The following is a 186,246-nucleotide window of genomic DNA, read 5'->3' as shown; positions in this document are numbered from 1 at the left end:
CATGGTCCAACACCATGCGGACCGCCCGTTCACGAACCTCCGGTGCAAACTTGTTCGTCGTCTTGCTCATCGTAGACCCTTCCTCTCAGGAGTTAGGGCCTCCGGCAATCCCGGGGCGGTTCAAACCAGCTTGTGCCCATCGATGGCAATGTCATTGGATGAGATGCAGTGGTGATGCCGTTGGAGCCAGGCGGTCTGGAAGGTGGCTTATGGCAGGCTGCCGTTGGCTCTGGCGGCAGCTCTGGCCGTGCTTGACGTCATCGAAGAAGAGGGAGGCTGGAGCATAGGCAGGCTTTGGGTGTGATGTTGTGCAAGCGCCTCGCTGACATTCACCCTGCACCTCGGAAGCATCGATCGAGCGTGTCCGTAGGCTGGGCGTTATCATCACAATCTGTGACAAACAGCTAACCTGCGGTCAGCATGGACAAGCAATCCGCATTATGGTGCCGTTGACGGCCGGTGACGCTGTGATTAACCAAGGGTTATACATGATGGAACAAGCAATCGTCCGGGCTCTGGAACTCGGCCAGTGTTGATCAGCGAGCGGCTTGCCGGCCAAAAGATTCATCAACTTTCAGTGTTTCGGTTTTCCATTTCGTCCCAAAGATTTTCCATTAACGCGACCTGTGCATAGGGATTTCCTCGCACTGCGGGGGCCAACGGCGTCGCCTCCGCCATCAGGGCGCCGAGCGGATGGGACGCGATCCTGCGAGCCGTCGCCAATGCGGTTGCTTCGATTTCATCATCATCCACTACCGCGTTGATCAGTTGATGTCGCTCCGCGATGGAGGCGGGCATCATGTCGCCGGTCAGAGCGTAATAGCGCGCGATAGTGGCCGGAACTGCCGCGTCCAGGCCACTCACCACTCCAGCTCCGCCAATCCCGTGAGCGATCTCGGGGAATCCGAATTGCGCGTCGGGAGTGGCATAGCGGATGTCGGTCAGGCGCAGGAGATATACGAGACCCTGACCCAGGCAATAGCCACGGACGGCCCCGATTACAGGTTTGTCTCGTGGTAGCAGCATCAGCACTTGCGCCCAATCAGGTTCATCGCCGAGCGGTAGGTCAAACTCCCGCATGTCATCCCCGGCGCTGAACGACTGGCCCGGTTGCGATGTCAGAATTGCGACCTTCAGGTCAGGAGCGCGAAGAAAGAAAAGCATAAGTCGGCAGAGGCGCTGGTGAAAGGTCCGCGACATGATGTTCAACCGTCCGTTGGCGAACCGAATAATGGCGACCCCGTCATGCGTTTCAAATTCGATCATGTGAAGCTCCCGTCAATGCTGGAAACCCGATTTCGTGGCGGTCGAACGATCAGGCTTGATACACCAGTTTTTCCGCCCATTATGGTTGATTCGACTTACAGGTCGAAATGCCGTTCCAGCTTCATTCGTGCCGGAATATTACGAAGTCGCCCAGTTCGCCGACACTGATGGAATCGCGGTGGTGATCCTGATTGCTGCTCTGTGCTGTCCAAATGGTCCATATCTTCAAAGCCTGTTCGAATTTTACGGTCTAGTCGGGTATCATCGTGCCACGAGCTTCCAGCGGCAAGCAAGCGGTTGCAATGCTGACCAAAGGCCGCACTTTCAGCAGTTCTCCGCCACATTGGTTTGGCAACTGTACGAATGGCTGCCTTCAATTCAGCGACTGTCCACAAGTCTGTTGGGAGACGGAAAAACATGTCGAACGAACATGTGGGTCGTCTATCCGCATCGCGTGCGCGTGCGCGTTCGAACCGACCAGTCTGATCCTTCCCCGTACCACCAGGGCGGCTTGTGCGGAGGGCATCTGATCGTTCATCGTGTAGATTGTACCATTGACGATGGCGATGTCATCGATCCATATCTGCGGATCAAATGATTTATCTGCGACGAAATTACCTTGGTCAATGCAGGTGTGTTCCGGATGGTCAAGGTAAAGCTACTGAAAATGATCGCCTTATCGATGAATGTGCGTCGATCCATTATCCATCCTTTCCTGTAATTATACGATATGAACAGAAAATTTGCCCGGAGGTGAAATTTTCGGATCGATCAAGGTCTTTGCAACGGACTGAATAATTCGATAGTTTTCCTGCACAAACCGTCATCGCTCGTATGTCAGGCCGACGCTAGTTCACTGGCTTCGATCGTCGGCTCGCAATGGTGGAGTGCCAGTGTACGCCGCACATGATAAGCAATCCGACCATCAGGGGCGCAAACAGGATTGAGAGCATGACCGCTACAGTGGAGCCATGCATGAGGATTGATGCTCCTGCGATCGGGCCCAAGAATACGCCTACATTCTGGGCCGCCGGAACCATTGCGGCAAGCCTTCCTGTGGCATCGAGCTCGCTGGCGCCGCTAAGTTGAAACACGATCAGAAGGTTCCAGCAGCATGAGAACAGCAAGTAGCGGATGACGAATACGGTTTCACCCAGAAGCACGTTGCTGGCCATTGTGGCGCAAAGCAGAGCCAGAACGGCGATCATGGCCTTGTGCGTACCTATCCATGCGCAGACACGCTCGGCTCCGAGGCAGACGACCCCGCTGACGAGCAGCCCGGAGGTTAAAGTGACGGCGATTGTGCCCCTGTCAACTCCGCCCATTTGCGCCAACCGCTCGACATAGGTCCAGAACGCGCCCGGCGCGATCTGGCATACCGCCACAGCAGCGAGAAATACCCAAGCCTTACCTGCCAGTCGCGCTCCCTTCTTGGCGGGTTCCTGACCAGTTGGAGCAAGTGCTTCGATCCGCATTGCGGGAAGCAAGAGTAGTGCTGTTGCCACCATTGCCAGGGCAGGAACGAGCCCTCCCGCCAAACCGTGCCGCGCGATCAGTTCCGGCGTGACATAGTCCTGGGCAGCCGCGACAAATATCGCGATGGCATTCATGATACCGAAGTAACGGATCGGGCGCCGACTCAATGAGACATAGGATACGGCAATCGAATAAGCGAACCCGCCGCCGCAGCCGCTCAACAGCCGAATGGCGACACTTGCGAGAAACCCTGCGTCAACCAATGAACCGACAAGTCCTGCGGACAGAACTCCAAGGCTGACAAAGCCGCAAGTGCGGAAGAGCCGAGAACCAATCGCAATCGGAGCGGCGATCGAGCCGATAAGCATTCCCGCTAATTCCGCCGAACTGAGCCAGCCGATCTGCTGATCCGTGAAATTGCGCGCGTGCGCCACTGCGACGATGAGCATCGGAAGGGCGGTATAAAAGGCATAGCCCGCAACCGACAGCGCGATTGCTGCGGCTATCGCCGCGATGTTCGCGTCCTGAGGTGGGGAAACAGGCGATTCGGGAATAGACAATTATCCGACATCCTCTGGCTTGGTTGGGTTTCTAGCAGTGGCGATGATCTTGGGGCGGATTTTTTTCCGGATTTGACCCTGATCATGCCCAAAAAAGAAGCATGACCGGATGACCATGGCATCAACATTCCTGTTGATCAACTTACTAGTTGACAAAAATTTCGGTCTGCGCTTTTCTCGGAGGGAATGCTTTGCCATGCCATCAACAGAAAGAATGAATTCGGCTGCCGTCGGTGCATGGCGAAAGAGGCGCAAAACAGGGGATTTTATGCTTACTCACACAGTCTTTTTGTTAACATCGACGGCGCTCGCTCCGGTCACCCTGTTGAACGCTGGCGGTCAGGAAACGCTAGCGCAAGCTCCTGCCGGTGCGAGGGAGCAGTCGTCGCATGTTCCGGCGCCTGGCGCGGCAAGTGCCGGAGACACGTCGCAAGATATCGTTGTTACAGCCCAGAAGGTGGTGTCGACCGTGCAGTCGACGCCAATCAGCATCTCGGCCCGCGCCGGTGAAGATCTTCAGCTTCGAGGTATTACCAGCGTGGCGGCGCTCACCGGTGAGGTGCCCAGCCTTTCTTCGAAAAGTGGAGGGCCGGGGCAAACGCAATATGCCATTCGCGGCCTGGCTTCTCCTGGTGGTGTGTCCCCGACCGTCGGCTTCTACTTTGACGAATTTCCTATTACTCCCCCTGCCGGGGCTACTGCAGGCAAGACCTCGATCGATCCCAATCTCTACGATCTGGCGCGTGTCGAAGTGTTGCGCGGTCCTCAGGGTACGCTTTATGGCGCAAGTTCCATGGGCGGCACGATCCGCCTGATCCCTGCGCCAGCCGACCCCACGGCCTTCAGCGGGAGTATTCAGGCAATAGGGACGGATACTAAAGGCGGGGCCATGTCGGGCACAGTCAATGCGATGGTGAACGTGCCGATTGTCGACGACAAAGTGGCGCTCCGCATCGTCGGGACGCGCGACCGGCAGGGGGGCTTCATAGATCGGGTGGTATTGGAGAACTTCCCTCTGCCAGATACCAGCGCAACCGGCGGTAATCTGTTTTCCGCTCCGCGTGGGGATGTGCTGGGCGCGACCGAGACGAGGCGGTACAAGAATGTAAATCGGGCGGACACAACTGCGATACGTGCATCGCTCCTGATCAAGCCTGCTGAATCTCTTGAAATTACTCCAAGCTTTTATTATCAGAAGATCAAGCAGAACGGTCCAAACTCGACCGACCTTTATCCTTTTCGTCAGGCGCACTATCAGCCTCTAGATGTTGCTGAATCGTATGCAGATCGTTTCTATATTGCTAGCCTGAAGGTGGATTGGGATATCGGAGCGCTGAATGTGACTTCGGCATCGGCTTATACCAATCGTAAGACTGCCAATCGGGAGGATAGCTCTGAGCTTACATTCAAAGCCTTTGGTGACGTTTTCGGATTCACCGGATACTCGGTGGACAGTGGCGGTCTTGGGGCTGGCGCGCTGATTGAAAGCAATCCCACCAGTCAATTCACGCAGGAACTGCGAATATCGTCCAATGGCGTAAGTCCGTTTAGTTGGCTCATTGGCGGATTCTACAATCACTATAAGTCCGATTACCGGGCGGTCACAGATTTCCCTGCATCGGTAACTGTCATCGGCGACACGCTCTATGAGGCAACCATCACCGGGACGCTTGACCAGTACGCCATTTTCGCAAATGCCAGCTATGATCTGACGCCAAAGTTGCGCGCTACCGCCGGTGGGCGGTATTTCAAGACCAAAAACAACACCACCAGCCAGTCCGCCGGGCTGTTCGGGACCGGGCCAACTCCAACGGTAAACGCTGACGCATCTGGCTTCAACCCGATGTTCAATTTGTCATACACCCCCTGGGAACGACATTTGCTGTATTCGACTGTCTCGAAGGGGTTTCGAGATGGTGCGGCGATTACACCAGTTCCCAGTACATGCGCTTCAGATCTGGCTGCCATTGGTTACAACGAGACGCCAACCAAATATGATCCTGACACTGTGTGGAACTACGAAATCGGTTCCAAGAACCGTTTCTTTGGCAATCGCCTGACCTTGAATGCCGCTGTGTATCATCTGAAATGGAGCAAGGTTCAGCAACTTATCGTATTGCCGACGTGCGGGTTTGCATTCACCGGGAATCAGGCCGACGCAGCGGTCAACGGTGGCGAAATCGAAGTGGAAGCACGTTTGTTCGCTGGCCTCACCTGGCAGGGCTCCATTTCATACACGCATGCGCGCTATAGCAATGATTCTGCGGCAGGCGTAAAAAGGGGTGACAGGCTGCTCAATGTGCCGGACTGGACTGGCAGTGCTTCACTGATTTACGAAGCGCCTACCGGAGAAGGGAATTCGATATTCGCACGGGGGGACTTTGTCTATGTTGGCCCATTGGATGCACAATTTGATACGCGCAAACGTGTATCGGGTTATGGTATGTTGAACACACGCATAGGCTTCAAGCGAGATAAGTTGTCTGTCGCCTTGTTCGCCAATAACCTGACAGACCGGCGCGCAATTCTCGATTATCGGCTCTCGCAGACTATCTCTGTATTCAATCTCGATCGTGTCTCGATCACTCGTCCGCGTACGATTGGTGTTGACGTCAGCGTAGGATTCTGAATTGAGTTAGGAGAACTGTCTTGAAGAAGGTCTTGCCGTCGATATTGCTGGCCCTTCTGGGTACAGCCGCCCAAGCACAAACATCTGCCCCCACTATTGAAAGCTACAATCGCGTTGCCGCAGCGCAACAACCCTTCTGGGCACGGCGGGTGACTGGCTACCTGCAAGTTCGCGATGGAACCTATCTGCGCTACAGTGTGCTGCTGCCCAAGGGGCCTGGTCCGTTTCCCGTGATTGTCAATTACAGCGGGTATGATCCGGGATCGATTGGCGGTGCTGCCTATCTCCAGAACAATACGGCCATGTCTGTCAATATCGACAGAACGCTGGTCGAGCACGGCTATGCGGTGGTTGGCGTCAACGCTAGGGGTACAGGCTGCTCTGAAGGAACATTCGAATTCTTGGGACGCAATTACGGCCTTGACGGGCGCGATGCGATCGAATTCATCGCACAGCAGTCGTGGTCGAACGGCAAAATCGGGATGGCTAACTGGTCATGGGCCGGCATGTCGCAACTCGCCACGGCATCAGAAAAGCCGCCACATCTGAAGGCTATTGCCCCAGGCATGGTGCTGGGTGATGCCCGGCTCGACAGTTGGGCGCCTGGCGGGGTTGGCGCACCTGCATTCGTGGCGGGCTGGTGGTGGTTTCTCCACACACGCTGGGATTCAGCGAGGGAGAGCGCTGCGGCTGAGGGGGATCAGCGCTGTATAACGCAGATCGCTACCAACATTCGTACGGCTGAGCCGAACAATCTGTCCAATGTCATCATCCAGCATCCACTGCGCGACGAGTTCATCGAACAGAGACATCTTGCGGCAAGAACTGCCAACATCGATGTTCCAGTTCTGTCGATGGAGGCATTTCAGGACGAGGCGGTAACGTCGCGTGAGGGCTATTATCACGAGACGCTTGATCCCTCGCGCTTGTGGCTGGTGCAGAGCAACGGCCCGCACGATCTGTATATGTCAACGCGGTTTCGCCAAATTCTCGTCGCGTTTTTTGATCGCTTCGTAAAGGGCGAGGACAACGGTTTCGAACGGCAGCCCCACGTCCGGGTCTGGTCGGAAGGAAGCGCCAGCGGTGAAGGGCGGTATAAACTGGAAACGCTGAAACCAGGTTTCATCCTGGAATCGCCGACATTTCCATTGCAGGCGAGGCCGATTCGCTTCGTGTTCGGTGCCGACCGGATCATGCGTCAGGACGGGCCCCCCGGCGGCGAAGCAGACCATTTTGATTATCCGGTACCCGGTCCGGATGTCTCTATCTATGAGCATGACAATGAATGGGGTGGGCAGCCAGAAAATTGGGAAAAGGGTAGTTTGGCTTACACGACTCCCCCGCTCGAAGAAACACTCATGGCCTATGGCTCTGGAAGCGCGGATCTTTGGGTGTCGGCTACTGCGACGGACGTTGACCTACAAGTCACGCTCACGGAAGTGCGTCCTGATGGGCAGGAGATGTTCGTACAGCGAGGATGGCTGCGCGTTTCCAATCGCACGCAGGACGACGGCAAGTCGACCGAACTGCGTCCGTTTCCCATAGATCGGCCGCAAACGATGGTATCTATGACGCCGGGCGTCCCTGTCCTCGCACGGGTCGAGATCAATAAGTTTGCCCATGCGTTCAGAAAAGGTTCGCGTATTCGCATTTGGATCGACACGCCGAGCAAGTGGGGGGGCTATGGCTTTGCGCCTGTCTCGGCACCCTCCGTCAACACGATATGGCACGACTCTGCGCATCCCTCACGGTTGGTCTTGGGTTTAGTAGATGCCCGTGCCGTACCGGCGCAACGACCTGCCTGCGGCAGCGTGTTGATGCAGCCATGCCGTCCTGATCCACTTGCGCCGGTCCATCCGGGCGCTCATTGAAGATTTGGCCATGAAGAAAAGAACAAGGGCAGTGTCGGAAGGCTATCCAGTTTCGCGTCGAACAATGCTGTCTGGTGGCGGTGCGGTTCTTGCCGGCGGCGGCATGGCGACACGACTGGCGGCCGCTTCGGCGGATCCAGAGCCTCTGAATACGTTGGATATCATCCATACGCAACTTGTGATGAATCTGGTCGTAACCTGTAGTTCGCCTGAACGAATTGGGCCCAGTGCCGCCAGCAAGGACGGTAACCGCGACGAAATCTGGCCGATCATTGGCGGTCGCTTCTGGGGGCGCGGCATTCGCGGCTTGGTTGTGCCTGGAGGCGGAGATTTCCCAGTCGTCCGGCCGGATGGCGCGATAATCATTGATGCGCTCTATCGGCTCAAGACAGATGATGGCGTGACGATAATCATCCACAACCGGGGACTTGCCTATTCGGACACCAAATATCGACTAATTCCGGAATTCATCGCACCGGTCGGAAAATATGATTGGCTAAACAAATCAGTATTCATCGCTACTCTCGTCGAGGTTCCGGCTTCGCTGGCTCTCGCAAAGGGAAAAAATGAGAATGATCGACTGATTCAGGTTCATCAAATATCATGATAGCTCAGCGTCCTCACAGGGGGCGACAGGCAAGCGCACGGCGATCCAGGAATGGGACCGGTCCAAAGGCATCTCATTCGACGGTAGTGAGCCTCGAAGAGGGGGCGAAATCTTGGCGTTCCGCCGACACACGCTGCCGACCGGCAACGACATCCGGTTCACCAATCACGTCCACCACAAATATGTCTGCCATCACATCTTCGACCGGATCTGCGACGAGAACGGCATCGAACATCGTTTGACCAGGGTGAAGCACCCATGAACCAACGGTCAGGTGGAACGGATGAACCGAACCATCAAGGAAGCCACCGTCAAACGCTATCATTGATAGCCATGAACAGTTCCGGCAGCGACTCTGCGACTGCGTCGCTGCCTACAATTTCGCTCGCAGGCTCAAGACCCTCAAAGGACTCACCCCATACGGGGCCATCTGCAAGGCATGGCAAAATACGCCAGAGCGCTTCACCTCAAACCCGCACCATCAAGTGCCGGGATCAAACACTTGGAAAGCAATCGCAAGCATCTTCTTGAGTTGGCCTCACTCAAAGAAAGTTCCTGTATTCACAGGAGAAATTTGGTGCCGGCTACAGGATTCGAACCCGTGGCCCCCTGATTACAAATCAGGTGCTCTACCAACTGAGCTAAGCCGGCGTCCATTTCGGACGGCACGCCCTTACTATCAGATGACGCCCAACGTCCAGCCCTCAGTGCGTGCAATCTGCGCTGTCATGGCCTTGGGCCGCCAAAGGTCCGGGTTCAATGCCGCGCGGCGCATCCACGCGGCGGTCACGATCGCATCGGCGCCATGATCGTCGGGCATCGCACCACCATGCCCGGCTGATCCCAGCATGGCCAGCGCATCGTTCAGCGCCGCCGAATCCCGCATCTTCGTTCGTCCCTTGGGGCGTCCTGCCGCGCGCGCGGCGATGCTGGTGTAGATTTCCACCACCAATGATCCCCTGTCCGGTAGCGGGTCGAACGGCCAGACCGGCACATGGGGCCGGACATGGTGCAGCATGCGCATCCCGGCAAAGCTGGCCTTGGCCACCTGCGCCGCGCCGATCGCGTCATAGACGGTCGATGGCTTGCCCCCGCCGCCAGCCCGGTAATGCGCTTCGCAGGCGCGATTGTGCATGAAGTCCGCCTTCACCCCGTCCGCCTTGCCGAAATAGAAATGGCGACGATGCGCGATCTCCAGCAGGCTTGCCGCGCCCAGGTCCGCGTCGTCGCAGATCGAATCGACATAGGCCCAGAAGGCAGGCCCGCCCTCCGGCACCCGATCACCGGGAAGATAGCCCCCGCGCGCGACGAAGGGCGGAGCGAAGCTGAAATCGAAGCCGAACAGGGTAGGGGCCTCCCGCGACGCCGCAACCAGCCACTGCGCCACCGCGCGTCGCGACCAGAGGCGATCGGGCGCGGCGATCAATGTCGGCACAGCCTCCCCCGTTTCGCACAGCGCGACTGCAATCCCCTTGTGCCGCGCGCCTTTCGCGCCGGACCAGTCGATCGCGGCAAAGCGCGTGAAGGTCGGCGTCACGCGGGGCCGCGCTCCGCGCGCAGCCGGTTCCAATGGGCGATGCGCTCGGCAATGCGCGCTTCGAACCCGCGATCGCTGGGCGTGTAGAAATTCTGCGGGGTCATATCCTCCGGCCAGTAGTTGGCGCCGGAAAATCCGCCCTCGGCATCATGGTCATATTGATAGCCCTTGCCATAGCCGACCTGCTTCATCAGCTTCGTGGGCGCGTTGACGATGTTCATCGGCGGCATCAGCGATCCGGTATCGCGCGCCGATTTGAACGACGCCTTCATCGCCATATAGGTGGCATTGGATTTGGGTGCGGTCGCGCAATAGAGGCAGGCCTGCACAATGGCGAGTTCGCCTTCGGGCGACCCCAGAAATTCATAGGCGTCCCTGGCCGCCAGACACTGCACCACCGCCTGCGGATCGGCGAGGCCAATGTCCTCGGTCGCGAAACGCACAAGGCGGCGCAGCACATAGAGCGGCTCTTCCCCCGCCGTCAGCATCCGCGCCAGATAATAGAGCGCCGCCTGCGGATCGGACCCGCGCAGCGATTTATGGAGTGCGGAGATGAGGTTGTAATGCCCCTCCCGATCCTTGTCATACACGGCGACGCGACGATGCAGCAGCGCGGACAGGCCGGCCGGATCGAGCGGCTCTGGCAGGTCGATCGAATAAAGCGTTTCGACCTGGTTGAGCAGGAAGCGCCCGTCGCCATCGGCGCTCGCCAGCAAGGCTTCCCGCGCGGCGGCGTCAAGCGGCAACGGCCGGCCCGTCAGAATCTCTGCCCGATCGAGCAATTGTTCCAGCGCACCCGCGTCCAGCCGCCGCAGGATCAGCACCTGCGCGCGGGACAGCAGCGCCGCGTTCAGCTCGAAACTGGGATTTTCGGTCGTCGCCCCTACCAGCGTGACCGTGCCATCCTCGACAAAGGGCAGGAAACCGTCCTGTTGCGCCCGGTTGAAGCGATGGATTTCGTCCACGAACAAAAGGGTTTTTTCGCCCCGCCGGGCATGATCCTTTGCGGTGGCGAACAATTTCTTGAGGTCTGCGACGCCGGAAAACACGGCCGATATCGGCGCGAACCGCATTCCGACTGCATCGGCCAGCAAGCGCGATATCGTCGTCTTGCCAGTGCCGGGCGGCCCCCAGAAGATGATGGAGGACAACCGGCCCGCCGCCACCATCCGGCCGATCGCGCCATCGGGGCCGGTCAGATGCTCCTGCCCCACCACTTCCGCCAGCGTGCGCGGGCGCAGCCGGTCGGCGAGGGGGGCGGTATCGGTCGCACCATCTGCGGTGGAAAGATCATCGGAAGCGAAAAGGTCGGCCATCATCGCTGATATAGGCGATGCGGCGGATTATGGAACCGGGCTGGAGCGCACTGACAATCCCTGCGCCCGCTGGCGGATGACGCGCAGATAGGTATCGACCAGCGCCTGATTGACCTGATCCCAGCCATTGCGCTCTGCCCGCGCCTGGGCCGCTTGCCCGGCCTTGTGGCGGGCATCTGCGTCCAGGCAATAGGTTTGCAAGGCGTCGGCGAAATTACCGATCGCACCGGGGCGGATCAGCCGGCCGGTCACGCCCTCCGTCACCAGGCTTTCGCTGCCGGTGGCGCGCGCCGCGACCGTCGGCAGGCCGCACGCCATCGCCTCCAGCGTCACATTGCCGAAGGTTTCCGTGACCGACGGGTTGAACAGCATGTCCATGCTGGCCACCGCGCGGCCCAGATCGGGGCCTTTCTGAAAGCCGGTGAACACTGCCTGCGGCAGCCGGTTCTGGAACCATTCGCGCGCCGGGCCTTCGCCCACCACCAGCACCTTGTGCTGGATCTGGCGCGTGACGAGCTGGTCGACCGTGTCGGAAAAGACATCCAGCCCCTTTTCCATCACCAGTCGTCCGATGAAGCCGATCACCGGCACATCGTCAGCAATGTCCAGCGCGCGCCGCCACGCCAAGTCGCGCCGGCCGGGGTTGAAAATTTCCCGGTCGATGCCGCGGGTCCAGATGCCGACATCATAATTCATCCGCTGTTCGCGCAGGAGTTGCGCCATCGATTCGGACGGCGCGACGATCGCGTCGCAGCGGCGATAGAAACGGCGCAGGATCGATTCGATCAGTGGCTCCAAAAAGGCCAGGCCATAATAGCGCGGATAGGTTTCGAACCGGGTATGCACCGACGCCACCGTCGGCAGGCCATGCGCACGCGCCCAACTGACCGCGCGGTGGCCCAGCGGATCGGGGCTGGATACATGGATCAGGTTTGGCTGGAACGCCTTGAGATCGCGGCGCAGTTTTGCCGACAGCCGATGCGGCACCCGATATTCCTTGCGCCCCGGCACCGCGAAGGAGGGGGCGCTCACCAAATCACCAGCCGGCTCGAAAGCGGGTGTGTCGGTGGTCGGCGAATAGACCCGCACCGTCGCTCCTTGCCGCAGCAGATAGGTGACGAAGCGGTTGAGCGCCTGATTGGCGCCGTCACGCACATAATTATAGTTGCCGCTGAACAGGGCGACACGAAGGCCGGTTGCATCCATCGCCGCCCCTTAGCCTAACAGGAGCAAAAACCCAAGGGAACCATATAAGTGATTGGGAATTTGGCATTTATCGTCATGCAGGCGGCCGACGTGGCTGCCCGGATATGAAGAGGATGCGCAATGGCCGAGACATTCCGCAAGGGAAAGCGGGTCAAGTGGAACTGGGGGCAGGGCGTCGGTCGCGGACGGATCGCCGAACGTTTCGATCGCCATGTCGAACGCACGATCGAAGGATCGCTGATCCGTCGCAACGGTTCGCCCAAGAATCCCGCCTTCCTGATCCAGGCCGACAGTGGTGTCGAAGTGCTGAAATTGCGATCAGAGCTAAGCCCCGCATAAGGCCAGTCCTGATCGATCGGCTGTCGCGCAACATGCGCAGTCATGGCATGGCGGGGCATGGCCACCCCTTTCATGCATATCGACGCGCTGCTGGTCGGCACGCCCGTCCCCTTTCGCGGCAACGATCATAGCGCCATCGCGAAACAGCCAGTCGCCGGTGCTGTACGGATCACATGGCATGGCTTTGCCGGCGATCAGGTCGCCGACCCCATCCATCATGGCGGCTGGGACAAGGCGATCCACCTCTATCCGCAGGACCATTATGGCTGGTGGCGCGATCGCAAGCCGGGCCAGACGCTGCTCGACGCGCCAGGCGCTTTTGGCGAGAATATCGCATCACGCGGCCTGACCGAAACGGACATCTGCCTTGGCGACCGTTTCTCGCTGGGCAGCGCGATCGTGGAGGTCAGCCATGGCCGCCAGCCCTGCTGGAAGCTCGACCACCGTTTTGCCGCGCGTGATGTGATGGCGACGATCATAAAGACGGCGCGCAGCGGCCTGTATTTCCGCGTCATCCGCGAAGGGGAGGCGGAAAGTGGCATGCGCATGGACCTGCTCGACCGACCATTGCCCGACTGGAGCATCGGCCGCATCTTCGGCCTGCTGATCGGCGGCGGCCACAAGGCGGAGCCGGATGCGGTACGCGCGCTGGCCGACATGCCGCTGTTGGCGGAAGCGTGGCGCGACCGGGCGCGCAAGCTGGCGGCATAGGCGGTCACAGGCGAAGTCAAACGGGCAATCTGCAACATCGCCCATGCTGCTGGCGTCGCGCGCGACCCGTCCCTATAGCTGGTGCATGGCATCGACCCAGAAGCACAACAAATCCGTCCCCGCCCCCGCGCGCAGCAAGGTCCGTCCTGCCGGCTTTCCCACCCGCGATCAGATCATGGCCTTCATCGCCGAATCCGACACCCCCGCCGGCAAGCGGGAAATCGCCAAGGCGTTCGGCCTGAAAGGGCAGGAGAAGATCGCGCTCAAGGCGCTGCTGAAGGACATGGCGGATGAGGGGCTGATCGACATAGGCCCGGCCCGCGCCTTCCACAAAATGGGGGGCGTGCCCAAAGTGACGGTGCTGCGCATCATCGATGTCGACGATACCACCCTGATCGCCACCCCCGAACGATGGGAAGCCGAAGGCCAGCCGGCCCCGCGCCTGCGCGTGGTGGAACGCGGCAAACCGCAATCGCGGCAGGGCGCGCTGACGATCGGCGACCGCATCCTTGCCCGCACCGAAGAGGCCGGGCGCGGCTGGGTCGCTCACGTCATGAAGAAGCTCGCCAAGGCCAGCGAGGAGCTGCTGGGCGTGGTCGAGCAGATGGCCGACGGCAAATTATGGCTGCGCCCGGTCGACAAGCGCATCCGCAAGGATACGCCGATCAGTGACGTCGGCACTGCCAAGCCCGGCGATCTGGTGCTGGCCGAACCCCATGGCCGCCCGCCGCGCATCTTCGCGCGCGTCACCGATATTCTGGGCGACCCGTTCGCCCCGCGGAGCTTCAGCCTGATCGCCATCCACAAACATGGCATCCCCCATGTCTTTCCCGACCGGGTAGAGGAGGAGGCGGTCAAGGCGTCTGCCTTGCCACTGCACGCGGACAAGCGCGAGGATTTGCGCCATTTGCCGATCGTGGCGATCGATCCGTCAGACGCCCGCGACCATGACGACGCCGTCTGGGCCACCCCGGACGAGGATGAAGCCAATGCCGGCGGCTACAAGGCAATCGTCGCCATCGCCGATGTCAGCTATTATGTCCGTCCCGGCAGCGCGCTGGACAAGGAAGCGCGCAAGCGCGGCAACAGCGTCTATTTTCCCGATCAGGTCGTGCCGATGCTGCCGCACGAACTGTCGTCCGACATGTGCTCGCTGCGTGCGGGGCAGGACCGGGCGGCCATGGCCTGCCATCTGACGATCAATGCGCAGGGCAAGGTAATGGCCTGGCGCTTTACCCGCGCGGTGATCCGCGTCGCTGCCGTGCTCGCTTATGAGGATGCGCAGGCGGCGATCGACGGCGAGCAGGACAACGCGATGCTCGAACCGGCCCTCAAGCCGCTCTGGGCCTGCTGGGCGCTGTTGCGCAAGGCGCGGGACGCGCGCGATCCGCTGGCGCTGGACCTGCCCGAACGGCGGGTGGTGCTGGACGAATATGGCAAGATCGTCAGTGTCGCCGTGCGCGAACGGCTCGACGCGCATATGCTGATCGAAGATTATATGATCGCCGCCAATGTCGCGGCGGCCAAGGCGCTGGAAGCGAAGAAGGCGCCGGTCATGTATCGCGTCCATGAAGCGCCGGGCCGCGACAAGCTGGTCGCGCTCAAGGAATATCTTGCCACCTTCGACATCGACTTCGCGCTTGGCCAGGTGATCCGCCCCGCGACCTTCAACGCGCTGATCCGAAAGGTGGGCGAGTCCGAGGAGAAGGAGCAGATCATGACCCAGATCCTGCGCAGCCAGACCCAGGCCTATTATGCGCCGCAGAATATGGGGCATTTCGGGCTGGCACTGGGCAGCTACGCCCATTTCACCTCGCCCATTCGTCGCTATGCCGACCTGTTGGTGCATCGGGCGCTGGTCGGCGCCTTTGGCCTGGAACTGCCCGCGCCCAAGGGGGGGGCGATCCCCGACCGTTCCTCGCTCAGTCAGGATGATTATGAGAATATGGGCCGGGTCGGCGAAATGATCTCCGGCCATGAACGGCGCGCGATGGAGGCGGAACGCGAGACGATCGACCGCTATGTCGCGGCTTTCCTGTCCGCCCATGTCGGGGAAGTGGTGAAGGCGCGGATCACGGGCGTCCAGAATTTCGGTTTCTTCGCGACCGTGGACGGGCTGGGTGGCGACGGGCTGGTGCCGGTATCGACCATGGGCGCGGAACGCTTCTTCTATGACGAAGCGGGCAAGGCACTGGAGGGCGTGGAGAGCGGCGACCGCTACACTGTCGGCCAGCGGCTGGAACTACGCTTGGCGGAGGCGGATCCGATCAACGGATCGCTTCGCTTCGAACTGCCCGATGCGCCGCCATCGCGTGGTGGACCGATCAAGCGCGACCGCACCCGTCCGGGCATCAAGCGTGGCCGGCCGACGAATATCCGCCACATCGGTGCGAAACGGGGCAAGCATAAGCGGTAAGATCATCCCTGCGGGGCGACACTGGCACGGACGGCCATCAACTCAGCCGGTCGATCGCGTCCGCATCCAGTCCACCCGGAATGATCATCAACGGACAGAACAGCTTGCCCGCATCTGCCCCGGCAAAATGCGTCACCAGCTTGCCCGGATTGCCGCTGGCTGCCGCGCCCAGCACCAGCGCGGCGACATCATCCATCTCTTCCAGCGTCTTGCGAACCACTGCAACCGCTTCGCCCTGTCGCACGGTGATGCTGGGGCGGATGCCCGATTCATCGCTCAGCGTGCCGGCCGCGCTCGTCACCAGCGCTTCCGCGCGTTGCAGCGCTTCATCCTCCATCGTCGCCTGCACGCCGCCCCACTGGACGAATTCCGCCGGGGGGATCAGCGCCAGGATCCGCACCGCGCCGCCGGTCTTGGCGGCGCGCCGGGCAGCGAAGCGCAGCGCCGTTTCGGCTTCGGGCGATTCGTCCACGACAACCAGATATGTCCGCACTTTCTGTGCTCCCCCATGCAGAACTTGCTGCCCTGATGATCCGAAGGGGATCGCAACGAACCAGCGGGGTGAAATGTGGGCCATATCCCCCCCGTCTGCAAGCCGTTGCTTGACCGATCCGGCGAATGCGTGAAAACGGTGCGTCAAACAGCCTGATAGACGAGAAGAGGCCGCCCACATATGAGCAAGACGATCCAGATGCCCGCTTTGTCCCCTACCATGGAAGAAGGGACGCTGGCAAAGTGGCTGGTCAAGGAGGGCGATACCGTGTCGTCGGGCGACCTGTTGGCGGAAATCGAAACCGACAAGGCGACGATGGAATTTGAAGCCGTGGATGAAGGCGTGATCGCCAGGATATTGGTGGCCCAAGGCACCGAGGGCGTGAAGGTTGGCACGGTCATCGCCATGATCGCCGAAGAGGGGGAGGATGTCGCCACCGTCGCCGCTGGCGGAGGCAAGGCGGATGCCGCCCCTGCGCCCAAGGCGGACGCGGTTCCCGCCAAGGACGAAGCCGCCGCTGCGCCCAAGGCGGATGCGGCGCCCGCAGCCAGGGCCGAAGCTGCGGCCGCCAAGCCCGCAATCGCATCGGACGGCCGCGTGAAGGCCAGTCCGCTGGCACGCCGCCTGGCCGAAGCCAAGGGTGTCGATCTGTCGGCGGTTGCCGGTTCTGGCCCCAATGGCCGGATCGTCAAGTCCGACCTGGACGGTGCCAAGGAAGGCGTCGTCGCACCGGCCGCGAAGGCCGCCGCGCCTGCGGCTGCCCCCGCTGCGGCCCCCAAGCCTGCGGCGGCTGCCCCTTCCGGCTCTGCCCAGGATTTCGGCATTCCGCACGAAGTGGTCAAGCTGAGCGGTATGCGCAAGACGATTGCACGCCGCCTGACCGAATCCAAGCAGCAGGTGCCGCACATCTACCTGACGGTGGACATTCAGCTCGACAGGCTGCTCAAGCTGCGTGGCGAACTCAACGCCGGCCTTGCCAGCCGCAAGGTCAAGCTGTCGGTCAACGATCTGCTGATCAAGGCGCTGGGTGTCGCGCTGATCCAGGTGCCCGAATGCAACGTGCAGTTTGCCGGCGACCAGATGCTGCAATTCAAGCGCGCCGATATCTCGGTCGCGGTGTCGATCCCTGGCGGCCTCATCACGCCGATCGTCACCGGCGCGGATGCCAAGGGGGTCGCCGCCATTTCCAACGAAATGAAGGACCTGGCAGACCGAGCGAAAGCCGGAAAGCTCCAGCCGTCCGAATATCAGGGGGGCACCGCATCACTGTCCAACATGGGCATGTTCGGTATCAAGCAGTTCGAAGCCGTCATCAACCCGCCCCAGGCCATGATCATGGCAATCGGCGCGGGCGAGAAGCGGCCTTTCGTGGTGGATGACTCGCTTCAGATCGCGACCGTCATGTCGGCCACCGGCAGCTTCGACCATCGTGCCATCGATGGTGCCGATGGCGCGCGCCTGATGAAGATATTCCGTGAACTGGTCGAAAATCCGATCGGTATGCTGGCCTGATGCCCTTCGTCGACGAACAGCCGCCGGCTGAAAGTCCGGCGGTGCGCGTCATCGCCATGCCGGCCGACACCAATCCCTATGGGGATATTTTCGGCGGCTGGCTGATGAGCCTGATGGATTCGGCGGCGGGTTCGGTCGCTGCCCGCCACGGCCATGGCCGCGCCGTGACCATCGCGGTGGAAGGCATGACCTTCCTGCGCCCGGTCGTGGTCGGCGATGAAGTATCCGTGTTCGCAAAGCTCGTGTCGGTTGGCCGGACGTCGATGAAAATCGATGTGGAAGCCTGGCGGCGTGCGCGGCATGATGATCGCAGCTATCGCGTGACCAAGGCCACCTTCACTTTCGTGGCGATCGGAGAGGATCGCCAACCCCGTTCCGTGCCGCCGCTGGCGGAATAAGATAAGAGAGACGACCATGGCTGAAAATTATGATGTCATCGTTCTGGGTTCTGGTCCCGGTGGCTATGTCGCCGCGATCCGGGCGGCCCAACTGGGCCTCAAGACCGCGATCGTGGAACGCGAAAATCTGGGCGGCATCTGCCTGAACTGGGGCTGCATCCCGACCAAGGCGCTGCTGCGTTCCGCCGAAATCTACCATTATATGCAACATGCCGCTGATTATGGCCTGGCGGCGGAAAAGATCAGCGCCGATATCGAGGCGGTGGTGAAGCGCTCACGCGGCGTGGCGTCGCAGCTCAACAAGGGCGTCACCGGCCTCATGAAGAAGAACAAGATCGCCGTCCACATGGGCGATGGCAAACTGACCGGCAAGGGCAAGCTGTCCGTTACAAAAGATGGCAACACCCAGGAACTGTCGGCCAAGCATATCATCATCGCCACGGGTGCCCGCGCCCGCGACCTGCCAAAGCTGAAAGCAGACGGCAAGCGGGTGTGGACCTATCGCCACGCCATGACACCGCCGGAAATGCCGACCAAATTGTTGGTCATTGGATCGGGTGCGATCGGTATCGAATTCGCCAGCTTCTATAATGACATGGGCGCTGATGTGACCGTGGTCGAGATGATGGACCGGATCGTGCCGGTGGAGGATGCCGATGTGTCCGCCTTCCTCGAAAAGGCACTCAAAAAACAGGGCATGACGATCCATACCGGCGCAAAGATCGACAAGATCGAGGCCGACGACAAGGGGGTTCGCGCGACCATCACCGGCAAGGACGGCAAGGCGGTGGACGGCGAATTCAGCCATGTCGTCGTCGCCATCGGCATCGTGCCCAATGTCGAAAATATCGGGCTGGAAGATGTCGGTATCGAGCCGGACCAGCGCTATCATATCAAGACCGACGCTTATGGCCGCACCAATGTCGACGGCTTCTGGGCAATCGGTGACGTGACCGCGCCGCCATGGCTGGCGCACAAGGCGAGCCATGAGGGCGTGATCGTCGCCGAAGCCATTGAGCAGGCACTGGGCAATGGCGATGTCCATCCGCATGCCATGGACGCGCGCAACATTCCGGGCTGCACCTATTGTCACCCGCAGATCGCCAGCGTCGGCCTGACCGAGGCAAAGGCGAAGGAAGCCGGTTATGAGGTGAAGGTCGGCATGTTCCCCTTCATCGGCAATGGCAAGGCGATCGCGCTGGGGGAGGCCGAAGGCTTCACCAAGACCGTGTTCGACGCCAAGACCGGCGAACTGCTGGGCGCCCATATGATCGGCGCGGAAGTGACCGAGATGATCCAGGGCTATACCATCGGCAAGACGCTTGAGACGACCGAGGCGGAACTGATGCACACGGTATTCCCGCATCCGACCATTTCGGAATCGATGCATGAAAGCGTGCTGGCGGCTTATGGCCGTGCGCTTCATATCTGATCGGCGGATATCGCTGGCAAAAGGCGCGGGGGCTTTGGCTTTCGCGCTTTTTTGCGTCCTGGCGATTGCGATGATGCATCGGGCCGGATGGCTGGAGGGGCTGAATCGTGGGCTGATGGGGGCGGCGGGCTTGGCGCGGGATACAGGGCTTGGTGGTCCGGTCACGATGGTGATGCGGCTGGCGTCGGCAATTGGCGGAACGGCCGGACGGCTGGCGCTGGTGGGGGTAGTGGTACTGCCTTTGCTGTGGTTCGGGCGGCGGCGTGCGGCCGGATGGCTGGTGGCGACGATCGCCGGTGGCACTCTGCTCAACCTCGGCCTGAAACAGCTTTTCGCCGCGCCACGGCCTGACCTGCTGCCGCATCTCGACATGGTGAACAGCTACAGCTTTCCCAGCGGTCATGCGGCGGGAAACATGATGTTCTTCGGCGCGGTAGCGATGCTGGCGGGTGCCCGCAGTGGTTATTGGGCGGCGGCGGCGATCATCGCCCTCATCGGGATCAGCCGCGTGTGGCTCGGCGTTCATTGGCCCAGCGATGTCACTGCCGGCTGGATCGAGGGATTGGGCTGGCTCGCCTTCTGCGCCGTCTGGCTACCAGCGCGGGGAGGGGAGCAGCAACGCGCGGCCGATGCGCTCATGCGGCGGCATCCCGTCGCTGGTGACGAAACCATGGACCCAGAAACTGTCGACCACCGTGCCGGCGGCGACCAGCAATAGCGGAATCGCCGTCAGGGCAACCAGCCGCGCCGCGCCACGCCACGCCTGACCCGGTGACAGGGCCAGCAACGCCAGCGGCAACACAGGCAGGAAATAGCGCCCCTGCGTCCCCTGAATATAGTCCGCACCCAATGGCGTGCCGGTCAGATACATGGCGGTTTCGATCAGCAACGCCACGCCTGCCGCCACCGCCAGCCACCACAGCCGTTGGCCAAGGCCGAACCGCGCGCCCGATCCGCTCGTCACGCCCGCGCCCAGCATCAGCAGCGCCAGCGGATAGGCCAGCAACGGCAACAAGATCGCGTTCCAGCCGAACCGGCCGACGATCTGGAGGGCATAGACCGGTGTGCGCTCGATCACGCTGCCGGTCAGGATGCGGATATAGCCGACCGGATCGGCCAGGATGATGGCAAGTTGATCGCGCAGCGGTGCGGTCATCATCGTCTCGCCAGTCCGGCGCGACTGGATATGATAGAGCGCCTGGCTGCCGCCCGACACATGCATCCAGCCGATGAAGGCGAGTGCCCCCAGCGCCATGGCCCCCAGGATCAGCCATGGCCGACGATCACCCGTCCGGTGCAGCCCGGCCGCCATCAACGGCAGATAAACTCCCTTGCACAGCGCCAGCAGCGGCGCGGTGATGTATAAAGCGGCCGATCGCGCCGGAGCCGCGTCCATGAATCCGGTGCGCAGCGCCAGCGACAGTCCCAGAAAGCCCAGGCCATTGATGACCGCATCGGGCGACAGCGAACCCGTCTGATAGGCGAAGGTCGGCAGCAGCGCGGTGGCCAGCAACGCATTGCGACCGAAGGGCAGCAGGCGCAGCGCCATGATCAGCAACGCAAGGCCGGTCATCGCGTTGATGATCCGCCCGACATAGAAGGCATTGATCCAGGGCAGGCTCAGCGCCCGGCCGAGCATCAGCCCCGCTGCTCCCGGCGCATAGAGGCTGGGCGCATAGCTGGCGACATTGGGAAAGTCGGCGAAGGCGCCACCGGGCCGTCCGGCATCCGCCGTCGCACTGCTTGCGACCTGGTCGCGCGTGAACAGGCGGGACGTTGGCGGCACATCGGTCGGAAAATCGACCGCATGTATATCCAGCGCCGCGCGGGGCAACTCTACGCCGATCGCCGTGCCCCGCGTCTGCGTCAGCACATGCCCCTGCGCCAGCGACAGGGCTTTCATATAATGCTGATTTTCGTCGGGCGCCTGAAAGGGCGGGGTGACGATGGCGAAGAACAAGGTTGCGACGCATATAGCGGCGAGCAACAGCCGCTCCACCGCGCTCCATGGCGCAGCAAACAGCATGTCCGCGCCATCATGCATTCGCATGGATCGTCGTTCGTTCCGCATCGCCTGCTATGTCCATCACGCGCGGTTTGCGCCCTTCTTCCGTCGACGCAATGCTATGGACGAGCAGGCTTAATATTTCGCATCTGTATCAAAAAATTGCCGATGTGGAGGATCACTCCTCCACCACCTCCCGATTTGCAGGGGGATGCAGGCGCAACCGGGTGACGCGGCGGCCGTCGCTGGCGATGATTTCCAGTTTCCAGCCGCTTTCCTCATGGTCGAGTATCTCGCCCGGTTCGGGTACGCGGCCGGCAATGACGAAAGCCAGTCCGCCCAGCGTATCGACATCTTCCTCCACATCGCCGAGCCTGGAGTCGATCTCTTCGGCGACATCATCCAGTTCGGCCCGCGCATCGGCGTCCCAAAGCCCGCCTTCAAGCGGCACCAGCATCGCTTCTGGCGCGTCGTCATGCTCGTCCTCGACCTCGCCGACGATTTCCTCGACCAGATCCTCGAACGTCAGCAGCCCTTCCGTGCCCGAATATTCGTCCAGTACGATGGCCAGATGGGTGCGCTTTGCGCGCATTTCGGCGAGCAGATCGAGCGCGCCCATGCTTTCGGGCACATAAAGCGGCTGACGGATCAGCGGTTCCAGCGTATCGGGCACAGGTAATTTGCCGGCCAGGATGGCGAAGGCGTCGCGAATGTGGATCATGCCCACGATCGTGTCGAGATTGTCGCGATAGACCGGGATGCGGCTATGGCCGGCCTCGGCGAACAGCGCGGCGAGATCGGCGAAGCTCGCTTTTTCCTCGATCGCGATGATATCCGCGCGGGGCACGGCCACGTCATCGACGGTATGTTCGGAAAAATGGAGCAGGTTGCGCACCATCTGTCGCTCGATCGCGGACAGGTCGCCCTTGACCGGCGCACTCTCATCCTGCTCGTCCTCATCATAGTCGTCGAGCGCTTCTTCCAGTTCCTTGCGAAGGCTGGTTTCCTCACCCTCGCCGAACAGGAGCGACTTGATGCCGCTCCATAAGCCGCCCTCGTTGCTACTGTCCGCCTCTTTCGATGCGGTGCCGTCTTTCGGGCTGCCTTCAGCCATATCGTCCCTTATTCCCCTGTTGTTCGATCCCCGTAGGGATCGGAAAGGCCCATGCTCAGCAGCGCCGCTATCTCCATCGCTTCCATCGCTTCGGCCTCATTGTCGTCCATATGGTCATATCCAAGCAAATGAAAAGTCCCATGGACGATCAGGTGGGTGGCATGATCGGCGACTGATATGCCCTTTTCCCTGGCTTCGGCGGTGCACACGCCCTCCGCCAGGACGATATCGCCCAGCAGCACTTCGCCATCGTCGGTATTCCCGGTCGCCTGGAGCAGGTCGTCCTGCACCATTGGGAAGGACAGGACATTGGTGGGCCTGTCCTTGTCGCGATAGGCGCGGTTGAGGCTGTGGACCTCCGCGTCGCTGGTCAGCTTGACCGCGACTTCATACAGTGCCTGGTCGGTCGCGAATGCGGCATAGGGACTGTGCGCGATGGCGGTCGACACCGCGCGTTGGGCCAGAATGTCCCAGTCCGTGTCCGGCCAGCCTTCTTCATGGAGAACGGCGACTTCAATCATCATTATTCCTGCATAGAACGGGCAAAGGCCAAAAATGTCGTGTTTCCGCGAAGGCGGGAACAGGGTTTCAGGGTGTGAGCCGGGCTCCTGCGTTTGAACTACGCATCCGGCCCCTCATAGGCCTGCACGATCCGCCCGACCACCGGATGGCGCACGACATCGGCGATGCCGAAGGGCACCATCGCGATCCCCTCCACGCCATCCAGCCGCGCAACCGCATCGGCCAGGCCGGATATGCCCGGTTGCGGCAGGTCGACCTGTTTGGGATCGCCGCAAATGACCATGCGGCTGCCCTCGCCGAACCGGGTGAGGAACATCTTCATCTGGGCGATGGTGGTGTTCTGCGCCTCGTCCAGCACGATGAAGGCGTTGGCGAGCGTACGACCACGCATGAAGGCGAGCGGCGCGATCTCGATTTCGCCGGACGCGATCCGCCGTTCGACCTGTTCGGCCGGCAGCGTATCGTGCAATGCGTCATAGATGGGGCGGAGATAGGGATCGACCTTCTCCTTCATGTCGCCGGGCAGGAAGCCCAGCTTCTCGCCGGCTTCCACGGCGGGGCGCGACAGGATCAGCCGGTCGACGCTGCCGGTGATGAGCTGGCTGACCGCCTGCGCCACCGCCAGATAGGTCTTGCCGGTGCCGGCCGGGCCAAGCGCGAAGATGATGTCGTTGCGATTGAGCGCCTCCATATAGGCGACCTGCGTTGCCGATCGCGGCACGATGGTCTTTTTGCGCGTGCGGATCATCACCTTGGGCGGTTCGGCGACATCGCTGCGGATGATGCCGTCCAGCGTCGGTTCGGAGGACATGGCGATCACCGCCTCGACCGCACCGGCATCGATTTCCTGCCCTGCGACGATGCGGTTGTAGAGGCCGGTCATGACGTCGCGGGCGCGGGCGGCGGCTTCGGCTTCGCCCTCGATCTGCAACTTGTTGCCCCGCGCGGCGATATAGACACCCAGACGATTTTCGATCGCGACCAGATTGCGGTCATATTGGCCAAACAGCGTGGTCAAAAGATGCGGCCGGTCGAACGTGACCTCCAGCCGGGCGCGTTCGGCCACTTCGTTGCGGTGGTTGTGGTTCGGTTTCTTCGACATTCAGCAGCCTCCCTCGCTCGTCATTCCCCTGGGTCGTCCGGTTCGGGGCCGGGGCCGGGGGATTTGCGTTCCCATGATTGCGGAACTGACGAGGCTTTGGTTCAAGCGGCCTTCCTCCTGCTGATGTCGCCGGCCAGACTATTGGGGCCGGCGCTGATGATGTCGACTGCGACCATGTCGCCGATGGCCAGGTCCGGCGCGGTCACGACGACCGACTGGAGCCAGGGCGACTTGCCGATGAGCTGGCCGGGATAGCGGCCCTTGCGCTCTAGCAGAATGTCGGTGGTGCGGCCCACGGTGGCGCTGTTGAAGTCCACCTGATGACGGTTGATGGCCGCCTGGAGGCGGGCCAGCCGCGCGTCCATCACCGCTGCCGGGATCTGGTCGTCCATGTCGGCTGCCGGCGTGCCGGGACGCGGACTATATTTGAAACTGTAGCATTGGGCATAGCGCACCTGATCGACGATCCTGAGCGTATCTTCGAACTCGGCATCCGTTTCGCCGGGAAAACCGACAATGAAGTCGCCCGAAATCGCGATGTCGGGCCGCGCGTCCCGTACCCGATCGATGATGCGCAGATAGCTGTCCACGCTATGGCTGCGGTTCATGGCCTTGAGGATACGGTCATTGCCCGATTGCACCGGAAGATGCAGGAAAGGCATCAGCTTGGGTTCGTCGCCATGGGCGGCGATCAGGCCATCGCTCATGTCATTGGGGTGGCTGGTGGTATAGCGGATGCGCTTCAAGTCGCTGATCTTCGCCAGTTCGCGCGCCAGCCCGTCCATGCCCTGCTTGCGGCCCCTGTCGTCCTCGCCGGTCCAGGCGTTGACATTCTGCCCCAGCAGCGTGATTTCCCGTACTCCGCCATCGACCAGCGCCTTCGCCTCATCGATGATCGCGCTCCAGCTTCGGCTGATCTCCGCGCCGCGCGTATAGGGTACGACGCAATAGGTGCAGAATTTGTCGCACCCTTCCATGATCGTCAGGAAAGCGGTAGGCCGCGCCTGCTTCGTGCGGGCGGGCAGGGCGCCGAATTTCGATGCCAGCGGCATATCGGTATCAACTGCCGCCTCTCCGCGCCCGACCTTGTCGATCAGGTCGGGCAGGCGGTGATAGGCTTGCGGGCCGACGACGATGTCGACTGTGCGCGCGCGGCGCTGGATTTCCTCGCCTTCCGCCTGCGCAACGCAGCCGGCGACCGCGATCATCGGGCGCGTGCCGTCCTCGCGGGTCAGGCGGCCGATGTCGGAATAGACCTTGTCCACCGCCTTTTCGCGAATGTGGCAGGTGTTGAGGATGACCAGGTCCGCCTCAGCGCCATCCGCAGCGGCGGTCATGCCCTGCGTGCCCAGCATCTCGGCCATGCGTTCGCCATCATAGACGTTCATCTGGCAGCCGAAGGATTTGACGTGGAAGGTCGCTGGAGTCTTTTGGGCGTCGTTACGATTCATGCCGTCCAGCTATACAGGCGCGATCGCCGAAGCGGAAGGGCGCTGTTGCGCCGCAACGCTTTGTGCGATGCGATTATGCGCGATCGCGGCAATCGCCTTGCGATCGGCGCAGTCGGCGGGATCGAACGGTTCGAGAAAGCGGATCGTGACGGGCAGTGGCCCCGCGCGGCCAAGGATGCGCCAGGCGTTTGTTCCTGCCGGCTCATCGCCATGCCAGGCGATGTCTGCGGTCGCCGCACCATAGTCGATATGGACCGGCTGGATCATGACTGCGCGCGGTGGCGGCAGCAGCACGGCGAGCAGTGACGGCTTGAAGGGCAGCAGAGCGCTGCCGTCGCTGGTGGTGCCTTCGGGGAAGAGCGCCACCGGCTGATGCCCCAGCATCGCCGTGCGCAACGCCTGCAATTGGCCCGACAGCGCGCCGCGCCGCTCGCGCGAGACGAACAGCGTATTGTTCTGCGCCGCCAGCCAGCCGATGACCGGCCAGCGCGCGATGCCGTCATGGGCCACGAAAGCGGCGCCGGTCGCGCCGCCCAGCGCCAATATGTCGATCCAGCTTATATGGTTGGCGAGCAGGAACATGTCGCCATGCCATGGGCGTCCCTCAATCCGAACCCTTGCCCCGACAGACCGGGCCGCCAGCGCCAGAAAGCGGGGCGGCCAGGGCGAGCGGCGGCGGCAGGCGCGCCAGACGAGATGCGGGATCAGGCAGGCCAGCAGGCCGCCGACCAGCGCGCCGATCCGTAACAGGCGACGGATGCTGGCCAAAGCGGATCAATTCTTGCGGTCGAGCGCGACGCCGTACAGTTCCATGCGATGATCGACCAGGCGAAAGCCCAGTTTTTCGGCGATCTGTTTCTGAAGCTGTTCAAGTTCCGGGTCGACAAATTCGATGACATTGCCGGTTTCGACATCGATCAGATGGTCATGATGCGATTCGGGGGCGGCCTCGTAACGGGCGCGACCGTCACCGAAATCATGCCGTTCCAGGATGCCGGCTTCCTCGAACAGGCGTACCGTACGATATACCGTGGCGATGGATATGCCCGGATCGATGGCGGCAGCGCGCTTGTGCAGTTCCTCGACATCGGGATGGTCGATGGCGTCGCTCAGAACCTGGGCGATCACACGACGCTGTTCGGTGATGCGCAGCCCTTTTTCATGGCACAGGGCTTCGACGTCGATTTTGCGGTTCATGCAGGCTCGCTTGATGAAGTAGGGCGACGGGTCAGGCAAAGCCTAGCGGCTTTTATCCATGCAGGAAAGGGGCGCGTCGATGACGCACCCCTTGCATGAACGACTTTGGATCGTTGCCGGTTGTTACTTGGCGCGGACGCGACGGCGCTTGGTGCCCAGACCGATCTTCTTCGCCAGGTTGCGGCGCTGTTCGGCATAGTTGGGGGCGACCATCGGATAGTCTGCGGGCAGGCCCCACTTGGCGCGATAATCGTCCGGCGTCATCTGATAATGCGTCATCAGGTGGCGCTTGAGCATCTTCAGTTTCTTGCCGTCTTCCAGGCAGATGATGAAGTCGGGCTTGATCGAGGAACGAACCGATACGGCCGGTTCCGGCTTCACTTCCGGCGCAGGCACGGGCTGGCTGAGGCCCGATAGCGCGGCGTGCACATTCTGGATCAGTGCGGACACATCAGAAACGGAGACGCTGTTGTTGGAGACATGTGCGGCAACAATGTCGGACGTCAAAGTAATGAGCAGTTCGCTCTGGGCCGATTCGGTTTCCATTTTTTTGTTTCCTACGAAGGCTATATGTAGTGCGACCCGCCCTAGGAAATTCGTTTCAGGAGCGGTGCGTAACCGCTAGACCTTGCCGGTGACTTGCGCAAGCGCCTATTGTGTCAGGGCAGCATGTCGATGCGAAAACTCAGCGCATCATGAAGTTGTCCGTCATTGCCCCGATAGTAACCGGGGCGGCGATGTACATATTCAAAGCCGCTTTTCTCATAAAGACGGATTGCATTGTTGGTGGAACGCACTTCCAGATTCATCGACGTGATTCCCCTGCGTCGCGCCGTGCGCAGGCTGTCGTGCAAAAGCATTTCGCCGATCCCGCGCCCGCGCCAGAGCGGCGCGACCGCCAGGAGCAGCAATTCGCATTCGTCCAGCACCGACCGGACCAGCGCGAAGCCCAGCGGCGCGGCATCCAGCCGGGCGATGGTCAGCCAGGTGCCCGGCATAGTCATGACGCCGGACAGTTGCGGCAGGGTCCAGGCTTCGCCAAAGGCCGGATCGAAGGCGCGGACCATCACCTCCATAGCGTCGGCCAGCGCGTTGCGCTCCACCTGGTTATAGGTTTCAAGAGCGACGCCCGCCATCATGATGCGGCACGCTCCGCCATCGTCATGGCATCGGCATCCCGGCCGTAGATCGGGCTGGGCGGCAACGAAGGCAGGTCGGCTATCAGCGGATAGTCGGCGGCATCGGGGTAGAGATTGACCGCAGCGCCTTCGCCGCGCGCCGTGACCAGGGCCTCCCCGCCGGTGCCATAGAAAAGCGAGGCATCCAGTTTCTGCGCCAGCAGCGCGATCGGCGTCGAAGCGATCGCGCTGATCGCCGTGCGTCCATCCGCCTCGAAACATTGCCAGAACAATTCGCCATGGCCGCCGGTGATGGTGACGGCAATGGGACCGCCGGGGTGATCCTGCGCCGCCTTGGCCGCGATCAGTGACGGGGTGCTATAGCCATGGACCGGGATTCGCCAGGCGAGCGCCAAGGCACGGGCCGCAGCGATGCCGATCCGCACGCCAGTGAAGCTGCCGGGGCCGACATCGACCGCAATCGAATCGGCTTTGCCGCCATCGGGCAGGGCGGCGATGGCGGGCAAAAGCGCCTCTGCATGGCCGCGTCCGACGATTTCATGAAACTGTCCGACCGGCTTTCCATCGTCCAGCAATGCAACGGACAAAGCCTGTGTCGCGGTGTCGATCACCAGAAGGCGCAAGCGATACTCCCATCAAGCCTCCACAGGATGCGGAGTCTCTTTGCGGTTAATCGATCCGCCCGGATTTGCAAATGCCGACCTTTGTTCAGACCGCGCGAACCTCGGTCACTTCGGGAACATAATGTTTGAGCAGTTGCTCGATCCCGTTCTTGAGCGTGGCGGAAGAAGAAGGGCAGCCGGAACAGGCACCCTGCATTTTCAGATAGACCGTGCCCTTGTCAAAACCGCGATAGATGATGTCGCCGCCGTCATTGGCCACTGCCGGGCGCACGCGGGTGTCGATCAGTTCACGAATCTGTTCGACGATTTCGGCGTCTTGCGGATCGTCTGCAAAATCTTCAGCCTCGGCCGGGACGGTGATGCCGGCGGCGCTTCCCGGCGCGAACAGCGGCATGTTGGCGGAAAAATGGTCCAGCAGCGTGGCCAGCACATCGGGCTTCACATCGGACCATTGCGATCCCGGCGCGATCGTCACCGAAACGAAATTGCTGCCGAAAAACACGCCGGTAACATCGCCCAGACCGAATAAGGCGTCGGCCAGCGGGGATGCTTCGGCTTCCTCAGGCGAAGCGAAATCGCGCGTTCCTGCACCCATGACCGCGCGGCCGGGAAGGAATTTGATGGTCGCCGGGTTGGGCGTCAGTTCTGTCTCGATCAACATGGCGTCCATGTGGCGATGGTCACGCGGAAGATCAAGCGTTTCGGGAACTTCATCCACGCCCGGCGATTGAAAGGAAAAGCCAGAGGAGAATGGAATATGACTGACACTGCCGACATTCGTGACCGCTTCTGGGCTGACCTGTCGGCCAGCCCGTTCCTGATGGTCGGCTTGCAAGGCGGTGCCGAGCATAGCCTGCCCATGACGGCGCAACTCGACCCCCATGCCAATCATTGCTTCTGGTTCTATACGGCCAAGGATAATCGCCTGGCGCACGGTGGACCGGCGATGGCGCAGTTCGTGGCGAAGGATCATAATCTGTTCGCCTGTATCGAAGGAACGCTGGCGACCGAAAGCGATCCGGCCGTGATCGACCGCTACTGGTCCAAGCAGGTTGAGGCATGGTATCCCGGCGGGCGGAGTGATCCCAATCTGCTGATGTTGCGCTTTGACCTTGGCGTTGCGGAAATCTGGCGCGCGGACATGTCGATCACGGGCGTGTTCAAGATGTTGTTTGGCGGAGACGTGCGCAGCGAAATGCAGGGCAAGCACGCCGAAATCGCGCTCTGATTCCCCGTGCCTGACAAGGCGGCCCGGCTGAAAAGCGGGGCTGCTTGCTTTTTGCCTGCGCTTCCTCCATATGCGCCGCAGCGCAGCAGATGGTCCTTGTGACCCCCAGCGATTGGCAGCGTGATCGTCCGCAATCCCAATTGACCATTCTGGTCAGGCGAGGACCACGGACCGGCCAATGACAGTCTGCGCCAAGCTTGAGGCTTCCCTTTTCACGCGGGTCGTTTCGTAACCCGCCTCGCGCCCTTCCTGCGTCCGCAGAGCAAGTTGGCGCATGGCCGACTTGTGAGTTTTTCTAATGCAATTCAATGAACTTGGTCTGGCTGAGCCGATCATGAAGGCGCTCGCCTCCAAAAATTACGTTGTTCCCACACCGATCCAGCAAAAGGCGATTCCCGTCCTGCTGGAAGGCCGCGACCTGTGCGGCATCGCCCAGACCGGCACCGGCAAGACGGCCGCCTTCGCGCTGCCCAGCCTCGACTATTTCGCCCGCAATCCCAAGGTGACGCCGATCAAGGGTTGCCGGATGCTGGTGCTGGCCCCGACCCGCGAACTGGCGGCGCAGATCGCGCAGAGCTTCCGCGACTATGGCCGTTTCCTCAAGCTGTCGGTTGAAACCGTGTTTGGCGGCGTGCCGATCAACAAGCAGATCCGCGCGCTGTCGCAGGGTGTCGATATCGTCGTCGCGACGCCGGGCCGTCTGCTCGACCTGATCGACCAGCGCGCCCTCACCATCAGCCACACGGAAATCTTCGTCCTCGACGAAGCCGACCAGATGATGGACATGGGCTTCATCCATCCCCTGAAGCGCGTCGCCAAGATGTTGCCGCAGGGCCGCCAGAACCTCTTCTTCTCGGCCACCATGCCCAAGGAGATCGAGGCGCTTGCCGCGCAGTTCCTGAACGATCCGGTCAAGGTCAGCGTCGCGCCGCAATCGACCACGGCCGAGCGCGTGCGCCAGCAGGCGACTTTCGTGAATCAGGCGGAAAAGCAGGCGCTGCTGCACATCGTGCTCAAGACCGAGGATATCGACCGCGCGCTGATCTTTACCCGCACCAAGCATGGTGCGGACCGGGTCGTGCGCTTCCTGGAAGGCGCGGGCATCGACGCTTTCGCCATCCATGGCAACAAGAGCCAGGGCCAGCGCACCACCGCGCTTCAGGCGTTCCGCCAAGGCAAGGTCAAGCTGCTGGTCGCGACCGATATCGCTGCGCGCGGCATCGACGTTTCGGGCGTCAGCCATGTCATCAACTTCGAAATCCCCAACGTGCCCGAACAATATGTCCACCGCATCGGGCGGACGGCGCGTGCGGGAGCGGAGGGCGTGGCGATCAGCTTCGTGGCGGACGATGAACGGCCCTTCCTGAAAGCGATCGAGAAGGCGACGCGCGTGAAGCTCGACATCGCGCCGCTGCCGGAGAATTTCATGGAAGCGGTGCGCAACCTGCCCAAGCCGGCCGCGCCCAAGAAGGGACCGAGCCAGTCGCCCGCGCACCAGGCCAAGCGCGCCGAAGGGCAGCGCCGCTACCAGGACGGCCAGAAGCAGCAGCGCGGCGTGCCTGACCGGGCGCATCGCACGGACGCGGAAGGGGGCGAGAAGAAGCCCTTCCGTGGCCGGGGACGCGGTCGCAACGGTGTGGGTGCGCACAAGGGAGCGGTCCAGCGCACCGGCGCTCCGCGCTGACGGGCCATGACGGGGCGCAGTGGCTTTGTCCCGTCCCAAGGATCTGACGAAGGGCGCGTGGCGACACGCGCCCTTCTCTTTTGTCAGTGGTCATTCAGGAAAATGCCGTTAGGCTCCTTCGCCTATGCATTTTTCCTTTCGCCATCCGGCCGCTTCGCTTTCCATCATTGCCCTGATCCTGTCGGGTGCGCCGCTCGCAGCCAGAACCGATACGACTGTCGCACCGACGGCAGTGCAGGGGACGGCACAGGCGCAGGCGCGTCCCTGGCTCTATGAAAATAGCGACGTGCCGATCGATACCGCCTGGCGGTTCGGCACGCTTTCCAACGGCCTGCGTTATGCCGTGCGCCGCAATGGGGTGCCGCCGGGGCAGGTGTCGGTGCGGCTGCGGATCGATGCCGGATCGCTGATGGAGCGGCCAGACGAACTGGGCTATGCCCATTATATCGAACATCTTTCGATGCGCGGCTCGCGCCATGTGCCCGACGGCGAATCCAAGCGCATCTGGCAGCGGCTGGGCGTCACCTTCGGCAGCGACAGCAATGCGCAGACGACGCCGACCGGCACGACCTATGCGCTCGACCTGCCGCAGGCGACGCCGGCGGGCCTGGCCGAAAGCATGAAGATTCTGGCCGGCATGATGACCGATCCCAATATCGTCGACAGCGCAGTGGAGGCCGAACGCGCCGTCGTGCTAGCCGAACGGCGCGAAAGTGACGGCCCCCAGATGCGCCTGTCCGACGCCAGCCGGCTGCACTTCTTCGCTGGCCAGCCTTTGGCCGACCATAGCCCGATCGGCACGGTGGCCACGTTGAATGCGGCGACGGCGGCCAAGGTCGAAGCCTTTCACCAGCGGTGGTATCGCCCGGAAAATGCCGTGATCGCGATTGCAGGCGACATCGATCCGGGTGTTGCCGAACAGCTTGTCAAGGATCATTTCGGCGCCTGGACGGTGCCGGGCAAGGGCGCGGCACTGCCGGATTTCGGCGCGCCCGACCCCAAACAGCCGGCGACCCGCGTGGTCGTGGAACCGGGCACGCCGCTCGGCCTCACCATGGCCTGGCTGCGGCCCTGGACACCCCATGCCGACACGATCGTCTACAATCAGGACAAGCTGACCGACATGCTGGCGTTGCAGATCGTCAGCCGCCGGCTGGAGCAGGCGGCGCGCAGCGGCGGCAGCTTCCTGCAAGCGGGTGTCGAGCAGGAGGATGTCAGTCGATCGGTCGATGGCACCTTTGTCACGATCATGCCGACCGGCGACAATTGGGAAAAGGCGCTGAGCGATGTGCGGGCCATCATCGCGGATGCCAAGGCCGCTCCACCCAGCCAGGTGGAAATCGACCGCGAATATGCGCAGATGGACACCGCCCTCGCGATCCAGGTCGAAAATAGCGATACAGAGGCGGGATCGAAACAGGCCAGCGACCTGGTCAGCGCCGTCGATATTCGTGAAACCACGGTCAGCCCGCAGGCAGCGGTGGAGATATTCCGGGCGGGCAAGCCGGCGATGACGCCGCAGAAGATCCTGGCTTCCACGCGTCGGCTCTTTTCCGCCGGTGTGTTCCGCGCGCTGCTGGTGACGGGCAAGGTCCAGCCGGGGCTCGACGCCCGCCTGGCCGCTGCCGTTGCCGCGCCGGTCAAGGCTGCGACGAATGTCCGGCTGGCCGACAAGCCGGTGACGATGGACGACCTGCCCAAGTTCGGACCGGCCGGCAGCGTGGTGTCGCGCACGCCCATCGGCCTGCCCGGCATGGAAACGATCATCTTCGCCAACGGGGTGAAGCTGACCCTGTTCGCCAATGACATCGAAACCGAAAAGGTGCGGATCAACGTCCGCTTCGGCCATGGCCAGCAGGCATTTTCGCCGACGACGCCGGTGCCGAGCTGGGCCGCCGACTATGCGCTGGTGGCCAGCGGGATCGGCAAGCTGGGCCAGCGTGAACTGGACGAACTGACCAACGGCCGGCGGATGGGCATGAGCTTTGGCATGGACGATGATGCGTTCGAGATGCAGGTTGTGACGCGTCCTGCCGACTATAAGGATCAGCTTCGCCTGTTCGCCGCCAAGCTGGCCGCGCCCGGCTGGGATCCCGCGCCGATCGCGCGGGTCAAAACAGGCGCTGCGGTCGCCTATGATGCCATGTCGCGCGCGCCCGATGCCGTTCTGGGACGCGACCTCAACTGGCTGCTGCATGACAAGGACGTGCGGTTCCGCACGCCTTCGCGCGCGGAAATCGACGCGCTGACGCCGGAATCTTTCCGTGCGACATGGGAACCGATCCTGGCGTCCGGCCCGATCGAGGTGCAGGTTTTCGGTCAGGTGAAGGCGGAGGACGCGATCCAGGCGGTCGCCGCCACTTTCGGCGCGTTGCCGCCGCGTGCTGATGCCCCGGTGCCTGCGGCGAACAAGGCGATGCGTTTCCCTGCCCATGTCGAAACGCCGGTGGTGCTGCGCCACAAGGGCGACAAGGAACAGGCGGCGGCGGTCATGGCCTGGCCAACGGCGGGTGGCTTCGCCTTGCAGAAAGAAGGACGCCAGCTTGAAATCCTGACCCAGATTTTCAACGATCGCCTGTTCGACAAGCTGCGATCGACCGAGGGCGCTGCCTATTCGCCCAATGTCCAGAATAACTGGCCTTTCTCCTACGACAGTGGCGGCTATATCCTTGTCACCAGCCAGGTCCGCCCCGACAGGATCGCCTATTTCTATGGCGTGGTGAAGGACACCGCCGCCGATCTGGCGAAAACCCCGGTCAGCGCCGATGAGTTGCAGCGGGCCGTCGCACCGATGCAGCAATTGCTGGCGCGGGCCAGCACCGGCAACGCCTTCTGGATGAACCAGATGGAAGGCGCGACCCACGACCCGCGCTATGTCGACGCGATGAATAGCATGGCGCAGGATATGCTGTCGGTGACGCCGGATCAGTTGCAGGTGCTGGCTGCCAAATATCTGGTGCCGGGCAAAAGCTGGTCGGCGGTGGTTTTGCCGGAAGGGGTGGCGGCGCGCTGATCGCCTGTCAGACGGGCACTTCTTCCTCGATCAGATGCCGATACAGGCGTACATATTCGAGATGAATGTCGCGGATCACAGGATTGGCCGCTTCTTCCGCAAGCCTGCGGTTCCTTTCCAGGCGCTCGGCGAAATAGGCCCGGTCGAATATTCCGGTCATCGTCATGCATTGCCTCCCAAACAGTCTGACAGCGCCAATGTCGGACAGCCGGGATGGGTTGCGGCGATGCAGCAAGAATGAGCTGCCAATGCGCTGGATGGTGATGCTGTCGCGGCGAAATGCGTGTGTCTATTGCACACCGCGTAATGCAGCGACCAGCATCTGGGCGGATCGGCGCGCGGTGCTCCCGGCACCCAGTTTCGGTCGGGACAGGCTGCGATGGCCCAGCCCGAACAAACATGCCAATGTCACCTCTTCGGCCGCATCCAGGGCTTCGCCCGACAATCGGTCGTTGGCGGCGCAGGCAAAATAGCGGATGAAACTGCGAAATCGTACACACATGGCGGAAACCGTGGCGCCAACGGCCGGATTGCGGAACCCTTCTGCCAATATGTCGAACGACAGGGCCTCCTTTTCCTCATCGATGCTGTGCCGGAATAGCTGCTCGAACGTTTCCTCGATGGTCCGTTCACCGGCATCCAGCCTGGTACGGATTTCTTCCATATCCTGGCACCACTGGTCGGCATCATCATGGACTATCGCCTCGATAATGTCCTCCTTGCTCTTGAACAGGCGATAAATCTGGCCGACCGACACCTGCGCGGCCATTGCCAGTTCGGCCATTGATGTCTGGTGAAATCCGTAATTGTCGAACAGGCTGCGGGCTGCCGCCAATATCCGTGATCTCCCATCTTTTTTATGTTGCACTGCAACCATGTTCCACCTTTTGGCTTTTTCCTCTCTTGAATTCGCTCTGGCATGATCCTACTTGGCCGGCAAGCGGAATGAACGTTCATTCCACATTTGTGATCCACATCGAAATGGAATTCAGGCGATGCAAAAGGGGACAATCATCGGGCTACTGGCGTGCGCGTCGGCGTTTGGGCTGAGTGCGTGCGGCGAAAGCGCGCCGCCTGCTCCGCCGCCGCCTGCCGTCGGGGTCGTGACGCTGAAGGTCGAATCCGCGCCGCTCCTGAACGAATTGCCTGGCCGTATCTCCGCCTTCGAAACGGCGGAAGTGCGTCCGCAGATTAGCGGGATCATACGCCGGCGGCTGTTCCAGGAGGGCGGCTTCGTGCGCGCCGGACAACTTCTCTATGAAATTGACGATGCCCCCTATCGCGCGGCGCTGGCGCAGGCGAAGGGTTCGCTGGCAAAGGCGCAGGCAACGATCCGATCAACCGGCCTCCAGGCGCAGCGCTACAAGGAATTGGTCACGATCAACGCCGTCAGCCGGCAGGATTATGATGATGCCGCCGCTGCCGCGCAGCAGGCCCGCGCTGATGTCGCGGCCAGCCAGGGATCGGTGCAGGCGGCGCAGGTGAACCAGAATTTCACCCGTATCCGCGCGCCCATTTCGGGCCGGATCGGGCGGTCGCTCTTTACCCCCGGCGCACTGGTTCAGAGCGGCCAGCCGGACGCGCTGACGACGATCCAGCGCACCGACACCGTCTATGTTGACGTGACTCAGTCCGCCGCGCAGATCATCGACCTTAAACAGGCAATAAAGAATGGCGGCGTCAGTGATGCGGGCGGCGTGCGTATCCGGCTGATCCTGCCCAACGGCAGCGACTATCCGATTGAGGGGCGGCTGCAATTTTCCGAAGTGACGGTCGATCCCAGTTCGGGCGCGGTCACGTTGCGTGCGACCTTCCCCAACCCCGATGGCCTGTTGCTGCCTGGCATGTATGTCCGCGCAAAGATGGTCGAGGGCCAGCGCACCCAGGCGATCCTGGCGCCGCAGCAGGGCATCAGCCGTGATGCGCGCGGCCGTGCCACGGCGCTGGTTGTGGGCAAGGACAACAAGGTGGAATCGCGTCAGGTGGAAGTCGATCGCGCTGTCGGTGACAAATGGATCGTGACCAAGGGGCTGAAGGCGGGCGACCGGCTGATCGTGGAGGGATTGGTCAATCTGCGTCCTGGCGCCGTCGTCCGTCCGGGCGCGCCGCAACAGGTGACTGTGGCGCAAGGCGGGGCACGCTAAGTCATGGCACGCTATTTCATCGACCGGCCCATTTTCGCATGGGTCATCGCCATCGTTATCATGCTTGCCGGCCTCCTTGCCATCCGTTCGCTGCCGGTGGCGCAGTTCCCGGAGATCGCGCCACCTGCGGTAACGATCCAGACCAGTTATCCGGGCGCCAATGCACAGACGCTGGAAAGCACGACGACGCAGATCATCGAACAACAGCTCAAGGGCATCGATAATCTGCGCTATTTCTCGTCCACCAGCGACGGCGCGGGCAATCTCAACATCACCCTGACGTTCGAACAGGGCACGGATCCCGATATCGCCCAGGTGCAGGTGCAGAACAAGCTGTCGCAGGCGACCCCATTGTTGCCGCAGGAAGTGCAGCAGCAAGGCTTGCGGGTCGGGAAATCGACCTCCAGCTTCCTGTTGATTCTGGCGGTCTATGCCGATGACGGCATTCATGACCAGCAGGACGCTGCCGATTTCGTGGCTTCCTCGCTTCAGGACCCGATCAGCCGCATCACCGGCGTCGGCGATACCACGCTGCTGGGATCGCAATATGCGATGCGCATCTGGCTCGACCCTTACAAGATGGCGAACCTCGCCGTCACGACCGGCGATGTCAAAGCAGCGATCCAGGCGCAAAATGCCCAGGTTTCGGCCGGTCAGATTGGCGGTACGCCTTCGCCGGCGGGGCAGGTGCTCAACGCGACAGTCACCGCGCAGTCGCGGCTTCGAACGCCAGAGGAGTTTCGCAACATTCGCCTGCGCAGCAATGCCGACGGATCGGTGGTGCTCCTGTCGGATATCGCCAGGATCGAACTGGGCGCGGAAAATTACGGCTTCAGCGCGAAATTCAACGGCAATCCGGCCGCCGGCTTCGGCGTGAAGCTGGCGCCGGGCGCCAATGCGCTGGAAACGGTGCAGTCGGTGAAGGATCAGGTCGACCGGCTATCGAAAAATTTCCCCGGCTGGGTCAAATATGATTTCCCGGTCGATAACTCGACCTTCGTTCGTCTGTCCGTCGAACAGGTGATCCATACCCTGTTCGAAGCCGTGTTGCTCGTGTTCGTCGTCATGTTCGTTTTCCTGCAAAACTGGCGGGCGACGCTGATTCCGACGATCGCGGTGCCGGTCGTGCTGCTGGGATCGCTGGCGGTGCTCCATGCCGCAGGCTTCACCATCAATACGCTGACGCTGTTCGGCATGGTGCTGGCGATCGGCCTGCTCGTCGATGACGCGATCGTTGTCGTGGAAAATGTCGAACGCCTGATCCAGACCGAGGGGCTAAGCCCGCGCGAGGCAGCAAAGAAATCGATGGACGAAATCAGCGGCGCGTTGATCGGCATCGGCCTCGTGCTGTCCGCCGTGTTCTTGCCCATGGCCTTTTTCGGCGGGTCCACGGGCGTTATCTTCCGGCAATTCTCGATCACGATTGTGTCCTCGATGATATTGTCGGTGCTCGTTGCATTGATCCTGACGCCGGCGCTCTGCGCCACTATTCTGAAGCCGGCATCGCACGGCCATAGCTGGGAAGGGCGTTTCGGTTCGATCTTCGGGCGCTTCTTCGACTGGTTCAACCGAACCTTTGACAAGGGCGTCGTCCGTTATGGCAAGAGCGTCGAGAAGGTTGAGCGTCGCTGGGGCCGGACCATGCTGGTCTATGTTGCGCTGGCGATTGGCATGGCGCTGATTTTCCTGCGCCTGCCCGGCGGCTTTCTGCCGGATGAGGACCAGGGCATCGTCATCAACCAGGTGTCGTTGCCGGCAGGTTCCACGATCGAGGAAACCGAACGCACCCTTGCCAGGATGCGGGATCATTATCTGGTCGATGAAAAGAAAAATGTTGCGGCGGTATTCACCGTGGCGGGCTTCGGCTTCGTTGGTCAGGGCCAGAATGTCGGCATTGTGTTTGCCCGCATGAAGGATTGGAAGGAACGCAAGGGCAAAGATAATGGCGTGGCTTCCATCGCCCTGCGTGCCAACCAGGCTTTTCGCAAGCTGACGGCGGGGCAGGCATTCGCCTTCGTGCCGCCTGCGGTACAGGAATTGGGCAATGTCTCCGGCTTTGACTTCCAGTTGCTGGACCAGGGCAATCTGGGCCATGAAAAGCTGCTCGCCGCGCGCAATCAATTGCTGGGCATGGCGGCTGGCGACAAGCGGCTGGTGCAGGTGCGTCCCAACGGGCTGGAGGATACCCCGCAGCTCAAGCTGAACGTCGATCAGGCTGCGGCGGGGGCCCTGGGCGTCGCCCAGTCCGATGTCAACGACACGATCAGCACCAATCTGGGCGGCGCCTATGTCAATGATTTCATCGATCGTGACCGGGTGAAGCGCGTGTTCGTTCAGGCCGATGCGCCCTTCCGCACATCGCCAGAAGCGATCGGTGCCTTCCATGTCCGTGGCAGCAGCGGGACCATGGCGCCGCTGTCGGCCTTCGCCAGCACGGAATGGGTGCAGGGGCCAGCGCGGCTGGAACGGTTCAACGGCGTGCCATCGATGAATATCCAGGGTGCCCCCGCGCCCGGCGTGTCGAGCGGTACGGCCATGCAGGCGATGGAGGAACATGCCGCGAAGCTCCCCGCTGGCGTGGGCTATGCCTGGAACGGTATTTCCTATGAGGAACGCTCGTCGGGCAGCCAGTCGGTCTATGTCTATGCGCTTTCGATGCTGATCGTATTCCTCTGCCTGGCAGCGCTGTATGAAAGCTGGTCTGTGCCGATCGCGGTCATGCTGGTGGTGCCGCTGGGCGTATTGGGTGCCGTGATCGCGGCGACGCTGGCAGGGCTGAACAACGACATCTATCTTCAGGTCGGCCTCATCACCACCATCGGCGTGTCGGCGAAGAATGCGATCCTGATCGTCGAATTTGCCGAAGAAAAGATACGCGAAGGCATGGCCCCGGCACAGGCGGCGCTGGAGGCGGGCAAGCTGCGCCTGCGGCCGATCCTGATGACCAGCTTCGCCTTCATCTTTGGGGTGCTGCCCCTGGCCGTATCGACTGGCGCGGGCGCAGGTGGACAGAATGCGATCGGTTGGGCCGTGGTCGGCGGCATGTTGTCGGCGACGGTGCTGGCGATATTCTTCGTGCCGGTTTTCTTCACTGTCGTGAAGCGGCTGTTCCGCGAACATAAAGATCATGAAATAGCAGGCGGTACGGCAACGTCGCACGCGCCGCAGGAGGCTTGAAGATGAAGCGCATCATCAAGGCGCTGGGGGTTGTCACTCTTCCGCTGGCACTGGCCGCCTGCGATATGGCGCCCAAATATGTGCGGCCGGCAATGCCCGTGCCCGCGGTCAGCCCGCAGGGGCCGGCCTATGTGACAGCGAACGGCACAGGTGCAATCATGCCCGCCGATACGGCATGGCGGGATTTCTTTACCGAACCGCGTCTGGCGCGCGTTATCGAAACCGCTCTGGCCAACAACCGCGACCTTCGGCTGGCGGTCGCCAATGTCGAGCAGGCGCGGGCGCAATATCGCGTGCAACGCGCGGATCTTCTGCCCACCGTCGGGGCAACCGGGACGGCGACCTACTCCGAACAGCCGCTCGTTCAGTTCGGGCAGCCCCAGCGCCTCAACACGGACGTGTATCAGGCGCAGGTCGGTATCTCGGCTTGGGAAATCGACCTGTTCGGCCGGGTGCGCAACATGAGCAAAGCGGCGCAGGAACAATATTTCGCCAGTGTCGAAAATCGCAATGCAGCGCAGACCACATTGATCGCGGAGGTTGCCAATGCTTGGCTCACCATGGCGGCTGACCAGGAACGGCTGCGCATCGCCCGCGAACTTGAAAAAGCATTTGGAAAGTCGCTGGAACTGAACAGGGCGCGCTTCGCCAAGGGCATCGCGTCGGAACTGGAGGTGCGTCAGGCACAGACCAGCCATGATCAGGCCCGGTCGGATATAGCGCAGGCGACTACGCTGGTCGCCCAGGACCAGAATGCGCTCAATCTGCTGGCGGGCGTGACGGTTCCGGCTGCGGACCTGCCTGACATGCTGCCGTCTGCGGGGGTGACACTGGACACTCTTCCGGCCGGGATCAGTTCGGACATATTGTTGCGTCGTCCCGACATCGCTTCGGCCGAACATCAACTGCGCGCCGCCAATGCCAATATCGGCGCGGCGCGCGCGGCGTTTTTCCCCAACATCTCGCTCACGGCAGCGCTTGGAACCGTCAGCCTGGGGCTGTCTGGCCTGTTTTCGGGTGGCAGCGAGACATGGTCGGTCGCGCCCAGGGCCACGCTGCCGATCTTCGATTTCGGTCGGAACAAGGGCAATTTGCGGTACGCAAAGGCGACCTATGAAGCGATGCTCGCAACCTATGAAAAGAGCGTGCAGACCGGCTTCCGCGAAGTCGCCGACGCGCTTGCCCGGCGCGGCACGATGACGGAACAGTTGGAGGCGCAGACATCGCTGCGGGATGCGGCGCGGGTTGCCTACACCCTGTCCGACGCGCGTTTTCGGGCCGGGGTGGACAGTTTCCTGACCACGCTGGACTCGCAACGCGCGCTCTATGGCGCGGAACAAAGCCTGCTCGCCACGCGCCTGACCCGCGCCGGCAACATGGTCGAACTCTATCGCGCCATGGGCGGCGGCCTGAAATGATTTGACCGCAAGCTGCGGGAAGCCCCATCCCGAAATCTCCGCTATCGATGCCATGAATAGCGGAGATTTTGCATGACCCTTGTTCAGACGCTTTTTGCTTCGCCGGTCGGCGACCTCGGCCTGATCGCCAGCGATCATGGACTGGTCGCCATCCTGTGGGAAAATGACGATCTCGACCGGGTCCGCCTGCCGCAGCGGAACATATGCGACGATCATCCGATCCTTGACCAGGCGCAAACCCAACTGGCGGGCTATTTTGCCGGCACGCGCCAGCATTTTTCGCTCCCGCTCGACTGGCGCGGCACCATCTTTCAGCGGCGGGTCTGGGCGATGCTGCTGACCATCCCCTATGGAGAAACACGCAGCTATGGCGACATTGCCCGCGCCATCGGCCATCCTGCCGCCAGCCGCGCCGTGGGGGCGGCCAATGGTCGCAACCCCCTTTCCATCATTGCACCCTGTCATCGCGTCGTGGGCGCGAACGGGGCGCTGACCGGCTTTGCCGCTGGCGTCGAAACCAAGCGCTGGCTGCTGGATTTTGAACGGCGGATCAAGGCATATACGGCAAGGAGCGGGGCGGAGGAGGCTGGCGATGCGGGTAATGGTGTTGGTCAAGGCGACTGAGGACAGCGAGCGCGGCGATCCGCCCAGGGTTGCCGACATGGCGGCGATGGGCCGTTTCAATGACGCATTGCGCGCCGCCGGCATATTGCAGGCGGCCGACGGCCTCAAACCCTCCTCCTTCGGCAAGCGGGTGGCCTTCGACGGCGCCGACCGGACAGTCATCGACGGCCCGTTCGCTGCCACCAGCGAACTGGTGGCCGGTTACTGGCTGTGGGAGGTCAAGGACATGGACGAAGCCGTCGCCTGGGCGAAGCGCTGTCCCAACCCGATGCCCGGACCGAGCGAGATCGAAATTCGTCCCTTTTACGACATGACGGATTTTGAATGAGGCATCCCGCCATCCGGTAAGGATGAAAGTGGCCTTGGTCCGTGTTGCCGGTGGATCGGGCTGTGCCTGCTCAACAGGTTTCGGATCGGGGTTCATCAGGCACTGCCACCTCGATCGCGCCTGCCGCGACCTTCACCATCACCGGCGTCCTAGCCAGTACCTCGCCATCGATGGAGATGCGCTGGCGCGGCACCGTATCGATCCTGAACGATGTCCCGTGCCATTCCTGGGTATGGGCGTCGCGGTGGCGCAATTTGAAGAATTTTGCGTACCAGTCCCAGGCAAGGCGGGGCTTGCTGCGCCCGACCACCGCCTGGATCACGATCTCGCCGGTGTCGACGGCGGCATGATCGGACAATTCGACACCGCCATGATAGGGACCGTTGAGGATCCGCACTTCGGTCGACCACATCCGGCGTTCAACCTGTCCATCGTTAATGGTCAGGCGAAAGGCGCGGAAGCCGACCGAGCATTTGACCGCCCACATCAGATAGCCGATCCGCCCCAGATAGCGTTTCAGCTTGTGCGGCACCGTCTGCCCGATCTGGGGGGACAGGCCGAGCGCGGCGGCGTTCACGAAATAGTCGCGGTCGATCATGCCCAGGTCGACGCGGCGGCGCTTGCCGGTGGCGATCGCCCGCACCGCGCCATCCAGGTCGAGCGGCAGGCCCAATGTTCGGGCGAAACTGTTGGCGGTGCCCAATGGCAGCACCCCGAACACGCAATCCTTGCCGACCAGTTCGTCCACGGTGCCGGACATGGAGCCATCGCCGCCGCCCACGATCACCAGCGGGGCACCACTGGCCACCGCGTCGCGCACGGTCGCGGCCATCTGTTCGGGATCATCCACCGCATGGGCGGCGATCAGGCGGACGCCGGCCGCCTCCAGCTTTTCCCTTGCCTGCGCGAAATTATCCTGCCCGCGGCGGCTATGCGTGTTGATGACGAGGACGGCATCCTTGGGGAGGGGTTTCGTTTCCATGCCGCAATAACACCGTTCGATCGATTTCGGGTGCATGGGAAAGCATGGAAACCATCTGCGACGGATTCGTTACCCTGACATGGCCCGTATCGCGCATCTGTCCGACATTCATTTTGGCGCGAACGATTCGAAGATCGTCGACGCTGCCACCGCCTGGCTGGAGGCGCAGCGTCCCGACCTTATCGTCATCAGCGGCGACTTCACCCAGCGGGCGCGAGTGACGCAATTCAAGCAGGCAGCGGCCTGGCTGGGGCGGTTGCGGGCGGCGGGGTTGAAAATTCTGGTGATTCCGGGCAATCACGACATCCCTCTCTATGACGTGGTGCGCCGCTTCGCCCGGCCGCTGGAGCGGTACAAACGCTATATCAGCAACGATCTCTGTCCCTTTTACGAGGATCGCGAAGTTGCGATCCTGGGCATCAACACCGCCCGGTCGCTGACGATCAAGGACGGCCGGATCAACCATGACCAGATGGCCATGCTGCGTGATCGGTTCGCGCACGTTCCGCCGGACAAGACCCGCATCCTCGTCACCCACCATCCCCTCTTTGCCATGCCCATCGGCCGGGGCGGCGAGTTGAGCGAGGCGGTCGGGCAGCATGACGACGCGATCAAGGCCGCGTGCGAGGCGGGCGTACATCTGGCGCTGGCCGGTCATTTCCATCGCACCTACGCGCAGGCGGCGCGCAAGATGGTGGAACATAGCGGTGGCGCGCTGGTGATACAGGCGGGCACGGCCACCTCCACCCGCCTGCGCAATGCCGAACCGCAAAGTTTCAACTGGCTGCACGTCCGCCGCAACAACGAGATGGAGTTGCAGGTGATCGTCTGGGACGGCGCGGCATTCAGGCGGGCCAGCCATGTCGAATATCGCTATGATGGCGAAGGCTGGGCATCGCGAACGGTGACGGATGAAATGATGGTGGGGAAGGCGGGATAGCGGTGAGCTACCGCCGCCTGCACGGTCACGTCTGCACGGTCACGTCTGCACGGTCACGCCATCCCGGCCTCAGTCGGCATAATAGCCCACGCCGATCACATGATTGCCCACGCGCTCGATCAACGACAGCTTATGTTCGACATGATTGTCCGCCCGGTTGAGCCAGACATAATTGATCTGGCCGCGCCCGGACGTTCTGGCGATGTCGATCATGTCGCGCACGATCGGCTTGCCCTCGGCATCGGTCAGGTCGCGCACATCCTTGCCCACCAGCGCCGGTTGCGCGCCATAGGCTTCATAAATGCCGTTGAGATCAAAGGCGAAAACATAAAGTTCGCCGCTGTTGAATGTGCTGCCCTTGGGCTTGTTGAAATCGGCGAAGGCTTGTTCCGCGCCGACCTTGCCGATTTGCCTGACGGCTTTTTCCAGAAGGGCGCGGGCATCGGCGGCAGTTGCGCGCGTCTCGGCAAAAGCGCCGCCGACGGGGAGTGCGAACAGGCTGGCGGCAATCAGCAGCGGGCGAATATGGGACAGCATGAAATCTACCTCCTGATTGCGTCGGTCACAAGATGGCGCACCCCTTGTGCTGGATCTACGAACCCAGCCACCAGCTTGCGTCATGCCGACGATCATCAGGGCGATGCGTCGATCGGGCACGCCTGTCTTAGACGCAGATCAAATCGACCTTTGGTATGAGACGCGCCTGGATCGTCATTCCGTTGCCCCGGCTTTGCCCTTCAACGCCGCCGCCAGAGAAACCGTCGCGCTGCCGCGCCTTGCCGGTCCGGCCTGGCTGGGGTCGGGTTTCCAGCCCGACAGGTAGATGATGCCCATCTGTTCGCCCACGCGGCCGTCCGGGTCGGCGGCGTCGGCGAAATGGCGCGCCGCCCGCATCAGCACGGCGCGGGTCAAAGGGGGCGCGCGCGTTTCCAGCGCATTGCCCGCGCCCATCCCGCGCAGGTCGTGCATCAGGCGCAGGATATCGCCATAGCGGATGGTGCGTGTGTCCCCGTCCGCCACCGGCATGGCAAAGCCCGCGCGGCTCAACAGATCGCCTGCCGATCGCACATCGACCTGCGGGTGAACATGCTGGCCGGGCCGGTCGCCTTCGGCCGCCAGCAGCGCGGATTTGAGGCGCGGCAGGCTGCCCGCGCCGGTGAACGCCGCCAGCATCAGCCCGTCCGGGCGCAGCGCCCGCCGCATCAGGATCAGCGCGCCGGGCAGGTCGTTCACGCTGTCGAGCGTGCCGCAGGCGACGACCAGGTCGAAACTGTCGTCAGCGAAGGGCAGGGCATCCTCATCCGCCTGAATACCGCCGCGCGCCTTTGCCGCCAGAAACCCCGGATCGGCGCAGGCGACCCGCTTGCCCATCGCCTCCAGCGCCGCCTTCGCACGGCCGTCCGGGCAGCCGATCACCAGGGCTTCGGGCAGGTCGCGCTGCACATCCATCAGGCGATCGAGCAGTTCGTCGAGCATCGCGCGATAGAGGAAGTCATGATCGACAAAGGCGGGTAGCATCCGGTCGCGCTGGCGGGCGCGGCGCGCGCGGTCGAAAATGTCGGGGCGGGAATCCATGGCGGGCCTTGTGCATCGGGTGCGAAGCGCGGACAAGGCAGATGATGTCGCTCCTCCCGCTTCTCAAGGGCGTTTTGCAGCCTGCGGTCGATTATGCGCTGCCGCCGCGCTGCCCCGGTTGCGGGGCGATCGTGGGGGCGGATTTCGCCTTCTGCCTGTCCTGCTGGGGCGGCATGGAATTTCTGGGCGAACCCTGTTGCGCGCGCTGCGGCGTGCCTTTCCCGCATGATCTGGGGGACGGGGCGGAATGTGGCGCCTGCCTCGCCGATCCGCCGCCCTGGGACAGTGCGCGCGCGGTACTGGCCTATGGCGATGTCGCGCGCACCGTCGCCCTGCGGCTCAAATATGGCCGGCGTATCGGCCTTGCCCGGCTGATCGCGCGACAGATGCTGCGCCATGTGGGGGATGGGGAGGCGGTGATCATGCCGGTGCCGCTGCATCGCTGGCGTTTGTGGCATCGGGGTTTCAACCAGTCGGCGCTGATCGCCGATCACCTCGCCCGGCTGACCGGATGGCCGCTGGAAAAGCGGGCCTTGCGGCGGGTGAAGAGAACATCGCCCCTGCGTGGCATGACCCCCCGGCAACGGGCAAAGACCGTGCGGGGCGCCTTCGTGCTGGCGGACGGGCACGGGTTGAACGGGCGGCCTGTGCTGCTGATCGATGATGTGCATACCAGCGGGGCGACGGCGGCGGCCTGCGTGCGCGTGCTCAAGCGCGGCGGTGCGGGGCCGGTGCGGCTGCTCTGCTGGGCGCGGGTGTTGCCTGACGCTGCGGATTGACAAAGCTGGCCTTTCCCCCAATTTCGGAGGAAAGGAGCGTTTATGGCCAAAGTCGAAATCTATACCAAGGGCTGGTGCGGTTATTGCGCGCGCGCCAAGGCGCTGTTGACCGACAAGGGCGTCGCGTTCGAGGAATATGACATCAGCCTGGGCGGGCCGAAGCGCGAAGAGATGCTGGTGCGTGCGCCCGGCCGGACCACTGTGCCGCAAATCTTCATCGATGACCGGCATGTCGGCGGCAGCGATGACCTGTCCGCGCTGAACCGCGCGGGCAAGCTGGACGCATTGCTGGGCTTGTGAGCAGAATGCGCGCCGCCCTGTTCCAGATGACCAGCGGGATCGATCCCGCCGCCAACGCTGCCGCCATTGTGGAGATGGTGACGCGGGCGAAGGGAGAAGGCGCGGATATGCTGTTCACGCCTGAAATGGCGGGATATCTGGATCGTGACCGGACACGGGCGTCGGCCACCTTGCGCAACGAGGCGGAGGATGGGGTGCTGGCCGCCGTGCGTGAAGCAGCCGCGCGGGAAGGGCTGTGGGTACATGTCGGGTCATTGCCGCTTAAGGGCGAGCGGGCTGACGGGCGCTGGGCCAATCGCAGCTTCCTGATCGATGATACAGGCGCGATTCGCGCACGCTATGACAAGATCCACCTGTTCGATGTGGACCTTGCCACCGGGGAAAGCTGGCGCGAATCGTCCGTCTATGGGCCGGGTGAACAGGTGGTTGCGGCCGACACGCCCTGGGGCCGGATGGGCTTTTCGATCTGCTATGACATGCGCTTCCCCGATCTTTACCGCGCGCTGACCAATGCCGGGGCCACCATCCTGCTTGCGCCGGCTGCCTTCACCGTGCCGACGGGGCAGGCGCACTGGCATGTGCTGCTGCGTGCCCGCGCGATTGAGGCGGGCTGCTATGTCATCGCGACCGCGCAGGTGGGGCAGCATGAGGATGGCCGCACCACCTATGGTCACAGCCTCGTGATCGATCCCTGGGGTGATGTGCTGCTCGACATGGGGGATCAGGCCGGGCTGGGGCTTGCGGAAATCGACCTGACGCGCATAGGAGACGTGCGTGGACGGGTGCCGGCGCTCGCCAACCGCCGTATGATAGCGAAGGATGTGACGATTTCGTGATCGTGTTCGACCTCAAATGCGAAGGCCAGGGCCATGTGTTCGAAGCATGGTTCGGCTCCAGCGCTGATTATGAGGATCAGAAGGCGCGCGGCCTGCTCGCCTGCCCGCTGTGCGGCGATGCTGACGTGACCAAGGCGGTCATGGCGCCGGCGGTGGCGGCCAAGGGCAATCGTCGCCCGGCGCCTGAACAAGGGAATGTCGCGCCTGCCGCTTCACCGCGCGAAGAGCCGACCGCGCCGGTCATGACCGTTGCCGACCAGGCGAAGATGCAGGCACTGGTCGAGGCATTGGGCCAGGCGCAGCAGCAGGCGCTCAAGGATTCGACCTGGGTTGGCCGCGGCTTTGCCGAACAGGCGCGCGCGATGCATTATGGCGAACAGGACCGCGCCAGCATCCATGGCGAAGTCGCCCCGGCCGAGGCCAGGGCACTGATCGAGGAAGGTGTCGAGGTCGCACCGCTGCTTTTTCCTGTCATCCCCCCGCACGCCAAGAATTGACCAGAGCCGCGCCGCGCAATAGAGCCGTCGCCGGGCACCCATAGCTCAGCAGGATAGAGCACCAGATTCCTAATCTGGGGGCCACTGGTTCGAATCCAGTTGGGTGCACCACAGCTTCCATGCCCCTTTCAGGTCGATAAAATCCTGAAAGGTGAGATGGTTAAGTCGGGCCGCTGGCCTTCCTTTGAACTTTGCCGTTCTCGATTCGCCGCAGTCACGCAATTTACATGTTGCACCGCACAACGAAATCTGATCCGATGTGAATAGCGGTGGAACAGGCGCTTAAGCCTTCAGTAACCATGGAGGGCGCATGTTTCATCCATCGACTTCAAGTCGGAGGGCATGAACATGGGTACGAGTGCAAGACCGGCGGATGGGGCTGTCACCCTTTCGGAACTGCGTGAATTCGCCAGCTTCCCGTCTGCCACACAGCGATATATCCGCAGGTCGCTCGACATCGGGCTGCATCGCCGCGACGCGATGAAGCTTTGGTCCCGCGACATGGTGGAGGAAGCCTCGATCCGCGCGCAGGCGCGCATCTATGGCCGGCTGGACGAGATCAAGACTCGTGTGCCCGACGATAGCGGCCTGGACCAGGTCGAACCCTTCATGGCGCCGCTTGTCACCATGTCCGCCTTTGACCTGGGCCAGGATCGGCTCGGCAGCTTTTCCGCCTACCGCTTCCTTTATGAGCGCTTGCTGGGCGCGGGTGCGCGGCCCTGGTTGCCCGGCGCTTTCTGTGCGGCGGCCAGCCTGCCCCATCTCCACCCCGAAAAACGGCGCGCGCTGCTCCAGTCGATCAGCGAAGCGGCGGCCACGGCGGTTGGCTGGTCCAACCGGGAGCCGACCTTCTACCCCGAATGGGTCGAGAAAGTGGACCTCTCCAAGGCGAACTGACCTCCTGCTCATTCGCCCAGGAAGGCCGCGCGGAAGGGGGCTTGCGCGCGGCCTTTTTGTGTCAGCCGGACTCGGCGGATACAGCCCCTTGTCGCGGGCGCAATCCCGCGCGATCCCATAGCCTGCGTCGGCGTGACGCATGACCCCGGTGGCGGGGACGTCGCACGCGGGCCAGCCGGGCGACGGCCGGCCTGTATCCGATTACTGAGGCCAATCTGGGCGACGGGCTGTTCCCGGCCGGGGCCTATGACATGGTGGCACGCTTTGGTCCCGAACGAGGGGACATGAATGGCGGGCTTCGAGGCGTCGATCAAGGCAAGGCGCGCTTAAGGCGCCGTTAACCGATCCCAAATGGGACAAACGGGCGAGCCGAGGCCGTAATAGGCCCATGAACGGGCCTGACATGATTGCGAAATTATGGCAGCAAGATGCGATGCAAAGCGCAGTCCTTCTGGATCGCGGCCTTCACCGCCGCCTGGTTGACGGCCTCTATCTGGAGGCGATGGTCATGGCCGACGAAGCGCGCACCTATTTCGATGCCGGCGCGTCGCTGGACGATGGCGTGGCCGATCCGCTGCGCCGGGTCGCCTTCGCCTGCGAAGCGTTGAAGGTCACGACGCGGCTGATGCACATCATCGCCTGGCTGCTCAGTCAGCGCGCCTGGCAGCGTGGCGAGATTGGTGACGGGGATCTGGCGGACGAAAAATATCGGCTGGGTCGCGCGACTCATAGCGACCCGGCGCTGACGGCGTCCTTCCCCTTTGCCGCCAGGGCGCTGATCGACGCGAGCCAGGAACTTTATGCGCGGGTTGTCCGGTTGCAGGAACGGATGGACCTGATGATGGGGCAGGGCGGGGAGGGCGAGGCTGGCCCCGCGCGCGCCCTGCTCGACCGGCTGAATCGCGCTTTCTGATCCAGGCCGGGCGATTGCCCTGTTCTGGGGCTGGCGTTCGCGCCTGCATCTGGGCTAGACCGGCCGCATGACCGATGGTTTGCGGACAGGACGCCGCGTCTCAGGCCGACCCTATGCCGCCCGGCTCCTGCTCGCGCCGATGCTGATCGCTGCGCCATGCGCCGCGTGGGCGCAGGATATGCCGCCGCCGGCCGCCGTGCCGCAGCCCGACCAGCCGCTTGACGCCATGCCTGATATCGGTGTCGACTGGCCCGACATGGCCCAGCCTGACATGATCGCGCCGCTGCCCGGTGATTCGGCCGATGTCCAGCCCCCGTCATCGGACGGCGTCAGTGCAGAAGCGCAGCCTGTCGTCACGCCGGCCGAGGAGGCCGTCATTTTCACGGATGCGGGCGAGGAACGGCGCTATACGGTGCAACTCACCGGCATAGAGGCCATCGCCGATGCGCCCTTCACGCTGCGGTTCGATCAATTGTCCGTTCTGCGTCAGGGACAGGGCAAGCCCGCCAATCTCGCCCAGATCAACCGGCGGGCGAAGGAGGATGGCGAACTGTTGCAACGGTTGCTGCGCGCCAAGGGCTATTATGCCGCACGTGTCCGCAGCGCCGTCGCCGCGCCGCCGCCGGGCAGCGAGCGGCTGTCCGTCACCTTCGACATTGCGCCCGGCACGCAATATCTGCTCGATTCGGTCGATGTCACCGGCCTTGCCGAAACCGGGGATCGCGAAGCCGATCTGCGCGCCGCCTTCCCGCCCAAGCCCGGCGACCCGGTCGATGCCGACGCGATCCTGGCCGGGCGCGATGCGCTGAGCGTCAAGCTCGCCGAAAGCGGCTTCCCCTTCGCCAGGGTCGATGAACCGGAAGTGCGGATCGACCATGAGGAGCGCAAGGGCGACCTGGACATCATCGTCACGCCCGGCGGCTTCCGTCGCTTCGGCGCGATTCGTATGGATGACGAGGCTCTGTTCAGCGCCCATCATGTCCAGGAAATCGCCCGCTTCGATTCCGGCGATCCCTATATGGCGTCCGATGTGGAGGATTTGCGCCGCGCCATTGTCGCCACGGGCCTTGTATCCTCGGTGACGCTGACGCCAAGGGACGCCGGCGATGGCGAGCATGTCGATATCGCTGTCGACGCTCGCGCGGCCAAGTTGCGCACCATTGCGGGCGAACTGGGCTATGGCACGGGGGAGGGCTATCGCGCGGAAGTGAGCTGGCAGCATCGCAACCTGTTCCCACCGGAAGGCGCGGTGACGGTGCGCGGGGTGCTCGGTACGCAGGAGCAGACGGCGTCCTTCACCTATCGTCGCAACAATTTCAAACGGCGCGACAATGTGCTGACCGGCTTGGTGTCGATCAGCAATATCCGGCGGGACGCCTATGACGCGCGCACCATCACCTTGTCAGGCTATCTGGAACGGCAGACCAACATCCTGTTCCAGAAGAAATGGGTCTGGCGGTTCGGCGGGGAACTGATCGCGTCGGACGAGGCTGATGCCTTCAGTGGCGGCGCGCGCCGCACCTTCCTGATCGGCGCGGTGCCGGTCAGCCTGACCTATGACGGCAGCGACGACCTGCTCAACCCCAGCAAGGGCTTTCGCCTGGGTGCGCGGGTCAGTCCCGAACTGTCCTTCCAGGACAAGACCTTCGGCTATACCCGCGTGCAACTCGACGGCAGCATCTATCAGCCGGCGGGGGAGAAGCTGGTGGTCGCCGCGCGCGCCCGGTTCGGCACAATCCTGGGGTCGACGGTGGACCAGATCGCGCCGTCGCGCCGCTTCTATGCCGGCGGTGGCGCGTCGGTGCGTGGCTATGGCTATCAGGCGATCGGGCCGCGCTTTGGCGACGACAATGATCCTGTGGGTGGCAAGAGTCTCGCTGAATTTTCGCTGGAAACGCGGGTGCGCTTCGGCAATTTCGGGGTCGTGCCCTTTATCGATGCGGGCAATATCTCCGCCAGCTTCCTGCCCCGCTTCCGCGACCTGCGCCTGGGCGCGGGCATGGGGCTGCGTTATTATAGCAGCTTCGGCCCGATCCGCATCGATGTGGGAACGCCGCTCAATCCGCAGTCGGGCGATCCCAAGGTCGCGGTCTATGTCTCGCTGGGCCAGGCATTCTGATGACGGACGAAACGCTGGACCCCATCGTCGTGCCGCCGCCGCCCGCGCCCAAAGCCCGGCGCGCCTGGGACGGGCGCTGGCAGCGCTGGCTCGCCGGGCTGCTCGCGGCGGTGTTGCTGGTCGTGGTCGGCGCCCTGGTCTGGCTCGACAGCGCGCCGGGCCATCGCTTTCTTGCCGCGCGCATCACGACCATCCAGTCGCGGTCGGGCCTGCGCATCCATGTCGACCGGATCGATGGCAGCATCTATCGCAAGGCGGTTCTCCACAATCTGACCCTGGCCGATCCCAAGGGCGTATTTCTGGATGCGCCGCGGGTCGAACTGGACTGGTGGCCCTTCGCCTGGCTGTCCAACCGGCTGGACATCGACCGGCTGATGATCCCGCAGGCGACATTGCGCAAGCTGCCCAAACTCAACCCGACACGACGGGAAGGGCCGATCCTGCCCGGATTCGACATTCGCCTGATGCAATTTTCGGTCGGTCGCCTGACCATCGCTCCGGCCGTCACCGGGCGCACCCGGCTGGCGACGATGGCGGGCGATGCGGACATTCGCGGCGGCCGCGCGATCATCGACCTGTCGGCGCGTACGCTGGATGGCGGCGACGCGCTGACGGTCGCGCTCGACAGCCGACCGGACAAGGATCGTTTCGCCCTCGACGTGACGGTCAATGCGCCCAAAGGAGGCGTGCTGGCCGCGATGGCGGGGCTGAAACAGGCCGCCAATCTGCGTATCGGTGGCAAGGGAAGCTGGAGCCGCTGGGACGGCAAGCTGGCCGCCACGCTGGACGCCAGGCCGGTCGGCGATTTCGTCCTGTCGGCGCGCAGCGGCGCCTATGCCGCACGTGGTACGATCGCTGGACGGGCGATCGCGGGCAATGGCCTGTTGCGCCGCATGGCCGACCCGCGCCTGATGGTCCGGGCCAGCGGCACCATGGTCGACCGGGTGATCGACGGCCACTTGACCCTGCAATCAGCGGCCTTTGATCTTGACGCTGATGGCGGCATCGACCTGCGCAACAATGCGGTCGACAATATGCTGATCGCGGTGAAGCTGGCGCGGCCGCAGGCCCTGCTTAAAAATATGCGCGGCAGCGATGTTGCCGCCAAGGTGCGGATCGATGGCGCCTTCGCATCGCTTGGCTACGAATATCTTCTGACCGCCAGGCAGATCGCCTTCGACAAGACGGTCATCCATGATGTGCGCGCGAACGGGAAGGGGCGGCGGGCCCAGGCCGGCCTGGCGCTGATCCCGCTGACGCTGCGCGCCCGCCGGCTCGACGGGCAGGGCGACCTGATCGAGGGTATCGTCCGTAATTTCCAGATCAACGGCGTGCTGCAACTCGACGGGCAGCAGATCATCAGCAACCCCATGCCCTTCCGTTCCGACAAGCTGCGCGGCAAACTCGTGATGATCGCGGATGTAAAGACTGGCCGCTATGATTTCGGGCTGGACGGGCAGCTCAACGGGCTGTTCATCCAGGGGCTGGGCATTGTCGATCTTACTTCCAAGCTGCGCGCCGCGCCGCGCGCCGATGGCGGCTTTGGCCTCAGCGGTCATGCGCTGGCGCGGGTGCGGCGGCTGGACAATGATTTCCTGCGTTCGCTGGGCGGCGGCCTGCCGACGGTGCGCAGCGGGCTGGACCTGCTGCGCGGCGGCGAACTGGCGCTGACCAATCTCAGGCTCGATTCGCCATTGTTGACGCTGAGCGGCAGCGGCCTGCGCCACCCCGACCAGACGCTCCATCTGGAAGGAACGGGGCAGCATCAACGCTATGGCCCGTTGCAATTGACGCTGGACGGCCGGATCGAAAAGCCGACCATCGATCTGACCCTGCAACGGCCAATGGACGCGCTGGGCCTGCGCGACGTGAAGGCGCATCTGATCCCGGACAGCAATGGTTACACCTATGTCGCGAACGGCGGATCGACGCTTGGCCCCTTCACTGGCCGGGGCGTCATCCTGTTGCCACCGCGCGGGCAGGCGGTGGTAAGGGTCGCCAGCCTCGTCGTGTCGGGCGTCACCGCCAGCGGCGACATCCGCCCTATCGATGGCGGGCTGGACGGGCAACTGGCCGTCAGTGGTCCGGTGAGCGGCTATATCGCGTTCAGGCCGGTCGCCGACGTGCAGCAGGTGCAACTCAAGCTGACCGCCAGCGACGCCAGTTTCGACGGGCCGACCGTCATCACGGTGCGGCGCGGCACGCTGGAGGGGATGATCCTGCTCAAGCCGTCCGCCACGACGCTCAACGCCACGGTGCAGGCGCGCGGGTTGCGGGTGGGTGGCGTGCTGCTGGGCCGGATGGCGGCCAATGCGGAACTGGTCGACGGGGCAGGCAAGGTCCGGGCCAGCCTGTCGGGGCAGCGCGGCCGTATCTTCAATATTCAGGGGGAGGCGCAGGTGGAGCCGGATCGCATCCGCCTGACCGCCGGCGGGACGATCGACAAACGTGCCATCCGGCTGGACCGCGCCGCGCTGCTGACCCGGACGCAGGATGGCTGGCGCCTGTCGCCCGCAACCATCAGCTATGCCGGCGGATCGTTGCAACTGGCGGGCGAACTGGGCGCGGCCGTCACCCATATCGAGGCGCGGATGCAGAAGCTGCCGCTCTCGCTGCTCGACATCGGCTATGACAATCTGGGGCTGGGCGGCCTTGCCACCGGATCGCTCAGCTATGCCCAGCCGCGTGGCGGCGGCCTGCCCACCGGCAAGGCGGAATTGCGCATTCGTGGCCTGTCCCGCTCCGGCCTGTCCCTGAGTTCGCGGCCGGTCGATGTTGGGGTCAATGCCGTGCTGACGCAGGATAGGCTGGCAACGCGCATGGTGTTCGTCGCCGACGGCCGGACGATCGGCCAGGCGCAGGCGCTGCTCAATCCGCTGGGTCGGGAAGGCGGATTGGTGCAACGGCTCAACCGCGCGCCTTTCTTCGCGCAACTGCGCTACAATGGCACCGCTGATACGCTGTGGCGACTGACGGGTGTGGAGATTGTCGACATCAGCGGGCCGGTCAGCGTGTCGGCCGACATGCGCGGCACAGTGGAGGAGCCGGTCATTACCGGCACCTTCGCCACCGACAGTGCTGGCATCAACAGCCCGGTGACGGGAATGCGGCTGCGCGGGGCCAAGGCGCGGGGGCGTTTTTCCGGCGCGCAACTGGTCATTTCCAGCTTCGCCGCGACCGCGCAGAATGGCGGGACCGTCACCGGCACGGGCCGCTTCACCTTCAACGGCATCGCCGGCGTCGGCATGGACTTGGCGCTCCAGGCGGACAATGCCGCCCTGCTGGAGCGCGACGATATAGCTGCCGCCGTGACCGGGCCGATCACGATCCGCTCCGACGGGTCGGGGGGCACGATCGGTGGCGACCTTGTCCTCAACAAGAGCCGCTTCACCATGGGCCGCGCCGCCGCCGTCGCCGAAATCCCCGAACTGCGCGTGATCGAGGTCAACCGCGCCGGGGAAGAGGTCGAACGGCCGCGCGCGACCGTCCCCTGGGCGCTGGCGATCAGGGCGCGGGCGCGCAACCGGCTGACCGTCACCGGCCTTGGCATCGACAGCGAATGGCGTGCCGATCTCGACATTGGCGGCACCGTGTCCAGCCCGGCGCTGGCGGGCACGGCGGAACTGGTCAAGGGCAGCTATGACTTCGCCGGTCGCCGGTTCGACCTGCGCGAAGGCAAGATCCAGTTCGACGGCCGTACCCCGGTCAACCCGACGCTCGACATCGATGCGGAGGCGAATGTCAGCGACCTGACCGCCACCATCCATGTCGGCGGCACTGGCCTGAAGCCCGACATCAGCTTCAACAGCACGCCTGCCTTGCCGCAGGACGAACTGCTGTCCCGCATCCTGTTCGGCACGTCGATCACCAACCTGTCCGCGCCCGAAGCGCTCCAGCTCGCCTCGGCGATCGGATCGCTCCAGGGCAAGGGCGGACTGGACCCGATCAATGCGGTGCGCAAGGCGGCGGGGCTGGACCGGCTGCGCATCATCGCGGCCGACCCGACGCAGGGACAGGGCACGGCGATCGCGGCGGGCAAATATCTTACCCGCAAAACCTATGTCGAACTCATCACCGACGGGCAGGGTTATAGCGCGACCCGGATCGAATATCAGGTCACGCGCTGGCTCTCGCTGCTCGCCGCCATTTCCACGCTTGGCCGCGAAAGCGCCAATGTTCGCATTTCCAGGGATTATTGAGCATGGCCAGGAGCCGCATCGACGCTGCCACCGCGATCAGCGTGACGGATCTGTTCACCATCGGCATAGGCCCGTCCAGTTCGCATACGGTAGGGCCGATGCGCGCCGCGCTGATGTTCATGGACTCGCTGCCCGCCCGGCCGCAAAGGGTGCAGTGCGAATTGTTCGGGTCGCTGGCGTTGACCGGCCGGGGCCATGCGACCGACAGCGCCATCCTCCTCGGCCTGTCCGGCTATCGCCCGGAAAGCGTCGATCCAGACGCGATTGGCGCCATCCTCGCCGCGATCCGTACCGATGGCCGCATCCGTGCGGGCAGTACGGTCGATCAGTGGGTGGCGTTCGAGGAAGCGCGCGACCTCCTCTTTCGCATGGGCGATTTTCTGGAGGCGCACAGCAACGGGATGCGCTTCACCGCCTGGCTGGCGGGGCATACGGAACCGCTGGTGCGCGATTATTTTTCGATCGGCGGCGGCGCGGTGCTGCCCGGCGTGACGTTGACCGACGATGTCTCTCCGCTCGGCCATAATGTCGTCCAGCCCTATCCTTTCTCTTCCGGCGCGGAGATGCTGGCGCAGGGGGAAGCGAACGGTCTGTCGATCGCGACCCTGGTGCTGCGCAACGAAGGCGCGTGGCGCGCGCAGGGCGAGACGGGCGCCTTCCTCGACAGCGTGATCGACGCGATGAGCGCCTCGATCGACCGGGGGCTGGAACAGGAAGGGCTGCTGCCCGGCGGCCTCAAGGTGCGTCGTCGCGCCCGCGCCATCCACCAGCGCCTGCGCCTGCAACAGGACGCGCTGGGACCGGCGCAGATTTTCGAATGGGTCAGCCTGTTCGCGCTGGCGGTGAATGAGGAAAATGCGGCCGGTGGCCGTGTCGTCACCGCCCCCACCAATGGCGCGGCCGGCGTGATCCCGGCGGTGCTCCATTATTATCGCCGCTTCGTGCCGGGCGCGGACCGGGACGGGGAGCGTCGATTCCTGTTGACGGCGGCGGCGATCGGCTTCCTCTACAAGAAGCGCGCCTCCATTTCCGCCGCCGAAATGGGGTGCCAGGGGGAGGTCGGCGTCGCCTGCTCGATGGCGGCGGCGGGGCTGGCCGCCGTGCTGGGCGGCACCAACGGGCAGGTCGAAAATGCCGCTGAAATCGGCATGGAACATAATCTGGGCCTTACCTGCGATCCCATCGGGGGCCTGGTGCAAATTCCCTGCATCGAACGCAACACGATGGGCGCGGTCAAGGCGATCAACGCCGCCTATCTCGCGCTTCAGGGCGATGGCCGGCATATTGTCAGCCTGGACGCGGTGATCGAAACCATGCGCCAGACCGGCGAGGACATGGCCAGCCGGTACAAGGAAACGTCGCTTGGCGGCCTGGCCGTCAATGTCGTGGAATGTTGATCGGGTTCCCTCCGTTCATCCCCCGATCTGAACAGTAAAGCGACGAGCCGATCCGATAACGTGTCATTCTTGCAACATAATCAAGCGTTTATCTTCCGTTCATGAAACCAACCGGCGCGGCGGGGCTTGTGCGTCTCACCCCGTTCGAAAGGGGCAGAGAATGAAACGGAGTATCTTTTATGCGTAAGTTGATGGTCGCAACGCTTCTCGCTGGCGTCCCCTTCGCAACCCCCGCCTTCGCGCAGGATGTCAACCCTACCTTCACCGGCCCCCGTGTTGAAGCGATCCTTGGCTATGATCGCACCGGCGCCGGCAGCGACGTGGACAATGACAATGGCCGGGACGACCAGAAGATCGACGGCCTGCTCTATGGCGTGGGCGCTGGCTATGACATCAATGTCGGCAGCGCGGTCCTGGGCGTCGAAGGCGAATATACCGATTCCACCGCAAAGAGCAGCCGCCGCGACTTTTCCGACCAGTTCGGCTTCGGTCGTGTGAAGCAGGGCCGCGACCTTTATATCGGCGCGCGCGCCGGTATCCTCGCCAACCCCGCCACGCTGGTCTATGTGAAGGGCGGCTACACCAACACCAAGCTGGACGTGCTGGCCGGCGACACCAACCAGGAAACCGATACCGATTTCAAGCTGGATGGCTGGCGCATCGGCGCGGGTGTGGAACGCGCGATCAACACCAATACTTTCGCCAAGGTCGAATATCGCTACTCCAAATATGACAGCGCCCATATCGACTTCATGGACGGCGCGACCAGCAGGGAGTTCGACATCGACACCGACCGGCATCAGGTGGTGGCGAGCGTCGGCTGGCGCTTCTGATATCATCTGTTCGGACAGCCGGGCCAGGCTCCTGCCTCTGCGGAGCGCCGCTGTCCGGTGAACAGCACAAGTCCAGATGAAAAGGGGCTGGTCATCCGACCGGCCCCTTTTTTGCGTCAACGGGACGATCTCCCCTATCTGTGCCGCTGCCCATCTGCTACTGACATTATTGTGAGTAACGCGATTCCCCATTCCTATTCGGTCGGTATCGACCCGGACGACATCGACTTCATGGGGCATGTCAACAATGCCAGTTATCTGAAATGGGTGCAGAATGCCGTTCTGGACCATTGGCGCGCGCTCGCCCCGGCCGAAGCGGTCGCGGAGCATCTCTGGGTCGCGCTCAAGCATGAGATCACCTATCGCAAGCCCACCTTCCTGAACGATGAGGTGATCGCCACCGTGTTGCTGGAAAAGGTGCAGGGCGCCCGCGCTTTTTACGAAACGGTGATTCGCCGGGGCGAGGACGTGCTGGCCGAAGTGAAATCAAGCTGGTGCTGCATTGACGCCACAACCCTGCGTCCGGCGCGGCTGGCGCGTGAAGTGATCCAGCATTTCTTTGCGAGCGATGGCGATCCGGCCTGACATCTGCTGGAGAGGCGGTTGCTTTCAACCGAGTATGGCGCTGCTCTGGAAAACGGCGCGGACCAGTTCGGCCTGGCCCCGGACATTCATTTTCGCATAGATATGCTTGGAATAGCCGCGTGCCGTTTCCTCGGTCAGGTGCATGGCGGCGGCCGCCTCGCCGATCGTCTGTCCCTCACTGATCAACAGGCACAATTCCGCTTCGCGTGGCGACAGGCCGAACAGATTGGCCAGCAACGGCCGCCTGTCCCTTTCCGCCGGGTGTGGCATCCGGCAGAAAAGCAGCAGCGCGGGTGAAGCAATAGCAGTGCCGACAGGCGGATTCATGGGGACCAGCAGTGCTTCCAGTCGTGGTTCCTGGACCAGAACCGCCGTGCGCGGTTCGGCATCCTGGCTCAAGGCCTGCGCCACGATGTGGCGGGCCTTCTGCGATTCCGGTTGCAGCCGTTCTCCGACCAGATGACCGAACCCAGGCGTGGTCCGTAATATGTGGGCGAAAGCGGGATCGATGTCGATCACGCGCATGTCGCGGGCAATCGCCATCCAGCCCACGCCCGCCCGCACCAGTCCCCCGGCGGCGACTGCGGATCGCAACTGTTCCCGTTCGGCCTGCACGACATTGTGCAGGGCCACGGTGATGTGGGGCGCCAATGCTGTCAGCAAGGCGCCGTCCGTCGCCGAAAAGCTGGAATGGTTGCTTGCCAGCATCAGCCACGCGCTGGCGCCGCCCGTTTCCCGCACCCTAATGATGCGCTCGTCGACAATGCCCAGAGCGCGGTTGAACCGTTCCTCGGTCGCATGAAGCTGGGGATCGACCGCCACGAGTTCGGCCATATGATATGTTCGGCCCGGTCGCAGGGCTTCATAGGGCAGGGTATGACGGTCATAGGGGTTGTCCATTGCCAGCGTTGCGGCTGTCTCCCGCAAATCCTTGCCTGCGAACAGGATATGGGGCGGACTTGATGAGGGGCCGCCCGGCGCCAGCATCAGCGCGGCATGATAGGCGTCGGTGCGGCGCAGCAGCCGCGTAAGAAAATTACGCCAATGGCCGCGGTCATGCTGCCCGGCATATAGGGGAAGAAGCAAATCTGTTTCATCGGCGCTGGTTAATTGCATTTCACCCCCATATGGGGGGAGAAGCCTGAAGTCATGTAAATTATGGAGTGTGCACTATATGACAAGGGAGGATGGCCAGTGGCGATCGACAAACAGACACTCACGCATCTTCAGCGGTTGGAATCCGAGGCAATCCACATCCTGCGGGAGGTCGTTGCCGAGGCCGAAAAGCCGGTGATGCTCTATTCGGTGGGCAAGGACAGCGCCGTGATGCTGCATCTTGCGCGCAAGGCCTTCTATCCCTCGCCGCCGCCCTTCCCGCTGCTGCATGTCGACACGACCTGGAAATTTCAGGAAATGTACAAGCTGCGCGACCGGATGGCGCAGGAAAGCGGCATGGAATTGCTGGTCTATCAGAATCCCGAAGCGCAGGAGCGGGGGATCAACCCGTTCGACCATGGCGCGCTCCATACCGACATGTGGAAAACGGAAGGTCTGAAGCAGGCCCTCAACCTTTACGGTTTCGACGCGGCCTTTGGCGGCGCGCGGCGTGACGAGGAAAAGAGCCGTGCGAAGGAACGCATCTTTTCATTCCGTACCGCCAGCCATGGCTGGGATCCCAAGAATCAGCGCCCGGAATTGTGGAACCTGTACAATGCCCGCAAGAACAAGGGCGAAAGCATCCGCGTGTTCCCGATCAGCAACTGGACCGAACTGGACATCTGGCAGTATATCCATCTGAACGATGTGCCGATCGTGCCGCTCTATTTCGCCGATCATCGTCCGACGGTGGAACGCGATGGCATGTTGCTGATGGTCGATGACGACCGCTTCCCGCTGCGGGATGGCGAGACGCCGGTGATGCGCTCGATCCGCTTCCGCACGCTGGGCTGCTACCCGCTGACCGGCGCGGTCGAGAGCACGGCCAAAACGTTGCCGGAAGTGATCCAGGAAACGCTGCTCACGACCACGTCGGAGCGGCAGGGCCGCGCGATCGACAAGGATGCCGGTGGCGCCGGCATGGAGAAGAAGAAGCAGGAAGGATATTTCTGATGCGGCGCGCGCCTCTGCTTTTTGCGCGGCAACGCGCAGACGCAGAAGGATCGTGCCAGGCAAAGGATCGTCCTGTCGTCGCACCGGCTCTGATCGCTGCGACCATCGATTGCAAAGGGCGGCTGTACCGCGAGCGCGACATGTCCGCGTCTCCACCCGCCGCGTGAACCCATAAAGCCTGCCCGCAGGGAAGGATCATGATATGACCGACACCATCGCAGACCCCATTTACAAGACCGACGCGCTGATCGCGGAGGATATCGACCAGTATCTCAAGGTGCATGAGCACAAGACGATGTTGCGTTTCATCACCTGCGGGTCGGTGGACGATGGCAAGTCGACGCTGATCGGGCGGCTGCTCTATGACAGCAAGATGATTTTCGAGGACCAGCTCGAAGCGCTTCAGGCGGACAGCAAGAAGGTCGGCACCCAGGGACAGGAAATCGATTTCGCCCTGCTGGTCGACGGCCTGGCCGCCGAACGTGAACAGGGCATCACCATCGATGTCGCCTATCGCTTCTTCGCCACGGAAAAGCGCAAGTTCATCGTCGCCGACACGCCCGGCCATGAACAATATACCCGCAACATGGTGACGGGCGCCTCGACCGCCGACCTGGCCGTCATCCTGATCGATGCGCGCAAGGGCGTGCTGACGCAGACCCGCCGTCATTCCTATCTTGCCCATCTGATCGGCATCCGCAACATCGTGCTGGCCATCAACAAGATGGACCTGGTTGATTATGATCAGGCTGTTTATGACGGCATTCTCAAGGATTATAGCGAGTTCGCCCGTTCGATCGGCATCACCGCATTCACCCCGATCCCGATTTCCGGTTTCAAGGGCGACAATATCACCGGCCCGTCGGCCAACACCCCCTGGTACAAGGGCCCGGCGCTGATCGCGCATCTGGAGACGGTCGAGGTCAACAGCGCGACGGATGCGGACAAGCCGTTCCGTATGCCGGTCCAGTGGGTCAACCGTCCCAACCTGGACTTCCGCGGTTTTTCCGGTCTGATCGCCACCGGATCGGTGAAGCCGGGCGATGCCGTGCGCGTTCTGCCTTCGGGCAAGACCAGCAGTGTCACGCGCATCGTCACGCTGGACGGGGATCTGGAAGAAGCGGTCGCCGGCCAGTCGGTCACGCTCTGCTTTGCCGATGAAGTCGATTGTTCGCGCGGCGATGTCATCGCGCTGGCGGACAATCCGCCGCAGGCCGCCGACCAGTTTGAAGCGACGATCGTCTGGATGGCCGATGAAGCGATGCTGCCGGGTCGTCCCTATTGGCTGAAACTGGGCACCCAGACCGTGAGCGCCACGGTGCAGCAGCCCAAATATCAGGTCAATGTCAACACGATGGAGCATCTGGCGGCCAAGACGCTGGATCTGAACGCGATCGGCGTCGCCAATCTGTCGACGGACAGGCAGATCGTGTTTGAACCCTATGCCGACAATCGGACCCTGGGCGGGTTCATTCTGGTCGACAAGATCACCAACGCCACCGTGGCGGCGGGGATGCTGAACTTCAGCCTGCGCCGGGCGCAGAATGTCCATTGGCAGGCAACCGATGTCAGCCGCGATTCCCATGCCAATCTTAAGAATCAGAAGCCTGCGGTTCTCTGGCTCACCGGCCTGTCGGGGGCTGGCAAATCGACCATCGCCAATCTGGTCGAAAAGAAGCTGGTGCGGATGAACCGTCACACCTTCCTGCTCGATGGCGACAATGTGCGCCATGGCCTGAACAAGGATCTGGGCTTCACCGATGCCGACCGGGTGGAAAATATCCGTCGCGTGGGCGAAGTGGCGAAGCTGATGACCGATGCGGGGCTTATCGTCATCACCGCCTTCATCTCGCCCTTCCGTTCGGAACGCGACATGGTGCGTCAGATGATGCAACCCGGTGAGTTCATCGAGGTGCATATCGACACGCCGCTGGCGGATGCCGAGGCGCGCGATGTCAAGGGACTCTACAAGAAGGCGCGGGCTGGCGACCTCAAGAATTTCACTGGCATCGACAGCCCTTATGAAGCGCCCGAAGATCCCGAAATCCATATCGACACGACGGCGCTGACAGCCGAAGAAGCGGCCGACCTGATCATCGCGCGGTTGATCCCATGAGCGCGCCGATGACCGATACGGAACTCGCCGCCCATCTGGCTGAGGTTGCAGGCCGTCTCCTGCTGGACGTGCGTGGATCGGGCCTGTTCAGCCCCAAGGCGCTGGGCAAGGCGGGTGATCAGACCGCCAACCAGTTCCTTGTCCACGCGCTGCGCGAGGTGCGGCCGGAGGACGGGCTGCTTTCCGAAGAGGAAAAGGACAACCCGGATCGGCTGGCCAAAAGCCGGGTGTGGATCGTCGATCCGGTCGATGGCACGCGCGAATATGGGGAAGCGCGTTCCGACTGGGCGGTGCATGTCGGCCTGGCGATTGACGGCGTGGCCGTGATTGGCGCAGTCGCCCTGCCGGGACTGAACGGCGAAGATGGTGGCCAGGGCACGGTGCTGCGCTCTGACCGGCCGGTCGCCGTGCCGCCTGCGCCTGAAACGCTGCGCATGGTCGTGTCGCGTACCCGGCCCGCCAAGGAAGCGGTCGCGGTCGCGGAGCGACTGGGCGCGGAACTGGTGCCGATGGGCTCCGCCGGTGCCAAGGCGATGGCGGTCATCCTGGGCCAGGCCGATATCTATCTGCACAGCGGCGGCCAATATGAATGGGATTCCATGGCGCCGGTTGCGGTTGCGGCGGCGCATGATCTCCATTGTTCGCGCATAGACGGCAGCCCCCTGATCTACAATCAGAGCGACGTCTATCTGCCCGACCTCCTCATCTGTCGCAAGGAGCATGCCGCCCGCGTCCTGGAACTGGTCGCGCAGGTGCAACGCGAGATGGTCTAACGCACCTGGCGTTTGTCCAGCTTTCTTGCCAGCGTCCGCCGGTGCATCCCCAGCCGGCGGGCCGCTTCCGATATGTTGAAGTCGCTGTCTTTCAGCACTTCGTGGATATGTTCCCATTCCAGCGTCTTGATCGATGTCGGGCGGGGCGCCAGCGGCGTCGCGGGGTTGCCGCCCGACCGGGCAAAGGCGGCCTCGATGTCGTCGGTGTTCGACGGTTTGGCCAGATAGTTGGTCGCGCCCAGCTTGATCGCCTCCACCGCCGTGGCGATGCTGGCAAAGCCGGTCAGCACGACGATCAGCATCGCCGGATCATGGGCGTGGAGCGCCGCCACGCAGGCGAGGCCCGATTGCGGTCCAAGCTTCAAATCCACGACCGCAAAGCCGGGCCGGTTGGTGGTCAGCAGGGCAGTCACGCGCTCCAGACTGTCAGCCAGCAGAACGTCATAGCCGCGTCGTTCGAACGACCGTTTTAGCGTCCGCGCGAACGCCTCGTCATCCTCGACGATCAGAAGCTGTCTTTCAGTCATCATGCCTGTCCTCATCCAGCGCCAGGGTCGCAAAGGGCAGGCGCAGCAGCACCATCGCGCCGCCGTCCGCGCCATTGCTGGCGTCGACCCGTCCGCCCAGCTTGCGCACGACATTGACCACCAGGAACAGCCCCAGCCCGCCACCCTGCCGGCCCTTGCTCGACCGATAGGGCTTGCCGAAATCGGCCAGCATCTCCGGGCTGAAGCCCCGGCCATTGTCGCGTACCGCGATATGCAGCCACTGGCTGTCGCGACTGACCATCATGTTGACATAGGTTGCGCCGGCTTCGCGCGCATTGTCCAGCAGGTTGGTGACGGCCTGACGGATGACAGGATCAGCGACGATGCGCGGATAGTCGTGCGGCCCAAAGTCGCTGCGCAGCGGCATACCCGGAACGGCGGCCCGCCAGTCGCGGGCGATGCTTTCGATGAAGCTGCGCACGTCTGTTGCCTGGGGCGCTTCTCCGCGTGCCTCGCCCGCCGACATGAGGATGCCGGTCAGGATCGATTTGCAGCGCCTGACCGCCGCTTCCATCTCTTCGACCTCCTCGACCAGTGCCGGGTCTTGCCGGATCTGCGGCATATGCCGCCAGTCGCCCAGCACGACGGCCAACTGGGCCAGGGGGGTGCCCAACTCATGCGCCGCGCCTGATGCCAGCAGGCCCATGCGCACGATATGCTCTTCCTCCACCGCCTGTTGTCGCAGCCGGGCGAGGTAGGAATCGCGCTGTTGCAGGTTGCGCGTCATCTGCGTCATGAACAGCACCACCAGCACCGCGATCATGACCAGGCAGATCCAGGTGCCGATGATGTGCAGGTCGAACAGATGCCCTTCCAGCCGGTCGCTCAGATCCAGCGGCCGATAGGCGAAGCTCAACATGGCCGCGCACAGCGATGATGCGGCGACGATGCCCCAGACGCTCCAGCGATGCAGCAGCACCGCGCCCAGCGCTACCTGCACCAGATAGAGCGAGAGGAAGGGATTGGTCGCCCCGCCGCTCAGATATAATTGCGTCGTCAGCGCCAGCACGTCGAACAGCAGCGCCAGGAACAGTTCCGCATGGGTGATGTCGGCGCGACGGCGCAGCACCATCAGGCTGCCGATATTCATCAGAGCCGCGATGCAGGGGACCACCAGCATCGATGTCAGCGGCAAATGAATGTCCATGCCATGATGGACAATCAGGATCGTCACAAGCTGTCCCGCAATCGCGATCCAGCGCAATTGCACCAGCAGCGCCATATTGCGTCGCCCGGCGGCGTCGGCCGGCCACTGGCTGGGCAGCCAGCGGATGCGCCTGGCGACGGGAAGGGTCATTCCCCGCAATCTTTCCAAGTCTGGCGCATGACCAGACTATAGGCGCCTACAGTCATGGCCGCCAGTATGAACCAGGTGATGGCATATTGCAGGTGATTGTTGGGGAAGGCGATGATGGTCAGGCCGCCGACGGGGTAGGCGGCGGGGCCGGCCTGCGCATCGACGAAATAGTCCGCCCTCACGCCGGTCAGGCCGCGCGCCTGCGCGATCACGGCCACGTCCCGTGAATACCAGCGGTCGCCTGCCGGATCATTGTTGCGCAGGAAGCCGCCACCCGGTTCCGTGAGCCGCAACAGGCCGGTGACGCGCACCTCGTCCTGGGGCCGGTCGTAGCGGGTCTTGCGGCCGGGCGGCACGAAGCCGCGATTGATGAGGGTGATCGCCTTGTCGCTGACGAGCGGGGTCAGTACCCAGAAACCGGGGCCGCGCACGGTGACGGCCTGCACCAGCGCCGACTTGTCATGGAGGAAGCGGCCGGTCAGCGTGACGCGGCGATATTCGTCCTCCTGCGTGGCGCGAAGCGGGGCCGGGACGGGCGCGGCGTGGATGCGGGCATCGACACGGGCGATCAGGTCGCGCTTCCAGGCGAGGCGATGGATCTGCCAGGCGCCGAGCGCACAAAAAGCGGAGAAGAGAAGAAAGGCGATCAGCGCCAGGCCGGTCAAGAAGGCCGGGGAGCGTTTGGAGCGCCCCCCGGTTTCGTGGATTGTCACGGCATTTCGCTCATATTCGCCATGGCATTCATGTCGTGCATTGCGCCCATGTCGTCGCCACCGCTCATTTCGCCGTGCATCTCCATGGCTGCGTGGGGCATCATATTGTTGTTGAGATGATACATGACCCACATCGATCCCGACAGGGTGATGACGACCAGCACGATGGTCAGCCCCATCGCCATGAACGACCAGCCGCCTTCGACGCGGGTGTTCATGTGCAGGAAGTAGATCATGTGGACCACGACCTGCACGGCGGCGAAGGCCATGATGATGAAGGCGGTCAGTTGGGCATTGCCCAGCACGCCCGACATCACCAGCCAGAAAGGGATGGCCGTCAGGATCACCGACAGGCCAAAGCCGATCATATAGCTGCCGAAGCTGCCATGCGCGCCTTCGTCATGATGTTCCTCATGATGGCCGTGAGAATGGACAGCGTCGCTCACCGCAGGACTCCCATCAGATAGACAAAGGTAAAGACACCGATCCAGATGACGTCGAGGAAGTGCCAGAACAGGCTGAGGCACATCAGGCGGCGTTTGTTGGCGGGGATCAGGCCCTTTTTCGCGACCTGCACCATCAGCGTGACCAGCCAGATCGACCCGAAGGTGACGTGCAGCCCGTGGGTGCCGACCAGCGTGAAGAAAGCCGACAGGAAGGCGCTGCGCCATGGACCGGCGCCCTCATGGATCAGATGCGCGAATTCATACAGTTCGATGCACAGGAATGCGCCGCCGAACAGCAGGGTGACGAACAGCCAGCCCTGGGTGGCGCTGACCCGGTTCTTTTCCATCGCCAGCATGGCAAAGCCATAGGTGATCGACGAAAAGAGCAGCATCGCGGTGTTGAGCGCGATGAGGTTCAGGTCGAACAGATCCTTTGGCCCCGGCCCGCCGGCGAAATTACCGCCGAGCACGGCATAGGTGGCGAACAGGATGGCGAAGATGAGGCAGTCGCTCATCAGGTACATCCAGAAGCCCAGCATGGTGCTGTGCCCTTCATGGAGGTGCGGTTCCTCCGGCAGATGGTAGGTCCGCGTTTCCAGTGGTGCGGTTGTGCTGCTCATGCCATGGGGCCTCCCGCCGCGAGGATGCGGGTACGCGCTTCCTCGGTGCGCGTGACGACATCCGCGGGGATGTAGAAGTCGCGTTTGTAGTTGAAGCTGTGGAAGATGGCGAAGCCGACAATCCCCAGGAAGCTGAGGCCGGCGAGCCACCACATATACCAGATCAGCGCAAAGCCGCAGAGTGTGGCAAGGGCGGCCAGGATGACGCCCGATCCCGTGCGGCTGGGCATGTGGATCGGCTGGTAGCCGGTCAGCGGACGCTGATAGCCGTTTTTCTTCATGTCCGCCCAGCTATCGGCGTCATAGACGACCGGGGTGAAGGCGAAATTATAGTCCGGCGGGGGCGAACTGGTCGCCCATTCCAGCGTGCGGCCATCCCAGGGATCGCCTTCCACCTTCAACTCGTCGCGCTTCCAGATGGAGACGGCGAACTGCACCAGCATCGCGCCGATACCGGCCGCGACGATCGCGGCGCCGATCGCGGCAATGACGAACCATATCTGCAATGAAGGATCGTCGAACACGCGCATCCGGCGGGTCACGCCCATCAGGCCCATGATGTAGAGCGGGGTGAAGGCCAGCCAGAAGCCGATGTTCCAGCACCAGAAGGACACATGCCCCCAGAACTGGTTCAGTTTGAAGCCGAACGCCTTTGGCCACCAATAGTTGATCGCCGCGAACAGGCCGAACAGCACGCCGCCGATGATCACGTTATGGAAATGCGCGATCAGGAACAGCGAATTGTGCAGCACGAAGTCGGCGGGTGGCACCGCCAGCAGCACGCCGGTCATCCCGCCGACCGTGAAGGTCAGCATGAAGGCGACGGTCCACATCATCGGCAGTTCGAAACGGACCCGGCCGCGATACATGGTGAACAGCCAGTTGAACAGCTTGGCACCCGTCGGGATCGATATGATCATCGTCGTGATGCCGAAGAAGCTGTTGACGCTGGCGCCAGACCCCATGGTGAAGAAATGGTGCAGCCACACCAGGTAGGACAGCACCATGATGGTGCAAGTGGCATAGACCATCGATGTATAGCCGAACAGCCGCTTGCCCGAAAAGGTCGATGTGACTTCGGAAAAGACGCCGAACAGTGGCAGGATGAGGATATAGACTTCCGGGTGGCCCCAGATCCAGATCAGGTTCACGTACATCATCGGGTTGCCGCCGAAATCGTTCGTGAAGAAATTGGTGCCGGCATAGCGGTCGAGCGACAGCAGCACGAGCGTCGCGGTCAGGATCGGGAAAGACGCGACAATCAGGACGTTCGCGCACAGCGAGGTCCAGGTGAACACCGGCATCTTCATCAGGGACATGCCCGGCGCGCGCATCTTCACGATGGTCGCGATCAGGTTGATGCCCGACAATGTCGTGCCAACGCCCGCCACCTGTAGCGCCCATATATAATAATCGACCCCGGTGGCCGGGCTGTAATCGATCCCCGACAGCGGCGGATAGGCGAGCCAGCCGGTCTGGGCGAATTCGCCCAGGAACAGCGAGCACATCACCAGCACCGCGCCGCCGGTCGTCATCCAGAAGCTGAAATTGTTGAGGAAGGGGAAGCTGACATCGCGCGCGCCGATCTGGAGCGGGACGATATAGTTCATCAGCCCGGTAATGAACGGCATCGCCACGAAGAAGATCATGATCACGCCATGCGCGGTGAATATCTGGTCATAATGGTGGGCGTTCAGATAGCCTTCCGACCCGTTGAAGGCCATCGCCTGCTGCAACCGCATCATGACCGCATCGGCAAAGCCGCGCAGGAACATGATGAGGCCCAGCACCATGTACATGATGCCGATCTTCTTGTGATCGACGCTGGTGAACCACTCCTTCCAGAGATAGCCCCAGAGCTTGAAATAGGTCAGCGCCGCGACCAGCGCCGCGCCGCCCAGCACCACCGCGCAGAATGTCGCGACGACGATGGGCTCATGCCATGGGAAACTGTCCCATGTCAGACGACCGAAGATCATCTGTGCTGTTGTCATTGTGCCAGTCATGGGCCTTACCGATGCTGCGCGTGCGCGTCAGCGCCGCTGTGAGAGGAGTGATCGGCCGGCGCTTTGTCAGCGCCCGGCGCGTCGGGAGCGGTCTGCTTGCCCTCGTTGCGCTCGGTCTGGTCGATCACATGGCTGTTGGGGAAATCATATTGCAGCCCCCTGATGTCATGGGCCGCTTCCTTGCCCGCGCCACCCATCTGGTCGATATGCATCAGTTCGCTCATGCAGCGCTGGCCGGGCTTGGGGCACAGGTTGACAACTGCGTCGAACAGCTTGGGATCGGCGGTGGTGAAATAGGCGACAGGCGCCTTTTCGGTCGGCCTGGCGAGGCCCAGATAGACATTGCGGTCGAGCATAACCCTGCTGCCCTTCACCTTGGCTACCCAGGCGTCGAACCCGGCCTGATCCAGCGCCTTGTAGCCAAAGCGCATGTGGCTGAAGCCCGCGCCCGAATAGTTGGCCGAAAAGCCGGCGCCGGACGCCGTCTTGTTGGCGACGGCGTGCAACTGCGTTTTCATGCCGGGCATGGCATAGATCTGGCCAGCCAGTTCGGGAACATAGAAGCTGTTCATCACGGTCGATGCGGTAATGTCGAAACGGACCGGGACATTGGTGGGCAGCGCCAGTTCATTGACCGTCGCGATGCCCAGCTCAGGATAGATGAACAGCCATTTCCAGTCGAGCGCGACCACTTGCACCGTCAGCGGCTTGACCTGCGGGTCGATCGCGGTCGTGGCATCGATCCGGTCCAGTGGACGATAGGGGTCCAGCTTGTGCGTGCTCACCCAGGTCAGCGCCCCCAGTGCGATGATGATCAGCAGTGGCGCCGACCAGATCAGCAACTCCAGCTTGGTGCTGTGATCCCAGTCCGGGTCATAATCTTTTTGCGTCGCCTCGTTGGTCGCGCGGTAGCGGACCGCGAACCAGACGACCATCGCCATCACGGGGATGACGATCAGCAGCATCAGCGCGGTCGAGATCAAAATCAGATCGCGCTGTTGCACTGCAATATCGCCCGACGGGTTCATGACGACCCAGTTGCAGCCCGCCAGCGGTGCCGCCAGAATCGGAGCGGACCAGCGCAAAAGCCTGATCCGTTTGGGGGAGGGAGCGGTAATCATGCCGCCCGCCTAATCGGTCGGGGCAGAGGCGAACAGTGGGCATTTTGTCCAATTGTGTGCGCGCGCAAAAAATGTTTGATCCGTGGGATACTGCTTAGACTCTGCGGGTTTTCTGTTATGCTGCCAATCCACGGCCACTGGCAGACGAGGAAACCGCCCCGGTGGCCAGCCAAGGAGCGGATGTCTATGAGTTCTGGGGCCATTGCCTTTACCTCCACGCCACTTGAGGATGATGCGCGCAAGATCAACGCGCGTGATCACTCGATTGCGCCGGGGGATATTTCCATCGGGGTGATCATCGGTCGCACCTCCGAATTTTTCGATTTCTTCGTCTATGCGATCGCTTCGGTGATCGTGTTCCCCAACCTGGTCTTTCCCTATGTGGATGCGCTGACCGGCACGCTCTATTCCTTCGCAATCTTTGCCGTCGCCTTCATCACGCGGCCCATCGGATCGCTGATCTTCATGGCGATCGACCGCCGCTATGGTCGCGGCACGAAGCTGACGGTCGCGCTGTTCCTGCTTGGCGGATCGACCGCGTCGATCGCCTTCATGCCCGGCTATGCGACGATCGGCCATTATGCGGCGGTCGTGCTGGTCCTGCTGCGCGCCGCGCAGGGGATCGCGCTCGGTGGCACCTGGGACGGCCTTGCCTCGCTCCTGTCGCTCAATGCGCCCCGTCACCAGCGCGGCTGGTATGCGATGGTGCCACAGCTTGGCGCGCCCCTGGCGCTGATCGTGGCAAGCGGCCTGTTCGCCTTCTTCCTGCTCAACATGACCGAAGCCGATTTCCTCGACTGGGGCTGGCGCTATCCCTTCTTCGTCGCTTTTGCGATCAACGTCGTGGCGCTGTTCGCACGCCTGCGCATTGTCGTGACGCATGAGTTCGAGCGTCTGTTCGAGCAGCGCGACCTGCAACCCTCGCCAGTGTTGCCGACGCTCCGGGCGGAAGGGCGCAACATCGTTATCGGTGCTTTCGCTCCGCTGGCCAGCTTCGCGCTGTTCCACATGGTCACGGTGTTTCCGCTCTGCTGGGTCGCGCTCTATACCGACCAGCCGCTCGAACGCTTCCTGATCATCGAGATGATCGGCGCGTCGGTCGGCCTGCTTGCCATCGTCGTGTCGGGCTTCATCGCCGACCAGATCGGTCGCCGCTCGCTGCTCGGCTGGTCCGCGCTGGGCATCGCGATCTTCAGTGTCATGGCGCCGTTGCTGCTCAATGGCGGGGAACTGGGCGAGGTTGCCTTCATGATTCTGGGCTTCATGCTCCTAGGTCTGTCGTTCGGCCAGTCGTCGGGGATCGTCGCGTCGAATTTCGCGACCGAGGCGCGCTATACCAGTTCGGCGCTCACGTCGGACCTGGCCTGGCTGGTCGGGGCGGGCTTTGCGCCGCTGGTGGCGCTGCTGCTGTCGGTCAAGTTCGGCCTGGCCGCGTCTGGCATCTATCTCCTGTCCGGCGCCGTCGCCACCATGGTAGCGCTCTACGTCAACAAGGAACTGGCGGGCCGCGACCGTTAAGCGGCGGCCCGCATCCGTTCAAGCGCCTTGCGGTCGAACCATCCGGTAAGGCCGGGGCGCGGATGCCAGCGGGGGAGCCATTCGGCATAGAGGCTGTCGAGACGCGCGGGCAGACCGGACGGCCCCTCGCGCGTCATGATGTCCGACACGATCCGGTTCTGGAAGAAGCGGACCGAATAATTGATCAGGCGCTTATATTGCATCGCCCAGGTGGAGGGGCGGGCCAGGCTCACCTGTTCCGCCATGAACCCTGCTCCCTCACAGGCCAGTACCCGGTCGTGCCGCCAATGGCTGTCATCCTTAAGGTCGGTATGCGCCCAGGCCGCGACCAGCCCGTCGTCGCCGATCAGGTCGTCGGGCAGGCGCAGCCCGCGCGCCCGGATCGCCGCGACGAAGCGGCCCGACAGGGCGTAGAGGTCGCCGAACAGCCCGCCTTCGGCACGCAGCCCTTCGCGATAGGCCTCCACCATCCGACCATTCATCGGCATTCCGGCGGCGGCATTGGCGTGTGGATGCGCGGCCAGGTCCGCCAGCAGCGCGTCGAACGAACCCGACGCAATCTCCGCGTCGCCATCCATGAAGATCACCGCGTCCTCGCCGCCGGTCAGCAGGTCGTGGACGCAATGGTTCCAGGTGCGCGACTTGCCGCCCTGCGCGATGTCATGGACGATGACGTTCGCGCGTCCGCCCGCCGCCGCCCTGGCGCGCTCGACGGTCGCATCGGTGGTGCCGTTCACCAGCACATGAAACAGCGTGTCCGGCCGGTCGAGCGGCAGCGAGGCGAGGCAGAGGGCAATCCGCTGCTCTTCCTGATGCGCGAAAATGGCGACCGTTACCGCCATGGTCTTAGCGGAAGTCCCAGCCCTGCTGGCCATGCTGCGTGGCGTCCAGCCCTTCGGCTTCGGCCTGCGCGCTGACCCGCATCGGGATCACCACCGACACGATCAGCGCGGCGATCGCGCTGCCGACCATCGCCCAGAGCGCAATCACGACCACGCCGACCAACTGGCTGACCAGCGCTCCCGACAGGCTGATATTGCCTTCGAAGCCCACGCCGCCCAGCAGTGGCAGCACGAATATCGGCAACAGCAGCGTGCCGGTGACGCCGCCCAGCCCATGGATGATAAAGACGCCCGCGCCATCATCGATCCGGTGGCTGACAAGGGCTGTGGCCAGACGACAGACGAGCGCGGCGATGATGCCGATCAGCATCGCGCCCCCGGTCCCGACCAGCGCGGCCGAGGCGGATATGGCGACGATCCCCGCCAGCGCGCCCGATGCGATGCCGGTGGCGCTGCTGCGCGCACCCAGCAGCTTGTCGACCAAGGCCCATGTCAGCGCGGCGGCGCAGGCAGCGAATTGATGGTTGAGCATGGCGGTCGCGGCGTCATCCGTCGCGCCCAGCGCCCAGCCGCCGACCATGCCCGACAGGCCGATCCACAGCAGCGCGCCACCGGCAATGGCCAGCACAGGCGCATGGCCGGGGTTGGACGGCGCGGCCCGTTTCCCCGCGATCAGCGCCAGCGCCAGTGCGGAAAAGCCAGCAACCCCATGCACCACCAGCCCGCCGGCAAAGTCCATGACGCCCAGCCCGGCCAGCCAGCCACCGGCCCACACCGCATGGGCGACCGGCACATAGACCATCAGCAACCAGAGCGGGGTGAACGCGATCCACCAGCCGATTGCCGTTCTCTCCGTCACCGCGCCGACCAGCAGCCCTGCGGCGAGGAGGGCGAGCGCAAGCTGGAACAGGACAAAGGCCGATTCCGGCACGGTCAGCCCGTCACGCAACTGTCCCAGATTGGCGAGCAGCAAATTGGCGCTACCGCCCAGCCAGTCGCCGCCCGGCGCATAGGTCAGGCTGTAGCCGACAATTCCCCACGTCAGGCAGGCCGCTGCGGCGACCCCTGCGCCCTGCGCCATCACCGACAGCGCGCTGCGCACATTCACCAGGCCTGCATGGCGCAGCATCAGTCCCGGCAGCGCTGCCAGCAGAACCAGCAAGGCGCACAGGATCATCCACCCGGTATCGCCGCTATCGGCAACCGCGACCTGCGCCAGGGCGGGGCGGGGCAAGGCCAGCATGGCAAGGAAAGGCAGGGTAGAAAAAAAGCGCATCATCGAAACCCGGCTGTCAGAATTGGACATGGTCTAGCGGTCGGCTGGTAAAGTTTTCGATAAGCAAGCGCGGCGCGCAATAGGGGGTGCCCTGCCATGAATGGATGAGGAAAAATTCCGCACTGTTGATGAAAATTACCAACAAACGGGAATATTTTTCATGGAATTTCAAAAATGATCGGGCAAACCCTTCTTTTTCCGACCATTTTTAAAACTGGCACGCTCTCTGCAATGTGGCAGGCAAGGCCCGCAACCGGGCCTGGATACATAATTCAGGGAAGGACATTATCATGAAAACCATCGCTTTCATCGCTGCCGTCGCCATTGCCACCGTCGCCGTTTCGGCCGCCAGCGCGCCCGCCTTTGCCCAGGCGACGGGCCAGTTCGGCAACGCCAAGGTCCGCCATGACGCCAAGACCGACCGTTATTGCTTCAGCGAAGCGATCACTGGATCGCGGGTGCCGCTGGTCCAGTGCCGCACCAAGGCGCAATGGGCGCAGGCGGGCCTGACCATCACCCGCAAGGCTGCGGTGCAGATTGCCCAGCGCTGATTTTTCGTAGCGTAATAGAGGATGAAGGCGTCGACCGGAGAGGGTCGGCGCCTTGTCCTGTTGCAATGCGCCCTGACTGGGCGACATGGCCTTCCTGTCCTGCCGTCAGGACAGGAAGGCCATGGGAGCTTGCTGGATTTCGCAGACGTGCATTGGGGTGCTTGCGGCGATGGAGCATGAGCGCCCGATATCGCGCCCCGCTTGCGGCCCGATCGGGGCGGCGGTGGCCAAGGTGCTGGCGGGCTGAGCGCTTGCCTCTATACGACTGTAAAATCAGGCGATAAGCCGTTGTTCAGGTCTTGCGAGTCGGGGGATTCGTGGCCTGGACAGGGGGGGAGATGTTGCGCATCAAGTTTTGCGTTGCTGCGTTTCTGGTGCTTTGTGGTGCCGCGTCCGCGCAGACGGTGAGCGGACCGATCGTAGCGACGACGGCACCCGCCGCGACCGCCGTGCCGGCCGGCACTTATGTCGATTTCGAGATACTGGATCCGCTAAACTCGAAGCTGTCCAAGCCGGGCGACCGCTTTCGTATCCGGACGACTGTGCCGGTCGGTGCCAATGGCGCGACTGTCGTTCCCGCAGGCGCACTGGGCGAAGGCGAGGTCATTCACGCCGCACGGGCCCGCGCCGCCGGCAAGGCGGGCGAACTGATCCTCGCCGCGCGCTTTATCGAACATCAGGGCCAGCGGATCGCGCTGCGCAGCTTCCGCTTCGCGCAGGCAGGCGAGAGCCGGACCGATCAGGCGATCATCGTCGGCATGGTGGCTGTGCCAGTGGTGCTGTTCATGGCCGGCAGCGACGTGGACGTGCCCGCAGGCGCACGGGGACAGGCAAAGCTGGTCGCCGATATTCCGTTCGTTCTTCCATCGAACGGCAACTGAATTTCCAACAGGAGAGTATAGAATGAAAAGCCACGTTATTCTGGCGCTGGTGGCGCTTGGCTGTGCGACGGCTGCGGCGGCGCAGGATGCGCCTGTTGCGCCGGCGGTGCCCGTTGCGCCGGCGGCGTCCGTAGAGCCGGCAGCGGCCGTTCCTGCGGCGTCCGATATTCCCGCTGGCAAGGGCAAGATCATATTCTTTCGCAAGGGTGGCCTGATGGGCGCGGCGATCTCCTGCGCCGTACATGAAAAGGGCGAAAAACTGACCAGCCTGCCGCCGGGCAAATTCGCGGTGGTCTATGCCGAACCGGGTATCCACGAATATTCGGTCAAGAGCGAGGCAACCGACACGTTGCGGCTGGAGATCGAGCCAGGCGAAACCTATTATGCCAAGTGCAATATTCAGATGGGGATCATGGCGGGACGACCGAACCTGTCGCCATCCGACAAGGCCGGCTTTGATGCGATGAGCGCCAAGCTGAAGCCGGTCGAGGTCAAGGCCCAATAAGCTGCCAAGTTTTATCGCTCTCAAAAATAAGGGGCGCCGCCGGGGGGGACCAGCGACGCCCCTCTTTTATGTCCGGCGCCCTTGGGGAAGGGATGTTGCCGGATCGGAAGGGACGGACCGGGAGGAGTCTGGGGGTCTGGCCCGTCCTTTCCTGTTCAGGACGTCACAGGACGAAGTTAACCGTCGCCCGAAATGAGATGGCGACGTGATTTTGCTGTTCTTCCGCGCCAAACTCGCCGCCGACGCGGAACGTGTCGGTGCCGCCATACAGGCGCGCACGGCCGGTCCATCCGCTGGTGCGGTCCTCCGGCGTCAGGGTGAAGCGGTCGCCACCCTTGAATGAGGCGATGGTGTTGCCAAGCGACCCGCCGACGATCTCGCGGCGGCCGCCTTCCATTTCCAGCCGCAGCCAGCCATCTTCCGGCGTGAGGCTGCCGAAATCATAGCCGGCGGTCAGCGTGCCATTGGCCGTGGTTTCGTCGCTGGTGCGGCCAAGCACGGTCAGGTTGAAGGCATCGCCGCCGCCGGTTTCGGCATAGCCATCCTCCTTCAGGCGATAATAATCAATGCCGGCCGCCGGGCGCAGGCTGAAACGGCCGAACTGGAACTGGTAGGACGCACCGGCCGTGGCCGAATACAGCCTGCCATTCCATGTGCCGCTGGCGGTGCGGGTGACATCGCCATTTTCGTAATGGCGTGATCCGTCAAAGTTGATCGTCGCCGCCGAAATACGGGCATAGGCCAGCAACGGTCCCCATTGCCCGCGCCAGTGCGCCGCCAGTTCATATTGATCGGAATCGACCGCATTGTTGGAACTGCCGGTCGAATCGCTGCCATGGATATAGGCGATCGAACCGCCAAACGCGCCAAAGTCGCTCAGATATTCGACACCGCCGCCCGCGCCCCAGCCGTTGATGTCGTAGGATGCAGTGCTGCCCACGCTCTTGGCGCCGCCGAACGCGACCTGTTGCAGCCAGAAGCCCAGTCGTCCGTCCTTCGTGCGATAGATGCCATTGGGGTCGGACAGGATGCGCGCGGTCGCCCGCGATCCTGCCGTCACCGCCTCGAACGTGCCGCCGGCATGGTCGGGCAGCATCTGGCGCAGATTGGCGCCCAGCGTCTGGCCGTCGCGGATCGCCAGATAGGCGTTGGCGATGGCGGCGTCATTGTCCAGCGCCTTGAAGATGGCGGAATAGGCACTGGCGGTCGATCCGGCAAGGCCCAGTTCCGTCACGCTCTTGGCCGCGACCGACAGGGTTACGGTGCCTGCGCTGGCATCGCTGGCGATGCTGCCCTTGAAAATATAGGGCAGCAAGGCGGCATTGGCGAGCGTGGGCGTGCCGCTGAGCGATCCGGCGCGGACGATGACATAATTGCCTGCCGATCCGCCTACCTTGGTCAGGTTGACCTTCACCTGCGATCCGCTGGCAAAGCTGGCGGCGCCCGCGACATCATAGCGGGTATGGGTGCCGGCCGTGCTATCGATCGTCACGCCCAATGTGGACGTGCTGCCGGCGGCGATTGACGCCAGCGCCACGGTGCCGCTGTTGGTGGCGTTCAGCGTGCCACCGTTCAGCACCACGGCGACATTGCCGCTATTGTTGATCGCGCCCGACAGCGATGCCGTGCCACCCAGTGTCAGCGTGCCTGCGCCGCCACCGAAATCGAGCGCGCCGGTGACTTTGGCTGTGTCCGAAAGCGACAGGCTGTTCGTGCCCGTGCCAAAACCGATATTGCCGGTCAGGCTGGATGCGCCGGACAGGGTGATGCTGTCATTGCCCGCGCCCAGGCCGATATTGCCCGTGATAGTGCCGGCCGACACGGCCAGCACGTCATTACCGGATCCCAGGCGAATATCGCCGACAATGGCGGGGCTGTTCGCCGTGGCCGATGCAAGCGCCTGCGTCACCGTCACGCCGCTGTTACTGGCGCTGAGGTCGATCGCGATGGCCGACCCGGCCTTGCCCCCGGTCGCGCTGATCTTGCCGCTGTTGGACAGGCTGGAAACAGTCCCCGACGCATCGAGGATCGCGATGGCGGCGCCCTTGTCGGCGCTACCTGCCGATGCGGTGACGGCGCCGCCTACCTTGATCGACGCGACCGAAGCCCCCGCATCGATCACCAGCCCGCGCGCGGACGTGCCATCCTTGGTCGAGCCATTGGCGGCGACCGTGCCGCCAATGTCGATCATGCCGGCGCTGGCCCCGGTGCCCAGACGCATGGCCGTGGCGTTGCTGTCATAGGATGTGGCCGCGATGGTGCCGCCGACCTGCACCCCTTTGGCGATCGACACATCGCCGCCCAGGCCGCCGATGACCAGCCCGTTTGCGTCCACGCCGTCATAGACGCCATAGCCGGCTATGCCGCCCTTGACGATCAGGCCATGGCCGCTGCTGTCCGCCGCGACCGGGCCGATGACCGTGTCGGCGTTCGCCGCGCCGATCTGGACGGCGGCTGCCTTGCCATAGGTGACGATGGCGGCCGTGCCTTCGCTGCTGTCGGTCAGGCCGTCCTTGTCGACATCGGGGTCTTTGTCATTCAGCGTCGGGGGTATGTCGAAAATGATGCCGCCGGTCACATTGCCTGCGATCACCAGTGCCGGTCCGCCCTGTAACAGGTCGTCCGCATCCAGCTTCGTCACGTCGGCCGGGCGGGTGGTGCTGCGATATCCGGTGCTGGCGATCGTGCCCTGGATCTTGACCGCGCCGTTAATGTCCCCCAGCAGCGCCGCGCCGATGCTGTTTGCGCCCACGACCGATGTGGTCCCGCGCAGCGTGACATTGCCGGTGACGGCATTGGCCAGCACGCCATGGCTGTTGTCGCCGATCACCGTGGTGCCGCCACTGGTCGACAGGTTGCCGGTCAGCGCGCCGTCCAGGCGGATGCCGGCGGAACCATTGCCCTCGATGGAGATGGTGCCGCTATGGTCGATAGCGCCGCTATGGCCAGCGCCGGACTGGACCCAGATGGCCTTCTTGTTCGTCCCCTTGGCGAAGGTGCCGTCGATATCGCCGTCCTTGTCGGTGTCTGTCGGGCTGTAGTCTTCCGTCAGCGTGATGGTGCCGCTGTTGGTGATGGCGCCGGTGGTGCCGGGCGCGATCAGGATGCCGGTCACATTGTCGGCATCGTTGATCGTGATGGTGCCAGCATTGGCCACCTTGTTGTTGCTGTCGACCGTCACGGCCGTGCCGCTGGTCAGCTTGATCGATCCGGCCGCACTGATGCTGATATTGTCTGCTGCGCCATTGGCAATGGTGGATGTCTTGACGGCGGTGGTGGTGGCGGTGCCGATGGTGGTTTCGGCCGCAGCGTCGGCCATGGTCAGGGCCATGAGCACGGGGGCGATGGCCGTGCAGGCCAGTAGGTGTCGCATGTTGTCTCCTCTGCGTGCCGCGCTGATTTTTATGCGCGTGTGCTCAGGGACGACGCCGGATCGTGGCTTCCGTCAGATGATGCGATGAATGGTTGTTCAGAAAGCGAAATCGATCCCGACGCGCACCGTCCGCGGGCGCAGCGGCGTATAATAGTCGGTGCGCAGGTCGAACGGCGTGCCGAGCGAGAAGCGGTTGCCGTTGCTGTCGAACAGGTTCGTCAGCGCCAGCGAATATTGCACCGGCCCCCGTGTCAGGCTGGCCGACAGGCTGGTGTCGACATAATCGCCCTGGGTCTGGCCCAATATCGGGCCGACGCCGAGCCGCGATGTGCCGACATAGCGGGCTGCCCCCGACAGATGCAGATCCATGTCGCCGCCGACCGGCGTGCGATAGTCGATCGCGACCCGGCCGCCCAGACTGGCGACATTGGGCAGGCGGAGCGATCGCCCGTCATAGGACAGCGCACGCACGAAGGCGGCCGGCTGGGTCAGGCGGCTGTCATTATAGATGAAGCTGGCGTCCAGCGTGACGGACGGAACCGGGCGCAGCACGACGCGCCCTTCCACCGTGTAGATGCGTCCGTCACCGATATTGGCGGTGGTGGGCAGGCCGATCCGGTCGGTGACATCGGCCTGGATATTGCGCCAGTCGGTATAGGCGACATTGGCGCTGGCGGCGAAGACATCCTGCCCCGGCACGCCCTTGCGCGCGCCGATCTCGATGGTCGAGGCACGGTCATTGTGGAAACGGCGGACGCGCTGGTCATCGACCGCCAGGCCGCCGGGGCGAAAGCCCTGCTGGAAGCGGGCGTAGAGCGTCACATCGGGAATGGCGTCCGTCAGCAGCGAGGCGGAAGGCAGGAACACCGTCTCGTCGCGATTGGCCTGCGCCTCGGCCCGCGCCAGGTCCGAAGAGGAGAGGGCAGCGACCGGATCGAGCGCCTCGCCCGACAACTGGCTGTTGGTCAACCGGCCGCCGATGGTGGCGATCAGCCCCCGGACCGGCTCGAACGAGGCTTCGCCGAACAGAGTGGCTTCCTTGACACTGTTGCGCACGCCGGTCGCGGGCGCAGCGCGGCCATTGCCGTAGAGCGGGACGCCGGGAATGACTTCGGGCTGGGCCAGCGCCGCGCCGAAGCCGGTGAGCGAGCGGTGGAGGTCGGACGTGCTTTCCAGGTAGGAGGCGCCCAATATCCAGCCCAACCCGTTGTCCAGGTCACGCACCAGCCGGTTTTCGGTGGAAAAGATGCCGATCCGGTTGCGCTGGCGGAACAGGGCCGGCGATCCGCCCGGCTGAGTCGCGTCATAGCTTTCCGCCAGCTCATGCCGGACATAGCCGGTGGAGGACACGAAGCGCAGGCTGTCCCACCGCTTTTCGATGCGCACATTGCCCAGCAGATAGTCGGAAAAATAGGGCTGGGCGATCGCGGAAGCGCGCTGGAGCCGGCCGACCGAGCGGCTGGCATATTGGGCGTCGTCGCCATCGATATGCTGATAGACGGCATGCAGGTCGATGGTCCAGCCGTCATCGGGTGCGAAGCGCAATGCCGCGCGACCGCCATAGGTGCGGGTACGGTTTATGTCCTGCCTGTCGCGACTGACATCATCGATATAGCCGCCTTCCTGCACGCCATACCCGACGACGCGCAGCGCCAGCTTCTCCGCGACGATCGGGACATTGAGCGTCGCGGACAGGTCGCCGCCCGGATCGCCATGCCCGGTGGCCGACAGGCCAGCGGACATCTGCCCGCCCCATTGCGCCAGATTGGGCGCATTGGGCATGATGCGGATGATGCCGCCCAGCGATCCGGCCCCATAGAGCGTGCCCTGCGGCCCTTCCAGCACCTCGACCCGGCCCACGTCATACAGTTTGAGGTCGGGATCGGGCGCGGCATAGTTCAGCCGCATGTCGCCCAGATATTGGCCCGTCGTCGCCTGGGTCGGGCCGGCCAGCGCGGAATCGGCGATGGCGCGGATAAACAGCTTGTTGCGGCCCGCGCCGGCATGGGTCGAACTCAGGCTAGCCACCCGCGCCAGAAGGGTTGCGCTGCCGGCCGATGCCTCCGCCGTGGTGAAGGCGCCGTCGCCCAGCGCTTCGACCATGCCGGCATAGCGCGGCAACGGTATGTCGCGCTTGGACGCGGTGACGATGATCTCGGCGGGCGGCGCATCCGGTGGGGGTGCGACAGGGCGTGGCGGCAGAGTTGCCGCGGCAGGCGGGGCAACCGGGCGCGCACGGACGATCCGCCAGCCATCGTCGCCGATCCGCTGCGCCCTGGCGCCGGTGCCCCTGAGCAGGTGGCGTAGCGCCATTTCGGCGGACATGCGGCCCCGGACTGCGGGCGTGCGGACACCGGCGAGCGACTGGTCCGACATGCCCACGCTGATCCCTGCCTGGCGTCCAAGCGCGATCGCCGCCTGACCGAGCGTAGCCGGGGCGATGTCAATGTTCAGCCTGTCCGCCCCGGACGCGGGCGTCGATATCGCTATGACGAGGGCGGTGACGATCGGAAGATCAGCTCTGCGGCCCATGTCCTTCCTTATGCGGTCCTTCCTTATGCGGTCCTTCCTTCAAGACCCATCCATCGCCCTGGCGCACAGCGGTCAGGCCCATCAGTGGCGCGGCCTGCGCGAAGAAGCGTGCCGGGTCGCGATCCAGCCGGATCGTGCCGGTGAAGCGCATCGCCTGCGCGCCCGGCGTCGCCGTCAGCGTGACGCCCAGCGAACGGCCGATATCCTGGCTGATGTCGGCGACGGCGGCATTGGCATAGACCAGCCGGCCCTGTCGCCAACTGGCGACGGCGCCGGGCGCGATATCCATCACGCGCAGCCCCTGCGCATCGTCGGCCAGGGCGCGGCCGGCGGGCAGGGCGATGGCTTCGGCCTGCGGGTTGTAGATCACCTTGCCTTCCGACACGCCGATCCGCGTCGCGCCCCCGGCATGGACGATGTTGAACACCGTGCCGGCATCTTCGAACATATCGTCGCCCACGGTGACGCGGAACGGATTGGCGGCGTCATGCTGCACGGTGAAGGCCGCTTCGCCCGCATCAAGCGCGGCAAAGCGCGCATCCTTGCGGTCGAAGCGCATCGTCGTGCCGCCGTTCAGTTCCACTTTCGTGCCGTCATCCAGCGCGATGGTGCGGGTTTCGCCCGGCCTGGTGGTCACGCTGTAGATATCGCTGCGGTTGAGGACGGCGATCGAGACGGTCGCGACCAATGCGGCGGCGACCGCGCCGCCGCCGACCCAGCGCCATGGCCCACGGACGCCCGCATCATTGGCGGCGACCGGCATGACCACCGGATCGACCGGAATATAGCTGTCCATGTCGCTGTCCGCCATCATCAGCCCGTCATAGGCGGCGGCATGGCCGGGATCAGCCTCCAGCCAGAGGGTGAACGCTTCCCAATCGTTAAATGCGGGATCGCGGGTACGGATGACCCAACCCAGCGCCTCCTCGTTCATCATGGCTCCAGCCCTGTTCATTTTTTGCCCCCTACAGAGCCTGACGCCGCCGATCCGCTCATTCCGTATCGATTTTCTGCTTGAGCGCGAGCATCGCACGATAGGCCTTTTGCAGGTCCTTCTCCACCGTCGTCAGGCTGACGCCCAGTTCCTCGGCGATCACCCGCTGCCCGACCCCCTCGATACGGAAACGACGGAACACCAGTTCGACCCGCGGCCCCAGGTCACGCAGCACCGCGCGCGCCTGTTCCAGCCGTTCGTTCAGGATCATGCGCTCGTCGACCGCGACATCGTCGCTTGGATCGGCCATGACGCCGCCCGCGCCCTCCGCCCAGTCCTGTTCGCGCCGCTCGCGCCGGCTGGACGATCGATAGCGGTCGAGCATCAGATTATTCGCCATGCGATACAGATAGGGCAGCGGATCGGATATCGGGCCAAGATCCTTGGCCTCCAGCTTCAGCCACATGTCCTGGAGCACATCCTCCGCGTCCTCGCCCGCGCCGCGCGCCCGCACGAAGCGCAGCAGCGCGGCGCGGTTCGCCATGAAGATTGCGGAAAGGCCGGTGGCCATGCCTGTCGGGGTCCGTTCATGCTGCTCTGGCGCGTTGCCATAGAGGGGCTGGCGGGGTCTTGGCAACGCCCAAGCTGTTTACCTGCGCGCGCCGCTGCTTTAGCGCTGGCGAGGACGAACGAGGGAGTGACGGCGCGACATGGCGGGAGTGACGGACAGGGCGGCGGCACAGGCGGCGGGGATGGACCCGGACAAGCTGGACGGGCTGGTCGATTTTCTAGACCGGACCTATCTGTCGACCGACAAGCTGCCGCATATGCAGTTGCAGATTTCCCGCGACGAGCAGGTCTTGCTGTCGGTGGCGCGGGGGCATGCGCGCGCCAGTGGAGAGCCGCTGCGCCAGGACGCGCTCTATCGCATCGCATCGATGACGAAGCCGGTCACGTCTGTCGCCTTCATGATGCTGGTGGAGGCGGGGCAGGTCGCGCTCGATACGCCGGTCACGGACGTCATTCCCGAATTTGCCGACCTGCGCGTCGGCGCCGACGATGGCCTGCACCCCAGGCGGCCGATGCAGATGATCGACCTGCTGCGCCACACATCGGGCCTGACCTACGGGCTGCAACGCCAGACCGCGATCGATGCCCGCTATCGCGCGCTGGGGCTGGACGAATTTCAGCAGAAGCGCACATCGGACCAGTTCATCGCCGACCTTGCCACATTGCCGCTGGAATTTTCGCCCGGCGAACACTGGAATTATTCGGTGTCGACCGATGTGCTGGGCGTGGTGGTGGAGCGGTTGACGGGCCTTGATCTGGGCACTGTCTTTCATGACCGGATATTCACGCCGCTTGGCATGGTCGACACGCATTTCGTCCTGCCGGACGGGAAGGTCGACCGTATGACCGACGCCTGGCGGCTGGACGAGGGCGGCGGGATCAGCGTCGCGGATTTGGGCGCGCGCAGCGGCTGGCGGCGCGAAGGGCGTTTCCTGTCGGGCGGCGGCGGGCTGGTGTCGGGCGTGGCGGATTATCACCGCTTTGCGCGGATGTTGTTGCGCGGCGGCGAACTGGACGGCGTGCGGCTGCTTTCGCCCGGAACGGTGGCGCAGATGCGCAGCAACCAGTTGCCGGGCGGCGGCGACCTTGGCAGCATGTCCAGCGCGATGTTCAGCGAAGCCGATTATCAGGGCGTCGGCTTTGGCCTGGGTTTCGCCATGAACCTGGATAATCAGGAATATTATTGGGGCGGCGTGTTTTCGACCTATTTCTGGATCGATCCGGTCGAACGGCTGATCGGTATTTTCGCGACCCAGCATCTGCCGTCGAGCACCCATCCGGTCCGCGCCCAGTTGCGCGCCGGCGTGCGCGACGCGCTGCTGCGCGGAAACGCTGCCTGAGTTCCCGTGAAAAGCGGCTGAAAACAGCCGATATTTCTTGCTGCGCTGCAAAAATGACGATGGCGCGAGGCGGGGGGCTGTGTCATCATCATGATCGACTCAGCAGGGGGACCAGCGCCGATGAACCTCAAGGGCCAGACCGAACTTCCCAAACCCGCGCCGCGGCAATTCGACCCGGAAGTCCTGGCCCATGAGATTGTCGAGCGGCTGACCTACCGCATCGGCAAGAATGCGGCGGCAGCCAAACCGCATGACTGGCTGCACGCGGTCATCCTCTCGATCCGCGACCGGGTGATCGACGCCTGGATCACCTCTACCCAGAAAACCTATGAGGAAGAAGGGCGGCGGGTCTATTATCTGTCCCTGGAATTCCTGATCGGCCGGCTGATGCGCGATGCCGCGTCCAACATGGAAATGCTGGACGACATGCAGGTGGCGCTCTCATCGCTGGGCGTCGACATCGACATCATCGCCGCGCTGGAGCCGGATGCAGCGCTGGGCAATGGCGGCCTGGGCCGGCTGGCCGCCTGCTTCATGGAAAGCATGGCGACGGTCGACGTGCCTGCCTATGGCTATGGCATCCGCTATGTGAACGGCATGTTCCGGCAGGAAATCAGCGACGGCTGGCAGGTCGAACTGCCCGAAAACTGGCTGGCGCATGGCAATCCATGGGAATTCGAACGGCGCGAGGCCAGTTACGAGATCGGCTTTGGCGGCCGGGTCGACCCGGCCGAAGGCGCGGATGCCGGTCCGCACCAGATGCGCTGGCGTGCCGCCGAACGGGTGATCGCCACCCCCTATGACACGCCCATCGCCGGCTGGCGCGGCAAGCGGGTCAACACGCTGCGCCTGTGGGAAGCGCAGCCGATCGATCCGATCCTGCTCGACAAGTTCAACGCGGGCGACCATCTGGGCGCGCTGGCCGAAAGCAACCGGGCCGAATCGCTGACCCGCGTGCTCTATCCCGCCGACAGTTCGCCCGCCGGGCAGGAATTGCGGTTGCGGCAGGAATATTTCTTCTCCTCCGCATCGTTGCAGGACATCTGCCGCCGGCACATCCAGTATTTCGGCGACATCCGCACCCTGCCGGACAAGGCGGCGATCCAGCTCAACGACACCCATCCGGCCGTCGCTGTGGCCGAATTGCTGCGCATCCTGGTGGACGATCATGGCGTCGATTTCGGCGACGCCTGGGACATTACGCGCAGGACGTTCAGCTATACCAACCACACCTTGCTGCCCGAAGCGCTGGAAAGCTGGCCGGTGCCGCTGTTCGAGCGGCTGCTGCCCCGCCACATGCAGATCGTCTATGCCATCAACAGCCGGCTGCTGGGCGAGGCGCGCAAATCGGGGCATTTCAGCGACGAGGCGATCGGCACCATCTCCCTGATCGACGAGGGCGGTGAACGGCGGGTGCGGATGGGCAATCTGGCCTTTGCCGGGTCGCACAGCGTCAATGGCGTGTCGGCGCTGCACACCGACCTGATGAAGGTCACGGTGTTCGCCGACCTGCACACGCTGTACCCCACGCGGATCAACAACAAGACCAACGGCGTCACCTTCCGTCGCTGGCTGATGCAGTGCAATCACGGGCTGTTCGAACTGATCCGCGAGGCGATCGGCGACAGGTTCATGGACGATCCCGAAGCCTTGCGCGATCTTGATCCCTTCGCGGACGACAGCGCGTTCCAGGAGAAATTCCTGAGCGTCAAGCGCGAGAACAAGGGTGCGCTGTCCGACCTGCTGCGCCAGCGGGTGGGCGCGCGGATAGACCCGGATGCGCTGTTCGATATCCAGATCAAGCGCATCCACGAATATAAGCGGCAATTGCTCAACATCGTCGAAGCCGTGTCGCTCTACGACCAGATCCGGTCGCACCCCGAAAAGCCATGGGTGCCGCGGGTCAAGCTGTTCGGGGGCAAGGCCGCGCCCAGCTATCATAATGCCAAGCTGATCATCAAACTGGCCGGTGACGTGGCCCGCGCGGTCAATCACGACCCGGCGGTGCAGGGGCTGCTCAAGATCCAGTTCGTACCCAATTATAATGTGTCCATGGCGGAGGTGATGATCCCCGCCGCCGACCTGTCCGAACAGATTTCGACGGCCGGGATGGAGGCGTCAGGCACCGGCAACATGAAGTTCGCGGTCAATGGCGCGCTGACCATCGGCACGCTGGACGGCGCCAATGTCGAAATGCGCGACCATGTGGGCGAAGAAAATATCGTCATTTTCGGCCTGACCGCGCAGGAAGTGAATGATCAGCGCGCGAACGGTTATGATCCGCGCGCGGTGATCGGGCGCAGCCGCGAACTGGCGCAGGCGCTCGATGCGATTGCCAGCGGCGTATTCTCGCCCGACGACCCGGACCGCTACAAGGGGCTGGTGCAGGGCATTTACGACCATGACTGGTTCATGGTCGCCGCCGATTTCGACAGCTACTCCGCCGCCCAGCGCCGGGTGGATGCTTTGTGGATGGACCAGAGTGTCTGGGCGAAGAAGGCGATTCACAATGTCGCGCGGATGGGCTGGTTCTCGTCCGACCGCACCATCCGCGAATATGCGACCGACATCTGGAAAATCCTGCCATGACCGGAGGAACCGACTAAAGTGCTGACGCCGGAGCAGATCGATCGGTTGGTGCAGGGGCGTGATGACGATCCCTTCGCCACGCTCGGCGTGCATCCGGTGGGCGCTTCGGCGGGGAAGGGCGGTTTTACCGCCTGCGTCCTGCTGCCCGAAGCGGTCAGTGTCGAGGCGCAGACGCTGGCGGGCAAGCCGGTCGGCACGCTGGAACGGGTGCATCCCGACGGGTTGTTCTTCGGCAAGGTTACGATCCGCAAGCGCCAGCCGCTGCGCTATGTCGCGACCTATGGCGATGGCGGCGACTATGCGCTGGTCGATCCCTATGGCTTTGGCCCGGTGCTGGGGCCGATGGACGATCATTATTTTTCGGAAGGATCGCACGGACGCCTGTTCGACAAGCTGGGCGCGCACAGCATGGTGCATGAAGGCGCGGCCGGCACTCATTTCGCGGTCTGGGCGCCCAACGCCCGGCGGGTGTCGGTGGTGGGCGACTTCAACCGCTGGGACGGACGGCGGGGCTTGATGCGCCATCGCGCAGACGCGGGCGTGTGGGAAATTTTCCTGCCCGATGTGGGGCCGGGCAGCGCGTATAAATATGAAATTGTCGGCGCGGACGGCGTGCGCCTTCCGCTCAAGGCCGATCCCTTCGCCTTTCAGTCCGAACTGCGGCCGTCCACCGCCTCGATCGTCGCGCCGCCGCTCGATCATATCTGGGGCGATGATCGCCATCGCGACTATTGGCGCACCAGCGATGCGCGTCGCCAGCCGGTGTCGATCTACGAAGTTCATGCCGGATCGTGGCAACGCGACGATCAGGGCGATTTCCTCAGTTGGGACGAACTGGCCCGGCGCCTGATCCCCTATGTCGTGGGCATGGGCTTTACCCATATCGAATTTCTGCCGATCAGCGAATATCCCTATGATCCCAGTTGGGGTTATCAGACGCTGGGCCTCTATGCCCCGACCGCGCGCTTCGGCGATCCGGCGGGGTTCGCGCGTTTCGTGGACGGGGCGCACCGGGCCGGGGTGGGCGTCATCCTCGACTGGGTGCCGGCCCATTTCCCGACCGACGAACATGGCCTGGCGCATTTCGACGGCACGGCGCTCTATGAACATGCCGACCCGCGCAAGGGCTTTCACCCCGACTGGAACACCGCCATCTATAATTTCGGGCGGCGCGAAGTGGCGCAATATCTGGTCAATAATGCGCTGTTCTGGGCGGAGCGCTATCATGTCGATGGCCTGCGCGTCGATGCCGTCGCCTCGATGCTCTATCTCGATTATTCGCGTGCCCCCGGCGAATGGATACCCAATGACCATGGCGGGCGCGAAAATGTGGAGGCGGTCGCCTTCCTCCAGCAGATGAACAAGGCGCTCTATGCCGCCCATCCCGGCGTGATGACCATCGCGGAGGAATCGACGAGCTGGCCCGGCGTGTCGCAGCCGGTGCATGGCGGCGGGCTGGGCTTCGGGTTCAAATGGAACATGGGCTTCATGCACGATACGTTGCGCTATCTGGCGCGCGATCCGGTGCACCGCGCCCATCATCATGACGACATCACCTTCGGCCTGATGTACGCCTTCAGCGAGAATTTCGTGCTGGCGCTGAGCCATGACGAGGTGGTGCATGGCAAGGCGTCGCTGCTGCACAAGATGGCCGGTGACGACTGGCAGAAATTTGCGACGCTGCGCGCCTATTATGGCCTGATGTGGGGCTATCCGGGCAAGAAGCTGCTGTTCATGGGGCAGGAATTCGCCCAGCGCCGCGAATGGAGCGAGGAGCGCGCGCTCGACTGGGATCTGGTGGATCACGCCCCCCATCATGGGGTGCAGCAACTGGTGAGCGACCTCAACCATCTCTACCGCACCCGCGCCGCGCTCCACGCGCGCGATTGCGAGGCGGAAGGGTTCGAATGGGTGCTGGTGGATGGCGCGGCGGATTCGATCTTTGCCTGGCAACGGCGCGCGCCGGGCGTTCGGCCGATCGTCGTCATCAGCCATTTCACCCCCATGCTGCGGCATGGATACCGGATGCGCCTGCCATCGGGCGGGCGCTGGCGCGAGATATTGAACAGCGACGCCAGCATCTATGGTGGCAGCGGGGCAGGCAATATGGGACAGGTGCATGCGGATGAGGAAGGGTGGGCCAACATCACCATCCCGCCCTTTGCAACCTTGATGCTGGAACTGGATTATTGAACACCGACGGTGCGCGTGCAGGCGAAACGCGGGCGAAACGAGGAGAGGCCCAGGAGTGCAGACGAGACATCAGCCGATCGCGCGTGACGCCATGGCCTATGTTCTGGCCGGTGGACGCGGCAGCCGCCTGTCCGAACTGACCGACAGGCGCGCCAAGCCTGCGGTCCATTTCGGTGGCAAGGCACGGATCATCGATTTTGCCCTGTCCAATGCGCTGAACAGTGGCATCCGCCGCATCGGCGTCGCCACCCAGTATAAGGCGCATTCACTGATCCGCCATTTGCAGCGCGGCTGGAACTTCCTGCGCCCCGAACGCAATGAAAGTTTCGACATCCTCCCCGCCAGCCAGCGCGTGTCGGAAAGCCAGTGGTATGAAGGCACGGCCGACGCCGTGTTCCAGAATATCGACATCATCGAAAGCTATGCGCCCGAATATATGGTCATCCTGGCGGGCGATCATGTGTACAAGATGGACTATGAGCTGATGCTCCAGCAGCATGTGGACAGCGGCGCTGACGTGACCGTGGGCTGCCTGGAAGTGCCGCGCCAGGAAGCGGTGGGCTTTGGCGTCATGCATGTGGACGATGCGGACGTGATCACCGCTTTCGTCGAAAAGCCCAAAAATCCGCCCGCCATCCCCGGCCAGCCCGACATGGCGCTGGCGTCGATGGGCATCTATGTCTTTCGTACCCGTTCCCTGATCGAACAGTTGCTGCGCGACGCCGATGACAGGGACAGCAAGCGCGATTTCGGCGGCGACATCATCCCCTATATCGTCAAGCATGGCAAAGCGGTGGCGCATCGCTTCTCCAGCAGTTGCGTCCGCGCCGAAAGCGAACTGGTGCCCTATTGGCGCGATGTCGGCACGATCGACGCCTATTGGCAGGCCAATGTCGATCTGACCGATGTGGTGCCCAGCCTTGACCTGTATGACCGGAGCTGGCCGCTCTGGACCTATTCGGAGGTCACGCCGCCCGCCAAGTTCGTACATAATGAGGATGGCCGGCGCGGCTCCGCCACCTCATCCCTGGTGGCGGGCGGCTGCATCGTGTCCGGCTCCTCGCTGCATCGCAGCCTGCTCTTTTCAGGCGTGCGAACGCACAGCTTCTCGTCCGTCACCGAAAGCATCATCATGCCCAATTGCGAGATCGGGCGCGGCGCGCGGCTGCACAAATGCGTGCTCGATTCCGGGATCATCATTCCGCCGGGCCTGATCATCGGCGAACATCCCGAAGAAGACGCGCAGCGTTTCCGCCGGACGGAAAGCGGCATCTGCCTGGTGACGCAGCCGATGATCGACCGGCTGGCGGTCTGACCCCGGCCATGACCATCAAGCTGCTGTCGGTCGCGTCCGAAATCTATCCGCTGATCAAGACCGGGGGGCTGGCCGATGTCACCGGCGCGCTGCCCGGCGCACTGGCCGGACATGGCGTGGCGGCTCGAACGCTGGTGCCGGGCTATCCGTCCGTGATTGCCCATTTGGGCAAGGCAAAGCTCGTGCGCCGCTATGACGATCTGTTCGGGGTACCGGCCACGATCCTGGCGGCGCAGGTCGCGGGCCTTGACCTGCTGGTGCTCGACGCGCCCGACTTCTTCGCGCGCGAAGGCGGTCCCTATGGCGATCTGGGCGGGCATGACTGGGGCGACAACTGGCGGCGCTTTGCCGCCTTGTCGCGGGCCGGCGCGGATATTGCCGAAGGCGCGCTGAAGGGGTGGCGGCCCGACATCGTCCATGTCCATGACTGGCAGGCGGCGATGACCGTGGCCTATATGCGCTTTGGTCCGGCCGCAGCCATCCCCAAACTGGTGACAATCCACAATCTGGCCTTTCAGGGCCGCTTTGGCGCGGGCATTTTCGCCGGGCTTGGCCTGCCGGCACAGGCATGGGGCGTCGATGGCGTCGAATATTATGGCGGCATCGGCTATCTGAAGGCCGGGCTGGTGTCGGCCGACGCGATCACCACGGTCAGCCCCACCTATGCGCAGGAAATCCGATCGCCGGTGCATGGCATGGGGCTGGATGGCCTGATCAACGGCCGGGTCGACCGGCTGCACGGCATATTGAACGGGGTCGATACCAATATCTGGAATCCCGCAGCCGACGCGCTGATCCCCAAAGCCTATCATGCGCGGACGCTGGGCGCGCGGGCCGCCAATCGCCGCGCGCTGGAGCGGCGCTTCGGGCTGGAGAGCGATGACGCACCGATCTTCATCATCGTCAGCCGCCTGACCTGGCAGAAGGGCATGGACCTGATGGTCGATGCGCTGGATCATCTGGTCGGCATGGGGGGCAGGCTTGCCGTGCTGGGATCGGGCGACCATGCGCTGGAGGGCGCGCTGCTGGCTGCGGCGGACCGGCATCGCGGCCGGATCGGCGTGCAGATCGGCTATGACGAGCCATTGTCGCATCTGTTGCAGGCGGGCGGCGACGCGATCCTCATCCCCTCGCGCTTCGAACCGTGCGGCCTGACCCAGTTATATGCGCTACGCTATGGCTGCGTGCCGGTGGTGGCGCGGGTCGGCGGCCTGGCCGACACCGTGATCGACGCCAATGAAGCGGCGGTGGGCGCGGGCGCGGCGACGGGTGTGATGTTTGCGCCGGGCGATCCGCTGGCGCTGCATGGTGCGATCAACCGGGTGATGGACCTGCACCGCGACAAGCCCGTCTGGCAGGCGATGCAGCGTGCCGGGATGCGCGCCGATTTTTCCTGGACGCACAGCGCGGCGCGCTATGCCGCCCTCTATCGATCGCTGATCGCGGAGGCCGCGTGAATTTGGGGCCGGTCGTCCAGGATGCCGGCGTGCGTTTTTCGGCCTGGTCGCCCGACGCCACGCAACTGTGGCTCTGCCTGTTCGATGCGGCGGATCGCGAAACCCGGTGGCCGATGCTGCGCGACGCGCAGGGATGCTGGCATGTCGAGGTCGCGGGCATGGGGCCGGGCGCGCGCTACGGCCTGCGCGCGGACGGTCCCTATGATCCTGCCGCTGGCCTGTGGTTCGACCCCGGCAAGCTGCTGCTCGACCCCTATGCGCCGGCAATCGACCGGCCGTTCGTCCATGATCCGTTGCTGGCGGCGCGACGGGGCGAAGGGGGCGATACCGCCCCCCTGATGCCCAAGGGGGTGGTGACGGCCACGCTGCCGCCCATGCCCGTCGCCCCGCCGCGCTTCGATCCGGGCGGCCTGATCTACGAAGTGCAGGTGCGGGGGCTGACCATGCTGCACCCCGATGTGCCGGTGGCGCAGCGCGGCACGATCGCCGCGATCGCCCATCCGGCGGTGATCGCGCATCTCAGAAAGCTGCATGTGTCGGCGATCGAACTGATGCCGGTCAACGCCTGGATCGACGAACGGCATCTGGGGCCGATCGGCCTGACCAACTATTGGGGCTATAATCCGGTCAGCTATTTCGCGCTCGATCCGCGCCTTGCGCCGGGCGGGCTGGCGGAATTGCGTGGCACCGTCGCGGCGCTGCATGAAGCCGGGATCGGCGTGATCCTCGACATGGTCTATAATCATGACGGCGAAAGCGACGCGCAGGGGACGACCCTGTCGCTGCGCGGGCTGGATGCAAAGACCTATTTTCGCCACGCGCCGGACGGGCAACTGATCAACGATACCGGCACCGGCAACAGCATCGCCTGCAACGCGCCGGTCGTGCGCCGCCTGATCCTCGATTCGCTGCGCCATTTCGTGGTGCAGGCCGGCGTGGACGGATTCCGCTTCGACCTTGGCCCGGCACTGGGGCGGATGGCGGACGGTTTCGATCCGGCCGCGCCCTTGTTGCAGGCGATGCGCGCCGACCCGCTGCTGGCCGACCGTATCATGATCGCCGAACCCTGGGACATCGGGCCGGGCGGCTATCAGCTTGGCCGGTTCGGTGACGGCTGGCTCGAATGGAATGACCGCTATCGCGACGACATGCGCCGCTTCTGGCGCGGGGATGCGGGGATGACGGGCGCGTTCGCGACGCGGCTGGCCGGTTCGTCGGACATATTTGGTGGACAGGCGACCCGCAGCGTCAATTTCCTGGCGGCGCATGACGGTTTCACCCTCGCTGACCTGACCGCCTATGAACATCGCCACAACCACGCCAATGGCGAGGATGGACGCGATGGCCATGGTGAGAATTTCAGTTGGAACAACGGCGTCGAAGGCGCCAGCGATAACCCTGTGATCCAGGCAGCCCGGCGCCAGGATATCATGGCGCTGCTGTCGACCCTCTTCTGCTCGCGCGGGGCGATCATGCTGAGCGCGGGCGACGAGTTCGGGCGCAGCCAGCAAGGCAACAACAACGCCTATGCGCAGGATAATGCGATCGGCTGGGTCGACTGGGACGGACGCGACCGGGCAATCGAGGCGCACGCCTTCGCGCTCGCCGCGCTGCGTGCCCGGACGCCGGAATTGCGCGATGTCGCCATCCTGTCCGACGCCGATGTCGACTGGCTGGACGAGGACGGCCAGCCGCTCAGCGTGGCGCAATGGCAGGATCCCGCGCGGCGGCGGCTGGCCCTGCGCTATCGGGTGAGCGGGCTGATCCTGTGCGTCAATGGCGATGCGACAGCGTGCCGGTTCCACATCGATGGCCGGTGGCTGGATGCGGGCGGGCGCAGCATTGTCGTCATCGAAGGCGCAAATCCTTGCGGTCGCCCGATAGCGGGGAATGGCTGACGGGACTTCAGCGTTTCTGCGCGAACCAGATCACATGGCGCGGTCCCTTGCCATTGTCGCGCGCCTTGACCGCGACTTCATCGACCAGGAAGCCGGCATTGTGCAGGCGGCGAGTGAAGGGATCGTCCGATCCGGCCGACCAGACCGCCAATATGCCGCCGGGCTTCAGCGCGGCCTTGGCCATTTGCAGCCCCGCCGCGGAATAAAGCCGGTCGTTGGCCGCCGCCGTCAGGCCATCCGGCCCATTGTCGACATCGAGCAAAATCGCGTCATATATGCCCTGACCCGCCGCGATCACCGGCACGACATCCTCGATCAACAGGTGGACGCGCGGGTCGTCCAGACATCCGGCCATCAGATCGACCATCGGCCCGCGCGCCCATTCGATGATCTTGGGCACCAGTTCCGCCACGGTGACGCGCGCCGATCCATCCAGCACGCCCAGCGCCGCGCGCAGGGTGAAGCCCATGCCATAGCCGCCGATCAGCAGATGCGGGCTTTTGCGCCCCTGCAACCGTTCGATCGTCATCAGCGCCAGCTGCTTTTCCGACCCGCTCATCCGACTGCTCATCAATTCATTGCGGTCGAGCACGATCATGTGATCGGCGCCGCGCCGGTAGAGTTTGAGTTCCTGGCCGCCCGGCACCTGCGCCGAATCCAGATATTCGCGGGGGATCATGATGGCGTCCTTCCAAATCATCGCACGGCTTGTCGCGTGGGCCGCGCATGGCAGCTTGGCTTCCGTCGCGCAAATGCTACAGGCACCTGCGGTTCGCGCTTCATCCGATTACAGCCAGGCAGTGTCCCCTTTCATGCGCTATTTCCTCGATACCGAATTCAACGGCTTTGGCGGCACGCTGCTCAGCGTCGCGCTGGTTCCCGAACATGGGGATCAGGAATTCTACGTCTCACTGCCGCTGCCGGACGATATCGAACCCTGGGTGGCGAAACATGTCATCCCCTATCTGCGCCATGTACCGCCGGGCATCGACCTGGAACTGGGCCGGGTGGAGGCCGCCGATCATGTCGCCGCCTATCTGGAGGGGGATGACGATCCGGTCATCATCGCCGACTGGCCGGAGGATCTGGCCCATTTCTGCGCGCTGCTGGTGACGGGGCCGGGCAAGATGGCGGGGGTCGATTTCGGCCTGCGGCTGGAACTGATCAACGCGGCGGGTTTCAGCGCCGCCGCCAACAGCCGCGTGCCGCACAATGCCCTGCACGACGCGCGGGCGCTGCGCGACTTCTATCTGGCGGACTGATCGGCGGCCGCGCGACGGCCGGTACGCGATCGCTCCAGCCACCAGAGGAATGCGCTGACCGCAAGCCAGGCCAGCCACCAGGGCCAGGCGGCGCCGGTCCGGTCGGGCAGCATGGTCGCCGCCCGGCTGGCTGCGGTCGCGGGCAGCAGCGCCATCGCCTGCCGGTCACGCGCGGCGCGCATCACCGGCAGGGCGTTGGCGGGCTGGATGTAGAAGGCGCGGACGCCGTCCTTGCCGTTCAGTTCATGCCAGCCGGCGCGGTCGGGCCAATAGCCGCCGCAACCCGCGACCGGGAGAATGCGGACCCGCCCATCAACCCGCCCTTCGCTCGAAAGGCCGCACAGCGTCATGCGTTCGCCCGTCCATCCGCTGTTGGTGATGACCCGAATGCCGGCGGCGGGACGCGCGACGCTGTCGAGCATCGCACTCCACCAGTCGCCATGCAGGTCGCGCCGCCCGGTAAGGGTCAGGGCATAGCTGTCGATCCCGGTGAACAGCGCGATCCGGCCCCGGCCCAGTGCGCGCCATGCGGCCAGCGTCGCGCCGCCGGCATCGCGCAGCAGCGGCACGGCCCCGCTGCCGCCGGGCGTCATGGCGAGCCGGCTGATTTCGGGCAGATAATCTTCGGGCGTGGCGATGTCGATCGGCGCTTCCGTGCTGCCGATGCCGTACCGGGTGCGGGCGACGGGTTCGGCGTCGGCCTTGGGAAGGGCCAGGGGCGCGACACCGGCAGGGCCGGTCAGGCCAAAGCCCAGCGCCTGCCATTGCGATCGGGTCGCGCCGTCGATCGGCCCGCCCGCGCGCAGCACCAGCCCCATGCCACCGCGCACCGCCGCCAGCAGCGCGCCGCGCGCGCCAGTCCAGCTACGGTCATCGACGATGGCGGCGTCGAAACGGCGCAGGCTGGCCGGGGTGATCGCCACCGGCGCATCGCCCAGCGCCACGCCGCCGCCCGCGCTCATCTGCGTGGTCACGTCATAGCCGGCGTCGATCGCCCAGCGCCGCAGATATTTGACCTCCGCGCCGGGTGCGCCGGCCAGGATCAGCAGCCTGGGCCGGGCGCTGTCCTCCACCCGGACCGGCACATCGGCCTGTTCGACGATATGCCTGTCCTGTCGGACCCGCAGCGTGAAGGTGATGGCGCCGGCCGCCCGCGCGGTCCCGGCGAGCAGGACATGGCCGTCCCGGTCGGGCGCGGCGCTGTCGGTCACGCGCCCGGCCGGATCGATCAGCTCCACCGTGGCGGTCGGCAGCCCGGTCAGGATCGCCCCGACCGTGAATCGCGCGCCCGGCGCGACGGTCGGCGGCGGCGCGAGGTGGAGGATGCCTGTGGACAATGGCGGCGGATCATATTGCACCGTCAGGCCGCGCGCTGCGTCGATGTCGCGCGGCCCCAGCCCGTTGCCCAGCACGGTCAGACTGGTGACGCCGGGATGACGGCGCAGGGCGGTGGCGAGGTCGGGCACGGCTTCGCCACCGCCGATCGCGGGCGCTTGCGGCAACAGGATCAGCGGCGCACCTCCGGCCGCTGCCGCCAGACGCGACGTGCCGGCGGTCGCGACGCGCAGGCTGGAGGTTCCAGCCGTTGTTGTGGGCGGAAACAAGGCGGTGTGGAGCAGCGCCGCCGCCAGCGGCTGAAGCAGCAGGAGCAAAGCGAGCCTGAGCAGCGACGCCTGCGCCCCAGCAGCGCGATGCCAGAGCAGCAGGCGAAGGCTGGCAACCAGCACCGCCAGGCACAGGATCAGCGCGACGATCCGTTCCGGCGTCATGGCGCCCCTCCGATCGCGTCGAGATAGCGCATGCCGACCGCATCGGCCGGGCGGCGGCGGGCAAGGCGTCCGGCGGGGCGCTCCATCGCGGTCCAGAGCAGGGCGCGCAATTTCACGCGACAGGTGGCGCAGGCCGGGTCGCGTCGCACCGCGTCGATCGCGCCAGACAGCGCCAGCGGATCGGGCAGCCGCGCAGCATTGGCCCGCACCCAGCGATCCAGCGCGTCAAGGGCAATCGGACCCCGGATCGCCTGCGGGCCATCGCCCAGTGCGCGCCAGGCGTCTGCGGCGGGACCGTCCGCGCTTGCGACCGGCGCGACCGGCAGCAGCCGGCTCGCCAACCCGTCGCGCTTGCCGGTCATGCGGCGGCTGGCGTCGATCGGCGGCAGTTCCGGCCCCACCCGCGACAGGAATATCCGGGTCGCCTGCTGCACCGCCTTGATGAAACGCAGCGCCCGGTAGGCGTAGGGCAGGGCGGCGTCGGGGTGGCCGGTCCTGAGTTCGCGTTCGGACTGCCACATTTCGTCCACCGCCTGTTTCAGGATGGCGCGGGTTTCCGGGTCCAGGCTGGATGCAGGGCTTTCGTCGTGCGGATGGCCGAATTCCGCCAGCACATCCTCCTTCTCGCCAAAGACACTGGGCGCTGCGACGGGCGGGCCGCCATGGTCATGGCCGTCATCGTCACCATGTGCTTCGCCATCGGCGGTGGGCAGCGCGGGCGCGCCTTCATTTTCGCCGCCCAGGAACTGGCTGTAGCGGCCGCGCAATATCTGCTGGTCGCCGCCGATCGCGGCCGAACGGGCGAGATAGCGGTCGGGGGCGAGGCCGCGCTTTTGTTTGAGCAGCTTTTCGATGTCGATGATGATCTGGCGCTGGCTGCGGAAATAGGCGGGCAGGGTGGTGTTGACCATGCCGGTGAGGCCGCTGCTTTCGGGCTGTTTGGGGGACGGCCAGCGCAGGATCAGGCTGGGGCCGCGCACTGCCTGCGGCGACGGGCTGCGATTGTCCCGCACGATGAGCTGTACCACCATGTCGCCGCCCGCCGCAAAGCCGAAGCTGGCAAAATCGAGGCGCGGGGCGAAGCGGCGGTTGCGGGGCGGGCCGCTGCCGCCGACGGGGATTTCCCGTTCGGAAAAGGTCACATTCTCGCCCTCGCCGATTGCCAGCGTCACGCGCAGCCGGGCATTGGCGGCGACGCCATAATCGTCGATGGCGGCGAAGGCGGGGGACCAGTTGCGCTGGCCCGGCGTGACCAGGGTGAGGCTGTCGGTCAGCGCCTTCACCTGCGGCGGCGCGTCGGCAATCGCGTCCACCCGGTGCAGCGGCGGGGTGGGGCCGCGCCCGGCGGCGGGATCGACACGGTAGAGGAAGGCGGCGTCCAGGGTGCGGCTGGCGATCCAGTTTGCGCCATCCTGACGCAGCGCGAGGGGCTGGCCACCCAGCATCAGCAGCCGGGGTGCGGCCGCTTGCGGATCGAAGCGGAGCGTCCATTCCAGCCGCGCGCCCTGCGGCGCGCGGGCGTCGAGCGCGGCGGAATCGCGCACCGGCAGACCGGTATAGGCAGGCGGAATGATGCGGAGATTTTGCGCGACGAGGCGGGGGATGCCGGGGCGGGCGGGCAGGCCTTCGCGGCTGGGGGCGAGCGCGGGCGGGCCTTCGCCGGGGCGGGGCCACAGCAGGGCGGCGGCGATCAGCGCGACCGCGAGCAGGCCGAGGATCAGGATCGGGCGGGTCGACCAGGCGGGGATCAGCTCTTGCGGTGCACCCCGGTCGAGGCGGGCAGCGATCCGCCGGCGCTGGAGCGATTCGAGCGGGGAGAGGGGGGCGTCGTCGGCGAACAGCAGGGCGCTGCTGTCCTCAAGCTCCGGGTATCGCGTGTCGAGGCTGCGGATCAGCCAGCGCCGGTCGAACCGCGCGGCGCGACGGCGGGCGATGATGAAAGTGACAGCGAGTGGTACAGTTGTGAGCCATATCGCGATCATCGGCCCGCCGCATCGCCAGCCGATGATCGCCAGCGCTGAAAGCGGTGGCAATGCCAGCGCCAGCGTGTCGGCAAAGGCGCGGCGGCGTGCCGGCGCGATCCACTGTGCGAACAATGCGCTCATGGCGCGATGTTCCGGTTGCGACGGGTGGCGAGCCAGCGTTCGGCCAGCAGCAGCAGGGCGATCAGGATGGCGATCCAGGGGCGTAAGGGCCGGGGTGGCTGATCATAGGCGCGGCCGCCGGTGCCGGGCATATAGTCGGCGGCGGCGACGCGCGACGGCGCGACCGGCGTGGTGATGAGCGCGCGCAGATGATCGGGGAAATCCGGCTCCAGCAGGACGGGCATCCGTGCCGGGACGAGCGGGCGGGTGAAGCGGATCAGCCGGCCCTTTTCAAGCGGACGGGCTTGCGCGAGTGGTTGCCCTTCCCTGTCATGCCACAGTGTAACAAGGCTTTGTTTGGTCGGGGCCAGCGTGTCGCTGGCGATCAGCAGCGTGCCGCCCGACCCGACCCATTGCGCGACCCGATCCGGCAAGGTGCCGCCTGCCAGCCAGACGAGGACATGGCGCTTGTCCGGCAAGGGTGCATCGGTCGTAGAGATGTCAACTTCGCTGTCACTTTTGCGCCGCCAGGCCTGCGCGGCGGCCCGGATATAGCGCAGCGCGGCGCTATGGTCGGCATCGTGGCGGATGGACAGGACAGGCGGGGGCGGCGCCTTGTCGGACAGGGGCGTCGCGCTACCGCTGATGCGCCACGCCACCTTGCGTGACAGGTGCAGGCGGTCTGCGTCAGCCCCGTCGATGATGGCGGGGGCGACGATGGTGAGCGATGTTTCAGGCGGCAGTTCGGCGTCGATCTGACGGATAAGGCTCGCAATGGGCAGCGGGCCTGTCGGGTGCGGTTGATCGATCGTCGGGAAGCCCGGCGCGAGCCAGTGGAGGCGGGCGTCGCCATAAGCGGCGCGATCGACCTGCGCCCCCGGCACGATGGCGACATAGGGGCGATCGTCGCCCGCATCCAGCAGCACCGGCTGGGCCAGCCACAAGGCCGCGAGCGCCAGCAGCATGAGGCGCAGCGCCAGCAGCAGCCATTCGTCGAAGCGCAGACGCGACCGCGGCTTTGGTCGCGACCGTAGCCAGCGGAGCGCGGCGAAGTCGGTCGGCTGCTGCTCGCTTTTCCGCGCGATATGCAGGATGAGGGGCACCAGCAGGGCCGCCAGCGCAGCCAGCGCGGCGGGGAAGAGCAGCGCCATGCTCACCGATATGCCGCCGCGCCCTGGGCCGCAAACAGGCGGCGCAGGGGCAGGTCGACAGGCTCGTCCAGAACATGCGACGCATGGCGAATGCCGATCGCATCCAGCCGGGCGTGGAGCGCGTCGCGGGCCTGCGCGAAGCGGGCGAGGAACTCGGCACGCAGGGCCGCGCCATCGGCCAGCAGTTCCTCGCCGGTTTCGGGATCGCGAAATCGGTAGCCGCCCTCGAACGGGAAATCCCGTTCCGCGACGGTCAGCATCTCGATCACCAATGTCTCGCGCCCGGCGGCGGCGAGCTTTTCCGCCAGCATGATCGCGCCTTCGTCGAAACAGTCGCTGAGCAGGATGACGAGATCATGCGCGCCGATCCGTTCCCAGACCGGCCCTAGCTGGCTTTCCGGGGCGAAGCCGCGCGCCGTGCGGACGTTCAGCAGTTCCAGCAGCAGCCGGTCGCGCTGGCGCAGGCCAGTGGCCGGGGGGAGTAGAGCCAGGCCCGCGTCACCCAGCGTCATGAAACCGAAACGGTCGCCCTGCTGCATCGCCAGTTCGGCGATGGCGGCGGCGATCGCCTTTGCCGCGTCGAGGCGGCTATAGTCGGGGCGCGTCGCGTCGCACTGGCCCATGGAGGCGCTGGCGTCGATCACTATCCAGACCGCGACCGGACTTTCGCGCTCCGCTTCGCGTACGAAGAATTTGTCCGACCGGGCGTAGAGCTTCCAGTCGATCTGGCGCAGTTCGTCGCCCGGTTCATAAGCGCGATATTGCGCAAATTCCAGGCCCGCCCCCCGGCTGTGGCTCTGGTGCAGGCCCAGCCCGTGCGCCCCCACCGCCCGGCGCGTGACGAGGCGCAGGCCGCGCAGGCGGCTGCGCACGTCAGGAGGAAGGAGGTCGGCCATGGCGGGACGGATCAGGCGAGCGGGACGGCGCGGACCAGCGCGGCGACCACGTCATCGGCGCTGCGTCCTTCCGCCTCGGCGGCAAAGGAAAGGAGCAAGCGATGGCGCATGACCGGCCCGGCCAGCGCGACCACGTCGTCGCGCGTGGCGGCGAGCCGGCCGTGGAGCAGGGCGCGCGCCTTGGACGCCAGGATCAGCGACTGACCGGCGCGGGGACCGGCGCCCCATTTCACATATTTGCGGATATCGTCCGGCGCGCCCTCGCCGGGGCGGCTGGCGCGGACGATGCGCGTCACCCAGTCGAGCAGGTCGTCGCTGAAATACACGTCGCGCACCAGCGCCTGCAAGGCCAGCACTTCCTCACCGTGCATCACGGCGGGCACGGCGGCGGGTTTGGAGCCGGTGGTCTGGGCGAGGATCGCGCGTTCCTCCGCCTCGGTCGGGTAATCGACGCGGATATGGAGGAGGAAGCGGTCGAGCTGCGCTTCGGGCAGGGGATAAGTGCCGGCCTGCTCCAGCGGGTTTTGCGTCGCCAGCACGAAAAAGGGCTTGGGCAATATATGGGTGACGCCGGCGTAGCTGACGGTCTTTTCCTGCATCGCCTCCAGCAGCGCCGCCTGCGTCTTGGGCGGGGTGCGGTTGAGTTCGTCGGCCAGCAGCAGGTTGGTGAAAACCGGCCCCTGTTGGAAGCGGAAGCTGCGATGGCCGGTGCCATGATCCTCCTCCAGCAATTCGGTGCCCAGAATGTCGCTGGGCATCAGATCGGGGGTGAACTGGACGCGGCGGAAGTCGAGCCTGAGCGCTTCACCCAGCGAACGGACAAGGAGAGTCTTGCCAAGGCCCGGCACGCCTTCGAGCAGGCAATGCCCGCCCGCCAGCAGGCCGATCAGCAGTTGCTCCACGACATCGCCCTGACCGACGATCGCCCGGCTGATCGCGGCGCGTAACCGGGTCAGCGCGTCAAGGCGGGTCTGGATTTCGGCTTCGGTGCGGTCGGTCATGGTTGCTCTGCTATCCTTGAATACCAATGTCATGCTCGCGGAGGCGGGAATCCATCTCCCCACCTTTCATATGGAAAGAAGGCTGGAGAGGGTTCCCCGCCTTCACGGGGATGAGGGAAGAGCGGCGGGGTTCCATCCTCACACCGACAGCGCATACATAACGATATTGACCGCGAACTTCGTATTATCCTCGGCCAGGAAGCGCTTGTTGCGCCAGTCATAATCCCATTCGCAACCATAATCCTTGTTGCTGTAGAGCACGCCCAGCCGCCCGTTCACCTCTATCCCTTTAAGATAGTCGTGGACAAGATCGTCGCCCCAGCCATTGAGTTCGAGACCTGTGTTGGGCGGGCCGTCGAATTGAAAGAAGCTGCGGTAAAGAGCGTGGTTTTTTGGCAGTTCCTTCAGCGCCCTGGGCCCGAAAATCTTCGCCATCTGCGCCTCGAACGAGCGGGCGAAAAGGCCATCTATGTCATGGTTGCAGTCGTCCACCATGACGAAGCCGCCATTGCGGACATAGCGTTCGAAATTGCGCCGTTCCGCGGGGGAAAATTCCACCAGCTTGTGCCCCGCCATATAGCAGAAGGGCGCGGTCAGCATCCTGGGGTCCGACAGGGCAATGACATGCTCCTTCGGATCGACCCGTAGCGTGGTATAGTCGATCAGCGACGTGACGATGTTCGACGGCATGCGCTGGTCCACGTCCCAGTCGCCGCTGTCGTAGCGCAGGCGGGTGAACCAGAAGTCGTAGCCCCCGGCAGCGGCAAGCGGGCGGGCCAGCAAGGCGCTGGCCAGGCCGCCTGCCATCAGCCGGAGGAAGTCGCTGCGTGTCATCAAATCAGCCAATCAACTGCCACCATAATCCTGAGGGGGACCGCCCGCGCAGCGGGTGGTGGAGGGGGGCGCCCGATCGATAGCGGGACACCCCTCCGTCAGGGCTGCGCCCTGCCACCTCCCCTTACAGGGGAGGACTATGCATTGCTTGGTCCCTCACACCGCGTCCGACAGCGACGTGAAGGTGAAGTCGCGCAGCTTCATCGGCGGGACGACGATGTTCATGGATACTTCGTCGGGCGGCACGCGGACGGGCTTGCCCAGTTCCTCGACATTGTTGAGCATGATGACCGGGCTTTCGTTGAACCGGAAATTCTTGATCGGATATTTGATCTGCCCGTTTTCGATATAGAAAGTGCCGTCGCGGGTCAGGCCGGTCAGCAGCACGGTCTGCGGGTCGACCATGCGGATATACCAGGTGCGGGTGACGAGCACGCCGCGCTCGGTGGAGCGGACGAGGTCGGCGGTCGACTTGGTGCCGCCCGTCATCAGGATATTGCCCATCTGGCCGACGGCGGGCTTGCCCTGCTTTTGTGCCCAGTAGCGGCTATAGTTCAGGTTGGTGATCTTGCCGGCCTTCACCATGTCCATACGTTGCCGGGCAAGGCCGTCCTCGTCCCATGGTTCGCACGGCGCAACGGGGTCCCACGGGTCGGTGTAGAAATTGACCTGCGGGCCGAATACCTGTTCGCCCAGCTTGTTGCCGCCGCCCTTTTTCGACAGGAAGCTGCGGCCTTCATCCGCCTCGCGCGCGCCGAAATAGTAGAACATGAAACCGATCAGCCCTGCGGCGGCCATCGGTTCCAGGATGACGGTATATTTGCCCGGTTCCAGCGCCTTGGCTTCGGACGAGGCCGACGCCTTGCGCATCGCGATCTGGATGTCGCTGTCGACCTTGAACCGGGTGGCGTCCTGCGTATCGGTGCCGACCCAGCCCGAACCGCGCCCGTCCTGTGTGCGGACGGTGCAGGTGTAATCGAGCATGGTCGAGCGCTGATAACCGAAATTGCCCTTGCTGTTGGCGGTGGCCGAAAAGCTCTGCCCATCCTCCAGATAGCCCGCCGCGATCAGATTCTGCGCCTTGCAGGCGTCGATCGATGTCTTGGCGACCTGCGCGCGGTAGGCGGGCGTGATGTCGGCCGTCGCCTGGGCGAAGGTCGGGCTGGGCTTGTAGGTCTGCCTGTCGACCGCCGGCATGAATTCGGGATTGTCGGGCGCCAGCGTCGCCAGCGTTTCCGCCCGGCGCACGACCCGTTCCAGCGATACGTCGTCGAACTGGTTGATCGTGGCGGTGCCGACCTTCTTGCCATAGGCGACCTGCACGGCCAGTTCGATATCGTCGGTCAGGCCGGCGGTCGATACGTCGTTGCGGGCAAAGCGGACATTGCCCTGTATCTTGCCGGTCAGTTGCGCGGTGCACTCGTCCGCCTTGGACAGGGCGATCACCTTGGTCAGGATGGCCTTGGCCTGTGCTTCGGTAAGGATGCTCATGGTCTTGTCTCCCCTCAGCCGAGCGAACGGGCGGTGTTGATGACGTTGATGCCGTTGAAGCGCGCGGTCGATGACCCGTGCGACACGGCGGAGACCTGGGCCGGCTGGCCCTTGCCGTCGAAGAAGGAGCCGCCCAGGCGATAGTCGCTGGCGTCGCATACCCCCACGCACGCATTCCAGAATTCCGGGGTGCGGATCTGGTAGGCGACATCCTCGATCTGCTGGCCGATTTTGCCATTCTTGATCTCGTAGAAGAGCTGGCCGCCGAACTGGGCGTTGTAGCGCTGCTGGTCGATCGAGAAGCTGCCGTCGCCGATGATGTAGATGCCATCCTCCACATTGGAAATCATGTCGGCGACGCTCTGCCTGGTCTTGCCGGGTTCCAGCGACACGTTGGCCATGCGCTGGAACTGGACGTTGGACCAGCTATCGGCATAGGCGCAGCCATCCGACGCCGCCTTGCCCTCGATATGGGCCTGGTCGCGGATCGCCTGATAGCCGACCAGCTTGCCGTCACGGATCAGATCCCACTTCTTGGTCTTGATGCCTTCATCGTCATAGGCGACCGCGCCCAGGCTGCCCGGCTGCACCTTGTCGGCGACGATGTTCACCTTGTCGCTGCCATATTGGAAACGGCTTTGCAGCTTGTCCATGGTGGCAAAGCTGGTGCCGGCATAATTGGCTTCATAGCCAAGCACCCGGTCGAGTTCGAGCGGATGGCCGACCGATTCATGGATCGTCAGCCAGGTGTGCGACGGGTCGAGCACCAGATCATATTTGTCCGGCTTGACCGATGGCGCCTTGATCTTCGCGCGCGCCTGCTTGGCGGCGGCGACGGCATCTTCCTTCATGTCATAGCTGTTGCCATAGACGGTGACGCCGTTGGGCAGCACGGTCTTGCCCGACGCCGCGCCATCCAGATATTCAAAGCCCAGACCCATCGGCGCGGACAGGCCTTCGCGCGTGCGGAACTTGCCGCTGGCCTTGTCGACGGCGGTGACTTCGACCGGCGCCCAGATGCGGTGCACGTCCTGGTCGATATAGCTGCCGTCGGTGCTGGCGAAATATTTCTGTTCATTGACCAGGAACAGGATGGAGCGGATGAAGTCCGCGCCCGCATCCATGGCGGCGGCGTTGACATCCATCAGCAGCGCGACCTTGTCCTTGATCGGCACGTCCATGCTGTTCTTGACGATCGGCGTTTTCCACCGGACTTCGCCCACACCTTTCGTCGGGGCGAGCTGAACGGGGGCGCTCTGGGCCGGGGCATTGGCCTTGGCGATGGCGACGGCCTGTTGCGCGGCCTTCGCCACGGCGTCGGCGGTCATGTCGTTGGTGGCGGCAAAGCCCCACGCGCCATCGGCGATCACGCGGATGCCGACGCCGCTCGATTCGGTGTTGACGATATTTTCGACATTGCGTTCGCGGGTGATGACGAACTGGCGCAGGTAGCGGCCCACGCGCACGTCGCAATAGGATGCGCCCGCACCCCTGGCGGCGTTCATGGCGGTGTCGGCCAGGCTTTTCTTCACCGCCACGTCGATGGCGTTGCCCAGTTCTTCGGCGGCGATGACCCGGCCGAACATGGAGGGGAGGACGAGGCCGCCCACACCGGCGGCCCCGAAGGCCAGAAAATCGCGTCTATGCAAGGTAAGTCTCCTGCCTGACCATGCCCGCGCCCTGCGGGTCGGATTATGTCGGGACACAGCAAAATATCTGTATCCGTTTGATAAGGCTGATCATCGCTATCCAGGGGGGCGGGGTCAAACATCTTTTACAAGCGCGCAAGAACGGCAGCCATCGTTTCGACACATGTCATCTGTCGAAAATATCTGGTCGAACGGAGACGCGCGGACACGCAAAATCGGCGGTGATGGCCAGGCCATCCCGCTGATTTTGCGTCATATGTCAGTATGAATCATGTGGTCGGGGAAAGAGGATTCGAACCTCCGGCCCCTGCCTCCCGAAGACAGTGCTCTACCAGGCTGAGCTATTCCCCGACCGATGCCGAAACCGCCTTGCGAGCGGCCCCGTAAGGCAGGAGTGCGCCTATAGAGAGGGCTTTCCGGGCTGGCAAGCGGCAATGACGCTTTTTTTACCGCCGCCCGGACGGAGGCTAGAGCAGGCCCGCCGCGCGGAAGCTGAAGCGGGCGGCGCCGGCTTCGATCACATGATCGGCCAGGCGCAGGTCGAGCGGGCGCAGGCTGCGCGCGAGGGCGCGGGTCAGGGCGATGTCGGTCGGGCGGGGCAGCGGGGATTCCTGCGGCGCGCGGCTTTGCAGCAGGGCGATCCAACTGCCTTCGTCGGCCAGCAGGCGCTGGAGCAGCGGTCGCCATTCCTGTCGCAACGGCCATAGCTGGCGGGGACGCCAATGGTCATCGAGCAGCGCGATCAGATGTCCGCCATCCTGGGTCATGACGGGATTGTGACGGGCGACAGCGGCAGGCGGGAGGGGGAGGCCGGTCCATAGTGGAGGAATGGCCGGCCCGATCGCGCCATTATGACGGCAAGATTGGCGCGCGGTCCCCGCTCGGCTACAGCCGGAGCAACCAGACTCGCAAGCGCAGGACCACGCCTTGACCGACAGCATCCCCCATTATGAACAGCAATATATCGACCTGATGCGGCACATCTGGCGCCATGGCGACGAACGGATCGACCGCACCGGGGTCGGCACCCGATCCATATTGGGCGCGACGATGCGCTTTTCGCTGGCGGACGAGGCGGTGCCGTTGCTGACCACCAAGCGGGTCTATTGGAAGGTCGCCGCGCGCGAGATGCTGTGGTTCCTGACCGGGGACACCAATATCCGCGAACTGGTGCGACAGGGGGTGCATATCTGGACCGACTGGCCGCTCGACGCCTATCGCCGGGCGACGGGCGAGGATCTGGACCGGGACACGTTCGAGATGCGCATCGTGGGGGATGATGATTTCGCGGCGCGCTGGGGCAATCTGGGTCCGGTCTATGGCGCGCAATGGGTGAACTGGCCACTCTATGAGCCGGTGGGCGAGGGGCTTTACCGCAAGGCGGAAAAGGGCCGCAACCAGATCGCTGAACTGGTCGAGGCGATTCGCACGACGCCGGGATCGCGCCGGTTGCTGTTCACCGGCTGGAATGTCGCGGAAGTGCCGCAGATGGCGTTGCCACCCTGCCACATGACCTATCAGTTCCAGGTGTCGAACGGAAAGCTGAACGGCCTGTTGTTCCAGCGCAGTTGCGACCTGGGGCTGGGCTTTGCCTTCAACATTTTCGGGCTGTCGATGCTGACCCGGATGCTGGCGCAGCAATGCGACCTGGAGCCGGGCGAGGTGGTCTGGCAAGGGGGCGACGTTCACCTGTATCTGAACCATGCCGATCTGGTCGAGGAACAGATGAATCGCATCCCGTCCGGCGCGCCGAAATTGCGGATCAGGCGGCGGCCATCCTCCATTTTCGATTATGCGATCGAAGATTTCGACGTGCTCGATTATGCGCCGCAATCCCATATTTCCGCGCCTGTCGCCGTCTAGTGATACAGCGAGTGGTACAGCTAAAATCAAAAAATGGGTAAGGAAGGCTTGCCTTTTTCTGGTGCTGAAATATAGTATCTGCGTAAAGCAATATTATTGCAATGCATCATAGGAGGCAGGATGAGCGATCCGACCGGATCAGGCGGTGTTGACGGGCAGGCAGGGGACGGGCAGGCGGGGCGCAACCTGCCGCCCCTGCGCCTGCATGTGCCGGAGCCGCCCGCGCGCCCCGGCGAGAGCGCCGACTTCACCCATTTCGACATTCCCGCCGCTGATGCCGCACCCCGCCCGGACGAGACGGCCCAGCCCGCCGAGATGCGCGAGATGGCCTATGGCCTGATCCGGGTGCTGGACGAACATGGCGCGGCGGTCGGCGCGTGGAACCCCAAGCTGCCACCCGAAACGCTGTTGCGGATGCTGCGCTACATGGCGCTGACCCGTGCCTTTGACGCACGCATGTTCCGCGCCCAGCGGCAGGGCAAGACCAGTTTCTACATGAAATCGACCGGCGAGGAGGCGGTGTCGATCGGCGCGACGTTGGCGCTGGCATATGACGACATGTGTTTCCCCAGCTATCGCCAGCAGGGCATATTGCTGGCCCGCGACTGGTCGCTGGTCGACATGATGAACCAGATCTATTCCAACACCGGCGACCGGCTGAAAGGCCGCCAGTTGCCGATCATGTATTCGTCGCGGGAGGCGAGCTTCTTCTCGATCTCCGGCAACCTGACCACCCAATATCCCCAGGCCGTGGGCTGGGCGATGGCGAGCGCGGCACGGGGCGATACGCGGATCGCCGCGACCTGGTGCGGTGAGGGGTCGACGGCGGAGGGCGACTTCCATTCGGCCTGCACCTTTGCCAGCGTCTATCGCGCGCCGGTGATCCTGAATGTAGTGAACAATCAATGGGCTATCAGCAGCTTTTCAGGCTTTGCCGGGGCCGAGGCGACGACATTCGCCGCGCGCGCCGTGGGCTATGGCATTGCCGGCCTGCGAGTCGATGGCAACGATATTCTGGCGGTCTATGCCGCGACCCGCTGGGCCGCCGACCGGGCGCGCGCCAATGCCGGGCCGACGCTGATCGAACATTTCACCTATCGCGTGGAAGGGCATAGCACGTCGGACGATCCGACCGCTTACCGATCCGCCGAGGAAAGCAGCCTGTGGCCGCTGGGCGATCCCATCGCCCGGCTGAAGCAGCATTGCATCAGCCTGGGCATATGGGACGAGGAACGCCACGCCGCGATGGACAAGGAACTGGCCGAACTGGTCCGTGACGCCGCGCGCGAGGCGGAAAAGAACGGCATCCTTGGCCACGGCCTGCACCATCCGATGGAGAGCCTGTTCGAGGATGTGTTCGAGGACATGCCCTGGCACCTGAAGGAACAACAGCAACAGATGCTGGACGAATGGAAGGCGGCGGGACTGTGAGCGAAGCGATCGAACCGGACGCTGTGAGCGAGATCATGGAACAGGAAAACCCTTCCGACGTCACGCATATGAACATGATCCAGGCGATCAACAGCGCCATGGACGTGATGATGGAACGCGACCCCACGGTTATCGTGATGGGCGAGGATGTCGGCTTTTTCGGCGGCGTGTTCCGCGCCACCGCGGGCCTGCAAGCAAAGCACGGCAAGAACCGCGTGTTCGACACCCCGATCACCGAATGCGGGATTATCGGCGTGGCGGTGGGCATGGGCGCCTATGGTCTGCGCCCGGTGCCGGAAATCCAGTTTGCCGACTATATCTATCCCGCGCTGGACCAGCTTGTGTCCGAAGCGGCGCGGCTGCGCTATCGGTCGGCGGGCGAGTTCATCGCGCCGATGACGGTGCGGTCGCCCTTTGGCGGGGGCATTTTCGGCGGCCAGACGCACAGCCAGTCGCCCGAAGGCATCTTCACCCATTGTTCGGGGATCAAGACGGTGATCCCGTCCACCCCCTATGATGCCAAGGGGCTGCTGATCGCCGCGATCGAGGATAATGATCCCACCATCTTCTTCGAACCCAAGCGCATCTATAACGGCCCGTTCGACGGCCATTATGACACGCCTGCGACCAGTTGGGCGGGGCATAAGGACGCGCAGGTGCCGACCGGCTATTATCGCATCCCGCTGGGCACGGCGCGGATCGCGCGGGCCGGGGAGGCGCTGACCATCCTGTGTTACGGCACGATGGTCCATGTCGTGGAAGATACGGTCAGGACATTGGGCATCGACGCGGAGATCGTCGACCTGCGCAGTCTGGTGCCGCTCGACATCGACACGATCGAAGCGTCGGTCAAGAAAACCGGCCGCTGCCTGATCGTGCATGAAGCGACGCGGACCAGCGGGTTCGGCGCGGAACTGTCGGCACAGGTGCAGGAACGCTGCTTCTATCATCTCGAAGCGCCGATCGCGCGGGTCACGGGCTTTGACACGCCTTATCCGCACAGTCTGGAATGGGCCTATTTCCCCGGCCCGGTGCGTATCCGCGAAGCTATCAACAAGATCATGAAGGACTGACCAGTCATGGCGCTGTTCACATTCAAGCTGCCGGATATCGGCGAAGGCATCGCCCAGGCCGAGATCGTCGGCTGGCACGTTCAGGTCGGCGACCGGGTCGAGGAGGACCAGCCGATCGCCGACATGATGACCGACAAGGCGACGGTCGAGATGGAAAGTCCGGTCGCCGGGACCGTGGTGCGGCTGGCCGGCGAGCCGGGCGATCAGATTTCGATCGGCGCGATGCTGGTCGAGATCGAGGTGGAGGGCGAGGCCGTCGCCGCGCCCATGCCTTCGGTCGAGGTGATCGAGGCGGAGGTGCCGGGCGAGGCGGCGATAGAGGAAGCGGCGCCTGTCGAGGAAGCCCGTGCTGCTGCGAAAGCAGGAGTCCAGGGTTCAGAAGCCGGGCCTGTCGACCCCGTGCGCCTGCCTGCGCAGGAACACGGCGTTGAAGCGCAGCCCATCCTCGCATCTCCTGCCGTCCGCGCGCGCGCAAAGGAACTGGGCGTCGACCTGTCACAGGTCAAACCGGCGGGCGACCATATCCGGCACGCCGATCTCGACGCCTATCTGCTCTACGGTCAGGGGCAGGGCTATCGCGCCGCCGGGCGCTCCGCAAAACGCGCGGACGAGCAGATCAAGGTCATCGGCATGCGCCGCCGCATCGCGGAGAATATGGCCGCGTCCAAGCGCCATATCCCCCACTTCACCTATGTCGAGGAAATCGACGTCACTGCGCTGGAGGCGCTGCGCGAGCAATTGAACGCGGGGCGCGGGGACCGGCCCAAGCTCACCATGCTGCCGCTGCTGATCGTGGCGCTGTGCAGGGCGCTGCCCGACTTTCCGATGCTCAACGCCCGCTATGATGATGAGGCGGGCGTGGTGACGCGCCATGGATCGGTGCATCTGGGCATGGCGACACAGACCGATGCGGGGCTGATGGTGCCGGTGATCCGCGATGCGCAGGACCGCAATGTGTGGCAGTTGGCGAGCGAAATCCGCCGCTTGGCCGACGCCGCGCGCACCGGCAAGGCAAAGTCGGAGGAGCTGTCCGGCTCCACCCTGACGCTGACGTCGCTGGGGCCGCTCGGCGGGATCGCGACCACCCCGGTCATCAACCGGCCGGAAGTCGCGATCATCGGTCCCAACCGCGTGATTGAACGCCCGGTGTTCCGCGGCAAGGAGATCGTCGCGGCCAAGCTGATGAACCTGTCGATCAGTTGCGACCACCGTGTCGTCGATGGCTGGGACGCGGCCAGCTTTGTGCAGGCGGTCCGCAAGCTGCTGGAGGCGCCAGCCTTCCTGTTCGTGGATTGAGGGGCCAAGAGGCCGCCGCCTGCCCGGCGAGCACGGGATATCGTCAGCGCACCGTCGCGCGATAGCTGAGGCGGCCCGCCTGGCCCGGCGCGGCCGTGTCGGGCAGCAGCCAGCGGATATGGGTCACATCGTCGGCGACAGCGCGGCGGACGCCGCCGAGCGGGGTCGGGAGCCAGAGCTGGTCGAAGCGGCTCCAGTGACTGCCGCCGTCGATCGACACCTGCACCGCCGGATCGGTGAGATCGGGGCTGGCCCCGCCCAGCATCGCGCGGGTGAGGGCAAAGCCGCGCACCGGGCGGGTGCCCTGATTGCGCCAGTTGAGGATGACGACGACGGTTTCGCCGGGCGCGGCGCGATCCGCCATCGCCAGCAGGCGGCGTGACCGGCCGTTGATATCGGTCGTCACCTTTTCCACGAATATCTGCCTGTCCAGCCGCATCGCCGGCTGGGCCAAGGCCGGCTGCGTCGCGGCAAGGCCGGCCAGCGCCAAGAGCGCCTGATTCATCATTATCCCCGTTCTTGCGTCCCCATGTCCCTTCTACCCCGGTGAGCACGAATATTTGGTTAAGGCGCTGTTTTCTCTACGTGGCGGCAGGGTTGACCGCATTGTAAATTGACGCCCCTGCGCCGCCGTCGCACACCGATGCGAACGAAAAGGGAATCAGGCGCGCGTGATCAACAATGACCAGACCGAGATCAACCGGCGGCGTGACCGGCTGCTGGCGTCGATCGCGCTGACATCGGGCATCGGGCTGATGCTGGCGCTGCCCTTCGCCCTGCGCGCGGGGTCCGAATTCTTCCTACCGCTGACGGCCGCGCTGGTGATCGCGATCGCGCTGGTGCCGCTGCTCGAATGGATGGAGCGGCGCGGCATCCCATCGGGCCTTGCGGCGCTGATGGCGGTGGTCGGGTTCCTGATGGTCGCCAATACCGCGCTCGTGCTGATCATCGTGCCGGCGACCGACTGGTTCCGCATCCTGCCCCAGCGGTTGCCGCAGATTCAGGCGAACCTGGCGCCGCTGATCGATTTCTATGCCAGCCTCCAGCGGTTCGTGGATGAAACCGTGCAGATGCTGGCGACCGGGCCGGTGGCGGCGGCGCAGACGGCGGCGGTGGATGCGCCGCGATCGCTGCTCCAGTTCGCCGCGACATCCGCCCCGTCGGCGATCATCCAGATGGTGTTCGCGCTGCTGATCATCTATTTCTTCCTGGCCGGCTGGACCAAGCTGCGCCGCCGCACGATCAACAGCCGGGGCAGTTTCGACGGCGCGCTGGCAGTGGCGCGGGTGATCCAGAATGTGGTCGACGCCACATCGGCCTATGTCATCACCATCGCCACCATCAATATCTGCCTGGGGCTGGCGGTGGCGGTGGCGCTGTGGCTGATCGGGATGCCGTCGCCGCTGATGTGGGGCGGCATCGTCGCGCTGTTGAATTTCGTGCCCTATTTCGGGCCGATGCTGGCGGCGGTGCTGCTGGGGCTGGGCGGGTTGATGGTGTTCGACGATGTCTATGTCGCGCTGCTGCCCGCCGGGTTGCAGGTCGGTTTCCATCTGGTCGAGGCGAATGTCATCACGCCGATGCTGCTGGGCCGGCGGCTGACGATGAATCCGTTGCTGATTCTCGTCTCGCTGACCTTCTGGGGCTGGGTATGGGGGACGCCGGGCGCGTTGCTGGCGGTGCCGTTGCTGATCATCCTGCAAACCGTGATTTCGGCGGCGGGAACGCCCGATATTGCCGGTTTCCTGTTCGAGCAGGGGACGTTGACGGTCGCGCCGCGCAAAGAAAATGCGGAGAAAGATGAAACTGATGTTGCGGACGGTTGACAGCATCGGCGGACGCTCATAGACGGCGGCTCCACACCAAACGCGGGTGTAGCTCAGTTGGTTAGAGTGCCGGCCTGTCACGCCGGAGGTCGCGGGTTCGAGCCCCGTCACTCGCGCCACTTTCCCTGACCGGAAGGTGGATATGGTGTAGAAGATCCGCATCGTCTGGCGGCCACGAGGCTGCGAAAGATGCCACCCTGCGCGGGTGTAGCTCAGTTGGTTAGAGTGCCGGCCTGTCACGCCGGAGGTCGCGGGTTCGAGCCCCGTCACTCGCGCCACTTTCCCTGACCGGAAAGTGATTTCTCCAGGATGATGTGTCTTTGATGGCATGGCGCCAAAGCATGGGTCCGGCCTGCCCGGTCATGCAAAAGACAGGATGATCGTCAGCGCCAGCGCCCGGTTTCCATCCAGGCAAGCAGCCGCCGGAGCGGCAAGACCCAGATCCACACGATCCCCAGCACGACATAGACGGGGGTTTGCGCCCAGACCGGCAAGGTGCCGATCAGGCCCGACAGGCTGGCCACCATTACCGCCCAAGCGATGATGAGGCCGATAATCGTCAACATGCCCACCGGCTTGCGCCAGCTTGGTTGATGATAATGGCGCGGATCGATGCTCATGCCTCGTCCCCCTCGATCAGTTCTACTTCGGTCATGATGACATGCAGCGGCAAGTCCCACGGATCGGCCGGTAGCGCGTCCATCTCCTGCGCGGACCAGGCCAGCCCGACGCGCAGGGCGTCGGGATAGCGGGCGAAGCTGCGGTCATAATAGCCCCCGCCCTGACCCAGCCGGTTCATCATGCGGTCGAATCCGACCAGTGGGGCGATGATGACATCGGGCGTTACCGGCCCGTCGCCCGGTTCGGGATGGCTGGTGCGGAACGGGCCGGGGATCAGCGTGGATTCGGGATCCCAGGCGAGGAAATCCATGCTGCCCAGCCGATCGAGGACGCGGGGCAGGGCGATGGTCTTGCCCATTGTCAGGAGCTGTGCAGCCATGCGTTGCGCCGGCGCCTCATCATCCAGCGCCATATACAGCGCCACCACGCGCGCGTCCGCGATGCGGCGGGCGAGGGGGGACGGGATCGCCTTGAATGCCAGCCGGTGGGCCAGCGGATCGAGCGCGGCGACGAAAGCGCGCCGCCGCTGCCGCGCGATGGCGCGCAGGCTGGTCTTGTCGGGCTGTTCGTCGCTCATCTTCATTCCGCTTGATCAAGGATTGTCGCGCTCCTGCGGAAGCGGGAGCGCCGGGCCATATGAGGTGCGCAGCGGCGAAAGGAAAGGGTGACGGGACCGCCTCGGCCGTGTGCTGGAATATCCTCTGACGCCTCAACGTCAGGTGGGGACCATGTAGAACGGGCCAAGACCCGCCCAGGGACAGCCCCCTTGGATGTGATTATCGCCTCAGGGATGTTCGCTAAAGCTCGTACCGCGCAGTGCCCGTCGCATTCAATCTAGGCGTGCGCGGCGCCCACGGCAAGCCGCTCGCGCAGCTTTTCTATCCGGGCCGCCAGCGCCTCCACCGCGCGGGCGGCCGGTTCGTCCTCGTCGCTCAGGGGAAGCTGGCTCTGTCGTCCGGCGGCTTCACGCTTCAATTCGTTGACTTCATCGGCCAGGAACAGCGCCGCAAAGAGCAGGCTGCGTACTTCGGTCATGCCCGGTGAGTTTTGCTGTGCGTCGCGGGCCTTCTGTTCGATCAGGCCGGCAAGGTGCTGGAGATGCGCCTCTTCCCCGTCGCGGCAGCGGATCGGATAATGCCGTCCCATGATCTGCAACATGGTTTCAGCCATGACCATTGCCCTTCAGCGTGTCGATCAGATCGTCCAGAGATCGCAGCGCGGCGCGCGCGGCGCCATGGTCCAGGGCGGGGGAAGGATTGGCCGGCATCACCTCCGCACGCTGGGCCACATCCTGCTCAAGCCGGCTGACCGCACGCTCCAGCGTGCCGATTGCCTGCATCATTCGGTCGCTTGCCATCGGTCGGTCATAGCGGAACTCGCCCTTTGGCAAAAGCGGTCTTTGCAGCAGGGAACGGCGATATGCGGCGGTTTTGGGACGACGCGCGGTTGACGCATGGGACTTGACGCGACAAAGGGGGCGCGATCTCGACTCGCCCGCCTGCGCGCGGGCCGAACCGCTTTACCCGTGCAGGAAAGACGCCAGCCCTGATGACCGTTTCCGAAAAGTCGCTCGCCAACGCCATTCGGGCGCTGTCCATGGACGCCGTGCAAGCCGCCAACAGCGGGCATCCGGGGATGCCGATGGGCATGGCGGATGTCGCGACTGTGCTGTTCGGCGACTTCCTGAAATTCGATCCGACCCAGCCCAAATGGGCCGATCGCGACCGTTTCGTCCTGTCGGCGGGGCATGGATCGATGTTGATCTATTCGTTGCTCCACCTGACCGGCTATGCGCGCCCGACCATCGAGGACATCGCCAATTTCCGCCAGTTGCACAGCCCCTGCGCCGGCCATCCTGAAAATTTCGAGCTGGCAGGCGTGGAAGCGACCACCGGCCCGCTGGGATCGGGCCTGGCCACCGCCGTTGGCATGGCGATTGCCGAGCGGCATCTGAACGCCCAGTTCGGCGACGATCTGGTCGATCATCGTACCTGGGTGATCGCGGGCGACGGCTGCCTGATGGAAGGCATCAACCATGAGGCGATCGGTCTGGCCGGCCACCTGAACCTGGGCCGCCTGATCGTGTTGTGGGATGACAACAAGATCACCATCGACGGCGCGGTCGACCTGTCGAGCAGCGAGGACGTGCTCGCCCGCTATGCCGCCACCGGCTGGCATGTGGTGTCGTGCGACGGCCATGATGTTGCCGATGTACGCCGCGCGCTGGCGGAAGCGGTCGCCGATCCGCGCCCCTCGATCGTCGCCTGCGCCACCAAGATCGGCTATGGCGCGCCGAACAAGGCGGGCACGTCGGGCGTCCATGGGTCCGCGCTGGGCACCGATGAGGTCGCGGCCGCCCGCGAATTTCTGGGCTGGACCGCTGAGCCTTTCGTCATTCCCGCGGATATCGCCGCCGCGTGGAAGGCGATCGGCGCCAAGGGCGCGGATATGCGCGCAGCATGGGAAGATCGGCTTGCAAGCAACGAGAAAGGCGCGGAGTTTTCGCGCCGCATGGCCGGCGACCTGCCGATCGGTTTCTCGCTCGAAGCCTATATCGACAGCCTGATCGCCAATCCGCAGAAGGTCGCGACCCGCAAGGCGAGCGAACTGGCGCTGGGCGCGATCAACGACCTGCTGCCCGAAACGCTGGGCGGTTCGGCGGACCTGACCGGATCGAACAACACCAAGACCAAGTCGACCGGCCCGCTGACCAAGGACGATTATGCGGGGCGCTATGTCTATTATGGCATCCGCGAATTCGGCATGGCCTGCGCGATGAACGGCATGGCGCTGCATGGCGGGGTGATCCCCTATGGCGGCACCTTCCTGGTCTTTTCCGACTATATGCGCGCGGGCATCCGCCTCGCCGCGCTCCAGCAGCAGCGGGTGATCCATGTGCTGACCCATGACAGCATCGGCCTGGGCGAGGATGGCCCGACGCACCAGCCGATCGAGCATGTCATGTCGATGCGCATGATCCCGAACCTGGACGTGTACCGCCCCGCCGACATTGTCGAGACGGCGGAATGCTGGGAACTGGCGCTGAAGGATGCGACCGGCCCGTCCGTGCTGGCGCTGACCCGCCAGAACCTGCCGCAACTGCGCACCGAAAAGAGCGAAAATCTGTCGGCCAGGGGCGCCTATCGCCTGCGCGCCGCCAGCGCCGATCGCAAGGTCGTGCTGATCGCCACCGGCTCCGAAGTCGAGATCGCGGTCGATACCGCCAGGGCGCTGGAAGAACAGGGCATCGGCGCCGATGTCGTGTCGATGCCAAGCTGGGCGCATTTCGAGGCGCAGCCCAAGGCTTACAAGGACGACCTGCTGCCGCATCATGTGCTGCGCGTGTCGATCGAGGCGGGCACGACCTTCGGCTGGGAACGCCATACCGGCATCGCCGGCCTGCGCTTTGGCATCGACAGCTTCGGCGCGTCGGCCCCGGCGGAAGCGCTCTACGATCATTTCGGCCTGACCGCCGCGAAGATCGTGCCGCAAATCGTGGCCGCGCTTAACAAGAATTGATCGAATACCAACACCTTAAGGAGGCTAGTGCAGTGGCAACGAAGGTAGCAATTAACGGTTTCGGACGTATCGGCCGCCTGGTGGCGCGCGCCATCCTCTCGCGCACCGACCATGACCTGGAACTGGTCAGCATCAACGACCTGGGCGATGCCAAGTCCAACGCCCTGCTGTTCAAGCGGGATTCGGTGCATGGCAACTGGAAGGGCGATGTCAGCGTCGATGGCGATTTCCTGGTCGTCGACGGCAAGCGTATCGCCGTCACCGCCGAACGCGACCCCGCCAAGCTGCCTCATGCGGCCCAGGGTGTGGAAATCGCCCTGGAATGCACCGGCATTTTCGCGGACAAGGCCAAGGCCAGCGCACATCTGACCGCAGGCGCCAAGCGCGTCATCATCTCCGCACCCGCCACCGGCGTGGACCGGACGGTCGTGTTCGGCGTCAACCATGGCGACCTGACCGCCGATGATGTGGTGATTTCCAACGCAAGCTGCACCACCAACTGCCTCGCCCCGCTGGCGAAGGTGCTGAATGACGCGATCGGCATCGAGCGCGGTTTCATGACCACCATCCACAGCTATACCAATGATCAGAACACGCTGGACCAGATCCACAAGGACATGCGCCGCGCCCGCGCCGCCGCCCTGTCGATGATCCCGACCACCACCGGCGCCGCCCGCGCCGTGGGCGAGGTTCTGCCTGCGCTGAAGGGCAAGCTGGATGGATCGTCGGTGCGCGTGCCGACCCCGAACGTTTCGGTTGTCGACCTGAAGTTCATCCCGACCCGCGACACCACGGTCGAGGAAGTCAACAGCCTGCTGAAGGCCGCATCGGAATCCGGCCCCTTGCAGGGCGTGCTGGGCTATTCGGACGAGCCGCTGGTGTCGATCGACTATAACAGCGATCCGCGCAGCTCGACCGTCGACAGCCTGGAAACGGCCGTCATCGAAGGCAAGCTGGTGCGCGTGCTGAGCTGGTACGACAATGAATGGGGTTTCTCGAACCGCATGATCGACACCAGCGGCGTCGTCGCGAAGTTTTTGTAATATCCGGGGGACAGGGCAACCTGTCCCCTTTTTCGTCATCCCGGCAGAAGCCGGGATCTCGCTTTCTTCCCCACACGGGAAAAGAAGAGAGATCCCGGCCTTCGTCGGGATGATGTCCATTCAACCGACTTTGCATTGCGCGTCATGACAGGCGCAGCGGAGCCATCCACCGGCGGGACATGGATGGCTTTCCTGCGCTCGCCATGACGAAGGGAATGTGTCAGGCAGATGCCACATTCAGGATCAGGGGAAAAGACATGACCAAGCCCTTCAAGACGCTCGACGACATGGGCGACATCACCGGCAAGGTGGTGCTGGTGCGCGAAGATCTGAACGTGCCGATGCAGGATGGCTCCGTCAGTGACGATACGCGCCTGCGCGCGGCGATGCCCACCGTGCTGGAACTGGCCGATCGCGGCGCCAAGGTGCTGATCCTGGCCCATTTCGGCCGTCCCAAGGGGCAGAAGAACCCGGAATATTCGCTCAGCAAGATCACCCGCCCGCTGACCCAGGTTCTGGGGCGTGAGGTGCAGTTCATTCCCGACTGCCAGGGGCAGGCCGCGATCGACGGCATCGCGGTGATGCGTCCGGGCGATATCGCGATCCTGGAAAATACCCGTTTCCACGCCGGCGAGGAAAAGAACGACCCCGCGCTGGTCGCGGCGATGGCGGCAATCGCCGACCTGTATGTCAACGATGCCTTTTCCGCCGCGCATCGCGCCCATGCATCGACCGAAGGACTGGCGCGCGCCTTGCCCGCCTTTGCCGGCCGATCGATGGAAAAGGAACTGGATGCGTTGCAGGCGGCGCTGGGCGAGCCGGTCCATCCGGTCGCGGCGGTCGTGGGCGGTGCGAAGGTGTCGACCAAGCTCGATGTGCTCAACCACCTCGTCACCAAGGTGGATCACCTGATCATCGGCGGCGGCATGGCCAATACGTTCCTCTATGCCCGCGGCGTGGATGTCGGCAAATCCCTGTGCGAAAAGGATTTGAGCGACACGGCCGAAGCGATTTTCGAGGCGGCCGAAGCGGCTGGATGCATCATCCACCTGCCCTATGACGTGGTGGTGGCCAAGGAATTCGCGGCTAATCCGCCGTCAGTCCGCACCTGCAACGTGCATGAGGTCGCGGAGGACGAAATGATCCTGGATGTCGGCCCGGCCGCCGTCGAGGCATTGGGTGATGCGCTCAAAAACTGTCGGACGCTGGTGTGGAACGGCCCGCTGGGCGCATTCGAGATCGCGCCTTTCGATGCGGCGACCGTGGCGCTGGCCAGGACGGCTGCGGCGCTGACCAGGGAAGGGCAGCTTGTTTCCGTGGCGGGTGGCGGTGACACGGTGGCGGCGCTGAACCATGCCGGCGCGGCGGGCGACTTCACCTTCGTTTCGACAGCGGGCGGCGCTTTCCTGGAATGGATGGAAGGCAAGGATCTGCCCGGCGTCAAGGCGCTGCTGGGCTGAATGACACCAGGGGGACAGCCGATTGCCGGCTGTCCCGTTCAACGCCATGTTGCATTCCGTTTGCAGGCCAGGCCATCCAGCGCCCCCATGGCGGGCAATTTGCGGGTGGCGCTGCTGCCGTGCCGGCGGCAGTTGGGCGCCCGGCCGGGGCATGCAGGCGGATGGTTGCCCAGCCTGGCTACTGAACGATGCAGGATTTGACTGTGGAGGCAACGGCATCAAGTGCCGCATAGTTGGACTTGAACCGATACCAGCTTCCCAAAGGTTGAAAGCCGTCATTGGCAAGCGATCCGCTGCTGCTTGCCGCAAGTTTCAGGTTTCGCATCGTCAAAATCACACGGCCTTGCTCAAGCCCGGCTTCCAAATCGAACCGGATGATCCAGCCCGAAAGACCTGAAGTTTTGTCTGTCTGCCCGTGGGCGATCAAGAACTGGCTTTTATCATCAACCAGAGCGAATGTCTCACGCGCCTGGGCCGTGCCACGATTGTCGCGCTGATAATAATGCCCCGTTGCAGGGCCGACCCATGATCCGGCGCTGTCACGAAGCTGCACTTCATCATCATGTATATTCGTCGCGACGCAGCGTTTGATGCGCGAAAATTCCAAGGGGCGCTCAATCGGGAAGGACCAATCTATTGTCTCGATGGTCTTGTCCTTGGCGATTGTCACATTCGCAGGAAAATCGTCTTTTGCTAACGCAGAAGTGGCGCAAGCCATGAGGCATCCAACCGCAACGCTGCTTACAAGACGCCTCATATGCTCCCATTTCCCTAAATCGGCGGGTTCATCCTCTCGCCAAAAAGGTGGCGGAAGCGGTGGGATTCGAACCCACGGTGAGCGTAAACCCACGGCGGTTTTCAAGACCGCTGCCTTAAACCACTCGGCCACACTTCCGTTGCCCGCTTCCTAGCGCGCCACGCCGACTTGCCAAGCCCTAAATCATGCATGCTTCGGTTCGTCGCCTTCCGTGCTCCGGCGGCAAGAAGGGGATTCACCTGCCGCGTTGCCTGTGCAACATAGGGGCCATGGGAGATTCTTTGCGTTCGTCCGTCCTGTCATTGCTGCTTGGATTGGCTGTCGTTACCGGCGGCAGCCTGGCCGTTGGTCCCGCGCAGGCGCAGGATGGCGCGGATTTTCGTGCCTATCTGGAAAGCCTGCGGCCCAGGGCGCGGGCGATGGGCATTCGCGACGCCACGCTGAACAGCGTGTTTCCGTCGCTGACGCCTAATCCGCGCGTGATCCAGCTTGACCAGAGCCAGCCGGGCGGCGGGGCCTATTCGCCGATCCCCAATTTCGAACCCTATCGCCGGCAACATGTCGACGCCGCACGGATCAGCCGGGGGCGTGTCGCCTATCAGGCGAACCGGGCGCGGCTTGCCCGGATCGAGGCGGAGACGGGCGTGCCGGAGGAGATCATGGTCGCGATCTACGGCCATGAAACCAATTATGGCAGCTATACCGGCGATTTCGACCTGATCCGGTCGCTCGCCACGCTGGCGCATGAAGGACGGCGGCGGGCGCTGTTCGAACCGGAACTGCTCGCCACGCTCAAGATGCTGGACAATGGCGTGCCGCGCAGCCGGCTGGTCGGCAGTTGGGCGGGCGCGACGGGCTATCCGCAATTCCTGCCATCTGTCTATCTGCGCGTCGCCAAGGATGGCGATGGCGATGGACGGGCGGACATCTGGACCAGCGAGGCCGATGCGCTGGCGTCGATCGCCAATTATTTCGTCCAGTCGGGCTGGCGGCGCGGCCAGCCATGGGGCGTGGCGGTAAGCGTGCCGGCCGGGTTCAACCGGGCCGGCGTCGCCGCCAGGACCGAACCGGCGCGCTGCCCGCGCGTGTTCAACCGGCATAGTCGCTGGCTGACGATGGCGGAATGGCGCAAGCTGGGCATCTTTCCCAATAGCGGGGTCTGGCCGGCGGACGGGATGATGGCGACCCTGCTGGAACCGGACGGGCCGGGCAAGACCGCCTATCTGCTGACCAGCAATTATCGGGCGATCCTGGATTATAATTGTTCCAACTTCTATGCCTTGTCGGTGGGATTGCTGGCGGATGCTGTCAAACAATAAGGGGGCGGCGGTTGCCGTCATGATGCTGATGGCGGGAAGCGGGGGCGCTGTGCTGGCGCAGCCGCAACCGCCCGCCATGGTCGCGGACGGGCCGGTGATGCTGGGCGAACCCTTTGGCGTCGGCGGCACGACCTATACGCCCGCCGATCCGCTCTATTATGACGAAGTCGGCTATGCCGGCGAGGCGCGGGAAGGGAGCCAGGGTGGCGCAACCGTGACCGGCGAAGCCTTCATGCCTGCCGCGATCACCGCCGCGCACAAGACGCTGCCGCTCCCCAGCTATGCCGAGGTGACGGCGCTGGACAGCGGACGGACGATTCTGGTGCGGGTCAATGATCGCGGACCGATGCGCAACGATCAGTTGATCGCCCTGTCGCCCGGCGCGATGGCGCAACTGGGCGTGGCTGGGCAGGGCGCGGCGGCGGTGCGGGTGCGGCGGGTCAATCCGCCGGAACAGGAACGCGCGGTGCTGCGGGGCCATGGTCAGGCGGCCGAGCGACTGGAAACCCCGGCGGCCTTGCTGAAAGTCTTGCGGGGCAAGCTGGCACCGACGGGGAGCGTCGCAGTGGCAAAGCCGACGCCGCCCGCCGTGCCTGCCAAGGCGCCGGTCGCGACGCAGCCCAGGCCGATGGTGGCTCGCCCGTCGCCCCCGATTGCCAGCCGGCCGGGCGCTGCGTTCGACACGCCTGCCGCCAGGCCTGTGGTCCGGCCCGGCCCAGCCATCTCCACTCCTGCCATCTCCACTCCTGCCATCTCCACTCCAGCCATGTCCGCTCCAAAGCCCGTGCCCGCAGCGGCACCGGCCCGAACGGGCGGCTATGTCGTGCAGGTCGGCGCCTTTTCATCCGCGCCGCGGGCACAGGCGCTGGCCAGAAGCCTGGGCGCGCGGGTCGAGCAGGCCGGCGGGGTGTGGCGCGTGCGGCTTGGCCCCTATCCCACGCAGCAGGCGGCGCAGGCCGGTGTGCGTGCGGCGGCGGCCAAAGGCTTTGAGAATAGCCGCATCATGGCTAATGACGCGCGATAGATATCGCGTTCGATGAGCGATTCCATTTGTTCGAAGGCAGTTTTCCGATGAAGAAAAGCGTTGCAGTCCTCCTTGCCGCCGGGCTGCTGGCCCAGCCGCTGATCGCGGCCGCGCCGCCCTACACCAGCGAAGCGCCGATCGCCTATATGAAGGATCTGTCATCGGGCGCGGTCCTTTATGACAAGGGGGGAGAGACGCGGATACCGCCTGCTTCCATGGCGAAGATGATGACCGCGCATGTCGCCTTCCGCCTGATCCAGAAGGGCGAGTTGAAGCTGGACACAAAATTCACGGTGCGCCCGGAAACCTGGCAGCAATGGCATGGGCCGCAGGCGGGGTCGACCATGTTCCTGTCGGTCGGCGAGCAGGTGTCGGTCGAAAATCTGCTGCACGGCATCGTCACCTTGTCCGGCAATGACGCCTGCGTCGTGCTGGCCGAAGGGATTTCCGGCACGGAGCAGGCCTTCGTCGCCGCCATGAACGAGGAAGCCAAGCGGCTGGGCCTGAAGAACAGCCATTTCGGCACCAGCAATGGCTGGCCGGACGAAGGCGTGACTTATGTAACGGCCGAAGATCTGGCCAGGCTGGCGCAGGCGACGATCGAGGAAACGCCCGACCTCTACAAAAAATTCTATGCCACCCGCTCCTTTACTTGGGGCAAGACGATGGGCGGCGCGGATATCGCGCAGGGCAATCGCAATCCGATCCTGGGCAAGATCGCTGGCGCCGATGGCCTCAAGACCGGCCATACCGAAGAGGCCGGTTTCGGCTTTACCGGGTCGGCCGAACAGGATGGTCGCCGGCTGGTGATGGTGGTCGCGGGTCTGCCGACCTTCAACAGCCGCATCACCGAATCGGTGCGCTTCATGGATTGGGGGTTCCGCGCGTGGAAGGCGCAGCCGCTGTTCAAGAAGGGGCAGACGGTCGAAACGGCGGACGTGCAACTGGGCAGCGCGACCAGCGTGCCGTTGGTGGCGCCGCAAAATCTGGCCGTCACCCTGCCGCGCACGGCATCGGCCAACATGCAGGTGAAGGTCGTTTATACCGGCCCGATCAAGGCGCCGATCGCCAAGGGGCAGCAGATTGCCCAGTTGATCGTCCAGACCGCCGACACGCCGCCGCAGATCATGCCGCTGGTCGCGGGTGAAGATGTGGCCGAAGCGGGGATTTTCGGCCGGTTGTGGAACGGGCTGAAGTCGCTCTTCGCTTGACGCAGGGCCGGTTCATCACGCTGGAAGGCGGCGAGGGCGCGGGTAAATCCACCCAGATCCGCGCGTTGGCGGCGGCGTTGCGCGCGCGCGGGATCACCGTTGTCGAAACGCGCGAACCGGGCGGCAGCGAGGGGGCGGAGGCGATCCGCACGCTGCTGCTGACCGGAGGCGCGGACCGATGGAGCGCGCGTGCCGAAGCGTTGCTGTTCGCGGCGGCGCGGGCCGATCATGTCGAAAAGACGATCCGGCCGGCGCTGGCGCGGGGGGCGTGGGTGATCTCGGATCGCTTTCTCGATTCCAGTCGGGCCTATCAGGGGCAGGGGGAATTGACCGACGCCGACATCGTGGCATTGCACCGGATCGGGAGCGAGGGGTTCCTGCCCGATCGGACTTTGCTGCTGAATGTCGGACTGTCGGAAGCGAATGAACGAACTCGAAAGCGTGATGGTGAGCTAACCGATAGAATCGGTGGCCGGAATATCGAATTTCATCGAGGTGTGTCGCGAGCATTTGCTCATATGGCTCGTGATGAACCGGCCCGGTTCCGCATTATTGATGCGACCGGATCGCCAGATGCGGTCACTGCTCGGCTGTTGCCTCAATTGTTTGATCTGCTGCCATGACGACGATCCTGGGCCATGACGCGCAGGCCCGGACCCTGATCGCCGCCGCGCGCAGCGGGCGGATGCATCATGGCTGGATCTTTGCCGGGCCGAAAGGGATCGGCAAGGGCAGTTTCGCGCGCGCGCTGGCGCTGCGGCTGCTGGCGGATGCGGCGGGGCCGGCGATTGAGGACGACGGGCTGGCCGTGCCGGAAAGTCACCCGGTCCGCCGCCTGATCGAGGCGGCCGCCCATCCCGACTATGCCGAACTGGCGCCGCTGGAGCGGGAAACCGGCACCGCCCGCAACATCAGCGTGGACCAGGTGCGCGGGCTGGCGCGGTTGATCCATTCCGCCCCGTCGCTGTCGCAGCGCCGGGTGGTGGTGATCGACAGCGCCGACGATCTGGAGCGGGGCGCGGCCAACGCGCTGCTCAAGACGCTGGAGGAGCCGCCGGCCGACATGCTGTTCCTGCTGGTCAGCCATGCGCCGGGGCGGTTGTTGCCGACGATCCGGTCGCGATGCCGCACGTTGCGCTTCGATCCGCTGGACGCGGCGACGATGCGCGCGGTGCTGAAGGCGCATGACGAGACGCTTGCGCCGCAGGAGATCGACGCCCTGGTGCGGGCGGGCGGGGGATCGCCGGGGCAGGCGCTGCGCTTTGCCGGCCTCAACCTGTCGGAGATCGAGCAGATGCTGAACGCTCTGGCGACGCAGGGCGATCCGGGCAATCGCCAGCGGCTGGCGCTGGCCAAGGCGCTGGCGCTCAAGTCGGCCAGGCCGCGTTACGAGGCATTTCTGGAGCGTGCCCCCGCCTTCATCGCGCAGGCGGCGCGGACGCGGCAGGGACCGGCGCTGGGCACCGCGCTGGACCATTGGGAGAAAGCCCGGCATCTGGCGGGCGGCGCGGTGATCCTGTCGCTCGATCCGGCGGCGGTCGTGTTCGAACTGGCGGGACATGTCGCGGCCCTGGCGCCGAAGGGCTGAAAAGCGGCTTTGCGGCAGGGCGAAGTGCGGCTAGGGAAAATCCCATGTCCAAGCCCTTCACCATCACCACCGCCATTTCCTATCCCAATGGCCGGCCGCATATCGGCCATGCCTATGAAGTGATCGCCACCGATGCGGTCGCCCGGTTCCAGCGAATGGCGGGCCGCGACGTGTTCTTTCAGACCGGCACCGACGAACATGGGCTGAAAATGGCGCAGACGGCGCGGGCGCGGGACATGGAGCCGCGCGCACTGGCCGACGAAATGGCGTCCTATTTCAAGGATATGAACGACAGGCTGAACATCAGCTATGATCGTTTCATCCGCACCAGCGAGCCAGACCATCATCGCGCCAGCCAGGCGATCTGGCAGGCGATGGAGGCCAATGGCGACCTGTATCTGGGCCGCTACGAGGGCTGGTATTCGGTTCGCGACGAAGCCTTTTACGACGAGAAGGAAATCACTGAGGGGGAAGGGGGCATCAAGCTGTCCCCCCAGGGCACGCCGGTCGAATGGACGGTCGAGGAAAGCTGGTTCTTCCGCCTGTCGGCCTATCAGGACCGGCTGCTGGCGCTCTACGAAAACCAGCCCGGTTTCATCCAGCCTGACAGCCGCCGCAACGAGATTTTGCGCTTCGTCGAGGGCGGATTGAGCGACCTCAGCGTATCGCGGACCAGCTTCGACTGGGGCGTGCAGGTGCCCGGATCGGACGGCCATGTCATGTATGTGTGGGTCGATGCGCTGACCAATTATCTCACCGGCTGCGGCTATCCCGACGATGCGGAACGGATGGCGCGCTATTGGGCCGAGAGTGGCGATATCACCCATATCATCGGCAAGGATATCGTGCGCTTTCATACGGTTTACTGGCCGGCCTTCCTGATGAGCGCGAAGCTGCCGCTGCCCAAACAGGTCTTCGGCCATGGCTTCCTGCTCAACCGCGGCGAGAAGATGTCGAAATCGCTGGGCAATGTCGCCGATCCGATGGAACTGGCCGACCGCTTCGGTGTCGATCAGCTCCGCTATTTCCTGCTGTCCGAAGTCACGTTCGGCAATGACGGCAGCTATAGCGCGGAGGCGATCGTCCAGCGGTCCAACAGCGATCTGGGCAATGCCTTCGGCAATCTGGCGCAGCGGACCTTGAGCTTCATCGCGAAGAATCTGGACGGCTACCTGCCCGCGATCCACGGCCATGACCCGGCGGATGGCGATCTGTTCGCGCTGCTCGACCGGACGATCCGCACCGACATGCCGGCCGCCTTCGCCGACCTTGCGCCGAGCGTCGCGATCGAGGCGTGGCTGCGCGCCTGCTTCGCGTGCAACCAGTATATCGACGCGCAGGCACCCTGGGCGCTCCGCAAGACCGATGCCGGGCGGATGGAGACGGTGCTGGCGACGCTCTATATCGCCATCGCGCAACTGGCGGTCGCGATCCTGCCGGTCATTCCGGCAAGCGCCACCGCGCTGCTCGACCATATGGGCGTGCCGGCCGACAAGCGCAGCTATGCGGCAATCGGCGACCATTGGTATTCGCCGCTGGCGGAAAGCGATTTCGTCCTGGCCGCGCCCAGGCCGCTTTTCCCGCGCCTGGAACTGCCAGCGGAGGATGTTTGAGGCCATGTCGCCAAACCCCATGCTGATCGACAGCCATTGTCACCTGAATTACAAGGGCTTGATCGAGGATCAGGCCCATGTGCTGGAGCGCGCGCGGGCACGCGGCGTGGGGACGATGCTGAACATCGCGACGCGCGAAAGCGAGTGGGACGCGGTGCTGGATACCGCCGTGCGGGAACCGGACGTGTGGGCGACGGTCGGCATCCACCCGCATGAGGCCGACGAGCATCCCCATGTCGACACCGCCAAGCTGGTTGAGCGGGCGGCGCATCCCCGCGTTGTCGGCATCGGCGAAACCGGCCTGGATTATTATTATGACCATAGCGACCGCGACCGGCAGCAGGCGAGTTTCCGGTCCCACATCGCCGCCTGCCGCGAGACGGGCCTGCCGCTGATCGTCCATACCCGCGACGCGGAGGAGGACACGCTGGCCATCATGCGCGACGAAATGGGGAAGGGGGCCTATTCGGGCGTCATCCACTGCTTCACCGCCAGCGGCGCCTTTGCCGACGCGGCGATCGACCTTGGCTTCTACATCAGCATTTCAGGCATCGTGACCTTCAAGAGCGCCAAGGATTTGCAGGCAACGGCGGCGCGGCTGCCGATCGACCGGCTACTGGTGGAAACGGACTCGCCGTTCCTGGCGCCGGTGCCGCATCGGGGCAAGTCCTGCGAGCCGGCCTTCGTCGCCGATACCGCGCGGTTCCTGGCCGACATGCGGGGCGAGAGCATCGACACGCTGGCGGCGGCGACATCGGCCAATTTCCGCACCTTGTTCAGCAAGGCGGCATGAGCCTGAAGCTGACCATCCTGGGCTGCGGCACCTCTTCGGGGGTGCCGCGCATCGGCAATGACTGGGGGACATGCGATCCCGCCGAGCCGAAAAACCGGCGGACGCGCGTATCGATCCTGATCGAAAGCGCGACCACCCGCATTCTGGTGGATACGTCCCCCGACATGCGCGCGCAGTTGCTGGCGGCGGACGTGATCCAGATCGACGCGATCCTGTGGACCCATGACCATGCCGATCACAGCCATGGGCTGGACGATGTGCGCCAGCTTTATCATCACCGCCGTACCCCGGTGCCGGGCCATGCGCGGGCGCAGACGCTGAAACTGCTGCGTGAACGCTTCGCCTATGCGTTCGAGGGGCGGAACGGCTATCATCCCACGATCGACGGCCATGTCCTGCCGGACGGATTGCGGATCGGCGATATCGACATTGCCTGCGTCGACCAGCCGCATGGGGATATCTTCTCCACCGGCTTCCGCTTCAGCCATGGCGGCCGATCGATCGGCTATGCGACCGATTTCCATGCGCTCACTCCGGACATGCTGGCGCTCTATGACGGGCTGGATGTCTGGGTCGTCGATGCGCTGCGGGAAAAGCCGCACCCGACCCATCCGCATCTGGCGCTGACGCTGGACGGGATCGCAGCGGCGCGGCCCGGTCGCGCGATCCTGACCCATATGGACCAGAGCATGGATTATGCGACGCTTTGCCGCACCCTGCCCAAGGGCGTGGAACCGGGCTATGACGGCATGGTGGTGACGCTGGACGCAAGCGAGCAGGGGGGCTGATGGACGGGGACCAGACCGCTGCGACCATCTGGTATGTGCTGGCGCTGATGCTGGTCGCATCGGCCCTGATCGGACGGCGGCTGGCCTGGGGCGGGCTGATCAAGATGGCGCTGCTGTGGGTCGCCATCTTCGCCGGCCTGCTCGGCCTGTTCAAATTCGCGCAGACGCAGGGCTATCTGACCGGCCGCTGGGCGGAGGAGGGGGAGGCGGTTTCGCCCGACGAAGCGCCCGCCACCCTGCCCCGCGCCCGCGCGGAAGGGGAGACGTTGCGGATTCCGATCGCGCAGGACGGGCATTATTGGGTGGAGGGAACGATCAACGGATCGCCCGCCCGCTTCCTGATCGACAGCGGCGCGACCTTCACCGCGCTGTCCGACAGCACGGCGCGGGCGGCGGGCCTGAACTATGATGTCGGTGCGCCGGGCGTCATCCTGTCCACCGCCAATGGCAAGGTGGAGGCAAGGCAGTCCAGCATCGCCACGCTCGCCATCGGGCCGATCCGGGCCAGCGACCTGCCGGTGGTGGTGTCGCCCGCCTTTGGCGAGGTCAATGTGATCGGCATGAACATGCTGACGCGCCTGAAAAGCTGGGGCGTGCAAAATGGGGAAATGGTGCTGACGCCATGACGGTCGTGACGGATGCGGGCGCGCCGACGCAGGGACAGCGGCTGAAAGCCATTATCGGCGGGTCCACCGGCAACCTGGTCGAATGGTATGACTGGTATGCCTATGCTGCCTTCACCCTCTATTTCGCGCCGCATTTCTTTCCCAGCGGGGATCGCACAGCGCAGTTGCTGAGCGCGGCGGGGATTTTCGCGGTCGGTTTCCTGATGCGGCCGATCGGCGCGTGGCTGATGGGCGTCTATGCCGATCGCCATGGACGCAAGAGCGGGCTGACGCTGTCGGTTGCGCTGATGTGCGCGGGATCGCTGCTGATCGCGGTGACGCCGGGCTATGAGACGATCGGGGTCGGCGCGCCGCTGCTGCTGGTGCTGGCGCGGTTGATGCAGGGTCTGTCGATCGGCGGCGAATATGGGGCGAGCGCGACCTATCTGTCGGAAATGGCAGGGAGGAACCGGCGCGGCTTTTTCTCCAGCTTCCAATATGTGACGCTGATCGCCGGGCAGTTGGTGGCGATCTGCGTGCTGTTGCTGTTGCAGGCGACCCTGACCGAAGCGCAACTGGACGAGTGGGGCTGGCGCATACCCTTTTTCATCGGCGGGGCGTTGGCGGTCGTCGTCTTCTGGCTGCGGCGGGGCCTGGCGGAGACGCAGAGCTTTGCCGTGGCCAAGGCAGCGGGCGCGCCCAAATCGGGCTTTGTCGAACTGATCACCAGCCATCCGCGCGAAACGCTGACGGTGATGCTGCTGACGGCGGGCGGGACGATCGCCTTTTATGCCTATAGCATCTACATGCAGAAATTCCTGGTGAATACCAGTGGGTTGAGCCGGGAAGCCGCGTCGCAGATCAATGCGATGACGCTGTTCCTGTTCATGCTGTTGCAGCCGGTCGCGGGCGCGCTGTCGGATCGGATCGGGCGCAAGCCGTTGATGATCGGCTTTGGCGTCATGGGCGTGCTGTGCACCTATCCGATCTTCGCGACGCTGGCGGTGACGAAAGACCCGCTGGTCGCGGGGCTGCTGGTGATGGCGGGGCTGGTGATCGTGACCGGCTATACGTCGATCAATGCGGTGGTGAAGGCCGAGCTGTTTCCCGCGCATATCCGCGCGCTGGGCGTGGCGCTGCCTTATGCGCTGGCCAACACATTGTTCGGCGGCACCGCCGAGTTCGTGGCGCTGTGGTTCAAGCAGGCCGGGATGGAGCAAGCCTTTTATGTCTATGTGACGGTGATGATCGGGATATCGCTGATCGTCTATGTCCGCATGCGCGACACCGCGAAACATAGTCTGATCCGGGAGGATTAGGCGATAAAGCGATACAGCGAGTGGTACAGCTAAACGCGTTTGTCGCGAGATAGTGTATTTAACATAATCCTTATTATCGCACTTGCGTTGATGCCTCTGGTCAGGCCGGCGGGAAGCCCCTATCGCTTTGGCCACTCCTTCATTCCGGCACGAGTTCGTCCATGTCCAATGCCAGCCCCGCCGATATCATGCCGCTTGCCCATGTGATGGCGCGGCTGCGCGATCCTGATACGGGTTGCCCCTGGGACATAGAACAGGATTTCGCGTCGATCGCCCCCTATACGATCGAGGAAGCCTATGAGGTCGCCGATGCGATCGAACGCCAGGACATGGCGGCGCTGCGCGACGAACTGGGCGACCTGTTGTTGCAGGTGGCGTTCCACAGCCGCATCGCCGAACAGGCCGGGCATTTCGCCTTGCAGGACGTGGTGGACGCGATCACCGAAAAAATGATCCGGCGGCATCCCCATGTCTTTGGCGATCCTGTCCTTGGCGATGGCGTGCGCGAGGACGGCCATGCCCAGTGGGAGGTCATCAAGGCGGCAGAACGGGCCGAGAAAGACCCCGATCCAAGCGCCCTGGCGGGTGTGGCGATCGCCCTGCCCGCGCTGTTGCGTGCGGAAAAGTTGCAGAAGCGGGCCGCGCGCACCGGCTTCGACTGGCCCGATACCGTCGGCGTGATCGACAAGATCGCCGAGGAACTGGACGAGGTGCGCGAGGCCGAAAGCCAGGATGCGCGCGAGGAAGAGATTGGCGACCTGCTGTTTGCCGTGGTCAACCTGGCCCGACATCTGAAGGTCGATCCCGAAGTCGCCCTGCGCAAGGCCAATGCCAAGTTCGACCGGCGGTTCCGGGCAATGGAGCAACAGGCCGGCGATCGCTTCGCCAGCCTGCCGCTCGACGCCAAGGAAAAGCTGTGGCGTCAGGTCAAGTCCACCGAGCCGCTTAGGAAATAAGCTTCATGATGCCCTGCTGGCTCTGGTTCGCCTGCGCCAGCATCGCGGTCGACGCCTGGCTGATGATCTGCGCCTTTGCCAGCATCGTGGTTTCGTGCGAGAAATCGGCATCCTCGATCCGGCTGCGCGAGTCCGTCAGGCTCAGCATCTGGGTCGACAGATTGTTGACCACCGATTCCAGCCGGTTCTGCATCGCGCCCATTTCGGCGCGCGTGCTGGAAATGGTGCTGAGCGCGTCGTCAAAGGCGGTGAGCGCCGCGCTGGTGAAGCCGACTGCGGTGACATCGACGGTCGACCCCGCGCCGGTTGCGACCGCCGTGATCGTGGCGTCGCCCAGCATGTCGCCCAGTGCGATCGACAATTGATCATTCGCATTGGCGCCAGCCTGGATCGTGACCGTGGGAACGGACCCGTCGAACAATTTGGTGCCATTGAAACTGCTGTTGGTCAGCGTGTCGCTGATCTGCACCGCGAGCTGATCCATTTCGGTCTTGATCGCGCCACGGGCATTGGTGTCGTTGGTGTCGTTGAGCGCCTGCACCGTCAGTTCGCGCATCCGCTGAAGCATGTTGGACACTTCGCCCAGCGCGCCGTCGGCGGTCTGCGCCAGCGACAGGCCATCATTGGCGTTGCGGATGCCCTGGGTGATGCCACGGATCTGCGCGGTCATCATCGTCGCGATGCCCAGCCCCGCCGCATCATCCTTGGCGCTGTTGATGCGCTTGCCCGTGGACAGGCGCTCCATGGCGCTGCTGAGCATCATCCCGGCCGCCGTCGATGCATTGGCGGTGCGCAGCGCAGTCGAATTGGTCCCCACGACAGTCATATACGTCCCTTTCCTTCAGTCCCCAAAGGCCGGGAATGGTTAATGCCCCGCCTGACATGTCCCAAGGACGGCCGGAAGGACGGCGGCTTTAGGATGGTGGAAGAAAAAGGTTAGCGCGGCGGAAAGCATATTCGATAATGCGTGGAAAAATGCGGGAAATTCCCTGCCGGAAGCCAGCAATCAGTCCCTGCCGCGCTTGCCGAAACGGGCGAAGGCAGCGTCGGACAGGCGTACTTCGGCGCGGGTTTCCTCGCCCTCTACGGTGGTGGAGAGCACTTCGCCATGTTCGTGCAGCCAGGCGAGGGTCGCGCCATCGGCGATCGGGATGCGCAGGCCATAGACTTTGGCGCCGCGCGTCATCCGGTCGCTGATCGTGCGCTGGAGGGTATCGACACCCTCCCCCGTCAGCGCCGACAGGATCACGACATCATCGCGACGCGCCGCCTGTTCGCGGGCGAGCATGGCGTCCTCTTCGCCGAGCAGGTCGAGCTTGTTCCAGGCTTCCAGGATCGGCGGCGCGTCCTCGCCCGCATTTTCACCCACGACATCCAGTTCGCCCAGCACGTCGAGCACATCGTCGCGCTGCGCGTCGCTGTCGGGATGAGCAATGTCGCGGACATGGACGATGAGGTCGGCGGACAGCACCTCCTCCAGCGTGGCGCGGAAGGCGGCGATAAGCTGGGTCGGCAGATCGGACACGAAGCCGACCGTGTCGGACAGGATCGCCTTGTCGAGGCCAGGCAGCGCGATCTGGCGCATGGTGGGGTCGAGCGTGGCGAAGAGCAGATCCTCCGCCATCACGTCGGCGCCGGTCATCCGGTTGAACAGGGTCGATTTGCCGGCATTGGTATAGCCCACCAGCGCGATCACCGGCCAGGGCGCGCGTTGCCGCCGGGCGCGGTGCAGGCCGCGGGTGCGCGTCACCTGATCCAGTTCCTTGCGGATTTTCGCCATGCGATCGCGGATCATGCGACGGTCCGCCTCGATCTGGGTTTCACCGGGGCCGCCAAGGAAGCCGAAGCCGCCACGCTGCCGTTCAAGGTGGGTCCAACTGCGCACGAGGCGACCGGCCTGATAGTCGAGATGGGCCAGTTCCACCTGGAGTCGGCCTTCATTGGTGGCGGCCCGTTCGCCGAAGATTTCGAGGATCAGGCCGGTGCGGTCGATGACCTTGGCCTCGCACGCCTTTTCCAGATTGCTCTGCTGCACCGGCGACAGGCTGTTGTCGACGATGATGAGGTCGGCCTCTTCCTGCCGGGCGAGGGTCGCGATCTGATCGACCTGGCCGCTGCCGAACAGGGTGGCGGGCTTGCGGTCGCGGACGCGAAACGCCTGGGCGGCGCGCACGTCTATGCCGATGGCAAGCGCCAGGCCGCGGGCTTCCTCCAGCCGGGCGTCACTGTCGCGGCGGTCGGCATTGTGGGTTTCGGCATGGACGACGACGGCGCGCGCGCCACGCGCCACTTCATCATCGGAGTCGCGGTTGAATATGGCCATGGCGGCTTAAAGCACCAGGAAGATAATAGGTCCACTCATTCCACGCCTCCGTTCGCGCGCGCCTAAGCGGGCCGAGGGCGAACGGAGGGCGGGAAAAGCGGGATCAGTCGTCCTGTTCATTCTCGCCGCTCAGGTCGAGCGTGTGGAGCGGCTGAACCGTCGAGATGGCGTGCTTATAGACGAGCTGGACCATGCCGTCGCGTTCCAGCAACATGCAGAACAGGTCGAAAGCGGCGATTTCGCCCTGAAGCATCACCCCGTTCACGAGGAACATCGTCACCGGGCTGCCCGATTTGCGGACGGCGGAGAGGAAGATTTCCTGCAACAGTTTCGACTTGTTGATGCCGTCGCTGGCCTTGCGCAGGTCGGTCAGGTCCATCGACTGGGCCGGCATCACCGTGGAAATGGCGTGCTTGTACACCAATTGCGACTGGCCATCGCGGCGCAGCAGAACGGAAAAATTGTCGAACCAGGTAATGATGCCTTGCAGCTTCACGCCCTTGACCAGGAACATGGTCACAGGGGTCTTGCTCTTGCGCAGGCTGTTCAGGAAAATGTCCTGAAGATTGTTCACTTTATCGGCCATGGTCTGTGCCTGTCCACTATTTTTGGCGGGACGTTACCCGCTCTCGCACCCTTAAGCAGGGTGTCTTGCCTGTTCCCGCCTATCGGGAAGCAGACAAGTTCTATCGCAATTGCGAAGGGGCGTCCATGGCCGAGAAAGATTTTGACAAGATGCCGCAAGGCTTTGTCAAAGCAGGCTTCAATCCTTGCCTTCGGTGATGCCGAGCAGCTTCAACTTGCGGTGCAGCGCCGATCGCTCCATCCCGATGAAGGTCGCCGTGCGCGAGATATTGCCCGAAAAACGGCGGATCTGGATACGCAGATATTCCCGCTCGAAACTTTCGCGCGCTTCCCGCAACGGGGCGCCCATGATGGCGGACTGGCCCATCCCCTCCCCGCCGCCGCCATTGGTCAGTTCCGATGGCAGCATGTCCAGTTCGATCCGGCCGATCCGGTCGCCCGGCGCCAGGATCATCGTGCGTTCGATGACGTTGCGCAACTGGCGGACATTGCCGGGCCATTCATTGGCCTGAAGCGCTGCCATGGCGTCACTGGCGATTTCCGGCGGCGGCACGCGGCGGTCGGCGGCGAAACGGGCGAGATAATGTTCGACCAGCGGCGGAATATCGTCCCGCCGTTCCGACAGCGGCGGGATGGCAAGCGGCACGACATTGAGCCGGTAGAAGAGGTCTTCGCGGAAGCGGCGCTCCTCGATCTCGTGCGTCAGGTTGCGCGCGGTCGAGGATATGACGCGGACATCGACCTTGACCTGGCGCTGGCCGCCGACGCGGGTGAAGCTCTGGTCGGTCAGGACGCGCAATATCTTGCCCTGCGTCGTGATCGGCATGTCGGCGATTTCATCGATATAGAGGGTGCCGCCATGCGCCTGTTCCAGAAAGCCTGGGCGGACGAGGCCGCTGGGGTCCTCCACCCCGAACAATTCGTCCTCGACCCGGTCCGGGTCCATGCGTGCGGCGGCAACGATGATGAAGGGGGAATCGGCGCGGCCGCTCCAGCTATGGAGCATCCGTGCGGCGACTTCCTTGCCAACGCCCGCCGGCCCTGAAATGAGGACGCGGCTGCCGGTGCCGGCAACCTTCTTGATCGTGGCGCGCACGCCGTTGATCGAGGCGGAGGTGCCGGTCAGTTCGTCATCCTGGCCAAAACGGGCGCGCAGCACCTGATTTTCGCGCCGCAGCCGCTCCGTTTCGGTCGCACGGGATACGAGGTGGAGCAGGCGGTCCGCCTCGAACGGCTTTTCGATGAAGTCGGCCGCGCCCTTGCGGATCGCGGCGACGGCGGTGTCGATATTGCCATGGCCCGAAATCATCAGCACGGGCACGCTGGGATCGCGCCGCTTGATCTCCTCCAGCAATTCAAGGCCATCCATGCGCGAGCCTTGCAGCCACACGTCCAGCAGCACCAGCGAGGGGCGCCGCGCATCCAGCGCGTCGATCGCGCTGTCGCTGTTCGCGGCGGTGCGGGTGGTGAAGCCTTCATCCTCAAGGACACCCGCGACCAGATCGCGAATATCCTCTTCATCGTCGACTATCAGAATATCAAGCGCCATTGGCCGTCACTTTTCCCGTCAATTTGCCCTGGGGCATGGCGATGACCTGCCCCTCTTCCAACTTGTCCAGCGCCCCTGCGGCGAACCGCAGGGTCACGCGCGCGCCGCCCCCTTCCGCATCGTCGAAGCGGATTTCTCCCAGATGCTCCTCGACAATCTTCTTGACGATGGCCAGCCCCAGACCCGTCCCCTTGGTCCGCGTCGTCATATAGGGTTCCAGTATCCGGTCGCGCTCAGGCGGCAGGCCGATACCGTCATCGCGCACCGTGATGATGACATCGCCCCCTTCCTGCGCCAGCGCCATGCGGACATGGCCGTGCGGGTTTCCATCGTCGGATATGGGTTTTTGTTCAATGGATTCCACCGCATTTTTGACAATGTTCGTCAATGCCTGCCCCAATTGCCGCCGGTCACACACCAGGTCCAGGTCGGGCGTGTCGGCCTGATATTCGAAGCGGATATCGGGATGGGCGACTTCGTGCAGGAACAGGGCATGGCGGGCAATGTCGCCAATCGCCTCACGCCGGAACACCGGCTTTGGCATACGCGCGAAGGAGGAAAATTCGTCGACGATGCGGCGCAGGTCGCCGACCTGACGCACGATCGTGCCGGTCAGGCGGGTGAAGGTCGCCTTGTCGCTCGTCACTTCCCCGGCATAGCGGCGCTGGAGCCGTTCGGCGGCAAGCTGGATCGGGGTCAGCGGGTTCTTGATCTCATGCGCGATGCGGCGCGCGACATCGGACCAGGCGGCGCGGCGCTGATCGGACAATTGCTGCGTGATATCGTCAAAGGTCAAGATGTGGCGCGATGCGTCCTGCGCGACCTTGACCGCCAGGGTGCGCAGGTCGCCATGGGCGCGCACCTGAACGATGCCGGCATCCTCCTGCGACAGGAGAAGTTCGGCGAGTTCGGGCGATATGTCGGCCAGCGGGCGGCCCACGGGGTCGTCCCCCTCCTCCACCAGGATCGCGGCGGCCGATCGATTGAGCAGCAGGATCACGCCCTGAAGATCGACCGACAGCACGCCCGCGCTGACGCCGGACAGGATCGCCTCGATAAAGGCGCGCCGTTCGTCAAGCTGGCTGTTGGCGGCGACCAGCGCGCCGGTCTGCGCCTCCAGCCGCTGTGTCATGCGGTTGAAGGCGGAAGCGAGCGTGCCGATCTCGTCGCGGCTCTGGGGGCTGCTGACGCGCGCGGACAGGTCGCCCGCCGTGATCCGCCGCGCCGCCGTGACCAGTTCATTGACCGGGCGGACCATCCAGTCGGCGACCGCCAGCGCGATATAGACGGCAATGCCCACCAGCAGCAGCGACCCCACGAACAGCGCAATGTTGAAACGCAGTTGCAGTGCGCGCGACTGGGCCGCGAACTGGTCATAGTCGGCGATCACCTTCTGCGCGCGCTCGACATTGGAGAAAGACCAGCTTTCCGCGTTGCGGGTGGCGAAGAGATAGATTTTCGAGCCGGGATAGAGCAAGGTCACCGCCTCGATCTGCTTGGGCCGGGCCTGGACCACGACATTTTCGCCAGCCGCCAGCCGCTTTACCACATCGGCGGTGAGCATTTCGGACGAGGGGCGGTTTTCCGGGTCGACCGTGGCGGCGGTGCGGGCGATGCCATCCTTCCCCACCTCTATGATGGCCGACCGATTGAGCTTTCGCGTCACGACCTGATAGATATAGCCTTCGGCAAAGCGCGGGCTGTTGACCTTCGACTGGTTGAGATAGTCGCGCAGATCGCCCGCCATGGTGACGGTTTCATCGCCCACTTCGCGCAGGTTGGCGTCATAATAGCCGCGCGCCAGATCGCCGGCATTTTGCAGCATCCCGCGCGCGCTGTCCGAAAACCAGAATTGTACGCCATATTGGAACAGGAGCGACGCGAAGATCACCACCAGCAGCATCGGCACGCTGGCCACGATGGAGAAGATCGCGACGAGCCGGACGTGCAACTGGCCATCGCTGCCGATCGCGGACTGGATCGCGCGCCGTTTCGCCACCCGCCGCCCCAGCAGCACCAGCAGCGCGATCGCCGGCACCAGATTGGCGACCAGCAACAGCGCGACGATCGGCGGGGTCAGCAGCGCATAGGAACCGCCATTATCCGACAGGAGCCGATAGGTCAGCCCCGCCATGACCAGGAACAGGGCCAGCGTGACACTTTCGACCAGCGCGGCGAGACGGCCGTGGCGCAGGAAAGGCGGCAAGCGTCTCCGCCATGCCGATGTCCGCCGGGGGAGTGTCGTCGAGCCAGTCATAGTGGCTTTGTTACAACAACCCCGTGCCCGCTCAAACACAGTATTTCACTATCGCCCATGTCGTTGGTCGATCCAGCCGGTCGGTTCGTCCTGATTTGCGACTGATCGGGATCAATCCTGGACCCGCATTTGCAGCGGGTCGAGGCCGTAATCGGTCAGTTTCTTGCGCAGCGTGTTGCGGTTGATGCCCAGCAGGCCGGCGGCGCGAATCTGATTGCCATCGACGCTGGCGAGCACTTCCTGCAATAAAATCGGCTCCACCACGGCGAGCAGGTCGTCATGCAGGCTGCGCTGCGGCTGGCCCAGGCCAATGCCGACCTGACGCCTGGCCCAGTCCCGTACGGCGTGCGCAAGCTGATCGGCGGGGGCGGCATAGTCGGCCGGCATGGCGTCGATCGGCAGCATGTTCCGCAGCATGTCGGCGGTGATGACATTTTCGCGGCTGAGCACCGACAGGCGCTGCATCATATTCTGCAATTCGCGGACATTGCCGGGCCAGTGCCACACCATCAGCAGTTGCGCGGCGTCATCGGCCAGCGTCTTGCGCGGCAGCCCTTCCTGCGCGGCGCGCTCCAGGAAGTGACGGGCGAGCAGGATCACATCCTCGCGCCGTTCGCGCAGGGCGGGCAGCGCGATCGGCACGACGTTGAGGCGGTAGTAAAGATCCTGGCGGAAGCGGCCATCGTCGATCAGCAGGGGCAGATCCTTGTTGGTCGCCGCGATGATGCGGACATTGACCCGCACCGGCTTCGACCCGCCCACCGTGGTGACTTCACCCGATTGCAGCACCCGCAGCAGCCGGGTCTGCGCCTCCATCGGCATGTCGCCGATTTCATCGAGGAACAGCGTGCCGCCCTGCGCCTGTTCGAACTTGCCGGCGGTGCGGGCATGGGCGCCGGTGAAGGCGCCCTTTTCATAGCCGAACAGTTCCGCCTCGATCAGTTCGCGCGGGATGGCGGCCATGTTGATCGCGACGAAGGGCTTGGTGCGGCGCTGGCCCAGGCTGTGGATCGCTTCGGCCACCAGTTCCTTGCCGGTGCCCGATTCGCCCAGCACCAGGATCGACAGGTCGTTGGACAGGACGCGGGCGATGGTGCGATAGACTTCCTGCATCGCCGGCGACCGGCCGACCAGCGGCAGGCCGTCATGCGGCAGGCCGACATCGCCCTCCGGCTCCTCCGCGCTTTGCCGGGTGCCCAGCGCATCGGCGACGGCGCGGGTCAGTTCGTTGAGGTCGAAGGGCTTGGGCAGATATTCGAACGCGCCCTTTTCGGTCGCGCGGATCGCCGTGTTGAGCGTATTCTGCGCCGATAGGACGATGACATTGAGGCCGGGCTGGGCCGCAAGGATATCCGCCACGCCATCCAGCCCGTCACCATCGGGCAGCATCACGTCGGTGATCAGCACATCGGGCGTGAAACTTTCCATCAATGCGCCGCGCTCGCGGATGGAGGCGGCGGTCTTGACCCTGTGCCCCTGCCGCCGCAGCGCTTCCCCCACCACCACGCAGATGGCGGGATCGTCGTCCACGACCAGGATCGCGCCGGTCGCCGGCATCACGCCATGCCCATCGGCAGGAGGATGCGGAAGGTGGATTCGCCCGCCTCCACATCCCGCGAATATTGGACGAAGCCGCTCATGTCGCGGACCAGCTTGTCCACCAGGGCAAGGCCCAGCCCCTGCCCGTCACGCTTGCCGGTGATGAAGGGGTTGAAGAGATGGTCGAGAATATGTTCGGGCACGCCAGGTCCATTGTCGATGACGAGGATTTCGATCGGCAGCACCGCGCTGCCCTTGCCGTCGCCGACCACCACCGACACGCCATGACGGAAAGCGGTTTCGACGCGGATGCGAGGCTTTTGGACATGCTCCAGCGCCTCGGCGGCGTTTTTGAGCAGGTTGATCATCACCTGCACCAGCGCATCTTCATTGATGTTGGCGAATGGCAAGGACGGATCATAATGCTTTATGATTTTTATATGTTTTGCAAAACCGGCGGCGGCGATCCCGGCCGCCCGGTCGATCAGCGGATAGATGTTGCCGGGCCGGCATTCCAAGGTCCGGTCGGTGGTGAAATCCTGCATCCGGTCGATCAGCGCGGCGATCCGGTCGACCTCGTTGCAGATGAGCTGGGTCAGCGCCGCATCGCGACCGCCCTGGCTGGATTCCAGAAGTTGCGCCGCACCACGAATGCCCGACAGCGGATTTTTGATCTCATGCGCCAGGATCGCCGCAGCCCCCATGGCCGATCGCGCGCCGCCCGCCGACCCGCGATGGCCGATCTTGCGCGCCTGGCTCTGCGCATGGAGCGACACGACGCGCCAGCCATCATGATCCACGATCGGCGCGATCATCAGGTCGACCTCCATTTCGGCGGTGCGGCCGGCATGAACCTTGATATCATAGGCCGCGATCGGCTTGTTGCTGTGCCAGATGTCAAAGCGCGCGCCCGCTTCGGCGATGCGGATGGTGCGGGCAACGTCGCTGCCGACGATGGCCGACCGGGCCATGTTCAGCAGGGTTTCGGCGCGGACATTGGCTTCGGCGATACTGTTGTCGGGCTTCACGATCAGGGTCGCCACCGGCAATGCGGTCATCTGTTCGGCCAGCGACGGTCCATCCTGCTGCATCCGTAACGGGGGAACGGACGTGAGCGGGCCGCTCATGCCGCCCGGCGCAGTTCCGCCGGGTGCAGGCCGGTGGCGATCAGCGGCTCATAGAAGCGGGCGAGCATGTCGAGCACGGTCCTGGCGTCGGGTTCCTGGTTGACGCTGTGGCGGAATTCGGCCGATCCGGGCAGCCCCTTGGTGTACCAGCCGATATGCTTGCGGGCCATATTGACGCCGGTATAGCTGTCATAATGATCCAGCATCGCATGATAATGCTCTATGATCGCGGCATATTGTTCCGCCAAGGTCGGATCGGGCAGGCGTGTGCCGTCGGTCAGCCAGGCCATGACCTGGCTGATGAGCCAGGGCCGGCCATAAGCGCCACGACCGATCATCACCCCGTCCGCGCCGCTCTGTTCCAGCGCGGTGTCGGCATCCTCGATCGAGCAGATGTCGCCATTGACGATGACCGGCAGCTTCACCGCCTCCTTGACCGAACGGACGAAGGCCCAGTCGGCGGACCCCTTGTACATCTGGCATCGGGTGCGGCCGTGGACGGTGATGAGCTTGGCGCCCAGATCCTCGGCGATATGGGCGAGTTCGGGGGCGTTGAGGCTGGCATGGTCCCAGCCCATCCGCATCTTGACGGTGACAGGCACGTCCACCGCCTCGACGGTCGCCTTGATCAGCGACGCGGCGAGCGGCAGGTCGCGCATCAGTGCGCTGCCCGCGTCGCCATTGACCACCTTCTTGACCGGGCAGCCCATGTTGATGTCGATGATCGCCGCGCCGCGATCCGCATTGAGCTTGGCCGCTTCGGCCATTTCGGTGGGCGAGCAGCCGGCAAGCTGCATCGACACCGGCTCTTCCAGCGGATGCCAGGCGGCCTTTTGCAGCGACTGGCGGGTTTCGCGGATCATCGCCGCCGACGCGATCATCTCCGTCACGTTGAGGCCGCAGCCATAACGGCGCACGAGCGTACGGAAGGGCATGTCGGTCACGCCCGTCATGGGCGCAAGGACGACCGGCATGGCGATGGTGATCGGGCCGATGGCGATGGGAGCAAGGGTGCGCATGGTCTGGATATGGAACTGCCTAAAAAACAGGCAGCCCTTAACCGAAATCGGAAGGGACGGCAAGGCGGTCCCCCTTTCGGTCCGTCGCGCGAACGGCTATGCGCCGCGCCATGACATTGCACCGCAGGATCGTCGCGCTGATCGTCGCCGCTGGCCAGGGGAGCCGGGCGGGTGGCGACACGCCCAAGCAGTTCAGGATGATCGCCGGCCAGGCAGTGCTGGCGCATGCCCATGATGCATTGGCCGCGCACGGAGCGATAGGCGCGATCCATGTCGTACTGGGCGACGGCCAGGCGGAAGTAGCGCGGGCCTTGCTGGGCGATCGGGCGGCGTCCTTCGTGACCGGGGCGGACAGCCGGCGCGGGTCGGTGCGCGCCGGGCTGGAGGCGATTGCGGCGGCGGGCGGCGCCGATGTCGTGCTGATCCATGATGCGGCGCGGCCGTTTTTGCCCGGTGCGGTGATCGACCGATTGCTGGCCGCGCTGGACGGGGCGGAGGGCGCCATCCCCACCCTGCCCGTCGCCGATACGCTGGTGCGGGGCGTGGCTGATGTGATGGGTGCCGGCGTGGACCGGGACGGGCTGTACCGGGTGCAGACGCCGCAGGCATTCCGCTTCGACACGGTCCTGGCGGCGCATCGCGGCTGGGACGCCACGCGCGAGGCGACCGACGACGCGCAGATCCTGCGGGCCTGGGGCCATGACGTCATGTTGGTGCAAGGCGATGAAAGGCTTGAGAAATTGACCTATCCACAGGACTTTGCCCGTGCAGAGGCGCAACGGGCGACGCCGCGCTCCACCCGCGTCGGCATGGGCTATGACGTGCATCGGCTCGCGCCCGACGAAGCGCTTTGGCTGGGTGGCGTGCTGGTGCCGCATGACCGGGGCCTTGCCGGGCATAGCGATGCGGACGTGGCGCTGCATGCCATTGTCGACGCGATCCTGGGCGCGTTGGCGGAGGGCGACATTGGCAGCCATTTTCCACCGTCCGACCCGCAATGGCGCGGCGCATCGTCCGACCGCTTCCTTGCCTATGCGCGCGACCGGGTGACGGCGCGGGACGGTGTGATCGAGCATGTCGACCTGACCATCATCTGCGAAGCGCCCAAGATCGGCCCGCATCGCGACGCGATGCGCGCGCGCATCGCCCAGATATTGGCGTTGCCCATCGACCGGGTGAGCGTGAAGGCGACGACGACCGAGCGGCTGGGCTTTGCGGGGCGGCGCGAAGGGATTGCCGCACAATCGGTTGCCACCCTCACCCTCCCCGCGCTATCCTGACCCCATGCCCGATACAGTCCTCCCGGCCGAACTGGTCGAACTCGCCGAAAAGGTCATCATCGCCAACCGCCGGGCCGGACGCACGGTGGCGGTGGCGGAAAGCTGCACCGGGGGGCTGGTGTCGGCGGCGCTGACGGAAATCGTTGGCTCTTCCGAAGTGTTCGAGGCAGGTTTCATCACCTATTCCAACGACATGAAGGCGGAACTTCTGAAGGTTTCGCATGATGTGCTGGACACGTTCGGGGCGGTATCGATCGCCACTGCCTGGGCGATGGCGCAGGGCGCGCTTAAGAAGAGCCATGCCCATATCGCCGTCGCCATCACCGGCATTGCAGGGCCGGGCGGCGGCAGCGAGCAGAAGCCGGTCGGCACCGTCGTCTTTGCCCGCGCCGAACGGGGCGCCGCACCCGACAAGGTCGTCGCCGACATGCGCCATTTCGAGGATAATGGCCGGGGCGGCGTGCGGCTTCAGGCGGCGCTGTGCGCGCTGGAACTGCTGTTGCCGGATTCGCCTGCGTAAAGGTCCGCCGCGCGGGTTTCGAACGCGCCGATCATCTTGCGCAGCGCCTTGTCGAAAAACTGGCCGGCCAGCATTTCGAAGAGGCGATTCTTGAATTCGAACTCCACCTCGAAATCGACCAGCACGCCCCCCTGCCCGTCATCCCGGAAACGCCATTCATTGTGCAGATGCTTGAGCGGACCATCGAGATAGTCGACCCGCACATGATCGGGCCGATGCTTGTGCACGCGCGAGGTGAAGCTTTCCTTCACGCCCTTGAAGCCGACGATCATGTCGGCGACCATTTCCGTCTCGCTGTCGGCGCGCACCCGGATCGCGCTGACCCAGGGCAGGAATTGCGGATAGGATGCAACGTCCGACACCAGATCGAACATCTGCCGGGGGGTGTAGGGAAGCTGGCGCGTTTCTTCATGCCTGGGCATCGTGCGATCAGGCCTTTGCCGCCGCCCTGGCGAGCTTTGCCTCGCGCGCGGCCTTCATTTCCGCGAAATCCTTGCCGGCATGATAGCTCGACCGGGTCAGCGGGCTGGACGCGACTTGCAGGAAGCCCTTGGCCCGCGCGATGCCGGCATAGGCGGTGAAGGCGGCCGGGGTCACGAACTCGATCACCTTGGCATGTTTGGGCGTGGGCTGGAGATATTGGCCCATGGTCAGGAAATCGATGTCGGCCGATCGCATGTCGTCCATCACCTGATGCACTTCCAGCCGTTCTTCGCCCAGGCCCAGCATGATGCCCGACTTGGTGAAGATCGACGGATCGAGCCGCTTGACCGATTCGAGCAGCCGCAGCGAGGCATAATAGCGCGCGCCGGGGCGAATGGTCGGGTAAAGGCGCGGCACTGTTTCCAGATTATGATTATAAACGTCCGGCCGGGCGGCGACGATCATCTCGACGGCGCGCTCATGCTTGTTGCGGAAGTCGGGCGTCAGGATTTCGATCGTCGTGGCCGGAGTCGTGCGACGCAGCGCCTCGATCACCTTGACGAATTGTGACGCGCCGCCATCGGGCAGGTCGTCGCGGTCGACCGAGGTGATGACGATATGCTCCAAGCCCATTTGCGCGCAGGCATCCGCCAGATTCTGCGGTTCGTTGACATCGACCTTGCGCGGCATCCCGGTCTTGACGTTGCAGAAGGCGCAGGCGCGGGTGCACACATCGCCCAGGATCATGACGGTCGCATGCTTCTTGGTCCAGCACTCCCCGATATTGGGGCAGGCCGCTTCCTCGCACACCGTATTCAGCCCCTTGTCGCGCATCAGCTTGCGCGTTTCATGATAGGCGGGGCTGGTCGGCGCCTTGACGCGAATCCAGTCGGGCTTGCGGGCGCGCTCAGGCTTGACGGGCACGGGGATCGGGCTGATGTCGTTCATGCGCCCCAGATAGCGATGCAGAGCCGCTCTTGCCAGCCCCCTCTTTGTACGGCACATCGCAGCCCATGACCGATTTTTCCGACATGCTCCAGGGCTATCACCGTTTCCGGGCAACCGGCTGGAACCAGCAGCGCGCACGCTGGGACGAACTGAACGAAGGGCAAAGCCCGCGGGTGATGGTGATCGCTTGTTCCGACAGCCGGGTCGACCCGGCACAGATTTTCGACACCGGCCCCGGCCAGATTTTCGTCGTGCGCAATGTCGCCGCGCTGGTCCCGCCGTTCGAAACCGCGCCGGGCCATCATGGCGTGTCGGCGGCGCTGGAATTTGCCGTGCAGGTGCTGAAAGTGGGCGAGATCGTCGTCATGGGCCATGGCAAATGCGGGGGTTGCAAGGCGGCGCTCAGTCAGGATCTGAAGGACGCGCCGCCCGGCGAAGGCGGCTTCATCCATAACTGGATCGAATTGCTGGACGATGCGCGCGACGTGGTGGTGGGCCGATATGGCGAACAGCGCGACCGTACCGTCGAACGCGCGATGGAGCAGGAGGCGGTCAAGGTCAGCCTTGCCAACCTGCGCACCTTCCCCTGCGTCCGGTCCAAGGAGCGCAAGGGCGAGTTGAAGCTGATCGGCAGCTTCTTCGCCATCACCGATGGCGTGCTGAACATATTGGACGAGGAAAGCGGCGCCTTCTCGCCCGCATAAGCATGAAGGGGCCTTTCGCATGGCGACACGACAGGAAGGCCGGGGCAATATCGCCCTGCTGATTGATGCGGACAATGCATCGGCGGCGCATTTCGATTCGGTGATGAATGTCCTGGCCGAACTGGGCACGGTGAATATCCGCCGCGCCTATGGCAACTGGAGCAAGGCGACGCTCAAGACCTGGGCGGCGCTGTCGATCGCGCAGGCGATCGAGCCGCAGCAGCAGTTCGACCTGACCAAGGGCAAGAACGCCACCGACATGAAGATGACGATCGACGCGATGGACCTGCTGGCCAGCGGGCGCGTCGATGGCTTTGGCCTGATGTCGAGCGACAGCGACTTCACCCCGCTGGTCACGCGGCTGCGGCAGGATGGCATCCCGGTCTATGGTTTCGGCCTCGCCGGCACGCCGGAGGGCTTCCGCCGCGCCTGCACCCGTTTCATCGACGTGGCGGCGTTGAAAGCGGCCGAAGTGCCGATCGTGAAGGTCGTGGCGAAGAAGGCGGCGCCTGCCGCGGCATCGCCGGCGAAAGCGACGCAGCCCGCGCAGGCGGCTGCCGCGCCGGCCGCCGCGTCCCCCGCCCCCATGGCGCCGCCGCCACGCAAGGCGGTGGACGCCGAAGTCGTGCGCCTGCTGATCGACGCCTATGACGAGGCGAAGCGGGACGAGCGTGGCTTCGTGGCGCTGGGGCCGGTCGGCCAGCGGGTGGGCAACCGCTCCAGCTTCGACGTGCGCAACTATGGCTATAAGCGCCTGTCCGACCTGGTCGCCGCCATCCCCAATTTCATCACCGAAGTGCGCGAAGGCGGCCAGACCTGGATCAAGCGGATCAAGTGATCCCACAGGTCGCGCGGCACCGGCCCATGCATGGCCGGACACTGGCTGGCGCAACAAAAAAAGGGCCGGTCCATGAAGGACCAGCCCGTAAAGTTTTAGGAGAGGATGCCTGAAAGGCCCGCTCCTTCTGTTATGTTAGCGCAAACATCTCAAGTGCGAAGGCCAGCAGTGCAGTTGCAAATATTGCAACTGCACTGCTGGCGCTTGCGCCCGTTGCCCAGTCAGCGGGTCAATTTCTTGTAGGCCAGCGCCGTCGGACGGTCGGCCGCATCGCCCAGGCGGCGGCGCTTGTCCTCTTCATAGGCTTCGAAATTGCCTTCGAACCATTCGACATGGCTGTTGCCTTCGAACGCCAGGATATGGGTGGCCAGGCGATCGAGGAAGAAGCGGTCATGGCTGATGACCACGGCGCAACCGGCGAAATTTTCGATCGCTTCTTCCAGCGCGCCCAGCGTTTCGACATCGAGATCGTTGGTCGGTTCGTCGAGCAGCAGGACGTTGCCGCCTTTTTTCAGCATCTTGGCGATGTGAACGCGGTTGCGTTCACCACCAGACAGCTTGCCGACATTCTTCTGCTGGTCCTGCCCCTTGAAGTTGAAGGCGCCGACATAGGCCCGCGTCGACATGTCGTGGCCGTTGACCTTCACATAATCGAGGCCATCGGACACTTCTTCCCAGACATTCTTGCTGTCGTCCAGATGGTCGCGGCTCTGGTCGACAAAGCCCAGGCGGACGGTCGTGCCGATGTCGATCTCGCCCGAATCGGGCTTTTCCTGGCCGGTGATCAGCTTGAACAGGGTCGATTTACCCGCGCCGTTCGGCCCGATCACGCCGACGATGCCACCGGGCGGCAGCAGGAAGGACAGATCCTCGAACAGCAGCTTGTCGCCGAACGACTTGGTGATGTTCTTGAATTCGATCACCTTGCCGCCCAGGCGTTCAGGCACCTGGATGACGATCTGCGCCTTGCCGGGCGAGCGGTTGTTCTGGCCCGCGACCAGTTCCTCGAACTTCTTGATGCGCGCCTTGGACTTGGTCTGGCGGCCCTTCGGTCCCTGCCTGATCCATTCCAGCTCGTCATTGATCGCCTTTTGCCGGCCGGTGGCCTCACGGTCCTCCTGCTCCAGACGCTTGGCCTTCTTCTCCAGATAGGTGGAGTAGTTGCCTTCATAAGGGAAATATTTGCCGCGATCGAGTTCGAGAATCCAGCCCACCACATTGTCGAGGAAGTAGCGGTCATGGGTGATCATCAGCACCGACCCGGCATATTCCTTCAGGTGATTTTCCAGCCAGGTGACGCTTTCGGCGTCGAGATGGTTGGTCGGTTCGTCGAGCAGCAATATGTCCGGCTTCTGGATCAGCAGGCGGGTCAGCGCGATGCGGCGCTTTTCACCGCCCGACAGATTTTCCACCGACCAGTCGGACGGCGGGCAGCGCAGCGCCTCCATCGCGATTTCGAGCTGGTTGTCGAGCGTCCAGCCATCCACGGCGTCGATCTGTTCCTGGAGCGTGCCCATTTCCTCCATCAGCGCGTCGAAATCGACATCTTCGGGCGGGTCGCCCATGATGTTGCTGATCTCGTTGAAGCGATCCATCTTGTCGGCAATGTCGCGGGCGCCGTCCTTCACATTTTCCAGCACGCTCTTGTTGGGATCAAGCTGCGGTTCCTGCGGCAGGTAGCCCACGGTGATATTCTCGCCCGGCCAGGCTTCACCGGAAAAATCGGTGTCGATGCCGGCCATGATCTTGATCAGCGTGGATTTGCCAGCGCCGTTCGGGCCGACGATGCCGATCTTGGACCCACGGTAGAATTGCAGGTTGATGTTGTTCAGCACCGGCTTGGCCGCGCCGGGGAAGGTCTTGGTCATGCTCTTCATGACATAGGCATATTGCGAGGAGGCGGACATGTTCGGGCAGCTCCAACGATGGGATTGAGAGGATTTGGCGCGGAGTTAGCGGAGGCGGGACGCATTGGCAAATGGGTGATGGCCCGCTACGCTTCGATCCATGCAGAAAATCCGATCGGGCACGCTGGCCGCCCTCCTCCTTGGCAGCATCTTCACCCCCGCCCCTTCCCATGCCGCCCCGGCGGACAGCGCCGCGATACGCGACGCGGCGCTCAAGGATGATGTGGCCTTCGCCTTCACCGAAGGGCTGACCACCGAAGTCGGTCCCCGCCCCGCCGGCACGCCACAGGAAGCGCGCGCCCGCGACTGGGCCGTGGCAAAGCTCAAGGCGCTGGGGTTCAGCAATGTGCGGGCCGAACCCTATACGATGCCGGTATGGGTCCGCGGCAAGGATGAAGCGCGGATCATCAGCCCCTTCCCGCAAAATCTGGTGCTGGCGGCGCTGGGCAACAGCGGGTCGACCAGCGACAAGGGCATTGAGGGCGACATCGTCTATTTCCCCGGCATCGCCGACCTGGAAGCGGCGCCCGAAGCAAGCATCAAGGGGCGGATCGTCTTTGTCGACCATGGCATGACGGCGACGCAGGACGGCTCCTCCTACGGCTATTATGGCGCGGCGCGGCGGCAGGGGCCGAGCATCGCGGCGAAGAAGGGCGCGATCGCCATCCTGATCCGGTCGATCGGCACCGATCATCATCGCCTGCCCCATACCGGCGTGCAGATGTGGGCGGACGGCGTGACGCCGATCCCGGCCGCCGCGCTCAGCGTGCCGGACGCAGAGCAGCTTGTGCGCGTGGTGAAACGCGGCCAGCCGGTGAAACTGCACCTCATGTTGACATCGAAGATGCTGAAGGATCAGCCATCCGGCAATGTCATCGCCGAAATCCCCGGCAGCGATCCGGCGGCGGGCGTCGTGATTGCCGCCTGCCACCTCGACAGTTGGGACCAGGGCACCGGCGCCATCGACGACGCGACGGGATGCGGCATTGCTGCGGCGTCCGCGTTGCAGGTCGCAAAGGCGGGCCGGCCCCGGCGCACCATCCGGGTGCTGATGGCGGGCGCGGAGGAAGTCGGCGGCGACGGTGCGCGCGCCTATGACAAGGCGCATGGGACGGAAAAGCATGCACTGGCGATCGAATCGGATTTCGGGGCGGATCGTATCTGGCGCGTCGACTTCAAACTGCCGCCGGGGCATGAGGCGCTGGCCGCGCGCATCGCCAGGGAGCTTGCCCCGCTGGGCGTGGCCGCGAGCAGACAGGAAGCCGGCGGCGGCGCGGATATCGCCCCGCTGGTGAAGGCCGGGGTGCCGGTGATCGACCTGCAACAGGATGGCACACGCTATTTCGACCTGCACCACACGCCCGACGATACGCTGGACAAGGTTGATCCGGCCCAGTTGCGCCAGAATGTCGCGGCATGGGCGGTGACGCTGAACCTCGTCGCCAACGCCCCAGAAACATTCGGCATTAACTGAACTTTTATAGTAGAGAACATCCTGTCGCGTGATTCCTTCGTTTCACCGGCGCAGAAAAGCATTGATTTGTGCATCGCACACGTTAATGCGGGTCGCTCGCGTAGGGTCACATGTAAAGTGCCTGACGCGGCATAATGCTATGGGAGCCGTACACAATGAAGAAGATCGCAGTTGTTTTCGCTTCGGCCAGCCTGATGGCCCTCGCCGCTTGCGGTGAGAAGCCGGCCAACGAGACCGCGAACGCTTCGAACGCTGTCGTCGAGAACGTTGTCGAAAACGCCGTCAACGCTGCTGACAACGCCGCGAACGCCGCCAACGAAGCTGCTAACGCCGCCAACGTTGCCGGGAACGCCGCGAACGCGATGTAATATTCGCATTAGCGAGATATTCGAAGGGCGGGCCGCTCCCTGCGGCCCGCCCTTTTCGTATGTGGATGCCCGGAACGGATGCGCCGAACCCATGCGCCGAACCAGGCAATGGCACCGATTTCCCGCTCGTCCGTCCCGAAGAGTAGCGGACGAAAAGGGCATGTCATCCCGTCAGTCGGGCCGGGCCAATGGTATCATCCTGCCGAAGTGGCTTTTCTTTCGCCAACCGGCCGATCGCGATTGACGCCGCTCGCTTTTCCCCGCTAAGGCGACCCCTCGTCGGGGAGTAGCGCAGTCTGGTAGCGCGCCTGCTTTGGGAGCAGGATGTCGCAGGTTCGAATCCTGTCTCCCCGACCATCCGATATTTTCCGGCCCGACATTTTCCGGCCCGATATTTTCCGGCTTGTCCTGCCCGCGCATGCCCGCCCCTGCGATGCGCGCCGGCATGCGCGGCCTGTCGTCGACCGTGCGGGCGGCCGGCCTGATACCGCTGGCACAGGCCGGCCGTTCATCAGCTCACAGGACGCTTTCGATCCAGCCCTTGAGCGCGCTCTTGGGTGCGGCGCCGACCTTGGTGGCGGCCGCTTCGCCATTTTTGAACAGGATCATCGTCGGGATGCCGCGCACGCCATATTGGCCCGGCGCGTCGGGATTTTCGTCGATATTGACCTTGGCGATGACCAGCCGGTCGGCCAGTTCCTCGGAGATTTCCTCCAGGGCGGGGCCGATCATCTTGCACGGGCCGCACCATTCGGCCCAGAAATCGACAAGCACGGGCTTGTCGGAATCGATCACGTCAGCCTTGAAGCTGACATCGGTAACTGCCTTGGTGGCCATGCGTATCTCCTTTGGTTGGGACGTATCTAGGATGCGCGCCCGTCCGGCTCAACGGGCGACAGCGGCAAATTCTCCTGCGCGGGCGCAAAGCCCGGCTTGTGCGCCGCCAGCAGCGCGGGCGGCAGGCTGATGAGGCGTGGCGCGCTGGTATAGAGCAGCCCCGCCTCGATGATGCGGTCGGGGAAGATCACGCCCAGCGCGGCGGCATAGGCCGCCATCTGCCGCACATGCGCGTCCGGCACGTCCGCCAGGCTGAGCGGCACGACCCGTCCGGTCTTGAAATCGACGAACTGGACCCGGTCCGGCCCGATGCACAGCCGATCGACCGTGCCGGCGATCACCGCGTCCCCGACCACCGCCGCGATCGGCGCTTCGGCCAGCGCGTCGGGCCCGAACAAGGCTGCGAAATCGGGCGATTCGATCACCCGCAGCGCCTGGCCGATGACGTCATGACGCTGCTCCGCATCGGCCAGCCCCTGCTGCGCCAGCCAACGGTCGGCCGCGTCGCGCCGGCGATCCAGCGCTATGGCGGGCAATCGTTCGAACAGGGCGTGAAGCCAGCGACCGCGCTCCGCCGCCGCGCGCATCGCCGGGGTCGGCGGCGGATAGGGCACATCATCCTCGACCTGCGCCGATGGCGCGAGCGGGCGCGGCGGGCGGGCCTCGGCCGGAGCCGCCTGGCGCAGCCAGTCCGGTTCGGCCAGCGCCGCCTGCACCATCGCCGTTTCCGGTTCCGCCTTCTTCGGTGGCAGTTGCTCGCTGCCCCGCCAGCGCCGCGCCGCGCCCCAGATCGGATCGGCATCCCATTCCGCGCCCAGCGACACCATCGCGCCCTCGACGGCGGCGAACCAGCTTTCCGGCTTCACCTCTCCCCTGGCGCGCGGCCCCAGCGATCCGGCGACGATCAGCTTCTCTTCGGCGCGGGTCAGCGCCACATAGAGCAGCCGCCAATGCTCCTCGCGCTCGACCCGCGCCGCAGCTTCGGCGACATCCCCGATCGGTCCCTGCTTTTCCGCCTTGCGCGGGGGCAGGACCGGCAGCCCGTTCCACAGCAGCCAATCCGCCCGGTTGCCCGCATCGGGATCAAGGCAGGCGTCGGCCAGTATGACGATCGGCGCCTGCAACCCCTTGGCCCCATGCACGGTCAGCAGCCGCAGCATGTCGCCGGCCGCCGCCGCATCGCGCACAATGTCCACCTCGCCCCGGTCGAACCAGTCGATGAAACGCTGGAGCGAGGGATGGTCGTCGCTCTCGAAAGCGAGCGCGGCGTTCAGCAATTCCTCGATCGGGTCCGCCGCCTCCGCCCCCAGCCGCGCGATCAGCCGGCGCCGCCCGTCCATCGGCCCGGACAGGATCGCCTCCAGATAGCGATAGGGGGTGGTGAAATCCGCGACGCCCAGCAGGTCGCGCAGCGGCCTGAGCACAGCATCGTCCAGCGTCTGGTTCAGATGCCGCCACAGGCCCGCCTTGCGCCCGATCAGGCGGGTCATCAGTTCGTCCTGGGTCCAGCCGATCAGCGGCGACACCAGCAGCGCGGCGAGGTTCAGTTCATCCTCCGGCTGCACCGCAAAGCGCAATGCGGCGAGCAGATCGCGCACCGCCAGCGGCGCATTGAGCCGCAGCCGGTCGATCCCCGCCACCGCGACCTGTTCTTCATAGAGGCGCGCGACGATCAGCCGCGCCAGTTCGCTGCGCCGCCGCACCAGGATCATGATGTCGCCCGCGCGCACCGGGCGGCCCCGGCTTTCCAGCATCAGCCCGTCGTCGATCCACTGGCGTATCTGCCGGGCGATATTCTGCGCCAGCATCCGCTCCTGATCGTCGGCCCAATCCTCCTCGCCCCCGGCTTCTTCGCTTTGGTTGGCGACCACCGGCTTCCACAGCAGCACTTCGCCGGGATGACGGTTGGCGCTGATGTGGCGCACGTCCCCGCTCTCCAGCCCCAGCCGCTCGCCGCGCAGGGTGGCGATGGTGCGGTCCACCACGTCCAGCACCGCCGGCGTCGAGCGGAAACTGCGGTCGAGCGAGAGGTTGAAGAAGTCATGACCCGACCGATGGGCGTCCCGCTCGAACAAGAGCTGGGCAGCGGCGAAATTGGCGGGACTGGTGCCCTGGAAACCGAAGATCGCCTGCTTGAAATCGCCCACGGTGAAGATGGTGCGGACTTTCTGCCCCGGCTCCCATTCGACCGCGAAAAATTCCTCCGCCAGCGTGCGGACGATCCGCCATTGCGCGGCGTTGGTGTCCTGCGCCTCGTCCACCAATATATGGTCGATCCGCTGGTCCAGCTTGTAGCGGATCCATTCGGCGATGCCGTCCTGTTCCAGCAGGCTGGCGGCGCGCGCGATCAGATCGTCGAAATCCACCGCCCCGGCCAGCCGCTTGGCCTGCGCATAGGCGCGCGCATAGGCTCGCCCGGCATGGAGCGCCTCTGCGAGCAGCGCGGCATAATCAGCGCGCAGCTTCATCGCGATCAGGGCGCCGCAGCGGTCGTAGAGCCGCCGGGCCATGTCGGCATAGCCGTCCATCGGCGGGACATAGCCCTTGCTCTCCAGAAAATCGCCATCCGCCTTGGCCCAGGCGCGGTGCAGGTCGGCCAGCCCCGCCGCCCGCCCGGCGGGGTCCAGCCCGCGCCACGCCGCGATCCGGTCACACCGTTCCAGTGCGCGCGCCTTGCCCCAATCGACATTGGCGCGCACGATCCAGTCGAGCGCCCGCATGTCGAAGAGGTCGTCCCGGCATTGTTCGGCCAGCCATTGATCGATATCGCCGTCCGGCAATCCCAGTTCCGTCGCCAGCCAGGGCGCGATCGCTTCCGGCAGCCCGTCCAGCGCCTCGCCCCGCGCCGCGCAGCGCAACAGATACTGTTCCGCCCCGCCCTCGCCCAGCCGCAGGCTGAGCGCCTGGAGCGCGCACATCAGCGCGTCGTCGCCCTGTTCCTGCGCGCGCACCACCAGATCGGCCAGCGTCTGCCGCGCCAGGCCGGACTGTTCGCGCTGGTCGAGCGGGCGGAAGCCCGGCGCCAGGTCGGCCTCCAGCGGGAAGGCGGTCAGCAATTGCTGGCAAAAGCCATGGATGGTCTGGATACGCAGGCCGCCGCCGGTCGATTCCAGCACTTCGGCGAACAGGCGGCGGGCATAGTCACGCGCGGGCGGCCCGGATTCCTCGCCCAGCGCCTCCAGATCGGCGAACAGCCCCTTGTCGTCCATCTGCACCCAGGCGGCCAGCCGGTCATGGATGCGATCGGCCATTTCCGCCGCGCCCGCCTTGGTAAAGGTCAGGCACAGGATATTTTCCGGCCGCACCCCCTGCAAAAGCAGGCGGAACACGCGCGCGGTCAGCACATGGGTCTTGCCCGTACCGGCGGACGCCGACAGCCAGACATGGGCGTCGGGCGCGGCGGCGCGCGCCTGATCGCCCAGCAGGCGCTGCAAGGGGGAAGCGGCCTTAGCCATCGTCGCGGCCATACCATTCCTCCAGCCGCATCAACTGGTCATAATCGCCATAATTGGCGACTTCGGGATTGATCTCCGCGCGGAACGGTGCCGTTCCCAGCAGATAGTCGCGCGCAAGGTCCGCGAACTGGTCATAGGCGATGGTCGTAAAATCGGCAGTGATGATCCTGTCCCGCTTGCCCAGCGGATCGACCGGCCGTTCGCGATAGCCGAAATTGTCGCCCTTCTTGGCAAGCGACCAATATTCAAAATCACCCGCGACCAGCTTGCCACCCACATTGGCGAAACCGCCATGTTCGGCGATCAGGCCAAGCAGCCCCAGTTGCAGCGCGTAGCCGCCCTTGACCTGACGCGCGCTTGGCGGTTTTCCTGTCTTGTAGTCGATGATCCCCAACGTCCCGTCGGCAAGCCGGTCGACCCGGTCCGCCTTGCCCATCAACTCGACCCCGGCAATCTCCGCCCGTCCTTCCTGCTCGACCGCTAATATGGTGCGCCCTTCCGCCTTGTCGCTTGCCACTTCCGCCGCGATCCAGCGGATCGCCTCGATCAGGCGCGGCTGCCACAGCGCCTTGAGCAATGGATGGACCTGCGGCTGGTCGAACATGGCGCGGGCGCGCGCCTCCAGATCGGCGGGGTCCAGTGTTCCCGCCTCGGCCCAGCGCTGCAATATGTCATGCACCGCCGTCCCGCGCCACGCCGGTCCGGCATCGGCATCGACCGGATCGAGCCGCGCCAGCCGCAAAACGCGCCGCGCATAGAAGGCGAAGGGATCGGCCTTCAGCCGGTCGACATCGGTGACGGGAATGACCTTGGGCCGCGCCGACGCGGGCGGCGCGGGGGCGGGACGCCTGGCCGGGCTATAGGCCGCCGGCGTGTCGATCGCCCGCGCCAAGCCGGCATAGCGATCCGCCGACTTCCATTGCGACCCGGCCATGGCCTTCAGCCGCAGCCAGAAGCGCGAGGCAACCGCCGGCCCGCCGCTCCCCCGCCGCGCGCGGGTGATGAGCACATGGGGCGCGCCCAGCGCACCGGCAAAATCATGCGCGGCCAGACCAATGCGCGTCTCCAGCCCCGGTAGTCCCAGTTCGCGCCGGATGCGCGGCGCCAGCCAGGGGTCTGGCGCGGGCAGGCCCGGCCAGGTGCCTTCGTTAAGGCCGCCCAGGATCATCAGGTCCGCCTGCATCAGCCGCGCCTCGATCAGCCCCAGTATCGCGATGCGCGGGTGCCCGCCCTGCGGCGGGCGCACCGACACGCCGCCCAGCATATGGTCGAGCAGCGCGGGCAGCGCGCGCGGATCGGCCTGACGCGGCCCTTCCGGCGCGGCCGCCTCCATCTCCGCAAACAGGTCGGCGGCGGCATGGCCCTGATGCCCGGCCCAGACGGCATCGCCAGTCAGCGCGCCCGCCTGTTCACGCAGCGCCGCCAGTTGCCCGGCCAGGTCGGCGGCGCTTGCAAAGGCCGTCTCCAGCGGCTCCAGCAGCGCCCGCGCGCCCGGCCACCAGTCGCGCACCTGGTCCCGCAACACCCGCTGCCGGTCGTCCTCACGCGGATGCATCAGCAGGTCGATGCCGACCAGCCCCGCCTGCGGCCGTGGCCCGCGCAGCAGCAGGTCGAGCGCGCGCACGCCATCGAGCCAGTCCAGCCGCCCCGTCCCCTTCATCACCAGCGGATGCTTGAGCAGGGTCAGCAGCGGCACCGGCGCAAACCGCTCCGCCACGGCCTGCGCCATCGCGATCAGCAATGTGCCGGGCAACAGCCGCGACAGGGGCGACCCGGCGCTGTCGTCCGCCTCTATCCCCCAGCGGCGCAGATGCGCCGACACGCGCGTCGCCAGTTGCCGGTCGGGCGTCACCAAGGCGGCGGTGCGTTCGGGCGTTTCCAGCGCCTCGCGCAGGGCGATGGCGATGGCCTGCGCCTCCTCGCCCGGTGTCGCCACCTCCAATGCCTCGACTCCGGCGAGCGAACGATCCGCCGTCTTGAGATCGCGCCAGCGGCTGGTGAGCCTGGGTGGCAGCATGGCGTTGGAAATATTGCGCCCGCGCACCGCCCGCGCATCATGCTCGCTGCCCCAGCGCCATTGCGCCACATCGTCGCGCGTCGCGCTCATGCCGTCCAGCAGGCGCTTGAGCGCATATTGCGGATGGCTTTCATGCCCCGGCTTGCGCTGGCCGGTCAGCGGGTCGGGATCGAACGGGCCGATCGCGTCCCACGCTTCCTCGTCCATCTGCTGGTCGAGGCCGGCGAACACCACCATCCCGCCAGGCATCATGCCGATCCGCCGCAACAGGCCGGCGACGGCGGGCGCGGTGGTCGAAATGCCGGCCGCCACGACGAAGCCCGCCGGTGAATGCGCCGCCCAGCGCGCGGCCAGCCGGTCGAACAGCCGGTTGCGCCGGTCGGCAAGGTCAATGCAACCGGTCCGGGCCAGCTCATCGGGCCAGCGCGCGATTACAATCTCGAATATATTCAGCGATGTCTGCCAGTGTCTTGACAGTTCATCCGAAAGGGTCAGGTTACGCAGAGCGGCCGGTTCCACCCGCTCCACCTGCATCTGGTCCAGCACCGCGCCCAGCGCCTGCCCCAGCAGCAGCGCCTGCCCCGCATCCACGTCCGGCTTCGCCTGCTGCACCAGGCGCGCCAGGATCATCTGGCGTCGCATCGCCGCAATCGCGGGCGGCACGGCATCGTCCTCACCCAGCGGATCGAGCGCGCCGCCGACCTGCTCGCCCAGGTCCGGGTCGCCGATCGCCACCAGCCGGGGCAACAGCAGCCCGCCGCCCGATTGCCGGACGAAGGCGTCGCTCACGGCCCGGATCGCACGATTATTGGGCAGCAGCACCATGCCCTGCGCCAGCGCCATCGGATGCCCACGATGCTGCGCCAGCAGGCCCGCGACCAGCGCGTCGGCAAAGGCGCGGTGCGCCGGGATGCTGAACAGCGCCGGGCGGGCCCGATCACCCATAAGCGAGCATCGACTCCACCACCGGAATGGCCTTGGGCGTGCCCACGTCGAACCACAGCCCCGGATGCGACACGCCGTAGAGCCGCCCGGCCTCGATCGCGCGGTTCCAGAAGATGTTGGTCGAAAACACGTCGTCCGGCGGATCGACCAGCAGCGCGGGCGACATGATCTGTACCCCGGTAAACACGAATGGCGCGACATGGGCGGTCTTGCGCCGGCTCAGCCGGCCATCGGCGGCCATATGGAAATCGCCTGGCCCGCTATGGCAGTTCGCGCGCGCCAGCGGCACCAGCAGCAGCAGCGCGTCCATCTGCGCCGGGTTCCACAACCGCCGCATCACGCCCAGCGTTTCCTGCGGTCCGTCGATCCACAGATTGTCGCTGTTGGCGCAGAAAAATGGCTGGTCGCCCAGCAGCGCCTTCGCTCGCATCAGCCCGCCGCCCGTCTCCAGCAACCTGGCGCGTTCGTCCGAAATGGCGAAGTCCAGCCCGCATTTGCGCGCCTTCAGATGCGCTTCGACCGTGTCGGCCAGATAATGGACATTGACCACGACCTTCCTGATCCCGCCCGCTTCCAGCCGGTCGAGCGCATGGTCCATCAGCGGCTTGCCCGCCACCTTGACCAGCGGCTTGGGCCGGGTGGCGGTCAGCGGGCGCATCCGCTTGCCCAGCCCGGCAGCCATCAGCATCGCGGTATCGATCATAGCGGCGCAACCTCCGCAAGCGCATGATGGCGCTGGTCGGCGGGGATATTGGCGGCGAACCAGTCGGCCACCGGCGCCAGTGCCGGATGGGCGAGATCACGCTCCAGCAGCCCCCACATGCGCGGCAGGAAGGAGAGGTAGCGCGGCTTGCCGTCGCGCTGCCACAGGCGGGTGAAGATGCCGATGATCTTGGCGTTGCGCTGCGCCCCCAGCACCGCATAGGCGGCGTCGAAATCGGCGGGCGGCGACGCGAGGACCTTGTACCGGGCCAGCATCGCCGCTTCCACATCGACCGGCACGTCGCGCCGCGCATCCTGCAACAGCGACACCAGATCATAGGCCGGGTGGCCCGCCAGCGCGTCCTGAAAATCGAGCAGGCCCAGGCCATGCGAGCCGTCCCGGTCGATCAGCATGATATTTTCGGCATGATAGTCGCGCAGCACCGTCACGGTCGGGCTGGCCGACCGCTCCACCAGCGGCAGCACCGCGTCCCAGGCGCGGACATAGGCATCCACGTCCACATCCAGACCGATCGCCGGGCAATACCAGTCGGTCAGCAACCCGACTTCACGCTGATAGACGGCCCGGTCATAGGGCGGCACATCGGCGGCGGGCAGGCGGTGCAGGTCGGCCAGAAGGTCGATGGCGCGGGCATAGACCGACAGTTCCGCGTCAGGCTGATCGTCCAGATGTTCCTTGACCCGCAGGTCGCCGAAATCCTCGATCAGCACCAGCCCCCGGTCCAGGTCGCGCGCCAGTATCCGGGGCGCGGCAAAGCCGTCGGCCAGCAGATGTTCGGCGATGGCGATGAAGGGGCGCGGGTCCTCATGCGGCGGCGGCGCGTCCATCAGCACCGCACGGCGGCCGCCGTCGAGCACGCGGAAATAGCGGCGGAAGGATGCGTCGCCGGCCAGCGGCACGATGGCGGCCTGACCCCAGCCCGCGTCGGCGAGGAAGGCGGGCGCGGCGGCGGGGGGGATCATATCTGTGACCATCGCTCCGTCCAAGCGTCCGGCACGGCCGCTGTCAAGCGCCGCGCGTCGTCCGCCGCCATCTCGATGGTCAGGCGCAGCGCATGAGGCCACAACCGATCGCCCAGCCGGTCGGGCCATTCGATGATCAGCAGACTGTCCATCAGATAATCGCCCAGCGCCAGTTCCTCCACCTCCTCCGGCCCGTCCAGCCGGTAGAGATCGACATGGGCGACCGGCAGGCGCACCTCCGGCACGTCATAGGGCTGGACGATCGCAAAGCTCGGACTGGGCGCCTCGCCCGCCAGCCCCAGCGCTTCCAATATGCCGCGCGCCAGCGTCGTCTTGCCCGCGCCCAGCCCGCCTTCCAGCGCGATCGCGTCACCGATCCGCGCATGGCCCGCGATCCGCCGGCCCAGGTCCAGCATCGCCGCCTCGCCGGCAAGGTCGATCACCGCCTCAGCCACGCGGCAGTTCGATCGTCGCCATCGTCCCCTGCCCCGGCCGCGATACCAGGGTCAGGGTGCCGCCATGCGCTTCGGCCAGTTGGCGCGCCAGCGGCAGGCCGATCCCCGCCCGCCCGCCATTGCGCGCCTGATCGGCGCGGGCGGCGGGATCGAAAATCGCCTTCTGCTGCCCGGATGCGATGCCGGGGCCATTGTCCGACACGACGATCCGCGCCTTGTCCGCCGTGCCGTCGCCATGGAGCAGGATGCGGGCGCCCTTGCCGCAATAGCGGATCGCATTTTCCAGCAGATGGTCGATCGCCTGGCCGATGCGTCGCGCGTCGCCCTGCACGCTGCCCAGGCTCCCCTGCAAGGAGGTGGCCAGATCGATGCCCTTGGCGCTCGCTTCGGGTTTCAGCCGCTCCGCGCTCGCGCGCGCCACCATGGCCAGGTCGACCGGCATATGATCGATCGCCAGCGTGCCGACCTCGCCCTGCGTCAGGTCCAGCACATTGTCGATCAGCATCGACAATCGCGCCGTGCTTTGCAGGATGCCGTCGACATAGCCCTGCGCCGCTTCGCTCAGCGCCCCGGCATAGCCCGCGCTCATCATCTCGGCGAAACCCGATATGGTGGTCAGCGGGGTACGCAATTCATAGCTCATATTGGTGACGAAGGCGGTCTTGACCTTGTCCGCCTGCTCCAGCGCCTCGTTCCGGTCGCGCAGCATCTGTTCGACCCGGCGGCTGTCGGTCACATCCAGCATGGTGAACAGCGCATTGCCGTCGGGCAGCGGAATGGCGGCAAATTCGAACAGCCGGCCATCGGCAAAACCGACATGCCCCGCCCGCTGCTTGCGCTCGACCGTGGCGGCGCGCACCAGTTCGCGCACCAGGTTGCTCTGCTGGGGCTTTGCCAGTTGCCCCTGCACCGCGCGCATCAGGTCGTCGATGCGCGGATGCGACGCCAGCAGATCCTCGGCCGCGCCCCATATGGTGCGGAACCGGCTGTTCCACATCTGGAGCCGGCCATCGGCGGAAAAAACGCCGATCGATTCGAACAGATTGTCGAACGTCGCCGTCCGTACCCGCAGCAGCGTGTCGCGCGCGCTCGACAATTGCACCTGCTCGGTCCGGTCCTCGAAAATCAGCAGCAGCCCGCCATCGGGCAAGGGCTGGGCATAGACGCGCAAATGGGTGCCGTCCTGGAGCAGCCAATTCTCCTCCTGCGCATCGGGCGACAGGAACCAGTTGCGCCGCTCGGTGCGCCAGGCGGGAAAGTCGCGATGTTCGGGCAGGCGGCGCGCGTCGCGCATCTGGTCCAGCACCCGTTCGAACAAAGGCGCGTCGGCCAGCGCATCCTGCCGCAGGGCGAACAGGCTGATGAAGGGCTGGTTCCAGAAGCGCAGCGCCCGGTCGGGCCCAAAGCGCGCCACCCCCGCCGAAAGCCGGTCGAGCAGGTCGCGCTGCGCCGTTTCCAGCCGGCGATGTTCGACCCGCGCCTGTTCCAGTTCATGCTGGTCGACCGCATAGCCGGCCACGCCCGCCGGTCCCAGCGGCACGTCGACCACCCGCATCGTCCGTCGTTCGCCATCGATGGTCGCGGGCACCATCCGTTCGACCGGGGCATCCTGCGCCACCGCTTCGGCGGCGGCGGCCTGCGGACTGACGCCGCCCGCCATTTCGACCAGTTCGATGCCGTTGGCGATCACATCAGCCGCATCTTCGCCATCGACCGCACGGACATAGGCGCTGTTGACCAGGCTGAGGCGCAAATCGGGGGTGCGATGCCACATCGGGAAGGGCGCCGCCTCGACCAGCCCGGCCAGCGCCTCCAGCGCGTCACGCAACTGGTCGACATGGCTTTTCAGATCCTGAATTTCGGCCTGGCTGTCGGTCGCGTCGAAAATCCACAGCACCACGCCGCCGCTTTCGGCCAGTCCCGGCCCGGCGGGCGCGCCACGCACCAGCAGCAGGCGGGACGATCCCTGGCCCCGCACCGGCAGCGCGAAGCTCTTGCCCGCGCGCTGGGCGGACGCGATCTCGCGCGCCAGCGCGGCGGCATCCTCCGGTTCCAGCCCGCCATCGGCATCGGTCAGTTCGGATGCGAAGGTCGGCACCCGCGGCTTGCCCAGCCATTTGGCCAGGCGATCGGCGGCCTCCAGCCGGCCATCGGGATGAATGATGACCGGCGCCGCAGGGGCCGACGCCATCAGCACCGCCAGCCGGTCCAGCTTGCCCTGCGCCTGCGTGCCTTCGCGCCGCATCCGCTGGCCGCTGGCCAGTGCCCAGACGGCCGCGCCCAGCCAGGCGGCGAGCACCATGCCGAATATGATCGCGGCATAGGGGGACAAAGTCGTCATGACATCCACCCTCCGGCCCGCCGAACCTGCCTGTCCCTGTTCATATGTCGCCTGGGCCTAACCCAGAAAAGGTCCATCGGGAAGCGGCCCGGCAAGAAAAAGACCACCAAGAAAAAAGGGAGGCGTTTCCGCCTCCCTCCTTTTCCGTCGCTTATCGCTCTTTCTTAGTAGCGATAATGATCCGGCTTGAACGGGCCTTCCACCGGCACGCCGATATAGTCGGCCTGGCGCTGGCTCAGCTTGGTCAGCTTCACGCCCAGCTTTTCCAGATGCAGTTCGGCGACCTTTTCGTCCAGATGCTTGGGCAGGACATAGACGTCGTTGCCATACTGCTCGCTCTTGGTCCACAGCTCGATCTGCGCCAGCGTCTGGTTGGTGAAGCTGGCCGACATGACGAAGCTGGGATGGCCGGTGGCGTTGCCCAGGTTGACCAGACGGCCCTTCGACAGGACGATGATCTTCTTGCCGTCGGGGAATTCGACTTCGTCGACCTGCGGCTTGATCTCGGTCCACTTCATGTTGGCGAGGCCGGCAATCTCGATCTCGCTGTCGAAATGGCCGATGTTGGACACGATCGCCATATTCTTCATCGCGCGCATGTGATCGACGGTCAGCACGCCTTCATTGCCGGTCGCGGTGACGAAGATGTCGGCGCGCGGCGCGGCCTCTTCCATCGTCACGACTTCATAGCCTTCCATCGCCGCCTGCAACGCGCAGATCGGATCGACTTCAGTGACCATCACGCGCGCGCCGCCATTGCGGAGCGAGGCGGCGGACCCCTTGCCAACGTCACCAAAGCCCGCGACGCAGGCGATCTTGCCGGCCAGCATCACGTCGGTGCCGCGACGGATCGCGTCGACCAGGCTTTCCTTGCAGCCATAGAGATTGTCGAACTTCGACTTGGTGACGCTGTCGTTCACGTTGATCGCCGGGAAGGGCAGCTTGCCCTTCTTGGCCAGTTCGTACAGGCGATGGACGCCGGTGGTGGTTTCTTCCGACACGCCCTTGATCGACTGGACGGTCTTGGTCAGGAAACCGGGGCGTTCCTTCAACACGCGCTTGAGCACCGAACAGAAGATTTCCTCTTCCTCGTTCGACGGCGTGAACAGTTCCTCGCCCGCTTCGACGCGCGCGCCCCACAGGGCGAACATGGTGGCGTCGCCGCCATCGTCCAAGATCATGTTGGCGACGCCCGATTCATCGGTGTGCCAGTCGAAGATGCGCTCGACATAATCCCAATATTCCTGCAGCGTTTCGCCCTTGATGGCGAACACCGGCACGCCTGACGCGGCGATCGCGGCGGCGGCATGGTCCTGCGTGGAATAGATGTTGCACGTTGCCCAGCGGACCTGCGCGCCCAGCGCCGTCAGCGTTTCGATCAGCACGGCGGTCTGGATCGTCATGTGCAGCGACCCGGTGATGCGCGCGCCTTTCAGCGGCTGCGACGGACCGAATTCCGCACGCAGCGCCATCAGGCCGGGCATTTCGGTTTCGGCGATGTCCATTTCCTTGCGGCCAAAAGCGGCAAGGCCAATGTCGGCGATCACATAATCCTGCGCCTGGGTGGCGGGTGCGGTGGCCACGAGCGTGTCTCCGTTAACTTAGAATTGTGCCCCCGATGCCGGTCAGCCGGACGGTGGCGATAGGACGGCCCTTACCAACCGCCATCGCCTCTGGCAACCCTATATAAAGTTTTCTTTATGTGCCTGCGGGCCGCTCAGGCCGATCCTGCCCCGCTCACCAGATGCGCCGAATCGACCCCGGACGCGGCGAAGGCCGCCGCCCATTTGCGCCGCGCGGGCGTGTCGAACAGCAGGTCCGCGTCGGCATCCGCCAGAAACCAGCTTTCGCCCCGCATCTCCTGCTCCAACTGTCCCGCGCCCCATCCGGCATAGCCCAGCGCGATCAGGTAGCGGCTTGGGCCCCGCCCTTCGGCGATCGCCTTCAATATGTCGAGCGATCCCGAAAGGCCCCAGCGCCCCCCGACATCGATCATATCCTGCCCGCCCCAATCGAGCGAATGCAGCACGAAGCCCCGTCGCGGCTCCACCGGCCCGCCGCGCAGCACCGGCACATCGGGGACATTCGCGCCGTCGATGTCGAAACTGTCCAGCAGGGTGCGAAAGCTCACCCCCTCTATTTCCTCCCCCACCGCGATGCCCAGCGCGCCATTGTCGTCATGGACGCACAGCGCCACCACCGAATGATCGAACCGCATGTCCTCCATGCCGGGAAGGGCAAGCAGGAAATGCCCGCCATAAAATCGCGTCTGGTCCATGCGGCGAATATAGGCCACCGACCGGGCTTGCCAAGCACGCGCGACCGCAATCATCGCGCGGCGCGCCATATTCGCCCGGCCGCGTCTTGACAGAGCGGCCTCCAGCGCCGACCTCCCGCCGGGTCAAAGGCCAGGAGATATGATCATGACCATCAGCAAGGGCGACCGACTTCCCGCCGCTACCTTCACCAAAATGACCGAAAACGGCCCCGAAGCCGTTGCATCGGACGACTATTTCGCCGGCAGGACCGTGGCGATCTTCTCTGTCCCCGGCGCCTTCACGCCAACCTGTTCGGCCAAGCATCTGCCCGGTTTCATCGACAAGGCCGAAGAGCTGAAGGCCAAGGGTGTCGATGAAATCGCCTGCACCGCCGTCAATGACGCCTTCGTCATGGGCGCCTGGGGCAAGTCGGCCGGCGCGGATGACAAGGTCACGATGCTGGCCGATGGCAATGGCGATTTCGCCAGGGCGGTGGGCCTGACCATGGATGGCAGCAAGTTCGGCCTGGGCGAGCGCGGCCAGCGCTTTTCGATGCTGGTCAGGGACGGCGTTGTCGCCGAACTCAATGTCGAAGCGCCCGGCGACTTCAAACTCTCCTCCGCCGAACATCTGCTGGGCCAGCTCTGATTTGGCGACGCGCGCCCGGCCGATGATCGGGCGCGCGTCCTTTCCCGTCTTTCTTCCGTCACGCAAAGGCGGTAACAGGGGGCGATGACACAAAGCATCGGCAGCGCAACGGTCGCGCAACTCGACCATATCTATCAGACATCCATTGAAACCTTGCGGGACGCGATGCGCGCCTATGCCAGCGATGGCAGCATCCCGCCGCCGCAAGCGCGCAGCGACCGGCGCTATTGCTATCCCGAACTGCGCGTCACCTATCATGACGGCAGCGACGCGCCGCCGCCGGGCCGGTCCTTTGCGCGCCTGTCGAAACCGGGCCGTTACGTCACCACCATCACCCGCCCCGCGATGTTCGCCGATTATCTGGCCGAACAGATCGACCTGCTCGTCCGCGACTATGGCGTGGAGGTGGAGGTTGGCCCCAGCGACCAGCAAATCCCCTTCCCCTATGTGCTCGACGGCCTGGACATGAGCGCGCTGGACGGCACGCCGCCGACCGAACTGGCGCGCCATTTCCCGGCCACCGAACTGGCCGAGATCGGGGACGAGATCGCCGACGGCCTCTTCATGCCCAATGCCGCTGGCGACCGGCCGCTCGCCCTGTTCGACGGACTGCGCACCGATTTCTCGCTGGCGCGGCTGAAACATTATACCGGCACCCCGGCCGAACATGTGCAGCGCTACATATTGTTCACCAACTATCACCGCTATGTCGATGAATTTGTTGCCTGGGCCTGCGCCGAACTCCAGCGGGACGGCACCCGCTTCACCGCGCTGTCGGGCGCTGGCGGCGTCTATGTGACGAACGAAACCGCCGATCCCCACGGCATGATCGCCGACAGCGCCTGGCGCAAGCATCAGATGCCCGCCTATCATCTGATCGCCCCCGACCGCAGCGGCATCACCCTGGTCAATATCGGCGTCGGCCCGTCCAACGCCAAGACGATCTGCGATCACCTCGCCGTGGTGCGGCCCGAAGCCTGGCTGATGATCGGCCATTGCGGCGGCCTGCGCCCCAGCCAGCGGATCGGCGATTACGTCCTTGCCCATGCCTATCTGCGCGATGACAAGGTGCTGGACGACATGCTGCCCCCCGAAATCCCGGTGCCCGCCATCGCGGAGGTTCAGGTCGCCATGGCCAGCGCCGCCGAAGCCGTGCTGGGTGGCGGCGACCCGGAGGATTTCCGGCGGCGCCTGCGCACCGGCACCGTCGTCACCACCGACGACCGTAACTGGGAACTGCGCTATTCCAGCTCCGCCCTGCGCTTCAGCTTGTCGCGCGCGGTCGGCATCGACATGGAATCGGCCACCATCGCGGCGCAGGGCTATCGCTTCCGCGTCCCCTATGGCACGCTGCTCTGTGTGTCGGACAAGCCGATCCATGGCGAACTCAAGCTGCCCGGCCAGGCCAACCGTTTCTATGAAGAAGCGATCGCTGGCCATCTGCGCGTCGGCCTCATGACCTGTGAACTGCTGCGGCAACAGGGCGCGAAGCTGCACAGCCGCAAGCTGCGGGCCTTCAACGAACCGCCTTTCCGCTGAGCCCCTTGGCCGGTCGGACAATCCGGTCAGGCAATCCGGTCAGGCGGCATCGCGCCAGATGGTGATGCGGTCCTTGCCGCCCTTCTTGGCGGCGTAGAGGGCCGCGTCCGCGCGCGCCACCAGATCTTCCAGTTGGCTATCGTCCGCCATCAGTTCGGCGACGCCGAAACTGGCGCGCAACACCGCTTGGGGAAAGCGCGGCAGGCTCAGATGCCCGACCTCCACGCGCACCCGTTCCATCACCTCGGCGGCGGCCGCGGCGTTGCTGTCCAGCAGCAGCAGGCCGAATTCGTCACCGCCCATCCGCCCGACAATATCCCCGCGCCGCACCGCGCTGGTCAGCAACTGGGCAAAACCGCGCAGCGCCTGATCCCCGGCGATATGCCCGTGGCCGTCGTTCAGCGCCTTGAATCCGTCCAGATCGCACACCACCAGCGCCAGCGACCGATTGTGCCGCCGCGCCTGCGCGATCGCCTTGATCCCCGCTTCATCCAGCCCGCGCCGGTTGAACACTTCGGTCAGCGGATCGTGGCGGATCTGCCGGCGCAATTGCTGCGCCAGGTCGCCTGCCACCACCAATATCGCGGCGACCCCGGTGCCAATATAGATGGTCGGCGTATAGAGCGACAGGATGGCGCGATACAGTTCCTTGCCCGTTTCCGGCCCGGTGATCAGCAAGGCCGCCCCGGCCAGGGCGGCCTGCCCGATCGCGAAGGCGACCAGGACCGAGAAAAAGGCCAGCTCAGGCGGCGTGAATGCGCGATCCCTGGGCCATAGCGATACCGCGCTGATCGCCACCAGCACGCCCACGAAGGCGGGGATGATCATCCCCTGCATCGACTGCATCCCGATCGGCGAGATCGCGACCAGCGTGGCGATCGCGGCGGCCCCGGCAGGTATGGCGAACAGCCTGACCGGCACGGGCCGTCCCGACCGCTGCCTTATGCCGATGGCCAGCAAAGACGCGCTCGTCACCAGCCCGAAGCCGGCGATCCCGTATAATAATCCGCTTTTCAGGAAGAAGCCCCCGGCATTGGCAGCCCATTGAAACACGGCCACCGCATAGGAAGCGGTCCAGGTCAATACATGCTTCTGCCGGCCGAAATGCAGCCATGCGACGGCCATGGCGACAGTCATGACGATACTGACACCAAATAACAGCGAAAGGACAACGGCTGGCACACTCATGGGCCAGCCGCTTACCAAGAACTATAGTAACTTACCAGCCACAAGACTTGCCCTTATTCTGATTTTCAAGCCACTTCTGCAATGGCGCGAAGTAATTGACCAGCGCCTTGCCCGACATCTCCCGGCTGCCGGTGAAAGCCTGCAAGGCATCAGGCCAGGGTTTTGATGCGCCCATTTCCAGCATGGCGTTCAGTTTCGCGCCTACTGCCTTGTTTCCATAGAAGGAACAGCGATGCAGCGGCCCCTTCCACCCGGCCTGCTTGCACGCTGCTTCATAGAATTGGAACTGCAACACCCGCGCCAGGAAGTAGCGGGTATAGGGCGTGTTGCCGGGGATATGATATTTGCCGCCGGCGTCGAACTTCGTCTCGTCGCGGGACACCGGCGGGACGATGCCCTGATATTGGCGGCGCAGGTCGGTCCAGCCCTTTTCATACTGGCTTTCCGGGATCGACCCGTCGAACACGCCCCAGCGCCACTTGTCGATCAGCAGGCCAAAGGGCAGGAACGCGACCTTGTCCATCGCCTGCCGCAGCAGCAGCCCTGTATCCTTGTCCGCGCCCGGCACCCTGGCGGGATCGAGCAGGCCGATCTTCACCAGATAGTCCGGCGTGATCGACAGTGCGACGAAATCGCCGATCGCTTCATGGAAGCCGTCATTGGCGCCGTCCAGATAGAGCGGCTTTTGCGCCTGATAGGCGCGCTGGTAATAATTATGCCCCAGTTCATGGTGGATGGTGACGAAATCGTCGCCGTTCACCTTGGTGCACATCTTGATGCGGATATCGTCCTTATTGTCCAGATCCCAGGCCGATGCGTGACAGATGACTTCACGGTCGCGCGGCTTGGTGATCTGCGACCGTTCCCAGAATGTCTGCGGCAGGGGCTTGAACCCCAGCGAACTGTAGAAACCCTCGCCCGCCTTCACCATCCTGACCGGATCATAGCCCTTTTCCCTGAGCAGATCGGTCGTGTCGAACCCCAGGTCGCCCGCCCCCTTGGGCGCCACGATATCATAGATATTGCCCCATTCCTGCGCCCACATATTGCCCAGCAGGTCGGCGCGGATCGGGCCGGTCCTGGGTTGCACCGCATCGCCATATTTTTCGTTCAGCTTGGTGCGGGTATAGCAATGCAGATCGTCATAGAGCGGCTTGACCTCTGCCCAGATCTTGTCGGTCAGCCTAGCGAAATCATCGGCCGGCATGTCATATTTGGACCGCCACATCGCGCCGGTGTCGGCAAAGCCCAGTTCCCTGGCCCCTGCATTGGCGATGCCGACCAGCTTCGCATAATCCTGCCGCATCGGCGCGCCGACATTATCATGCCAACTGACCCACATTTCCTGCAATTCTTCAGGGTTGCGATTGACCCCCATCCGCTCTTCGATGTCGCTGCCGTTGATCGGCTGGCCCTTCAGCGTGCCCTTGCCCTTGCCATAGGTGGACTGGAGCCTGGTCGCCAGGTCATTCAGCGCCTCGGCCGCGCCCGGCGTCGTCGGCGCCGGCAGCGTCAGCGCGGTGCGCAGCAATGTCAGCCGGCGCTTCGTCTCTTCCGATATGCCCGGCGCGGCCGCATATTTTGCCGCCTCCAGCGCATAATCGACGCGCTGCTTGGTATCGATCGCGCCGAAATAGGATGCGATCGCATCGGTATCGTCGGTGATATAGGTCGCATTGATCCACTGCGCCCGGCCGCTGATGATCGACTGGTCGAACAGGGCCTTCTCGGCCCTGGCCAGGAAGGCGTCGGCCTCGGCCGCGGTGGGTGTGGCCGTCGCGGCGACGGGCGCCTGCTGCGCCATGACCGGCGAAGCAATCAGGGCAGCCGCAAGCGCGGCCATGGAAATGGCGATTTTCATGAAATTCCCCTTGAACAGGACGATGCGGGGAAAGTGACTTGGCCCGGCGATACAGTCAAGCAGTCAGGAAATCGACCATCGCCTGCCCCAGCTCCTTGCGGGTGACGGCATTCATATGGTTGCCCGGCACCTCGACATAACGGCCGTTGGGCAGCACATCGGCCAGTTCGTGCGCGACGCCATTGTCGCGGTCGTCCGCGCCGCAAATCACGGCGGTCGGCTGCCGGAAACCGGCGATCGTCTCCTCGTCCGTATCGACGAAGGTGTTGAGGATATTGAGCAGCGCCACCGGATCGCCCTTGGTGGTCTTGAGGAACGCTTCGGTCATCCATTGCGACGTGCCGCGTTCGAACGTGCCCAGATTGGTCAGCACATTCCGGTAATAGCCGCCATTGTCGAGCGTCCTGACCAGGCCGCGAAGCCCCATCCCCGCCAGGATCACGCGCCGTGGCGCCGCCCCGCGCGCCAGCATCCGCACCGTCGTCCGCGCGCCGAGCGAATAGCCGCCCAGATCATAGTCGGTCAGTCCCAATTGTTCGACCAGCCCCAGATTGTCATCCGTCAGCGCGTCGGCCGGATAGGCGGCGGGATCATGCGGCTTGGCACTCTCCCCATGGCCGCGCAGGTCCGGCATGATCAGCCGGAACCCCGCCGCCACCAGCCTGGCCGCATGGCCATAGCGAATCCAGTTGGTAAAGGCGTTGGAAAAATAGCCGTGGATCAGGACAAGGTCACGCGCCCCCTCTCCCTTGGCTCCCACCATATGCACCGCGATCGGCAATCCGTCGAAACCCTTGATCTCATGGCGTTCGATCGGCAGGTCGGTCATCGGGGGCATGTCCTTGTCGGGCGGTAACGGATCGTCCGATATGGCGTCAGCCGCGATGACGCAAGAGCGCTATCAGCGCCAGCCCGCTCCCGACCTGCGCGGCGGCCATATCCTTTTGCGCGTCCCAGACATCGCCCTGCTGGCCATTATAATAGTCTGCCGTCTCGCCTGCTGCGATTATGGTCAGCAACCATTCGAATATCTCATAGAGTGCGCTGCCAAGGCCAATGGTGGCAAAGGCGAAAGCGAGGCTCCAGCGTTGCGGCAGACGGCCATAACGCCGTGCGACCTGTGCGATCGGCAATGTGAGTAGCCCGCCGAACGCAAAATGAACCAGCCGGTCGAAGCCGTTGCGGGTCGTGCCGAACAGGCTGGAAATATCGTGGCCGGTGAGCGCGCGGGCCCAATCATCATAAGGTGTGTAAGTGTATATCCAGCGCGCACCCAGCGTATGAAGCAGCAGGAACACCCATATGCAGGCAACCGCGCCGTTGGAAAGCGGCCAGCGCCTCAATATCCAAGGTGCAGCCAAAAGCAGCGCGACTGTGGGGCCGTGCTGGAGCGGGGCGAGATCGGGGTAAGGCTGCGCGATATTGGCCAAACCAATCGCGGCGACCAAAAGAGCGATCATCCGGCGCTGCATGACCGGAAGGATATTCCACATCACAACAGCACCGGAGATCATCGGATGCATCACCCCTTCTTGAGGTGACGACGGCCCAGCAGTTCGGCGATCTGCACCGCGTTCAGCGCCGCGCCCTTGCGCAGATTGTCGCTGACGCACCACAGGTTGATGCCGTTTTCGATCGTGGAATCTTCGCGCACGCGGCTGATGAAGGTCGCGAAATCGCCCACGCATTCGATCGGGGTGACGTATCCGCCATCCTCGCGCTTGTCGACCAGCATGATGCCGGGCGCCTCACGCAATATGTCCTGCGCTTCCTTGGCCGAAATTTCCTTCTCGAACTCGATGTTGATCGATTCCGAATGGCCAACGAACACCGGCACGCGCACGCAGGTCGCCGTGACCTTCACCTTGGGATCGAGGATCTTCTTGGTTTCCGCGACCATCTTCCATTCTTCCTTGGTCGATCCATCGTCCAGGAACACGTCGATATGCGGGATCACGTTGAAGGCGATCTGCTTGGTGAACTTCTTGGGCTCGGCCGGATCGCCGACGAAGATGTTGCGGCTCTGCTCGAACAGTTCGTCCATGCCCGCCTTGCCCGCGCCCGACACCGACTGGTAGGTCGACACGACCACGCGCTTGATCGTCGCTGCGTCATGCAGCGGCTTCAAGGCCACGACCATCTGCGCGGTGGAGCAGTTGGGGTTGGCGATGATGTTCCTCTTCTTGTACCCGTCGATCGCGTCCGGGTTCACTTCGGGCACGATCAGCGGCACGTCCGGGTCCATGCGATAGAGCGAGCTGTTGTCGATCACGACGCAGCCGGCCGCAGCCGCCTTGGGCGCATATTCCGCCGTCGGGCCGCTGCCGGCCGCGAACAGGGCGATGTCCCATCCGGTGAAGTCGAAATGCTCGATGCTCTGGCATTTGATCGTCTTGCCAGTCTCGCCGAAATCGACGGTCAGGCCCTGCGACCGCGACGAAGCCACCGCCGCAATCTCGTCAATGGGAAACTCGCGTTCAGCAAGAATGGTCAGCATCTCGCGGCCCACATTCCCGGTGGCTCCGACGACGACGACCTTGTAACCCATGACAAAAGACTCCAGTTCAACGCAGGATTGCGGAGTGCGCGCCATAGCGATGTGGCGGCAATTGTCCAGAAAGAAGGGCTTGCCTGCCGCAAACCCCTCCTCCGGCGCAATTTTATTTCGGCGCGGCGCCCGGCCCGCCGGCATGTTCGGCCAGGAAATGCTCGATCGTCCGCCACAGATGGACGCTGATGCCCGGCCCGCCGACGCGATGGGTCTGCCCCGGATAGGCCATCATTTCGAACGGCACCGCCGCGCCCTGCATCTTCGCCATCAGCGCGGTGGCATTGTCGAACACGACATTGTCGTCGGACATGCCGTGGATCAGCAACAGCGGATCGGCGATCTTCACCGCGTCATCCACCGCGCCCGACGCCGGATAGGCGCTGGGTTTGTCCTGCGGCTGGCCCAGATAGCGTTCGGTATAATGGGTGTCATAGAGTTCCCATTTCGTCACCGGCGCGCCCGCCACCGCCGCGGCAAAGACGCCCGGCGCCTTTTCCAGCAGCTTCACGGACATGTAGCCGCCATAGGACCAGCCATAGGTGGCGATCCGTTTGGCATCGACGAACGACTGGGCCTTCAGCCATTCCACGCCCTTCAACTGGTCATCGACCTCCACCGTGCCCATGGCGCGATAAAGATGATCCTCGAACGCCTTGCCGCGATCGGGCGTGCCGCGATTGTCGATCGCAAAGACGATCCAGCCCCGGTCCACCAGATACTGGTTCAGCGCGCCCGACCATGTGTTCGTGACCTGACGCCCGCCGCCCGGCCCGCCATAATGGATCATGAAAACGGGGTATCGCTTCCCCGGCTCCATCTTCGGCGTCATCATCTTGGTATAGAGCGTGGTCCCGTCCGCCGCCTGCATCGTGCCGAATGTCGTTTTCACATGGCCCGCGACATAGGGCGCGTAGGGGTGGCTGCCCGTCAGCGCATTTTCCGACAGCCATCGCAATTGCCTGCCGCTGCTGTCAGCCAGATAGAGTTGCCTTGGCTGATCCGCATTCTGCCGCGTCACCACGACCCGGCTCGCGGCACCGTCCATCACCGCGTCATTCCACCAGCCCTGCGCGGTCAGCGCCCGCGCCTGCCCGCCGCTGGTCAGCGCCGCAACATAAAGCTGCTGCTCCAGCGGCGTTTCGCGATTGCCGGTGAAATAGACCAGGCCCTTATTCTCATCCACGCCCACGACATCGCGCACGTCCCAGTCGCCGCTGGTCAGCGCCGTCCATTGGCCGCCGTTGACGCGATAAAGATGCCCATGGCCGCTCTTTTCCGACCACCACAGGATACTGCCATCCTTGAGCGCATGAAAATTGTTCGACAGGTTGATCCAGCTTTTCGCCGTCTCGGTCAGCACGATCCTGGCCTTGCCGGTGACGGGCTCGACCGCCAGCAGGTCGAGCCGTTTCTGGTCGCGGCTCTCGCGCTGGACATAGAGCGTCCTGCCGTCCTTCGCCCAGTCGACGCGGGCGAGGTAGATATCCTTGTCCGCGCCCAGGTCGACCTGCACTTGGCCCGATCCGTCGGGCTTCATCACGAACAGGTCGACGATGGCGTTGGGCGTGCCGGCGGCGGGATAGCGCTGTTGATAGACCTTCGTGCCCTCCCCGCCGATTGCGGTGCGGGTGACGATGCCGACGGGGCTTTCATCCACCCGCGCGACGGCGATGCGTGTATCGTCGGGCGACCACCAATAGCCGGTGCGCCGGTCCATTTCCTCCTGCGCCACGAATTCCGCCACGCCCCAGCTAATCGTATCGCTGCCCCCCTGCGTCACTTGCCTTTCCGTGCCACCGATCGGCTGGGTGAACAGATTGCCGCCGCGCACGAACGACACGAAGCCGCCCTTGGGACTGACCACGCCGTTCAGCTCGCCATCGGGCGTATTGGTCAGCCGCGTGACCTTGCCATCCAGCCCGGCCAGATACAGGTCGCCGTCGACCGGCACCAACAGGCTCTTGCCATCGGGCGCCCAGTCATAGCTGGTGATGCCGCTGCTACCCGCGACGGAGCGATCCCGCTCGCGCTGCATCTTTTCCGCTTCGGACAGTTCGGCCCCGCTGCCGGTCCTCTTCGAATCCACCAGCATCCGTTCCACCCCGGTCCGGCTGTCGATCGCCCACAGGTCCAGCCGCTCCTTTTCATCCGCGCGCGGTTTCAGCACCGTCACCAGCGACCCGTCGGGCGACAGTTTCAGCGCGCGCGGCTGCGGCCCGGCCAGGTCCGGGCTGGCGAACACGCGCTCCAGCGTCAGTTGGTCCTGCGCGCTGGCACAAAGCGGGGACAGCAGCAACGCGCCAAGGGCCGCGCCGGCTTTCAGATAGGGGGGCATGGTCGTCCTTTCCGGTCGGCGCGCAAACACGCCGGATGAGGCCGCAAATGTAGCGCGACACATTAGAAAAGATCAATGCCGGGAAATTATATGTCCTGCCATGACCGCCGGGTCATGGTGGGCGCGACAGGGATTGAACCTGTGACCCCACCCGTGTGAAGGGTGTGCTCTACCGCTGAGCTACGCGCCCCCTGTAAGGAGGAGGCGGCCTTTGGCATCGGCGGCGCGCCCTGTCAACAGGGGGTTCATCGATTTGCCGTAAAAGCCTTTTTACGATGATGCCAAGCCTGCCTATAGAGCGATTCGTCCCCCTTGTCGGAGTATCGCCTTCATGCGTCACAATCTTGCCTTGCTGATCGGCGGCCTGCTGATCGTCACGCTCGCCGCCTGCAATACGGTTCAGGGCGTCGGGCGCGATATCGAATCGGTCGGCCGCGCGGGCAAGGACGTGATGCACTGAAAAGGGGCGCTCGCCCCGCGCCGCACCTATTGCAGAACGCGCGCCATCGCGGTCATGTTCTTGCGCAACCTTACGCCGTCGCACCCCGGTTCGCCACATTCGCACGCTTCGATGGTGTAGCGCACGCCGCACATGACCAGCACATCCTGGTCGAACGAATAGTTGGAAATTCCCGCACGTTCGACCTTTTCCTGTGCTCTGGCCTTGAGGGTCATGCGGGCATCTCCTTCCGGAATTCGGACGCTCATCATCAATGGTGCACTGCACAATGTCAATTGATGCGTATTTGTTCCTGAACATTTTGTAAGAATATTGTCGCTGAAATGACACGCTTCGCCGATTGAACGGGGGCGGCTTGCGCCCTGCGGCCCCGCGTCCCATATGCCGGCCCATGAACGACCAACGCAGCTCTTCCATGCCCGTCTGGCATGGCACCACCATCATGTCGGTCCGCAAGAATGGAAAGGTCGTCGTCGCCGGCGATGGCCAGGTGTCCATGGGCCAGACCGTGATGAAGCCCAACGCCCGCAAGGTGCGCCGCCTGCATGACGGCAGCGTCATCGGCGGCTTTGCCGGCGCGACCGCCGACGCCTTCACCCTGTTCGAACGGCTCGAAGCCAAGCTGGAACGCCATAATGGCCAGTTGATGCGCTCTGCGGTCGAACTGGCCAAGGACTGGCGCACCGACAAATATCTGCGCAATCTGGAAGCGATGATGATCGTCGCGGACAAGGATGTGACCTTGATCCTGACCGGCAATGGCGATGTGCTCGAACCATTGAACGGCGTCGCGGCGATCGGCTCCGGCGGCAATTTTGCCCTCGCCGCCGCCCGCGCGCTGATGGAATATGAGGACGACGCGGAAACCCTCGCCCGCAAGGCGATGGCCGTCGCCGCCGACATCTGCGTCTATACCAACGACCAGTTGACCATCGAAACGCTCGACAGCGCCGTTTAGCCGAAAACCCCTCCCTTTCAGGGAGGGGGTGGGGTGGGTGCGAGCGCAGCGAGCTTGCTCCATCCCGATATGTTGCAACGCGCGCGATGCGCGCGATCCACCCCCTGCCCCTCCCTTGAAAGGGAGGGGGGAGTCTCAAGATGAACGACAATCTGACACCCAAAGCCATCGTCGCCGCATTGGACGCCCATATCATCGGCCAGCATGACGCCAAGCGCGCCGTCGCGGTGGCCCTGCGCAACCGCTGGCGCCGCCAGCACCTGCCCGCCGACCTGCGGGACGAGGTGACGCCCAAGAATATCCTGATGATCGGGCCGACCGGCTGCGGCAAGACCGAGATCAGCCGCCGGCTGGCGAAACTGGCCGACGCCCCCTTCGTCAAGGTCGAAGCCACCAAATTCACCGAAGTCGGCTATGTCGGCCGCGACGTGGAACAGATCGTCCGCGATCTTGTCGAGGAAGCGGTGCGCCTAGAAAAGGACCGCCGCCGCGAAGCTGTGCGCGAAGCCGCATCCGAAGCCGCCATGGCCCGCCTGCTCGACGCGCTGACGGGCAAGGAAGCGAGCGAGGCCACCCGCCTTTCCTTCCGCCAGCGGATCGAGCAGCATCAGATGAACGATGTCGAGGTCGAGGTGGAAGTCGCCGACAGCCCCTCCATGCCGATGGAAATTCCCGGCATGGGCGGTCAGGTCGGCATGATCAACCTGTCCGACATGATGTCCAAGGCGTTCGGCCAGCAACAGAAGAAGCGCCGCAAGATGCGCGTCGCCGACGCCTGGGACAAGCTGGTCGAGGAAGAGCAGGACAAGCGCCTGGACCAGGATGATGTCGCCCGAACCGCCATCACCAGCGCCGAGCAGAACGGCATCGTGTTCCTTGACGAGATTGACAAGATCGCGGTCAGCGACGTGCGCGGCGGCTCCGTCAGCCGCGAAGGGGTGCAGCGCGACCTGCTGCCTTTGATCGAGGGCACGACCGTCTCGACCAAATATGGCCCGCTCAAGACCGACCATATCCTCTTCATCGCGTCGGGTGCCTTCCACGTCGCCAAGCCCAGCGACCTGCTGCCCGAACTCCAGGGCCGCCTGCCGATCCGGGTGGAGTTGAAGGCGCTGACCGAGGAGGATTTCGTCGCGATCCTTTCCGACACCAAGGCCAGCCTGGTGACGCAGTATCGCGCGCTGCTGGCGACCGAGGAGGTTACGATCGACCTCACCCCGGACGGCATCCGCGCGGTAGCCAAGATCGCCGCCGACGTGAACAGCGAAATCGAGAATATCGGCGCCCGCCGCCTCCAGACGGTGATGGAAAAGCTGCTGGAAGATGTGAGCTTCGAAGCGGAGGACCGTCGCGGCGAAACCCTGCTGATCGACCGCACCTATGTGGAGAAGCAGCTATCCGCCGTCGCCCACGACACGGATTTGAGTAAATATGTGCTGTAGGTAAAGACAAATGCGTTCCCGCGCAGGCGGGAACCCAGTTCCGCCGCCGATATCACATGCTGCCGTTGGAACTGGGCTCCCGCCTGCGCGGGAGCACCAGCCACTATCACATCAATAACTCCGCCCCACCAACACCCGCTCGACCGCCTTCTCGCCGGTAAACACGCACACCCCGTCCGCCGCCGGCGCGTCGCTCGGCACATTGCGCAGGGTCAGCTTCTCACCCTTGAGCCACTGGACCACCTTCTCCAGCGCATCGCCGGTCGGCTTGGCCCATTGCACCAGCGCCCAGCCGGGCTTGGCGCTCGCGTTGAAATAGGCTTTCAGCGCATCCAGATCGCCGATCGAAGCGTCGATGCTGCCATCCAGCCGCGCCTTGGCGTCGGCGAACAGCGCCGCCTGAATATCCTCCAGCGTCGCCACCGCGCCCGCCACGAAATCGCCCTTGGCAACGATCGCGCTGTCCAGCTTGCCGTCCGGGCGGTACAGCCGGTCGCGCCGGATCACCGACACATTGCCGCCCGCCACATCGCGCCCGCCGACCTCGATGACGATCGGGGCGCCCTTCTTGACCCAGCCCCAGCGCTTGGTCGCCGCCTTGGCCGGGCGACGGTCGAGCAGCGCGCGCACCGGCTCGCGAAACACATTCAGGCCGTTCAACTGCGTCACAAGGTCAGAGCAATAAGCAAGGATCGCTGCATCCTCATCCGTGTCGCGCAGCATCGGCACGACCACGATCTGCCAGGGCGCGACGCGCGGTGGCACGCGCAGGCCATCGTCGTCGCCATGGACCATGATCAGCCCGCCGATCATCCGCGTCGACACGCCCCAACTGGTGGTCTGCGCCAGTTCCTGTTGCCCTTCGGCATTCTGGAACTTGATATTCTGCGCCTGGCTGAAGGTGGTGCCCAAGAAATGCGATGTGCCGGCCTGCAGCGCCTTGCCATCCTGCATCATCGCTTCGATCGAATAGGTCGCGACCGCGCCGGGGAAGCGTTCATTTTCCGGCTTCTCGCCCGCCACCACCGGCAGCGCGATGCACTCCTCGGCAAAGCTGCGATAGACTTCCAGCATCTTCAATGTTTCGTCCATCGCCTCGTCCACCGTGGCGTGGGCGGTATGCCCCTCCTGCCACAGGAATTCCGCGGTGCGCAGGAACATGCGGGTCCGCATTTCCCAGCGCACGACATTGGCCCACTGGTTGATCAGCACCGGCAGGTCGCGCCAGCTTTGCACCCAGCGGCTGAACGCCGCGCCGATCACCGTTTCGGACGTGGGCCGCACGACAAGCGGTTCTTCCAGCTTGGCGCTGGGGTCGGGCACCAGCTTGCCATCCTGCTGGATCAGTCGGTGATGCGTGACCACCGCCATTTCCTTGGCGAAGCCGTCGACATGCTCGGCCTCCTTCTCGAAATAGCTCAAGGGGATGAACAGCGGGAAATAGCAATTTTCATGGCCCGTGGCCTTGATCCGCTCGTCCAGCAACTTCTGGATGCGCTCCCAGATGCCATAGCCCCAGGGGCGGATCACCATGCACCCGCGCACGCCGCTTTCCTCGGCCATGTCGGCTTCCGAAATGACGGCCTGATACCAGGCGGCGAAATCCTGTTCGCGGGTGACATTAAGGGCGTGCTTCACGGGGATATGGCCTTGGCTAGAAAGGGAATGGCGCGCCATAGGACAGACGCGCCGTGCCTGTCGACCCCTTGAGCGCCGCGCCGACGCTCAGGCCGCAGCGCCCATCTTCTCCAGCCACGCCTTCGCCTGCCGGGGTTCACCCACAGCATCGGCCGCCGCCGGGCCACGCGCCGCCATGAAGTCATCGTGCAGCGCGAACGGCTCCAGCCCCAGCGTGTCGCGCATCGCGCCGATTTCCTCCGCCAGGTCGGACAGAGCGGCAATCACCGGGGCGGCGCGGGCCTTGCCGGCCTTGTCCTTCTGATGATCGAACAGGCCCCATCGCCCGGCGGCGGTGTCGCGCAGCGCCGCGATCAGCGCCGCGCGATATTCCTCCTCCAGTTCGGCCCGGCGCAGGTCCATCCGTTCCAGCCGATCCGCCCTAGCCATGCCGCATCAGCCCAGCTTGTCGATCTTCGCATTGAGCGCGGCGAGCTGCGCCTTGAGATCGCTGATCTCCGCGTCCTTGCTGCCTTCCGCTGATGGCGCGGCGGGCGGCGTCATGCCGGGAATGCCCGGCATCCCCGGCACGCCATTGCCGAACGCGCTGGCCGCCGCTTCGAACATCTGCAAATTGCGCTTGGCGATATCGGCGAGCGGCCCGCCGCCGAACGCGCCCTTCATCGCTTCCTGGAACTGCTGCTGATTCTTGCGGAACGCATCCATGGACGCTTCCAGATATTGCGGCACCATCGACTGCATCGAATCGCCGTACATCGAAATCAACTGGCGCAGGAAATTGACCGGCAGCATGTTCTTGCCGCGCTGTTCCTCTTCCATGATGATCTGGGTCAGGACATTGTGGGTGATGTCCTCGCCGGTCTTGGCGTCGACCACGGTGAATTCGCGTCCCTCGCGCGTCATCTGCGATAGCAGGTCGAGGGTGATGTAGCTGGAAGTTTCGGTATTATAGAGCCGCCTGTTGGCGTACTTCTTGATGACGACCGGCTCTGATTCATTCACGGTCCTGGATTTGGTCATGGATTCCTCTCCCACACCTGAGCATATCGCATTAGCACAAGGCGATGCCGCACCGCAACATGGGCCGCGCCCTTTGCCCCTTTTTCTCAATATTTTATGGCACGAAACGCAGGATGATCCCGATCTGCGCCGCAGGGCTTTTGCGGGCTTGCGCAAATATCAGGCGGCAACGCGCCCCCCCGCCGCGCCACAGAGGCGTTGCGTGGCCAGCGCCGGGCCGGCGCGCCTGCTGCAATATGGTGCGGCAAGTGCCCGTAATCCGGTGGTTTTCATTCCCTCCCTCATCAATCCGCCCCAGGTGCTCGACCTCTCGCCCGGCCGCTCCTTGCTGCGCCACATGGCCGCAGCAGGCCATGACGCCTATCTGGTCGACTGGGGCGCGCCGACGCCGCAGGATGCGGAGCTGGGCCTTGACGGGCATGTCACCCGACGCCTGTTGCCCATGCTTGCCACCCTGCCCCGCCCGCCGATCCTGGTCGGCTATTGCCTGGGCGGCAGCCTGGCCATCGGGGCCGCCGCCTTGCGGCCTGTCCCCGCGCTCGCCACGATCGCCGCGCCCTGGCGCTTCGACGGCTTCCCTCCGGCCGACCTGGATCTGATCGGCGGCCTGTGGCGCAGCGCCCAGCCGATGGCAGAACGGATCGGCTATGTCCCGATGGAGGTACTGCAATCGGGCTTCTGGGCGATGGACCCGGCCCGCACGATCCGCAAATATGCGCTCTTCGCCGATGCCGCGCCGGGGTCGGATGCCGAGCGCGCCTTCCTTGCGGTGGAGGACTGGGCCAATGGCGGCCCGCCACTCAGCTACGCCGCCGGCCGCGACCTGTTCGATAGCTTCTACGCCGGCAACGTCAGCGGCACGGGGCGCTGGACCATCGCGGGCCGCACGATCGATCCCGGCGCGCTCCCCTGCCCCACCCTGTCGATCGTTTCCACCACCGACCGGATCGTCCCCGCCGCCGCCGGACCGCACCTGCGGGAAGAACGCCATGTATCGCTTGGCCATGTCGGCATGGTGGTGGGCGGCAGCGCGCGTGAAAAGCTGTGGGAGCCGCTGTCCCACTGGCTTTCCAGCCATGATGGATGATGCTATGTGCGCGTGCGAAAACAACCACCGCATTTGAGGATCAAGGCTTTGTCAGACATCGTCATCACCGCCGCCAAGCGCACCCCTGTCGGCAGTTTCATGGGCGCCTTCGGCTCGGTTCCTGCGCATGAACTGGGTCGTCAGGCGATCCTGGCGGCCCTTGCCCAGGCGGCCGTCGCGCCGGAGGAAGTGGACGAGGTGATTCTGGGTCAGGTGCTGGCGGCTGGCCAGGGCCAAAACCCCGCGCGTCAGGCCGCCGTCAATGCCGGCATCCCGGTTGAACGCACGGCGATGGGCATCAATCAACTGTGCGGTTCGGGCCTGCGCGCCGTTGCCCTCGCCGCCCAGGCGATCCGTTCGGGCGACGCCGACATCATGGTCGCGGGCGGCCAGGAAAACATGTCGCTTGCGCCCCACGCCCAATATCTGCGCGCCGGCAGCAAGATGGGGTCCGTCACGCTGTTCGATACCATGATCCACGATGGCCTGACCGACGCCTTCAACAATTATCATATGGGCGTGACGGCGGAAAATCTGGCGGAAAAATATCAGATCAGCCGCGAAGCGCAGGATGCGTTCGCCGTCGCCAGCCAGAACAAGGCGGAAGCCGCGCGCGCCGCCGGCCGGTTCGTCGATGAAATCGTGCCCGTCACGGTCAAGGGCCGCAAGGGCGACACCATTGTCGAGCATGACGAATATATCCGTGCCGGCGCCACGATCGAAGCGATGCAGAGCCTCAAGCCCGCGTTCAAGAAGGACGGCACCGTCACTGCCGGCAACGCCAGCGGCCTCAATGACGGCGCCGCCGCGCTGGTGCTGATGACCGCCGATGCCGCCGCCAGGCGCGGCGCGACCGTGCTGGGCCGCATCGCCGGCTTCGCCACCTGCGGCGTCGATCCTTCGATCATGGGCATCGGCCCGGCCCCGGCCAGCCGCAAGGCCCTGGCCAAGGCGGGCTGGTCGATCGCCGACCTCGACCTTATCGAGGCGAACGAAGCCTTCGCCGCGCAGGCCCTGTCGGTCGGCCAGGAACTGGGCTTCGACCCGGAAAAGCTCAACGTCAATGGCGGCGCGATCGCCATCGGTCATCCGATCGGCGCTTCGGGCGCGCGCGTGCTGACCACCCTGCTCTATGAAATGGCCAAGCGCGACGCGAAAAAGGGCCTGGCCACCCTGTGCATCGGCGGCGGCATGGGCGTCGCCATGTGCATCGAACGCTAGAGCACGATGATGGCGCGGGTCAATCTGGCATGATCCCGCTCCAAGACGTGCAATAAATACAAAAAACAGGCCGCCGGTCGAAAGATCGGCGGCCTTTCCCGTCTCAGCTATCGCGCGGCGCGCGGCGGCATCGGTCGGAACAATAAATGACAGCCTCCCAGTCGCGTTCCCACTTCTTGCGCCAGGCAAAGGGACGCTGGCAGACCGGGCAGATTTTCGTCGGCAAATCCCGCTTGGCAACGCCGCGTGGCATTTTTTTTCAGTCCCACAGCCGGTCGAACCGCGCGCCCAGCCCGGTCAGCAATTCATATTGCGACAGGCCCGACAGCGCAGCCGCGTCGGGCAAAGCATAGTCGATCGTCAGCCAGTCGCCTTCGCCCACCTCCGCCCGCGCACTGACATCGACCGCGATCAGGTCCATCGACACCCGGCCCAGCACCGGCAGTCGCGCGCCATCGATGATCACCGCGCCTTTGCCGGAAAAGCCGCGCAGATAGCCATCGGCATAGCCCAGGTTCAGGATCGCCACCTCATGGTCGCGCGTCGCCGTGAAGGTCGCGTTATAGCCGATGCTGTCCCCCGCGATCAGCCGCCGCCGTTGCAGCACCTGCGCCTGCGGCTGCACCACCGCGCGCACATGCCCGGCCGCCTGATCGCGCGGGATGCCGCCATACAGCGCCAGCCCCGGTCGGGTCAGATCGAAATGATAGTCGCGGCCCAGGCATATGCCGGCACTGTTGGCCAGGCTGTAGCGCGCCGCCGCAACCGCCCGCCTGATCCCGACGAACCGCGCCTGTTGCGCCGCATTGAACGCGACATCCTCATCCGCCGACGCCAGATGGCTCATCAGCGTCGCGATCTCCAGCCCCTCGACCAGCGCCGCAATCTCGCCGCGCCAGTCCAGCCCCAGCCGGTTCATGCCGGTATCGACCATGACATCGCACGCCCCGCCACCCGCATCGCGCCAGCGCGCTACCTGCGCCGGCGTGCACAGGACCGGCCGCGCCCGTGACGCCAGCGCCTGGGGCATGTCCTCGACGCGCACGCCATGCAGGATGGAAAGATTGACGCCGGTTTCCAGCAGCGGCTCGACCAGAGCCGCCTCGCCCCAGTTGGATACGAAGAAGTCGCGGCACCCCGCGCGCAGCAGCCGACGCATCGCCTCGACCGCGCCCAGCCCATAGCCGTCCGCCTTGATCGCCGCGCCGCACGCCGCGCCGCCGCCCTTCGCCGCCAGCCAGCGCCAGTTGGACACGAGCGCGTCGCCATCCAGGCGCAGGCGCAGCGGAGCGATATAGGCATGCATCACGCTGCCGATAGCGCCCCCGGCATCAGGCGTCGAGGGGGCGATCCTTCGTTTCGGGTAATCCGATCAGGCATGTGACCAACGCCAGCGCCACCACCGCCAGCGTGTACCACAATCCCGCATAGGGATCGCCCGTGCGCGCCACGATATATTGGCTGACCAGCGGCAGGAACCCGCCGAAATAGCCGGTGCCGATATGATAGGGGATGGACAGCGACGAATAGCGGATGCGCGCCGGGAAATATTCGGACAATAGCGCCGCCACCGGCCCATAGGTCGCCCCCGATAAAATCCACAGGATCAGCAGCGCACCAAAAACCAGCGCGGCCGCCGGCCAGTCGGGCGTCACCGCGCCGCCCGGATATCCCGCCGCCGCCAGCGCCCTATCAAGACCGGCGGGGTCCAGATCGGCCACCGCCTTGCCGCCGATCGCGACGCCCGGCACGGCCGCTTCCTGCTTGTCATAGGGGATGCCGCGCTTGGAAAAATGGTCAAGCAGCTTGCCGCAAGCGGTCGGCTGCACTTTGGCGAACGGATCGAAACGGCAATCCGACCCGCTCACCACCACCGGCGCGCGGACGGCCGCCGCCTCCAGCGCCGGGTTCGCGACATGCCCCATGAATTGATAGAGCGGCAATGCCAGCACCAGCACCAGGGCATAACCGATCAGGATCGGCTTCCGGCGCCCCACCCGGTCGGACAGCCAGCCGAAGAAGATGAAGCTGCCCACCCCGAAAAAGGCGCTGCCGCCCACCAGCAACTGCGCCATGCCCGGCGACACATGCAGCCCGTTTTGCAGGAAATAGAGCGCCTGGAACATCACCGTATAGGCGATGACGGTAAAGCCCGCCGCGATGCCGATCATCGCCACCAGCATCCGTCGCCTGTTGCCCGGCGCGGTGAAGGCTTCCTTGAGCGGGTTCTTCGCCTGCGCGCCCGCCGCCTTCATCGCGGTAAAGACCGGGCTTTCGCGCAGCATCAG

Annotated in this window: 161 protein-coding genes, 8 tRNA genes, 1 other RNA gene and 2 pseudogenes (1 of these 172 only partly in view); 81 read left to right on the top strand and 91 right to left on the bottom strand. The window is 64.3% G+C overall.

The genetic code is table 11. The features are described from left to right. Positions 1 to 567: 567 nt before the first annotated feature. Positions 568 to 1,266 carry an enoyl-CoA hydratase/isomerase family protein gene (locus Q4610_RS10365; RefSeq protein WP_304535855.1) on the bottom strand — a complete coding sequence of 233 codons (699 nt, stop codon included), beginning with the start codon at positions 1,264 to 1,266 and terminating at the stop codon, positions 568 to 570. A gap of 34 nt (positions 1,267 to 1,300) precedes the next feature. Here Q4610_RS10365 and Q4610_RS10360 point away from each other — a divergent pair, with 34 nt between their 5' ends. After that, positions 1,301 to 1,864 carry a hypothetical protein gene (locus Q4610_RS10360; protein ID WP_304535854.1) on the top strand — a complete coding sequence of 188 codons (564 nt, stop codon included), beginning with the start codon at positions 1,301 to 1,303 and terminating at the stop codon, positions 1,862 to 1,864. 250 nt (positions 1,865 to 2,114) lie between these two features. Here the strand turns inward: Q4610_RS10360 and Q4610_RS10355 are convergent, their stop codons facing one another. Then, complete coding sequence (locus Q4610_RS10355) at positions 2,115 to 3,302, bottom strand: MFS transporter (RefSeq protein ID WP_304535853.1); 1,188 nt, start codon at positions 3,300 to 3,302, stop codon at positions 2,115 to 2,117. A gap of 109 nt (positions 3,303 to 3,411) precedes the next feature. Here Q4610_RS10355 and Q4610_RS10350 point away from each other — a divergent pair, with 109 nt between their 5' ends. Genes Q4610_RS10350 through Q4610_RS10340 form a run of 3 tightly spaced genes read left to right on the top strand, consistent with a single transcriptional unit; the run spans position 3,412 to position 8,409 of the window. Further along, complete coding sequence (locus Q4610_RS10350) at positions 3,412 to 5,931, top strand: TonB-dependent receptor (protein ID WP_304535852.1); 2,520 nt, start codon at positions 3,412 to 3,414, stop codon at positions 5,929 to 5,931. 20 nt (positions 5,932 to 5,951) lie between these two features. Continuing rightward, on the top strand, positions 5,952 to 7,802 hold the full coding sequence (locus Q4610_RS10345; protein WP_304535851.1) for a CocE/NonD family hydrolase: 1,851 nt from the start codon (positions 5,952 to 5,954) through the stop codon (positions 7,800 to 7,802). Between the two features lie 10 nt (positions 7,803 to 7,812). Continuing rightward, entirely contained in the window at positions 7,813 to 8,409 is a 597-nt protein-coding gene (locus Q4610_RS10340; protein WP_304535850.1) for a DUF3237 domain-containing protein, read from the top strand. A gap of 73 nt (positions 8,410 to 8,482) precedes the next feature. Here Q4610_RS10340 and Q4610_RS21805 read toward each other — a convergent pair whose 3' ends face one another. The 5 genes from Q4610_RS21805 to Q4610_RS10315 form a co-directional block, all read right to left on the bottom strand. Beyond that, entirely contained in the window at positions 8,483 to 8,734 is a 252-nt protein-coding gene (locus tag Q4610_RS21805) for a hypothetical protein (RefSeq protein WP_425262547.1), read from the bottom strand. A gap of 250 nt (positions 8,735 to 8,984) precedes the next feature. Next, a tRNA-Thr gene (locus Q4610_RS10330) sits at positions 8,985 to 9,060 on the bottom strand. 28 nt (positions 9,061 to 9,088) lie between these two features. Further along, positions 9,089 to 9,946 (bottom strand): hypothetical protein, encoded by an 858-nt coding sequence (locus Q4610_RS10325; protein WP_304535849.1) that lies wholly within the window; start codon positions 9,944 to 9,946, stop codon positions 9,089 to 9,091. Then, entirely contained in the window at positions 9,943 to 11,262 is a 1,320-nt protein-coding gene (locus Q4610_RS10320; protein ID WP_304535879.1) for a replication-associated recombination protein A, read from the bottom strand. Before Q4610_RS10320 ends, Q4610_RS10325 begins: the two co-directional genes overlap by 4 nt. Before the next feature lie 27 nt (positions 11,263 to 11,289). Beyond that, positions 11,290 to 12,468: a glycosyltransferase family 4 protein gene (locus Q4610_RS10315; RefSeq protein WP_304535848.1), complete on the bottom strand. Its 1,179-nt coding sequence runs from the start codon at positions 12,466 to 12,468 to the stop codon at positions 11,290 to 11,292. 120 nt (positions 12,469 to 12,588) lie between these two features. Between Q4610_RS10315 and Q4610_RS10310 the strand changes: the two genes are divergently transcribed. The 3 genes from Q4610_RS10310 to rnr all read left to right on the top strand — a co-directional run bounded on the left by Q4610_RS10310 (position 12,589) and on the right by rnr (position 15,934). Beyond that, a complete protein-coding gene (locus Q4610_RS10310) occupies positions 12,589 to 12,807 on the top strand; it encodes a hypervirulence associated TUDOR domain-containing protein (RefSeq protein WP_304535847.1) in 219 nt (72 codons plus the stop codon). Positions 12,808 to 12,864: 57 nt separating this feature from the next. Next, positions 12,865 to 13,518, top strand: a complete 654-nt coding sequence (locus Q4610_RS10305; RefSeq protein ID WP_304535846.1) for an MOSC domain-containing protein — start codon at positions 12,865 to 12,867, stop codon at positions 13,516 to 13,518. Between the two features lie 85 nt (positions 13,519 to 13,603). Continuing rightward, on the top strand, positions 13,604 to 15,934 hold the full coding sequence (rnr, locus tag Q4610_RS10300) for a ribonuclease R (RefSeq protein ID WP_304535878.1): 2,331 nt from the start codon (positions 13,604 to 13,606) through the stop codon (positions 15,932 to 15,934). Positions 15,935 to 15,971: 37 nt separating this feature from the next. Here rnr and Q4610_RS10295 read toward each other — a convergent pair whose 3' ends face one another. Next, the gene (locus tag Q4610_RS10295; RefSeq protein WP_304535845.1) at positions 15,972 to 16,427 is read right to left on the bottom strand and encodes a universal stress protein; all 456 of its coding nucleotides are present in this window, start codon (positions 16,425 to 16,427) and stop codon (positions 15,972 to 15,974) included. Between the two features lie 180 nt (positions 16,428 to 16,607). Between Q4610_RS10295 and Q4610_RS10290 the strand changes: the two genes are divergently transcribed. The 4 genes and pseudogenes from Q4610_RS10290 to Q4610_RS10275 form a co-directional block, all read left to right on the top strand. Beyond that, on the top strand, positions 16,608 to 17,939 hold the full coding sequence (locus Q4610_RS10290) for a pyruvate dehydrogenase complex dihydrolipoamide acetyltransferase (protein ID WP_304535844.1): 1,332 nt from the start codon (positions 16,608 to 16,610) through the stop codon (positions 17,937 to 17,939). Next, a complete protein-coding gene (locus tag Q4610_RS10285) occupies positions 17,939 to 18,337 on the top strand; it encodes an acyl-CoA thioesterase (RefSeq protein ID WP_304535843.1) in 399 nt (132 codons plus the stop codon). Before Q4610_RS10290 ends, Q4610_RS10285 begins: the two co-directional genes overlap by 1 nt. Before the next feature lie 16 nt (positions 18,338 to 18,353). Continuing rightward, positions 18,354 to 19,769 (top strand): dihydrolipoyl dehydrogenase, encoded by a 1,416-nt coding sequence (gene lpdA, locus Q4610_RS10280; protein ID WP_304535842.1) that lies wholly within the window; start codon positions 18,354 to 18,356, stop codon positions 19,767 to 19,769. Then, positions 19,726 to 20,313: pseudogene (locus Q4610_RS10275) on the top strand (phosphatase PAP2 family protein); the annotation flags it as partial. The gene lpdA and the pseudogene Q4610_RS10275, both read left to right, overlap by 44 nt. Positions 20,314 to 20,361: 48 nt before the next feature. On the opposite strand, the gene Q4610_RS10270 reads toward Q4610_RS10275, so the two are convergent. From Q4610_RS10270 to Q4610_RS10220, 11 genes are all read right to left on the bottom strand, one after another. After that, the gene (locus Q4610_RS10270) at positions 20,362 to 21,840 is read right to left on the bottom strand and encodes a DUF2142 domain-containing protein (RefSeq protein WP_425262546.1); all 1,479 of its coding nucleotides are present in this window, start codon (positions 21,838 to 21,840) and stop codon (positions 20,362 to 20,364) included. Between the two features lie 112 nt (positions 21,841 to 21,952). Continuing rightward, entirely contained in the window at positions 21,953 to 22,888 is a 936-nt protein-coding gene (locus Q4610_RS10265) for a hemolysin family protein (RefSeq protein ID WP_304535840.1), read from the bottom strand. An 8-nt stretch (positions 22,889 to 22,896) separates the two neighbouring features. After that, positions 22,897 to 23,409 carry an rRNA maturation RNase YbeY gene (gene ybeY / locus Q4610_RS10260; protein ID WP_304535877.1) on the bottom strand — a complete coding sequence of 171 codons (513 nt, stop codon included), beginning with the start codon at positions 23,407 to 23,409 and terminating at the stop codon, positions 22,897 to 22,899. 98 nt (positions 23,410 to 23,507) lie between these two features. After that, entirely contained in the window at positions 23,508 to 24,512 is a 1,005-nt protein-coding gene (locus Q4610_RS10255) for a PhoH family protein (RefSeq protein WP_304535839.1), read from the bottom strand. A 101-nt stretch (positions 24,513 to 24,613) separates the two neighbouring features. Then, on the bottom strand, positions 24,614 to 25,963 hold the full coding sequence (gene miaB, locus Q4610_RS10250; RefSeq protein ID WP_304535838.1) for a tRNA (N6-isopentenyl adenosine(37)-C2)-methylthiotransferase MiaB: 1,350 nt from the start codon (positions 25,961 to 25,963) through the stop codon (positions 24,614 to 24,616). Positions 25,964 to 25,972: 9 nt separating this feature from the next. Beyond that, entirely contained in the window at positions 25,973 to 26,731 is a 759-nt protein-coding gene (locus tag Q4610_RS10245) for a lysophospholipid acyltransferase family protein (RefSeq protein WP_304535837.1), read from the bottom strand. Positions 26,732 to 26,737: 6 nt separating this feature from the next. Then, positions 26,738 to 27,160, bottom strand: a complete 423-nt coding sequence (locus Q4610_RS10240; RefSeq protein WP_304535836.1) for a Fur family transcriptional regulator — start codon at positions 27,158 to 27,160, stop codon at positions 26,738 to 26,740. A gap of 123 nt (positions 27,161 to 27,283) precedes the next feature. Then, complete coding sequence (locus Q4610_RS10235; RefSeq protein WP_304535835.1) at positions 27,284 to 27,706, bottom strand: Ros/MucR family transcriptional regulator; 423 nt, start codon at positions 27,704 to 27,706, stop codon at positions 27,284 to 27,286. Positions 27,707 to 27,819: 113 nt separating this feature from the next. Continuing rightward, positions 27,820 to 28,299, bottom strand: coding sequence for a GNAT family N-acetyltransferase (locus tag Q4610_RS10230; RefSeq protein WP_304535834.1), 480 nt, complete (start codon positions 28,297 to 28,299; stop codon positions 27,820 to 27,822). Next, positions 28,296 to 28,922: a tRNA (adenosine(37)-N6)-threonylcarbamoyltransferase complex dimerization subunit type 1 TsaB gene (tsaB, locus tag Q4610_RS10225; RefSeq protein ID WP_304535833.1), complete on the bottom strand. Its 627-nt coding sequence runs from the start codon at positions 28,920 to 28,922 to the stop codon at positions 28,296 to 28,298. Before tsaB ends, Q4610_RS10230 begins: the two co-directional genes overlap by 4 nt. An 85-nt stretch (positions 28,923 to 29,007) precedes the next feature. Next, entirely contained in the window at positions 29,008 to 29,583 is a 576-nt protein-coding gene (locus tag Q4610_RS10220; RefSeq protein WP_304535832.1) for a NifU family protein, read from the bottom strand. Positions 29,584 to 29,679: 96 nt separating this feature from the next. On the opposite strand from Q4610_RS10220, the gene Q4610_RS10215 reads away from it, so the two are divergent. From Q4610_RS10215 to Q4610_RS10205, 3 genes are all read left to right on the top strand, one after another. Next, positions 29,680 to 30,150: a pyridoxamine 5'-phosphate oxidase family protein gene (locus Q4610_RS10215; protein ID WP_304535831.1), complete on the top strand. Its 471-nt coding sequence runs from the start codon at positions 29,680 to 29,682 to the stop codon at positions 30,148 to 30,150. Positions 30,151 to 30,448: 298 nt separating this feature from the next. Beyond that, positions 30,449 to 31,834, top strand: coding sequence for a DEAD/DEAH box helicase (locus tag Q4610_RS10210; protein WP_304535830.1), 1,386 nt, complete (start codon positions 30,449 to 30,451; stop codon positions 31,832 to 31,834). A gap of 124 nt (positions 31,835 to 31,958) precedes the next feature. Continuing rightward, positions 31,959 to 34,847 (top strand): M16 family metallopeptidase, encoded by a 2,889-nt coding sequence (locus Q4610_RS10205; protein WP_304535829.1) that lies wholly within the window; start codon positions 31,959 to 31,961, stop codon positions 34,845 to 34,847. A gap of 7 nt (positions 34,848 to 34,854) precedes the next feature. On the opposite strand, the gene Q4610_RS10200 is transcribed toward Q4610_RS10205, so the two are convergent. Together Q4610_RS10200 and Q4610_RS10195 are read right to left on the bottom strand one after the other, a co-directional pair. Then, positions 34,855 to 35,013 carry a DUF2087 domain-containing protein gene (locus Q4610_RS10200; RefSeq protein WP_304535828.1) on the bottom strand — a complete coding sequence of 53 codons (159 nt, stop codon included), beginning with the start codon at positions 35,011 to 35,013 and terminating at the stop codon, positions 34,855 to 34,857. A 123-nt stretch (positions 35,014 to 35,136) separates the two neighbouring features. Beyond that, positions 35,137 to 35,724 (bottom strand): TetR/AcrR family transcriptional regulator, encoded by a 588-nt coding sequence (locus Q4610_RS10195; protein WP_304535827.1) that lies wholly within the window; start codon positions 35,722 to 35,724, stop codon positions 35,137 to 35,139. A 118-nt stretch (positions 35,725 to 35,842) separates the two neighbouring features. Here Q4610_RS10195 and Q4610_RS10190 point away from each other — a divergent pair, with 118 nt between their 5' ends. The 5 genes from Q4610_RS10190 to Q4610_RS10170 all read left to right on the top strand — a co-directional run bounded on the left by Q4610_RS10190 (position 35,843) and on the right by Q4610_RS10170 (position 42,538). Continuing rightward, complete coding sequence (locus Q4610_RS10190; protein WP_304535826.1) at positions 35,843 to 36,991, top strand: efflux RND transporter periplasmic adaptor subunit; 1,149 nt, start codon at positions 35,843 to 35,845, stop codon at positions 36,989 to 36,991. 3 nt (positions 36,992 to 36,994) lie between these two features. Continuing rightward, positions 36,995 to 40,168, top strand: coding sequence for an efflux RND transporter permease subunit (locus tag Q4610_RS10185; protein ID WP_304535825.1), 3,174 nt, complete (start codon positions 36,995 to 36,997; stop codon positions 40,166 to 40,168). A 2-nt stretch (positions 40,169 to 40,170) separates the two neighbouring features. Further along, the gene (locus Q4610_RS10180) at positions 40,171 to 41,586 is read left to right on the top strand and encodes an efflux transporter outer membrane subunit (RefSeq protein ID WP_304535824.1); all 1,416 of its coding nucleotides are present in this window, start codon (positions 40,171 to 40,173) and stop codon (positions 41,584 to 41,586) included. 72 nt (positions 41,587 to 41,658) lie between these two features. Then, on the top strand, positions 41,659 to 42,210 hold the full coding sequence (locus Q4610_RS10175) for a methylated-DNA--[protein]-cysteine S-methyltransferase (RefSeq protein WP_304535823.1): 552 nt from the start codon (positions 41,659 to 41,661) through the stop codon (positions 42,208 to 42,210). Beyond that, positions 42,179 to 42,538, top strand: coding sequence for a YciI family protein (locus Q4610_RS10170; RefSeq protein ID WP_304535822.1), 360 nt, complete (start codon positions 42,179 to 42,181; stop codon positions 42,536 to 42,538). Before Q4610_RS10175 ends, Q4610_RS10170 begins: the two co-directional genes overlap by 32 nt. A gap of 70 nt (positions 42,539 to 42,608) precedes the next feature. Here Q4610_RS10170 and Q4610_RS10165 read toward each other — a convergent pair whose 3' ends face one another. Then, the gene (locus Q4610_RS10165) at positions 42,609 to 43,520 is read right to left on the bottom strand and encodes a diacylglycerol/lipid kinase family protein (RefSeq protein ID WP_304535821.1); all 912 of its coding nucleotides are present in this window, start codon (positions 43,518 to 43,520) and stop codon (positions 42,609 to 42,611) included. Positions 43,521 to 43,599: 79 nt separating this feature from the next. On the opposite strand from Q4610_RS10165, the gene Q4610_RS10160 reads away from it, so the two are divergent. After that, the gene (locus Q4610_RS10160; RefSeq protein ID WP_304535820.1) at positions 43,600 to 44,460 is read left to right on the top strand and encodes a metallophosphoesterase family protein; all 861 of its coding nucleotides are present in this window, start codon (positions 43,600 to 43,602) and stop codon (positions 44,458 to 44,460) included. A gap of 69 nt (positions 44,461 to 44,529) precedes the next feature. Here the strand turns inward: Q4610_RS10160 and Q4610_RS10155 are convergent, their stop codons facing one another. Together Q4610_RS10155 and Q4610_RS10150 are read right to left on the bottom strand one after the other, a co-directional pair. Beyond that, entirely contained in the window at positions 44,530 to 44,997 is a 468-nt protein-coding gene (locus tag Q4610_RS10155; protein ID WP_304535819.1) for a cache domain-containing protein, read from the bottom strand. A 174-nt stretch (positions 44,998 to 45,171) separates the two neighbouring features. Continuing rightward, a complete protein-coding gene (locus tag Q4610_RS10150; RefSeq protein WP_304535818.1) occupies positions 45,172 to 46,035 on the bottom strand; it encodes a methyltransferase domain-containing protein in 864 nt (287 codons plus the stop codon). A gap of 41 nt (positions 46,036 to 46,076) precedes the next feature. Between Q4610_RS10150 and Q4610_RS10145 the strand changes: the two genes are divergently transcribed. The 12 genes from Q4610_RS10145 (at position 46,077) to Q4610_RS10090 (ending at position 59,390) form a co-directional block, all read left to right on the top strand. Further along, positions 46,077 to 46,814, top strand: a complete 738-nt coding sequence (locus tag Q4610_RS10145; protein ID WP_304535817.1) for a ComF family protein — start codon at positions 46,077 to 46,079, stop codon at positions 46,812 to 46,814. Between the two features lie 42 nt (positions 46,815 to 46,856). After that, the gene (gene grxC / locus Q4610_RS10140) at positions 46,857 to 47,114 is read left to right on the top strand and encodes a glutaredoxin 3 (protein ID WP_304535816.1); all 258 of its coding nucleotides are present in this window, start codon (positions 46,857 to 46,859) and stop codon (positions 47,112 to 47,114) included. A 5-nt stretch (positions 47,115 to 47,119) separates the two neighbouring features. Further along, positions 47,120 to 47,950, top strand: a complete 831-nt coding sequence (locus Q4610_RS10135) for a carbon-nitrogen hydrolase family protein (RefSeq protein ID WP_304535876.1) — start codon at positions 47,120 to 47,122, stop codon at positions 47,948 to 47,950. Continuing rightward, entirely contained in the window at positions 47,947 to 48,447 is a 501-nt protein-coding gene (locus Q4610_RS10130; protein ID WP_304535815.1) for a DUF1178 family protein, read from the top strand. Before Q4610_RS10135 ends, Q4610_RS10130 begins: the two co-directional genes overlap by 4 nt. Positions 48,448 to 48,481: 34 nt before the next feature. Continuing rightward, positions 48,482 to 48,558: transfer RNA gene (locus Q4610_RS10125), tRNA-Arg, on the top strand. Positions 48,559 to 48,795: 237 nt separating this feature from the next. Beyond that, a complete protein-coding gene (locus Q4610_RS10120; RefSeq protein WP_304535814.1) occupies positions 48,796 to 49,344 on the top strand; it encodes a hypothetical protein in 549 nt (182 codons plus the stop codon). 433 nt (positions 49,345 to 49,777) lie between these two features. Then, positions 49,778 to 50,257 (top strand): DUF1465 family protein, encoded by a 480-nt coding sequence (locus tag Q4610_RS10115; protein ID WP_304535813.1) that lies wholly within the window; start codon positions 49,778 to 49,780, stop codon positions 50,255 to 50,257. Between the two features lie 67 nt (positions 50,258 to 50,324). Beyond that, positions 50,325 to 52,376, top strand: coding sequence for an autotransporter assembly complex protein TamA (locus tag Q4610_RS10110; RefSeq protein WP_304535812.1), 2,052 nt, complete (start codon positions 50,325 to 50,327; stop codon positions 52,374 to 52,376). Beyond that, positions 52,376 to 56,575, top strand: a complete 4,200-nt coding sequence (locus Q4610_RS10105) for a translocation/assembly module TamB domain-containing protein (RefSeq protein WP_304535811.1) — start codon at positions 52,376 to 52,378, stop codon at positions 56,573 to 56,575. Before Q4610_RS10110 ends, Q4610_RS10105 begins: the two co-directional genes overlap by 1 nt. Positions 56,576 to 56,577: 2 nt before the next feature. Next, on the top strand, positions 56,578 to 57,972 hold the full coding sequence (locus tag Q4610_RS10100) for an L-serine ammonia-lyase (protein ID WP_304535810.1): 1,395 nt from the start codon (positions 56,578 to 56,580) through the stop codon (positions 57,970 to 57,972). A 179-nt stretch (positions 57,973 to 58,151) separates the two neighbouring features. Then, positions 58,152 to 58,805: an outer membrane protein gene (locus Q4610_RS10095; protein WP_304535809.1), complete on the top strand. Its 654-nt coding sequence runs from the start codon at positions 58,152 to 58,154 to the stop codon at positions 58,803 to 58,805. Between the two features lie 171 nt (positions 58,806 to 58,976). Beyond that, positions 58,977 to 59,390, top strand: coding sequence for an acyl-CoA thioesterase (locus Q4610_RS10090; protein WP_304535808.1), 414 nt, complete (start codon positions 58,977 to 58,979; stop codon positions 59,388 to 59,390). Positions 59,391 to 59,414: 24 nt separating this feature from the next. Here the strand turns inward: Q4610_RS10090 and Q4610_RS10085 are convergent, their stop codons facing one another. Next, the gene (locus Q4610_RS10085) at positions 59,415 to 60,476 is read right to left on the bottom strand and encodes a helix-turn-helix domain-containing protein (protein ID WP_304535807.1); all 1,062 of its coding nucleotides are present in this window, start codon (positions 60,474 to 60,476) and stop codon (positions 59,415 to 59,417) included. 108 nt (positions 60,477 to 60,584) lie between these two features. On the opposite strand from Q4610_RS10085, the gene cysD reads away from it, so the two are divergent. The 3 genes from cysD (at position 60,585) to Q4610_RS10070 (ending at position 64,388) form a co-directional block, all read left to right on the top strand. Then, positions 60,585 to 61,499: a sulfate adenylyltransferase subunit CysD gene (cysD, locus tag Q4610_RS10080; protein WP_304535806.1), complete on the top strand. Its 915-nt coding sequence runs from the start codon at positions 60,585 to 60,587 to the stop codon at positions 61,497 to 61,499. A gap of 202 nt (positions 61,500 to 61,701) precedes the next feature. Continuing rightward, positions 61,702 to 63,615 carry a sulfate adenylyltransferase subunit CysN gene (gene cysN, locus Q4610_RS10075; protein WP_304535805.1) on the top strand — a complete coding sequence of 638 codons (1,914 nt, stop codon included), beginning with the start codon at positions 61,702 to 61,704 and terminating at the stop codon, positions 63,613 to 63,615. An 8-nt stretch (positions 63,616 to 63,623) separates the two neighbouring features. Then, positions 63,624 to 64,388 carry a 3'(2'),5'-bisphosphate nucleotidase CysQ gene (locus Q4610_RS10070; protein ID WP_304535804.1) on the top strand — a complete coding sequence of 255 codons (765 nt, stop codon included), beginning with the start codon at positions 63,624 to 63,626 and terminating at the stop codon, positions 64,386 to 64,388. On the opposite strand, the gene Q4610_RS10065 is transcribed toward Q4610_RS10070, so the two are convergent. Genes Q4610_RS10065 through cyoA form a run of 7 tightly spaced genes read right to left on the bottom strand, consistent with a single transcriptional unit; the run spans position 64,385 to position 71,139 of the window. Beyond that, entirely contained in the window at positions 64,385 to 64,918 is a 534-nt protein-coding gene (locus Q4610_RS10065) for a response regulator transcription factor (protein WP_304535803.1), read from the bottom strand. The two genes, Q4610_RS10070 and Q4610_RS10065, sit on opposite strands and share 4 nt — an antisense overlap. Continuing rightward, positions 64,908 to 66,233 carry an ATP-binding protein gene (locus tag Q4610_RS10060; RefSeq protein WP_304535802.1) on the bottom strand — a complete coding sequence of 442 codons (1,326 nt, stop codon included), beginning with the start codon at positions 66,231 to 66,233 and terminating at the stop codon, positions 64,908 to 64,910. The genes Q4610_RS10065 and Q4610_RS10060 overlap by 11 nt, the downstream gene beginning before the upstream one ends. Beyond that, complete coding sequence (locus Q4610_RS10055; RefSeq protein ID WP_304535801.1) at positions 66,230 to 66,946, bottom strand: SURF1 family protein; 717 nt, start codon at positions 66,944 to 66,946, stop codon at positions 66,230 to 66,232. The genes Q4610_RS10060 and Q4610_RS10055 overlap by 4 nt, the downstream gene beginning before the upstream one ends. Further along, a complete protein-coding gene (gene cyoD / locus Q4610_RS10050) occupies positions 66,943 to 67,392 on the bottom strand; it encodes a cytochrome o ubiquinol oxidase subunit IV (RefSeq protein ID WP_304535800.1) in 450 nt (149 codons plus the stop codon). The genes Q4610_RS10055 and cyoD overlap by 4 nt, the downstream gene beginning before the upstream one ends. Beyond that, positions 67,389 to 68,012, bottom strand: a complete 624-nt coding sequence (gene cyoC, locus Q4610_RS10045; RefSeq protein WP_304535799.1) for a cytochrome o ubiquinol oxidase subunit III — start codon at positions 68,010 to 68,012, stop codon at positions 67,389 to 67,391. Before cyoC ends, cyoD begins: the two co-directional genes overlap by 4 nt. Next, a complete protein-coding gene (gene cyoB / locus Q4610_RS10040) occupies positions 68,009 to 70,018 on the bottom strand; it encodes a cytochrome o ubiquinol oxidase subunit I (protein WP_304535798.1) in 2,010 nt (669 codons plus the stop codon). Before cyoB ends, cyoC begins: the two co-directional genes overlap by 4 nt. Positions 70,019 to 70,023: 5 nt before the next feature. Beyond that, on the bottom strand, positions 70,024 to 71,139 hold the full coding sequence (gene cyoA, locus Q4610_RS10035; protein ID WP_304535797.1) for a ubiquinol oxidase subunit II: 1,116 nt from the start codon (positions 71,137 to 71,139) through the stop codon (positions 70,024 to 70,026). 186 nt (positions 71,140 to 71,325) lie between these two features. On the opposite strand from cyoA, the gene Q4610_RS10030 reads away from it, so the two are divergent. Beyond that, the gene (locus Q4610_RS10030) at positions 71,326 to 72,657 is read left to right on the top strand and encodes an MFS transporter (RefSeq protein ID WP_304535796.1); all 1,332 of its coding nucleotides are present in this window, start codon (positions 71,326 to 71,328) and stop codon (positions 72,655 to 72,657) included. Here the strand turns inward: Q4610_RS10030 and Q4610_RS10025 are convergent. Continuing rightward, the gene (locus Q4610_RS10025; protein ID WP_304535875.1) at positions 72,654 to 73,499 is read right to left on the bottom strand and encodes a glycosyltransferase; all 846 of its coding nucleotides are present in this window, start codon (positions 73,497 to 73,499) and stop codon (positions 72,654 to 72,656) included. The genes Q4610_RS10030 and Q4610_RS10025 overlap by 4 nt on opposite strands. Before the next feature lie 4 nt (positions 73,500 to 73,503). Further along, positions 73,504 to 74,775 (bottom strand): ammonium transporter, encoded by a 1,272-nt coding sequence (locus Q4610_RS10020; RefSeq protein ID WP_304535874.1) that lies wholly within the window; start codon positions 74,773 to 74,775, stop codon positions 73,504 to 73,506. Between the two features lie 290 nt (positions 74,776 to 75,065). Here Q4610_RS10020 and Q4610_RS10015 point away from each other — a divergent pair, with 290 nt between their 5' ends. The 3 genes from Q4610_RS10015 to Q4610_RS10005 all read left to right on the top strand — a co-directional run bounded on the left by Q4610_RS10015 (position 75,066) and on the right by Q4610_RS10005 (position 76,712). Continuing rightward, positions 75,066 to 75,326 carry a hypothetical protein gene (locus tag Q4610_RS10015; RefSeq protein WP_304535795.1) on the top strand — a complete coding sequence of 87 codons (261 nt, stop codon included), beginning with the start codon at positions 75,066 to 75,068 and terminating at the stop codon, positions 75,324 to 75,326. 338 nt (positions 75,327 to 75,664) lie between these two features. Beyond that, positions 75,665 to 76,207, top strand: coding sequence for a hypothetical protein (locus Q4610_RS10010; RefSeq protein ID WP_304535794.1), 543 nt, complete (start codon positions 75,665 to 75,667; stop codon positions 76,205 to 76,207). A 22-nt stretch (positions 76,208 to 76,229) separates the two neighbouring features. After that, on the top strand, positions 76,230 to 76,712 hold the full coding sequence (locus Q4610_RS10005) for a DUF2846 domain-containing protein (protein WP_304535793.1): 483 nt from the start codon (positions 76,230 to 76,232) through the stop codon (positions 76,710 to 76,712). Positions 76,713 to 76,875: 163 nt separating this feature from the next. Here the strand turns inward: Q4610_RS10005 and Q4610_RS10000 are convergent, their stop codons facing one another. The 4 genes from Q4610_RS10000 to Q4610_RS09985 all read right to left on the bottom strand — a co-directional run bounded on the left by Q4610_RS10000 (position 76,876) and on the right by Q4610_RS09985 (position 84,122). Further along, the gene (locus tag Q4610_RS10000; protein ID WP_304535792.1) at positions 76,876 to 80,085 is read right to left on the bottom strand and encodes an autotransporter outer membrane beta-barrel domain-containing protein; all 3,210 of its coding nucleotides are present in this window, start codon (positions 80,083 to 80,085) and stop codon (positions 76,876 to 76,878) included. A 96-nt stretch (positions 80,086 to 80,181) separates the two neighbouring features. Then, positions 80,182 to 82,617: a TonB-dependent receptor gene (locus Q4610_RS09995; RefSeq protein WP_304535791.1), complete on the bottom strand. Its 2,436-nt coding sequence runs from the start codon at positions 82,615 to 82,617 to the stop codon at positions 80,182 to 80,184. Continuing rightward, positions 82,601 to 83,554, bottom strand: a complete 954-nt coding sequence (locus tag Q4610_RS09990) for a FecR family protein (protein ID WP_304535873.1) — start codon at positions 83,552 to 83,554, stop codon at positions 82,601 to 82,603. The genes Q4610_RS09995 and Q4610_RS09990 overlap by 17 nt, the downstream gene beginning before the upstream one ends. Before the next feature lie 55 nt (positions 83,555 to 83,609). Further along, positions 83,610 to 84,122 (bottom strand): RNA polymerase sigma factor, encoded by a 513-nt coding sequence (locus Q4610_RS09985; protein ID WP_304535790.1) that lies wholly within the window; start codon positions 84,120 to 84,122, stop codon positions 83,610 to 83,612. Positions 84,123 to 84,261: 139 nt separating this feature from the next. Between Q4610_RS09985 and Q4610_RS09980 the strand changes: the two genes are divergently transcribed. The 6 genes from Q4610_RS09980 (at position 84,262) to glgX (ending at position 94,913) form a co-directional block, all read left to right on the top strand. Next, positions 84,262 to 85,461: a serine hydrolase domain-containing protein gene (locus Q4610_RS09980; RefSeq protein WP_304535789.1), complete on the top strand. Its 1,200-nt coding sequence runs from the start codon at positions 84,262 to 84,264 to the stop codon at positions 85,459 to 85,461. Positions 85,462 to 85,581: 120 nt separating this feature from the next. Continuing rightward, positions 85,582 to 88,050, top strand: coding sequence for a glycogen/starch/alpha-glucan phosphorylase (locus Q4610_RS09975; protein ID WP_304535872.1), 2,469 nt, complete (start codon positions 85,582 to 85,584; stop codon positions 88,048 to 88,050). Between the two features lie 18 nt (positions 88,051 to 88,068). Beyond that, positions 88,069 to 90,243 carry a 1,4-alpha-glucan branching protein GlgB gene (glgB, locus tag Q4610_RS09970; protein WP_304535788.1) on the top strand — a complete coding sequence of 725 codons (2,175 nt, stop codon included), beginning with the start codon at positions 88,069 to 88,071 and terminating at the stop codon, positions 90,241 to 90,243. Positions 90,244 to 90,298: 55 nt separating this feature from the next. Then, a complete protein-coding gene (glgC, locus tag Q4610_RS09965) occupies positions 90,299 to 91,558 on the top strand; it encodes a glucose-1-phosphate adenylyltransferase (protein ID WP_304535787.1) in 1,260 nt (419 codons plus the stop codon). 8 nt (positions 91,559 to 91,566) lie between these two features. Further along, on the top strand, positions 91,567 to 93,015 hold the full coding sequence (gene glgA, locus Q4610_RS09960; protein WP_304535786.1) for a glycogen synthase GlgA: 1,449 nt from the start codon (positions 91,567 to 91,569) through the stop codon (positions 93,013 to 93,015). After that, entirely contained in the window at positions 93,012 to 94,913 is a 1,902-nt protein-coding gene (glgX, locus tag Q4610_RS09955; protein ID WP_304535785.1) for a glycogen debranching protein GlgX, read from the top strand. Before glgA ends, glgX begins: the two co-directional genes overlap by 4 nt. A gap of 7 nt (positions 94,914 to 94,920) precedes the next feature. On the opposite strand, the gene Q4610_RS09950 is transcribed toward glgX, so the two are convergent. After that, positions 94,921 to 95,592: a spermidine synthase gene (locus Q4610_RS09950; RefSeq protein ID WP_304535784.1), complete on the bottom strand. Its 672-nt coding sequence runs from the start codon at positions 95,590 to 95,592 to the stop codon at positions 94,921 to 94,923. Positions 95,593 to 95,725: 133 nt separating this feature from the next. On the opposite strand from Q4610_RS09950, the gene Q4610_RS09945 reads away from it, so the two are divergent. Further along, entirely contained in the window at positions 95,726 to 96,175 is a 450-nt protein-coding gene (locus Q4610_RS09945; protein WP_304535783.1) for a hypothetical protein, read from the top strand. Here the strand turns inward: Q4610_RS09945 and Q4610_RS09940 are convergent. The 10 genes from Q4610_RS09940 to Q4610_RS09895 all read right to left on the bottom strand — a co-directional run bounded on the left by Q4610_RS09940 (position 96,160) and on the right by Q4610_RS09895 (position 107,817). After that, the gene (locus tag Q4610_RS09940) at positions 96,160 to 97,944 is read right to left on the bottom strand and encodes a carboxypeptidase regulatory-like domain-containing protein (RefSeq protein WP_304535782.1); all 1,785 of its coding nucleotides are present in this window, start codon (positions 97,942 to 97,944) and stop codon (positions 96,160 to 96,162) included. The two genes, Q4610_RS09945 and Q4610_RS09940, sit on opposite strands and share 16 nt — an antisense overlap. Continuing rightward, complete coding sequence (locus tag Q4610_RS09935; protein WP_304535781.1) at positions 97,941 to 100,049, bottom strand: DUF4175 family protein; 2,109 nt, start codon at positions 100,047 to 100,049, stop codon at positions 97,941 to 97,943. Before Q4610_RS09935 ends, Q4610_RS09940 begins: the two co-directional genes overlap by 4 nt. Next, a complete protein-coding gene (locus Q4610_RS09930) occupies positions 100,046 to 101,179 on the bottom strand; it encodes a BatA domain-containing protein (RefSeq protein ID WP_304535780.1) in 1,134 nt (377 codons plus the stop codon). The genes Q4610_RS09935 and Q4610_RS09930 overlap by 4 nt, the downstream gene beginning before the upstream one ends. A 2-nt stretch (positions 101,180 to 101,181) precedes the next feature. Further along, a complete protein-coding gene (locus Q4610_RS09925) occupies positions 101,182 to 102,075 on the bottom strand; it encodes a DUF58 domain-containing protein (RefSeq protein ID WP_304535779.1) in 894 nt (297 codons plus the stop codon). A gap of 11 nt (positions 102,076 to 102,086) precedes the next feature. Further along, positions 102,087 to 103,076, bottom strand: a complete 990-nt coding sequence (locus Q4610_RS09920) for an AAA family ATPase (RefSeq protein ID WP_304535778.1) — start codon at positions 103,074 to 103,076, stop codon at positions 102,087 to 102,089. Between the two features lie 138 nt (positions 103,077 to 103,214). Next, positions 103,215 to 103,910, bottom strand: a complete 696-nt coding sequence (locus Q4610_RS09915) for a DUF4159 domain-containing protein (protein ID WP_304535777.1) — start codon at positions 103,908 to 103,910, stop codon at positions 103,215 to 103,217. 156 nt (positions 103,911 to 104,066) lie between these two features. Next, positions 104,067 to 105,401 carry a TldD/PmbA family protein gene (locus Q4610_RS09910; protein ID WP_304535776.1) on the bottom strand — a complete coding sequence of 445 codons (1,335 nt, stop codon included), beginning with the start codon at positions 105,399 to 105,401 and terminating at the stop codon, positions 104,067 to 104,069. A 14-nt stretch (positions 105,402 to 105,415) separates the two neighbouring features. Then, on the bottom strand, positions 105,416 to 107,050 hold the full coding sequence (locus Q4610_RS09905; RefSeq protein WP_304535775.1) for a TldD/PmbA family protein: 1,635 nt from the start codon (positions 107,048 to 107,050) through the stop codon (positions 105,416 to 105,418). Between the two features lie 274 nt (positions 107,051 to 107,324). After that, positions 107,325 to 107,401: transfer RNA gene (locus Q4610_RS09900), tRNA-Pro, on the bottom strand. A 116-nt stretch (positions 107,402 to 107,517) separates the two neighbouring features. Continuing rightward, positions 107,518 to 107,817, bottom strand: a complete 300-nt coding sequence (locus Q4610_RS09895; RefSeq protein ID WP_304535774.1) for a JAB domain-containing protein — start codon at positions 107,815 to 107,817, stop codon at positions 107,518 to 107,520. 160 nt (positions 107,818 to 107,977) lie between these two features. On the opposite strand from Q4610_RS09895, the gene thyA reads away from it, so the two are divergent. The 4 genes from thyA (at position 107,978) to Q4610_RS09875 (ending at position 112,713) form a co-directional block, all read left to right on the top strand. Continuing rightward, complete coding sequence (thyA, locus tag Q4610_RS09890) at positions 107,978 to 108,913, top strand: thymidylate synthase (protein ID WP_304535773.1); 936 nt, start codon at positions 107,978 to 107,980, stop codon at positions 108,911 to 108,913. A 120-nt stretch (positions 108,914 to 109,033) separates the two neighbouring features. Next, complete coding sequence (locus Q4610_RS09885; protein WP_304535772.1) at positions 109,034 to 110,344, top strand: 3-methyl-2-oxobutanoate dehydrogenase (2-methylpropanoyl-transferring) subunit alpha; 1,311 nt, start codon at positions 109,034 to 109,036, stop codon at positions 110,342 to 110,344. A 68-nt stretch (positions 110,345 to 110,412) separates the two neighbouring features. Continuing rightward, entirely contained in the window at positions 110,413 to 111,417 is a 1,005-nt protein-coding gene (locus Q4610_RS09880) for an alpha-ketoacid dehydrogenase subunit beta (protein ID WP_304535871.1), read from the top strand. Between the two features lie 6 nt (positions 111,418 to 111,423). Continuing rightward, on the top strand, positions 111,424 to 112,713 hold the full coding sequence (locus Q4610_RS09875; RefSeq protein WP_304535771.1) for a dihydrolipoamide acetyltransferase family protein: 1,290 nt from the start codon (positions 111,424 to 111,426) through the stop codon (positions 112,711 to 112,713). Positions 112,714 to 112,756: 43 nt separating this feature from the next. Here Q4610_RS09875 and Q4610_RS09870 read toward each other — a convergent pair whose 3' ends face one another. Next, the gene (locus tag Q4610_RS09870; RefSeq protein WP_304535870.1) at positions 112,757 to 113,218 is read right to left on the bottom strand and encodes a hypothetical protein; all 462 of its coding nucleotides are present in this window, start codon (positions 113,216 to 113,218) and stop codon (positions 112,757 to 112,759) included. 211 nt (positions 113,219 to 113,429) lie between these two features. On the opposite strand from Q4610_RS09870, the gene Q4610_RS09865 reads away from it, so the two are divergent. The 3 genes from Q4610_RS09865 to Q4610_RS09855 all read left to right on the top strand — a co-directional run bounded on the left by Q4610_RS09865 (position 113,430) and on the right by Q4610_RS09855 (position 114,817). Then, a complete protein-coding gene (locus tag Q4610_RS09865) occupies positions 113,430 to 114,539 on the top strand; it encodes an AI-2E family transporter (protein ID WP_425262551.1) in 1,110 nt (369 codons plus the stop codon). A gap of 42 nt (positions 114,540 to 114,581) precedes the next feature. Continuing rightward, a tRNA-Asp gene (locus Q4610_RS09860) sits at positions 114,582 to 114,658 on the top strand. An 82-nt stretch (positions 114,659 to 114,740) separates the two neighbouring features. Beyond that, positions 114,741 to 114,817: transfer RNA gene (locus tag Q4610_RS09855), tRNA-Asp, on the top strand. Positions 114,818 to 114,922: 105 nt separating this feature from the next. Here Q4610_RS09855 and Q4610_RS09850 read toward each other — a convergent pair. From Q4610_RS09850 to Q4610_RS09835, 5 genes are all read right to left on the bottom strand, one after another. Next, positions 114,923 to 115,159, bottom strand: coding sequence for a DUF2842 domain-containing protein (locus Q4610_RS09850; protein ID WP_304535769.1), 237 nt, complete (start codon positions 115,157 to 115,159; stop codon positions 114,923 to 114,925). Beyond that, positions 115,156 to 115,737, bottom strand: a complete 582-nt coding sequence (locus Q4610_RS09845; protein ID WP_304535768.1) for a 5-formyltetrahydrofolate cyclo-ligase — start codon at positions 115,735 to 115,737, stop codon at positions 115,156 to 115,158. The genes Q4610_RS09850 and Q4610_RS09845 overlap by 4 nt, the downstream gene beginning before the upstream one ends. A gap of 89 nt (positions 115,738 to 115,826) precedes the next feature. Then, positions 115,827 to 115,983: non-coding RNA, 6S RNA (gene ssrS, locus Q4610_RS21800), on the bottom strand. A gap of 11 nt (positions 115,984 to 115,994) precedes the next feature. Continuing rightward, positions 115,995 to 116,330: a cell division protein ZapA gene (locus Q4610_RS09840; RefSeq protein WP_304535767.1), complete on the bottom strand. Its 336-nt coding sequence runs from the start codon at positions 116,328 to 116,330 to the stop codon at positions 115,995 to 115,997. Beyond that, positions 116,323 to 116,517 carry a hypothetical protein gene (locus Q4610_RS09835; RefSeq protein ID WP_304535766.1) on the bottom strand — a complete coding sequence of 65 codons (195 nt, stop codon included), beginning with the start codon at positions 116,515 to 116,517 and terminating at the stop codon, positions 116,323 to 116,325. Before Q4610_RS09835 ends, Q4610_RS09840 begins: the two co-directional genes overlap by 8 nt. A 191-nt stretch (positions 116,518 to 116,708) precedes the next feature. Between Q4610_RS09835 and tkt the strand changes: the two genes are divergently transcribed. The 3 genes from tkt (at position 116,709) to Q4610_RS09820 (ending at position 121,182) form a co-directional block, all read left to right on the top strand. Next, positions 116,709 to 118,679, top strand: a complete 1,971-nt coding sequence (gene tkt, locus Q4610_RS09830; protein ID WP_304535765.1) for a transketolase — start codon at positions 116,709 to 116,711, stop codon at positions 118,677 to 118,679. Between the two features lie 32 nt (positions 118,680 to 118,711). Then, positions 118,712 to 119,722, top strand: coding sequence for a type I glyceraldehyde-3-phosphate dehydrogenase (gene gap, locus Q4610_RS09825; RefSeq protein ID WP_304535764.1), 1,011 nt, complete (start codon positions 118,712 to 118,714; stop codon positions 119,720 to 119,722). 257 nt (positions 119,723 to 119,979) lie between these two features. Further along, complete coding sequence (locus Q4610_RS09820) at positions 119,980 to 121,182, top strand: phosphoglycerate kinase (RefSeq protein ID WP_304535763.1); 1,203 nt, start codon at positions 119,980 to 119,982, stop codon at positions 121,180 to 121,182. Positions 121,183 to 121,360: 178 nt separating this feature from the next. Here the strand turns inward: Q4610_RS09820 and Q4610_RS09815 are convergent, their stop codons facing one another. Beyond that, on the bottom strand, positions 121,361 to 121,900 hold the full coding sequence (locus tag Q4610_RS09815; protein WP_304535762.1) for a hypothetical protein: 540 nt from the start codon (positions 121,898 to 121,900) through the stop codon (positions 121,361 to 121,363). Between the two features lie 87 nt (positions 121,901 to 121,987). Continuing rightward, a tRNA-Ser gene (locus Q4610_RS09810) sits at positions 121,988 to 122,077 on the bottom strand. Between the two features lie 131 nt (positions 122,078 to 122,208). On the opposite strand from Q4610_RS09810, the gene Q4610_RS09805 reads away from it, so the two are divergent. From Q4610_RS09805 to mazG, 11 genes are all read left to right on the top strand, one after another. Further along, a complete protein-coding gene (locus Q4610_RS09805) occupies positions 122,209 to 123,258 on the top strand; it encodes a lytic murein transglycosylase (RefSeq protein ID WP_304535761.1) in 1,050 nt (349 codons plus the stop codon). Then, complete coding sequence (locus Q4610_RS09800; protein ID WP_425262545.1) at positions 123,242 to 124,282, top strand: RlpA-like double-psi beta-barrel domain-containing protein; 1,041 nt, start codon at positions 123,242 to 123,244, stop codon at positions 124,280 to 124,282. The genes Q4610_RS09805 and Q4610_RS09800 overlap by 17 nt, the downstream gene beginning before the upstream one ends. Before the next feature lie 47 nt (positions 124,283 to 124,329). Beyond that, on the top strand, positions 124,330 to 125,493 hold the full coding sequence (locus Q4610_RS09795; protein ID WP_304535760.1) for a D-alanyl-D-alanine carboxypeptidase family protein: 1,164 nt from the start codon (positions 124,330 to 124,332) through the stop codon (positions 125,491 to 125,493). Beyond that, on the top strand, positions 125,490 to 126,116 hold the full coding sequence (gene tmk / locus Q4610_RS09790; protein ID WP_304535759.1) for a dTMP kinase: 627 nt from the start codon (positions 125,490 to 125,492) through the stop codon (positions 126,114 to 126,116). The genes Q4610_RS09795 and tmk overlap by 4 nt, the downstream gene beginning before the upstream one ends. Then, complete coding sequence (locus Q4610_RS09785) at positions 126,113 to 127,081, top strand: AAA family ATPase (protein ID WP_304535758.1); 969 nt, start codon at positions 126,113 to 126,115, stop codon at positions 127,079 to 127,081. Before tmk ends, Q4610_RS09785 begins: the two co-directional genes overlap by 4 nt. A gap of 44 nt (positions 127,082 to 127,125) precedes the next feature. After that, complete coding sequence (metG, locus tag Q4610_RS09780) at positions 127,126 to 128,694, top strand: methionine--tRNA ligase (protein WP_304535757.1); 1,569 nt, start codon at positions 127,126 to 127,128, stop codon at positions 128,692 to 128,694. 19 nt (positions 128,695 to 128,713) lie between these two features. Continuing rightward, a complete protein-coding gene (locus Q4610_RS09775) occupies positions 128,714 to 129,487 on the top strand; it encodes a TatD family hydrolase (protein WP_304535868.1) in 774 nt (257 codons plus the stop codon). Continuing rightward, the gene (locus Q4610_RS09770) at positions 129,484 to 130,275 is read left to right on the top strand and encodes an MBL fold metallo-hydrolase (protein ID WP_304535756.1); all 792 of its coding nucleotides are present in this window, start codon (positions 129,484 to 129,486) and stop codon (positions 130,273 to 130,275) included. The genes Q4610_RS09775 and Q4610_RS09770 overlap by 4 nt, the downstream gene beginning before the upstream one ends. After that, positions 130,275 to 130,901: a retropepsin-like aspartic protease family protein gene (locus Q4610_RS09765; protein WP_304535755.1), complete on the top strand. Its 627-nt coding sequence runs from the start codon at positions 130,275 to 130,277 to the stop codon at positions 130,899 to 130,901. The genes Q4610_RS09770 and Q4610_RS09765 overlap by 1 nt, the downstream gene beginning before the upstream one ends. Next, positions 130,898 to 132,199 (top strand): MFS transporter, encoded by a 1,302-nt coding sequence (locus Q4610_RS09760; protein ID WP_304535754.1) that lies wholly within the window; start codon positions 130,898 to 130,900, stop codon positions 132,197 to 132,199. Before Q4610_RS09765 ends, Q4610_RS09760 begins: the two co-directional genes overlap by 4 nt. Before the next feature lie 161 nt (positions 132,200 to 132,360). Beyond that, complete coding sequence (mazG, locus tag Q4610_RS09755; protein ID WP_304535753.1) at positions 132,361 to 133,155, top strand: nucleoside triphosphate pyrophosphohydrolase; 795 nt, start codon at positions 132,361 to 132,363, stop codon at positions 133,153 to 133,155. On the opposite strand, the gene Q4610_RS09750 is transcribed toward mazG, so the two are convergent. The 8 genes and pseudogenes from Q4610_RS09750 to dusB all read right to left on the bottom strand — a co-directional run bounded on the left by Q4610_RS09750 (position 133,145) and on the right by dusB (position 143,554). Next, positions 133,145 to 133,981: a flagellin N-terminal helical domain-containing protein gene (locus tag Q4610_RS09750; RefSeq protein WP_304535752.1), complete on the bottom strand. Its 837-nt coding sequence runs from the start codon at positions 133,979 to 133,981 to the stop codon at positions 133,145 to 133,147. The two genes, mazG and Q4610_RS09750, sit on opposite strands and share 11 nt — an antisense overlap. A 180-nt stretch (positions 133,982 to 134,161) precedes the next feature. Further along, entirely contained in the window at positions 134,162 to 135,478 is a 1,317-nt protein-coding gene (gene hflX, locus Q4610_RS09745; protein WP_304535751.1) for a GTPase HflX, read from the bottom strand. 103 nt (positions 135,479 to 135,581) lie between these two features. Beyond that, a pseudogene (gene hfq, locus Q4610_RS09740) lies at positions 135,582 to 136,070 on the bottom strand (RNA chaperone Hfq); the annotation flags it as partial. 171 nt (positions 136,071 to 136,241) lie between these two features. Beyond that, a complete protein-coding gene (gene ntrX / locus Q4610_RS09735; RefSeq protein WP_304535750.1) occupies positions 136,242 to 137,612 on the bottom strand; it encodes a nitrogen assimilation response regulator NtrX in 1,371 nt (456 codons plus the stop codon). After that, positions 137,602 to 139,869: a sensor histidine kinase gene (locus Q4610_RS09730; protein WP_304535749.1), complete on the bottom strand. Its 2,268-nt coding sequence runs from the start codon at positions 139,867 to 139,869 to the stop codon at positions 137,602 to 137,604. The genes ntrX and Q4610_RS09730 overlap by 11 nt, the downstream gene beginning before the upstream one ends. Before the next feature lie 111 nt (positions 139,870 to 139,980). Then, the gene (gene ntrC, locus Q4610_RS09725; RefSeq protein ID WP_304535867.1) at positions 139,981 to 141,426 is read right to left on the bottom strand and encodes a nitrogen regulation protein NR(I); all 1,446 of its coding nucleotides are present in this window, start codon (positions 141,424 to 141,426) and stop codon (positions 139,981 to 139,983) included. Beyond that, the gene (locus tag Q4610_RS09720) at positions 141,426 to 142,535 is read right to left on the bottom strand and encodes a two-component system sensor histidine kinase NtrB (RefSeq protein ID WP_304535748.1); all 1,110 of its coding nucleotides are present in this window, start codon (positions 142,533 to 142,535) and stop codon (positions 141,426 to 141,428) included. Before Q4610_RS09720 ends, ntrC begins: the two co-directional genes overlap by 1 nt. Further along, positions 142,532 to 143,554, bottom strand: a complete 1,023-nt coding sequence (gene dusB / locus Q4610_RS09715; RefSeq protein ID WP_304535747.1) for a tRNA dihydrouridine synthase DusB — start codon at positions 143,552 to 143,554, stop codon at positions 142,532 to 142,534. Before dusB ends, Q4610_RS09720 begins: the two co-directional genes overlap by 4 nt. A gap of 98 nt (positions 143,555 to 143,652) precedes the next feature. Here dusB and Q4610_RS09710 point away from each other — a divergent pair, with 98 nt between their 5' ends. Then, entirely contained in the window at positions 143,653 to 144,834 is a 1,182-nt protein-coding gene (locus Q4610_RS09710) for a bifunctional 2-C-methyl-D-erythritol 4-phosphate cytidylyltransferase/2-C-methyl-D-erythritol 2,4-cyclodiphosphate synthase (protein WP_304535746.1), read from the top strand. 4 nt (positions 144,835 to 144,838) lie between these two features. After that, entirely contained in the window at positions 144,839 to 145,354 is a 516-nt protein-coding gene (locus tag Q4610_RS09705; RefSeq protein ID WP_304535745.1) for a CinA family protein, read from the top strand. On the opposite strand, the gene Q4610_RS09700 is transcribed toward Q4610_RS09705, so the two are convergent. Further along, entirely contained in the window at positions 145,303 to 145,776 is a 474-nt protein-coding gene (locus Q4610_RS09700) for a type II toxin-antitoxin system RatA family toxin (RefSeq protein ID WP_304535744.1), read from the bottom strand. The genes Q4610_RS09705 and Q4610_RS09700 overlap by 52 nt on opposite strands. 7 nt (positions 145,777 to 145,783) lie before the next feature. After that, entirely contained in the window at positions 145,784 to 146,782 is a 999-nt protein-coding gene (gene lipA, locus Q4610_RS09695) for a lipoyl synthase (protein WP_304535743.1), read from the bottom strand. A gap of 8 nt (positions 146,783 to 146,790) precedes the next feature. Here lipA and Q4610_RS09690 point away from each other — a divergent pair, with 8 nt between their 5' ends. Together Q4610_RS09690 and Q4610_RS09685 are read left to right on the top strand one after the other, a co-directional pair. Then, positions 146,791 to 147,429, top strand: a complete 639-nt coding sequence (locus tag Q4610_RS09690) for a carbonic anhydrase (protein ID WP_304535742.1) — start codon at positions 146,791 to 146,793, stop codon at positions 147,427 to 147,429. 19 nt (positions 147,430 to 147,448) lie between these two features. Continuing rightward, a complete protein-coding gene (locus Q4610_RS09685; protein ID WP_304535741.1) occupies positions 147,449 to 148,267 on the top strand; it encodes an NYN domain-containing protein in 819 nt (272 codons plus the stop codon). A gap of 221 nt (positions 148,268 to 148,488) precedes the next feature. On the opposite strand, the gene ettA is transcribed toward Q4610_RS09685, so the two are convergent. Further along, positions 148,489 to 150,174 (bottom strand): energy-dependent translational throttle protein EttA, encoded by a 1,686-nt coding sequence (ettA, locus tag Q4610_RS09680; protein WP_304535740.1) that lies wholly within the window; start codon positions 150,172 to 150,174, stop codon positions 148,489 to 148,491. 100 nt (positions 150,175 to 150,274) lie between these two features. Here ettA and Q4610_RS09675 point away from each other — a divergent pair, with 100 nt between their 5' ends. The 3 genes from Q4610_RS09675 to Q4610_RS09665 all read left to right on the top strand — a co-directional run bounded on the left by Q4610_RS09675 (position 150,275) and on the right by Q4610_RS09665 (position 152,373). Next, positions 150,275 to 151,648, top strand: coding sequence for a M20/M25/M40 family metallo-hydrolase (locus Q4610_RS09675; protein ID WP_304535739.1), 1,374 nt, complete (start codon positions 150,275 to 150,277; stop codon positions 151,646 to 151,648). Between the two features lie 155 nt (positions 151,649 to 151,803). Next, positions 151,804 to 152,016 carry a hypothetical protein gene (locus Q4610_RS09670; RefSeq protein WP_304535738.1) on the top strand — a complete coding sequence of 71 codons (213 nt, stop codon included), beginning with the start codon at positions 151,804 to 151,806 and terminating at the stop codon, positions 152,014 to 152,016. Between the two features lie 280 nt (positions 152,017 to 152,296). Then, a tRNA-Pro gene (locus tag Q4610_RS09665) sits at positions 152,297 to 152,373 on the top strand. 159 nt (positions 152,374 to 152,532) lie between these two features. Here the strand turns inward: Q4610_RS09665 and trxA are convergent. The 9 genes from trxA to Q4610_RS09620 all read right to left on the bottom strand — a co-directional run bounded on the left by trxA (position 152,533) and on the right by Q4610_RS09620 (position 166,030). Next, positions 152,533 to 152,853: a thioredoxin gene (trxA, locus tag Q4610_RS09660; protein WP_304535737.1), complete on the bottom strand. Its 321-nt coding sequence runs from the start codon at positions 152,851 to 152,853 to the stop codon at positions 152,533 to 152,535. A gap of 26 nt (positions 152,854 to 152,879) precedes the next feature. Next, complete coding sequence (gene addA, locus Q4610_RS09655) at positions 152,880 to 156,320, bottom strand: double-strand break repair helicase AddA (protein WP_304535736.1); 3,441 nt, start codon at positions 156,318 to 156,320, stop codon at positions 152,880 to 152,882. Then, the gene (gene addB, locus Q4610_RS09650; protein WP_304535735.1) at positions 156,301 to 159,270 is read right to left on the bottom strand and encodes a double-strand break repair protein AddB; all 2,970 of its coding nucleotides are present in this window, start codon (positions 159,268 to 159,270) and stop codon (positions 156,301 to 156,303) included. Before addB ends, addA begins: the two co-directional genes overlap by 20 nt. Beyond that, positions 159,263 to 159,973, bottom strand: coding sequence for a nucleotidyltransferase family protein (locus Q4610_RS09645; protein WP_304535734.1), 711 nt, complete (start codon positions 159,971 to 159,973; stop codon positions 159,263 to 159,265). The genes addB and Q4610_RS09645 overlap by 8 nt, the downstream gene beginning before the upstream one ends. Continuing rightward, positions 159,970 to 160,956: an aminoglycoside phosphotransferase family protein gene (locus Q4610_RS09640; RefSeq protein ID WP_304535733.1), complete on the bottom strand. Its 987-nt coding sequence runs from the start codon at positions 160,954 to 160,956 to the stop codon at positions 159,970 to 159,972. The genes Q4610_RS09645 and Q4610_RS09640 overlap by 4 nt, the downstream gene beginning before the upstream one ends. Next, positions 160,953 to 161,411: a tRNA (adenosine(37)-N6)-threonylcarbamoyltransferase complex ATPase subunit type 1 TsaE gene (gene tsaE, locus Q4610_RS09635; protein WP_304535732.1), complete on the bottom strand. Its 459-nt coding sequence runs from the start codon at positions 161,409 to 161,411 to the stop codon at positions 160,953 to 160,955. The genes Q4610_RS09640 and tsaE overlap by 4 nt, the downstream gene beginning before the upstream one ends. Then, positions 161,404 to 163,752 carry a PAS domain-containing sensor histidine kinase gene (locus Q4610_RS09630; RefSeq protein ID WP_304535731.1) on the bottom strand — a complete coding sequence of 783 codons (2,349 nt, stop codon included), beginning with the start codon at positions 163,750 to 163,752 and terminating at the stop codon, positions 161,404 to 161,406. The genes tsaE and Q4610_RS09630 overlap by 8 nt, the downstream gene beginning before the upstream one ends. A 164-nt stretch (positions 163,753 to 163,916) precedes the next feature. After that, entirely contained in the window at positions 163,917 to 165,335 is a 1,419-nt protein-coding gene (gene ahcY, locus Q4610_RS09625; protein ID WP_304535730.1) for an adenosylhomocysteinase, read from the bottom strand. 134 nt (positions 165,336 to 165,469) lie between these two features. Further along, on the bottom strand, positions 165,470 to 166,030 hold the full coding sequence (locus Q4610_RS09620) for a YqgE/AlgH family protein (RefSeq protein WP_304535866.1): 561 nt from the start codon (positions 166,028 to 166,030) through the stop codon (positions 165,470 to 165,472). A gap of 145 nt (positions 166,031 to 166,175) precedes the next feature. On the opposite strand from Q4610_RS09620, the gene Q4610_RS09615 reads away from it, so the two are divergent. Further along, the gene (locus Q4610_RS09615; protein ID WP_304535729.1) at positions 166,176 to 166,658 is read left to right on the top strand and encodes a peroxiredoxin; all 483 of its coding nucleotides are present in this window, start codon (positions 166,176 to 166,178) and stop codon (positions 166,656 to 166,658) included. Between the two features lie 84 nt (positions 166,659 to 166,742). Then, the gene (locus tag Q4610_RS09610; protein ID WP_304535728.1) at positions 166,743 to 168,197 is read left to right on the top strand and encodes an AMP nucleosidase; all 1,455 of its coding nucleotides are present in this window, start codon (positions 166,743 to 166,745) and stop codon (positions 168,195 to 168,197) included. A 39-nt stretch (positions 168,198 to 168,236) separates the two neighbouring features. Here the strand turns inward: Q4610_RS09610 and Q4610_RS09605 are convergent, their stop codons facing one another. From Q4610_RS09605 to Q4610_RS09575, 7 genes are all read right to left on the bottom strand, one after another. Continuing rightward, on the bottom strand, positions 168,237 to 169,322 hold the full coding sequence (locus Q4610_RS09605; protein WP_304535727.1) for a GGDEF domain-containing protein: 1,086 nt from the start codon (positions 169,320 to 169,322) through the stop codon (positions 168,237 to 168,239). A gap of 94 nt (positions 169,323 to 169,416) precedes the next feature. After that, positions 169,417 to 171,246 (bottom strand): M2 family metallopeptidase, encoded by a 1,830-nt coding sequence (locus Q4610_RS09600; RefSeq protein ID WP_304535726.1) that lies wholly within the window; start codon positions 171,244 to 171,246, stop codon positions 169,417 to 169,419. A 55-nt stretch (positions 171,247 to 171,301) separates the two neighbouring features. Further along, positions 171,302 to 172,075, bottom strand: a complete 774-nt coding sequence (locus tag Q4610_RS09595; RefSeq protein WP_304535725.1) for an alpha/beta fold hydrolase — start codon at positions 172,073 to 172,075, stop codon at positions 171,302 to 171,304. 46 nt (positions 172,076 to 172,121) lie between these two features. Next, positions 172,122 to 172,760 carry a DUF2238 domain-containing protein gene (locus tag Q4610_RS09590; RefSeq protein WP_304535865.1) on the bottom strand — a complete coding sequence of 213 codons (639 nt, stop codon included), beginning with the start codon at positions 172,758 to 172,760 and terminating at the stop codon, positions 172,122 to 172,124. Positions 172,761 to 172,768: 8 nt separating this feature from the next. After that, positions 172,769 to 173,794: an aspartate-semialdehyde dehydrogenase gene (locus Q4610_RS09585; protein ID WP_304535724.1), complete on the bottom strand. Its 1,026-nt coding sequence runs from the start codon at positions 173,792 to 173,794 to the stop codon at positions 172,769 to 172,771. Positions 173,795 to 173,906: 112 nt separating this feature from the next. Then, entirely contained in the window at positions 173,907 to 176,132 is a 2,226-nt protein-coding gene (locus tag Q4610_RS09580) for a S9 family peptidase (RefSeq protein WP_304535723.1), read from the bottom strand. A 115-nt stretch (positions 176,133 to 176,247) separates the two neighbouring features. After that, positions 176,248 to 176,322 (bottom strand) — tRNA-Val (locus Q4610_RS09575). Between the two features lie 141 nt (positions 176,323 to 176,463). On the opposite strand from Q4610_RS09575, the gene Q4610_RS09570 reads away from it, so the two are divergent. Beyond that, positions 176,464 to 176,592 (top strand): entericidin A/B family lipoprotein, encoded by a 129-nt coding sequence (locus Q4610_RS09570; protein ID WP_304535722.1) that lies wholly within the window; start codon positions 176,464 to 176,466, stop codon positions 176,590 to 176,592. A 26-nt stretch (positions 176,593 to 176,618) separates the two neighbouring features. Here Q4610_RS09570 and Q4610_RS09565 read toward each other — a convergent pair whose 3' ends face one another. Continuing rightward, entirely contained in the window at positions 176,619 to 176,807 is a 189-nt protein-coding gene (locus Q4610_RS09565) for a hypothetical protein (RefSeq protein WP_304535721.1), read from the bottom strand. 200 nt (positions 176,808 to 177,007) lie between these two features. On the opposite strand from Q4610_RS09565, the gene hslV reads away from it, so the two are divergent. Together hslV and hslU are read left to right on the top strand one after the other, a co-directional pair. Continuing rightward, entirely contained in the window at positions 177,008 to 177,550 is a 543-nt protein-coding gene (gene hslV, locus Q4610_RS09560) for an ATP-dependent protease subunit HslV (protein WP_304535720.1), read from the top strand. Between the two features lie 140 nt (positions 177,551 to 177,690). Continuing rightward, positions 177,691 to 178,992: an ATP-dependent protease ATPase subunit HslU gene (hslU, locus tag Q4610_RS09555; RefSeq protein WP_304535719.1), complete on the top strand. Its 1,302-nt coding sequence runs from the start codon at positions 177,691 to 177,693 to the stop codon at positions 178,990 to 178,992. Between the two features lie 111 nt (positions 178,993 to 179,103). On the opposite strand, the gene proS is transcribed toward hslU, so the two are convergent. The 3 genes from proS to phaR form a co-directional block, all read right to left on the bottom strand. Further along, positions 179,104 to 180,630: a proline--tRNA ligase gene (proS, locus tag Q4610_RS09550; protein ID WP_304535718.1), complete on the bottom strand. Its 1,527-nt coding sequence runs from the start codon at positions 180,628 to 180,630 to the stop codon at positions 179,104 to 179,106. 87 nt (positions 180,631 to 180,717) lie between these two features. Continuing rightward, entirely contained in the window at positions 180,718 to 181,059 is a 342-nt protein-coding gene (locus tag Q4610_RS09545; RefSeq protein ID WP_304535717.1) for a hypothetical protein, read from the bottom strand. 6 nt (positions 181,060 to 181,065) lie between these two features. Then, complete coding sequence (gene phaR, locus Q4610_RS09540) at positions 181,066 to 181,650, bottom strand: polyhydroxyalkanoate synthesis repressor PhaR (protein WP_304535716.1); 585 nt, start codon at positions 181,648 to 181,650, stop codon at positions 181,066 to 181,068. Here phaR and Q4610_RS09535 point away from each other — a divergent pair. Beyond that, entirely contained in the window at positions 181,649 to 182,737 is a 1,089-nt protein-coding gene (locus Q4610_RS09535; RefSeq protein WP_304535715.1) for an alpha/beta hydrolase, read from the top strand. The genes phaR and Q4610_RS09535 overlap by 2 nt on opposite strands. A 48-nt stretch (positions 182,738 to 182,785) precedes the next feature. After that, entirely contained in the window at positions 182,786 to 183,958 is a 1,173-nt protein-coding gene (locus tag Q4610_RS09530; RefSeq protein ID WP_304535714.1) for an acetyl-CoA C-acetyltransferase, read from the top strand. A gap of 103 nt (positions 183,959 to 184,061) precedes the next feature. Here the strand turns inward: Q4610_RS09530 and Q4610_RS09525 are convergent, their stop codons facing one another. The 3 genes in view from Q4610_RS09525 to Q4610_RS09515 are tightly spaced (at most 25 nt apart) and all read right to left on the bottom strand, a layout consistent with a single transcriptional unit that may run on beyond the window. Continuing rightward, on the bottom strand, positions 184,062 to 184,211 hold the full coding sequence (locus Q4610_RS09525) for a DUF2256 domain-containing protein (protein ID WP_304535713.1): 150 nt from the start codon (positions 184,209 to 184,211) through the stop codon (positions 184,062 to 184,064). Positions 184,212 to 184,217: 6 nt separating this feature from the next. Continuing rightward, positions 184,218 to 185,264, bottom strand: a complete 1,047-nt coding sequence (alr, locus tag Q4610_RS09520) for an alanine racemase (RefSeq protein WP_304535712.1) — start codon at positions 185,262 to 185,264, stop codon at positions 184,218 to 184,220. Between the two features lie 25 nt (positions 185,265 to 185,289). Then, positions 185,290 to 186,246 carry the 3' portion of an MFS transporter gene (locus Q4610_RS09515; RefSeq protein ID WP_304535711.1) on the bottom strand. The gene runs 636 nt beyond the window's last position, so only the last 957 of its 1,593 coding nucleotides appear in the window; its start codon lies off the right edge, out of view; it ends in the stop codon at positions 185,290 to 185,292.

The organism is Sphingobium cyanobacteriorum, assembly GCF_030580935.1.
In the GTDB taxonomy this organism is placed as follows: domain Bacteria; phylum Pseudomonadota; class Alphaproteobacteria; order Sphingomonadales; family Sphingomonadaceae; genus Sphingobium; species Sphingobium cyanobacteriorum.
This window is presented reverse-complemented; position numbering and strand designations above follow the sequence as displayed.

Bases quoted from the DNA above. Each gene is read 5' to 3' on its own strand.
- Q4610_RS10220 (WP_304535832.1), bottom strand. From the start codon at position 29,583: ATGTTGATCGAGACAGAACTGACGCCCAACCCGGCGACCATCAAATTC.
- Q4610_RS09630 (WP_304535731.1), bottom strand. From the start codon at position 163,752: ATGACGACTTTGTCCCCCTATGCCGCGATCATATTCGGCATGGTGCTC.
- mazG (WP_304535753.1), top strand. From the start codon at position 132,361: ATGTCCAATGCCAGCCCCGCCGATATCATGCCGCTTGCCCATGTGATG.
- Q4610_RS09710 (WP_304535746.1), top strand. From the start codon at position 143,653: ATGCGCCGCGCCATGACATTGCACCGCAGGATCGTCGCGCTGATCGTC.
- Q4610_RS09850 (WP_304535769.1), bottom strand. From the start codon at position 115,159: ATGAGCATCGATCCGCGCCATTATCATCAACCAAGCTGGCGCAAGCCG.
- Q4610_RS09895 (WP_304535774.1), bottom strand. From the start codon at position 107,817: ATGACCCAGGATGGCGGACATCTGATCGCGCTGCTCGATGACCATTGG.
- Q4610_RS09620 (WP_304535866.1), bottom strand. From the start codon at position 166,030: ATGGACCAGACGCGATTTTATGGCGGGCATTTCCTGCTTGCCCTTCCC.
- Q4610_RS09995 (WP_304535791.1), bottom strand. From the start codon at position 82,617: ATGGGCCGCAGAGCTGATCTTCCGATCGTCACCGCCCTCGTCATAGCG.
- Q4610_RS09770 (WP_304535756.1), top strand. From the start codon at position 129,484: ATGAGCCTGAAGCTGACCATCCTGGGCTGCGGCACCTCTTCGGGGGTG.
- Q4610_RS10010 (WP_304535794.1), top strand. From the start codon at position 75,665: ATGTTGCGCATCAAGTTTTGCGTTGCTGCGTTTCTGGTGCTTTGTGGT.
- ybeY (WP_304535877.1), bottom strand. From the start codon at position 23,409: ATGATTGAAGTCGCCGTTCTCCATGAAGAAGGCTGGCCGGACACGGAC.
- Q4610_RS09910 (WP_304535776.1), bottom strand. From the start codon at position 105,401: ATGAGCATCCTTACCGAAGCACAGGCCAAGGCCATCCTGACCAAGGTG.
- Q4610_RS09885 (WP_304535772.1), top strand. From the start codon at position 109,034: ATGAGCGATCCGACCGGATCAGGCGGTGTTGACGGGCAGGCAGGGGAC.
- Q4610_RS09975 (WP_304535872.1), top strand. From the start codon at position 85,582: ATGAACCTCAAGGGCCAGACCGAACTTCCCAAACCCGCGCCGCGGCAA.
- Q4610_RS09570 (WP_304535722.1), top strand. From the start codon at position 176,464: ATGCGTCACAATCTTGCCTTGCTGATCGGCGGCCTGCTGATCGTCACG.
- Q4610_RS10305 (WP_304535846.1), top strand. From the start codon at position 12,865: ATGGCCACCCCTTTCATGCATATCGACGCGCTGCTGGTCGGCACGCCC.
- Q4610_RS10315 (WP_304535848.1), bottom strand. From the start codon at position 12,468: ATGGATGCAACCGGCCTTCGTGTCGCCCTGTTCAGCGGCAACTATAAT.
- Q4610_RS21805 (WP_425262547.1), bottom strand. From the start codon at position 8,734: ATGATAGCGTTTGACGGTGGCTTCCTTGATGGTTCGGTTCATCCGTTC.
- Q4610_RS10160 (WP_304535820.1), top strand. From the start codon at position 43,600: ATGGCCCGTATCGCGCATCTGTCCGACATTCATTTTGGCGCGAACGAT.
- Q4610_RS10115 (WP_304535813.1), top strand. From the start codon at position 49,778: ATGCAAAGCGCAGTCCTTCTGGATCGCGGCCTTCACCGCCGCCTGGTT.
- Q4610_RS10030 (WP_304535796.1), top strand. From the start codon at position 71,326: ATGAGTTCTGGGGCCATTGCCTTTACCTCCACGCCACTTGAGGATGAT.
- cysN (WP_304535805.1), top strand. From the start codon at position 61,702: ATGACCGACACCATCGCAGACCCCATTTACAAGACCGACGCGCTGATC.
- Q4610_RS10285 (WP_304535843.1), top strand. From the start codon at position 17,939: ATGCCCTTCGTCGACGAACAGCCGCCGGCTGAAAGTCCGGCGGTGCGC.
- Q4610_RS09875 (WP_304535771.1), top strand. From the start codon at position 111,424: ATGGCGCTGTTCACATTCAAGCTGCCGGATATCGGCGAAGGCATCGCC.
- Q4610_RS09730 (WP_304535749.1), bottom strand. From the start codon at position 139,869: ATGACTGGCTCGACGACACTCCCCCGGCGGACATCGGCATGGCGGAGA.
- Q4610_RS10105 (WP_304535811.1), top strand. From the start codon at position 52,376: ATGACGGACGAAACGCTGGACCCCATCGTCGTGCCGCCGCCGCCCGCG.
- Q4610_RS10255 (WP_304535839.1), bottom strand. From the start codon at position 24,512: ATGTCGAAGAAACCGAACCACAACCACCGCAACGAAGTGGCCGAACGC.
- Q4610_RS09990 (WP_304535873.1), bottom strand. From the start codon at position 83,554: ATGATGAACGAGGAGGCGCTGGGTTGGGTCATCCGTACCCGCGATCCC.
- rnr (WP_304535878.1), top strand. From the start codon at position 13,604: ATGGCATCGACCCAGAAGCACAACAAATCCGTCCCCGCCCCCGCGCGC.
- Q4610_RS09685 (WP_304535741.1), top strand. From the start codon at position 147,449: ATGGCGACACGACAGGAAGGCCGGGGCAATATCGCCCTGCTGATTGAT.
- Q4610_RS09565 (WP_304535721.1), bottom strand. From the start codon at position 176,807: ATGACCCTCAAGGCCAGAGCACAGGAAAAGGTCGAACGTGCGGGAATT.
- Q4610_RS10310 (WP_304535847.1), top strand. From the start codon at position 12,589: ATGGCCGAGACATTCCGCAAGGGAAAGCGGGTCAAGTGGAACTGGGGG.
- cyoC (WP_304535799.1), bottom strand. From the start codon at position 68,012: ATGAGCAGCACAACCGCACCACTGGAAACGCGGACCTACCATCTGCCG.
- Q4610_RS10110 (WP_304535812.1), top strand. From the start codon at position 50,325: ATGACCGATGGTTTGCGGACAGGACGCCGCGTCTCAGGCCGACCCTAT.
- grxC (WP_304535816.1), top strand. From the start codon at position 46,857: ATGGCCAAAGTCGAAATCTATACCAAGGGCTGGTGCGGTTATTGCGCG.
- Q4610_RS09760 (WP_304535754.1), top strand. From the start codon at position 130,898: ATGACGGTCGTGACGGATGCGGGCGCGCCGACGCAGGGACAGCGGCTG.
- Q4610_RS09690 (WP_304535742.1), top strand. From the start codon at position 146,791: ATGACCGATTTTTCCGACATGCTCCAGGGCTATCACCGTTTCCGGGCA.
- Q4610_RS09535 (WP_304535715.1), top strand. From the start codon at position 181,649: ATGGATTCCTCTCCCACACCTGAGCATATCGCATTAGCACAAGGCGAT.
- Q4610_RS09925 (WP_304535779.1), bottom strand. From the start codon at position 102,075: ATGGCCGACCTCCTTCCTCCTGACGTGCGCAGCCGCCTGCGCGGCCTG.
- Q4610_RS09915 (WP_304535777.1), bottom strand. From the start codon at position 103,910: ATGACACGCAGCGACTTCCTCCGGCTGATGGCAGGCGGCCTGGCCAGC.
- Q4610_RS09940 (WP_304535782.1), bottom strand. From the start codon at position 97,944: ATGACGCCGGAACGGATCGTCGCGCTGATCCTGTGCCTGGCGGTGCTG.
- Q4610_RS09775 (WP_304535868.1), top strand. From the start codon at position 128,714: ATGCTGATCGACAGCCATTGTCACCTGAATTACAAGGGCTTGATCGAG.
- Q4610_RS10020 (WP_304535874.1), bottom strand. From the start codon at position 74,775: ATGCGCTTTTTTTCTACCCTGCCTTTCCTTGCCATGCTGGCCTTGCCC.
- Q4610_RS10185 (WP_304535825.1), top strand. From the start codon at position 36,995: ATGGCACGCTATTTCATCGACCGGCCCATTTTCGCATGGGTCATCGCC.
- Q4610_RS09815 (WP_304535762.1), bottom strand. From the start codon at position 121,900: ATGGCTTGCGCCACTTCTGCGTTAGCAAAAGACGATTTTCCTGCGAAT.
- Q4610_RS09795 (WP_304535760.1), top strand. From the start codon at position 124,330: ATGAAGAAAAGCGTTGCAGTCCTCCTTGCCGCCGGGCTGCTGGCCCAG.
- alr (WP_304535712.1), bottom strand. From the start codon at position 185,264: ATGCATGCCTATATCGCTCCGCTGCGCCTGCGCCTGGATGGCGACGCG.
- Q4610_RS09765 (WP_304535755.1), top strand. From the start codon at position 130,275: ATGGACGGGGACCAGACCGCTGCGACCATCTGGTATGTGCTGGCGCTG.
- Q4610_RS10365 (WP_304535855.1), bottom strand. From the start codon at position 1,266: ATGATCGAATTTGAAACGCATGACGGGGTCGCCATTATTCGGTTCGCC.
- Q4610_RS09600 (WP_304535726.1), bottom strand. From the start codon at position 171,246: ATGAAAATCGCCATTTCCATGGCCGCGCTTGCGGCTGCCCTGATTGCT.
- Q4610_RS10180 (WP_304535824.1), top strand. From the start codon at position 40,171: ATGAAGCGCATCATCAAGGCGCTGGGGGTTGTCACTCTTCCGCTGGCA.
- Q4610_RS09800 (WP_425262545.1), top strand. From the start codon at position 123,242: ATGCTGTCAAACAATAAGGGGGCGGCGGTTGCCGTCATGATGCTGATG.
- lipA (WP_304535743.1), bottom strand. From the start codon at position 146,782: ATGTGCCGTACAAAGAGGGGGCTGGCAAGAGCGGCTCTGCATCGCTAT.
- ntrX (WP_304535750.1), bottom strand. From the start codon at position 137,612: ATGGCGCTTGATATTCTGATAGTCGACGATGAAGAGGATATTCGCGAT.
- metG (WP_304535757.1), top strand. From the start codon at position 127,126: ATGTCCAAGCCCTTCACCATCACCACCGCCATTTCCTATCCCAATGGC.
- Q4610_RS09705 (WP_304535745.1), top strand. From the start codon at position 144,839: ATGCCCGATACAGTCCTCCCGGCCGAACTGGTCGAACTCGCCGAAAAG.
- Q4610_RS09720 (WP_304535748.1), bottom strand. From the start codon at position 142,535: ATGAGCGGCCCGCTCACGTCCGTTCCCCCGTTACGGATGCAGCAGGAT.
- Q4610_RS10235 (WP_304535835.1), bottom strand. From the start codon at position 27,706: ATGGAAACCGAATCGGCCCAGAGCGAACTGCTCATTACTTTGACGTCC.
- Q4610_RS09920 (WP_304535778.1), bottom strand. From the start codon at position 103,076: ATGACCGACCGCACCGAAGCCGAAATCCAGACCCGCCTTGACGCGCTG.
- ettA (WP_304535740.1), bottom strand. From the start codon at position 150,174: ATGTCCGCCTCCTCGCAATATGCCTATGTCATGAAGAGCATGACCAAG.
- Q4610_RS10065 (WP_304535803.1), bottom strand. From the start codon at position 64,918: ATGATGACTGAAAGACAGCTTCTGATCGTCGAGGATGACGAGGCGTTC.
- Q4610_RS09675 (WP_304535739.1), top strand. From the start codon at position 150,275: ATGCAGAAAATCCGATCGGGCACGCTGGCCGCCCTCCTCCTTGGCAGC.
- Q4610_RS10120 (WP_304535814.1), top strand. From the start codon at position 48,796: ATGGGTACGAGTGCAAGACCGGCGGATGGGGCTGTCACCCTTTCGGAA.
- glgA (WP_304535786.1), top strand. From the start codon at position 91,567: ATGACCATCAAGCTGCTGTCGGTCGCGTCCGAAATCTATCCGCTGATC.
- phaR (WP_304535716.1), bottom strand. From the start codon at position 181,650: ATGACCAAATCCAGGACCGTGAATGAATCAGAGCCGGTCGTCATCAAG.
- Q4610_RS09945 (WP_304535783.1), top strand. From the start codon at position 95,726: ATGCGCTATTTCCTCGATACCGAATTCAACGGCTTTGGCGGCACGCTG.
- Q4610_RS10025 (WP_304535875.1), bottom strand. From the start codon at position 73,499: ATGGCGGTAACGGTCGCCATTTTCGCGCATCAGGAAGAGCAGCGGATT.
- Q4610_RS10060 (WP_304535802.1), bottom strand. From the start codon at position 66,233: ATGACCCTTCCCGTCGCCAGGCGCATCCGCTGGCTGCCCAGCCAGTGG.
- Q4610_RS09785 (WP_304535758.1), top strand. From the start codon at position 126,113: ATGACGACGATCCTGGGCCATGACGCGCAGGCCCGGACCCTGATCGCC.
- Q4610_RS10095 (WP_304535809.1), top strand. From the start codon at position 58,152: ATGCGTAAGTTGATGGTCGCAACGCTTCTCGCTGGCGTCCCCTTCGCA.
- Q4610_RS09700 (WP_304535744.1), bottom strand. From the start codon at position 145,776: ATGCCCAGGCATGAAGAAACGCGCCAGCTTCCCTACACCCCCCGGCAG.
- Q4610_RS09670 (WP_304535738.1), top strand. From the start codon at position 151,804: ATGAAGAAGATCGCAGTTGTTTTCGCTTCGGCCAGCCTGATGGCCCTC.
- Q4610_RS10155 (WP_304535819.1), bottom strand. From the start codon at position 44,997: ATGCTGTCCCATATTCGCCCGCTGCTGATTGCCGCCAGCCTGTTCGCA.
- Q4610_RS10170 (WP_304535822.1), top strand. From the start codon at position 42,179: ATGCGGGTAATGGTGTTGGTCAAGGCGACTGAGGACAGCGAGCGCGGC.
- Q4610_RS10340 (WP_304535850.1), top strand. From the start codon at position 7,813: ATGAAGAAAAGAACAAGGGCAGTGTCGGAAGGCTATCCAGTTTCGCGT.
- Q4610_RS09845 (WP_304535768.1), bottom strand. From the start codon at position 115,737: ATGAGCGACGAACAGCCCGACAAGACCAGCCTGCGCGCCATCGCGCGG.
- Q4610_RS10215 (WP_304535831.1), top strand. From the start codon at position 29,680: ATGACTGACACTGCCGACATTCGTGACCGCTTCTGGGCTGACCTGTCG.
- Q4610_RS09820 (WP_304535763.1), top strand. From the start codon at position 119,980: ATGACCAAGCCCTTCAAGACGCTCGACGACATGGGCGACATCACCGGC.
- Q4610_RS09545 (WP_304535717.1), bottom strand. From the start codon at position 181,059: ATGGCTAGGGCGGATCGGCTGGAACGGATGGACCTGCGCCGGGCCGAA.
- cyoA (WP_304535797.1), bottom strand. From the start codon at position 71,139: ATGATTACCGCTCCCTCCCCCAAACGGATCAGGCTTTTGCGCTGGTCC.
- Q4610_RS09870 (WP_304535870.1), bottom strand. From the start codon at position 113,218: ATGAATCAGGCGCTCTTGGCGCTGGCCGGCCTTGCCGCGACGCAGCCG.
- Q4610_RS10240 (WP_304535836.1), bottom strand. From the start codon at position 27,160: ATGAACCGCAAAATCGACGTCGAAGCCCTGTGCCATGAAAAAGGGCTG.
- Q4610_RS10205 (WP_304535829.1), top strand. From the start codon at position 31,959: ATGCATTTTTCCTTTCGCCATCCGGCCGCTTCGCTTTCCATCATTGCC.
- hslU (WP_304535719.1), top strand. From the start codon at position 177,691: ATGAACGACAATCTGACACCCAAAGCCATCGTCGCCGCATTGGACGCC.
- Q4610_RS10165 (WP_304535821.1), bottom strand. From the start codon at position 43,520: ATGGAAACGAAACCCCTCCCCAAGGATGCCGTCCTCGTCATCAACACG.
- Q4610_RS10190 (WP_304535826.1), top strand. From the start codon at position 35,843: ATGCAAAAGGGGACAATCATCGGGCTACTGGCGTGCGCGTCGGCGTTT.
- Q4610_RS10270 (WP_425262546.1), bottom strand. From the start codon at position 21,840: ATGCGGAACGAACGACGATCCATGCGAATGCATGATGGCGCGGACATG.
- Q4610_RS09930 (WP_304535780.1), bottom strand. From the start codon at position 101,179: ATGGCGCTGCTCTTCCCCGCCGCGCTGGCTGCGCTGGCGGCCCTGCTG.
- Q4610_RS10265 (WP_304535840.1), bottom strand. From the start codon at position 22,888: ATGGCTGAAGGCAGCCCGAAAGACGGCACCGCATCGAAAGAGGCGGAC.
- Q4610_RS10145 (WP_304535817.1), top strand. From the start codon at position 46,077: ATGATGTCGCTCCTCCCGCTTCTCAAGGGCGTTTTGCAGCCTGCGGTC.
- Q4610_RS10320 (WP_304535879.1), bottom strand. From the start codon at position 11,262: ATGGCCGACCTTTTCGCTTCCGATGATCTTTCCACCGCAGATGGTGCG.
- Q4610_RS10005 (WP_304535793.1), top strand. From the start codon at position 76,230: ATGAAAAGCCACGTTATTCTGGCGCTGGTGGCGCTTGGCTGTGCGACG.
- ntrC (WP_304535867.1), bottom strand. From the start codon at position 141,426: ATGCCGGCGACCGGCGCGATCCTGGTCGTGGACGACGATCCCGCCATC.
- Q4610_RS09985 (WP_304535790.1), bottom strand. From the start codon at position 84,122: ATGGCCACCGGCCTTTCCGCAATCTTCATGGCGAACCGCGCCGCGCTG.
- tkt (WP_304535765.1), top strand. From the start codon at position 116,709: ATGACCGTTTCCGAAAAGTCGCTCGCCAACGCCATTCGGGCGCTGTCC.
- Q4610_RS09610 (WP_304535728.1), top strand. From the start codon at position 166,743: ATGACACAAAGCATCGGCAGCGCAACGGTCGCGCAACTCGACCATATC.
- Q4610_RS09525 (WP_304535713.1), bottom strand. From the start codon at position 184,211: ATGCCACGCGGCGTTGCCAAGCGGGATTTGCCGACGAAAATCTGCCCG.
- Q4610_RS10195 (WP_304535827.1), bottom strand. From the start codon at position 35,724: ATGGTTGCAGTGCAACATAAAAAAGATGGGAGATCACGGATATTGGCG.
- Q4610_RS10350 (WP_304535852.1), top strand. From the start codon at position 3,412: ATGACCATGGCATCAACATTCCTGTTGATCAACTTACTAGTTGACAAA.
- hslV (WP_304535720.1), top strand. From the start codon at position 177,008: ATGCCCGTCTGGCATGGCACCACCATCATGTCGGTCCGCAAGAATGGA.
- Q4610_RS10070 (WP_304535804.1), top strand. From the start codon at position 63,624: ATGACCGATACGGAACTCGCCGCCCATCTGGCTGAGGTTGCAGGCCGT.
- Q4610_RS10100 (WP_304535810.1), top strand. From the start codon at position 56,578: ATGGCCAGGAGCCGCATCGACGCTGCCACCGCGATCAGCGTGACGGAT.
- Q4610_RS09880 (WP_304535871.1), top strand. From the start codon at position 110,413: ATGAACATGATCCAGGCGATCAACAGCGCCATGGACGTGATGATGGAA.
- Q4610_RS09615 (WP_304535729.1), top strand. From the start codon at position 166,176: ATGACCATCAGCAAGGGCGACCGACTTCCCGCCGCTACCTTCACCAAA.
- lpdA (WP_304535842.1), top strand. From the start codon at position 18,354: ATGGCTGAAAATTATGATGTCATCGTTCTGGGTTCTGGTCCCGGTGGC.
- Q4610_RS09950 (WP_304535784.1), bottom strand. From the start codon at position 95,592: ATGATCCCCCGCGAATATCTGGATTCGGCGCAGGTGCCGGGCGGCCAG.
- Q4610_RS09580 (WP_304535723.1), bottom strand. From the start codon at position 176,132: ATGCCCCCCTATCTGAAAGCCGGCGCGGCCCTTGGCGCGTTGCTGCTG.
- Q4610_RS09590 (WP_304535865.1), bottom strand. From the start codon at position 172,760: ATGATCTCCGGTGCTGTTGTGATGTGGAATATCCTTCCGGTCATGCAG.
- Q4610_RS10150 (WP_304535818.1), bottom strand. From the start codon at position 46,035: ATGGATTCCCGCCCCGACATTTTCGACCGCGCGCGCCGCGCCCGCCAG.
- Q4610_RS10230 (WP_304535834.1), bottom strand. From the start codon at position 28,299: ATGATGGCGGGCGTCGCTCTTGAAACCTATAACCAGGTGGAGCGCAAC.
- miaB (WP_304535838.1), bottom strand. From the start codon at position 25,963: ATGAATCGTAACGACGCCCAAAAGACTCCAGCGACCTTCCACGTCAAA.
- Q4610_RS09605 (WP_304535727.1), bottom strand. From the start codon at position 169,322: ATGGCCGTCGCATGGCTGCATTTCGGCCGGCAGAAGCATGTATTGACC.
- Q4610_RS10290 (WP_304535844.1), top strand. From the start codon at position 16,608: ATGAGCAAGACGATCCAGATGCCCGCTTTGTCCCCTACCATGGAAGAA.
- hflX (WP_304535751.1), bottom strand. From the start codon at position 135,478: ATGGCCATATTCAACCGCGACTCCGATGATGAAGTGGCGCGTGGCGCG.
- Q4610_RS09750 (WP_304535752.1), bottom strand. From the start codon at position 133,981: ATGACTGTCGTGGGGACCAATTCGACTGCGCTGCGCACCGCCAATGCA.
- Q4610_RS10210 (WP_304535830.1), top strand. From the start codon at position 30,449: ATGCAATTCAATGAACTTGGTCTGGCTGAGCCGATCATGAAGGCGCTC.
- Q4610_RS09935 (WP_304535781.1), bottom strand. From the start codon at position 100,049: ATGAGCGCATTGTTCGCACAGTGGATCGCGCCGGCACGCCGCCGCGCC.
- addA (WP_304535736.1), bottom strand. From the start codon at position 156,320: ATGGCCGCGACGATGGCTAAGGCCGCTTCCCCCTTGCAGCGCCTGCTG.
- dusB (WP_304535747.1), bottom strand. From the start codon at position 143,554: ATGCGCACCCTTGCTCCCATCGCCATCGGCCCGATCACCATCGCCATG.
- addB (WP_304535735.1), bottom strand. From the start codon at position 159,270: ATGGGTGATCGGGCCCGCCCGGCGCTGTTCAGCATCCCGGCGCACCGC.
- trxA (WP_304535737.1), bottom strand. From the start codon at position 152,853: ATGGCCACCAAGGCAGTTACCGATGTCAGCTTCAAGGCTGACGTGATC.
- Q4610_RS09640 (WP_304535733.1), bottom strand. From the start codon at position 160,956: ATGATCCCCCCCGCCGCCGCGCCCGCCTTCCTCGCCGACGCGGGCTGG.
- Q4610_RS10135 (WP_304535876.1), top strand. From the start codon at position 47,120: ATGCGCGCCGCCCTGTTCCAGATGACCAGCGGGATCGATCCCGCCGCC.
- Q4610_RS10200 (WP_304535828.1), bottom strand. From the start codon at position 35,013: ATGACGATGACCGGAATATTCGACCGGGCCTATTTCGCCGAGCGCCTG.
- Q4610_RS10000 (WP_304535792.1), bottom strand. From the start codon at position 80,085: ATGCGACACCTACTGGCCTGCACGGCCATCGCCCCCGTGCTCATGGCC.
- Q4610_RS10015 (WP_304535795.1), top strand. From the start codon at position 75,066: ATGAAAACCATCGCTTTCATCGCTGCCGTCGCCATTGCCACCGTCGCC.
- Q4610_RS10175 (WP_304535823.1), top strand. From the start codon at position 41,659: ATGACCCTTGTTCAGACGCTTTTTGCTTCGCCGGTCGGCGACCTCGGC.
- cyoB (WP_304535798.1), bottom strand. From the start codon at position 70,018: ATGACTGGCACAATGACAACAGCACAGATGATCTTCGGTCGTCTGACA.
- Q4610_RS09595 (WP_304535725.1), bottom strand. From the start codon at position 172,075: ATGACCGACCTGCCGATCGAACGCCATGAGATCAAGGGTTTCGACGGA.
- Q4610_RS09980 (WP_304535789.1), top strand. From the start codon at position 84,262: ATGGCGGGAGTGACGGACAGGGCGGCGGCACAGGCGGCGGGGATGGAC.
- Q4610_RS09840 (WP_304535767.1), bottom strand. From the start codon at position 116,330: ATGGCTGAAACCATGTTGCAGATCATGGGACGGCATTATCCGATCCGC.
- Q4610_RS09585 (WP_304535724.1), bottom strand. From the start codon at position 173,794: ATGGGTTACAAGGTCGTCGTCGTCGGAGCCACCGGGAATGTGGGCCGC.
- Q4610_RS09805 (WP_304535761.1), top strand. From the start codon at position 122,209: ATGGGAGATTCTTTGCGTTCGTCCGTCCTGTCATTGCTGCTTGGATTG.
- Q4610_RS09645 (WP_304535734.1), bottom strand. From the start codon at position 159,973: ATGATCGATACCGCGATGCTGATGGCTGCCGGGCTGGGCAAGCGGATG.
- Q4610_RS09835 (WP_304535766.1), bottom strand. From the start codon at position 116,517: ATGGCAAGCGACCGAATGATGCAGGCAATCGGCACGCTGGAGCGTGCG.